The following is a 219,004-nucleotide window of genomic DNA, read 5'->3' as shown; positions in this document are numbered from 1 at the left end:
CCGTCGGGTGCGACGAGCACGGCGCCGAAGGGGTGGCGGCCCATGGCCATGGCGCGTCGCGCCACGGCGTCGGCGCGACGCAGCGCGCGGGTGATCTGTTCGGGGGTCATGCCCCCATTATTTATGCGTTCTGCGAGCCGCGGTGTGCCCAGCCGGTGGTGTGCTTCTCGATGAGGCTGAAGAGTTCGTACATGATCATCGCCATCGCACCCACCACCATCAGGCCCGCGAAGGCCAGGCCCATCTGCATGGCCGAGCCGGCCGAGATCAGCAGGTAGCCGATGCCCTCGTTGGCGGCCGTCATCTCGCTCACCGTGGTGCCGACGAAAGCCAGCGTGATCGCCACCTTCAGCGAGCCGAAGAAGTAGGGCATGGAGCGCGGCAGGCCGATCTTGACGAGCACGTCCCAGCGCTTGGCGCCCAGCACGCGCAGCACGTCTTCCAGCTCGGGCTCGAGCGTGGCCAAGCCCGTCGCGATGTTCACCATGATCGGGAAGAAGCTGATCAGAAACGCCGTGAGGATCGCCGGCCCGATGCCGATGCCGAACCACACGACCAGGATCGGCACGAAGGCCGCCTTGGGCAGGGCGTTGAAGGCCGTCATCAGCGGGTAGATCGCCGCATAGGCCAGGCGCGAGCTGCCGATCACGAAGCCCAGCAGCACGCCCACCACGATCGCCAGGCCGAAGCCAGCCATCGTGACCCAGAAGGTGCGCCACGCGTGGCCCGCGATGATTTCCTTGAACTCCCAGAACTGCTCCCAGATGCGCAGCGGGCTCGGAAAGATGAAGTCCGACACGCCGAAGCCCGCGCAGATCACCTGCCACAGCAGGAGCACCGCCACGAGCAGCAGCCACGGCGACCAGCGCTCGAGTTGTTTGCTGTTTTTCATCGCCGCCTCCTCAGTGCGCTGCCGCCGTGGCGGGGGTGGTGGCGTTGCCGCGGATGGCGCCGATGTGGCCGCGCAACTCGAGCACGATGTCGGTGAACTCCTTGGTGTAGGTCAGCTCCAGCTCGCGCGGGCGCGGCAGGTCGATCTCTCGCTTCACCACGAAGCGCCCGGGGCTCTTGCTCATCACGTACACCGTGTCGGCCAGGAACACCGACTCGCGCAGGTCGTGCGTGACCAGGATCACGTTGAACTGCTGCTCGGTCCACAGGTCGCGCAGGATGCACCACAGCTCTTCGCGCGTGAACGCGTCGAGCGCGCCGAAGGGCTCGTCCAGCAGCAGCATCTTGGGCTCGTGGATGAGCGCGCGGCAGATGCTCGCGCGCTGCTGCATGCCGCCCGAGAGCTGCCACGGGAACTTGTCCTCGTAGCCGCCCAGGCCCACCTTCTGCAGCAGGCGGCGGGCGCGCTCTTCGTATTCCTTGCGCTTGGCCTTGAAGTTCGAGCGGTAGGGCTCGACGATTTCCAGCGGCAGCAGCACGTTGTCGACCGTGGTGCGCCACGGCAGCAGCGAGGGCGCCTGGAAGGCCATGCCCGAGATCTTCAGCGGCCCGGTCACGGGCTGGCCGTCGATGCGGATCTTGCCCATCGAGGGCATCTTCAGCCCCGTGGTGAGCTTCATGAAGGTCGACTTGCCGCAGCCCGAGGGGCCGACGATGGCGATGAACTCGCCGCGCGTCACCTTCAGGTCGATGGCCTCGACCGCGAAGTGGTTGGCGCGCAGCAGCTCTTCGTTGTAGGCGAGCCAGACGTCCTGGAAATCGACGAAGGGGGCGGCTGCGTCGGGTGTCGTTGCGCTGGCCGCCATCACTTGCGCAGGATTCCGCTGAGCTCGGCCGCGGGCGGGAGCATGGCCGCGGTCCACACGGCGTCGGGGCTCACGCGCGTCTTGGTGTTGAAGGCATCGGACACCTGCGAGGCCATGAGCGACATGCGGCCTGCGTTGACGGCGCCGAAGCCGTCGGTGCGCGCGTCGGCGCTGTTGATGACGGTGTCGATGGCCAGCTGCAGGCGGCGCGTCTCGAGCTTGCTGTCGATGATGCCGTCGCGCGCCTTCACCGACTCGATGCCCATGGCCGGGTTGGCGATGACTTCCTTGGCGCCCTTGGCGAAGGCCGAGAGGAACTTCTTCACCGCCGCCGGGTTGTCCTTGAGCAGCTTGGGCGAGGCGATGATCACGTTGCCGTACAGCTTCACGCCGTAGTCGGGGTAGGGCAGGATCACCACGTCGGCCGCCTTGGCGCCGCGCGCCTCCAGGTTGAGCAGCGAGGTGAAGGTGAAGCCCGTGATGGCGTCGATGTCGCCGCGCACCAGCATGGTCTCGCGCAGCGTCGGGTCCATGGCGGTCCAGTTCACGGCGCCGATGTTGTTGGCCTTGGCGAAGATCGGGAACGCGCGGCGGCCCGCGTCGAACACGGGCGCGCCGAGCTTCTTGCCGGCGAGGTCGGCCGGCTTGGTGATGCCGCTCTTCTTGAGCGCCATGACCGAGGCCGGCGTGTTGTTGTAGACCATCATCACGGCCACGGGTTTGTTCGGGCTGTCGGGGTTGTTGGCGTGGAACTCCATCAGTGCCGCGAGGTCGGCAAAGCCCATGTCGTAGGCGCCCGAGGCCACGCGCGTCACGGTGCCGCCCGAGCCGTTGCCGGCGTCGATGGTCACGTCCAGGCCGGCGGCCTTGAAGTAGCCCTTGGCCGCGGGGTGCAGGAACAGCGCGGCCGGTCCTTCGAAACGCCAGTCGAGCTGGAACTTGATCGGCGTCGGGCTCTGGGCCATGGCCGAAGACAGGCCGAAGCTGAGGGCCGAGGCGGCGAGGAAGGACTGGATCAGTTGACGCTTGTTCATGCGGGTTCCGTGAAGGTGAATGCTTCGGCATTCAAGCAAAAACGGTGCCCGCACGCGATTGGTGCGAACCCTTCCGGTGAATCACCGAGGTGCGCGGTGCGCCCAGGGCGTGTGCGGCGTGCACCGCGCCTGGGAATCCGGGCCGTGGACCGCCGTCAGAGCGCGGCGCCGATCTTGCGCAGCTCGGCAATCTGCGGCGCCTTGGGCAGCCAGACCTTGTCGAATTCGGCGATGACCGGTGCGGGGTTGTAGTTGCTGGCGCTCTTGATCGCGATGCCGCTGGCCTTGAACTTGTCGATGAGGCCCAGCTCGGTGGTCACGATGTCCTTGATCTGCGCGTCGAGCTGCTGCTTCACGAGGTCGGTGATGAGCGCCTTGTCTTTGGCGTCGAGCGTCTGCCAGATGCGGCCCGACACCAGCGGCGCGAAGGGCATGAACAGCGCGTTCATCGGCAGCAGGGTTTTCGAGACACGGTCGAAGCGCTGGTTCCACGAGAACTCGATGTCGGCTTCGAGCCCGTCGACCTGGCCGTTGGACATGGCGTCGAACACGCCCGGCGTGGGAATGGGCGTGGGCGCAGCGCCCAGCAGTTGGTAGAAGTCGCGGTACACCGGCGTGGGGTTGATGCGCAGCTTCATGCCCTTCAGGTCGGTGGGCGAGGCGATGTCCTTGGTCGCGAACACCACGCGCATGCCGGTGATGCCCCAGCCCAGGCCGATGGTGCCGGTCTCGCGCGGCAGCACGTCGAGCAGCTTGAGCGCCGCGGGCGTGCGCACCAGCGAGGCGACGTTGGCGGTCGAGCGCACGAGGTAGGGCGCGTTGATGGCCGCCACGCTCGCCACGCGCGAACCGAGTTCGGCGGCCTGGATCCAGCCCATGTCGAGCGCGCCCGACTGCAGCTGCTGCATCATGGCCGACTCGTTGCCGAGCTGGCCCGAGTGGAACACCGTGGCGCTCAGGCGGCCGTCGGTGGCCTTCTTCAGCGCTTCGCCGAAGCTCACCGCGGCGCGGTTCCACGAGTGGCCCGCGGGCGTGATGAGGCCCAGGCGGAATTCCTTGGCGGCGGCGGCACGCGACACGGTGCCGAAGAGGGAGGTCGACGCGGCGGCGGTGCCGGCGGCGGCCTGGACGAACTGGCGGCGGGAGAGGGGCATGCGAAGCTCCTGTGGGGTGAGGTGAAGGAACGGGAACGCGGATCGGCGCTTACTTGATGAGCGCGAGAGAAAGACTCGGGAACAGCGACAGCAGCACCAGCGCCACGCAGCAGATCAGGAAGAAGGGCAGCGTGACGATGAACATCTTTCCGGGCTTGGCCCCCGTCACTGCCGAGGCCACGAAGAAGCTCAGCCCCACCGGCGGCGTCATCAGCCCGAGCACGAGGTTGATGACCACCACCACGCCGAAATGGCGCGGGTCGATGCCGTAGATTTCCGTCGCGATGGGCAACAGGATCGGCACGGTCATGATCAGCCCGGGAATGCCGTCGATCACGGTGCCGATCACCAGCAGGATCACGTTCACCAGCAGCAGGAAGGCGATCGGGTCCTTCGCCACGGTCTGAATCCATGCGGCGGTGGCCTGCGGCACCTTGCCGTAGATCAGCAGCCACGAGAACACCGCGGCCGCCGCCACCAGGAACAGCACCACCGCCGAGTAGATCGCCGACTTCAGCAGGATCTGCGGAATCATCGCGAAGCGGAATTCCTTCGTCACGTAGCGCCCCACCAGCACCGCGGCCACCGCGCCCACCGCCGCCGATTCGGTGGGGTTGGCCAGGCCGCCGAGGATCGAGCCGACGATCACGATGGGAATGAGCAGCGTCGGGCAGGCCGTGAGGATCGTGTGCAGCCGCTGGCGGGCGGTGCGCTTCTCGGTGCGCGGGTAGTTGTAGATCACGCCCATGCCGGCGATCACGATGAAGAACAGCACCGTGAGGATCACGCCGGGGATGATCCCGGCGATGAGCATGTCGCCCACCGCCACCTGCGCGAGCACGCTGTACACCACGAACATCACCGAGGGCGGAATGATCGGGCCGAGCATGCCGCCGTACACCGTGATGCCGGCCGCGAAGGTCTTGTCGTAGCCCTGCTTTTCCATCTCGGGCACCATGATCTGGCTCATGATCGCCACCTGCGCGGTGGCCGAGCCGATGATCGACGACACCAGCATGTTCGCCAGGATGTTCACGTAGGCCAGGCCCCCCTTCACCGAGCCGATGAAGGCCAGCGCGAGGTCGACGAGGCGGCGCGTGATGCCGCCGCCGTTCATGATCTCGCCGATCAGGATGAACAGCGGAATCGCAATGAGGCTGTAGCTGTCGACGCCGCCGAACATCTGCACCGGGAACGACTGGAACAGCACCGTGTCGCCCGAGTTGAGGATGTAGACGATGCCCGACAGGCACAGGCAGGCACCGATCGGCACGCCGACCAGCATGATCAGCAGGAAGAAGGCAGAGGTCAGCATTTCAGTTCACGGCGTCCGCGTTGGCGACATGGAACTCGTCGTGCGTGCGCTTGGGCTGCAGGCCGAGGTCTTCGAAGAGGTTGGCCAGCGCATGCACGCTGAGGGTGAGCGCGAAGATCGGCAGGATGAGCTGCACCACCCACGTCGGCCAGTCGAGCGTCTGCGTGCGCTCGGTGTAGAGAAAGTTGAAGCTCTCGGCCGCGAATTCCTTCGCGTCGAAGCCGTGGCGCACGATGCCCGCCGGGTCCATCCACAGCCAGCACATCGCGAGCAGGGCCAACCCGAGCAGCAGCACGCCGCCCGAGGCACTGGCCTTGGCGACGCGTACGGCCCGGGTGCCGAGCTTGTCGGTGAGCAGCGTCACCGCAAAGTCCAGCCGCAGCCGCGTCATCGCCGACGCACCGATGAAGGTGAGCCAGACCACGCAGTACACCGAGGCCTCGTCCACCCAGTACAGCGGAAAGCCGCCGTAGCGCGTGACCACGTTCAGCAGCACCAGCACGATGAGCAGCCCCATCAGGCTGCTGAGCAGGTGGCGCTCGCAGCGCAGGACGAGGTCCGACGCGTCGAGCACGCGGCGGGACAGGCCGCCGCTTTCTTTCAAGGCGTTGTCTTGCATGGTGTTCTGGGCCTTGCGGTGCGTCGTGCGCGCGGCGATTACATGACCGACTGGTACTGCGCGGGCCGCGTGGCCAGCGCCTTGGCGACGACCTTCTCGATGAAGGCGCGCTCTTCGCCGATGAGCGGCAGGCGCGGGCGGCGCATGTGCTCGGTGCCCACGCCGACCAGCAGGTCGATGAGCTTGAGGTTCTGCACCAGCTTGGTCGACACGTCCAGGTGCAGCATCGGCGTCATCCACTGGTACAGCTTCAGGGCTTCTGCAAACTTGCCGGCCTTCATCAGGTCGTACAGCGCCACCGTCTCGCGCGGGAAGGCACAACCGACACCGGCCAGCAGGCCGTCGCAGCCCAGGGCCAGGCCTTCGTAGGCCAGGTCGTCCACGCCCAGGAACAGCTGGTAGCGGTCGCCCACCGTGTTGCGCAGGTCGGTGATGCGGCGGATGTCGTCGGTGCTTTCCTTGATGGCGGCGATCCACTCGCAGTCGGCCAGCTCGACCATGTGCTGGGGCTTGAGGTCCACGCGGTAGGCCACCGGGTTGTTGTAGACCATGATGGGTTTCTGGGCTGCGTTGGCGATGGTGCGCACGTTGAGCATGGCTTCACGCGCGTCGGCCACGTAGATCACCGAGGGCATGACCATGTAGCCGGCCACGCCCAGCTTGTTGGCGCCGTCCACGTAGCGCAGGGCTTCGCGGGTGCTGGTCTCCGACACGTTGGCCAGCACGGGGATGCGGCCGTCGGCGGCTTCCAGGGCGATCTTCGCGACCTGCAGCTTTTCTTCCAGCGTCAGCGTGCTGGCTTCGCCCAGCGAGCCGCAGGTGACGAGGCCGTGGATGCCGTTGCGGATCTGGAAGTCGATGTGGCGGGCCGTGCCCTCGGCGTCGATGCTTTCGTCGGCGTGGAACTTGGTGGTGATGGCGGGGAAGATGCCTTGCCAGCGGGGATTGCTCATGAACGTGTACCTCGAAAAAAGAAGAAAAGGGCGCTGCGGACAGCGGTCGAAACCAGGGCTTGAAGGCTTGGTTTTTAAATATATTAGTAAGATATGAGAAATATCTGCTCAGGGTATTAGCAGATTGCATGCCAGCCGAAATGGTGGTTGGAGGCTTCTGGAAAGGGCGTTCGGGCGCCCGGAAGCACCGCCTTGGCGCACCCACGCCTCAGGATGCGGCGGACGAAAAAAAGCCCCGCAGCGGTGAACGCGGCGGGGCGTGCGGCTTGCGCCGGCGCGGTGCTCAGGTCGGCGTCGTCGCCCCGAAGCCCAGCCAGTACGGATCGCCCACGCGCTTGCCCACGCTGCTGGCGGCGTCGCGCACCGTGGCGCCGAAGCGTTCCACCAGCGCTTCCGACAGCTGCTCCGCCGGCAGCGCGATGCCGAAGGCGTAGGTCTGGCGCGTGGCGGGGTCGAGCACTGCCGACGAGATGCCCGCCACGTTGGTCACGTACTCGCCGCGCGACAGGGCCCAGCCGGTGTCGCGGATCACGGCCAGGCGCGCGAGCAGGTCCTTGCGCGTCTTCGGTGCGTGGCCGCGGCCCTGGTCGAGCTTGGTGCCGATCAGCGCGCCCACTTCGTCGTCGTCCAGGCGAGCCAGCAGCGCGCGGCCCATGGCGCTGGAGTAGGCGGGTGCGCGGCTGCCCGGCGGCGTGTAGATCTGCAGCGCGCCGGCGCCGGTGCGCATCTGGATCACCAGCGTGTCGGCCCCATCGAGCACGTTGATGTAGCCCGTGCAGCCCGTCTCGCGCACCAGCGCGTCGAGCGCCTCCTCGACCAGCGAGGCCGTGTTGCGCGAGGCGCGGAAGTGGTACGAGGCTTCCATGATCACGCCGCCCGGGCGGTAGGCGCGCGTGGCCGCGTCGCGGTCCAGGAAGCCGTAGCCGGCCATCATGCTCAGCGTGCGGGAGGCCGAGCTCTTGGGCAGGCCCAGCTCGGTCACGACGTCCGTCACCGTGATGTCGCGGCGCAGCCGCGCGATCAGCTTCAGGACGTCCATGGCGTTGGCAAGGGTGCTCATCGTGTTCGGTAGGTTGGGGTGGGAATCATAGGTTCGGCGCCGGTGCGTCTTTTCGGCCGACCCGGGTGAACGCCCGCTTGACAGCCGAAAGTACGGTTTTATCATTCAGTCCAAGTTTATTGGACATGGTTCCAAAATATGGAACTATCAAGGAATGACCATGCACCATGAAGTGACCGTCGTCGCGCCGCTGGAAGACAAGGGCGCCGGGCACACCGCACCGCCGCCGGCCGCGCTGCATCCCAAGGCGCTCGCGCCCGCCAACCTGATCCTCACGGTGGTGCTCAGCGTGTTCGGCGCCATCGTCGGCATCCAGATGCTGGCCAGCCTGGGCATCACGCCGAGCACCTCGCTGATCGGCGCGCTCGCGGCGATGACGCTGGCGCGCGTGCCGCTGGCCATGTTCCGGGGCTTCCGCTCGGTGCATGCGCAGAACCTGGCGCAGACGAGCATCTCGTCGGCCACCTTCGGCGCGGCCAACAGCCTGTTCCTGCCGATCGGCATTCCCTTCCTGTTCGGCCTGCCGCAGATGGTGGTGCCGATGCTCATCGGCGTGAGCCTGGCGATGCTGCTCGACGCCTGGCTGCTGTACCGCATGTTCGACACGCCGGCCTTCCCGGCGAAGAACCCGTGGCCGCTGGGCATCGCCGCGGCCGAGGCCATCAAGGCGGGCGACGGCGGCGGCAAGCAGGCCTGGCTGCTGCTGGGCGGGCTGGCCACCGGCGTGGCGGGCGCGGTGTTCAAGCTGCCGATGTCGGCCTTCGGCGTGGCGCTGATCGGCGGGCTGGGCGCCATGACCGCCTTCGGCATCGGGCTGCTGGTGCGCGGCTATTCGGCGCCGCTGTTCGGCTTGGACATCGGCACGCGCTACGTGCCGCACGGGATGATGATCGGCGCCGGCCTCGTCGCGCTGGTGCAGGTGGCGCGCGTGGTGCTGAAGAAGCACGGACGCGCGGCCGACACCGACAGCACCGCCGCGACGACAGAGGCGCTGGCCGAGGCGCGCGGCGCCAGCGTGCTCGGCCGCTCGCTCAAGCTGGGCGGCGCGGGCTACCTCGCGATCATGGTGCTGCTGTGCGCGGGCACCGGCATCTACACCGGCATGTCGCCCGGCATGCTGGCCTTGTTCATCGTCTACGGCACCTTCGCGGCCTTCGTGCACGAACTCATCGTGGGCATCGCGGCCATGCACTCGGGCTGGTTCCCGGCCTTCGCGGTGGCGCTGATCTCGCTGCTGCTGGGCATCCTGATCGGCTTTCCGCCCGAGGCGTTGGTGGTGCTGGCCGGCTTCTCGGCCGCCACCGGCCCGGCCTTTGCCGACATGGGCTACGACCTCAAGGCCGGCCACCTGCTGCGCGGCGAGGCCTCGGGCTCGGCCTTCGAACTCGAAGGCCGGCGCGAACAGATGATCGCCGGCATGGTCGGCTTCGGCGTGGCGATCGTGGTGGTCGCCTGCGCCTACCCGCTGTTCTTCGCCAACCACCAGACCGCGCCGATCAACGCCGCCTACGTGGCCGCGATCAAGGCCGGCATCTCGGGCGAGACCGCACGCAACCTCGCGCTGTGGGCCGTGCCCGGTGCGCTGCTGCAGCTGGCGGGTGGCCCGCGCCAGCAGCTGGGCGTGCTGTTCGCCACCGGCCTGCTCATCGCCAGCCCGATGGCCGGCTGGATGGTCGCGGCCGGCATCGCCTGCCGGCTCGCGGTGCACGGCGTGCTCGGCGCTGCCGCGCGCGAACGGCTCGAGGTGTTCGCCGGCGGCGTCATCGCGGGCGACGCGCTCTACAGCTTCTTCTCGGGCGCGGTGAAGAGCCTGCGCAAGTAGTTCTCCTTCTTTCCTTTCATCACACACACAGGAATCGAATCCATGAAACGCAATCTGACCAGCGACGACGTCCGCGCGGCCATCTGGGGCGGCGCCATCCTCGGCGGCGGGGGCGGCGGGCTCATCGCGGCCGGCGAACGCGCCGCGCGGCTGGCCCTGCAGGTCGGCACGCCGCAGCTGTGGAGCGTCGACGAGTTCGACGACGCCGCGCTCACCGCCACCATGGCCCTCGTGGGCGCGCCGGCCGCGCCCGACCCGCACGTGCAGCCGGCGCACCTGCTGCGCACGCTGGAGCTGCTGCGGCGCGAGCTGCCGGCGGGCCAGACGCTGGTCGCGCTGCATGCCAACGAGAACGGCGCCGAGACCACGGTCAACGGCTGGTTCCACGCCGCCATGACCGGCCTGCCCGTGATCGACCTCGCGTGCAACGGCCGCGCCCATCCGTCGAGCGTGATGGGCGCGTTGGGCCTGCACACCGAGCCGGACTACCTCTCGGTGCAGGCCTACGCGGGCGGCGAGCCGCACCGCTACGTGGAAGGCGTGGTGTCGGGCCGGCTCGAACAGACCTCGGCCGTGGTGCGTCGCGCCTCGGTGGAGGCGGGTGGCCTCGTGGCGGTGGCGCGCAACCCCGTGACCGTGGGCTACGCGCGCCAGCACGGCGCACCGGGCGCCATCAGCCACGCCATCGCGCTGGGCCAGACCTTCCTGGACGGCGGCGTCGATGCCGTGGCCCGCTCGCTCGACGGGCGCCTCGTCGCCGAAGGCACGGTGCGCAGCTACCGCTGCGAGCAGCAGGAAGGGCTGGACGTCGGCGTGGTCGAACTCGACGATGCGGCCGGCACCACGCTGCGCTTCATCAACGAGTACATGCTGCTGGCGCAGGGCGGCGAGCGCATCGCGCGCTTTCCCGACCTGATCATGACCTTCTCGGACGACGGCCAGCCCGTGGTGTCGGCGCATGTGCGCCAGGGCGCGCGGCTGCGCGTGCTGGTGGCGCCGCGCGCGCGGCTGCTGCTGTCGCGCACCATGTTCATGCCCGAGCTGTACCGCCCGCTCGAGAAGTCGCTGGGCGAAGCCTTCGCGCCGGCCTGAACGGAGATACGACATGACACTGCGCATCCGCTGGATCCGGGCCGTCGGCAACGACACCTACAACGCGCGCTTCGCGCAGGAGTTCGCCGAGGTGAAGAACCCCGGCACCGAGGTCGAGGTGGTGTCGCTGCGCAACGCGTCGGTTTGCCACCACGTCGAGTACCAGAGCTACGAGGCGCTGCTGGGCGCCGACATCGTGCGCGCCGTGCGCGACACCGCGCAGCAGGGCTTCGACGCCGTGGTGGTCGGCTGTTTCTACGACCCGGTGCTGGTCGAGGCGCGCGAGATCTCCGGCCAGACGGTGGTGGTCGCGCCCTGCCAGGCCTCGTTCGAGGTCGCGTCCAACCTGGCGCAGAAGGTGTCGGTGATCGTGGGGCGGCGCAAGTGGGTGCCGCGCATCGAGGCGCGCGTGCGCGAGTACGGCCATGCGCACCTGATCGCCTCGTTCCGCGCGCTGGAACTCGGCGTGGAAGACTTCCAGCGCGACCGCGACGAAACCGTGCGCCGCATGATCGCGCAGGGCCGCCGCGCCATCGACGAGGACGGTGCCGAGGCGCTCATCCTGGGCTGCACGCTCGAGTTCGGCTTCTACCGCCAGCTGCAGGACGCGCTGGGCGTGCCCGTCATCGATTCGGCGCTGGCCGCTTTCAAGCGCGCCGAGGCACTGGCCGACACGAAACAGCGTTTCGATTGGAAGCCCAGCCGCGTCGGCGGCTGCGAGCCGCCGCCCGAAGACAGGGAGCTGCTGGCCTGGAACGTGTTCGACCCGGCGGACGTGCCGGTGGTGTCGCCTGTCCACGCCTGAACACGGCCGTCCATGAAAAACGCCCCGCCGCGGAGACCGCGACGGGGCGTTGCTGTTTCATGGAAGAAACGTCGGCGTCAGTCCTGGGACTTCACCTTCGCCACGGCCAGCGCCGTCATGTTGATGATGCGGCGCACCGTCGCCGAGGGCGTCAGCACGTGGGCTGAGCTGGCGCCGCCCAGCAGGATCGGGCCCACCGTGATGCCGTTCGCGCCGGTCATCTTCAGCACGTTGTAGAGGATGTGCGCCGAGTCGAGGTTCGGGCACACCAGCAGGTTGGCCTCGCCCGTGAGCGTGGTCTCGGGCAGCGCAGTGCGGCGGATCTCGTCGGACAGCGCGGCGTCGCCGTGCATCTCGCCGTCGCACTCGATGTCGGGTGCCATCTGCGAGAACAGGTCGCGCGCCAGGCGCATCTTGCGCGCCGAGCCGCGGCTGGAGGTGCCGTAGTTCGAGTGCGACAGGAAGGCGACCTTCGGCGGCAGGCCGAAGCGGCGCACCTCTTCGGCGGCCATCACGGCGATGCTGGCCAGCAGTTCGGCGCTCGGGTCTTCGTTCACGTTGGTGTCGGTGATGAACACCGTGCGCTTTTCGAGCGTGAGCGCGTTCAGCGTGGCAAAGCCGGGCGCGCCGCGCTTCAGGCCGATCAGGTTGCGGATGTGCTCCAGGTGCACGTCGAAGCGCCCGACCAGGCCGCAGATCATCGCGTCGGCGTCGCCCAGGTGCAGCATCAGCGCGGCGATGGTGGTGTTGGAGCGGCGCACCATGGTCTTGGCGGCCTCGGGCGTGACGCCGCGGCGGCCCATGAGCTTGTGGAAACTCTCCCAGTAGGTGCGAAAGCGCGGATCGTCCTCGGGGTTCACGATCTCGAAGTCGGTGCCGGGGCGGATGTGCAGGCCGGCCTTCTGGATGCGTGCCTCGATCACGGCGGGGCGGCCCACCAGGATGGGCTGGGCCAGGCCTTCGTCGACCGCCCACTGCGCGGCGCGCAGCACGCGCTCGTCCTCGCCCTCGGCGTAGGCCACGCGCTTGGTGGTGGAGATCTTGGCGGCGCTGAACACCGGGCGCATGAACATGCCCGTCTGGTAGACGAAGCGCGTCAGGTGCTGGCGGTAGGCCTCCATGTCCTCGATCGGGCGCGAGGCCACGCCCGAGGCGGCGGCCGCCTTGGCCACGGCCGGCGCGATGCGCAGGATCAGTCGCGAATCGAAGGGCTTCGGAATGATGTAGTCGGGGCCGAAGGCCAGCTCCTGGCCGGCGTAGGCGGTGGCCACTTCTTCGCTGATGTCGGCCTTGGTGAGGTCGGCAATTTCGCGCACGCAGGCCAGCTTCATTTCTTCCGTGATCTTGCTCGCGCCGCAGTCGAGCGCGCCGCGGAAGATGTATGGGAAGCACAGCACGTTGTTGACCTGGTTCGGGTAGTCCGAACGGCCCGTGGCGATGATGCAGTCGGGGCGCACGGCCTTGGCCAGCTCGGGGCGGATTTCAGGCTCGGGGTTGGCCAGCGCCAGGATGATCGGCTGCGTGCCCATGGTCTTGACCATCTCGGCGCTCATGACGCCGGGGGCCGAGCAGCCCAGGAACACGTCGGCGTCCTTCACCACGTCGGCCAGGGTGCGCGCACCGGTGTCCTTCTGGGCGTAGCGGGCCTTCGATTCGTCGAAGCCGCCCGCGCGGCCCATGTAGATCAGGCCCTTGGAGTCGCAGGCATAGATGTTGGCGGGCTTGGCGCCCAGGCCGACCATCACGTCCAGGCAGGCGATGGCGGCAGCGCCGGCGCCCGAGACGGCGATCTTGACGTCTTCGATCTTCTTGCCGACCAGTTCCAGGCCGTTGAGCAGCGCTGCGGCCGAGATGATGGCCGTGCCGTGCTGGTCGTCGTGGAACACCGGGATGTTCATGCGCTCGCGCAGCTTCTTCTCGATGTAGAAGCACTCGGGCGCCTTGATGTCCTCGAGGTTGATGCCGCCCAGCGTGGGTTCCAGCGCCGCGATGATGTCGACCAGCTTGTCGGGGTCGTTCTCGGCCAGCTCGATGTCGAACACGTCGATGCCGGCGAATTTCTTGAACAGGCAGCCTTTGCCTTCCATCACGGGCTTGGAGGCCAGCGGGCCGATGTTGCCCAGACCCAGCACGGCGGTGCCGTTGGTGATGACGCCCACGAGGTTGCCGCGGGCGGTGTATTCGGCCGCGAGCGCGGGATCTTCCGCAATGTCGAGGCAGGGGTAGGCCACGCCCGGCGAGTAAGCCAGCGACAGGTCGCGCTGGTTCAGCAGGGGCTTGGTGGGGGTGATCGAGATCTTGCCCTTGACGGGCGAGCGGTGGTATTCGCGCGCTGCTTCTCGAAGTGCTTCTTCAGCGGGGGACAGGGATGCAGCCATTTGAAAAGTCTCCTAGGTTCTGGCGGGCAATGAGGCTACCGCAAAAGCGCGGCCTCTTCTCTCGGGGGGAACGACGAGACCCTCTATCTTCCGCCTGATCGAGAGGGTCTGCCGACTCGCTAAACTTCAACACCCCCGTTTCCGGGGGGCAAATCCGTGCCGCACGGGCGGTGCGGCGAACCAACGTCCACAACCACAGAACAACACGGAGGGACATCGAATGACACCCGGACCTTTCACCGGCACCGAGCCGGATGTCGTGGTCATCGGCGGAGGCCCTTCGGGCTCCACGGTGGCCGCCTTGCTCGCAGACAAGGGCCACGACGTGGTGCTGCTCGAGAAGGCGCAGCACCCGCGCTTTCACATCGGCGAATCCTTGCTGCCGATGAACATGCCGCTGTTCGACCGGCTCGGCGTGCGCACCGAGGTCGAGGCCATCGGCCTGCGCAAGCACGGCGCCGAATTCGTCTCGCCCTGGCACGACCACAGCAGCCACTTCGACTTCGGCCAGGCGATGGACAAGAGTTTTCCCTATGCCGTGCACGTGCGCCGTTCGGAATTCGACGAGCTGCTGTTCCGCCACGCCGGCAAGCGCGGCGCGCGCACCTTCGAGGGCCGGCGCGTCACCGGCGTCGACATGGACGCGGGCAAGGGCACGCCCGACAACCGGGCGCTGGTGAAGGTCAAGGCCGACGACGGCACCGAGACCGAATGGCGCCCGCGCTTCGTGATCGACGCCAGCGGGCGCGACACGCTGCTGTCGAACCAGTTCGACGCCAAGCAGCGCAACCGCAAGCATGCGAGCGCGGCGCTGTACGGCCACTTCGCCAATGCCGAGCGCCGGCCGGGCCGCTTCGAGGGCAACATTTCGCTGTTCTGGTTCGACCACGGCTGGTTCTGGTACATCCCGCTGAAGGACGGCACCGTGAGCGTCGGCGCCGTGGCCTCGCCGGCCTACTTCAAGCGGCGCCAGGGCGCCTCGCTCGAAGACTTCCTGATGCAGACCATCGCGCTGGCGCCCAAGCTGGCCGCGCGGCTGAAGAACGCCACGCTCATGGAAGGCGCCACCACCACCGGCAACTACGCCTACGACTCCAAGTTCTGCCGCGGCGACCGCTTCATGATGGTGGGCGACGCCTACGCCTTCGTCGACCCGATGTTCTCCTCGGGCGTGTACCTGGCGATGAACAGCGGCTTCGAGGCCGCGACCTGCGCCGACCACTGGCTCAAGGGCGAGGCGAAGGAGGCCGAGAAGGCCTTCCGCCATTACGAGAAGGTGATGAAGCACGGGCCGAAGATGTTCTCGTGGTTCATCTACCGCATCACCTCGCCCGCCATCCGCCGCCTGTTCATGGCGCCGCGCAACATCTGGCGCATGCAGGAGGCGCTCCTGTCCATCCTGGCCGGCGACCTGTTCCGCAACACGCCCATCGGGCCGCGCTTCTGGGGCTTCAAGGTGACGTACTACGCGTCGTGCATCGGCATCCTGCCGCAGGCCGTGAAGACCTGGGCATGGCGCCGGCGCAACCTGAAGGAGTCCCTGGAGACTGCAAAGAGCTAGTTCAGTCTGGAGCGACGGTGTGCTGGGCGAGGGCTTCGAGGGCCTTCACCAGCGCCGAGTGGTCCAGCTGGCCGTAGCCCATCGCCGCGCAGGCGTTCATCAGCTGCGCTGCGTTCGCGGTCTGCGGCAGCGCCACGCCGAGCGAACGCGCGCTCTGCATCGCCAGGTTCAGGTCCTTCTGGTGCAGCGCGATGCGGAAGCCCGGCGCAAAGGTGCGCTTGATCATGCGTTCGCCGTGCACTTCGAGGATGCGCGAGCTGGCAAAGCCGCCCATCAGCGCCTGGCGCACCTTGGCCGGGTCGGCGCCGGCCTTCGAGGCGAACACCAGCGCTTCGCTCACGGCGGCGATGTTCAGCGCCACGATGATCTGGTTGGCCACCTTGCAGACCTGGCCGTCGCCCGCGCCGCCCACCAGCGTCACGTTCTTGCCCATCTTGTCCAGCAGCGGCTTCACGCGGCCGAAGGTGCCTTCGTCGCCGCCGCACATGATCGTCAGGCTCGCGGCCTTGGCGCCCACTTCGCCGCCCGAGACCGGCGCGTCGATGTAGCCGGCGCCCAGCGCGACGATGCGGCGCGCGAATTCCTTGGTGGCGATCGGGTCGATGGAGCTGCAGTCCACCACGATCTTGCCCTGCGAACCCTTCAGGCCGTCGGCCACGCCTTCCGCGCCCGGTGCGCCGAACAACACCTTCTCCACGTCCGGGGTGTCGGGCACCATGATGAAGATGATGTCGGCCTTGCGCGCCACTTCGGCGGCCGAGCCGCAGATGGTGGCCTTCGAGACGAAGGGCTCCGGCGTGTTGCCGTGCGTGTTCACGAAGAGCGTGTGGCCTGCGTCGAGCAGGTGGCCCGCCATGGGCGCGCCCATGATGCCCAGGCCGATGAATCCGATTTTTTGTGCAGTTGCTGCAGTGGTCATGTCTCTGTTTCCTTCGTGAACGTTCATTGCTTCTTCGTGAGGGCTTCGCGCCAGCCGAGGCCTTCCACCGTGGTGGCGCGGGGCTTGTACTCGCAGCCGATCCAGCCGTCGTAGCCCAGCGCATCGATGTGCTGGAACAGCCACGGGTAGTTGATCTCGCCCGTGCCCGGCTCGCCACGGCCCGGGTTGTCGGCCAGCTGGATGTGGCCGATGCGCGCCAGCTGCTTGGTGAGCGTGTTGCCCAGCTCGCCTTCCATGCGCTGTGCGTGGTAGATGTCGTACTGCACGCGCAGGTTGTCCGAGCCCACCTCGTCGATCAGCGCCAGCGCCTGGTCGGTGCGGGTGAGGAAGAAGCCGGGGATGTCGAAGGTGTTGATCGGCTCGATCAGCAGGCGCAGGCCCGCGGCTTCGAGCTCGCGCGCTGCGAGGCGCAGGTTCTCGACCACGGTCTTGTGCGCGGCGTCGGTGCTCACGCCCGCCGGCACCTTGCCGACCAGGCAGTTGAGCTGCGGGCAGCCCAGCGCCGTGGCGTAGTCGATGGCCAGCGCGATGCCTTCGCGGAACTCGCCGGTGCGGTCCGGGTGGCAGGCGATGCCGCGCTCGCCCTTGTCCCAGTCGCCGGCCGGCAGGTTGTGCAGCACCTGCTGCAGGCCGTTGGCGCGCAGGGCGGCCGCGAGTTCCTTCTTGTCGAAGGGGTAGGGGAAGAGGTACTCCACCGCCTTGAAGCCGGCCTTGGCGGCCGCCTCGAAGCGCTGCATGAAGGGTAGCTCGGTGAAGAGCATCGTGAGATTGGCTGCGAACTTGGGCATGTCTCTTGTCTCCTCGGTCAGTCCAGCATCGCCACCGCGAGGGCGGTCGGTGCGTCGGCCATGCTTTCGGCCAGCGGTTCGAATTCGTTGATGGCGTCGATCTCGGTGCCCATCGCGATGTTGGTCACGCGCTCGAGCATCACCTCGATGACGACCGGCACCTGGAACTCGGCCATGAGCGCTTCGGCGCGGGCGATGGCGGGCGCCATCTCTTCCTGCTTGTGCACGCGGATCGCCTTGCAGCCCAGGCCCTCGACCACCTTGAGGTGATCGACGCCGTAGCTGCCTTCGATGCCGGCATCGGCCGGCGCGTTGATGTTGTCGAAGGCCAGCTGCACGCAGTAGTCCATCTCGAAGCCGCGCTGCGACTGGCGGATCAGGCCGAGGTAGGAGTTGTTCACCACGATGTGCAGGTAGGGCAGCTTGAACTGAGCGCCCACGGCCAGCTCTTCGATCATGAACTGGAAGTCGTAGTCGCCCGAGAGCGCGACGATCTTGCGCGTCGGGTCGGCGGCGCGCACGCCCAGTGCAGCGGGAATGGTCCAGCCCAGCGGGCCGGCCTGGCCGCAGTTGATCCAGTGGCGCGGGTTGTACACGTGCAGGAACTGCGCGGCCGCGATCTGCGACAGGCCGATGGTGCTCACGTAGCAGGTGTCGCGTTCCAGGTGGTTGTTCATGCACTGGTACACGCGCTGCGGCTTCATCGGCACGGTGTCGAAGTTGGTCTTGCGCAGCAAGGTCTTCTTGCGCTCGCGGCATTCGCCGGCCCAGGCGCCACGGTCGGTGAGTTTGCCGGCGGCCTTCATTTCCTCGGCCACTTCGACGAAGAGTTCGAGTGCGGCCTTGGCGTCGGAGACGATGCCGAAGTCGGGCGTGAACACGCGGCCGATCTGCGTGGGCTCGATGTCCACGTGCACGAAGGTGCGGCCCTTGGTGTAGACGTCGACCGAGCCGGTGTGGCGGTTGGCCCAGCGGTTGCCGATGCCCAGCACGAAGTCCGACGCCAGCACGGTGGCGTTGCCGTAGCGGTGGCTGGTCTGCAGGCCGCACATGCCGGCCATGAGCGGGTGGTCGTCGGGAATGGCGCCCCAGCCCATGAGCGTGGGGATCACCGGCACGCCGGTGGCTTCGGCAAAGCGCACGAGCAGCTCGGAAGCGTCGGCGTTGATGATGCCGCCGCCGGCCACGATCAGCGGGCGCTCGGCCGCCTGCATCATGCCGATGGCCTTCTCGATCTGGGCGCGCGTGGCGGCCGGCTTGTAGGGCTTGAGGGGTTCGTAGGCGTCGATGTCGAACTCGATCTGCGCCATCTGCACGTCGAAGGGCAGGTCGATGAGCACGGGGCCCGGGCGGCCCGAGCGCATGAGGTGGAAGGCCTGCTGGAACACCTGCGGCACCTGGCCGGGTTCGCGCACGGTGACCGACCACTTGGTGACGGGCTTGGAGATCGACTCGATGTCGACCGCCTGGAAGTCTTCCTTGTACAGGCGGGCGCGCGGTGCCTGGCCGGTGATGCAAAGAATGGGAATGGAATCGGCCCAGGCCGAGTACAGGCCCGTGATCATGTCGGTGCCCGCGGGGCCCGAGGTGCCGATGCACACGCCGATGTTGCCGGCCACGGCGCGGGTGTAGCCCTCGGCCATGTGCGAGGCGCCCTCGACGTGGCGCGCGAGGATGTGCGAGATGCTGCCGCGCTGGCGCAGGGCCGAGTACAGCGGGTTGATCGCCGCGCCCGGCACGCCGAAGGCCTGCGTGACGCCTTCTTTTTCCATCACCAGAACTGCGGCCTGGACCGCTGTCATCTTTGCCATTTGAAAGTCTCCTTGAGGTGGCCTCACTGTAGGAAGCGGGGCGCATTCCAAGAAGACGGCTGGGGGCCATAAAACCTATTCCGCCATGGAATAACTGGCTACCATCCGGTCATGGACCGTCTATTGGCAATGGAAATGTTCGTGCGGGTCGTCGAGACGGGGAGCTTCTCGAAGGCGGCGCGCGAGTTCAACACCACGCAACCCACCGTGACCAAGCAGGTCGCGGCCACGGAGGCGCGCCTGAAGGTGCGGCTGCTCAACCGCAACACGCGCGGCGTGAGCCTCACGGAGCCGGGCGCGCTGTACTACGAGAAATGCAAGACCATCGTGCGCGACGCCGAGGAGGCCGACAGCATCGTGCAGCTGCGCCAGAACCAGGCGCAGGGGCTCTTGCGCGTGGGCACGTCGGTGGCCTTCGGGCGGCGCGTGGTGGTGCCGCTGGCGCTGGAGTACATGCGCCGGCATCCGCAGGTGCAGCTGGACCTGAGCTTCGAGGACCGCTACGTCGACCTCATTGCGCAGGGCATCGACGTGGCGATCCGCATGGGCAAGCTGGCCGACTCGTCACTGGGTGCGCGCTACCTGGGCGCGAACCCGTGGGTCATGGTGGCATCGCCGGCGTACCTGAAGAAGCACGGCACGCCCAAACGCGCGCAGGACCTGAGCGCGCACGTGGCGCTGATCTACAGCAGCGTGGTGGGCGACGAGTTCTGGCGCATGCACACGCCCAAGGGCGATCCGGTGACGGTGCCGGTGTCTGGGCGTTTCCGTTCCAACAACCTGTCGGCGGTGCTGGCTGCGGCGCGTGACGGGCTGGGCATTGCGTTGATGCCGCGCTATGTGGCGAGTGAGTCGCTGGCTGCTGGCAAGGTGAACGCCGTGCTGGGGGACCATGCGTTGCCGGAGCAGGAGATCCACGCGGTGTTTCCTTCGCCGAAGTTGGTTCCGGGGAAGGTATCGGGGTTCGTGGCGTTTCTGCAGGGGCGGTTTGATGAGGGGTGGTGGGACGCCTGACGGGGTTTGTTCAGGGCGCGTGCACAGGACATCGGGTACTCCCCTCCGCGAATGTCCCCCGGGGCTGCGCCCCTCCTCCTTGATTTCGCTGCGGGGAGCACCCAATGCCCTGCGCACAGGGCACGCTGTGGGTGTTCGCCCTGTGTGGAAGGCCGCCTTCAGGCTGCGAGCCGTTGTGCCGCCCGCCCTGCAGGCCGGGCCAACCCGAGGTGGTCGCGCAATGTGCGCCCCTCGTATTCCGTGCGAAAGAGGCCTCGCTTCTGCAGGATCGGCACCACGCCCTCCACGAAGTCCTGCAGCCCATGCGGCAGCGCGTCGGGCATCAGGTTGAAACCGTCGGCCGCGCCGCCCTTGAACCAGCGCTCGATGTCGTCGGCGATCTGCTCGGGCGTGCCCACGATCACGCGGTGCCCGCCGCCGCCTGCGAGTTCGCGGATCAGCTGGCGCACCGTGTAGCCGTGCGTGCGTCCGGCTGCCACCACGGCGTTGAAGAAGGTGTGGTTGCCGTTGCCATTGCCGGGCAGTGGCAGGTCGTCGGGCAGGCGCTCGTCGAGCTTGAGGCGGTCGGGCGTGATGCCCAGCGTGCCGGCCAAGCGCGTGAGGCTGTAGTCCCAGGGGATCAGGTCGACCAGCGCGTCGCGGCGGCGAAGCGCCTGCGCTTCGGTGGCGCCGACGATGGTGGTGAGGCCGGCCAGCACCTTCACCGCGTCGGGGCCGCGGCCCAGCTCGGCGGCGCGGGTCTTGAGGGCGCGTGCGTAGGCCTGCGATTCTTCGAAGGATTGCGAGGCGGAGAACACGGCTTCGGCGTGGCGCGATGCCAGCTCGCGCCCGTCGGCCGAGGCGCCGGCCTGCACCAGCACCGGGTGGCCTTGCGGCGGGCGCGGAAGGTTGAGCGGGCCCTGCACCGCGAAGTGCTCGCCGCGGTGAGCAAGGGCGTGCACCTTGGCCGGGTCGATGAAGCGGCCGGCGGCCTTGTCGCCGACGAAGGCGTCGTCTTCCCAGCTGTCCCACAGCGCCTTGACGATGTCGGCGAACTCCGAGGCGCGGGCGTAGCGCTTGGCGTGGTCGGGCGTGGTGTCCAGGCCGAAGTTGCGCGCCGAGGGCAGGTCGGCCGTGGTCACCATGTTCCAGCCGGCACGGCCGGCGCTCACGTGGTCGAGCGTGGCGAAGCGGCGCGCGAGGTTGTACGGCTCGTTGTAGCTGGTGGAAGCAGTGGCGATGAGGCCGATGTGCGTGGTCGCGGCGGCCACGCAGGCCAGCAGGATGGTGGGCTCCAGCGCGGTGATCGGGCGGAAATGGATCTGGTCGACGATGGCGGCGTTGTCGGCCAGGAACACGGCATCGAGCTTGGCGGCTTCGGCGATCTGCGCGGTGCGGATGTAGTGCTGGATGTCGGCGAACGCCCACGGGTCGCTCTCGGGCAGGCGCCAGGCCGAAGGCACGAAGCCCGAGTGCAGGATGTTGACGTTGAGGTGCAGCTGCCTGCGCGGCGTGGTGGTTTTCTTGTTGCTCATTGGTTGAAGTAGTCCGGCAGCCGGTAGCCCGCCCACACGGGGTTGGCCTTGAAGAACTTCTGGAACTCGGGCGACTGGTAGGCGGTGGCGATGTCCTTCGCGAATTTCGCGTGTTCGTTGCTGCGCCTCACCGCCACCACGTTGACGTAGGGCAGCGTCATGTCTTCGAGCTTCAGCGCCTCGGTGAGCTTGAGCCCCGAGGCCACGGCGAAGTTGCCCTGCACGGCCGCGAGGTCGGCATCGGCCAGCGAGCGCGGCGCCTGCGCGGCGTCCAGCGGCACGATCTTCAGCCGCTTGGGGTTGCTCGCGATGTCGCGCTCCGACACGCTCAGCGGGCTCACGCCCGGCTTGAGCGTGACCCAGCCGATGGCCGCGAGGATGTTGAGCGCGCGCGCCGCATTCACCGGGTCGGCGGGCAGCGTGACGGTGGCGCCGTCGGGCACGGCGTCGAGCGTCTTGTGGCGGCGCGAATACAGGCCCATGGGCGGCGTCGGCACGTGCACCACGGGCACGAGGTCGAAGCCCTGCTGCTTGTTGGTGGCGTTCAGGTACAGCGAGTGCTGGAAGATGTTGGCGTCGATCTGCCCGCGCTCCACGGCGTCGTTGGGCTGCACGCCCTGGCTGAACTCGACGTACTTGATGCTGTAGCCCAGCTTCTTCAGCTGGGGCTCGATGCCGTGGGTGAAGGCGTCGCGGTAGGGGCCCGGCATGAAGCCGACACGCAGGTCGTCCGCGTGGGCGGGCGCCAGCAGCAGCAGGCTCAGGGCGAGTCCGCCGGACAGCGGGGCAAGGCGGCGCAGCCACAAGGGGGCGCGCGAAAGGGAAGGCATGGCGACAACTCCGGGAGACGGCAAGGGGAGTCGGGCACTCTAGGACGCACGCTGCGCGCCGCGAACGAAGATTTGCGCGCTTGCATATCCGCAGGCCGGATAAACCGCGCCGGCTTTTGTAGGATGCGCCCCATGACCCTGCACATCGGAATCGTCGGCTGCTCCGCCGAAGGCGCGGCCCTTTGCTACAAGACCATCTGCATCGAGGGCGCGGCGCTGCTCGGCCCGCACGCGCACCCCGAGGTGTCGATGCACACGCCCTCGCTCGCGGAGTACACGCGCTGCCTCGACGCGGGCGACCTGGCGGGCGTGGGCGCGCTGATGCTCGGCTCCGCGCACAAGCTCGCCGCGGCGGGCGCGGACTTCCTGATCTGCCCCGACAACACCATCCACCAGGCCTTCGACCACGTGGCGCCGCGTTCGCCGCGGCCCTGGCTGCACATCGCCGAGGTGGTGGCCGACGAGGCCGTGCGCCGGGGCTTTCGCCGCATCGGCATCACGGGCACGCGCTGGCTGACCGACAGCGAGGTGTATCCCGAGAAGCTCTCGGCGCGCGGTCTTGAATACGTGCGCCCCACCGTCGACGAGCGCGCCGAGATCGGCCGGATCATCATGGACGAGCTGGTCTGCGGCATCTTCAAGCCCGAGGCCGTGGCCACCTTCCAGCGCGTGATGCAGCGCCTGAAGGACGAGGAGGGCTGCGACGCGGTGGTGCTCGGCTGCACCGAGATCCCGCTGATCATGAGCGACGCAAATTCGCCGCTGCCGACGCTCGACTCGACGCGGCTGCTGGCGCGCGCGGCCTTGCGCCGCGCCACGCAGAAGTAAAACTAGGCGAGGAAGTCCTCGATCAGCTGCGCCACGCGCTGCGGCTGGTCGTGGTGCAGCATGTGGCCCGCGTCGTCGAGCTGTTCGATGCGCACCGAAGGCACGGACTTCAAGCGCTCGTGGAATTCGGCGAGCGTGTAGCGCGCCTTCCACCAGCCGTGCAGGCTGTCGTCCGAGGCCTCGACCATCAGCGTCGGTGCGGTGATGCGCGCATAGAGCGCCAGTGTTTCGTCGACGCGGAAGATGTTGGCGTTGACGATCTTGTGCGCGGCCTCGCCGAGGATCTGCCAGCGCGTGCTGCCGTCGGCCTGGGCCTGCGGCGCCGACCAGTGGCCGGCCAGCCAGTCGGCCTTGTCCTGCGTGAGGCGCGGATTGGTCTTCATGAGGCGGCGTGCCACGCCGTCCACCGCCGAATAGCCCGCGAGCGCCTTCTCACCGCGGTGCAGGCCCTTGAGCTCGTCGATCCACTGGCCGTAGCGCGCGGGCGCCTCGGCGGGCTGGCGCGCGGGCATGCCGAAGCCTTCGAGGTTGACGAGGCGGCGGATGCGCGCCGGGCGCACGCCCGCGTAGTGCATCGCGACATTGCCGCCCATGCTGTGGCCCACGAGGTCGACCGGGCGGGCATCGTCACCTTCGCCGGCGTAGTGGTCGAGCAGCCATTCGAGGTCGGCCAGGTAGTCGGGCAGCCAGTAGTTGTCGACGCCGCCGCCGTCGGTGAGACCGAAGCCGCGCCAGTCGGGGGCGATGATGAAACGGTCGTCCTTCAGGGCATCGACCACGAACTGCCAGGAGGCCGCCACGTCCATCCAGCCATGCACCAGCACCAGCGGCGGGCGATCGTTCGACGGCTGCCCCCAGAGGCGGACGTGGTAGTTCAGGTTGCGCACGGGCACGAATTCGCTGCGCGAAGGGCGGAGGGCTTGGTACATATGGCGCTCGATGATACGGAGAGGCCGCGCCGCGCGCAGTCCGCCACAGGACAGGGCGGCGCTCGGTTTCTCGGGGCCGGGGCTGCGCCTGCCGCGCGGGCGCGCTAGCATTCCGCGCATGAAAAAGATTCCACTCGGTCAGAGCGACCTCCACGTCACCCCGATCTGCCTCGGCACCATGACTTTCGGCGAGCAGGTCGACGAGCCCACCGCCCACGCCGTCCTGAACCGCTCGCTCGAGCGCGGCGTCGACTTCATCGACACGGCCGAGATGTACGCGGTGCCGGCAAGCAAGGAAACCTGCGGCGCGACCGAAACCATCATCGGGAACTGGTTTGCCGCCAACCCCGGCACGCGCCAGAAGATCACGCTGGCCACCAAGGTGGCCGGCCCCTCGCGCGGCATGCCCTGGGTGCGCGAAGGCACGGGCATGACGGCGGCCGACATCGAGGCCTCGTGCCACGGCAGCCTGCGCCGCCTGCAGACCGACGTGATCGACCTGTACCAGATCCACTGGCCCGAGCGCCATGTGCCGGTGTTCGGCAACATCCACTACAACCCCGAGAAGGAAACCTCGCAGACGCCGATCCACGACCAGCTCGAAGCGCTGGGCAAGCTGGTGACGGCGGGCAAGGTGCGCACCATCGGCCTGTCGAACGAGACGCCCTACGGCGTGCACGAATTCGTGCGGCTGGCCGAGCAGCACGGGCTGCCGCGCGTGGTGTCGGTGCAGAACGTCTACAACCTGGTGAGCCGCGCGCACGAGAACGCGCTCGACGAGACCATGCACCGGCTCGGCGTGTCGCTGCTGGCGTACTCGCCGCTGGCCTTCGGCCTGCTGACGGGCAAATACGACCAGAGCGGCATCGAGGGCCCCGACGCGCCCAAGGGCGCGCGCATCTCGAGCTACGAGTCGGTGCGCAAGCAGCGCTGGGGCAAGCCCGACGCGCTGCGCGCCGCGCGGCGCTACAACCAGCTGGCGCGCGATCACGGCCTGAGCCCCACGCAGCTCGCGCTGGCCTTCTGCTACACCAAGTGGCAGGTGGCGAGCACGATCATCGGCGTGACCTCGGTGGCGCAGCTCGACGAAGACCTGGACGCCTACGGCACGACGCTGTCGGCCGAGGTGCTGGCCGAGATCGACAAGATCCGCCTGGACATCCGCGACCCCGCCGCCTGACCCGAACAAGTGAGCAAGTGAGCAAGAAGGCCCACGTTTCCGAGACGCCCGCCACCCAGCTGCTGCGGGCGAGCAAGGTCGCCTTCACCGAGCACCCCTACGAGTACCAGGAGCACGGCGGCGCCCAGCACAGTGCGCAGGTGCTGGGTTTCGATCCGTTCACCGTGGTCAAGACGCTGGTGATGCAGGACCAGGACGCCAGGCCGCTGATCGTGCTGATGCACGGCAACCGCACGGTGTCGACCAAGAACCTCGCGCGGCAGATCGGCGCCAAGTCGGTCGAGCCCTGCAAGCCCGAGGTGGCGCAGCGCCACAGCGGCTACATGGTGGGCGGCACCTCGCCCTTCGGCACGCGGCGCGAGATGCCGGTCTACATCGAGTCGAGCGTGCTCGAACTGCCGAAGATCGCGATCAACGGCGGGCGGCGCGGCTACCTCGTGGGCATCGATCCACAGGTGTGCGTGACGCTCCTGGGCGCCAAGCCCGTGCAGTGCGCGCTGGCAGAATAGCCGGCGTTTGCTTTTTCCCGCCGGGCATGCAGGCCGGCGGCGCACAACAACAATCCGTTCCCCGGAGACCGCCTTGAGTTTCGATCTGCCTTCCCTCCTTGCCATCGTGGCGTCGTACCTGATCGGTTCGCTGTCGTTTGCGGTCATCGTGAGCAAGTCGCTCGGCATGGCCGACCCGCGCAGCTACGGCAGCGGCAACCCCGGCGCCACCAACGTGCTGCGTTCGGGCAACAAGGGCGCCGCGCTGGCCACCTTGCTGCTCGACGCGGCGAAGGGCTGGCTGCCGGTGTTCCTGATCCGCCAGTTCGGCGCGCAGTGGGGGCTGGGCGAGGGCGTGGCGGCGCTGGCGGGCCTGGCGGCCTTCCTGGGCCACCTGTACCCGGTGTTCTTCAGCTTCCAGGGCGGCAAGGGCGTGGCCACGGCCGCCGGCGTGCTGGTGGGCATCGCGCCCTGGCTGGGGCTGGCCACGGGCGCGACCTGGCTGATCATCGCGATCTTCTTCCGCTATTCGTCGCTGTCGTCGCTGGTGGCGGCGTTCTTCGCGCCGGCCTACTACCTGCTGGGTGGAAACATTGCGTGGCCACTCGACCGCACGGTGCTGATTGCGATCATCATCATGAGTCTGCTGCTGATCTGGCGGCACCGCGAAAACATCCGCCGGCTCGCGGCCGGCACGGAGTCGAAACTCGGCTCGAAGAAAAAGGCTTGAACTCACCATGGCATCCATCACCCGCTTCCACGTCGGCCCACGTCTGTCCGAGACCGCGGTGCACAACGGCACCATCTACCTCGCGGGCCAGGTGCCCGACGACACCACGCAGGACATCCGCGGCCAGACCGCGCAGGTGCTCGGCATGGTCGACCGCCTGCTGGCCGAAGCCGGCAGCGACAAGTCGCGCATCCTCATGACGCAGATCTTCCTGGCCGACATCGGCGACATCGGCGCCATGAACGAGGTGTGGGACGCGTGGATTCCGGCCGGCAACACGCCGCCGCGCGCGACCGTGGAGGCCAAGATGGCCAACGCGGCCTACAAGATCGAGATCGTCGTCACGGCCGCACAGGCCTGAGGCTAGATCGGGAGCGGTCTCAGTACCGCTTCTCGAGAATCATCTCGTCGGCGTCGCGCCGCATCGAGAAGCGATTGAGAAAGCTGTTGCCCAGCAGCACGTAGGGCATGGGTTGCTGCGAGACGATGGCGTCGATGTCGTAGACCTCGACGTCGCCCACGCGCACGCTCTGCAACCGCAGCCTGTAGCCCGCAGCGTTGCCGTTGGCCGTGCGCATCTGCACCAGCTGCCCCTTGCTGTAATCGAGCCCGATGCGCTGGGCATCGACCGCCGACAGCGCGATGGTGGTCGCGCCGGTGTCGAGCATGAAGGTGACGGCGCGGCCGTTGATCTGGCCCTGCGTCATGTAGTGGCCCCGGCTGTCGGCCTGCAGCACGATGCGGTTGCCGCCGCTGCCGGCAATACCGCCCCGGCCGATGCTCACGGGCGAATCCATGCGCAGCGAGAAGCGCTTGCCCGCCGATTCGACCACCGCCTGGTCGGCCTGCAGCGACACCAGCTTGACGCCCTGGAAGGTCTCCCCGACCGCCACCGTCTTGGGCGGCGCGCCGTTCACGATGAGGATCGCGCGGCTGCCGATGGAACCGGTCAGCGTGACCGAGTCGGCGGCGTGCGCCGCCATGGCCGCGGCCGCCCACAGCGCCGCGACGAGGAGCGCCTTCATGCGCGGGTCAGTCGCGGAAGTTGTTGAAGGACAGCGGCATGTCGGGCACGTCCTTCTTGATGAGGGCCATGGCGGCCTGCAGGTCGTCGCGCTTGGCACCGGTGATGCGCACGGCATCGCCCTGGATCGCGGCCTGCACCTTGAGCTTGCTGTCCTTGACGATGCGGGTGATCTTCTTGGCCTGCTCGCTCTCGATGCCGTTCTTGATCTTGATGACCTGCTTGACCTTGTCGCCGCCCATCTTCTGGACGTCGCCCTTGTCGAGAAAGCGCACGTCGACGTTGCGCTTGGTGAGCTTGTTGCGAAGGATGTCCTCGACCTGCACGAGCTGGAACTCGGCATCGCCGATCATGGTGATCTCCTTGTCCTTGAGCTCGACGGCGGCGGCGGTGCCCTTGAAATCGAAGCGTGTGCCGATTTCCTTGGCGGTGTTTTCGACCGCATTCTTCACTTCGGGCAGATTGGGCTCGCAGACGGTATCGAAAGACGGCATAGGCTCTCCTGGACGCACGGGGACTGAATGCGACAATTCTCCCATGATCGTGGAGTCCAATGTCCCGCTGCAGCCCTACAACAGCTTCGGCATCGTCGCGCGCGCGCAGCACCTGGCGCGCATCACCAGCGAGGCCGACCTGGCCGCGCTGCACGCCGATCCGGCCTGGCGCGACGAACCCCGTTTCGTGCTCGGCGGCGGCAGCAACATCGTGCTCACGGGCGACGTCAAGCCGCTGGTGCTGAAGGTCGAGATCAAAGGTCGCCGGCTGGTCGAAGAGACGCCGCGCGCCTGGGTCGTCGAGGCCGGCGCCGGCGAAACCTGGCACGACACCGTCGAGTGGATGGTGCGCAGCGGCTACCCGGGGCTGGAAAACCTGGCGCTCATTCCCGGCACCGTGGGCGGCGCGCCGGTGCAGAACATCGGCGCGTACGGCGTCGAGCTGCAGGACCGCTTCGACTCGCTCGACGCCTTCGACCTCGAAACCGGCCGCGCCTTCACGCTCGACGCGGCGCAGTGCGCCTTCGGCTACCGCGACTCGGTCTTCAAGCACGTGCGCAGCGGCCCGAACGATTTCGGCCTGGCGGGCCGCGCGGTCATCACGCAGGTGCGCTTCCGGCTGCCCAAGCCCTGGAAGCCCGTGGTCGGCTACCTCGACCTCGAGCGCAAGATGGAGGAAACCGGCAATTTCACGCCCAGCGCGGTCGACATCTTCGAGTGGATCTGCGCCATCCGCCGCGCCAAGCTGCCCGACTGGCGCGTGCTGGGCAACGCCGGCAGCTTCTTCAAGAACCCGACGGTCACGCCCGAGCAGTGCGCCGACATCATCGCGCGCGACCCCAAGATCGTTCACTACCCGATGGACGACGGCAGCATCAAGCTCGCGGCCGGCTGGCTCATCGACGCCTGCGGCTGGAAGGGTAAGTCGGTGGGCAACGCCGGCGTGTACGAAAAGCAGGCGCTGGTGCTGGTCAACCGCGGCGGCTCGGCCAACCCGGTGACCGGCGGCGAGGTGATGACGCTGGCCAAGGCGATCCAGACCAGCGTGTACGAGCGCTTCGGCATCCGATTGGAGCCGGAGCCGGTGGTGGTCTGACGCGGTGGATCTCGATTTCCTGCACCTGAACTACCGCCGGCGCATCGCCGTGCTGGGCTGGGCGCAGCTTGCCGTCATCGTGGCGGGCATCGCCTCGGTGTTCCTGGTGCGGGCGGGCTGGTGGGGGTCGGTGCTGCTGATCCTCGCGGCCCTCTTATTCGCGGGGCTCCTGAGCCAGATCGAACTCAGCCTGCGCCGCCAGTTCATCCGCGAGGCCCGGCTGCCGCCGTTCCTGATCGGCAAGCTCCGCGCGGCGCACCCGCAACTGAGCCGACGCGACGCCGAGTTGGTGCTGCGCGGGCTGCGGCAGTTCTTCATGGCGTACCTGCGCAGCAACCTCAAGTTCGTCGCCATGCCCTCGCGGGTGGTCGACACGGCCTGGCACGAGTTCATCCTGCACACGCAGGGCTACCAGACCTGGTGCCAGGCGGCCTTCGGGCGCCTGCTGCACCACAGCCCGGCCGAGGTACTGGGCCAGGACGCGCGGCGCAACGACGGCCTGCGCCGCACCTGGTACTGGGCCTGCAAGGAAGAAAGCATCGACCCGCGTAATCCGGCGCGACTGCCGCTGCTGTTCGCGCTGGACATCAAGTTCGCGATTGCGGACGGCTTTCACTACATCCCCGATTGCCGGGCGATCGAGCGCGCAACGGGCACCGACGCGCACTGCGGCTCGAGCTTCGGCGATTCGTCGTCCGACGGCGGCAGCTCGGGCGATGCCGGAGGCTTCGGCGGCAGCGAGGCGAGCGGGAGCGGCGATGGCGGCTCCAGCGACGGCGGTGGCGCGTCCGATGGGGGCGGTGGATGCGGTGGCGGGTGCGGAGGAGGCGGCGACTGACGCCGGGTGCACTTTCCAAAGAAAAACGGGCCCCGAGGGGCCCGTTGTCATTGCTGCCCTTGCGATTGGCAAGGGCAGCGAAGGGATCGATCAGCTCGCGTCGCCGTCGTTCGCCAGCTTCGGCAGCGAAGCGCCTTCGCCCGACGACAGCAGGCCGACCTGCGTGTAGATGGCGAGCTTTTCGCGCGTGTCGACGATGTCCAGATTGCGCATCGTGAGCTGGCCGATGCGGTCCAGCGGCGTGAACGCGCCTTCGACCTTTTCCATGCTCAGGCGCTCGGGCTTGTACGTGAGGTTGGCCGATTCGGTGTTCAGGATCGAGTAGTCGTTCCCGCGGCGCAGCTCGACCGTCACTTCGCCGGTGATGGCGCGCGCCACCCAGCGCTGGGCCGTTTCGCGCAGCATGATGGCCTGCGGGTCGAACCAGCGGCCCTGGTACAGCAGGCGGCCCAGGCGGCGGCCGTTGTCGCGGTACTGCTCGATGGTGTCTTCGTTGTGGATGCCGGTGACCAGGCGCTCGTAGGCGATGAACAGCAGCGCGAGGCCCGGGGCCTCGTAGATGCCGCGGCTCTTGGCCTCGATGATGCGGTTCTCGATCTGGTCGCTCATGCCCAGGCCGTGGCGACCGCCGATGCGGTTGGCTTCGAGGATCAGCTCGACCAGGTTCGTGTAGCGCACGCCGTTCAGCGCGACGGGCACGCCTTCCTCGAAGCGCACCGAGACGGTTTCGCGCTTGACTTCGACTTCGTCCTTCCAGAAGGCCACGCCCATGATGGGCTGCACGATCTGCATGCCGCTGTTCAGGTGCTCGAGGTCTTTGGCCTCGTGCGTGGCGCCCAGCATGTTCGAGTCGGTCGAGTAGGCCTTCTCGGACGACATCTTGTAGGCGAAGCCGGCCTTCTGCATGAACGCCGACATTTCGGCGCGGCCGCCCAGCTCGTCGATGAAGACCTGGTCGAGCCAGGGCTTGTAGATCTTCAGCGCGGGGTTGGTGAGCAGGCCGTAGCGATAGAAGCGCTCGATGTCGTTGCCCTTGTAGGTGCTGCCGTCGCCCCAGATGTGGACGTCGTCTTCCTTCATGGCCGACACCAGCATGGTGCCCGTCACCGCGCGGCCCAGCGGCGTGGTGTTGAAGTAGGTGACGCCGGCGGTGGTCACGTGGAAGGCGCCGGCCTGCAGGGCGGCGATGCCTTCGTTGGCCAGCTGCGCGCGGCAGTCGATCAGGCGGGCGTTCTCGGCGCCGTAGAGCATCGCCTTGCGCGGGATCTCGTCGTAGTCGGGCTCGTCGGGCTGGCCGAGGTTGGCGGTGTAGGCGTAGGGGACCGCGCCCTTGAGCTTCATCCAGTGCAGCGCCGCACTGGTGTCCAGGCCGCCCGAGAAGGCGATGCCGACCTTCTGGCCGGCGGGAACGTTTTGGAGAATGGTCGACATGTCAGGGGTTCCGTTTCAACCGAAGTGGCAGATGTAGCTGTAGGGCTCGCCGCTCACGCGGATCTGGAAGCTGGAATTGCCGGGAATGCTGAACTTCTGGCCGGGGCCCGAGGCGATCCACTCGCTGGTGCCCGCGAGCTGGTATTCGCAGCTGCCGCCGGTGCCTTCCATGATCTCAGGCGCGCCGGTGTTGAAGGTGAGGGTGGAGGGCAGGACCACGCCGACCGATTTCTTGGTGCCGTCCGCCAGGGTGAGGTTGTGGCTCACGCACTTGCCGTCGAAATACACATTGGCCTTGGTGGCCACTGCGGCGCTGTTGATGGTGTCGGTAGTCGTCGTCATTGGATGGATGGCGCCGGCGCCTGCGCGTTCGGCGGATCGAGGGACGCGCCGCGGCAGCAGCACCCCCGGGGTTGGAGAAGCCCTCGATTTTAGGGGCTCGGGCGAGCCGGCCCGCCGTGGGGGAACTCAGTAGCGCCAGCCGTGGCGATGGCCGCCCCATCCGCGATAGCCACGGTAGTAGCCGCCACCGCCCCAACCGCGCGAGTAGCCCAGGTTCAGCGAGATGCCGACCGGCGGGTAGACGTAAGGCTGCGCATACGGGTAGGTGTAGGCGGGCTGCACGTAGACGGGCGGGGCGTACACCGGGGCCGGCTGCGTGTAGACCGGCGCAGGCGCGTTGGACACCACCACGCCGGGTTCGGGCACGACGCTGTCCCACGGAGAGTTGGCGCCTTGCTGGTACGGGTACTGCCCCTGTGGGTACTGTTCCGGGTACTGCGGGCCGTTGTTGGCCTCGACCGGGTAGGGCTGCAATTGCGACTGGGGCTGAACCGGCGCGGTGGTCACGCCCGACGTGGTCACGCCGTAAGCGCTGGCCTGGATCGGAATGGTGGCGCCCGGCCGGCTGGTGGTGCGGGTCGTGTACTGGCGGCCCTGGTATTCGTAGGTGACGTTGTAGTTGACGTCGCTGCCGGTCGTTTCGCGGATCGGCGTGGCGGAAATCACGCGCGCCTGGACCACTTGCTGGGCCTGCACGACGCTGGCGCCCGTGGCCAGCAGGCCGGCCGCCGAAAGCCCCGTGAGGATGCGGAAAACGTGTCTGTTCATGGTGTTCTCTCCTGCAGATCGCGGTTGGAGGCCCGCCGGCGGGACGGGGTTCCGGGGTTTACACGGCGTTCACAGCCCAGCTATCGGCATCGAAACCAGTCGTTACGCCCGTCTTCGGGCCCCAATCGACCACCGGCCGCTTGATCAGGCTGGGGTTGGCCAGCAGCACGGGGCGGGCCGAGGCGGCGTCGACCACCGCGTCGCGCGTGGCCTCGTCCAGCTTGCGCCAGGTGGTGCCCTTGCGGTTGACCAGCGCCTCCCAGCCGGGGGCCTGGAGCCAGCGGTCGAGCTCGGCCTCGGGCACGCCCTGTTTCTTGAAATCGTGGAAGGCGTAGGCCACGCCATGGTCGTCGAGCCAGGCGCGGGCGCGCTTGACGGTGTCGCAGTTCGGAATGCCGTATAGGGTTGTCATGGCCGCGATGATGCCGCGAGCGGCGGGTCGGCGACAATGCCGGCCTCCATGGAAACCCTGAACGACTGGCTCGCGCGCGCCGAGCACCTTCATCCCGACAAGATCGAACTCGGGCTCGATCGCGCCAAAGAAATGGCGCAGCGTCTGGGCCTGCGTTTCGACTGCCCCGTCATCACGGTGGCGGGCACCAACGGCAAGGGCTCGACCTGCGCCATGCTCGAATCGATCCTGACGCACGCGGGCTACCGCACGGCCGTGTTCACCTCGCCGCACCTGGTGCGTTTCGAGGAACGGCTGCGGCTCAAGGGCGAAGCGGTCGATGCTTCCAAACTGATAGCAAGCTTCGAGGTGGTGGAAAAGGCCCGTGGCGACCTGGCCCTGACCTACTTCGAGTTCACCACGCTCGGCATCCTGCATTGCATGATCCAGGAGAAGCCCGACGTGGCGATCCTCGAGGTCGGCCTGGGCGGCCGGCTCGATGCGGTGAACATCATCGACGCCGACTGCGCGGTCATCACCAGCATCGACCTCGATCACATGGAATACCTCGGCCCCGACCGCGAGAGCATCGGCTTCGAGAAGGCCGGCATCCTGCGCGCCGGCAAGCCCGCCATCGTGAGCGACCCGGTGCCGCCGCAAAGCGTCATCGACCACGCCAACGCCATCGGCGCCGACCTGTGGCGCTTCGGGCACGACTTCAACGTCTCGGGCGACAAGCAGCAGTGGGGCTGGTCGGGCCGGGGACGGCGCTACAGCGGGCTGGCCTACCCGGCGCTGCGCGGCGCCAACCAGCTGCTCAACGCGGCGGGCGTGCTCGCGGCGCTCGAGGCGCTGCGCCCGCAGCTGCCGATCACGGCGCAGGCGGTGCGCAATGGGCTCGCGATGGTCGAGCTGCCGGGCCGCTTCCAGATCGTGCCGGGCGAGCCCACGCTGGTGCTCGACGTGGCGCACAACGCCCACGCCGTCGCGGCGCTGGCCGAGAATCTCGACGCCATGGGTTTTTCGCCCACCACGCACGGCGTGTTCGGCGTCATGGCCGACAAGGACCTCGCGCCCATCCTGGCGCGCATCGGGCCGCTGATCGACCGCTGGTACTTCACCGACCTGCCCACGCCGCGCGCCGCCAAGGCCGCCGATCTGCTGGCCGCGTGGCAGGCCCAGAACACGCGCAAAGACGCCTCGGGCAGCGTGCACGCGAGCCCGATGGACGCCCTGCGCGCGGCCATCGAGCAGGCAGGTGCCACTGATAGAATCGTGGTCTTCGGATCGTTCTTCACCGTGGGTGGCGTCCTCGAAAACGGCACCCCCCGGCTGCAAGCCAAACACCTGCTGCCAGGCGGCTGATCGTCGGGCTGTCCACACCCATCCGGCACCATCGGGCACCACCTCGCTGCACTCCTCCAGGGATCGAACTTCATGGCGTTTTTCAAGTTCCGCGCGCGCGGCCCACAAGGCAACGAAGGACGCAGCGCCCCCGCGGCGGTGCCGGCGGAAAGTGTCGAATCCATGCGCCGGCGTGCGCGCCATCGGCTGCTCGGTGCGGCGGTGCTGGTGCTGGTCGGCGTGATCGGCTTCCCGCTGCTGTTCGACACCCAGCCGCGCCCCGTGCCGGTCGACATCCCGATCGAGATTCCCGACCGCAACAAGGCCAAGCCGCTGCCCGTGCCCGCCACGCCGGCACCCGCCACGAGCAGCGCGCCTTCGTCGTCGTCCGACGGCAGCTCCCGCGTGGCGGCCGCCTCGTCGGCCGGCGGCATGATCACCGAGACCGCCGACGGCACCGTGATCGAGCCCGGTGCGACCGTGCCCGCGACGCCGGCGGCGCCCAAGCCCGCCGTGGAGCCGAAGAAGCCCGAACCCAAGCCGGAACCCAAACCCGAGCCGAAGCCCGAACCCAAACCGGAACCCAAGCCGGAGCCGAAGAAGCCCGAACCGAAGCCCGAACCGAAGCCCGAACCGAAGCCCGAGGCCAAGCCGAAGCCGGAACCCGCCAAGCCCGCCGCGAACGCCGACGACGGCGCCCGCGCCCGCGCGCTGCTCGAAGGCAAGCCGCCCGCCGCCGCGCCCAAGCCGGCCGCCGACGACAACGGCCGCTTCGTCGTGCAGGTCGGTGCTTTCGCCGATGCCGACAAGGCGCGCGAAGTGCGCCAGAAGCTCGAGCGCGCCGGCCTCAAGACCTACGTACACGTCGCCAAGACGACCGACGGCGAACGCACGCGTGTGCGTGTCGGGCCGTTCGCCTCGCGTGCCGAGGCCGAGAAGGCCGCGGACCGGGTCAAGGGCTTGTCTTTGGCCGCAGCCATCCTCACGTTGTAAGCACCACCGTCGCCCGCTGCCTGTAGTTCATTGCCGTGGCCCTGCTCGACTGGATCGCCGTCGCGCTCATCGTGCTGTCGATGCTGTTCGGGCTGGTGCGCGGCCTGGTGTTCGAAGTGATTTCGCTGATCGGCTGGGTGGCCGCCTTCATCGTGGCCCAGTGGGTTGCCTCCGACGTGGCGGCCTGGCTGCCGTTCGGCGACCCGCAGGCCACCTGGCGCTACCCGCTGGCCTTTGTGCTGGTGTTCGTGGCGGTGGCGTTCGGCGTGGGGCTGGCGGCAGCCCTCACGCGCAAGTTGATCGCCGCGGTCGGCCTGCGGCCGGTGGACCGGATTTTGGGAGCAGCGTTCGGCGCGGCACGGGGGGCGGTGGCCCTGCTCGTGCTGGCGGTCGTTGTTCATTTGCTGGCGTTGAGCGACAGTGCCTGGTGGCACGAATCGCGCAGCGCCATTGTTCTCGATGCGGCATTGCAGGGCCTCAAACCCTCGCTGCCTGAAAAGTTGGCAAGCTACCTGCCCTGAGAGGAATCGTTCATGTGTGGAATCGTCGGCGTTGTCAGCAACGCACCCGTCAACCAGCTGCTCTATGACGCGCTGCTGCTGCTGCAGCACCGCGGCCAGGACGCGGCCGGCATCGTGACCTTGCTGGAACGCAAGTTCTTCATGCACAAGGCCAAGGGCATGGTGCGCGACGTGTTCCGCACCCGCAACATGCGCGCGCTGCCCGGCAACGTGGGCCTGGGCCAGGTGCGCTACCCGACCGCCGGCAACGCCTACAGCGAGGAAGAGGCGCAGCCCTTCTACGTGAACGCGCCCTTCGGCATCGTGCTGGTGCACAACGGCAACCTGACCAACGCGCACGCCCTGCGCGCGGAGCTGTTCTCCACCGACCACCGCCATACCAACACCGAGAGCGACTCCGAAGTGCTGCTCAACGTGCTGGCCCACGAAATCGAGCGTTCCTCGCGCGGCGTGCCGCTGCATCCGGCCGAGGTGTTCGCCGCCGTCAAGAACGTCTACAAGCGCCTGCGCGGCTCGTATGCCGTGGTCTCGCTGATCGCCGGCCACGGCCTGCTCGCCTTCCGCGACCCCTACGGCATCCGCCCGCTGTGCATGGGCCGCAGCGCCGACGGCACCGTCATGGTGGCCAGCGAATCGGTCGCGCTCGAAGGCTCGGGCCACGTGTTCGAACGCAACATCGAGCCGGGCGAAGCCGTGTTCATCGACCTCGAAGGCAACGTGCACTCGATGCAGTGCGCCGAAGGTGCGTCGCTCAACCCGTGCATCTTCGAGTTCGTGTACCTCGCGCGTCCCGACTCGGTGCTCGACGGCATCTCGGTCTACCAGGCGCGCCTCAACCTGGGCGAAACGCTGGCCAAGCGCGTGGTCTCGACCGTGCCGCCGAACCAGATCGACGTGATCATCCCGATTCCCGAGTCGAGCCGCCCGAGCGCCACGCAGCTCGCGCACCTCCTGGGTATTCCGTACCGCGAAGGCTTCGTGAAGAACCGCTACGTGGGCCGCACCTTCATCATGCCGGGGCAGGGTGTTCGCAAGAAGTCGGTGCGCCAGAAGCTCAACGTGATCGGCAGCGAATTCAAGGGCCGCAACGTGCTGCTGGTCGACGACTCCATCGTGCGCGGCACCACCAGCCGCGAGATCGTGCAGATGGCGCGCGACGCCGGCGCGCGCAAGGTCTACCTGGCCAGCGCCGCGCCGCCGGTGCGTTACCCGAACGTCTACGGCATCGACATGCCGACCAAGGACGAACTCGTGGCGCACGACCGCACCGTCGAGGAAATCCGCGAGCTCATCGGCTGCGACGCGCTGATCTACCAGGACGTCGACGCCATGAAGCGCGCCATCGGTTCGCTCAATCCGAAGCTCGCCGGTTTCGATGCCTCGTGCTTCGACGGCGTGTACGTGACCGGCGACATCGACACCGCCGCCATCTCGCGCATGAACGGCAACCGTCCGCGCATCGAGGAAAACGAAGAAGACGCTTCGCGCCTCGCCCTGCCGAACCCCAGCGAGTAAGAGAAAGAAGAGAGGGCCGACGTGAGCCAAGACGAACGCACCTTGCCACCCGGCCTGCACCGCGACACCCTCGCGCTGCGCACCGGCCTGGCGCCCAGCCAGCACGGCGAGCACTCGGAGGCCCTGTTCCTCACGAGCGGCTTCGTGCAGCCCGACGCCGAAACCTCGGCCCGCCGCTTCGCCGGCACCGAGGCCGGCTTCACCTACTCGCGCACCTCGAACCCGACGGTCGCCAGCTTCGAGCAGCGCCTGGCCGCGCTCGAAGGCACCGAGGCCGCCATCGGCGCCTCGACCGGCATGGGCGCGATCCTCATGATGTGCATGGGCCTGCTCAAGGCCGGTGACCACGTGATCTGCTCGCGCTCGGTGTTCGGCTCCACGCTGAACCTGTTCGGCAAGGAGTTCGCCAAGTTCGGCGTCGAGACCACCTTCGTCTCGCAGACCGACGTGGCCGAATGGCGCGCCGCGCTCAAGCCCAACACCAAGCTGCTCTTCGCAGAAACGCCGACCAACCCGCTGACGGAAGTCTGCGACATCCAGGCATTGGCCGACCTGGCCCACGGCGTGGGCGCGCTGCTCGCGGTCGACAACTGCTTCTGCACGCCGATCCTGCAGCGGCCGGCAGAGCTGGGCGCTGACCTCATCATCCATTCGGGCACCAAGTACCTCGACGGCCAGGGCCGTGTGATGGCCGGTGCGATCTGTGGTCCGTCGAGGCTCATCGTCGATGTCTTCGGCCCCGTGGTGCGCACCGCCGGCATGGCGCTGTCGCCATTCAATGCGTGGGTCGTGCTCAAGGGCATGGAAACGCTCGGCATTCGCATGAAGGCGCAATGCGCGAATGCGCTGGCCGTGGCGCAGTGGCTCGAGCAGCAGCCCGGCATTGCGCGCGTGTACTACCCCGGTCTTGCCTCGCATGGACAGCACGAGCTCGCGATGCGCCAGCAGTCGGGGCAAGGCGGGGCGGTGGTGTCGTTCGACGTGGTCGGCGACACACCCGACGCCGCACGCGCCAACGCCTTCCACGTGATCAACAGCACGCGCGTGGTGAGCATCGCCACCAACCTGGGCGACACCAAGACCATCATCACGCACCCCGGCACGACCTCGCACGGCCGCCTCACCGAAGTGCAGCGCCAGGCCGCGGGCATCAGCCAGGGGTTGATCCGCCTCGCGGTCGGCCTCGAGTACATCGACGACATCACGGCCGATCTTTCGCGCGGCCTGAGCACCCTGACTTCCTGATTTTTCATTTCATGACCGGCAAAGTTCGCACCCGCATCGCACCGTCTCCCACCGGCTTCCTGCACCTGGGCACGGCGCGCACCGCACTCTATTCGTGGGCCTATGCGCGCCACCACGGCGGCGAGTTCGTGCTGCGCATCGAGGACACCGACGTGGCCCGCTCCACGCAGGACTCGACCGACCAGATCCTCGCGTCGATGCACTGGCTCGGCCTCGACTACGACGAAGGCCCGATCTACCAGATGCAGCGCCTCGAGCGCTACCGCGAAGTCATCGCACAGATGCTCGCGGCCGGCACCGCCTACCACTGCTACTGCACGCCGGCCGAGCTCGACGAGATGCGCGAAGCCCAGCGCGCGCGCGGCGAGAAGACGCTGTACGACCGCCGCTGGCGCCCGGCGCCGGGCAAGGTGCTGCCGCCCGTGCCGGAAGGCGTGCCGCCCGTGGTGCGCTTTTGCAATCCGCCCGAAGGCGACGTGACGTGGAACGACCTCGTCAAGGGCGAGATCACGATCAACAACCGCGAGATCGATGACCTCATCATCCTGCGTCCTGATGGTGTGCCCACCTACAACTTCGCGGTGGTGGTCGACGACTGGGACATGGCCATCACGCACGTGTTCCGCGGCGATGAACACATCAACAACACGCCGTGGCAGATCAACATCTTCCGCGCACTCGGCGCACCGCTGCCGCAGTTCGGCCACGTGCCGGTGATCCTCGGCGACGACGGACAGAAGCTCTCGAAGCGCCGCGGTGCCGTGAGCGTCACGGCCTACGAGGACAACGGCTACCTGCCCGAAGCCATGCTCAACTACCTCGCGCGCCTGGGCTGGAGCCACGGCGACGACGAGCTCTTCACGCGCGAGCAGATGGTGAGCTGGTTCGACGGATCGCACCTGTCGAAGAGCCCGGCGCAGTGGGACGCGGCCAAGCTTGCATGGGTGAATGCGCAGTACATCAAGGCCAGGAGCGGCGACGAGCTCGCGCCGCTTGTTGCAGCGCAGTTGCAAAAGCGCGGCATCGTTGCCGACGCACGTTTGCCTGCGATCTGCGCGCTCTTCAAGGACCGTTGCGATACGACTGTGGCGCTCGCAGGTTGGGCTGCGGCGTTCTATTCGGACATCGAAGTGAGCGATGCGGACCGCGCGCAGCACATCACCGATGCAGTGAAGCCCGCGATCGCAACACTCGTTGAAAAATTGATGACGGTCGCCTGGGAGAGGGCCGAAATCGCAGTTATGATCAAGGAAGTCCTCGCGACACACGCGCTGAAAATGCCCGTGTTAGCGATGCCAGTACGAGTGCTTGTGATGGGAACATCGCAGACACCGTCCCTCGATTCAGTGCTCGAAATTTTTTCCCGCGAAAAAGTTATCGAGCGATTGAAAAAGGCCTGAAAAATCGGGCTATAATTCGAGGCTCGACACCCACACGGGGGTATAGCTCAGCTGGGAGAGCGCTTGCATGGCATGCAAGAGGTCATCGGTTCGATCCCGTTTACCTCCACCATCAAAGTGTCGAGTAGGTTAGAGATGCTGATCGCAGCACGTCCAAGGTTTTGACCCTATCGTCTAGAGGCCTAGGACACCACCCTTTCACGGTGGCTACCGGGGTTCGAATCCCCGTAGGGTCGCCAGTTTCACTTCGGTGAAGTCGGCACGAGTCGTCAACACTCGGTTCCGCAAGGAACGAACGTTGTCTACCAGGAGTGGTAGTTCAGTTGGTTAGAATACCGGCCTGTCACGCCGGGGGTCGCGGGTTCGAGTCCCGTCCACTCCGCCAAACACAAGCCCCAGTAGCAGTTCTGCTACTGGGGCTTTTTGTTTTGCTCCGGGGCTTGGGCGCGGATTGGCATTTGTTCCAGGGATTCCGGCTAACCCACCTCGACCAGCTGGCAGCGTGACATTTGGGAACGTTCTTCACCGTGGCGATGTACGCGGCGCCGCAAGGCCAGGCGTTGGTTGTGCATCAGGGCTATTTCTCGCCCTCCAGGAGATGAAATGACTTTCCCCCGAGCCACTCTCAAGCTGGGTTTCGCAGGTCTCGTTGCTGCCGCAGCCTTGTTCACCGCCGCATCGGCCAGTGCAGCCACCAGCTGGTCCATTGGCGTCAACTTGCCTGGCGTGGTCGTTAGCGAGCCCGCACCGGTCTATTACGAGCCGGCGCCTGTCTATTCGAGGCCAGCCCCGACCTACTACCAGCCCGCACAGCCGGTCTACTCCGCCCCGGCACCGGTCTACTACGAGCCTGAATCCCGTTGGGAAGAGCGTCGCGCGCAACGCTGGGAGGAGCGCCGCGCAGAGCGCCGCGAATGGCGCCGCCGGCAATGGGAGCGCGAGCAGCACCGCCGTTACTACGAGGATCGCGACTGATATCGGGAACGTCGATCCCTGCGAATCTGCCGGGCCTGGCATCAGTGATCTGCTGCCAGGCCCGGCTCGCATGCACGCGCGGTTGACCTGAGCGCAGCACGTTTCCGGAGCGCAGCCATGTGCTCATGGCGGTTGCCTGCGCGCCCTGCGCCTCCGCAGGGCCGACAGGACTTTCCCCGAGCCATCAACGCATGAAGTCCGGGCATACTCGCGCGCCCTCAAGATTTCCAACAACTACGCCAAGAAGAACTTCATGTCAGGACACGGCTTTCACGTGCATGGTCCGCACGATCACGAACTCGAACATGCCGCCTCCGGCGGTCACGACCACAGCCACGGTGATGCCGCCTCCTCAGGCAAGGGCATGAGCACGACGGGAAAGATCGCCGTGAGCACCGCCGCCATTGCGACGGCGGGCGCGATCTTCGCGTACATGGGCGGGGCCACGCAGGCCAACGCCGGCCTCTACAAGAACAACGCGGCCATCAAGAAGACCGAGGCTTCGAACCAGTGGAATTACTTCCAGTCGAAGAGCACCAAGCAGGCGCTGGCGGAGTTCGCACGCGACACCGCCACCGACGACGGCCGTCGCCAGGGCTGGCAGGTGAAGGTCACCCGCTACGAGCAGGAGAAGACCGAGATCCAGGCGGCTGCCAAGAAGCTGGAGGACGAGGCCAGCCGCTGGGACGCGCAGTCCGAGACGCAGATGCACCAGCACCACCGCTGGGCGCAGGCCACCACCGTGCTGCAGGTCTCCATTGCGCTGGCGGCCATTGCGCTGCTCACCCGGAAGAAATGGCTGGAGCGCGCCATGTACGGCGTGGCCGTCGCGGGCGTCGCGATCGGCGCGCTGGCGGCGCTGCACATCTAGTGTGGTGTCCCACAAATAACTGCGCATGAAATCGCGCCTTTCACGCCAGGGCGGCGTTGCAAATCCTCGCGATACCTACGGGTATCGCTGCGGTTTGCGCCTTGCCCTGACGCGAAACGCATCGATTTCATTTTGCGCAGCTATTTGCGGGACACCACACTAGGACTTGGCGGGGCGATTCACCAGCGCGTGAATCCCGCGCAGGTCCAACCGCTCCAGCAGGTCGACAAGCAGAGCCAGGAACGGCGTGTAGGCGGCTTCTTCGGCGTGGCGTTCGATCCAGTGCTCGATGTCCGTGACGCGGCCCTCAAGCGCCAGGCTGGCGAGTTCGTCCAGGGCGCGATCCTCCGGCATGGCATCTCGGGGCATCGCGGGCGCCGGTGATGGCTCGCCAGGCGCGGTCTCCCGCTGCGCGACGACGGGCCAGTCCGCGTCGGAGACATCGACCGGCACCGACAGCGTGAAGGAGAACGTCGCACCCTGACCGGCCATGCTGGCCACGCTCAGCGTTCCGCCCATGGCCGAGACGATGCGCTGCGCGATGAACAGGCCCAGTCCCGTGCTGCCGCTCGCGGGGTGCATCTGCTGGAAGGCGCCGAAGATGTCGATGTTCCGGCTCATGTCGATGCCGATCCCGGTGTCACTGACCGCGAAGCTCAAGACACAGGCGCGCCCCTCGGGCCGGGCCGTGACCGACAAGGTCACCACGCCGTCGCGCGTGAACTTGGCGGCGTTGGACAGCAGGTTCAGCAGCACCTGCTGCATGCGCTTTCCGTCCAGGCCGATCTCTCGGGGCATTCGCTCGGAAGGGCGGTAGCGAAAGCGGTTGTTCTGCTGCGCGCACAGGGCGACGGCGTAGTCGGAAATATCGTCCAGCAGGCGCGGCAGGTCGGCGGTGACGGGGTGGACCGTCAGCGGTTGCAGTTCTGCCTTGGCGTATTCCAGCAGTTCGTCGATCAGGTGGAGCTGGTACTTGACGCTGCGCTGGATGGTCAGCAGGTGCTTGCGCTGCCTGTCGTGCGCATCGGCGAGCAGGAGCGACGCGTACCCGCCGATCGTCGCAAGCGGTGCGCGCAAGTCGTGGCCGATATAGCCCAGGATCTCGACTTTCTGATGGGCCTTGGCCTCGATGTGGGCAAGGGCCGCGCGCAGATCGACATGCAAGGCGGCGGCGTGCATGTTGCCGAACGCGAGTGCGTAGCCGATGTGGGTCAGCTTCAAGCCGAAGGCCAGCAGGGTCTGGAAATTGCCCGACGCCAGAAAATCCTGTGGCACGGGAAAGAAGGGCGTGCCGACGAGGCGTGCACCATGAACCAGCAACGCCAGCAAGGCGACGACGACCACTTCGGGGTTGCTGTTTCCCCCGCGCCCACGACCCATCGTGCACAGTGCCTGAAGGGTCATCAGGGCGATCACCGACTGGGCCGCGCCGTACACGTAGACACGCGCCGCGGTGTCGTAGGTGACATAGGAGAAGCAGGCCAGCAAGGCCACTTCCACCGCCAGTACCCCTGCCATCCAGGGCAGCCACGCGCGGCGCCGATCGAAGAACAGGCAGATGCCCACGTAGAACAGAACCGAACTCAGTGTCGTGAGGAAATTCCCGAGGAGGATGGAAAAGAAGTCGGGGATCCTGTCGCGCAGGATGAGCAGCAAAGCGCCGACGCCGAACACAAGGAAGCCGACGCCCCAGACCACCAGATAGCGCGCGCGTCCCTTCGCCCACAGCGCCAGCATGCCGGCGGCAAGGACGAATTCCACCAGCGCCGTGAAGAACGCAGCAGTTCCCAGATTCAGATTCATTTGGACTTCGATCGACGCTTGGCGATGCGCGTCGCTCCGAGGGGAGTCCGATTCTGCGGAGGATCTCGTCAGCCGCCTTTGCCTGGCGGTGCGCCGGTTTTGATCGGGCGCCCTGTCCGGTCATTGACCGGTTCGCGCCTTCCCAGGTTGCGCGAGTTCAGGCGCAGCGCTACCCCAGCAGCAGGACCTGCGTGCCGTCGGAGGCCACCATCACGCCCGGCGAGGCCGCATCGATCTCGATGCGGATGCCCATGTGCAAGGCCGGGTCCAGGGGGCGCTGGCGGCCCGCGTTGAAGAGCGCCACGTCGCGCAGGTAGGTGTCGTGCTGCGCCAGGTTCAGCACGAACTTCTCCGGATAGGCGCCGGTCGCGCTCAGGTGGTCCGAGAATTTCTCGGTCATCGTGAAGAAGAGGAACAGCGGGTTGTCGGCCATGCCGCGAATCTAGCCGCGCTGCACGCAATCCGACTACCGGGTTTGTGGGAGGGGGAAGCGCCCGGCCGCAGCCCTCAGGCCATCCCGTAGCGCAGCAGCCAGTTCCAGATTACCGCCGAGCCGTTCGACATCGCCAATGCGGACTTCGCGTAACCCATGAGGTCGGCCAGCCGCACCTCGGCGCGGATCACGACGTCGTGGCGCTGCAGGTCTTCTTCCTTCACGTCCGCGCGGCGCCGGTCGAGCTCGTCGCGCAGCACGGTGGCGTAGGCGCGAGGGCTCTTCAGGCGCAGGAGCATGATCGGCTCGACCACGGCGTCGAGCGCGGGATCGACGAAGGTGTGGATCTCGGGTTCGCGCGAGACGACCTGGTCGCCGTGCGCGTCCCGGATCAGCTGCTGGGCTTCTTCGAGCGCGGCCTCGTTCGCCGCGTAGATCCGGCCGCCGCGTCCTTCGCAGATGAACACGTACTGGTCGGGCCGCGAGAGCCAGTCGACCGGCCCGCGCTGGGCGAAGACGGCCAGGCCTTCGGCGCCGGGCAGCAGCGACTGGCGCAGCGGGTACTTGGTGAGGGGGTCTTCAGCGAACATCTTGCAGCTTCCTCGAAATGACGAGCGACGGGGTGTCGGCGCGGCGGTCGGCGGGCACGACCAGCACGTCGCCCGTGGCCCAGCACAGCACGCGCTGCGCCACGCTGCCGAACAGGAAGTCGGCCAGCGGATGGGCGCGGCGCTTGCCGACCACCAGCAGCTCGGCGCGCGCGTGCTGCTGCTGCACCGTGGCCTGCCGCGCCGGGTCGCCGCGGCCGATGGCCGACAGCACGCGGTTGCGCCGCGCGCTCGACGAGTCGGTGAGCGAGAACAGCCGCTCGCGCGCCTGTCGCATGCTGTCGTGGCGGTAGGTCTTGATGGCGTGCTCGGACACTTCGGCGTAGCGCAGCTTGCTCTCGTGCATCGTGTTGAGCGCGTGGAACAGCTCCAGCGCGGCGTCGGGGTCCAGCCCGTGGGCCAGGCTCACGAGCTCGCGCGAGGCGGGCGTGAAGTCGACGGCCACGAGGATGCGGCTGTAGCGCAGGCGCGTGTCGAGCCGCGTCACGAGCACCGGGCAGCGCAGCTGCCGCAACAGGCGCTCCACGGGCTGGCCGGTGAAGAAGGCGGCGGGCGAGCGGTCGCGTTCGTGGCTCAGCACCACGAGGTCGACGTAGCGCGCCTCGTCCACGATCTGCGCGAGGCCGCCGCCCGGCCCCGCGACCTGCTTGACCAGCACATCGAAGCGCGAGGCCATGGCGCGGGCCAGCCCCGCGAGGGCGGGGGCCGCCTCGGCGTGCGCGAGCGGCGCCAGGTCCGCGGGCGCGTACACGAGCTTCAGCAGCGCGCCGTGCTCGGCCGCGAGCAGGGCGGCGCGTTCGACCGCGCGGTTGCCGCGCGCCGTCAGGTCGGTGACGGCGAGGATGGATTGAAAGGACGGCGTGCTGGATGCGACGCCGCCTCCGGGAAGGGCGTGCTCCCGCTGAACCTGATGATGATGCATGACGCACTCCAGTCGAACGCGACCCCGGATGACGGGGGCGCAGCCGCGCGGGGCAGGTGCCCGGCGGTCGATGGTTTGCGCTGAAAAGAGAGAGGGGGAAAGAGGCGGACCGCCGGGCTCAGGAATGTGCGGGCGTCTGCTGGGCCGCCGCTGTCATCCGCGCCCACGCAGGCGTGCAACCGCCGGGGCGGGACGTCAGGGTGTGGAGGAAGGGCAGGGCGTTCATGGCGGGGAGTCTAGGCCGGATGCGGCCGAATCCGTTCAGTACCCGCACAACCTTTGCCAGATTGGAGCCGTGCGGTGCAGGGCGTGCGCGGTTGGGCTTCCCATTTTTCCTTTTCATTTGTCATGCGCAGGAGGGGACGTGTTTCCGTGTCTGTCCCTGTCTTCCAGGAGGTTCACGCATGAGATCCCACTGTCTAGCGCCCGGCCGGGCCGCAGAGATAGCCCATGAGCGCATCGACGATCGAGGCCTCGAGCGCGGCCGGCTCGAACTGCGCGGGCGGCTCGATGACGGCCGCATGCACCAGCGTCTCCATGATCTGCAGCACCACCCAGGTGGCGAGGTCGAGGTTGCGCGGCGCGAGCTCGGGGCGGTGCTCGTCCAGCAGCTGGCGCACGCGCCGGAAGATGTCGTGGTCGGCGGGGCTTTCTTCGCGCGGCGTGTCGAAGAAGGGAAATTCCTTTTCGAGCACGCGATGCAGCGCCGGGTAGAGCGCATGCGCCGCGAGCAGCGCGCGCACCATGGCCTGCACGCGCCCGCGCAGGCTGCGCGCACGCGAGGCGGCCAGCACCTCGTCGATCACCGCGTACATCTGACCCGCGTGCCGCTCGTGCAGCGCCGTGATCAGCGCGTCCTTGTTCGGGAAGTACTGGTAGAGCGAGCCCACGCTCACGCCGGCGCGTTCGGCCACCACGTTGGTGTTGGTGCCGGCATAGCCGCGCTCGCCCAGAACGCGAGCCGTGGCTTCCAGAATGACCTCGACCATCTGCTGGGAGCGCGCCTGGCGCGGCGCCTTTCTTGGCTGGGGAAGGGATTTCATCGGGCGTCTCGAATGCGAGTTTTCAATGCGAGTGAAGACTCGTATTCTAAGAAGAACCGAGCAAATGCTCGCATTCAAGAGTTCGCAACATCCGAATCGATACACACACCATGACAGCCAATGCCTCCGAGGCCCACGCGCCGCGTGCGTTGCCTTCCGCCTTCCCGCTCCTGCAGCCGATCGCTGCGGTCCCACCCGAACGGGGCACGCGGCTGGAAGCCCATGTCCTCCAGTGCCGCCTCGTGACGCCGCACATGCGTCGCATCACCCTCGGCGGCCCGGACGTCGCCGCCTTCTTGCGCCACGCGGCGGCCGACCAACCCGGCGCCTGGGTGAAGGTGTTCGTGCCCGGCGGCGAAGGGCGGGCCTACACCATTCGCCGCATCGACCGCGTCGCCGCCACGCTCGAGCTGGACTTCGTGCTGCACGGCGACAGCGGCCACGAAGGCCCCGCTTCGGCCTGGGCGGCACGGGCGCAGCCCGGTGAGAGCATCGGCTTCGCCGGGCCGCGCGACGGCGGTTTCGCGCTCCCGGACGACGCGCGCTGGGTGATGCTGGCGGGCGACGCGACCGCGCTGCCCGCGATCCAGGCGATTGCCGCGAGCCTCGGGCCGGAGATCCGCCTCAAGACCTATGTCGAAGTGCCCACGGCGGCCGATGTGCAGGAGATCCGCAGCCAGGCTGTGTTGCGCACCTGCTGGCTCACCGGCGATTCGGCCGAGCCGGGGCTGGCGCTTCAACAACAGCTGATGCACCGGCCGCAGCCGGCGGGGCCGGGTTACATCTGGCTGGCGGGCGAGTCGGGCGTGGTGCGCACGTTGCGCGCCCATTTCCTGAACGACCAGGGCCTGGCGCGCACGCGCCTGACCGCCAAGGGCTACTGGAAGCACGGCGAAGCCGATCACCGCGACCGGGCCTGAGCCCGACGCGCCGGGTCAGTGTTCCGCCGGTGCGTGGCGCGTGCGGGTGTCCGAAGGCCGCTCGCCGAAGCGCGCGCGGTACTGGGCCGCGAAATGGCCCAGGTGAAGGAAGCCGTATTTCTCCGCCACGTCGCGCACACCCGTCTGCGTGGACGCGGCCTGCAGCTCGGCGCGCACCCGGTCCAGCCGCAGCTCACGCAGGAACTCCATCGGTCCCTGGCCCGCATGCTGGCGGAACGCGAGCTGCAGGGCGCGCGCGCTGCAGCCGGCCTCGCGGCACACGTCGGCCAGCGACAGGGGCTGTTCGGCGTGCGCGGCCATGAACTCCTGCGCCTTGCGCACCGCGCGCGGCAGCAGGTGGCGCTGCGCGTCGCCGGCCAGGGCGCGCGAGTGGTTGTGGCCGGCCGACATGAGCAGGCTCGACATCAGGTACTCCTCGGCATGCTCGGCCAGGCGCCCGCCGCCTTGCAGCGCATTGCCGGCATCGAGCGTGAGCCGCAGGTAGTCGATGAAATGCACCAGCGGCGCGAGCGCGGGGTTGTCCAGTGGCACGCCGAGGTCGAACACCAGGTGCTGGCGCACGGGCGCCTGCAGCAGTGCCTCGAGCCGCGACAACAGCGCCGCGCGCGCGATGCGCACGATCAGGTGCGGGCTGTCGTCGGCCCAGCGCATCGACAGCAGTTCGGTGGGCGAGGGCAGCGAGGCGACGCGCGGCGTGGCCTCGACCTGCTGGCCGCCGCAGCGGATGTCGGCGCCGCCGCGCAACGGAATCTGCAACAGGAAGAAATCCTGCAGGTAGCCTGGGTCGATCTGCACGCCGGGGCCGTACTGCACGTAATTGAGGCTCACGTCGCGGTGCAGCCGCGCGCTGTGGTGGCAGGCGTCCAGTTCGGTGCGCGGGCGCAGCATCGTGAGGCCGTGGGGGCAGAACACGCGGGCCACGCTCTCGCGCGCCTCGTCCATGTCGTGGCTCTCGAACAAACGGTAACGCTGCAGCGGCAGCCGTGGGGCGGTGGCGGTTTCCATAGGGAAGCGGGCAGACCGTAGCAAAAAGCCTTCCAGCCCACAATTCGGGCCGTCCCTTGGAACCCCCGAAAAAACCTGCGCGGCAGGGACAGCGCCTGCGTTTTCCGGATCGGCCGGCGAGGTCTTCCGCTCTACCTTTGGCCCATTCGCCGAACCGGCGATTCAACCGAGGAGAGCAAGCGTCATGTTCAAGGGACTCGAAGGCAAAAGCGCCATCGTCACGGGTGGTTCGACATTGATAGGCGCCGGCGTGGTGCGCGCCTTCCACGCGGCGGGCGTGAAGGTGGTCATCGCCGACATCGACGCCGACAAGGGCCAGCCGCTGGCCGACGCGCTGGGCGCCGGGGTGCGCTTCGTGCGCACCGACATCACCGACGACGCGCAGGTGAAGGCCTGTGTCGACGAGGCCGCCACCCGCCACGGCGGCGTGCACTTTCTGGTGAACCTGGCGTGTTCGTACGTGGACGACGGCTTCAAGTCGCCGCGCGCCGACTGGCTCACCTCGTTCAACGTGAACGTGGCCAGTGCCGTGGCCATGCTGCAGGCGGTGCACCCGCACATGGTGGCGGCGGGCGGCGGGGCGGTGGTCAACTTCACCAGCATCTCCTCGCGCGTGGCCCAGACCGGGCGCTGGCTCTACCCCGTGAGCAAGGCCGCGATGGCGCAGCTCACACGCAACATGGCGATGGACCTCGCACCCGACCGCATCCGCGTGAACAGCGTCTCGCCGGGCTGGACCTGGTCGGCCGTGATGGACCAGCTCACGGGCGGCGACCGCGCGCGCACCGACCGCGTGGCCGCGCCCTACCACCTGCTGGGGCGCGTCGGCGACCCCGACGAGGTGGCGCAGGTGGTGCTGTTCCTGTGCTCCGAGCACGCGAGCTTCGTCACCGGCGCCGACTACGCGGTGGACGGCGGCTACTCCGCCATGGGCCCGGAGCAGGCCGTGCCGGCCATTCCCCGCCTGATGGAACCCTGATCTGCATCGACAACAACACCCCCACGAGACAACACAGAAGGAGCAAGCCATGAAGCGAATCGCCATCGTCGGCGCGGGCCAGTCGGGCCTGCAACTGGGACTCGGTCTGCTGGACGCAGGCTACGAGGTCACGATGTACAGCAACCGTTCGGCGGACGACATCCGCCACGGCAAGGTCATGTCGAGCCAGTGCATGTTCCACACCGCGCTGCAGGTCGAGCGCGACCTCGGGCTCGACCATTGGGCCAGCGACTGCCCCACGGTGGACGGCATCGGCTTCGCCGTGCCGCACCCCGAGCAGAAGGGCGCCAAGGCCATCGAATGGGCGGCGCGGCTGAACTCGAGCGCGCAGTCGGTCGACCAGCGCGTGAAGGTGCCGGCGTGGATGGCGCTGTTCCAGCAGAAGGGCGGCGAGCTGGTCTTCAAGGACGCCGGCATCGACGACCTCGAGGCCTGCACCCGCAGCCACGACCTCACGCTGGTGGCCAGCGGCAAGGGCGAGATCTCCAAGCTCTTCGAGCGCGACGCCGCCAAGTCGACCTACGACCAGCCTCAACGCGCACTCGCGCTCACCTACGTGAAGGGCATGCGCCCGCGCACGCCGTACTCGGCCGTGTGCTTCAACCTCATCCCGGGCGTGGGCGAGTACTTCGTGTTCCCGGCGCTCACCACCACGGGCCCGTGCGAGATCATGGTGTTCGAAGGCGTGCCTGGCGGCCCGATGGACTGCTGGGCCGACGTGAAGACGCCGCAGGAGCACCTGGCGCGCAGCAAGTGGATCCTCGACACCTTCACGCCCTGGGAGGCCGAGCGCTGCGCCGACATCGAACTCACCGACGACAACGGCATCCTCGCCGGCCGCTTCGCGCCCACCGTGCGCAAGCCCATCGCCACGCTGCCCTCGGGCCGCAAGGTGCTCGGCCTGGCCGACGTGGTGGTGCTCAACGACCCGATCACGGGGCAGGGCTCGAACAACGCGGCCAAGTGCGCCGACACCTACCTGAAGAGCATCCTGGCGCGCGGCGAGGGCGCGGCCGATGCGCCGTGGATGCAGCAGACCTTCGACCGCTACTGGTTCGGCTATGCGCAGTGGGTCACCCGCTGGACCAACATGCTGCTCGCACCGCCGCCGCCGCATGTGCTCAAGCTGCTCGGCAGCGCCGGCGCCGTGCCGCCGATGGCCAGCGCCATCGCCAACGGCTTCGACGATCCGCGCACCTTCTTCCCGTGGTTCGCCGACCCGCAGGAGGCCGACCGCTACCTCGACACCTGCGCGGCTGCCGCGGCGGCTGCGTAGGCGGAGCCAGCCCATGACACGACGCGTGGCCATCGTCGGCGCCGGCCAGTCCGGCATGCAGCTCGCACTGGGCCTGCGGGCCAAAGGGTACGCCGTGACGGTGTATGCGAACCGCACGGCGCAGGAGATCTTCGACGGGCCGGTGATGTCCAGCCAGTGCATGTTCGAGACCGCGCTGCAGACCGAGCGCGAACTGGGGCTCGACAGCTGGACCGACACCTGCCCGGTGGTTGAAGGCATCGGCATGTCGGTGCGCAGCCCCGAAGGCCAGCGCGCCATCGCGTGGGAGGCGAAGCTCGACGGCCCCGCGCAGTCGGTCGACCAGCGCCTGAAGATATCTGCGTGGATGCAGCTGTTCGAAGCGCGTGGCGGGCGCCTCGTGCACCAGGACGCCGACATCGACACGCTGGAAGACTGTGCGCGCACGCACGATCTCGTGGTCGTTGCGAGCGGCAAGGGCGAGATCTCGGCGCTGTTCCCGCGCGACGCGGCGCGCTCGCCGTTCGACGCGCCGCAGCGCGCGCTGGCGCTCACCTACGTGAAGGGCATGCGCCCGCGCGAACCGTTCGCGGCCGTGAGCTTCAATCTCATTCCGGGTGTCGGCGAATACTTCGTGTTCCCCGCGCTCACCACCAGCGGCCCGTGCGAAATCATGGTGTTCGAAGGCGTGCCGGGCGGCCCCATGGATTGCTGGGACGACGTGAAGACACCGCAGGAGCACCTGGCGCGCAGCAAGCAGATTCTTGCCACCTTCCTGCCGTGGGAGGCCGAGCGCTGCGAACACATCGAGCTCACCGACGACCACGGCGTGCTGCGTGGCCGCGTCACGCCCGTGGTGCGCCACCCGGTGGCCACGCTGCCCTCGGGCCGCCAGGTGCTGGGGCTCGCCGACGCGGTGGTGCTCAACGACCCGATCACGGGGCAGGGCTCGAACAACGCGGCCAAGGCGGCCGACATCTACCTCAAGCGCATCCTCGAGCACGGCGACGCGCCCTTCGACGCCGCATGGATGCAGCAGACCTTCGACCGCTACTGGGAGGGCTACGCCCGCTGGGCCACCGACTGGACGCACAGCCTGCTCACGCCGCCCGCGCCGCACCTGCAGAAGCTGCTGCAGAGCGCCACGCACAGGCCGGCCGTGGCGAGCGCGGTGGTCAACGGTTTCGACGACCCGCGCAACTTCGCGCCCTGGTGGTTCGATGCGGCCGAGGCCGACCGCTTTCTCGAAGCCAAGGCGCGCGAGGCCGCGGTCGATCGCTTCGACCGGCGCGACTTCCGCAAGGCGCTCGGCCAGTTCAGCACCGGCGTCACCGTCATCACCACGCGCGCGCTCGACGGGCGCCGCGTGGGCATGACGGCCAACTCGTTCTCGTCGGTGTCGCTCGATCCGCCGCTGGTGCTGTGGAGCCTGGCGCGGCAGGCGCCCAGCGTGGCCGACTTCACCGGCGCGAGCCACTTCGCGATCAACGTGCTGGCCGCGCCGCAGCATCATTTGTCGCGCCAGTTCTCGACGCCGCAGGCCGACAAGTTCGGCGGCGTCGATTGCTGCGAAGGCACGGCCGGCGTGCCGCTGCTCAACGGCGTGCTCGCGCGCTTCGTGTGCCGCAACGTGCGACAGTACGACGGCGGCGATCACCTGATCTTCATCGGCGAGGTCGAAGGCTACGAGCGCTTCGACGGCGAGCCGCTGGTTTTTCACTCGGGCTACTACCAGGTCACGACGCGCCATCCGGAATGCGTACAGTGAGCCCCTGGTTCCCCACGTCCACCTTTCAGCATTGAACGGAGTCACACACCCATGCAGAACAAGGCATCCACCTCCTCGTCGCAAGACATCCGCATCCAGGCCGCCGACGGTAGCGGCAGCTTCGGCGCCTACCTGGCCCTGCCGCGCGGCGGCACCGGCCCGGGCCTCGTGCTCGCGCAGGAAATCTTCGGCGTCAACAAGACCATGCGCGACGTGGCCGACTACTACGCCGAGGAAGGCTACGTGGTGCTCGTGCCCGACCTGTTCTGGCGCCAGCAGCCCGACGTGCAGCTGGGCTACACGCCCGACGACTGGCAGCGCGCCTTCGCGCTGTACCAGGGCTTCGACGAAGCCCTCGGCATGCAGGACATGCAGGCCGCCATCACCGCGCTGCGCCAGCGCCCCGAGGTGCCCGGCGGCAAGGTCGGCGTGCTCGGCTTCTGCTTGGGCGGCAAGCTCGCCTACCTCGCGGCCTGCCGCACCGACGCGGATGTGGCCGTGGGGTACTACGGCGTGGGCATCGACGCCGCGCTCGACGAGGCCGATCGCATCCGCTGCAAGCTCGCACTGCACGTGGCCGAGCTCGACGGCTTCTGCCCGCCCGAGGCGCGCGACCGCATCGTGCATACGCTGCGCGGCCGGCCGAACGTCGAGGTGCACGTGTACCCCGGCGTCGACCACGCCTTTGCGCGCGTGGGCGGCGAGCACTTCCACCGTGCCTCGGCGCTCATGGCGCACGAGCGCAGCGTGGCCGCGCTGAAGTCGGCCATCGGCCCGAACTACGACCTGGCCGCGCTGTGGGACAAGCACTGCGAGTACGAGTTCGGCACCCGCAACGTGGACGACACCATGGGCACCATGGTGGCCGAGCCCTACGTCAACCACATCCCGACCATGACCGGCGGCGTGGGCTACAAGAACCTGCACGCGTTCTATACGAACCACTTCGTGAATAGCAACCCGCCCGACACCTCGCTGGTGCCGATCTCGCGCACCGTGGGCGCCACGCAGGTGGTCGACGAGATGCTGTTCTGCTTCACCCACACCACCGAGATCCCGTGGATGCTGCCGGGCGTGGCGCCCACCGGAAAGCGCGTGGAGATCCCGCTGCTCGCGGTCATCAAGTTCCGCGGCGACAAGCTCTACCACGAGCACATCTACTGGGACCAGGCGAGCGTGCTGGTGCAGGTGGGCCTGCTCGACGCGGCGCTGCTGCCGGTGGCGGGCGTGGAAACGGCGCGCAAGCTGCTCGACGAGACGCTGCCGTCGAACACGCTGCTGACGCGCGCTTGATGCGCGCCTGATGCGTCCGCGCGGCGAAGTTGCCGCGCGGGACGCGGCGGGCTTCTCAGACCGTCATGCCTTGCTCGACGTCGAGCGTCTTGCGGCGCGCCATGGCCAGGTTCGACTTGGTCTTGTCCAGCACCAGGTAGACGAACAGGCCTTCCTTCTTCTGCATCGGGCGGATGATGTGGTACTGCTTGCCGAGCGTGATCAGCATGTCTTCGATGCTGTCGTTCAGGCCGAGGTCGCGCATGGTGCGCAGCTTGGCGCGGACCACTTCGGTGTTGCCGGCGGCGGCCACCTCGAGATCGACGCCCGAGCCGATCTGGCCCAGGATCATGCCGCTGCTCGAATCGACCAGCGCCGCGCACAGGGCGCCGTCGCAGGTCATCAGGTCGTCCATGGATTGCTTGATATTTGCCATCGAAATCTTTCCTAGTCCTCGCCCCTGAAAGTCGGCGGCCACCCGGGCGAAGGGGATGGGTGGCTGCCGGTGTCGAATGGGTGTGGTGCGCCGATGCCCGGCGTCAGGCGTGCTGCAGCAGCTGCGTCGCCTGTTTCGCGAAGTAGAGGACCTGGCCGATGATGGCTTCGCGGCTGGTGACCACGCTCACGATCAGCGTCATCTCGGGATGCCGCGCCTGCAGCATGAGGATGTGGCCGTGCGTGGCCTCGATCGCCACGTTGTCGCAGTGGCCCAGCTGGCTTTCCTCGCCGGCCACGGCGCCCAGCGCGGCCAGCGAACTGGCGATGGCCGACAGGCGTGCGACCTGTGCGGTGTTCTCGACGCGCGCGGCCAGCTCCAGGCCGTCTTCGGTCGAGATCACCACGGCCTTCACGCCCTTGATTTCCCGCATCAGGGTGTCGATGGCCGATTCCGCTGCAAGCCTGATTCTTGGAGTGATGTTCATTGCTGCCTGAATGGAAGGAAAAGGAGAAAAAGAGGGGGCGCGTCCTGCGTTCAGACCTCGAGCTGGAGCAGGAGCAGTTCCAGCAGCTGCACGACCTGCTGCGCATCGGTGACGTTGGCCGGCAGCACCGGGCACACGACGCCCTTGGCCTCCATGCGGCGGGCGTAGGCGTCGATGCCGGGGCTCGGGTGCGTTTCCATGCGGCCCACCGCCACCACGCAGGCGGTCTGCGCGATGAGCTCGGCAAAGCCGTCCAGGTAGATGTCGAGGTCGGCCAGCGGGTCGGGGCGGCTGTTGTCCACCAGGATCACCACGCCGAGCGCGCCGCGCCCCAGGATGCGCCACATGAAGTCGAAGCGCATCTGGCCGGGCGTGCCGTACAGGCGCAGCTTCTCGCCGTTGTCGAGCGTGAGTTCGCCGTAGTCCAGGCCGACCGTGGTGGTGGCCTTGGCCACCGAGGTGTCGCTGTTGCGCACGTCGGTGCTCACGGGCGGGATCTCGCTCACGCCGGCGATGGCCGTTGTTTTGCCGGCGCCCATGGTGCCGGTGAAGAGTATCTTGTGTTCTACGGTCATTGAGGGCCTGACGGCAGCAAGCCGAGTCGGTTCCTGATGCGTGCGAGCAGGCCGGGCTGCACGGTGTCGCGGGCGGGTGCCGGGAAGCGGCTGTCGGGAAAGACGCTGTCGGGGGCCGAAGCAGCCACCAGCGCGCCGGGTGGGGCGGCGCGTTCGAGCAGGCCGGCGCGCTGCAGGTCGGCCAGGAAGTCCGCGCACTCCTGTCGCGTGGCGGGCGAGCGTTGCTGCAGCGACAGCACCGACGCCGGCCGGTTGGACATCAGCGTGGCCAGCCGCAGGCGGATCGGCGCTTCGAGCACGGCCGCGGGCGGCCAGCGCAGCATGCGGAACTCTTCGTGCTCGCCGATCGGCACCTCGGTCATGGCCAGCCCCAGGCCGCGGGCGTGGACCACCATCGCGCCGAGGCGGTTGAGCGCGACTTCCAGCGCATCGGTGTGCAGCGGCAGGGCCAGGAAAGGGCCGCGTTGCGGGTCGGCATGGGCGACGGTCAGCGTGGGCACCGCCGGTTGGGGCGAGGCGGCGGCAAGGGCGACCTGGTCGCCGACGACCCGCAGGTCGGCCTGTTCGGCCTTCCACGACCAGTTCTGGTGCGTGCGGTGGTCGAGCAGCCGGATCAGCGACTTGAGCAGCACTTCTTCGCGGTGCGACAGCCCCTCGACGCTGTAGCTCAGCAGGGCGCGTTGACTTTTGGGAACGGTGTTAACGGCCGTCATGCAGCCTCCGCACCACCGTGCCCATCGGCCGGCCGCTGTGGGGTGTTGCGTTCAACCGCATCGAAAACACCGATTGGAGGCGGCATCGCCGTTCTTTTTGCAACTTAAGCACTCACTGTAAGAAGTTGGACGGAGACGCCGATCGCAACGCTGGCTGGGAGAACTAAAGTGTTTGTTTGGAGGTGGCGTCAAAAATATAACACTTGTTGCAAATAAAAACACAAGATTACGAACAACTGTTTTCAGTGGGTCGCGGACGCGACAAAGCCTCGCGTGCCGTAGCGCGGCGCGCGAGGTTTCAGGGGGCGGTGAAAGGGGCGGGCGGGGAGAAGAGCGCCCGCCGGGGCGTCAGTGCGGCAGTTGCGCCTGCAGCTCGGCCACTTGCCGGCGCAGGTCCGCGTTTTCGGCCGTGAGCTCGGCCACGCGCTGTTGCAGTTGCTGCACGGCGTCGAGCGCCGCCGGTTCGGCGCCTTCTTCGGTGTCGGGCGCCGCTTCGCGCGGCTTGCGCTTGGCCTCGCGCACGCGCTTGGCGGCCTGCTTGAGCTCGTCCTTGCCGGCGTTGGCGGCTGTCACCTGCTCCTCGGCGGGCAGCGAGGCGACGGCCGCGGCCGTGTTGATCGAGATCACGCCCGACTTCACGGCCGCCACCAGCTCGGGCGCGGCCTGCTTCTGGATCTTCTCGATCATCACGACCTGGCTGCTGCTCAGGCGCGCGGCGCGGGCGATGGCCTCGCGGCTGTTCAGCGGCACGGGCGGCGGCAGGGCCTCGTCGGAAGCGGGAGTGGAGGTCGAAGCGGGGGCGTCGTCGACGTCGAAGGGCGGGTCGTCCGCCGTGGTCGGGGTGGTCGGCGTGGCGGCGCTGCTGCGGGCGCGGCGCTCGTCCACGATGTCCTTCTTGCGCAACGCCAGCACGCCGCGCAGGTAGTCCGAGATGCTGCGGCGGCCCAGGTGCTGGTCGATCATCCACAGGTGCACGTCCTGCAGCGTCTTGAAGCGCGTGTTCTGCACGGTCTGGAAGGGCAGGCCGTGCTTTTGGCAGATGCCGTAGCGGTTGTGGCCGTCCACCAGCACGTCGCCCCACAGCACCAGCGCGTCGCGGCAGCCTTCGGTGAGGATGCTGCGTTCGAGGGCTTCGTACTCCTCCGGCGTCAAGGGATCGATATAGGCTTTGAGTTCTTCGTTGACGACGATGTTCATGGGTACGGGTGCGATGTAAGGGGCGGAATTTTAGGTGTCTCGGTTTCGGCCGCTCGAACGTCTAGACAGGGAGAGAGACGAGAAGGCGCCACCGGGAAAAACAGGGCCTTCTTGCGTCATCAAATGGTAATAGTTCTTATTTGCATCTTTGCCCTTGAACACTTCAGGAGTACCCATGGATCTGTCGCTTTCCCCGTCCGCGCCCACGCTGGGGGAGGTCTTCATCGCGAACCGTGCCCAGCTCCAGCGCGTCGCGCAAAAGATCGTCCGCACCGCTGACCTCGCAGACGAAGTGCTGCAGGACGCCTACCTGAAGCTCGCCGACGGCGCTTCGGTGCGCGATGTCCGCAAGCCGCTGGGCTACTGCTGCCAGGTGGTGCGCAACGTGGCGGTCGACTACCACCGCCACCATTCCGTGGAGGCCAGCTACCGCACCTACTGCGACGACGTCGAACTCGTGAGCCCGCCCAGCAGCAACGACGCGCCCGACCGCGTGCTCGGCGGCCGGCAGGCGCTGGTGGCCATCGACCGCGTGCTCGAGGCTCTACCGCCGCGCACCCGCCTCGCGTTCGAACTCAACCGTCTCGGCGGCCTGACCCAGCGCGAGATCGCCACGCGCCTGGGCTGCTCCGCCACGCTCGTGAACTTCATGATCAAGGACGCCGACGCCGCACTCGAAAGCTGCCGCTACCTCGTGCAGGCCGGCTGAGTTTTCCGATGCACCGCATCGGCGCTACGATGGCCGCCGATGAGCAGCAGCCCCAACGACAAGCAAAGCGACCCCACCTGGCAGACCGCCTGGGCGTGGGTCCGCCGCCAGCACGCCGGCGAGGGCGAGCTCGATGCCGCCGCGAGCGCCGAGCTCGCGCAATGGCTCGCCGCCGATCCCGCCCATCGCCAGACCTACGCCGAGGCGGCCCGCCTCTGGCTGCTCGTCGGCCTCGTGCCGCCCGCGCACGACGTCCCTTCGCAGGACGCCGAAGACGCGGCCCGCTAGCCCGCTCCCTCTTTTTTTCGCAGCTCCTGCAGCGGCCCTCGCCGCGGCGCAGCCGTGCACGGTCTGGATGCATGCGGGACTAAACACCCAGCCTCGCGGCGCGTCTTGTATCGCAAGGGCAAACCCTGCCCGTCATTGCACTTACCAAGAGGACCGCCCATGTCTACCAGCTGTTTCGACCGCGAGGACGAGACCTTCATCGTGCTCGTCAACCACGAAGCGCAGTACTCCATCTGGCCGCACTGGAAGGCCGTGCCCGGCGGCTGGACCGCCGTCGACGGCGTCAAGGGCGACAAGAAGACCGTGCTCGACTACGTCGAAGCGCAGTGGACCGACATGCGCCCGAAGTCGTTGCGCGACTGGATGGCTGCTCAGCAGCAACCTGACAACGCCTCCGCCTGACGCGCATGCAGGCCTCGCTGCCCCTGCTGTGCCTGCCCTGCGCGGGCGCCAGCGCCACCATGTACCTGCGCTGGCGGCGTGCGCTGCCGCGCTGGATCGAGGTCGTGCCGGTCGAGCTGCCGGGCCGCGGCGGGCGCCTGGGCGAACGCTTCGTCGACGACTTCGACCGCATGGTCGCGCAGCTGTGCGCCGAGCATGAAGGCGTGCTGCGCGGTCGCTACGCGCTCTTCGGCCACAGCATGGGCGCGTTGCTGGCCTGGGGCATGGCGCAGCACCAGCGGCAACAGCACCGGCCATTGCCGGATGCGCTGATCGTCTCCGGCAGCGCTGCGCCGTCGCTGCGCGACCCTGACCGCTTTCTCGACATCACCGACGACGCGGCTCTCATCGCCGACCTGCGCAAGCAGGGCGGCACGCCCGACGAGCTGTTCGACAGCCCCGAGCTGCTGCGCATGACGCTCGACACCCTCGGCGCCGACTACCGCCTGTGCCGCAGCTTCGTGCACGCCGACCCCGCGCCGCTGCCCGTGCCCCTGCATGTGCTGGCCGGCCGCCAGGACGACATTGCCCCGTGGCGCATGCAGGCCTGGGCCGCCGAGACCGCGCATGCACGCTTCACGCTCGAGGGGTTCGAGGGCGGCCACTTCTTCATCCGCCAGCACGAGACCTCCGTGCTGGCCGCGCTGGCGCGGCACCTCGCGCCGGCGGTGATGGCGGGAGGCGTCGATGCGGCTCGTGCCCTGGCATGACCCGTTGCCGCCGGGCATCGCGTTGCACCGCCTGGACCTGGACCTTGCGGCGAACGATGGCGATGCCTGGGCCGACCTCACGCCCGACGAACGTGCCCGCGCCAATCGCTTTGCCCGCCGCGCCGACCGCGTGCGCTTCGCCCACACCCGCGCCGCCGTGCGCCGCCTGATCGCGCAGCGCCTTGCCTGCCGTCCGGCGGAGGTGCCGCTGTGCGCCGACGCACACGGCAAGCCCTTCGTCGAGGCTGGCAACGACAAGGCAGTGCCCCTCTTCAACATCTCGCACGCCGGCGATCACGCGCTCATCGCGCTGGCCGACCCGGCGCGCGTGCGCTGCGTCGGCGTCGACATCGAAGCCTGCGCGCGCGACCTCATGGCCGACGCCGATGCACTGCTCGCCATGGCCTTCACCGCACGCGAGCAGCGCGAAATCCGCAGCGACGCCGACCTGCCACGCGCCTTCTACCGACGCTGGGTCGGCAAGGAGGCTGTGTTGAAAGCCGCCGGCGTCGGCATGGCCGAACACCTGCAAAGCATCGGCATTCACCCCGACGCCCATGGCGCGCTTGCCGTCGACTGCGCCGTGCCCGCGTGGGCCGGCATCGAAGCGATGGCGCTGTCCGCGCCGCCGGGCTACGCCGCCGCGCTGGCCTGGCACACCAAGGAACAACCCCTGTGAACCCGATGCATCCCGTGGACTTCGTGACCCACCTGCGTGGCCTCGCCGCGCAGCGACCTGACGACATCGCATTGATCGCCATCACCGACCGCGACGGCGCCGCACTCGACACGCCCATCAGCTACCGCGCCCTCGACGCGCGCGTGCGCGGTCTCGCGGCGCACCTGCAGCGGGCCTTCGCGCCCGGCGGCCGCGCGCTCATCATGCTGGACAACAGCGACGACTACGTTGTCAGCTTCTTCGCCTGCCTCTACGCGGGCCTCGTCGCCGTGCCGGTGTTCCCGCCCGAGTCCACGCGCAAGCGCCACCTGGGCAAGCTCGAGGGCATCGCCGCCGACGCGGGCGCCTGCTGCGTGCTGACCCACGCCGCCATCCGCGATGCGATGGCAGGCGTGGCCGACGCCTTCGCGCAGGCCGCGCTCATCGCCGTGGACGAGATCGACGCCACCGGCGCCGACGCATGGCGCCCGCACACGCCGGCCGCCACCGACATCGCCTTCCTGCAATACACCTCCGGTTCCACCTCGGCACCCAAGGGCGTCATGGTCACGCACGCCAACCTGATGGCGAACATGCGCGCGATCGAGGAGGGCCTCTCGGTCTGCACGAGCGACACCTTCGTCACCTGGCTGCCGCTGAACCACGACATGGGCCTCATCGGCGGCCTGCTGCAGCCGATGCATCGCGGTGCGGTCGTGGCGCTGATGTCGCCGCGCTACTTTCTCGAGCGGCCCGTGCGTTGGCTCGAAGCCGTGTCGCGGCTGCGCGCCACGGTCAGCGGCGGGCCCGACTTCGCCTACCGCCTGTGCCTGGACCGCGTGTCCGACGCGCAGTTGCAAAGGCTCGACCTGTCGTCCTGGCGCCTCGCGTTCTCCGGCGCCGAGCCGGTGCGCGCCGACACGCTGCGGTCGTTCCAGCAACGCTTCGCGCCCACGGGCTTTCCGGCCGAGGCGGTGTACCCCTGCTACGGCCTGGCCGAATCGACGCTGTTCGTCACGGGCGGGCACCGCGGCGCCGGCATGGTCGCGCACGCCTTCGACAAGGCGCGCCTGGCGCAAGGCGCCGTGGTGCGCGACGAGGGCGGCGCGATGCTCGTGGGCTGCGGCCGCAGCGTCACGCACCACGCGGTGCGCATCGTCGACACCGCCACGCTGAGCGTGTGCGCCGATGGCGCCGTCGGCGAAATCTGGGCCTCGGGCCCGAGCCTGGGCAGCGGCTACTGGAACAAGCCCGAGGTGTCGCAGCAGACCTTCGTCGTGCACGACGGCACGCGCTGGCTGCGCACCGGCGACCTGGGCTTCGTGCACGACGGCCAGCTCTATGTGGCGGGCCGCATCAAGGACATGATCATCGTGCGCGGCCACAACCTCTACCCGCAGGACATCGAACGCGAAGTGGAGCGCGAGGTGGAAGCCGTGCGCAAGGGCCGCGTCGCGGCCTTCGCGGTCGAGGGGCCGGAAGGCGAGGGCATCGGCCTCGCGGCCGAGGTGTCGCGCAGCATCCAGAAGCTGGTGCGGCCCGAGGTGTTGGTCGAGTCGCTGAGCGCGGCCGTGAGCGAGCAAAGCGGCGAGCCGTTGTCGGTCGTGATGCTGCTCAACCCCGGCGGCATGCCCAAGACCACGAGCGGCAAGCTGCAGCGCGGCGCCTGCCGTCAGGGCTGGATCGATCGCACGGCGGACGCCTATGCGATCTACGCGCACGGTGCTTTCGTGCTCGGCGGCAGCGCCCCTGCAGTCGACACATCCGAAGCCGCTCTCGACGACGTCGAACAGGCCCTCGCCACGATCTGGCACGAGGTGCTGCGCCGCCCCGTCGAACGGCCGCTGGCGCGCGACGCGCACTTCTTCACCCACGGCGGCAACTCGCTCGCCGCGACGCAGGTGGCCGCGCGCATCGGCGAGCGCTGGGACATCGACTTTCCGCTGCGCGCGCTGTTCGAGCAGCCGCGACTGGGCGACCTCGCGCGCGAACTGCGGCGCATGCGGGCACTCGGCCAACGCCGCGCGCACCAGCCGATCCCGGCCCTGCCGGCCGAGCGCCGCACCGGGCTGCTCGCGCTGTCGCATGCGCAGGCGCGCCAGTGGTTCCTGTGGCAGCTCGATCCGCAGAACAGCGCCTACCACGTGGGCGTGGCGCTGCGCCTGTCGGGCGTGCTGGATGCCGACGCAATGAAGGCGGCGCTCGAAGGCCTGCTCGCGCGCCACGAAAGCCTGCGCACCGTGTTCCGCACCGCGGCCGACGGCACGGTCGGCCAGCAGGTGCTGCCGATGGCGCCGCTGGCGCTCGCCCACATCGACCTGCGCGCGCTGTCGGTCGACGAACGTGAAGGTGCCGCCGCCGCGCAGGCGCGCGCGCTGCAGGTCGAGCCCTTCGACCTCGTGGCCGGCCCCGTGCTGCGCGCCGCCTGGCTCCAGCTCGGCGACGCGCAGCACATCCTCGCGATCGTCACGCACCACATCGTTTCCGACGGCGCCTCGCTGCAGTTGCTGCTCGACGACTTCGGCGTGGCCTATGCGGCACACGCGAAGGGCGAGACGCCGTCGCTCGCCGCACCGGCGATCCAGTACGCCGACTACGCCGCCTGGCAGCGCGACTGGCTCGACGCCGGCGAGGCCGAACGCCAGCTGGCCTACTGGCGCACCCAGCTCGGCGACACGCACCCCGTGCTGGCCCTGCCCACGGACCACCCCCGCCACGCGGTCGCCAACTACCGCGCGGCCTCGCATGCCTTCGACCTCGACGCGGCCCTCGTCGCCCGCCTGCACGCCACCGCGCAGGCGCACGGCGCCACGCTGTTCATGGTGCTGCTCGCGGGCTTCCAGGCGCTGCTGCATCGCTACACGGGCCAGCCCGATGTGCGCGTGGGCGTGCCGGTCGCCAACCGCCACCGCCTCGAGACCGCGGGCCTCATCGGCTTCTTCGTCAACACGCAGGTGCTGCGCGCCACGCTGAACGGCCGCACCCCGTTCGCGCAACTGCTGGCCCAGACCCGCGAGGCCGCGCTCGGCGCGCAGGCCCACCAGGACCTGCCGTTCGAACAGCTCGTGGACGCCCTGCAGCCGCAGCGCAGCCTGAGCCACAACCCGCTGTTCCAGGTGATGTTCAACCTGCTGCGCGAAGACACGGCCGTGCTGCGCGGCCTGCCCGGCCTGGCGGTCGACGAGTACCGCATGGACGACAGCGCCGCGCAGTGCGAACTCGCGCTCGACATCCGCGAGCGCGCCGACGGTCAGGTGCGCGCGGTCTTCACCGCGGCGGCCGAGCTGTTCGACGAGGAGACCATCGTGCGCATGGCCGCGCACTACCGCGCGTTGCTCGACGCGCTGACGGCCGACCCGGCCCGTGCCATCGGCGATGCGCCGTGGCTCGCTGCCGAAGAGCAGGCGCAACTGCACACCTGGGGCACGGGCTCATCGCCCGCATCCGCCGCGACACCCGCGCATCGCCTGTTCGAGGCGCACGTCCGCCGCGCACCCGATGCCATCGCGCTGATCGCCGGCGACACCGAACTTTCCTACGCCGCCCTCGACCGCCGCGCGAACCGGCTCGCGCACCGCCTGCTGCGCCAGGGCGTGCGGCCCGATACGCCAGTCGCCGTGGCCGTCGATGCCCCCATCGACCGCGTCGTCAGCCTGCTCGCCGTGCTGAAAGCCGGCGGCACCTACCTGCCGATGGACCCATCGCACCCGCCGCAACGGCTGTCACAGCTGTTGGCCGACAGCGGCGCCGCGCTGCTGCTGACCGGCAGCCGCAGCTCGGTGGACGGACCCGTCACGCGCATCACGGTCGATGACGCATCGCTCGACGACGAACCGAACGAGGCCCCGCAAGTCGCGCTGCACGGCCACCACCTGGCCTACGTGATCCACACCTCCGGCACCACCGGCCGCCCCAAGGGCGTGGCGGTCGCGCACGGCGCGCTGTCGATGCATCTGCAGGCCATGGCCGACATCTGCGGCTTCATGGCGAGCGATCGTTCGCTGCAGTTCGCGCTGCCGCATGTCGATGCCGCCATCGAGCAGTGCCTGCTGCCGCTGACCACCGGCGCCGCGCTGGTGCTGCAGCCGCAGTGGTGCTCGCTCGCCAGCGAACTCGACGCCCTGCTGCAGCGCCACTGCGTCAGTGTGGTCGACCTGCCGCCGGCCTACGCGCGCCAGCTGCTGCAGGACCAGCCACCGTTCCAGCACGCCGTGCGCCTCGCGCTCTTCGGCGGCGAGGCCTGGACCGGCGAAGACCTCGCGCTGGTCCGCCGCGTGCTGCACCCGGCACGCGTCGTGAACGCCTACGGCCCGACCGAGGCCGTGATCACGCCGACCCTGTGGTCTGCCGACGCCGAGGCCATCGTGCAGGGCTACGCCCCCATCGGCCGCCCGGTCGGCCGCCGCACCGCCCATGTGCTCGACGCCGATCTGCAGCCCGTGCCGCAGGGCGTGCCCGGCGAGCTGTACCTCGGCGGCGACGGCCTCGCGCGCGGCTACCTCGGGCGTTCGGCCCTGACGGCCGAGCGCTTCGTCGCCGATCCGTTCGATGCGGCGGGCGGTCGCCTGTACCGCACCGGTGACCTCGTGCGCTGGCGGACCGACGGTCAGCTCGAATACCTCGAGCGCCTAGACCACCAGGTGAAGGTGCGCGGCTTCCGCATCGAACTCGGCGAGGTCGAGGCGCGCTTGCGCGAGCAACCCGGCGTGCGCGAGGCGCTGGTGTGCCTGCACGAGGGCGTGACCGGCCCGTCGCTCGTGGCCTACGTCGCACCCGCTGCAGGCGCATCGCTCGACGCGATCACGCTCAAGACGCAGCTGGCGCAGGCGTTGCCCGACTACATGGTGCCGTCCGCGCTCATGGTGCTCGACAGCTTCCCGCTCGGCGCCAACGGCAAGGTCGACCGCCGCGCGCTGCCCGCACCGGCGGCCGCCGGCACGCCAGGCTACGAAGCCCCCCACGGCGACGTCGCGCAGACATTGGCCGCGATCTGGGCCGAGCTGCTCAAGGTCGCGCAGGTCGGCCTGCACGACAACTTCTTCGACCTCGGCGGCAACTCGCTGCTCGTGATCCGCATGCACCGGCTGGTGGAAGACCGCCTGCAGCCGGGGCTCGCGGTGGTCGACCTCTTCAAGTACCCGACCGTCGGCGCACTCGCCCGCCACATCGAGCAGAAGGGGCGCGGCCCTGCCGCTGCCACCGACGACGCCGCGCAGGCGAAGCAGCGCGCGCAGCAGCAGCGCGCCGCCTTGCTGCAACGCCGCCGACCCACGGAAAGAACCCTCTGATGCACGCGCAAGACGACACCCCGCTTTCTGCCCCCGACACCACGGGCCTCGAGATCGCCATCGTCGGCATGGCCGGCCGCTTTCCCGGCGCGCCCGACGTGGACGCCTTCTGGCGCAACATCCGCGACGGCGTCGAGTCGGTCACCGTCTTCAGCGACGACGAACTGCGCGCGCGCGGCGTGCCCGAGCGCGCGCTGGCCGATCCCGACTACGTGAAGGCCGGCGTGCTGTTCGACGGCTTCGACCGCTTCGACGCCGGCTTCTTCGGCTACTCGCCGCGCGAGGCCGAGCACCTCGATCCGCAGCAGCGCATCTTTCTCGAATGCGCCTGGGAGGCGATGGACCATGCGGGCTGGCCGACCGGCCAGAAGGGCGGGGCGCCCGTCGGCGTTTACGCGGGCGACGGCCCCAACCTCTACCTCATGAAGCACCTGCTGCCCGCCGTCGGCATCGACGCGGGCACCGGCATCGCCGACATGCTGGGCCTCATGAGCGGCAACTCCGCCGGCTCGCTGTGCACGCGCGTGGCCTACAAGCTCGACCTGCGCGGCCCGGCCCTGAGCGTGCAGACCGAATGCTCGACCTCGCTGGTGGCCGTGCACCTGGCCTGCCAGGGCCTGCTGAGCCACGACTGCGACATGGCGCTGGCCGGCGGCGTGTGGCTCAACCTGCTGCAGGACGGCGGCTACCGCTACCAGAACGGCGCGATCCTCTCGCCCGACGGCCACTGCCGCGCCTTCGACGCCCAGGCCGCGGGCACGGTGATCGGCAGCGGCGCGGGCATCGTCGTGCTGCGCCGACTGGCCGATGCGCTGCGCGACGGCGACACCATCCACGCCGTCATCAAGGGCACGGCCGCCAACAACGACGGCGCCGACAAGATCGGCTTCACCGCACCGAGCGTGCAGGGCCAGGCCGGCGCGATCCGCGCGGCGCAGCTGATGGCCGACGTGCCCGCGCACACCATCGGCTATGTCGAGGCGCACGGCACGGGCACCACGCTGGGCGACCCGATCGAGCTGGCCGCGCTCACACAGGCCTTCCGTGCCGATGGCGGCGATGGCGGGCGCTGCGGCTACTGCGCCATCGGCTCGGTCAAGACCAACATCGGCCACCTCGACGCGGCGGCCGGCGTGGCCGGGCTCATCAAGGCGACGCTGGCGCTGCGCCACCGCACGCTGCCGCCGAGCCTGCACTTCGAGCAGCCGAACCCGCAGATCGATTTCGCGAACAGCCCGTTCCGCGTGAACACCGAGGCGCGCCCGTGGCCCGAGGGCGATACGCCGCGCCGCGCGGGCGTCAGCTCCTTTGGCATCGGCGGCACCAACGTGCACGTCGTGCTGGAAGAGGCGCCGTCCGTTGCTGCGTCCGAATCCATGACAGGCTGGCAGGTGTTGCCGCTGTCGACCCGCGGCGCATCCGCGACGCGGCAGGCCGCACAGCAACTGGCCGATCACCTGCGCGCGCACCCCGCGTTGCCGCTCGCCGACATCGCCCACACCCTGCAAGCGGGCCGCCGTGTCTTCGAGCACCGCAGCGCCGTGGTGGCCGACCACGTCGAAGGCGCGGTGCAGATGCTCTCGGCGGGCGAAGGCCTGGCCGTGCGCGCTGCACCTGCGCAGGCGCCCGAGGTGGTCTTCCTCTTCCCCGGTGGCGGCACGCAACACGCGCAAATGGGCCGCGCGCTCTACGAGGACGACGCGGCCTTCCGCGACGACATCGACCGCTGTTGCGCGCTGCTGGAACCCGAGCTGGGTTTCGACCTGTGCACCGTGCTGTTCCCCGCGCCCGGCGGTGAAGCCGAGGCCGACGCGCGGCTGTTCGACATCGCGCTCGCGCAACCCGCGCTCTTCGTCGTCGCCTACGCGATGGCGCAGTGGTGGATGCGCCGCGGCGTGCGGCCCGCGGTGATGATGGGCCACAGCCTGGGCGAGTACGTCGCCGCCTGCCTGGCGGGCGTGTTCCGCCTCGAAGACGCGCTGCGTGTCGCGGCCCTGCGCGGACGCCTGCTGCAGTCGATGCCGCCCGGCGCGATGACCGCCGTGCCGCTGTCGCAAGCCGCGCTCGCGCCCTTCCTGGCGCCGGGCTGCGACCTCGCCGCCGCTAATGCCGAGCAGCTGAGCGTGATCTCCGGCCCGCGCGAGGCGGTCGAGGCCGCCGAGGCGCGGCTGCGCGCGGCGGGCCACCTGCCGCGCCGGCTGCATGTGTCGATCGCCTCGCACTCGGCGATGACCGAGCCGCTGCTCGCGCCGCTCGAAGCGCTCATCGCCTCGGTGCCGCGCCGGCCACCGACGATCCCCTTTGTCTCGAACGTCACGGGCCAACTCATCACGCCCGAAGAGGCCATGAGCCCCGCCTACTGGGCGCGCCACCTGCGCGGCACCGTGCAGTACGCCGACGGCGTGGGCACCTTGCTGCAGGTGCCGGGCCGCGTGCTGCTCGAAGTCGGCCCCGGCGAAACGCTGGCGGGCCTGGCGCGCCAGCATCCGCTGGCCGACACCGCCGCCGGCGTGCTCGCCAGCCAGGCGCATCCGCAGCAACAGGCGCGCAACGCGCAGCAGATCGCGCAGACGCTGGCCCAGCTGTGGGTGGCGGGCGTGGACATCGACTGGGCCGCCTGCCGCACGGGTGCCGCGCGTCGGCGCGTGCCGCTGCCGGCGTATCCGTTCCAGCGCCGCCGCTACTGGGTCGAAGCGCCCAGTGCTGCGAAGGCGCCGCAGCGCACCAACGCCGACGCGTTCTACGTGCCCTCGTGGCAGCGCACGGAGCCGCTGGTCGTCGCACCGTCGGCATCGACCGACGGCTGCCTGCTCGTGCTCGGCGACAGCCGCAGCCTCACGGGCCACCTCGTGCGTCAGCTGCGTGCACAGGGCCGCACCGTGGTGCTGGCCGAGCGCGGCAGCGCCTTCGCGCGCACGGCCCACGGCCACTGGACGCTGCGCCCCGGCGCGCGCGACGACCACGCCCGCTTGCAGACGGAGATCGCGGCCGACTTCGGCGCCATCGCCGGCATCTACCACCTGTGGAGCCTCGACGAGGTGCTGCCCGCGCAGCAGCCGCAGGCCGAACTGCTCGAACGCAGCTTCTTCAGCCTGCTCGCGCTCGTGCAGTCGCTCGAAGCCGGCGAGCGCACGCTGCCGCTCGCCGTCGTCGCCAACCAGCTCGAAGACGTCACCGGCACCGAGCCGCTGTGCCCCGAGAAGGCCACGCTGCGCGGCATCGGCAAGGTGATCGGCCAGGAATACCCGCGCGTGCATTGCCGCCTGATCGACGTCGTGCTGCCCGCGCCCGAAAGCGATGCCGAAGGCCGGCTGGTCGCGCAGATCATGGCCGAGGCCGCAGCGCTGCAGGCCGAGCCCGGCGAGCCGCTGGTGGCCTGCCGTGGCGCGCACCGCTGGATCAAGACCTATGAGCCCGCAACACTGACCGCTGCGGCGCAACCGCGCCTGCGTCGTGAGGGCGTTTACCTCGTCACCGGCGGCTTGGGCGGTGTTGGCCTTGCACTGGCGAAGCACCTGGCCGTGCACTGGCAGGCGCGGCTGGTGCTGCTGGGCCGCACGGCGCTGCCGGCGCGCGCGGATTGGCCGGCGCTGGTGGTGGCCGACAGCACGCCCGCCGCTCTGAAGGCGCGGCTGCAGCAACTGCTCGAACTCGAAACGCTCGGCGCACAGGTGCTCACCGTGTCGGCCGATGTGTCCGATGCCGACGCGATGCGCGCGGCCTTCGCGCAGGCCAATGCCCGCTTCGGCCCGCTGCACGGCGTCGTGCATGCCGCTGGCGATGCGGGCGGCGGCATGATGGCCGGGCGCACGCGCGCTCAAGTCGACACCGTGTTCGCAACCAAGGTGCGCGGCACGCGCGCGCTGCTCGACGCGCTGCGCGGCCAGCCGCTGGACTTCGTGCTGCTGTGCTCGTCCATCTCCAGCGTGGCCGGCGGCCTGGGCATGAGCGACTACGCCGCCGCCAACGCCTACCTCGACGCCGTGGCCGTCGCGCACGAACGGCTCGGCGCGTTCCCGGTGTTCTCGGTCAACTGGGACGCCTGGCGCGGCCTGGGCATGGCCGCGCACATGGACGTGCCCGACGACATTGGCATGGACGGCCCCGAGGGCGCGCGCGTCTTCGAGCGCATCGTCAACGGCCCGGCGCGCGCGCAGACCGTGATCTCGACCACCGACCTGGCCACGCGCCTCGGCCCGCTCGACAACGGCATGCTCGACCTGCTCGGCGACGAGGCACCGGCCGCTGCCGCAGGCGCGGCCTATCCCCGGCCCGCGCTGCAGACCCCGTTCGTCGCGCCGCAGGGCGAGGTCGAGACCGCGCTTGCCGCGCTGTGGACCGAGCGCCTGGGCATCGCGCCCATCGGGGTGGACGACAACCTGTTCGAGCTCGGCGGCGATTCGCTCGTCGCCATCCAGCTGCTGTCGCGCGTGCGCAAGCGCTACGCGACCGAGCTGCACCCCAGCGAGTTCTTCAAGGCGCCGACCATCGCCGGGCTGGCCGCGCGGCTCGGCGTCGTCTCGACCGCCGCCGCGCCGCAGCGCAGCGCGATGGAGATCACGCCCGTGGCGCGCGGTGGTGCGCTGCCGTTGTCGCCGATGCAGCGCCGCCTCTGGCTGGTCGACCGCCTTACCGACACCGCCAACCGCAGCGGCCGCGCGGCCTACAACATGTCGGCCGGCCTCGCGCTGCACGGCGAGCTCGACATCGGCGCGCTGCGCGCCGCCATCGACGCCATCGTGGCGCGCCACGAGGTGCTGCGCACCGTGTTCACCGAGGACGACGACGGCGAGCCCATGGCCGTCGTGCGCCCTGGTGCGCCGCTCGATATTCCCGTGATCGCGCTCGACGACGGCGCGCGCTACGGCCCCCTGTTCGACGAACTGGTGCGTGCACCGCTCGCGCTGGCCGAAGGTCCACTGATCAAGGCCACCGTCGTGCGCATGGCCGCGCGCGAGCATGTGCTGGTGCTCGTGGTGCACCACATCGTGTTCGACGGCTGGTCGATCGCCGTGTTCGCACGCGAGCTGGCCGCGTTCTACGAACGCGCGCGGCGCGGCCAGCCGCTGGCACTGGCACCGCTGCCCGTGCAGTACGTCGACTACGCCGCCTGGTATGCGCGCGCGCTGGTCTCTGAAAGCTTCGCGCCGAAGGCCGCGTTCTGGCGCGAGCGGCTGGCGGGCGCGCCGCAGACCTCGGGCATCAAACCTGACCACCAGCGCCCGGCAGTGCCCACGCACGCCGGCGACTCGGTGCGGCTCACGCTGTCGCCCGCGCTGTCGCAGTCGCTGGCCGCGCTCGCGCGGGCGTCGGACACCTCGCTGTTCACGCTGCTGCTGTCGTCGTTCTTCCTGTTCTTCCACCAGGCCTCGGGCGCGGACGACATCGTCATCGGCACCGACGTCGCGGGCCGCGGCCACCCGGACCTCGAAGGGCTGCTCGGCTTCTTCGTCAACGTGGTGCCGCTGCGCTCGCGCCGTGCGAAGACAGGTGCCGACTTCGCGCACTGGCTGGCCGCCACCAAGGCCGACACCCTGGCCGCGATGGACCACCAGGACGTGCCTTTCGACCGCATCGTCGAGCTGTCGGGCGTGCCGCGTGCGCGCGACCGCAACCCGCTGGTGCAGGTGCTCTTCGTGCTTCAGAACACTCCCGAGATCCGGTTCGCCATCGAAGGCGCCGAGGTCCAGGTGCTGCCCCAGCAGATGAACGAATCCAAGTTCGACCTGGCGGTGTTCGCCAACGAACACGACGGCGCGCTCACCGCCGAGTGGGTGTTCGCCACCGACCTCTACCGGCGGGAGACCGTCGAAACCTTCACCGCTTCGTGGCATGCGCTGCTGGAGCGGATCGTCGCCACACCCGGCCAGCCGATCGGCGCGCTGGCCCCCATGCCCTCGGAGGAATCCATCGCCATGACAAACGCTCCCAACGTCCGCCCGGCCTCGAAACTGGACAAGCTCGGCAAACTTGGAAAGCTCGACGCCCTGGGCGCCGGCCGCGCGCCCGTGCGCGCCGCCGCGCGGCCCGCCGTGCAGACCTCGTTTTTGAAGCCCGGCGCCGAATTTCCCATCGTGCTGCAGGCCACCAGCCCCGAGCTCGACACCGTCGCCTGGGCCAAGGGCCAGGCCGACTACATCGAGATGCTGGTGGCCAGGCACGGCGGCATCCTGTTCCGCGACTTCGGCCTGAAGACCCCGCAGGATTTCGAGGCCTTCGCCGAAGCCATCGAGCCCGAGCTGTACGGCAGCTACGGCGACCTGCCGAAGAAGGAGGGCGGCAAGAAGACCTACCGCTCCACGCCGTACCCCGAGCGCCAGATGATCCTGTTCCACAACGAGAGCGCGCACCTGGACCGCTGGCCGCGCAAGCAGTGGTTCTTCTGCGAGCTGCCGTCGCCCGTGGGCGGCGCCACGCCCATCGTCGACTGCCGCGAAATGCTGCGCCGCCTGCCGGCCGACGTGGTGGCCGGTTTCGAGCGCAAAGGGCTGCAGTACGTGCGCACCTTCACGCCCGGCCTGGACGTGAGCTGGCAGGATTTCTACAAGACCGACCGCCGCGAAGACGTCGAAGCGCGCCTGGCCGCCGCCGGCATCGAATGGCGCTGGTTCGACGGCGACACGCTGCAGACGCGCACCCGCTGCCCCGCCGTGATCCGCCATCCGCTCACCGGCGAGCGCGTGTTCTTCAACCAGGTGCAGCTGCACCACGTCGCCTGCCTCGAGGCGCAGGTGCGCGAAGACCTGCTGGCCATGGGCGGCGTCGAGCGCCTGCCGCGCCACGTGACCTACGGCGACGGCTCGCCCATCGCCGACGACACCATGGCCATCGTCGGCGAGGCCTACGAGGCCTGTGCCGTGCGCTTCGACTGGCGCCAGGGCGACGTCGTGATGCTCGACAACATGCTCGCCGCCCATGCACGCGACCCCTTCGAGGGCCCGCGAAAGATCGTGGTGGCGATGGGCGCGATGTTCGACCGGGCCGCGCTCGACGACGGCGCGCGCGGTGCCGAGTCCCGCCTGGCCGACGAACAAGGCGCCTGAACGAAATGACGACCATGACCGACCACTTCGACGACACGACCTTCCCGCTGAGCCCCGAACAACGCGCCGTGCCGGCCGATGCGCCGCGCCTTCTGCTGCGCGCCGACATCGAGGGCGCAACCGACCCCGCGCGTCTGCGCGACGTGGTGGCGCGCGTGCTGGGCGCGCACGGCGCGCTGTGCAGCGCCATCCGTGCGGTGCCGGGCTATCGCGGCCTGCGCCAGCAGTACACCGAGGGGATGACGCCGCTGGCCTGGGCGGACACGGACCTGCGTGATGCGCCTGAAGCCGCACTGGCCGAATGGCTGGTGAACCTGCAGGCCGCGCCGCTGGACATCGCGCGTGGCGAGATGGTCCGTGCCGGGCTCGCACGCACCGGGGATGCGCGCCACACGCTGGCGCTTTCCGTGCATGCCTGGGTCGGCGACCGGGGCAGCCTGCAACATCTGTTCGACCAGATCGCCACGGCCTTCGCGGACGAACACGCTTTCGATGCCGCCGAGGTGTTCCCGTATGCACGCTTCGTGACCTGGCGCCAGGACCTGCTCGATGGCGAAGACGCCGCCGAGGGCCGCGCCTACTGGCAGCGTTACCTCGCGCAGGCGTCCTCGCTCACGCCGCCGCGCCTCGTCGGTCGGCAAGCGGCTGCCTCCCAACAGGCTGCGCGCGTGCGTGCCGACGAATCCGTCAATGCCACGTTGGCGGGCCGCATCGCCGCCTGCGCCGACACGCTGGGCGCACAGCCTGACACGCTGCTGCAGGCCGTCTGGTGGCTGCTGCTCGCGCGGCTGGACGGTACCGGCCGTTTCATCGTTGGCTGGCAGCACGACTGCCGCCGCGACTACCCGCCGATGCAGGGTGCGGTCGGCGTGTTCGACAAGGTGCTGCCGCTCATCGTCGAGACCGCCCCCGAGACGCGCTTTGCCGACTGGTTCGACAACGTCGACGGCACGCTGGCCGCGCATGTCGAGGCGCAGGAGTACTGGGCCGTCGAGGCACCGCCCATCGCCACGCACCTCGCGGTCGGCTTCGCGTGCCACGAGCGGCCGCGCCGCCACGGCGTCGATCCGCAATGGCAACTGGCTGCGCTGCCGGGGCCGCTGCCGACGTTCGAACTCGCCTTGCAGGTCGCATGGGACGCCGAGGGCGCAGCGCTCTCGGTGCATGCCGATGCGGCGCGCCACAGCGAGGTGGCGGCGCAGCGCCTGCTGATGCAGTACCTCTGCCTGCTGGACGCCGTCGTCGAACGCCCCGACGCCGCGCTCGGCGCGTTGCCGCTGGTCGGTGCGCGTGAGCGCGAGCTGCTGTTGCAGTCGCACGAAGCCGTGGCCGATGTCGGCACGCAGACCGTCACGCAGCGCATCGCCCACTGGGCCACCGAGACGCCCGAAGCGCCCGCACTCGAAGCGGGCGAGCAGCGCCTGAGCTACCGCGAACTCGACCAGCGCACGGGCCGCGTCGCCCGCTGGCTGCAAGGGCAGGGCGTGACGCCCGGCGCCATCGTCGCGCTGAACCTGCCGCGCGCGCTCGACCTGCCGGTGGCGATCCTCTCTGTCTGGCGCGCGGGCGCCGCCTACCTGCCGCTCGACCCCGACTGGCCCGAGGCGCGCCGCGCGGCGGTGCTGGCCGATGCGAAGCCCATCTTCACCATCGACGCGGCATTGCCCGATGCGAGCACGCTGCCCGAAGCACAAGCCGCATCGCACATCGCTGCACCGAGCGACCTCGCCTACTTGCTCTACACCTCCGGCTCCACCGGCACGCCCAAGGGTGTGGCCGTCGAGCAGGGCCAGCTGCAGAACTACGTGGCAGCCGCCTCGGCCGCGATGCAGCTCGACACCTGCCGCCGCTGGGCGCTCACCAGCTCGGTCGCGGCCGACCTGGGCAACACCGCACTGTTCGGCGCCTTCCACAACGGCGCCTGCCTCGTCGTGGCGGCGCCGCACGAGGCCAAGGACGCCGAGGCCTTCGCGCGCTTCATGTGCACACACGCCATCGACGCGCTGAAGATCGTGCCCTCGCACCTCGAAGCACTGCTCGAAAGCGCCACGCCCTGCCTGCCGCGCACGCTGGTGCTGGGCGGCGAGGCCGCGCCGCGCGCGCTGGTCGAGCGCATCGCGCGGCTGGCGCCGCAGTGCGCCATCTACAACCACTACGGGCCGACCGAGGCCACGGTCGGCGTCATGGTGCATGCCGTCGAACCCGGCGCGCCCGTGCCCGAGCAGCTGCCGCTGACGCGCGTGCTCGCGAACAACCGCGTGCGCGTGCTCGATGCGTCGCGCGGCCTCGTGCCGGCCGGCGGGTTGGGCGAGGTCTACATCGGCGGTGCGCAGCTGTGCCGCGGCTACCTGAACCGCGCGAACGTTGACGCGTTCGTCGCCGATCCGTTCCACGCGGGTGAGCGGCTCTACCGCACAGGTGACCTCGCGTGGGTGCTGCCCGAAGGCGGGCTGCGGCTCGCGGGGCGCGCCGACCACCAGGTGAAGGTCCACGGTTACCGCGTCGAGCCCGCCGAGGTCGAGGCGGCGCTGCTGGCGCGGCCCGGCGTGCGCCAGGCGGTCGTGTTGGCCGTGCCCGATGCGGCCGGGGCGACCACGCTCGCCGCCTTCTTCGTCGGCGACGGCGAGGGGGGCGACGGCCGCGCGCTGCGCGAGCAACTCGCCGCGGTGCTGCCCGCACACATGGTGCCCGAGAGCTGCACGGCCGTGAGCGCCTTCGCGCGCCTGCCGAACGGCAAGATCGACCGGCTCGCGCTGGCGGCCTCGGCCCCGGCCGAAGCGCCACGGCGCGCAGTGACGGCGCCGCGTGATGCGCTCGAAGCGCTGCTCGCCGACGGCATGGCCACGCTGCTGGGCAGCGGCCCGGTCGGCGTGGAAGACGACTTCTTCGAACTCGGCGGCCACTCGCTGCAGGTCATCAAGCTGGTGGCGCGCATCCGCAAGCTGCTGCAGGTCGAGGTGGCGGCCGGCGTGGTGTTCGACCACCCGACGCCCGCGGCGCTCGCCGCCGTGCTGCGCGAAGCCAGCGCCGACGCCGTCGCGCTCGAACAGCTGGCGCAGGCGCACCGGCAGCGCGACCTGGCCGACGAATCCGTGGGCGAGGCCGCATGAGCATCGCCATGGACGAGATCACCCGCACCGTGCGCGACGGCCAGGCAGTGCCGCTGTCGTATGCGCAGGAGCAGCTGTGCTTCCTGCAGAAGCTCGAGCCCGGGCTCACGGCCTACAACCTGCCGCGCGTGTTCCGGCTGACCGGCGCGCTCGACGCCGATGCGCTGGCGCGCGCGTTCCAGGCGGTCATTGCGCGCCACGCGATCCTGCGCACGCACTTCGTCGAACACGATGGCGTGCCGATGCAGGTGGTGCAGGCCGAGGTGCCGTTCGCGCTGGAGCGCATCGACCTCTCGGACCAGGGCGCCGAAGCGCAGCAGGCCGCTGTCGATGCACTCGTGCGCCGCACCGCGACGCATGTGTTCGACCTGGGCCGTGCGCCCGCGCTGGTGGCGCGGCTCGCAAAGCTGGCCGACGACCGGCATGTGCTGACCGTCTGTTTGCACCACATCGTCTCCGACGCCTGGTCGAACCCGATCCTGGCGCGCGACCTCGGCGCGGCCTACGCGCTGGCGCTGCGCAGCGAAGGCCCGGTGCAGCTGTCGCCGCTGCCCGTGCAGTACGCCGACTTCGCCGTGTGGCAGCGGGCCCGCGTGCAGGGCGGGGCGCTCGCGCCGCAGCTCGACCACTGGAACCGCCACCTCGGCGACGAGGTGCCGTCGCTCGACCTGCCGACCGACCGTGCGCGCCCCGCGCAACAGACCTTCGCCGGCACCGCGCTCGGCTTCGAGCTGCCGCCGGCCCTCGCGGCGGCGCTGCAGAAGTTTTGCCGCGCCGAACGCTGCACGCCGTTCGTCGTGCTGCTCGCGGCCTGGCAGGTGCTGCTGTCGCGCTGCAGCGGGCAGGACGACTTCGCCATCGGCGTGCCCAATGCCGGCCGTCACCGCGAGGAGGTGCAGGACCTGCTGGGCTTCTTCATCACGACCCAGGTGTTCCGCGCGCGGCTCGCGCCCCGGCGCACGCTGCGCGAGGTGTGCCGCCAGGTGCGCGCCGACGCGCTGGCCGCGCTCGACCATGCCGACCTGCCGTTCGAAGTGCTGCTGGCCAGCCGCAAGGACCGCCGCGACCCCGCGCGCAGCCCGCTGTTCCAGGCCATGTTCGGCGTGCAGATGGCCGGCGAGGCCGTCGCGCTCGACTTCGCGGGCGTGCGCGCCGAGTTGGAAGAGTTCGACGACGCGGGCGCCAAGTTCGACCTGTCGCTGGACTTCTACATCGACCCGCGCGGCGTGCGCGGCCGGCTCGAATACAACACCGACCTGTTCGACGCCACGACGGCACAGCGCTTGGTGCGCGCCTACCAGCGCGTGCTGCAGGCGATGTCGGACGACCCCGACCGCGTGCTTGCGAACCTCGTGCTCACCGATGCGGACGACGAGACGCGGCTGCGCGGCTGGAGCGAGAACCTGCCGCACCGCCCGTACACGCAGCCCGTGCACCAGCGGATCGAAGCGCAGGCGCGCGAGCGACCCGAGGCGGTCGCGCTGGTGTTCGGCGACACGGTGCTGCGCTACGGCGAACTCGACGCGCGTGCCAACGCGCTGGCCCACCACCTGATCGGCCTCGGTGTGCAGCCCGACATGCCCGTGGGCGTCGCCGCCGAGCGCAGCCTCGAGATGGTCGTGGGGCTGCTGGCGATCCTGAAGGCCGGCGGCGCCTATGTGCCCATCGACCCCGAGCTGCCGCGCGAACGCATCGCCTACATGCTCGAAGATAGCGGGGTGACGCTGCTGCTCACGCAGTCGCACCTGCGCGAGGCGCTGCCGGTGGCGGCGCATGTGCAAATGCTGGCGCTGGATGCGCTCGACCTGTCGGCTGAATCCACCGCCTGCCCGCAGGTCGCCCTGCATGGCGAGAACCTCGCCTACGTGATCTTCACCTCGGGCTCCACAGGCCGCCCCAAGGGCGCGGCCAACCGCCACAACGCGCTCTACAACCGCCTGGCCTGGATGCAGGACGCCTACGCGCTGGGCGACGCCGACACCGTGCTGCAGAAGACGCCGTTCGGCTTCGACGTGTCGGTGTGGGAGTTCTTCTGGCCGCTGATGCAGGGCGCGCGCCTCGTCGTCGCCGCGCCTGGCGATCACCGCGAACCGGCACGCCTGGTCGAGTTGATCCGCGCGCACGGCGTGACCACGCTGCATTTCGTGCCCTCGATGCTGCAGGCCTTTCTGGCGCACGACGGCATCGAGGCCTGCACCAGCCTGCGGCGCATCGTCTGCAGCGGCGAGGCGCTGCCCGCCGAGGCGCAGGCGAAGGTGTTCGAGCGCCTGCCGGGCGCGGGGCTGTACAACCTCTACGGCCCGACCGAGGCGGCCATCGACGTGACGCACTGGACCTGCCGCGCCGACGGGCTGAACCATGTCGCCATCGGCCGGCCCATCGCGGGTTGCAAGACCTACGTGCTCGACGCGGGCCTGAACCCGGTGCCGCCGGGCGTGGGCGGCGAGCTGTACCTGGGCGGCATCGGCCTGGCGCGCGGCTACCTGCACCGGCTGGGCCTCACGGCCGAGCGCTTTGTCGCCGACCCGTTCAGCGAGAGCGGCGAGCGCCTGTACCGCACGGGTGACCTCGTGCGCTGGCGCGAGGACGGCCAGCTGGCCTACCTGGGCCGCATCGACCACCAGGTGAAGGTGCGGGGCTTCCGCATCGAGCTCGGCGAGATCGAGGCGCAGCTGCTGGCGCAGCCGCAGGTGCGCGAGGCCGTGGTGGTGGCCGACGAAGGCCCGGGCGGCACGCGGTTGATCGGCTACGTGTCGCCGCAGCCCGGTGCGGCGGTGGACTTGGCCGTGCTCAAGGCGCGCCTGGCCGAGGTGCTGCCCGAGTACATGGTGCCGGCGCAGCTGTGCGTGCTGCCGGCCCTGCCGCTCAATGCCAACGGCAAGATCGACCGCAAGTCGCTGCCCAAGCCCGAGCGCGGTGGGGCGCAAGCCTATGAGGCGCCCGAGGGCGTGGTCGAACAGGCGCTCGCCACCGTCTGGGCCGAGGTGCTGGGCCTGCCGCGCGTGGGCCGGCAGGACAACTTCTTCGAACTCGGCGGCGATTCGATCCTGAGCCTGCAGATCGTGTCGCGGCTGCGCACGGCCGGCTGGAAGCTCACGCCGCGCCAGATGTTCGAGCGCCAGACCGTCGCCGGGCAGGCGGCCGTGGCCGAGCCCGTGGGCGCGGCGGTGCAGGCCCAGCAGACCGCAGCCGAAGGCGAGGTGCCGCTGCTGCCGTTCCAGGCCGCGTTCTTCGAGACCGACATGCCCGAGCGCCACCACTGGAACCAGTCGCTGCTGGTGCAAAGCCGCGAGCCGCTGGCGGTGCCCGCGCTCGAAGCCGCGCTGGCGGCCGTGGTGCAGCACCACGATGCTTTCCGCCTGCGCTTCCATCGAACGACCGATGGCCGCTGGCAACAGGCCTACGAGGCCCTGCCGGCGCGCTGGCGCGAGGAATGGCTCTGGGTGCGCGATGCAGCGAACCCGGCGCAGATCGCCGCGCTGTGCGACGAGGCGCAGCGCAGCCTCGACCTCGCGCACGGGCCGCTGCTGCGCCCGCTGGTCATCCGCCTGCCCGGCGGCGACTGGCGCCTGCTGCTGGCGGCGCACCACCTCGTGGTCGATGGCGTGTCGTGGCGCATCGTGCTCGACGACCTGGCCACTGCGTACGCGCAGTGCTGCGATGGCCACCCGGTCGTGCTGCCGCCGAAGAGCGCCAGCTTGCAAGCCTGGGCACGTTCGTTGCAGGGCGAGGCTGCCGCGATGGATGGCGAACTCGCGCACTGGCAGGCCTTCGCCGATGTGCCGGTCGCGCTGCCCTGCGCGCGGCCCGAGGGCGTGAACACCGTGGCGCGCCGCGCCAGCATCGCGTGGCAGCTCGACCGCGCGCGCACGCAGGCGCTGCTCAAGACGGCACCGGCCGCCTACCGCACGCAGGTCAACGACCTGCTGCTCACGGCATTGGGGCGCGCACTGTGCGGCTGGAGCGGGCATGCGCAGCTCGCGATCCTGCTCGAAGGGCACGGCCGCGAAGACAGCCTGCCCGCGCAGAAGGCGCTCGACCTGTCGCGCACCACGGGGTGGTTCACCAGCCTGTTTCCCGTGCGGCTCGATCCACTGGGCGCGTGGGGTGATGCGATCAAGCGCGTGAAGGAAGACCTGCGCCGCGTGCCGCAACGCGGGCTCGGCCATGGCGTGCTGAGGCACCTGGGCACGGACGCACAGCAGCAGGCGCTGCGCGCATTGCCGCGGCCGCAGCTGGTCTTCAACTACCTGGGGCAGGTTGATGGTGCAGCAGAGGCCGTGTGGTCGCTCGCACCTGAAGACGCGGGCGAGCCGGTCGCCGCGAGCGCACCGCTGCTGCACGAATTCAGCGTCAATGCACAGGTGCGCGACGGTGCGCTGCAACTGACGGTGGACTTCAGCGCGGCGCGGCATGCGCAGGAGGACGTGCAAGGCTGGGTGAACCGCTTCGGAGACGAACTCGAAGCGCTGATCGCGCACTGCACCTCGGGCGCTTGCGGTGTCACGCCGTCGGACTTCCCGCTGGCCGGGCTCGACGCCGTGCAGCTCGACGCGCTGCCGCTGCCCGTGGCGCACCTCGAAGACCTCTATCCGTTGTCGCCGATGCAGTCGGGCATGCTGTTCCACAGCCTGGTCGATGCGCAGGGCGAGGCTTACATCAATCAGCTGTGCATGGACATCGACGGCCTCGATGCCGAGCGCTTCCGCGCCGCATGGCAGCGCGTGCTCGCGCGCCACGAGATCCTGCGCAGCGGCTTCCTGGCCGACGGCATCACGCCGTTGCAATGGGTCGCGCGCAGCGCCGAGATGCCGTGGGCCGTGCAAGACCTGCGCGAGAGCGCCGACGTGCAGTGCGCACTGGCGCGGCTGGCCGCGTCGCAGCGTGCGAGCGGCTTCGACCTCGCGCGCCCGCCGCTCATGCGCATCGCGCTGGCCCGCACGCAGGCGCAGCGCCATCACCTCGTCTGGACCTACCACCATCTGCTGCTCGACGGCTGGAGCGTGGCGCAGCTGCTGGCCGAGGTGCTGCGCAGCTACGCGGGAGAGGCGAGCGAGCCCGCGCCCGGGCGCTTCCGCGACCACATCGCGTGGCTCGCCGCGCGCGACGCACAAGCCGGCGAGGCGCACTGGCGCCGCGTGCTGGCCGGCGTGGAAGAACCGACGCGCCTGGCGACCGCGCTGGTGCCGCCTGTTGCACCGCGCCCCGGCAAGGCCCGCCAGCGCCTGGCCTTCGACACCGAGGCCACGCGCGGCCTGCGCGAGGCCGCGCGCGCCGCGCACGTCACGCTCAACACCTTCGTGCAGGCCGCCTGGGCGCTGCTGCTGGGCCAGCGCACGCGCACCGGCACCGTCGTGTTCGGCGCCACCGTCGCCGGCCGCAACGCCGAGATGCCGGGCGCCGAGCGCATGCTGGGCCTGTTCATCAACACGCTGCCCGTGGTCGCGCACCTGCGCCCCGGCCAGCCCGTGGGCGACTGGCTGCACGAACTGCAGGCGGCGCAGGTCGCGTCGCGCGAACACGAGCACACGCCGCTGCACGAGATCCAGGCCTGGGCCGGGATGGGCGGGCAGGGGCTGTTCGACACGCTGGTGGTGTTCGAGAACTACCCGGTGGATGCGGCCTTGCGAGGCGACGCTGCGGCCGGCCTGAGCTTCGGCGCGGTGCATACGAAGGAAGAAACCTCGTACCCGCTGACGCTGATGGTGCACGACGATGCAGCGCTGCACATCGACCTCGTGCATGCGCTCGACGTGTGCGACGAGGCGCAGGCCGCGGCGCTGGTGGGCCAGTTGCGTGCGGCGCTGCTGGCGTTGGCCGGCGATACGGCGCAGGCCGTGGGTCAGCTGGCGCTGGTCGATGCGGCCGAGCGCGAGCGGTTGTCGCTTTGGTCGCGCGGTGCGTTCAAGCCGAAAGCGGGCGTGCCCGTTCACCACCTCATCGAACAACAGGCGAAGGCGAACCCCGACGCGCTGGCACTGGTCACGGCCGAGCATCGCCTCACCTACGCCGCGCTCAACCGCCTCGCGAACCGCTGGGCGCACCGGCTGATCGCGCAGGGCGTACGGCCCGACATGCCGGTCGCGATCGCCGTCGATCGCTCGGCCGAGACCGTCGTCGGCCTGCTCGCCGTGCTCAAGGCCGGCGGCGCGTACGTGCCGCTCGACCCGGCGTTCCCGACCGAACGCCTGGCCTACATGGTCGAGGACAGCGGCGCCTCGCTGCTGCTCACGCGCCGCGCGCTGATGCCGCGCCTGCCCGACGCAGCGAGCGTGCAGCGGCTGGCCTTCGACCTCGACGCGCCCGACGACGGCATGGCCGCCTGGCCCGACCACGACCCGGCGGTGCCGGTGCATGGCGAGCAACTGGCCTATGTGCTCTACACCTCGGGCTCCACCGGCCGCCCCAAGGGCGTGGCGATGCGCCACGACGCGGTGGCGCGTCTCATCGCGTGGCAGCTGCAACGCCTGCCGGGCGTGAGCCGCACGCTGCTGTTCGCCTCGCCGTGCTTCGACGTGGCGTTCCAGGAAATGGTCAGCGGATTGGCCGGTGGCGGCTGCCTCGTGCAGACCACCGACGCGCAGCGGCTCGACCTCGATGCGCTCGAGGCGTTGGTGCACGGAGAAGGCGTCGAACGCATGTTCCTCACCTTCTCGGTGCTGCAGCATTTCGCCGAACAGTCGCTGGCCTCGGGCCGGCGGTTGCCGGCGCTGCGCCAGGTCGTCACGGCGGGCGAGCAGCTCAAGCGCACGCCCGCGCTGGCCGAATGGCTGGCGCGCGAATCGCAGTGCCGGCTCATCAACCAGTACGGGCCGACCGAGACGCATGTGGTGAGCGAGTTCGGGCTCGACGGGGCAGGCGACGAAGACCTGCCGCCCATCGGCACGCCTGCTTCGAGCGCACGGCTGCATGTGCTCGACGCGCAATTGAACCCGGTGCCCGTCGGCGTGGCCGGTGAACTGTGCGTCGGCGCCGAGGTGCTGGCGCGCGGCTACCTGCACCGGGCCGGCCTGACGGCGCAGCGCTTCGTCGCCGATCCGTTCGACGGGCACGGCGGGCGGCTCTACCGCACCGGCGACCTCGTGCGCTGGCGCGCCGACGGCCAGCTCGAATACCTCGGCCGGCTCGACCACCAGGTGAAGGTGCGGGGCTTTCGCATCGAACTGGGCGAGGTCGAGGCGCAGCTGCTCGCGCAACCCGGCGTGGGACAAGCGCTGGTGCTGGCGCAGGAAGGACCGGGTGGCGCGCGGTTGGTGGCCTATGCGGCCGGCGCCGAAGGCCAGCCGCTGCGCCCCGCGGCGCTGCGTGCGGGGCTGGCGGTGGCGCTGCCCGACTACATGGTGCCGAGCGTCATCGTCGCGATGCCGCAGGGGCTGCCGTTGAACGCCAACGGCAAGGTCGATCGGCAGGCGCTGCCGCCGCCCGAGGCCGCGGAAGAGCGCGCCCATGTGCCGCCGCAGGGCGCCACCGAAACCGCGCTGGCTGGCCTCTGGGCGCAGGTGCTGGGGCTGTCGCGCGTGGGGCGCGGCGACAACTTCTTCGAGCTCGGCGGGCATTCGCTCGCGGTGCTCAAGCTGCGTCAGCAGGTCAAGGCGCAGATGGGCATCGACCTGCCGCTGCAGCGCTACTTCGAGCTGCCCGACCTGGCGGCGTGCGCGCAGGCGCTCGACGCGCAAGGGCCGGCGCAGGCGCAGCAGGCCGCGCAGGCCGAGAGCGATCTCGATCGCATGGATGCATTGTTGGAAAGTCTGGGGGGTTGAGTGAGCAGTAGCAGTAGCAGCGAACGCGGCAGGGCCATCGCCCAACGGCTGGCAGGTTTGCCACCGGCGCGACAGAAGGAATTCATCGCCGCGTTGCGTGCGCAGGGCATCGATTTCGGTCGCCTGCCGATCGTGCCCGACCCGGCCGCCGTGCCGGGCGCGCCGCGGCCTGCGTCGTACGCGCAGGCGCGCCAGTGGTTCCTCTGGCAGATGGACCCCGAGAGCACGGCGCAGCACATCACGGCCGCGCTCACGTTGCACGGCGCGCTCGACGGTGCGGCGCTGCGCGCGAGCCTGCAGGCGCTGGTGGCGCGGCATCCGTCGCTGCGCACGCGCTTCGGCGTGAGCGACGACGGCGTGCCGCAGCAGACCGTGTCGCCCGAAGCGGTGCTCGACCTGCGTGAAGCCGATCTGCGCGCCCACCCCGCGCAGGTGCGCGACGAGGCCGCGCGCCTCGTGCGCACGCCCTTCGACCTGGCGAACGGCCCGTTGCTGCGCGTGGGCCTGCTGCGCACTGGCGAGACCGCGCACCTGCTGGTGCTGGTGATGCACCACATCGTGTCCGACGGCTGGTCGATGCAGCTGCTGGTCGACGACTTCGGCGCGCTGTACCAGGCCCATCGCCACGGAAATGCCGCCGCCGTGTCGCCCGCGCCCGCCCTGCAGTACGCCGACTACGCCGCCTGGCAGCGCAATTGGCTCGAAGCAGGCGAGGGCGAACGCCAGCTCGTCTACTGGACCGAACGCCTGGGCGGCGAACAGCCGCTGCTGCAACTGCCCGCCGACCGCGCGCGTCCGCCGCAGGGGCCGTACCTGGCCGCACGCCACCGGCTCGACCTGCAGGGCGAACTGGCACAGGCGCTGCGCCGCCGCGCGAGCGCCGAAGGCGCGACGCTCTTCATGGTGCTGCTGGCCGGCTTCCAGGCGCTGCTGCATCGCTACACGGGCCAGGGCGACATCCGGCTCGGCGTGCCCGTGGCCAACCGCGACCGGCCCGAGACGGCCGGCATCCTCGGCCTGTTCGTCAACACGCAGGTGCTGCGCGCCGAACTGGCCGGCCACACCACGCTGGCCCAGGCGCTGGCGCAGGCACGCGACGCGGCAGTGGGCGCGCAGGCGCACCAGGACCTGCCGTTCGAACAGCTGGTCGAGGCGCTGCAGCCCGAGCGCAGCCTGAGCCATCCGCCGCTGTTCCAGGTGATCTTCAACCACCGGCAACAGGACCTGGGTGCGCTCGACCGGCTCGAAGGCCTGCGCATCGAACCTTGCGAACTCGACGAGCAGGCGGCGCCCTTCGAACTCGCGCTCGACACGCTGGAGCAGGCCGATGGCACGCTCGGCCTGAGCTTCACGTACGCCCGCGCGATCTTCGAGCCCGCGACCATCGAACGCATGGCTGCGCACTACGTCGCGGTGCTGCGCCAGCTGGCCGACGACCCCACGTGCACGCTGCGCGAGGTGGCACTGCTCGGTCCGCAGGAACACGCCCAGCTGCGCGAATGGGGCGAGGGCCGGGACACGGCCTGGGACGAGGTGCCCGTGCACCGCCTCGTCGAGCGGCAGGCCGCGCTGCGGCCCGAAGCCACGGCGCTGATCGTCGATGGCGTGCCGATGTGCTTCCGCGACTTCGATCGGCGTGCCAACCGGCTCGCGCATGCCCTCATCGCGCAGGGCGTGCAGCCCGAGGACCGCATCGGCCTCGCGGTGGAGCGCTCGCCCGAGATGGTGGTGGCGCTGCTCGGCGTGCTGAAGGCGGGCGCGGCCTATGTGCCGCTCGACCCCGACTACCCGCCCGAGCGGCTCGATTTCATGGCGACCGACAGCGGCGTGCGGCTGCTGCTCACGCAGGCGCGTGTGCGCGAGCGGCTGGGCGCCTCGATGCAGGCGCTGCCCGCGCTGCTGCTCGACGGCGGCGTGCTCGACCGCGGGCCCGAAGACGCACCCGATGTCGCGGTGCATCCGGAGCACCTGGCCTACGTGATCTACACCTCGGGCTCCACCGGCCAGCCCAAGGGCGTGGCCGTGGCGCATGGGCCGCTGAGCATGCACATCCAGACCATCGGCCGCGCCTACGGCATGACGCCCGAGGACCGCGAGCTGCAGTTCGCGTCGATCAACTTCGACGGCGCGCACGAACGCATCTGGACGCCGCTGGCCTTCGGCGCCACGCTGATGCCGCGCAGCCAGGAGCTGTGGACCGTGCACCGCAGCCGCGAAGAGATGCGGCGCCACGGCATCACCGTCGCCTGCTTCACGCCGGGCTACCTGCAGCAGATGGCCGACGAACTCGGCGAGGAAGGGCGCGTGCCCACGCTGCGCTCGTACACCGTCGGCGGCGAGGCCATGGGCCGCGTGGCCTGCGAGCGCGTGATGCAGACGCTGCAGCCGCCGCGCCTCATCAACGGCTACGGCCCGACCGAGACGGTGATCACGCCGACCATCGCCAAGGCCTATGCGGGCACCGCCTTCGACGCGGCCTACCTGCCCATCGGCGCGCCCGTGGGCGACCGCCGCGCCGTGGTGCTCGACACCGACATGAACCTGGTGCCGCCCGGCATGGCCGGCGAGCTGTACCTCGGCGGTTCGGGGCTGGCGCGCGGCTACCTGAACCGCGCCGGCCTGAGCGCCGAGCGCTTCGTGGCCGACCCCTTCGACATGGATGGCGGTCGCCTGTACCGCACCGGCGACCTCGTGCGCTGGCGTGCCGACGGGCAGCTCGAATACCTGGGGCGGCTCGATCACCAGGTGAAGGTGCGTGGCTTCCGCATCGAACTCGGCGAGGTCGAGGCGCGGCTGCGCGCGCAGCCCGGCGTGCGCGAGGCTGTGGTGGTCGCGCGCCACCGTGCGGGCGGCGCGCTGCTGCTGGCCTACGTGTCGAGCCTCGATGCGCAGCGCCCGGTCGAGGCCTTCACGCTGCGCGACGGGCTGGCGCAGGTGCTGCCCGAGTACATGGTGCCATCGGCGATCACCGTGCTCGCGGCGCTGCCGCTGAACGCCAACGGCAAGGTCGACCGCGCCGCGCTGCCCGAGCCCGTGTTCGCTGCTGCGGCCGACAGCTGGGAGGCGCCGCAGGGCGCGGCCGAGGAGGCGATGGCGGCCGTGTGGGCCGAGGTGCTCGGCGCGCCGCGCGTGGGCCGCAACGACAACTTCTTCGAACTCGGCGGCCACTCGCTGCTGGCCATGCAGCTGCTCGAGCGGCTGCGCCGGCAGGGCTTCGGTGCGCAGGTGCGCACGCTGTTCCAGAACCCGCGCTTCGCCGACTTCGCGCGCGCCACGCTGGAGGCCGGCGCCTCGCCGCGCCCGGTGCCGGTGGTGCCTGACAACGCGATTCCCGAAGGCTGCACGCGGCTCACGCCGCAGATGCTGCCGCTGGTCGCGCTCGGCGACGCGCAGCTGCGCCGCATCGAAGCCGCCGTGCCCGGCGGCGCGGCCAACATCCAGGACATCTACCCGCTCGCGCCGCTGCAGGAAGGCCTGCTGTTCCATCACCTGATGCAGGCCGAGGGCGACGTCTACGTGCAGTCGCTGCAGATGCGCTTCGACAGCGAAGCGCGGTTGAACGCGTTCATGGACTGCCTGAACCGCGTCATCGCGCGTCACGACATGCTGCGCACCGCCGTGCTGTGGGAAGGGCTGGCGGAGCCGGTGCAGGTGGTGCACCGCCATGCGCCGGCCGAGATCGAATGGCTGGCTATCGACGCCGCCGCAGGCGATGTCGCCGCGCAACTCGAGGCGCATGTGCGCCCCGGCCACTACCGCCTCGACGTGCGCCGCGCGCCGATGCTGCGCGCCATCGCCGCGCACGACGCGGCGGGCGGCGGCTGGCTGCTGCAGCTGCCGAGCCATCACCTGGCGCTCGACCATGTGTCGCGCGACCTGCTGGTCGAGGAGATCACGCTGCTGCTGCAGGGCCGCGCCGATGCATTGCCCGCGCCCGTGCCGTTCCGCAGCTTCGTCGCACAGGCGCGGCTCGGTGCCGACGTGGCCGAGCAGGAGGCGTTCTTCCGCCGCATGCTCGGCGACGTGCGCGAACCGACCGCACCCTTCGACCTGTTCGATGCGCGCGGCGACGGCACGGCCGTGGAAGAAGCGCACCTCGAACTCGACGCGGCGCTGGCGCAGGCCGTGCGCACGCAGGCGCAGCGCAGCGGCGTCAGCGCGGCCACGCTGTTCCACCTGGCGTGGGCGCTGGTGCTGGCCAAGACCACGGGCAAGGACGACGTGGTGTTCGGCACCGTGCTGTTCGGCCGGCTCGCAGGCGGCGAGGGCGCAGGGCGCGCGCTCGGCATGATGATCAACACGCTGCCGCTGCGCGTGACGCTGGGCCGCAGCCATGCGCTGGCCTGCGTGCGCCAGACGCACGCCGCGCTGGCCGGCCTGCTGCACCACGAGCATGTGAGCCTGTCGCTCGCACAGCGCTGCAGCGCGGTGCCTAAGGGCACTCCGCTGTTCTCGACGCTGCTGAACTACCGCTATGTGGCGCAGGCGCCCGAGGCGGATGCCGGTGCCGGCGGCTGGGAAGGCATCGAGACGCTCGGCGCGCAGGAGCGCTCGAACTACGCCTTCGCGTTGTCGGTGAACGAATGCGCCGACGGCTTCGCGCTGACCGCGCAGGTCGATGCGGCGGTGGGCGCCGCGCGTGTGTGCCAGTACATGCACGATGCGGTGCGCCGCGTGGCGGACGACCTCGCTCAGGCGGCCATGCACCCGGTCGTCGCCTTCGACCTGCACACCGCCGACGAGGCGCAGCGCCTGCAGGCCTGGGGCGCGAACGCGCCCGCCTACCAGCACACCCCGCCGGTGCACGTGCTGGTGGCACGCCAGGCTGCGTTGCGGCCCGAAGCCACGGCGCTGATCTTCGGCGACCGCACGTTGAGCTACGCCGCGCTGGAGGCGCGTGCGAACCGGCTGGCGCACCACCTCGTGCGCGCGGGCGTGCGGCCCGAAGTGCGCGTGGGCCTTGCGGTGCGGCGCTCGGCCGACATGGTCGTGGCGCTGCTCGCGATCCTGAAAGCGGGCGGCGCCTACGTGCCGCTCGACCCGGCGTACCCGCCGCAGCGGCTGGCCTACATGGTGGAAGACAGCGGCGTCGCGCTGCTGCTGGCCGATGATGTCGTCGTGCTCGACCGCATCGGCCTGCCCGGCGTGAAGGCCCTGACGCTCGACACGCTGGACCTGTCGAGCGGCCCGTCGCACGATCCCGGCGTGGCGGTGCACCGCGACCACCTGGCCTACGTGATCTACACCTCGGGCTCGACCGGCAAGCCCAAGGGCGTGGCCGTGGCGCACGGCCCGCTGGCCATGCATGTGCAGTCGATTGGCGAGGCCTACGGCATGACGCCGGACGACCGCGAGCTGCAGTTCGCGTCGATCAACTTCGACGGCGCGCACGAGCGCACCTGGGTGCCGCTGGCCTTCGGTGCGGCGCTGATGCCGCGCGACGAAGAGGTCTGGCCGGTGGAGCGCACCTGCGCCGAGATCGCGCGCCACGGCATCACCATCGCCTGCTTCACGCCCGGCTACCTGCACCAGATGGCCGAGCTGATGGGCGAGGCCGCGAGCCGGCTGCCGATCCGCTCCTACACCGTGGGCGGCGAGGCGATGCCGCGCACCAGCTTCGCGCTGGTGCAGTCGGTGCTGAAGCCGCCGCGCATCGTCAACGGCTATGGGCCGACCGAGACGGTGATCACGCCGATGATCGCCAAGGCCGCGCCGGGCGAGGGCTTCGACGCGGCCTACATGCCCATCGGCCGCCTCGTCGGCGACCGCACGGCCTATGTGCTCGACGGCGCCATGAACCAGGTGCCGCCCGGCGTGGCCGGCGAGCTGTACCTCGGCGGCGACGGCCTGGCGCGCGGCTACCTGCAGCGCGCGGGCCTGAGCGCGGAACGCTTCGTGGCCGACCCCTTCGGCGCGCCGGGCGGCCGGCTCTACCGCACAGGCGACCTCGTGCGCTGGGAGGCCGACGGGCAGATGGCCTACCTGGGGCGCATCGACCACCAGGTGAAGATCCGCGGCTTTCGCATCGAACTCGGAGAGATCGAGGCGCAGCTGCTGGCGCTGCCGCAGGTGCGCGAAGCCGTGGTCGTCGCCAGCCAGGGCGCGGGCGGCGCGCGGCTGGTGGCGTATGTGTCGCCGCTGGCGGGCGAGCGCATCGAGCCGGCGCGGCTGCGTGCCAGCCTGGCGGCGCTGCTGCCCGAGCACATGGTGCCGGCCGCCATCGTCGTGCTCGACACGCTGCCGCTGAACATGAGCGGCAAGGTCGATCGCCATGCGCTGCCGGCGCCGGTGTTCGCCGGCGGCGACGGCTACGACGCACCGCGCGGCAGCGTCGAGCAGGCGCTCGCGCGCATCTGGTCCGAGGTGCTGGGCGTGGCACGCGTGGGCCGCGACGACAACTTCTTCGAACTCGGCGGCGATTCGCTGCTGAGCCTGAAGGTGATGGCGCAGGCACGGCGCCTGGGCCTGCCGGCGCTCGATCTGAAGCTGCACGACTTCCTGCGCGCGCCGACCATCGCAGGGCTGCTGGGCAGGCGTGCCGAGGCGCCGCCGCTGGTGGCCCTGAACGCCGTGGTGCCCGGTCCGCCGCCGCTGTTCTGCCTGCACGCCGCCCTGGGCACGGTGTACGACTACGCGCCGTTGGCGCGCCGCCTGCAGGGCGTGCGCACCGTGTACGGCCTGCCGTGCCGCATGCTCGCCGACCCCGCGCACCGCGACGTGTCGCTGGCGCGCATGGCCGACGACTACGCCCGCATGCTCCGTGGCGTGCAGCCGCAAGGGCCGTACCACCTGCTGGGCTGGTCGCTCGGCGGTGCGCTCGCGGCGGCCGTGGCGGCGCGGCTCGAAGCCGAAGGGCAGGCCGTGGCGTTCCTCGGGCTGGTCGATCCCTATGTGCCCGAGCCCGACGCGCCCTTGCAGACGGTGGACGACGATGGCCGTCGCGACTTCGCTGACTTCGTCGCCTCGGCCTGGCCGGCGGCGCGCCTGGACGGGCTGCTGGACATCGACGACTTCGTCTGCGACGAGGCGACGGTGGCCGCGCTGATCGCACAGGCCCGCGCACAAGCGCAAGCTCGCGGCGACACGCTCGAGATGCCGGCGCACGCGAACCTGCCCGACGACGAACTGGCCCGCATCTTCCTCGTGAGCCAGCAGCTGAAGGCGATCGAGACCGAGGCGCTCGTGCCGCTGCGTTGCCGCGCCGAGTGCTGGTGGATCGCGCGGCGCCCGGCGGCGGACCGCGCCGCGCTCGCGCTGCAGCTGGGGCGGCCGGACCTCGCGAGCGCTGCGGCGCTCGACGAGGACCACCACGCGATCCTGCGCAGCCCGGTGTTGTTGACGCAACTGGGCGAGCGACTGGGCGAGGCCGAAGTCCTCGCGGCCTGACGCCCGGGCATAAAAAAACGCACGACCCGGAAGCCGGGTCGTGCGTCAAGGGCACCTTCTGCCGGTGCCGCCCTAAGTCAATTCGTTGGTGCGTGTCAGAGCTTGTAGCTGAGCTTCAGCCAGGCGTTGCGCGGGTTGCCCTGCGTGTAGCCGTTGTAGGCGCCCAGGCCGTTGTAATAGCGCTTGTCGCCGAGGTTCTCGATGTGCAGCGAGGCGCTCAGGCGGTTGTTGATGTCGTAGCGCGCCATCAGGCCGAACAGCGTCAGGCCGCCTTGCGAGGCGCGGCCGAGTTCGTTGAACTCGTCGTAGTAGATGCCGCTCTGGTAGCTCACGCTGCCGCCGACGGTGAGCTTGCTCCACTCGCCCGGCAGGCGGTAGCTGGTGGCCACGCGGAACAGGCGGCGCGGGTACTGCGGGTTCAGCAGCACGCCGTCGGCATCGCGCTTGGCGTGGTAGGTGTAGCCCGCGAGCATCTGCAGGCCCGGCAGCACTTCGCCGGCGGCGGTGAGCTCGAAGCCCTTGCTCTTGGCGCCCTGCACCGCGCGGTACGGAATGCCGCCGTCGGGCAGCAGCGAGCCGGCGCCGGTGTCGATCACGGCCAGGTTGGTCTCGCGCGTCTTGAAGATCGCGGCGCTGGTGTTGAGCTTGCCGCCGAAGTGCTCGCCCTTCAGGCCCAGCTCGATGTTCTTGCCGCGCTGCGGCGCGATGAGCGCGTTGTTGCGGTCGCGCACCGTGTTGGGCTGGAAGATGTCGGTGTAGCTGCCGTACAGCGAGAGCTCCTTGCTCACGTCGAACACCACGCCCAGGTAGGGCGTGACCACGCCGTTCTCGCGCATCGAACTCACGCCGGTGCGCCGCCAGGTGGTCCAGTCGAGCGTGGACGCATCGGACTTGTACCAGGTGCCGCGCGCGCCGACGATGAGCGACAGCGGCTCAGCCAGCTTCAGGCGGGTCGAGGCGTAGATGGCTTTCTCGGTGGTATTCAGCGGCGCCGTGTACAGCGGGTACGAGAAGGAGGTCGGCTCGGGGAAGCTCTGCAGCTGGTAGAAATTCAGCGGCCGGCGGTCGATCATGCGCGGCACGGCGCCGCGGGTGTACACGGTGGCGTCGTAGGTGTTGTAGCTCATGCCCACCACGGCCTCGTGCGTCTGGCCGAAGGCCTCGAACGGGCCCTTCAGGTGCACGTCGAGGGCCTTGTTGGCGCCTTCGGCGGGGTTCTCGCGGATGTCGATGGTGGAGGCGCCGGTGCGCGCGTTGATCGCGCGGTAGATGCTCAGGTCACCCGAGGCACGCTCGCGCTTGCTCTTGAGGTAGCTTGCGTCCACCTTCAGCTGCCAGCCCGCGCCCAGGCGCTGGTCGAGGTTGGCGAACAGCTTGTCGGAGTACATGTCCCAGTAGCTCCACGGCGCGCTGGAGTTGAACGAGCGCGGCAGGTTCGTGCGCTGGCCGTTGCTGAAGAACAGCGGGCTCTGGCCGTAGTTGGCGCCGTCGATGGCGGTCTTCTGGTGCTCGAAGCCCACCGACAGGCGCGAGCCCGCCGCGAGGTCGACTTCGAGAATGCCGTACAGCGCGTCTTCGCTGCGCTTCTTGTTCTCGATGAAGCTCTTGCCGTCGGTGCGCGAGGCCATGAAGCGCCCGCGCACGGTGCCGTCGGCGTTGAGGGGGCCGCCCACGTCGATCTCCGCGTTGTAGCGGCTCCAGCTGCCGATGCCGCCCGAGATGTGACCGGCGAATTCGGAGGTCGGGCGCTTGCGCACGAGGTTGATGGCGCCGCCGGGCGAGCCCACGCCGTTGAGCAGGCCGGCCGCGCCGCGGATCACCTCGACGCGGTCGTAGAAGGCGGTGCTGATCATGCTCGACTCGCCAGCCACGCTGTTGAAGCCCAGCGTGGGCACGCCGTCGATCATGGTGCTCAGGGCGAAGCCGCGCGACGAGAAGGTCACGCGCTCGTCGTTGCGATCGGCCACGATGCCGGGCGTCTGGCGCAGCACGTCCTCGAGGGTGACGAGGTTCTGGTCGTCGATCTGCTGGCGGCCGATGACGCTGACCGACTGCGGCGTTTCGCGCAGCGACAGGTCCATGCGCGTGGCGCCGGCGGCGGCGCGCGTGGTGTACGAGCCCGTGCCTTCGGTGGTGCCGTCGGTGGCGGCCTGCGCGGCCACGGTCACGGCCGGCAGCGTGGACGCGCCGGCCGTGCTCTGGCGCTGGATGGTGACGCGCGTGGGGCCGTTGCGCACCGCCACGAGGCCGCTGCCGGCCAGCAGCCGGTCGAGCGCCTGCTGGAAGCTCAGGCGGCCCGACACGGCAGGTGCGGCCAGGCCCGAGACCACGTCACCCGCGGCGAGCACCTGCACGCCGGTCTGGCGCGACAGTTCGTTGAGCGCGGCGCCCAGCGGCTGGGCGGGCACGTTGATGTCGCGTGCTTGTGCAGCGGCCTGGTCGGTGCCCTGGGCGGCGGCGAGGCCGCTCCAGCTGGCAAGGGCAGTTCCGAAGGCAGCGGCAAGCGCGGCGCTCAGGAGTCGGTGGCGAGGCGAGAAACGCATGGGTGAAGGCTCCAGACAAATAAATCGGTGCGGCATGAAACGGGGGCGCGCCGCAGCCGTCGATCGGATGCGGGGTGCTTCTGGATGTAAGACGTTTGAACTCGAAAAAGAGAGACAGGCCCGTGACAAGGCATCGGCCGCCGCGTCGATGCGGGGCTAAAAACGAGCGGAAAGAGGGAGCGGCGCGCCGGCGGGCGCACCCGGGTCAGCGCGCCTGCAGGCGCACGCTGCCGTCGGGCCGGGCGACGGCCACCAGCGGCAGGATGGCCGGCAGCGCGTCGAGCAGGCCGGCCGAGTCGTTCGTACGAAAGCGCCCGGAGAGCCGCATCGCGTCGATGCGGGCGTCGGCGCCGACGATGGGCGCGCTGCGGTAGCTGTTGACCGCGGCCAGCGCGTCGCCCAGCGGGGTGTTGTCGAACACCAGCCAGCCGTCGCGCCAGGCCGAGAGGGCGGCGGTGTCGGCCTGGCGCACCGGGTCGGCGTGGCCGTCGCGCACCTCGAGCATGTCGCCGGCGCGCAGGTCGACCACTTCGCCGCTGCGTTCGGTGCCGGCGTGGCGCAGCACCTGCACGCGCACATGGCCGTGCTCGACGCCCACGGTGATCGGGCCGCCGCGGTCGCGCACGGTGAAGGCGGTGCCGACGACTTCGATGATCGCCTCGCGCGTGCGCACCACGAAGGGCCGCTCGGCGTCGGGCGCCACGTCGAAGCGGACCTCGCCGCGTGCCATGTCGATCATGCGGCGGCGGCGGTAGAGCGTGACGTCGACGGCGCTCTGGGGCGCCAGGTCGAGGCGGCTGCCGGTCGATGCATCGGCGGCATCGGCCAGCGTGACCTTGAGCATCCGCGCGTTCGGCGTGCGATACGCGGCCTGGAACACCGGCTGCTGCCAGTACCACTGCACGCCGCGCCCGGCGACCACGCCGGCGCCGAGCAGCCCGGCGACCGACAGCAGCATCTTGCGGCGCGAGGGGTTGCGTGGGGCCGGTGCGGGCACGGGTTCGTCGAAGTGCGCGCGCAGATCGTCGGCCATGCCGCCCAGCGCGTTCCAGCGCTCTCGCGCCTCGCGCACGGCGGCGGCGTGTTCGGGCGAGCGCGTGCGCCACTGGTCGAGCGCGAGCCGGGCACTGTTGGCGGCCGGGCTCGGCGGCGCGATCTCGTCCTCGACGATGAGCGCGAGCGCGCGTTCGATCAGCCGTTCACGCGGAACGACCACAGAGGCCGCACGGCTCATGAAAAGTCTTCGGCCAGTGCGGTGTCGAAGCCCGCGTGGCTGTTCACCGCCTGCGGCTCGATCAGTTCGTGGCGCAGCTCGGCGAACACACGCGAGCAGTCGATGGTGGCGCGCAGCAGGTGCTTGGCGACCGCCATCTCGGTGATGCCCAGGCGTTGCGCAATCTCGGCGCGCGAGTGGCCGTAGGCGCGGAACAGCAGGAACACCTCGCGCCGGCGCGGCGGCAGCTGCTCCATGGTTTCCACCACGCGGCGCAGCACGCGGTGCTGGGCCACGACGTATTCGGACGAGGGGGCGGTGAGGTGCGTGCCCACGACGGCATGCGAGACGGCCCACTCCTGCGCCACCTTGCGGTGGCGGGCTTCGTCGATGCACAGGTTGCGCGCCACGCGGAACAGCAGGGCACGCGGCGACTCGATGGCGGCGCCGTCACGCAGGCCGAGCGTGTGCGTGTACACGCGCTCGAAGCTGGACTGCGCGATGTCGGCCGCATGGTGCGGATCGCGCAGGTCGCGCGTGAGCTGCCGGCGCAAGTCCGCGTAGTGAGACACAAGTTCCTGGACGAGGTCGCGCATCCGGTCGCCTTCTCGCAAGCATCGACAAAGGACCCCTGGGCCGATGGCTGGTGCGCGCCGGTGAACAAGGAGGCGAGGGCGCTGGCTTCGGTGACCCCGGGGATGGGGTGAATAAGAACTATTCTTATTGAGTGTAGCACCGAAGCCTGGCGTTTCCGTGGCTAGACCACGGGCGCGGCGTGGGCGGGGCGCTCCGCGGCGGGGGCCTGCGGTGCCTGCGCCGTGTGCCGCGGCGTGGCGTTCAGCAGCGCCTGGCCGATCTCGTCGGAGCGGATGGCGGTGACCGACAGCAGCGTGTCGCTCAGGCCGTGGCTGGTCTCGCAGGCGCCCTGCAGGAAGATGCCCGGGCGCAGCGCCGGCGTGCCCTGCACGCGGTAGTCGCGGTCGACCGAAAAATCGCCCAGGTAGGGCGCCAGCGGTGCCAGCAGCGTGCGGTGCGCGTCGCGGGCGTAGCCGGTGGCGAGCACCACGGCGTCGTAGGCCTTGTCGTGGCGCGCGCCGGTGTTCAGGTCGTGCAGCGACAGGTGGATGCCGTCCTGCGCGGCGCGCACCGCCGACACCTCGTGCCGCCGCAGGAAGCTGTGGCGCGTCGAGCCGGCCACGCGCTGGCGGTAGAACACGTTGAAGATCTGCTGGATCAGCTCCAGGTCGGGCGCGGCGTAGTTGGTGTGCCAGAACTCCTCGAGCAGCTCGGCGCGCTCGTTCACCGAGCGGTTGAAGACGAAGTCGGTGAAATCGGTGTTGAAGATCTCGTTCACGAACGGGCTGTCGTCCGAGGGCTTGATGGAGCGCGCCCGCATGATCAGGTCGACCTGCGGCTTCGCGGGGTGTGACTGCAGGTCCATGAAGATCTCGGCCGCGCTTTGGCCCGCGCCCACGATGGCGATGCGGTCGGCGCCGGGATGGCGGGCGATGGCCTCCAGGTAGGTGCTCGAATGGAACACGCGGCCGTCGTCGCGCAGGGGCTGGAAGCGCGCCGGGATGTTGGCCACGCCGCCCACGCTCACCACCAGGTTGCGCGCCAGGCGCTCGCGCACCGCGCCGTTGGCATCGCGCGAGCGCACGCGCAGCAGCGAGACCTCGTTGCCCTTCATCTCGGGCACCACCTCGAACACGGCCTCGCCGTAGGCGCAGCGGTCTTCGAACTGCGCCGCGGCCCAGCCCAGGTAGTCGTTGAACTCGTGGCGGCTCGGGAAGAAGGTCTTGAGGTTGATGAAGTCCTGCAGGCGCTGCTTTTCGTGCAGGTAGTTCAGGAAGGTGAAGCGGCTGGACGGATTGCGCAGCGTGGCCAGGTCCTTCAGGAACGAGATCTGCATGTGCGCGTTGTCCAGCAGCATGTTGCGGTGCCAGACGAAGCCCGGCTGCTTCTCGATGAACAGCGCATCGACGAAGTGGCCCTTCTGGCGCTTCTCGTCGAGCGCGATGGCCAGTGCGATGTTGGACGGGCCGAAGCCGACGCCGATCAGGTCATGGATTTGCATGGATGTCCTCCAGGGATGGCTCGTGTCGACGAGCCGGGGCCGGCGAAGCGGCGGTGGGGTCGGCGCGCGGAATCCACAGCGCCTCGCCGAAGAAACGCTCGCGCCACAGCACGCCCAGCAGGGCGCGCTTGTGCGGAAAGTCGAACTCCTTCACATGGGCGTAGCCGCAGCGGCCCAGGCTCCGGATCATTTTTTCGTTGTCGGCGCGCGGCTCGATCACCAGGCGCTGCGTGCGCGGGTCGTCCAGGAAGAGGTAGTGCGACACCGACGGCATCCAGGCCGTGAGAAAAGGCTTGCCGCGAAAGCGCGCCTCGCCCACCAGCGCGTGCCAGCCGCGGTCGTGGTCGGCCGCGTCGTAGAAGGGCGCGATGCGGTCTTCCTTGGCCCAGTAGGCCTCGAAGTAGCCAAAAGGCTCGCCATCGAAGCGGCCGACGAGGCCGGTCACGCGCGGGTCGGCCGCGATGCCTTCGAGGTACTGGCGGTGGCGTGCGAGGTCGCCTTCCTCTTCCCAGAAATGGGCGACCACGGGGTCGTTCATCCAGCGGTGGAAGGCGGGCAGGTCGCGTTCGATGTCGACCGTGTCGAGCGTGAGCGTCTGGCCCAGCCACGGGATGTGGCGGCGGTACACGGTGCCTTGCGGCTTGGCGGGGCGCAGCGGATGGCGCTTGCCCTGCGTGACGACGAAGCGCTGCGCGAAGGGCTCGCGCGGCTGCGGCAGCCAGGCGCGCGGCCATTGCCAGAAGGCCTCGCGCGCCACCGTGGGCAGCGCGCCCTCGACCGGCGTGACGATGCCCGCGTCCACCAGCCGCGTGCCGGTCGGCAGCGGTGATTGCAGCGCGAGCTGCCGCGCGGCCGGGTGGCGCTGGAAGGCCGCCTCGATCGCCGCCAGCAGGTGCGCTTCGTCAGGCTCGCCCGCGCAGGCGCCCAGCCATTCGAGGCGCGGCGTGCCGGGCTGCGCGCGCAGGGCCCAGGTGCTGCCGTGGCGGTCGCCGTCGTGCGGCGTGACCTTGAGCGCGGTGCCTTCCAGCCGGACGTCCAGCACCCGGCCTTCGGGATGCGCGTGAAAGCGCCATGCAGTGTCGTGGGCGGTCAAGCAAAACCTCCGGGGTGTGGTCGATGTGTGTGGGATGCAGAAGGAAGACGCGGGCTGCGGCCGGATGTTTAGTCGGCGGTGCTTGCACAGCGCTCCCGCTCGAACTCCGGCGAGAGCGGACACGCGCCGCAGTAGCCCAGCCGGGGCACGAGGTAGTAGAGGCAGCACTGGCGGTGCAGCGTGACGGGCGGCGCGCTGCGGTCGGCCACGCGCACGCCGCGGCGCGCGGGCATGAACATCGGGTTGTCGCGCGCCTCGCCGCCCGGTTGCGGCCAGGTCGGGCGGTGCAGCAGGTGCTCGAGGTCGGCGGCCACGGCGGGCGCCTGGCCGCTCATGCGCAGGCCTTCTTCCAGCACCGGCTCGAGGTAGCGCACGGCGTTGCCCCAGAGGATCTTGGGCGCCAGCCGCGTGAGCTGCGTCAGCCGCGCGAAGAGGGGTGCCAGGTGCGTCCACAGCAGCACGTCGTAGCGCGCCGCCGTATCGGTGCCGGGGCGCGGCGTGCCGAGCTCGACGATGTGGAAGCACTCCGGGTCGCCGTCTTCGTCGTCGAGGCTGACCCAGACCTGCTCGGGCCGGACCGGAAAGCCGTGCTGCAGCAGGCTCGCCGCGGCGGCCACGGGCGGCAGCAGCGCGTGCAGGTAGTTCATGCTCCAGGCGGACGCGACCGCGCGCAGGTCGCGCTCCGGCATGTTCAGCGTGCGCGCCTTCAGGCGCAGCAGCGCCAGCAGGCGCGGCGGGTCGGCCAGCAGGTCGGCCACGCGCACGGCGTCGGGCGGCGGGTGCGGGGCGCAGGCCAGCGTTTCGCCGTAGGGCGCCCACTCGCCCTGGAAGATCGGCGCGAGCAGCGGGATCACGGGGCGGGGCCGAAGGTGGCGTGAAGAAGAAGGCGCACAGGCATGCAGCAGAAGACGCGCCGGCGAGCCGGAAATTTAGTCCGCGCAGGCCCCGCGCCTAAACAGCGTGCCCCACGGAGCGTCTACTCACTCATCGACAGCAGTGCAGGCGTGCGAATCCCCATGAGCTTCCCGAGACACCGTCCCTCCGATCCAGCCTTCAGCATGGCCTGGCGGCTTTTTCGCGAGCTGCACGACGCACCGTCGCCCGAGCGCGCCGAACAGCTCGTGGCCTGGCTCGGCCAGGACCCGGGCCACGTGCGCGCGCTCGACGAGGCCCTGACGCTGTGGGCGCTGGCTGGCGCCTCGGTGGTGGAGGCCGCGCGCGAGGCGGGGGCGCAGCCGCTGCTGCAATAGGCGCTGCGCCTTCCTGCTAAACAAGCAGGCCCGCCGAACGTCATTGCAGGGAGCCCGTCTCCCTTTGCAACGAACCGTCCGCCGCATGAACCTCACACCCGCCAGCGCCCCCGCGTCCGAACTCGTCCGGCTGTTGCGGCCCTACTTCCCGTGGATCGCGCTGTCGACCGTGACCGGCATCGGCGCGGGCATCGCGACCGTCGCGCTGCTGGCGACCATTAACCAGGTGCTGCATCGCCCCGGCGGCCTGGCCGGCGGGCTGCTGCTGACCTTCATCGGCCTGTGCGTGGTGGCGCTGGTCGGGCGCGCCACCTCCGACATGTCGAACAACGTGGTCGGCCAGCGGCTCGTGGCGCAAGTGCGCAAGAGCCTGGCGCTGAAGATCCTCGCGGCGCCGATCGATGCGCTCGAGCGCTACCGCATGCACCGCCTGATGCCCGTGCTCACGCAGGACGTCGACATGATCAGCGACGTGGCCTTCATGCTGGCCTCGACCATGATCGCGCTGGCTGTTTCCCTTGGTTGCCTGGGTTACCTGGCGTGGCTTTCGCCGCCGCTGTTCGGCCTGCTGCTGGGGGCGCTGCTGGTGGGCATCACCGTGCAGAGCCTGGCGCATGCGCGCGGCATCTCGGGCTTCTTCAAGGCGCGCGAGCAGGAAGAGGCGCTGCACAAGGCCTACCGCGGCATCAGCGAAGGCGCGAAGGAGCTGCGCATGCACCGCGCGCGCCGCGCCAAGGTGTACGAACAGCAGGTGGCGCACACGGTGGAGCGCATCCACGACATCAACCGGCGTGCCATCAACATCTTCGTGCTCGCCTCGTCCTTCGGTTCGGCGCTGTTCTTTCTGCTGATTGCACTCATCCTCGGCTGGGCCGCGTTCCGCGACACCGCGCCCGTCGTGCTCAGCGGCTTCGTGCTGGTGCTTCTGTTTCTGAAAGGGCCGCTCGATCAGGTGGTGGCGGCCCTGCCGCACCTGGGGCGCGCGAAGGTGGCCTTCGAGCGCATCGGTGACCTGTCGGCCCGCTTCGCCACGCCCGAACCGCACCTGGACCTGCACGCACCGCCCGCCACGCCCGTGCTGCACGACGCCATCGAGCTGCGCGGCGCGCGCTACGCGTTCCCGGCGGTGGAGGGCGCGGAGCCCTTCGTGCTCGGCCCGGTGGACCTGCGCATCGGCCGGCGCGAGATCGTTTTCGTCGTCGGCGACAACGGCTCGGGCAAGACCACGCTCATCAAGCTGCTGCTGGGCCTGTACGCGCCGGCGGATGGCGAGCTGCTGCTCGACGGCAAGGCCGTGACGCCGCAGACGCGCGACGACTACCGCCAGCTCTTCACCACCGTGTTCTCCGACTTCTACCTGTTCGAAGACCTCGTGGCCGGCGAAGAGGGCGGCCACCAGGCGCTGCCCGAAACCGCCTTGCCCTACCTGCAGCGGCTGGAGATCGCGCACAAGGTGTCAGTGAAGAACGGCGCCTTCAGCACCACCGACCTGTCGACCGGCCAGCGCAAGCGGCTGGCGCTGGTGCACGCCTACCTCGAAGGCCGGCCGGTGCTGGTGTTCGACGAATGGGCCGCCGACCAGGACCCGGCCTTTCGCCATCTGTTCTACACCGAGCTGCTGCCCGAGCTGCGCGCCAAGGGGCACTCGCTGGTGGTCATCTCGCACGACGACCGCTACTTTCATGTGGCCGACCGCATCGTCCACATGAAGGCCGGGCGCATCGCGCAGGCCACCGAGGCGCCGGCACCGAGCCTCGCGGCTTGACCCGTTCGCGAAGCGGGTGCTAGTGTGGGGTTCGCTTCGAACGAACCTCCACAACAGAAAGAACAGGCTTCCTCATGCACCTTCGCTCCACCCCGCGTTCATGGACGCGCGCCGCCTGCCAGGGCGCCGTGCTGGCCAGTGCCTTGCTCGCCGTCAACGCCATGGCCCAGAAGCCGCACCAGGGCGTGCTCGACGCCGCCACGCAGCAAAAGGACGAGACGCTGCAGCTGCTGGAGCGCATGGTCAACATCGACTCCGGCTCGACCAACACCGAAGGGTTGGCCAAGGTGCGCGAGATGGTCGCGGACGAACTGCGCAAGCTCGACGCGCGCATCGAGAGCTTTCCCGCCGAGCCGCACCCGGGCACCAACCTGGTCGCGACGCTGACCGGCCAGGGCAAGAAGAAGATCCTCATCCTGGCCCACATCGACACCGTGTTCAAGGACGGCACGGCCGCGGCCAAGCCCTTCTACATCAAGGACGGCCGCGCCTACGGCCCCGGCGTGATGGACAACAAGGGCGGCGTCGTGGCCGGCCTGCAGGCGCTGAAGATCCTGCAGAAGATCGGCTTCAAGGACTACGGCCAGATCACCTTCCTGATCGACACCAACGAAGAGACGGGCTCGGTCGGCACCAGCGCGCTCATCGAACGCGTGGCCAAGCAGCACGACGTGGCGCTGAACCTCGAGCCGGGCCGCCCGGCCGACGGCCTCGTGGTCGAGCGCAAGGGCTCGGCCACGGCGCTCATCGAGGTGAAGGGGCTCGCGTCGCACGCGGGCGTCGCGCCCGAGGCGGGCCGCAATGCCGCGATGGAAGTCGCGCACCAGGTGCTGCAACTGTCGAAGGTGGCCGATGCGGCCAAGAAGACCACGGTCAACTTCACGGTGCTCACGGCCAACGGACCGACCAACGTGATTCCCGCGTCGGCCAGCGCCAAGGGCGACGTGCGCGCCGCCACGCCCGAGGAGCTCGACCGCGTCGAGAAGGACCTCACGCGCATCGCGCAGAACAAGCTGATTCCTGAGACCGAGGTGCGCGTGCGCCTGGTGCGCGGCTTGCCGCCGATGCCGCGTTCGCCCGCGTCGGACAAGCTGGTGCGCATGGCCGAGGGCATCTACGGCGAGATCGGCAAGAAGCTCACCATCGAGAGCAGCGGCGGCGCCGCTGACGCCAGCCTCGTGGCCGGTGTCGGCGTGCCCGTGCTCGACGGCTTTGGCATCGTGGGTGGCGGCATCCACACGCCGGAGGAATACGCCGAGGTCGAGAGCGTGGTGCCGCGGCTTTATCTGCTGTCGCGGATGCTCATGGACTTGAGCGCGAACTGATTTCGGTTCCTGGGGACGCTGGCGTGGAGTGCCAGCGTCAGGTTTTCTCGAGCTCCAACTTCAGATCGCTCGCCTTGAAGGTTTGCGGTGAGTAGCGCTTGCCGGAGAGCCGCGACAGTGCATCGACGAGCACCTGTATCTGCGATTCATCGAAGTCCGCCTTGTCGCGCTGCTGGGGGTCACGCAATTGAGTCGAGGATGTTTCGATCTTGGTTGCAACCGCGGCGAGCGCATTGACGGTCCCCGCATCCAGGGCCTTCTTGTCACTCTTGGTGCCGTCGGGCCATTTCACGCTCTGTGCAAAATCGATCAACTTCTTCGCGTCTCGATAGCGCTGGTTCTTGTTGACACTGGCTTTCAGCGCATCGATGACCGCGACGCGCTCGGCGGTGGAGGCCTGGGCCTCGGAAGAGAGTTTGGCGGTAAATGCAGCGAAGGTGTTGGCGGGGTCGAGCGTGGCCTCCTCCTTGGCGCGATTGATCTGCACCGTGAGGTAGGTGCGATTCTTCAGCACTGAATTGCATGTCGCGTCTTCGTAGATTCGCCCATTTTTCTGGTTGAACCACCAGCGTGTCCAGGGATGCGTAGAACTGCTCCCAGAGCCACCCGAGTCCGCGAATGGCATGCGCACGAACGCGTAGTTGCCGTATTCCAGCCGACCGGAATGCAGTGAATTGATCTGCTCCGCGCCCGGGAGCAACGAGGCGTGGTACTTGAACTCGATGTCGCTCTTGTTGGCTTTGAGCAAGCCGCCGCCGATCGTGTCGAGCACCTTCAGCACTGGCGATGCCGGCGGATAGGCCACGGCGCCCAGGCTGGCCGCTGCGGTGAGCAGGCCCGAGATCTCCGTGTTCTCCTTGATGTCGAGCTCCATGATGTAGAACTCCAGGAGCAGGGGTTTGCCGTGGTATTCGATGGGCCCGTAGATGGGCAACTGGCTGAAATTCAGGTACTGCCCAGGCGCGACGCCTTCCGAGTAGTAGATGAGGCGGCCACGATCCCTTCCGGCAACACTGAAATCGAAATCGGTCTGGGCGTCTTGCTCTGCGATGCGCGCAACGATGGCGATCTCGCCGCGCTTCTTGAAGCCGAGCAGACTGGCACCGCGCTCGACGAACTCGTTGATGAAAACCTGGCTCAGATGAACCGTGATCACGTCGCCCTTCTGTATGGCGGGGTGCTGGTTCTGTGTGACCGCACTACATCTCTCGCCAGTGGCCCGAATGTCATAGGCCTGAGCATCCGTGTCTGCGGAGAAATCGTTGCCGCACACCGATTGGTATTTCCTGACGAACGGGACGCAGGAATTGGCGATGCTCCAGTGCGCCTTCGCGTAGTCGTTGACGCCTTGGTCGTCGGCGGCGTTCGCAAAAGCGCAGGCCTGCACCAGCACGACGGCCGCCGTGCGCAGGATGATTGCATTCTTCATGGCTTCCTCCTTGTGGTTCCACGTGGATGTCGAATCCGGTTTCGTGCGTGGAGGAGGGGAAGCGTGCGCCGCATCGCCGCAGGTGTGCGATCGCGTAATTTTTGTCAGTCCCCGCAACAACGCAGAGGGACTGTTCCAGTCGCCGGAAGGGTCAGGAATCCCACAAACGAGGGAGTCGCTCGAGCAACGGGCTCGGTACGGCCGTCGCCGATGCAGACGACGGCCCCGACAGAGGGCCGATCGAGAGGGCCTCAGCCCCGCTTCGGAATGCCCAGGCCCTTCACCACGGCCGGCCGCGCCACGAAGGCCTCGAGCACGCGCGCGACGTTCTTGAACTCGCTGAAGCCCACGAGATCGCCGGCCTCGTAGAAGCCGATCAGGTTGCGCACCCACGGGAAGGTGGCGATGTCGGCGATGGTGTACGTGTCACCCATGATCCAGGCGCGGTCGGCAAGGTGCTTGTCGAGCACGCCGAGCAGGCGCTTCGACTCGGCCACGTAGCGGTCGCGCGGGCGCTTGTCTTCGTAGTCCTTGCCGGCGAACTTGTTGAAGAAGCCGAGCTGGCCGAACATCGGGCCGATGCCGCCCATCTGGAACATCACCCACTGGATGGTTTCGTAGCGGGCCGCCGCGTCCTTCGGGATGAACTGGCCGGTCTTCTCGGCGAGGTACAGCAGGATCGCACCCGATTCGAACAGCGCCAGTGGCTGGCCGCCCGGGCCGTTGGGGTCGAGGATGGCGGGGATCTTGTTGTTCGGGTTGAGCGACAGGAACTCCGGCGACATCTGGTCCTGGGTCTCGAAGCTTACGAGGTGCGGCTCGTAGGGCAGGCCGGTTTCCTCCAGCAGGATCGACACCTTCACGCCGTTGGGCGTGGGCAGCGAGTACAGCTGCAGGCGCTCGGGGTGCTGCGCGGGCCATTTCTTCGTGATGGGGAAGTGCGAGAGATCGGTCATGGGGAAAGTCCTTGGAAGGAGGTCGACAACGGCGAGCGCCGGATTCTGCACGGGTCAGGGGGGCGGTGTGCGCGCATGGCCTTGCAGGCGCGGCAGCACCTCGCGGCCGAGCTCGTCGACCACGTCCTGCGCGGGCCGCCGGCTGCTGCGCACGAGGTTCAGCAGCACGTGGGCGACGCCGGCGTCTTCCATGCGGTCGAGGTAGTCGACGAGCGCATGGCGTCCGGCGCGCAGGCCGAGTTCGATGGGCTCGGCGGGCGCGTCGGCATCGTCCAGCAGGTCGAGCTGCAACGATTGAACGAAGGGCTTGGCTTCGCCGCCCGCGCGTTCGCGCAGCGCGGTCTGCCACAGGCCGATGCGGCCCTGCTGGCGCGCCTCGTCGCGGTGGTAGGTGGCCCAGCCGTCGGCGTGGGCGGCGGTCCATTGCAGCGACTGGCGCGCCGAGCCCACCACCAGCATGCCGATGCGCGCGGCGGGCGCGGCCATGAGGTCGTGGCCGCCGGTGGCGTCGTGCAGCGCGGCGCGCTCCTGTGCATCGGGCGAGAGCGCCGAGCGCACGAGGTTCCAGCGTTCGCGGAAGACGTCGCCGCGCAGCGCGATGTCCTGCTGGAAGATGGCGAACTCGGCCTCGCGGTCGCCCGAGCCCAGCCCGAGGATGAAGCGGTCGTTCGACAGGCGGTTGAGCGAGAGCGCGGCCTTGGCCACGTGCAGCGGATGGCGCAGCGGCAGCACGGCGGCGGCGGTGCCGAGCGCGATGCGCTGCGTGGCGGCGGCCAGCGCGGTGAGCCAGAGGAAGGGCTCGTCGAGCACCGCGGTCTCTTCGCCCTGCGGCACCATCACGGGCACGTCGCGCGTCCACAGCGCAGCAAAGCCGAGCGTGTCGGCCAGCCGGGCCAGCTGCAGTTCGGACGCGGGGTCGGCCATCGCGCCAGGCGGGCGCGCCAGCGGCGTCATCAGGCCCAGGGTGAGGCGCCCGGCGAGCAGCGTCTGCCGGTAGGCGGTGTTGAATGGCGCCATGGCGGCGTCAGGCGCGTCGCTTGCGGGAGGCCGGCACGGCGGGTGCGGCGAACAGCCGCTCGATCGATTGCCGCACGTCGGCCTGCATGTCGGCAATGGCCTTCGTGTCGCCCGAGAGGTGCTTGAGCAGCGCCTGCAGGAACAGCCCGTCGAAGAGGGCGTAGCAGGCCGAGGGCGGCAGGCCCGGCGCCTGGCCGGAGAGTTCGGCGAAGCGGCTCATGATGCGCCAGATCATGTCTTCGAGGCTCTTGTCGATCTGCACCACGTCGTCGTGGAAGGCCGCTTCGAACAGCGCCTGCGAGCGCAGGTCGTACCAGAGCCGGTGCACGTGGCCTTCGCCCAGCAGCGTGTCGCCCAGGCTCTGCAGGAAGCCTTCCATGAGCTCGTCATACGTCGTGGCGGTGTCGACCGCGTGGTCGTAGCGCGTGACGCAGCGCGCCTTGTACTGCTTGACGCTGCAGACGATGAGGTCGACCTTGTCGCTGAAGTAGTAGTGCAGCACGCCATGCGAGAACTCGGAGTTCTGCGCAATTTCGCGCAGGCTGGTGCGCGCGTAGCCGAGCGTGGCCAGCGTGGTGAGGGCGGCTTCGCCGAGCTCGGCGCGGCGCTGCTCGAACTTGTCGGCCGGTGCCTTCTGCACCCGTCCGGCGTGCTTCTTTACCCGTGAATGAGTGGTCATTTCTAGCCAGGCCGCAGAGTGCCGGCCGCTGTGTTTCCTGGTGATTGCAAACCATAGCACGCGGCGTGGGAAATCCCTCGTACGTGCATTCCAGAGGCATTTTACGAAATTTGGGCAGTCGTCAAAAAAAATCTTGACACTTGTCAAGTCGATTCCTAGCATGACCGCTCCATCTCATACACATATCCACAGGAGACAAGTGATGGCCAAGTTCGACTTGACGGGGCGCAAGGCCCTGGTGACAGGGGGTGCGCGCGGCATCGGCGCGGGCATCGCCCAGGCGTTGGCGCAGGCGGGTGCGTCGGTGATGATCGGCGACGTGCTCGCCGACCTGGGCAAGGAGACCGCACAGCGGCTCTCCGCCGAAGGGGCGAAGGTGGGCTTCGTCCCGCTCGACGTCACGAAGGACGGCGATTGGGCTGCTGCCACCGAAGCCACGGTGAAGGCGCTGGGCGGCTTCGACATCCTGGTCAACAACGCCGGCATCGAGATCACCTCGCTGGTGGTCGACGTCGACGGCGACGACCTGCGCCGCATGCTCGACGTGAACGTGGCCGGCACGCTGCTGGGCATGAAGCACGCCTTTCGCTCGATGCGCCCCGGCGGCAGCGCGGGCGGCGGCGGGGCGGTGGTCAACATCGCGTCGGTCGCGGCCACCATCGCCTTTCCCGCCATCGCCGGTTACTCGGCGACCAAGTCGGCGGTCGACCGCGCCACGCGCGTGGCGGCCATGGAGTCCGGCAAGCTGGGCTACGGCGTGCGCGTCAACTGCATCTACCCCGGCCTCGTGCCCACCGACATGGGCATGAAGCTCGCCAACGACATCGTGGCCGCGGGGCTGGCGCCCAGCGTCGAGGCCGCCGTGGGCGACGTCATCGGCCAGACGCCGCTGGGCCGCCTCGGCGAGATCGGCGACATGGCCGACGTGGTGGTCTTCCTCTGCTCCGACGCCGCCCGGTTCATCACCGGCGCGGGCCTCGCGGTGGACGGCGGCATGGGCATGTGAGCGATCAACAAGGAGCAAGAAACATGAGCAGCAAGAAGAAGCCCGTCATCGTCTACGGCGCCTCCGGCTACACCGGGCGCCTGGTCTGCGAGTACCTGCGCGAATACCACATCCCCTTCATCGCGGCAGGCCGCAGCGCGGAGAAGCTCGAAGCGGCGATGAAGTCGAACGTGCCCGGCATCGAGACCGCCGACTACGAAGTGGTCGAGGTCGCGCACACGGTTGAAGCGCTCACCGAGCTCTTCAGCGGCGCCTCGGTCGTGCTCAACACGGTGGGGCCGTTCGCCAAGTTCGGTCCCGAGGTGGTCGATGCCTGCCTGGCCGCCGGCTGCCACTACACCGACACCACCGGCGAACAAGACTGGCTCATCACGCTCGACCAGAAATACGGCGCCAAGTTCGCGGCGGCCGGCCTGCTGCTGTCGCCCGGCCTGGCGCAGATGTACACCACCGGCGAAATCGCGGCGCAGCTGTGCCTGGAAACGCCCGGCCTGGACACGCTCGACATCGCCGTGTTCTGGGGCGGCAGCCCGACCATCGCGTCGACGCAGACCATCCTGGTGAACGCGGCCACGTCCAAGGCCTTCTATCTGGAGCAGAACCAGTACGTCGAATGGCAACCCGACGCGGGTCTGTACCACCTGTCGATTCCGGGCCAGCACGAAGCCGCATTGGCATTGCCCTGGGGCGGCACCTCTCACCCGGTGTGGTTCAAGCGCGACCCGCGCGTGGCCAACGTGAAGGTGCTCGGCGGCGTCTTCAACAAGCCGCTGATGCTGGGCGTGCCGCAGATCGTGGCCGCCGCGCTCAAGGCCACCGAAGGCATGAACGACGAAGACCGCTATGCCGCGCTGGCCCAGACGGCCGCGGGCGTGATGAACACCATGCCGCCGCGCGAGAACCCGCGCATCAACAAGTCGGTCGATTCGGTGCATGCCTCCGGTCCGCTGGGCCGCGCGCACTGCGTGATCTTCGGCAACTGCAACTACAAGCAGACCGGCCTGCTGCAGGCCTATGCCGCGGCCTCGCTGCTGCAGCAGGCGCCGCGCCGCGCCGGCTTTGCCTCGGGCTGCCAGGCCTTCGGACACCGCGAGCTGCTGGGGGCGCTGCGCAGCTTCGGGCTGGTGCAGGAACCCGTGCTCACGCGGATGGGCTGACGCGCATGCGCCTCGTCGACTACCTCGACAAAGGCGCCCAGCAGGGCGCCGATTCGCCGTGCCTCACCATGGGCGACGCCGACCTGAGCTACGGCCAGGTGCAACGCATCAGCTGGCGCGTGGCACGCGGCCTGCAGCGCGCGGGCATCCAGCCCGGGGACAAGGTGGCGGTGCTCTCGAGCAACGACGCCCTGGCCTTCGCCACGGTGTTCGGCATCTCGCGCGCCGGTGGCGTGTGGTGCCCGATCAACCCGCGCAACGAAGCCAGCGAGAACGCCTTCGTGCTCGATGCCTTCGATTGCGCCTGCCTCGTGTTCCACAGCAACTACGCGCCCATGGTCGAGCAGATGCGCGCGCAGCTGCCGAAGCTGAAGGCGCTGGTGTGCCTCGACCAGCGGCAGGCCTTCGCGCCCGCCATGGACGAATGGCTCGACGGGCTGGACGATGCGCCGATCGACATCGCACCGCCCGACGACGTGGCCATGATCGCCGGCACCGGCGGCACCACCGGCCAGCCCAAGGGCGTGATGCTCTCGGGTGGCAACCTGGAGGCCATGTCGGCGCTGACCCTCATGGGCTACCCGTTCGAGGGCCGGCCCGTGTACCTGGCGCTCGCGCCGCTCACGCATGCGGCCGGCGTGCTGTGCCTGCCGGTGATGGCGCTGGGCGGGCGCGTGGTCATCATGCCCAAGCCCGACCTGAGCGAGTTCCTTTCGCTCATCGAGCGCCGGCGTGTCACCCACACCTTCCTGCCGCCGACGCTGATCTACATGCTGCTGCAGCACCCGGACCTGGCGCAGACGAAGCGCGATTCGCTGCAGTGCTTCTGGTACGGCGCCGCGCCCATGTCGGCCGCGCGGCTCGAAGAAGCGCTCGACAAGATCGGCCCCGTCATGGCCCAGCTCTTCGGCCAGACCGAGGCGCCGATGATGGTCTCGATGATGCCGCCGCGCGACCACTTCAACCCCGACGGCTCGGTGGCGCGCCAGCGCCTGGCCTCGGCGGGGCGGCCCGGGCCGCTGGTGCAGGTCGGCATCATGAACGGCGAGGGTGCGTTGCTGCCCACGGGCGAGAGCGGCGAGATCGTGGTGCGCGGCTCGCTCGTGATGCGCGGCTACTACAAGGACCCGAAGGCCACGCAGGAGGCCTCGCGCCACGGCTGGCACCACACGGGCGACATCGGCTACCTCGATGCAGACGGCTTCCTGTACATCGTCGACCGCGCGAAGGACATGATCATCTCGGGCGGCTTCAACGTCTACTCCGCCGAGGTGGAGCAGGTGCTGATGCAGCATCCCGACGTGCAGGACAGCGCCGTCGTCGGCCTGCCCGACGAGAAGTGGGGTGAGCGCGTGGTGGCCGTGCTGCAGCTGCATGCGGGCCGCAGCGTGGACGCCGAGGCGATCAAGACTTTCGTCAAGTCGCGCATCGGCAGCGTGAAGGCGCCCAAGCAGGTCGAGGTGTGGGCCGACCTGCCGCGCTCCAAGGTCGGCAAGGTGCTCAAGAAGGAAGTGCGCGCGTCGCTGCTGCAGAAGCTGTCGTCATCCTGATTCAGTCGCGCTGGTAGTGCCCCTGGTGGGCCTGGCGCAGCTCGAACTTCTGGATCTTGCCCGTCGAGGTCATCGGCAGCGCGGGCACGAAGACGATGTCCTTGGGCACCTCGAAGCCGCCCAGGTGCTCCTTGCAGTGCGCCGTGAGCGTGGCCTCGGAGAACTCTGCCGGCGCATCGGGCCGGCGCGTGACGAAGGCCGTGATGGCCTCGCCCCAGCGCTCGTGCGGCAGGCCGACCACCGCGGCGTTGAGCACGCCCGGGTGGCGCAGCAGCACCTCCTCGACCTTGAGCGAAGGCACGTTCTCGCCGCCCGACTTGACCATGTCCTTGAGCCGATCGAGAAAGATCAGCTGCCCGTCGTCGTCCAGCTTGCCCAGGTCGCCCGAGTGGTGCCAGCCGAAGCGCTGCGCATGCGCCGTGGCCTGCGGGTCCTTGTAATAGCCGAGCATCACGTTCGGTCCGCGAAAGACGATCTCGCCGACCTGGTTCGGCGCGAGCAGCTCGCCCTCGTCGCCCATCACCGCGACCTCGTTCACCAGGGTGCCCACGCCCCAGTACGAGCCGAAGCGCTCGCGCTGCTGGTGCGTCTCGAAGATGGTGGCGCCGGGGTACATCTCGGTCTGGCCCGAGGCCAGCGCGAAGTTCGGGCACAGCGCGTCGAGCAGGCGCAGCAGCAGCGTGCGCGACATCGGCGCCATCGCATACACGCACAGCCGCAGGCTCGACAGATCGCGCGATTCGCGCTGCGGGTGGGCCAGCAGCGCGCCGTACATCATGGGCAGCCCGACCGTCACGGTGATCCTGTGGCGCTCGATGGCGGCGAGCATCGCGCCGGGGTCGAAGCCGCGCAGGATGACGTTCGTGCCGCCCACCGCGAGCGCCGACATCAGCACCGTGTGCTGCCCGCAGTGAAACAGCGGCAGCACGTTGCTCCACACGTCGTGGTGCGCGGGGCCGCCGCCCCATTCGAGCATGTTGCTCTGGAGCACCGAGTGCACCGAGGCGTGCGAATGCATCACGCCCTTCTGCCGGCCGGTGGTGCCGCTGGTGTACATGATGAGCGCGAGCTGGTCGCTGCCGATGCCCACGTCGGGCAGCGTGGCAGGGCCCTGCGCGATGGCCTGCGCCACGGTGGGCACGCCGGGCGGCGGCGTGTCGCCGTCGAGCACGCACAGCAGCGGCGAGACGCCCGCTGTGTCGAGCAGCTGGCGCAGTTCGGGTTTGGCGTGCAGCACGGTGTCGATCACGAGGTGCCGCGCCTCGGCGTGTTCGAGGATGTAGCCGATGGCATCGACCGCGAGCGCCGTGTTGATCGGCACCCACACGAGGCCGGCCTTCTGGATGCCGATCAGCGCGACCACCATCTCGATCGAGTTGTTGCACAGCATGGCCACGCGCTCGCCGCTGGCCAGGCCCAGGCCCAGCAGGTGGTGCGCGAAGCGGTTCGATGCGGCGTCGAGCTCGCTGTAGCTCATGCGGTGCTCGCCTTCGATGAGCGCGGTGCGCGCGCCGAAGCGCCGCGCGCTGCGGTGGATCACGTCGCCTAGCGCGATGCGGGCGATGCGTTGGAAGGAGGAGGGCGTGGGCTCGGTGCGGGCGGCGGGCATGGGGGCGTGTCTCCGGTCGTTGGGGGTGTTCGAACGGAGCGCAGACTAAGACCGGCACCGCCTGCCGGTCTTGCGAAGAGTGGCTATGCGGCGCCGGCCGCCCGCCGGGGTCGCGTCAGAAGCGGGCCTTGAGGAAGGCCGAGGGCCCCTGCAGCCGCACCTTGAGGCGCGAATCGGCGAAGCCGCCTTCGCGCGTGAGGTCGATGTTGGTCACGCCATACGACAGCACCAGGCCCACGTTCTTCACCGGGAACCACTCCACGCCGGCTGCGGCGTTGTAGATGTTGCCGTGGAAGCGGCCGCTGCTTTTCCACACGCCGGAGGCGTCGGCGAACAGCCGAAGGTCGGGCGTGATCGCGTGGCGCACGCCGACCTCGAGCAGGGGCGCGATGGCGTTGTCGCTCGAGCGCTCGCTGACCGAACGCACCTGTCCGTTCACGCCGACCAGCGCACTGGCACCGAGCGTCGCGCGGTAATAGGCCGCGCCGGCGCCCAGGCCGAAGACGGTGTTGCCCGAACCGAGCCACCACTTGTAGGCGAGCTTGGCGAAGTCGAGCTGGGCCGAGAGGTTCGCGTTGCCGATGGCGCTCAGCGAGCCGAAGCTGCCGAACGAGGTGTTGCCCGCCACCTGTCCTTCGTAGTCGCGCTTGTAGCGGTAGTAGTCGAAAGACAGGCCCTGGCTGTCGCCGATCAGCACGTCGGCCGAGATGCGTGGCATGGTCACGCGGCCCGGCTTGAGCTCGTTCGAGCGCAGCACGCCGTAAGGGGTTTCGACCGAGGCGCTGAACTTGGGGTCGGCACTGAAGGCCCCCACCGAGAAGCTGAAACGGTCCAGCGCCGGCGAGGGCTCGGCCGCAGCAAAGGGCGCGAAGCAAAGAAGGTAAAGGGCGCCGGTTCCGGCCAGGGCGCCCAGGGCGCCGAATCTCGCGGTCCGGTCGAACGGACGCGAACGAAGCAACAGCATGAAAGAAATCCTTCGGGTGAAAGATGCCTCGGGCATGTGCGTGGCGCGATGCCTCCGGGCTGAGGCTCCCTGAAACCGCATCACCTTAGTGACGCGGCACCGCGCTGCGCATGCGCCGTTGGCCGATGTGCCTGTAGGAAATTGCCGATCGCGCGCCGATGCATGCCGCGGCGCTACAGTCCGCCCATGCGCCAACACCTTTCCACCACCACCGGTCCCCAACGCCTTCTCTATGGGGCTGCAGCGGCCGTCGCGGTGGCGCTGCTGCCGTGGCCGATGGGCTTCACGGCGCGCGCGCTGGCCGGCTGGTGCGCCGGCGTGGCGGTGTACCAGGTGCTCAGCTGGTGGCTGGCCGAGACCTTCGACGCCCAGCGCACGCGCGAGCGCGCACAGCAGCTGGACCAGCCCAATGTCGTGATCCTGGTGTCGATGCTGGTGGCGGTGGGCGTGAGCGTGGTCGCCATCGCGATGCTGTTGCAGCAGGTGCGCCAGCTCAGCGGCTGGGCGCGCGGCGCGCACGTGGCGCTGGGGCTGGTGGCGCTGGCGGGCTCGTGGCTGATGATGCACACGATCTACGCCTTTCACTACGCGCACCGCTACTACATAGACCGCAAGGACAGCGCCTCCGACGGCGGGCTCGACTTTCCGGGCAAGGAAGCGCCCGACTACTTCGACTTCATGTACTACGCCTACGTGATCGGCATGACCTCGCAGGTGTCGGACGTGCAGGCCACCTCGCACGAGATGCGGCGCATCACGCTGGTCCACAGCGTGCTCGCCTTCGCCTTCAACATGCTCGTGCTGGCCCTGTCGGTGAACGTGGTCGCCGGCGTGGTCTGAAGAAAGCTCAGCCCGCGGCCTTGCGCAGCGACGGCAGCTTGACGATGCCGGTCGACAGCGCCACGCCGCACACGATCACGAAGGCGCAGATCAACATCCACTGCGTGATCTGCTCGCCCAGGAACACGGCGCCGTAGAACAGCGCGAACACCGGCACGAGGAAGGTCACGGTGAGGGCGCGGGCCGGGCCGGCGCGTTCGATCAGCCGGAAGAACAGGATGTAGGCCACGCCCGTGCAGGCGATGCCCAGCGCCAGCAGCGCCAGCCACGCGCGCAGGCTGGGCATCTGCGCGGGCCAGAGCCAGATCGCGGGCAGCGCGAGGAACAGGCTGGCGCCGATCTGGCTGCCGGTGGCCGTGGTCAGCGCGGGCACGCCGGACAGGTGGCGCCGCGTGGCGCTGGCCGAGATGCCGTAGCAGAGGCACGCCGCCAGGCAGGCCAGCACGGCCCACAGCGCGGCGTGGTTGCTGGCGCCGGCATGCAGGCCGGCGCTGCGGCTGGCGAGCATCGCGACGCCCGCAAAACCGATCACCAGCCCGACGAGGCGCGAGCCGTTCGGCCGCTCGCGGAACCAGGCCCAGGCCACCAGCGCGCCGAACATCGGCGTGGTGGCGTTGAGCACCGCCGCCAGGCCGGTGTTGATGGTTAGCAGCGCGAAGCAGAACAGCGCGAAGGGCATGCCCGAGTTGAAGATGCCGACCGTGAGGCTGGCCTTCCAGTGCTTCGCGATCGACGGCCCCTGGCCGCGCAGCAGCGCGATCGGCAGCAGGAACAGCGCCGCGATGACCACGCGCACGGCGGCCGTCGGCAGCGCGCCGAACTCCGCCGCGCCGATGCGCATGAACAGGAAAGAGGCGCCCCACAGCGCGCCCAGCAGCACGAGATCGACGAGCCACGCCTTCGGTGCGAGCGCGGCGGGAGCGGGCGAAGGCGAGGGAGCGACGGTGGTGTTGTTGTTCGTTGTGGTCATGCGTCTCTTTGGGGAATGGCGCGTTACGCCATCGGCGGTGTTTTCTTCTGTCTTACTTGCCGGTCTCGAGTTCGAGCAAGGCGGTCTTGCGCTCGAGCCCGCCAGCGTAACCGGTCAGCGAGCCGTCTGCACCCAGCACGCGGTGGCAGGGCACGATCACGCTGATCGGGTTGCGCCCGACCGCCGCGCCCACCGCGCGCACCGCGGCCGGGTTGCCCACGCGCTGGCTCAGCGCGCCGTAGGTCGTGGTCTCGCCGGCCGGGATGGCGAGCAGCGCCTGCCACACGCCCTGCTGGAAGGCGGTGCCGTGCGACAGGTCGAGCTGCATGTCGAAGTGGCTGCGGCGGCCCGCGAAGTAGTCGCGCAGCTGCGCGGCGGCCTCGACCAGCGCGGGGTGGTCGTCCTTGGTCTGCCAGCCCGTGGTGTCGGGCCAGTGGCGCTGGTGGTCGAACCAGACGCCGGCCAGGCCCTGGCCGGTGGCGGCCATCGTGACGCCGCCCAGCGGCGTGTCGGTGTGCGAGGTGTAGATGACGGTGCGCTTGAATTTCATGGTCTTTCAGGCACGGGGCCTGCCGTTGCGAGGTCGGAAGAAGTGGCGGTCGGCGCTACGGCCGATGCCGGTTCGGAGGGCGCGGGCGGCGTGTGCCAGGCCCGCAGCACCGCGTAGCTGCGCCAGGGGCGCCAGGCCTGCGAGGCTTCGCCCGCGGCGCGCGCGGTGGTCACGCCCAGCGCCTTCTGCAGGGCCACGTCGCCGGCGGGAAAGGCGTCGGGCCAGCGCAGCGCGCGCATCGCGATGTACTGCGCGGTCCAGGCGCCGATGCCGGGCAGTTCCTGCAGCGCCGCGAGGGTGGAGGGCACGTCGGCGCCCGCATGCAGCGCCAGCCGGCCCGAGGCCACTTCGCGCGCGATGGCCTGCAGCGCGGCCTGCCGCTGGCGCACGATGCCCAGTTGCCCGAGCGCATCGCCGCTGGCCGCCGCCAGCGCGGCGGGCGTGGGAAAGAGGCGGCTCAGGCCGTCGATGGGCGTGTCGATCGCGTCGCCGAAGGCCTCGACCAGCCGCGAGCCCAGCGTGCGCGCCGCGGCCACGGTGATCTGCTGGCCCAGCACCGCGCGCACCGCGAGCTCGAAGCCGTCGACCGTGCCCGGCACGCGCAGCCCGTCGCCGTGCGGAAAGGCGGCATGCAGCGCGGCGTTGATGGCCATCGGCTCGGCATCGAGGTCGAACAGGGCGCGTGCGCGGCTGATGACGATCGGCAGCACCGCGGCCAGCGAATCGCTCACGGCCAGCAGCACCTGCTCGCGCTCAAGGTCGAAGCGCAGCTGCAGCCAGCCGGCGTGCGTCTGTCCGCCTTGTTGCACGCGCAGGGTGCGCGCCAGACGCACATAGGTCGGCGTGATGCCCTTGGCGGGCTCCTTGCCGTCGGCGGTGTGCACGGTCTCGACGCCGCGCAGCGCGCGCCGTGCGAAGAAGCCGAGCATGGCGTTGGCGTCGTAGGGCGGGCGAAAGCCCAGCCGCACCTCGATGGCCTTGCCTTCGCCGCCCTCGGTGCCGCCCGCGCGGCGCAGCGCGCTCGGGTTGAGCCCGTAGTGCTCCACGAAGGCCGCATTGAAGCGCCGCACGCTCGCGAAGCCGCTGGCCAGCGCCACCTGCGTCATCGGCAGGCGCGTGTCGGCGATGAGCTGCTTGGCCGCCAGCAGGCGGCGCGTCTGCAGGTACTGCAGCGGCGACACGCCGAACTGCGCCTCGAAGATGCGCCGCAGGTGGCGGTCGCTCACGCCCAGGCGGGCTGCGATCTGCGCCGCGCCGGGGCCTTCCTCGGACCAGGCATCGGGCTCGTCGATCAGGCGCGCCGCCTGCAATGCCAGGATGCGCGAGGCATCTTCGGTCGACCAGCTGGCCGCGCGCGGTGCCAGCTCGGGCCGGCAGCGCAGGCAGGGGCGAAAGCCTGCGGCCTCGGCCTGGGCCGCGTGGCGGAAGAAACGGCAGTTCTCGCGCCGCGGCAGCTTCACGCGGCACACCGGCCGGCAGTAGATGCCGGTGGAGGTCACGGCCGTGAAGAACGAGCCGTCGAAGCGCGCGTCGTGCGTCTTCATCGCCAGGTAGCAGGCGTCGCTCTCGAGCACTTCGGAGGGGGCGTGGGCGGTAGACATGGGGAAATGATACGGTTTCGACTCGTTTCAACTGGCCGTTTTCGGACATCGATGTCTACAACGCGTTGCCTACAATGCCCGACTCCGAACCAACAGTGACCCCGCCCTTCATGCAGCTCAGCGCATCGATCTTCAAGGCCTATGACATCCGCGGCGTCGTGCCCCTCAGTCTCGATGTCGAAGTGGCCGAGGCGCTGGGCCGTGCCTTCGGCAGTGCAGCGCGCGCGGCCGGCGAGACCGCGGTGGCCGTGGGCCGCGACGGCCGCCTGTCGGGCCCGGCGCTGGTGGACGCGCTGATCGACGGCCTGGTCGCCACCGGCGTCGAGGTGATCGACATCGGCGCGGTCACGACCCCGATGCTGTATTTCGCGGCCCACACGCTGTGCACCAGCGGCATCCAGGTCACGGGCAGCCACAACCCGAAGGACTACAACGGCTTCAAGATGGTGCTGGCAGGCCGCGCGATCTACGGCGACGAGATCCAGGGCCTGCGCAAGACCATGGAAGACGGCAGCGCGAAGCTCGCGCCCGGCGGTAGCGTACGCAAGGTCGACGTGACCGACGCCTACGTGCAGCGCATCGTGGGCGACATCAAGCTCGCACGCCCCATGAAGATCGTGGTCGATTCGGGCAACGGCATTGCGGGCGCGACCGCACCGGCCATCTTCCGCGCCATCGGCTGCGACGTGGTCGAGCTGTTCAGCGAGGTCGACGGCAACTTCCCCAACCACCACCCCGATCCGAGCAAGCCCGACAACCTCCGGGACCTGATGGCCGAACTGGCCAAGGGCCAGGCCGAGCTGGGCCTGGCTTTCGACGGCGACGGCGACCGGCTGGGCATCGTCACGAAGGACGGCCAGAACATCTTCCCCGACCGCCAGATGCAGCTCTTCGCGCAGGACGTGCTCTCGCGCGTGCCTGGCGGCACCATCGTCTACGACGTGAAATGCTCGCAGCGCCTGGCGCCGGCCATCGAGGCCGCGGGCGGCACGCCGATGATCTACAAGACCGGCCACTCGCTCATCAAGGCGAAGATGAAGGAAATCGATTCGCCGCTGGGCGGCGAGATGAGCGGCCACATCTTCTTCAAGGAGCGCTGGTACGGCTTCGACGACGGCACCTACGCCGGCTGCCGCCTGCTCGAGATCCTGAGCAAGCACCCGGACGCGAACGCCGTGCTCAATGCGCTGCCCACCAGCTTCTCGACCCCCGAACTGAACGTCGCCTGCGCCGAAGGCGAGCCGCACGCGCTGGTCGCCCAGCTCGTGCAGAACGCGCGCTTCGACGCGCCCGCCCAGGTCTCGACCATCGACGGCCTGCGCGTGGACTGGCCCGATGGATTCGGGCTGATCCGCGCTTCCAATACCACCCCCGTGCTGGTGCTGCGCTTCGAAGGCCAGACCGAGGCGGCGCTCCAACGCATCGAGACCGAGATGCTTGCGGTGCTGCGAACGGTCAAGCCCGACGCCACGCTGGCCGCTGCTGCCCACTGAAGAACCTGTGCGTTCCCTGCTGCTTCGCCTCTACGGCGTCTTCACCACCGCCGTCCAACCGCTGGTCCGCCGCAAGCTGCGCCGCCGCGCCGTCGCCGAGCCCGGCTATGCCGTGGCCGTCGAGGAGCGCTTCGGCCACTACGACGACGCCACCACCGGCTTTGCCCAGTGCTGGGTGCACGCCGTCTCGCTGGGCGAGACGCGCGCCGCCGCTATCCTGATCGCCGAGCTGCGGCGCCAGTACCCGGGCATTCCGATCCTGCTCACGCACGGCACCGCCACGGGCCGCGAGGAGGGCGCCAAGCTGCTCGAGCCGGGCGACACGCAGGTCTGGCAACCGTGGGACACGCCGGGCGCTGTCGCCCGTTTTCTCGACCGTTTCCAGCCGCGCATCGGCGTGCTGATGGAAACCGAGGTCTGGCCCGAGATGGCCGCCGCCTGCGCCGAGCGCCGCATTCCGCTGGTGCTGGCCAATGCGCGGCTCAACGAGAAATCGCGCGCCGCGGCCGAACGGCTCAGCGGGCTGGCGCGGCCGGCGTACTCGGCGCTCGCCGCCGTCTGGGCGCAGACCGAGGCCGACGCGCACCGGCTGGTGTCGCTGGGCGCCAAGGTGGCCGGGATCTACGGCAACCTCAAGTTCGACGCCACGCCCGACGCGCGGCAACTGGCCACGGCCGTGTCGCTGCGCGAGCACCTGCCGCGTCCGATGGTCGTGCTGGCCAGCTCGCGCGACGGCGAAGAACGCCTGCTGCTCGAGGTGCTCAAGCGCTTCGGCGCCACCTCGCCGGTGCCGCCCGAGCAGGGTGCGATTCGCTCGATCGCCAAGCGCGTGCACGACGTGCAATGGATGATCGTGCCGCGCCATCCGCAGCGTTTCGACGAAGTGGCGGCGCTCATCGAGGCCGAGGGCTTCGCGGTGGCGCGCCGCAGCGCGGCCGGCCAGCCGGCCGAGGCCGAAATCTGGCTCGGCGATTCGCTGGGCGAGATGGCGCTGTACTACGGCCTGGCCGACGTGGCCTTGCTCGGCGGCAGCTTCGAGCCGCTGGGCGGGCAGAACCTCATCGAGCCGGCGGCCTGCGGCTGCCCGGTGGTCATGGGCCCCTCGACCTTCAACTTTGCCGAGGCGGCGCAGCTGTCGCTCGCGGCGGGCGCGTCGCTGCGCGTCGAGGGCATGGAGCAGGCCGTGACGGCGGCGCTCAAGCTGGTCGAGAACCCGGAGCGCCGCGCCGTGATGGCGCAGGCCGCATTGGCGTTTTCGTCGTCGAACCGTGGCGCGGCCGAACGCACGGCAGCGGCGGTGCTGGCGATTGCACAGGCGGCCGAGCCGGTGACGACACCGGTGGCCGGCGACGACAGCGCGCCGCCCGAAGCGGCGCGGGCCGAACCCACGCTGGATTGAGCGACCCGTTGCCGGGTCAGCGCACCGGCGGGTTCAGGATCACCGGCGGCGGCGGTGCCGACGGCATCGTCGGCGCGGGCGGGTTGAACGGCTGCACCGGCACCGGCGGCACCACCGGAATGGCCGGCGGCGTCACGGGCACCACAGGCGCACCCGTCGTCGCGGCAGGCACCGCAGGCGTGCTGCCGTTGCGTGCCAGCGTCGCGTTGATCGCGTTCATGTCGTCGGTCGTCAGCGTGCCGTTGGCCTGGCGCAGCTTCAGGTTGCCCAGCAGCACGTTGTAGCGCGCCTGCGCCAGGTCGCGCTTGGTCTGGAACAGCTGGCTCTGCGAGTTGAGCACGTCGATGTTGATGCGCACGCCCACCTGGTAGCCCAGCTTGTTGGCGTCGAGCGCGCTCTGGCTGGAGGATTCGGCCGCTTCGAGCGCCTTCACCTGGCCGGCGCCCGACACCAGCCCGAGGTAGGCCGCGCGCGTGGCCTGCGCCACGCTGCGGCGCGTGCCCTCGAGCACGCTGCGCGACTGGTCTTCGAGGGCCAGCGTTTCCTTGATGCGGTTCTCGGTGGCAAAGCCCGCGAACAGCGGCAGGTTGAAGGTGACGCCGACCGTGGCGGCGTTGACGCGCGTGCCCACGGTGCTGGTGCTGGTGCCGGTCGGGTTGCGCGTGACGTTGTAGCCCAGGTTGGCGTCCAGCGTGGGCTTGTGGCCGGCCTGCGCCTTCTGCACCTCGAGCCCGGCCACGTCCAGGCCCAGGCGCGCCTGGCGGATCGCCGGATGCACCTCGTCGGCCTGCGCCACCCAGGCGTTGATGTCGGCGGGCTGCGCGGTCGGCAGCACGACCGGCGCGGCCAGCGGCACGGGCACGCTGCCCGGGCGGCCGACCAGCTGGTCGAGCACCACCTTCTTGACCTGCAGGTCGTTCTCGGCCGCGATTTCCTGGGCGATCACGAGGTCGTAGCGGGCCTGGGCCTCGCGCGAGTCGGTGATGGTGGAGGTGCCGACCTCGAAGTTGCGCTTGGCCGAGGCCAGCTGCTCGGCCACGGCCACCTTCTGCGCGCGCACCAAGGCCAGGCTGTCCTGGCTGGCGAGCACGTCGAAGTAGGCCTGGCTCACGCGCACGATCAGGTCTTGCTCGGCGATGGTGAGCACGGCCTGCGCCACTTCGGCCTGGCGCTTGCCCTGCTCGTAGGTGGCCCAGTTGGCGGGGCGGTACAGCGGCTGCGTGGCGTTGATGCCGACGTTCTGCGTGGTGAAGTCGCGCGAGGCGCTGCTGCCGCGGCCGGTGCCGGTCAGGGTGTCGATGTCCAGGTTGCTGCGGTTCACGCCCGCGGTGAGCCCGACGGCCGGCAGGATGCCGGCCTTGGCCTGCGCGGCGCGCGCCAGGTTGGCCTCGTACTGGGCCCGCGCGCCCTGGTAGGTGGCGTCGAAGCCGCGCGCGGAATCGTAGAGTTCGTTCAGTGTCTGGCCCTGGGCCGGCAGTGCGAGCAGGCTCGCAATGGCGCTTGCGAGGGCTGCGGAAAGAGGCAGAAGCCGGGGCCTGGGAGGCATTGAACGTCCTTGGGAGGGAAAGAATCAGTAGCGCGGCACGCTCGGGTCGTGCTGCGCGGACCAGGCGTCGATGCCCCCCGCCACGTTGGCGAGCGAGTCAAAGCCGTTCTGGTGCAGAAAAGCGGCCACGCGCTGGCTGCGGGCGCCGTGGTGGCACAGGCAGGCGATGCGGGGCGCGGGCTGTCCGTCGCCGGCGGCGAGTTCGGCCAGCCGGCCGGGGATCTCGTTCATCGGGATCGCGACCAGCGTGAAGCCCTGCGGCGCGACGCTCGCCGTCTGCAGCTCCCAGGGCTCGCGCACGTCGAGCAGCACGGGGGCGGCGTCGGCGTCCTGTGCGAACCAGGCGGCCAGGTCGGCGGGGCGGACTTGATCGATCATTCGGTGGGCCGCTCGATCAGAAGGCGAAGCGCGAGGGCTCGGGGAAGTTCAGCAGGCGCGGCGCCACGGTGTCCCAGGGCTGGATCGTTTCCCACTTGCTTTCGCTGGTGCGGGTCACGAAATGGGCGCGCATCATGGGCTCGTCGCCGACGATGGCCGACAGGCGGCCGCCGACCTTGAGCGAACCGAGCAGGTTCTGCGGAATGCGCGCGACCGAGCCGCTGAGCACGATCACGTCGAAGCTCGGGCCGCTGGCCAGGGGCACGGCGCCGTCGGCGTGGCGCACTTCGACGTTCGTCACGCCGTTGCTGCGCAGCGTCTCGGCGGCGCGGGCGGCCAGCACGGGGTTGATCTCGAGCGACAGCACCTGGGCGGCGCGGGCGCCGAGCAGGGCGGCCATGAAGCCGGAGCCGGTGCCGATCTCGAGCACCGATTCGTGCTTCTGGATGTGCAGGTCCTGCAGGGTGCGGGCCTCGACCTTGGGCGACAGCATGAATTCGCCGGGCACCGAGCCGTCGAGCAGCGGCAGTTCCATGTCGAAGAAGGACAGCGTGCGGTGCGCGTCGGGCACGTAGTCTTCGCGGTGAATCTCGGCCAGCAGCTCGAGGATGTCCGACTCCAGCACATCCCAGGGACGGATCTGCTGTTCGATCATGTTGAAGCGCAAGCGCTCGAGGGTGGGCGTGGGGTTCATGGCGTGGCTTTCCTTGAAGGCTCTGGACGGGACAAACCTTCAATTTTAGGTCGCGCCGATGACGCCACCGCGCCAGTCGGCCATCCGGCGGGCGTCATGCGGGGCTCCCGGGGCGCACGCACAGGCCGTGAAGCACGGTTTCGCACTGGGTGGCGATGAATTTTTCGGGGTCGAGCGTGCTCACGCCGTCGACGCAGACCATGGCCGAATGCTTCCAGAGCATGAGGAACACCATGGGCGCGACCACCGAATAGATGGCGTGGTCGATGTCCATTTGCACGAACTCGCCGCGGTCGATGCCGCGCTGCAGGATGCGCCGCAGCAGCTCGTGGCCCGGGCGCACCACCTGCTCGCGGTAGAACTCCGCCAGCTCGGGAAAATTGCCGCCTTCGCTCATCATCAGCTTGGTCAGGCCCGAGGCCTTGGTCAGGCCGACGCGCTCCCACCAGACGTTCATGCAGTAGCGCAGCATCTCGGCCGTCGTGCCCTCGAAGGCCTCGAATTCGGCGTTCCACTCTGTGAAACGGCCGCCGAGGTTTTCGATCACCACGGCCTTGAACAGCTCTTCCTTGCTCGGAAAGTAAAGAAAGAGGGTGCCCTTGGACACGCCGGCGCGGGCCGCCACTTCTTCCGAGCGGGTGGCGGCAAAGCCCTTTTCGACGAACAGGTCGAGCGCCGCTGCCAGCAGCTCGCCCGGACGCGCCTCCTTGCGCCGCTCGCGCTTGGACGGCAGCGGGCAGAACTTGTCGACGAGGGAGCGGGGGGAGGCCATGGTGTTAATGACTGACGGGTTAGTAATGTAGTGACCGGCATCCGGCCCGTCAAGCCGCGACAATACCGGTCCCCGCTTTTTCCAACCCACCCGGAGCCGCGCCATGTCTTCCTCACCGTCGCCCACCGAAACCATCGTGCTCGGCGGAGGCTGCTTCTGGTGCACCGAGGCGGTGTTCGACCGGGTGCAGGGCGTGCTGGACGTCGAATCGGGCTACAGCAACGGCCAGACCCTGAACCCGAGCTACGAGCAGATCTGCACCGGCCGCACCGGCCATGCCGAGGTCGTGAAGCTCGAATTCGACCCGGCGCAGATCAGCCTGCGCGAGCTGCTCGAGATCTTCTTCGTGGTGCACGACCCCACCACGCTCAACCGCCAGGGCAACGACGTCGGCACCCAGTACCGCAGCGGCATCTACACCACGAGCGACGCCCAGAAAGAGGTCGCCGACGCTGTCATCCGCGAGATCGCGGCCAGCAAGACCTACAGCTCGCCCGTGGTGACCGAAGTGGCGCCGCTGGCCAACTACTCGACCGCCGAGGCCTACCACCAGGACTACTTCCTGAACCACCCGAACCAGGGCTACTGCGCGTTCGTGGTCGGCCCGAAGGTCGAGAAGTTCCAGAAGACCTTCGCCTCGCGCGTCAAGGCCTGAGTCTCTTCTTTCACGCCCTGTGTCCGCCACCCTGCGCCAGACCCCAACCCGCATGACGCGTGCCACCCGCGCGCTCATCGTCGCGCTGGCGTTCGCGCTCTGGTTTGCCGGCACGATGGGGCTCATGCACCGCTCGCTGCACGTGCCGGGCCTGCCCGCCGCTGCAGCGGCGGCGCAGGCACAGGCACAGGCCGCGCACCGGCACGACAGCGGCCACACGCTGGCCAGCCTCTTCGGCGTGCACGACGACGCCGACTGCCGCCTGTACGACCAGCTCTCGCACGGCACGGGTGTGCCCGGCGTGCCGCTGGTGGTGCTGCCGATGCTGCTGCCGGCGGCCACGTTTGCTTATCTGCAGGGCGAAGCCATCGCCCGCTGGGTCGCGCTCTTCGACGCGCGCGGCCCGCCGTCCACTCGCTGAATCCCCCGTGTTCCGGTTGCTGCACCCCTTCGGGCGGGTGAGGGCGGCCGGTCGTTCCCCGATTCAACGAGTGTTCCTTCTTCATGACCCCCCAATTCCGTCGCAACGCCATCGGCGCTGCCGTTCTTTCGCTCGCCTCGGTGGCGAGCCTGGCCCAGACCGCCGACACCGCCGCCGCCCCGGCCGCTGACACCGCCAGCCTGCGCGAGGTCACCGTCACCGGCAACCCGCTGGGCGCGAGCGACCTGATCGCGCCGACCACTTCGCTGTCGGGCGACCAGCTGCTGCTGCGCTCCGAATCGACGCTGGGCGAAACGCTGAACAACCTGCCCGGCGTGAGCAGCAGCTATTTCGGCCCCAACGCCAGCCGGCCCAGCATCCGCGGGCAGGACGGCGACCGCATCCGCATCCTGCAGAACGGCGGCGGTGCGCCCGACGCCTCGGCGCTGAGCTACGACCACGCGGTGCCCGTCGACGCGCTGGTGACCGAGCGCATCGAGGTGCTGCGCGGCCCCTCGGCGCTGCAGTACGGCGGCAGCGCCGTGGGCGGCGTGGTCAACGTGATCGACAACCGCATCCCCACCGAGCCCATCAACGGCTTCGGCGGCCGTGCCGAGCTGGGCTACGCCAGCGGCAACAAGGAAAAGAGCGGCGGCGTGCTGCTTGAAGGCGGCAACGACCGCTTCGCCCTGCACGTCGACGCCTTCAACCGCGACTCGAAAGACGTGGCGGTGCCGGTCGACCTCGAGTGCAGCAAGCCCGGGCGTCTGTCGCTCGCGCGCCGCATCTGCAACTCGCAGAACGAGGCGCACGGCGGCGCGGTCGGCGGCACGCTGTTCTTCAGCCAGGGCTGGATCGGCGCCTCGGCCAGCACCTACCGCAGCAACTACGGCACTGTGGCCGAGGACGACGTGACCATCGGCATGAAGTCCGACCGCTACGCGCTGGAAGGCGAGTGGCGCCCGGGCGGCTTCATCCGCAGCATCCACGCCAAGGTGAGCCGCACCGACTACCGCCACACCGAGTTCGAGGGCCGCGAAGCCGGCACCACCTTCTCGAACCTGAGCAACGACCTGCGCATCGAGGCGCGGCACGAAAAGATCGGCAACCTCGAAGGCTTGGTCGGCTTCAGCCGCGAGACCAACCGCTTCGCCGCCGACGGCTCGGAGGCCTTCGCGCCGCACAGCCGCACGCGCTCCAACGCGCTGTTCCTGCACGAAGAGCTCGGCACCTCGTGGGGCCGCCTGAGCTTCGGCGCCCGCACCGAGAAGGTCACGGTGCGCTCGCTGGGCTACCCCGACGACCTGTCGGTGACGCGTTTCGCCATCGGCGAGCGCACCTTCAACCCGCACAGCGCGGCGTTCGGCGCGCTGGTCAACCTCACGCCGCAGTGGCAGCTGACCTCGAACCTAGCCTACACCGAGCGCGCACCGAAGGACTACGAACTGCTCGCCAACGGCCCGCACGTGGCCACCGCGGCCTGGGAGGTGGGCGACCCGAACCTGGGCAAGGAAAAGTCCACCGGCTTCGACCTGGGCGCGCAGTGGAAGTCGGGCCCGAACACGGCCCGCGTGAACGCGTACGTCACGCGCTTTCGCAACTACATCGGCCTGACCGCGTCGGGCCGCACGCTCGACGAGGAAGGGCAGGTCGTCACCGACCCCGAGGCCGCCGACACGCTGGCCGAGTACCGCTACGGCGGCATGCGCGCGCGCTTCACCGGCATCGAGGCCAACGGCAACCTGCGGCTGCTGGGCACCGACGGCTTCGCGCGCATGGCCGACGCGGGCACGCTCGACCTCGAATGGCGCGGCGACATCGTGCGCGCCAAGAACCTCGACACCGGCGAGCCGCTGCCGCGCATCGCGCCGCTGCGCCTGGGCGCCACGCTGGCCTACGGCAACGGGCCGTGGACCGCGCGTGTCGGCTTCGACTACAACGCGGCGCAGCGCCGGGTGCCGAGCGTGGGCGCGCGCGAGACGGACGCGTACACGCTGTGGAACGCGTCCATCAGCTACCGCATGAAGGTGCAGCGCGCCAACCTCACCTGGTACGCGCGCATGGACAACATCGGGAACACGCTGGCCTACACGCCGACCTCGATCCTGACGACCACGGTGTTCCCGAAGGCGCCGCTGCCGGGGCGTTCGTTGAAGGTGGGCTTGCGCGTCACGTTCTGAGGCTGCGGCCTTGCGCGCGGCGGGCGCGCGCTATCCTCGCCGGGTGAATTCGTTCGTCATTTCTTCCCTGCTGCCCGTCGTTCTCCTCATTGCCGCCGGCTACCTCGCCGGACGGCGCCGGTGGATCGGCGGCAATGCGGTGAAAGACCTGTCGAATCTCATCTTCCTGCTGCTCGCGCCCGCGCTGCTGTTCCGCGCCATGAGCACGGTGCACGTGCAGGAGTTGAGCCTGAAGCCCGTGGCGGCGTACTTCATCGCCTCGGGCCTGCTGTTCGCGGCCACGCTCGCGTGGCGCGGCTTCAACCGCACGGGCGCGGTGCTCGCGCTGGCCAACACCTACAGCAACACCGTGATGATCGGCATCGCGCTGATCGGCCTGGCCTACGGCGAGCCCGGCATGGTGGTGCTGCTCACGCTGATCTCGCTGCATTCGCTCGTGCTCATGACCAGCGCCACCGTCGTGCTCGAACTGGCCGTGGCTCGCGAGCACGCGGCGGTGAGCGGCGCCGACCGGCGCTACATGGCGCGCACCGTGGGGCGCGCACTGCGCAACGCCATCATCCATCCGGTGCCGCTGCCCATCATCGCAGGCCTGCTGTTCGCGCAGACGGGCCTCGTGATGCCCGAGGTGATCGACAAGCCGATCCAGCTGCTGGGCCAGGCCTTCGGGCCGGTCGCGCTGGTGATGGTGGGCATCACGCTCGCGCTCACCCCCATCGGGCGCCACTGGCGCGGCGCGCTGGTGCAGGCGCTGGTGAAGAACCTCGTGCACCCGCTGCTGGTGGCGCTCATCGGCTGGCTGCTGGGCGTGCGCGGCATTCCGCTCACCGTGATGGTGGTGGCGGCGGCGCTGCCCATCGGCGCCAATGTGTTCCTGTTCTCGCAGCGCTACCGCAGTGCCGAAGACCTGGTCACGGCCAGCGTCGCCGTGTCGACCGTGCTGGCGCTGGGCACGCTCACCCTCGTGATGGTCTGGGTGCAGTGGTTGCCCTGACGGCCCCCATTTCTCTCGCGCCTTTCGCGAACTTTTGCCCGACTGAGCGACAGCGGTAGCCCTATGCCGTTTGGCAGGGGTGGCCGTTTGGTGGGCTGGCGCGCGGCGTTCGCGCCCCTACATTTGCCGGCTGATGACGATCTACCCGGCGCGTGTTTCGCCCCTTGCCCTTGCAGTGACGGCGGTGGTCGCGACGGTGATCGCGCTGCACGGCGCACGCGCGCATGCGGCGGGCGAGGCCAAGCCATGCCGCACGCCCTGCCTGGCCGTTCCCGTGCCGGCCGAGGCACCGCCGGTTAGGGAAGCGGAGCCCAAGCCCGCCGTGGTGCGGCCGGCGCCGAAGCCACGCCCGCAGATCACCGCCACCGCAGCGCCGGCCCCGGCGCCCGAGGTGCATCGCGAACCCGCCGAGCGGCGCCCCGCGCCTTCGAAACGCTGCAGCGAGATCAACATGCGCGCTGCCGTGGGCGAGCCGCTGTCGGACCAGGACATGACCATTTTGAGGAGCCAGTGCTGATGACCACGACCAAGAACACCGCCATCCCCCGAGCCTTGTGGCGCGTGCTGGCGCTGTGCACCGCCGCGCTGCTGGCCACCGCCTGCGCGCACCGCCCCGCGCCCAGCAGCGCCATGCCCTTCGACCAGGCCGTCACCCAGGCGGTCGACGACCTTATGGTGCAGACCCAGAAGCTGCCGGCCTTCCTGGCCAAGGTGGAGTCCACGCTGACGCAGCGGCGCATCGTGATCGACCCGCTGCTCGAAGGCGCCAGCGGCCAGCAGACCGAGGTGACGCGCGTCGCCGAGCAGCGCATCGTGCAGCGCATGCAGGCGCAGTTCAAGCAGTTCACCGTGACGCCGTTCAACGCCAACGAGATCGGCAACGCGCAGTACGTGCTCAACGGCACGCTGGTGCGCGACAAGGACGCCTCGGGCGCGCCGTACCGGCTGAACCTCGCCATGACCGAGATCAAGAGCGGCATGGTGATCGCGCAGTCGGTGGCGCGCATCAGCGATGCCTCGCTCGACACGCGGCCCACCGCCTTCTTCCGCGACAGCCCTGTGAACGGCAAGGACCGCGGCGTGGAAGGCTACATCCGCACCGCCGAGACGCCGGCCGGGCAGGCCGCCGACGCGCTGTACCTGGAGCGCCTGCCGACCGCCACGGTGCTGCAGGAAGCCACCGCCGCCTACGAGGCCGGTCGCATGAGCGAGGCCCTGAGCCGCTACGAGGCCGCGTCGAAGCGCGCCGACGGCCAGCAACTGCGCATCTACAGCGGGCTATACCTCACGCAATCGCAGCTGGGCCGCACGGCCGATGCCGAGCGCACCTTCGGCACGCTGGCGCGGCTGGGGCTCGAGAGCAACAACCTGAGCGTCAAGTTCCTGTTCAAGCCGGGCTCGACCGACTTCCTGGCCGACCCGAAGATCAGCGCGGCCTACCCGATGTGGCTGCGCCAGATCGCGCGGCAGGCGGCGCAGATCGATGCGTGCGTGGTGGTCACGGGCCACACGAGCCGCACGGGCTCGGAGGCGGTCAACGAGCGGCTGTCGCTGCAGCGCGCAACCAGCGTCAAGGCGCGACTGGTGGGCGAGGCGCCGCCGCTGTCGAAGAAGCTGCGCGAAGCCGGCATGGGCTTTCGCGAGAACATCGTCGGCACGGGCGCCGACGATGCGAGCGACGCGCTGGACCGGCGCGTCGAATTCAAGGTAGCTGGTTGCGAGGCCTGAGGCAGGGTCAGGGGGCCAGGCGCTCCCGCACCCAGTCCGCACCTTCGAGCCGGTAGCGCAGCCGGTCGTGCAGCCGGCTCTTGCGGCCCTGCCAGAACTCCCAGCGGTCGGGCACGAGCCGGAAGCCGCCCCAGTGTGGCGGGCGCGGTGGCGAGAGCAGGTGCTTGGCGGCGTACACGGCGGCGTTCTTCACCAGCACGTCGCGCCCGCTGATCACTTCGCTCTGCGGACTGGCCCAGGCGCCGATGCGTGAATCGAGCGGTCGGCTGGCGTAGTAGGCGTCGCTCTCCTCGGCGCTGACGCGTTCCACGCGGCCCTCGATGCGCACCACGCGCTCCAGCTCGACCCAGTGGAACTGCAGCGACGCATACGGGTTGCCCGACAGCTCGCGGCCCTTGCGGCTGTCGTAGTTGGTGTACCAGACGATGCCGCGCGCGTCGTAGCCCTTGATGAGCACGATGCGGCTGGACGGCCGCAGGTCGCTGCCCACGGTGCTCAGCGTCATCGCGTTGGGCTCGGGGATGTGCGCGTCGACGGCTTCGGTGAGCCAGCGCTCGAACTGCTGCAGCGGGTCGGGGGCGCTGCGGGTCTCGTCGAGCTCGGCGCGCTCGTAGCTCTTGCGCAGCGCGGCCAGCGCGTCCTTGGAAAGAGGAGAAGAAGTCATGCCGGGATTGTTGCGCACATACTCGGCCCATGACGACGACAGAGGCGAACTCCCCGACCGTGATCGTGCTGGCCTCGGGCCGTGGCGAGCGTTTCATCGCGGCCGGCGGCACGGGCTCCAAGCTGAAGGCGCTGCTCGCGGGCCGGCCCGTGCTCGAGCGCACGCTCGACGCGGTGCGCGCGAGCGGCCTGCCGTGGCACCTGGAAGACGCGGGGCACCCCGGCATGGGCGATTCGATCGCCGCCGCGGTGCGTGCCACGCCCGACGCGGCGGGCTGGCTGATCCTGCCGGGCGACCTGCCGCTGGTGCAGCCCGCGACGCTGCGGGCGGTGGCCGCCGCGCTCGGCGGGCGGGTGAATGCCGTGCAGCCGCAGTACCGGGGCGAGCGCGGGCACCCGGTGGGCTTTGCGGCGGGCTGCAGGGCCCAGCTGGCGGCGCTGGAGGGGAACCTGGGCGCATCGTCCGTGCTGCGGGCGATGCGTGCCATCGATGCGGTCGTCGACCTGGCGGTGGACGATGCCGGCGTGGTGACCGACATCGACACGCCCGAGGCCCTGGCGCGGGCCGAGGCGCTCTGGCAGGCGCGCGCGGGCGCCTGATCGCTCACACTTTTTGCTTAGTTCTGGGCAACGACCGCGCAGAGCACGCGCGGGCCGGAGTTGCCGGCGGGCTGCGTCGTGAAGTCGTCGCGGTCGCGGTGCACCACGAGCGCGCGGCCGCGCACGTTGTTGGCGGCGCCGTCGGTCAGCGAGATCGCGTGGTTCTCGACGCTGAAGCGCGCCACGCCGCTGGCATCGGCGACCAGGCTGGGCAGTTCGCCGGCATGGCTGCCGGGGGCGGAGAACTTGCCGTGCGTGCCGCCGGCCGGGTTGAAGTGGCCGCCCGAGGCGTTGCCGTTGTTGCCGCAGTCGCCCTTTTCATGGATGTGGAAACCGTGCTCGCTGCCCGGCGCCAGGCCGCGCACCTCGCCGGACACGCGCACGCCGTGGTCGAGTGCGGTGAGCGTCACCGAGCCGCGCGCGGGGTTGGGCGTGACGGCGGCGGTCGGCGTCAGCTCGACTGTGGTGCTCGGCTTGCCGCCCATGCTGCCGCAGGCGGCGAGCACGGCAGTGGCGAGGAGGGCGGTGCCAGTGGCGAGGAGACGGCGATGGATCATTGGTTTTCCTTGTTGATGAACGGGGTGGAGGGTTGAGAGGACGCGGTGTCCGAAGACCCCGCAACGTATACCGGAGCCGGGGCTGTCCCGCAATCGGCCGGTGTCTGAAATGGCGGCTCGGCGGCCAGCGCCACCAGCCGGGCCAGCGCCGCGTCGTGGATCGCGTGGCGCTGCAGCTCGAGCAGGGTCTGGCGCGCGTAGTCGAGCGAGCTGCCGTAGCGGCCCACGGCATTCGCGAAGATGTGGCGGTAGCGCTCGTCGCTGAGCTCGCCCGTGAAGTTGGGGCTGCGCCGCGACAGCGTGAAGGCCAGCGCCCGCACCGGCCCTTCGGCGGTGCCGCATTGCAGCCACTTGGGGTCGTACACGCCGGTCGGCATCTCGCGCAGCCAGAGGCGCTTGAGCGTCTCCAGGCCCTCGGCCTTCGGCACGCGGAACACGACGCCCCGGCAGCTGCCGCCCGAGAGCAGGCCGAACACCAGGCCCGGCGTCTGCACGCTGCCGCGGTTGACGCGGCTCCACATCTTGAGCGCGCGGTGCCAGCCGTGCACCGAGGCCGCGCGCCGCTCCGCAAAGCCGAACTCGGGCCGCCAGATCAGTGAGCCGTAGCCGAACAGCCAGAGATCGTCGCGCCCGCCCCAGTCGGCGATCGCGCGTTCCAGCATCGGCTGCGGGTCGCGCAACGGACGGGGCATGGGGTCGAGACCCGGCGGACCGGGGTCCGGCGCGCCGGCTGACACGGGGGTGTCGGGGGTGGCGCCTACAATTTCGTGATCATGGTTCACCGCACCATTATTTACCGACCCCTTTCCTACGGAGATCGCGCTTCCATGAACAACGACGACAGCCAGCAGAATTTCGCCCTCGGCTTCCTGGTGGCATTGATCATGCTCGTGATCATGTTCGTGATCGGTGTCGCCTTCTGGCACAAGGGCCTGGGCGCGACGGCCGCGCAGGCCAAGCCCGCTGTCGCGGCTTCGGCGCCGGCACCGGGCGGCGCGGTGCAGGTGACCGAAGTCACCGAGACCGTCACCGTGGTGATCCCCGACGGTGCCAGCATCCGCGTGGTGGGCGGCGTGGTGAACTTCTACTTCGCGACCGGCAGCGCCGACCTCGCACCGGGCGCGGCCGAGGCGCTGGCCCTGGTCATCAAGGGCGTCGAGGGTGGCCGCAAGGCGGTGGTCTCGGGCTTCCACGACACCACCGGCGACGCCGCCGTGAACGAGGAACTGGCCAAGAAGCGTGCCCAGATGGTGCGCGAGGTGCTGGCGGGCCTGGGCTTGCCGGCCGAGAAGATCGACCTGCAGAAGCCCGCCGTCACCGCCGGATCGGGCAACAACGCCGAGGCGCGCCGCGTCGAAGTCCGGCTGGTCGACTGAGCGATCCGGCCTTTTGCATCTCCATCAAAAAACCCGGCATGGCCGGGTTTTTTTGTGCCTGCACGCAGCCGGGTGCATGCCTGAGTAATTTCGTATCGTTCTGCGGCCGGATTTCATCGGGGCGTCGCGCTCGAATTGGTACGATGGGCCTCCAGGCCCACAGTCGCGCCGGCGACACGCAGCAAGAGCCAACTTCCCCATGAGCAGCACACACCCCACCGTCCGCGACGTCACCGATCGCATCCGCGCGCGCAGCCGCGACACGCGCAGCACCTACCTCACGCGCCTGGCCGAGATCCGCGCCCGCGACCGCGGCTCCGACCGCATGGGCTGCGCCAACGTGGCGCACGCCGTGGCTGGCATCCCGGCCAACGACAAGTTCAAGGTGGTGGCCGAGCGCGCGCCCAACCTGGGCATCGTCACCGCCTACAACGACATGCTCTCGGCCCACGCGCCGTACCAGGGCTACCCGGACATCATCAAGCAAGAGGCCCGCCGCCACGGCGCCACCGCGCAGGTCGCCGGCGGCGTGCCCGCCATGTGCGACGGCGTCACGCAGGGCACACCCGGCATGGAGCTGAGCCTGTTCAGCCGCGACCTGATCGCCATGAGCACCGCCGTCGCGCTCACGCACGACATGTTCGACGGCGCGCTGATGCTCGGCGTGTGCGACAAGATCGTGCCGGGCCTGCTCATCGGCGCGCTGCACTTCGGCCACCTGCCCACCGTCTTCGTGCCCGCCGGGCCGATGCCCTCGGGCCTGTCGAACACCGCCAAGTCGAAGGTGCGCGAGCAGGCGGCGCAGGGCCTCGTGGGCCGCCAGGGCCTGCTCGAGGCCGAGATGGCCGCCTATCACACGGTCGGCACCTGCACCTTCTACGGCACCGCCAACAGCAACCAGATGCTGCTGGAGGCCATGGGCCTGCACGTGCCCGGCACGGCCTTCATCCAGCCCGGCGACGCCATGCGCGAGACGCTCACGCGCGAAGCGGTGCGCTCGGTGCTCGGCAAGGCCAGCGACACCGCCTTCAACTGCCCGCCGATCGGCGAGATGGTCGATGAGCGCTGCATCGTCAACGCCATGGTCGCGCTGCTGGCCACGGGCGGCTCCACCAACCACCTGATTCACTGGGTGGCCGTGGCGCGCGCCGCGGGCATCCTCATCGACTGGGACGACTTCTCCCAGCTGTCCGACGTGGTGCCGCTGCTCACGCGCGTGTACCCCAACGGCAGCGCCGACGTGAACGAGTTCCAGGCCTGCGGCGGCCCGGGCTTCGTGATCGGCGAGCTGGTCGAAGCCGGCCTCATGCACGCCGACGTGCTCACGGTGCGCGCCGGCGGCATCCGCGAATTCGCCAACATCCCGTCGCTGGTCGGCGAGAACACGCTGCAATGGACGCCCGCTGCGCCGCTGCAGAAGGAAGCCGTCACGCGCCCGGTGGCCAGCCCCTTCAGCGCCACCGGTGGCCTCAAGCTGCTCAGCGGCAACCTGGGGCGCAGCGTGATCAAGGTGTCGTCGGTGCCCGACGACCGCCACGTCATCGAAGCGCCAGCCCGTGTGTTCGACTCGCAGGCCGCGCTGCAGAAAGCGTTCACGGCCGGCGAGCTGGAGCGCGACGTGGTCTGCGTGGTGCGCTGGCAGGGCCCGCAGGCCAACGGCATGCCCGAGCTGCACAAGCTCACGCCGCCGCTGTCGGTGCTGCAGGGCAAGGGCTTCCGCGTGGCACTGGTCACCGACGGCCGCATGAGCGGCGCCTCGGGCAAGATCCCGGCCGCCATCCACGTGTCGCCCGAAGCCGCCGCCGGTGGCCCGCTGGCCAAGGTGCGCGACGGCGACCTGATCCGCCTCGACGCCGTAGCAGGTACGCTCGCCGTGTTGCTGCCCGAAGACGAATGGGCCGCGCGCGAGACCGCGACGCTGTCCGACGCGCAACGCATCGCGGACGGGCACGGCCTGGGCCGCGAACTGTTCGCCGGCATGCGCCGCAACGCCCTGACCGCCGAAGAGGGCGCCTGCACCTGGATGTGACGGGGCCCCACGTGGGCCGCAAGAAACTTTTGGAGCCATGAGATGACAGACAGACTCACCCCCCTCGACGTGATGCGCGACGCACCCGTCATTCCGGTCATCGTGCTGAACGACGTGAAGCACGCCGTGCCGCTGGCGCGCGCGCTGGTCGCAGGCGGCATCCGCATGCTCGAAGTCACGCTGCGCACGCCGCAGGCGCTGCAGTGCATCGAAGCCATCGCCAAGGAAGTGCCCGAGGCCGTCGCCGGCGCCGGCACCATCCGCAGCGCGGCCGACGCGCAGGCCTCGGCGCTGGCCGGCGCCAAGTTCGGCGTGAGCCCGGGCTACACGCGCGCGGTCGGCAAGGCCTGCCACGACCTCGGCCTGCCGCTGCTGCCCGGCGTGGCCACCGGCAGCGAGATCATGACGGCGCAGGAAGACGGCTACACCCAGCTGAAGTTCTTCCCCGCGCTGCAGGCCGGCGGCCTGCCGATGCTCAAGGCTTGGCAGGGCCCGTTCGGCGACGTCACCTTCTGCCCCACGGGCGGCATCCATGCGGGCAACGCGGCCGAGTTCCTCGCGCTGTCGAACGTGGCCTGCGTGGGCGGTTCGTGGATCGTGCCGACCGACACCATCCGCGACGGCGACTGGACCCGCATCGAGCAACTGGCGCGCGCCGCGAGCCAGTTGCCCCGCTGAGCATGTCGGCCGATTTCGACGCGGGCGACCTCAAGGTCATCGCGTTCGACGTGTTCGGCACGGTGGTCGACTGGCACAGCGGCATCGCGGCCGAGGTCGAGCGTGTGCTGCCCGGCGTGGACGGCGCGGCCTTTGCGCTGGCCTGGCGCGCCGGCTACCAGCCCGCCATGAAGGCCGTGATGGAACGCATCGCGGCCGGCGAGGGCGGCTTCACGCTGCTCGACGAGCTGCACCTGAGCATGCTCGAACAGGTGCTGCACGACTTCAGCCTGGCCGACCACCTCGACAGCGCCGCCAAGCGCGACCTGAGCCGCGCCTGGCACCGCCTGCCGGCCTGGCCCGATGCGGTCGAGGGGCTCACGCGGTTGAAGAAGAAGTTCACCATCTGCACGCTCTCCAACGGCAACATCGGCCTGCTCACCGAGATGGCCAAGCGCGCCGGCCTGCCGTGGGACTGCGTGCTGTCTGCCGAAGTGTTCAAGGCCTACAAGCCCGACCCGCGCACCTACCTCGGTGTGGCGGGCGTGTTCGACGCCACGCCGGGTCAGGTCATGCTCGCCGCGGCGCACCACGACGACCTGGCGGCTGCACGCGTGTGCGGACTGAAGACGGCGTACATCGAGCGGCCCCACGAGTTCGGCCGCAACCAGCCGAAGGACGTGTCGCCGCAGCCGGACAACAACCTGCATGTGCGCGACATCGTCGCGCTGGCCGACCGGCTGGGCTGCTGATCGATCAGTCCGTGATTAGTTTTTCCACCGTGCGCAGGTTGCGCGTGGTGGTGCTCGACTTGTAGCGGGTCTTCGCGAGCAGCTTCGCCACCGGCGTCTCCAGGCTTTCGCCGCGCGGGCATTGCCAGTACAGCACGCCATCGCCGCGCACCAGCTGCTCGACCTTGGCATCGACCGTGCCGGCCTTGTCCATGATCTCGTCGAGCATCGCGGCGTCGGAGCCGAACACGAGGTAGGGATGGTGCGTGTCGTCGATGCGCTCAAAGGGATAGCCCGCCGCCATGTCGGCCACCTGCCGCTGCGTGAGCAAGACGATCCACGCCTCATAACCGAAGCACTGGCGCAGCGCCTGCTCGATGCGTGTTCGCAGCGCGGCGGCATCGGGCGCGTCGGTGTCGAACAGCACGTTGCCGCTGGCGAGCACCGTGCGCACTGCACCGAAGCCGAGTTCGTCGACGAACAGCGCCTTCAGGTCGGCGCTCTTGATCGAGATGCCGTTGACGTTCACGCCGCGCAGCAGGGCGACGTAGCGCGTCAGCGGCGCGTCTTTCTTCTTTGTCTTCGGGCTTGCCATGGTGTTGCGTGCCGCCCGAGAAGGCTCAGCGCAGGCCGCCGCCCGCGGCGTTCTCGTTGCGCTGGATGAGCTCGATCTTGTAGCTATTTGAGTTAATTCGCCGCCTCATTGAATGTCCTTGTAAATCAACAACTTGCGATGACGCTGAATTTCCAATCCCGTTGAGAGCGGTAGATCAACCCTCGGCCAGCCGCCACAAATTGGCGTTTGAGACACCGCCCGGTCGATAGAATGGCCGTCTGATTGAGACGGAGAATTCAATGGCGCGAGCGAGACAAAAGCCGTCCGGCATGTGGGAAATTGGAGTGCGGCATCCCTCGCTTCCAGGTGGACGCAAGTATTTCACGTTCGAAAGCGAAGAGCAGGCCAATGGCTTCGCTGAGCAGTGGAAGACCATGAAGATGGCCGGCCTCCAGCCGCCGGCCGCGCTCCTGCAGCCCACGGGTGCAAATCACTCGCTGGGGCTCGTGCTTCGCGAGTGGTCGAACAGCGGGCTCGCCGCGCCATCCCAGTACGTGACGCTCGGCTCGCTGATTTCCGAGGTGGGAGCCGTGAAGCTGGTCGATGCGAACTACGCTTGGCTGGCGGCCTACGTGCAGCGCCTGAAGGTCGAGAACAACCTGGCGCCGAACTCCATCCGCCATCGCGTGCAGGCCCTTGGCCGCGCCATCGATGAGTTCGCGCGGCACAACCCCAAGCTCGTGATCCCGAACCCGGTGCGGCTGCTTCCCAAGGGCTACAGCACCTACACCGATGTCGATCAAAGGCTGGTGGTCGAGGCTGGCGGCGACGTCAAAGAAGACGTCTCGCGCGACAGGCGTTTGCACCGCGACGAGGAGCCGCGCATCGTGGAGGTCTTGGCTGGCAAGCAACTCGAAGGGACGCCGCGGGGCCTCATGCTTCTGGGCGGCAACGCGCTGCTCACGATGTTCATCCTGATCGTGTATTCCGGCCTGCGACTGCGAGAGGCGTACACCTTGCGCCGCCAGCAAATCGACCTCGATGGCAAGGTCATCCGTGTGCAGAGCACGAAGCAGTGGCGGGGCAAGGTCGTCTTCCGCGAGGTGCCCATGCGCCAAGAGGTGCACGCTGCGCTGACGCACTACCTGTCGACGCGAGCGATGCTGCCGGCCGCCATGCTCTTCCCGTTCACGGAAGAAGATCCCGACATGACGCTGACGAAGGTGTCGCAACGCCTGTCGGCCCGGTTCAAGTCGGCCTTTGAGTACGCCGGCTGTAAGGATCTGCGGGAGCACGATCTTCGCCATGAGGCGACCTGCCGATGGCTTGAACTGCGCGACGCATCGGGGAACTGGATGTTCCGGCTCGAGGAGGTGAATCGCATCATGGGCTGGTCGGCGAACAGCACCATGGCCCAGCGCTACGCGAGCTTCCGCGGTAGCGACTTGGCCGATCGCATGTGGGCTAGTGCCGCGCCAACGTCGGCAGCACCGGCGGGGTCTGCCGGCGCGGCTTAGCCAGCGGCATGGGTGCGTGAGGCTGCCGCTTCATGCGCCGCATCTGCGCCTCTTCGCGGGCCTTCTCGGCCAGGTATGCCAAGAGGTCGCTGCGGACGAACAGCCAGTTGCGCCCGATCTTCAAGCCGGGGATTTCGCCAGCTCGCGCCATCTCCTCGATGCGTTCGGCTGTGCAGCGCATGAGTTCCGCGCACTCTTCAGAGTTGATCGTCTCCGTCACGGCTCCCTCCCATCCTCAGCCCGGCCGATCTCGGCGGATTGGCGCTCGAAGTAGAAAACGACCGGCTTCGATGTGACTTCGATCAATCCGAATCGCAGCGAGTGCTTGTAGGTCGCGTAGTTGCGCAGCAGAACTTCGGGCCCACGCTCAAGCTTGCGGCGCCACTCATCGACTGAACTGTTGAGCTTGTCGATGTTGCACGGCACGCATGAGGGCATCAGGTTGCCGATGTGGTCGTTCTCAGGCTTCCATAGCTCGCCAGTCGTCACGAAGCCCTTCCCAGGAATGTGGACAGACTTCCGCTCGACGGCTTCCACATGGTCGGCGTGCCAGCGGTCGCTGAGGTCGCAGCCGCAGTACGCGCAACGACCGCCGAACATCTCGCGCAACGTGGCGCGTTGTGCTTTGTTGAGCTTCATTGACTCACCCCCTCGTCTCGCGCTCTGATTGCAGCGGCATGGCCGATCCGTCGCAGGTAGTGCGGTGGCAGAGTTTTCCAGTCGAAGTCATCTTTGAACTCGCCGCAGTGGTGTTCGCGGGGCGTCATGATGTGGCCGGCCTCGGGTTGGACGCTGGGGCTTCGCATGCCTAGCATGGAGATTCGCTGCGCACCGGACACGGGCGCAGAGCGGCGGCACTCTCCCACGCAGCTGTTCGCCGGCGCCCACCAGTCGCAGCCGGCGCAGCAGGGCCCGTGCTCGACGTAGAAGCGGTCGATGATTTCGTTGGCGGCACTCATTGAAGCTTCTCCTTCTTGAATGTGCCGAAGTCCTGCTGCGCGATGAAGGCGGCGGTGCCGTAGAGCCTGTCGAAGGCCTCGTCTTTCCCGACAGTCGCGACCATCATCACGCCGGCCACGCTGCATGCCTTCATGAGCACGTTCGCAATGTCCTGCTCGCTCTGGCAATGGCAGTCGTTCACGAATTGCTGCAGCACCTTGCGCGCGAGCAGTTCGGCTTCGGATTGGGAGATCATTTTCTTGTCCATCAGTACGCCTTCGGTTGAATCGGGCACTGCGACAGAGGGCACGAATAGCCTTCCATACGGTGAACATCGCGGCCACAGCCGCCACAGACCGCCACCACCGGGTTCGAGTCGAGAGGCCCACCATAGAACTTGAGTGGAGCGACGAAGGGCACGCCAAGACGGTGAGCGCGCTGCTCTGGTGTTTCGTCAACCATTTGCCTTCTCCCCGCCCGTAGCTCGGGCCTGATCGATGGCGGCGCGGCTGGCGCGAATCTCCGCGCGCAACATTTCTTCATTGAGGGTTTCGACCGACTTCAGCAGGCCGGGCGATTTCTCGGATACCTCGTAGTTGAGCCACTCGCACACGTCATCGGCCGCCTGCCAGACCCTGGAAAGGTCGCCCCTAGGTATGGCGGGCGTCGCAGCCGCTTCCTGCACGGGTGTGGCCTGATCGATGGCGGTGTCAATTTCTCTGTCCCATAAGTAGGTGGCCCACTGCACCTGAATGGCTCGGAACTGATCGCCGCCGTCTGCCTTAATCCATGCGTACCGCTCCGCATCGCCCCTCAGCCGCTCGATCTCCGCGTCGCGTGCCTTGAGGCTGCGTAGTTCATCGCGGCCGATCAGCATGGTGTTCACGTCTGCAATGCAGCCAGACAGTTCGTACAGGCTGCGGTGGGGAATCGCCTCCAGGCTCTCGGGCAGCTTCGGTTCTGCGGGGTGGGGCTGTGGGGCGCCATACAGCAATAGGCCGGGGGCCAGCGGTAGATCGCTGCATTCCACAAGAAATCCTTCATCGTTCACTCGGGCCAACGGCTCGGCTGCACTCACTGGCAGGAACGCCACCTGATTTCCGATTTCTGGGGGGAGACCTTCGAACCGTACGACTGCTCGATTTGTCTCGTAGCAAAGCTCGATGACACGAGCGCTGGATGAGATGTCCGCGCGCATCACTCGCCTCCAATCCCGCCAGCAGGAGCGATGCCGGCCTTCTTGATCCACTCCTTGCGCTCTTTCGCGTCGAGTTCTTCCCAGCTGGGGAACCTGTTGCAGTGAATGGTTGGGTGGTTGTCGGTGTAGGCGTTGTAGAGCTTGCGTGCTGCAACGATGCGCTTGGCTTTCGCCTCTCCAGCGGAGGCAGTGGATAGCTCGGCGGTGTTCATGGTGCGGGGCCTTCCGTGGCTTTGGCGAGAGCCGCCTCGCACTGGCGCAGCTCTTCGCCGGTCATGAGCATGTCGCAGCCGTTTTGGCGGACAGCGAGCTGCAACGCGGCCAGCAGTTCGGGTGCAGCTGCGATCAGCCGGGCGTCCGGGCCATCCGGGCCGCCGTTGCGGAAGTAGAGATCCGGATGGCCATCGTTCTGCTTGATGGGCTCGCAGACTGACTCCATCCTGTTCACGGTCACGATGCGGCGCCATGAATTGCTGGTGGCGACCAGCCACGGCCCCGGAGTGTGCTTCCCGCTCATCCCTTCTCTCCCTCGGCCGGCTTCTGGCCCGAGATGGCGGAATTGAGAGGCTTGGCGCCGTCGAAGAAGTTCGGAAGCGGCCACCACGACGAACCCGCCACACGCGCACGAAAGACCTTCAAAATGTTCAGCGCGATCCATGCGGCAGAGGGGCTCAACGACTTCCACTTCGCGCAGTGGCTGGCCTCGTTTCGCCCGCCTCTTGGAAACTCGCAGCAGGAAGGGAAGAGGCGGCCACCGAACGGGCAAAAGTCATCGCTCAGGTGAATGGAGTTGCACGATGGGCACATCCATGCGCCACGGGCGAAAAGCGCCGAGTAGGTGTAGATCGAATTGAACCGGGCCGCCAAGCGCTTCTTGAGTTCGACGTCATAGGCGGCGTTCGCCTTGAGGCTTACCGACATCACGCACCTCCCTTCGCATCACCCACCTGCGAGATGGCGGCGTAGAGCACTGCATTGATCTTGTCGCTGGGCAAGTCGTGGCTGTACCCGCTGTTGTCGATGTGACGCTCAATCGCCTCCCATTGCTCTCGCGCATCACCCACCATCGAGGGTGCAGGGGCGTCCTGCTGCACGGGCGCGGTGATGGGGCTATCGTTCTTGCCCGTCGTCCTCACGGCCTCTACGCCGTTGGTAGGAACGTCAGCAGGGCGCCAGATGTGATTGCAGCCGTGGCAAAGGTGCGACCGGTGCGGCTCGTTCTTCCATGGCGGCATAGACCAAGCTGCCGGCGGATCGGATCGGCCTAGATAGCGATCTGTTGCCTCCGGTGCATCGACGTGCTGCAGGCCGCACTTCGGGCAATGCAACACCATGTCGATGGGCGCCACCTGCACAGGCGCGGGCTGGGCGAGGGCGGCGCGCAAGCGGTCGGCTTCGTCGCGGGAAAGACGGATGTAGGTGATGCTTGGCTTCGCGTCGTAGTGCTCGATGTACCGACCCAGCATCGAAGCCAGTTCCGGCGCCGCGCTCGGGGTGGCCGGTGTCGCTGCGGGAGGCGTTGCGAGGGCGGCGATTGCATCGGAGGTCGCCTCCTTGCCGTCGAGGCCAGCCAGCACGCGAAACTGTGTAGCGAAGTCGTAGGCCTGCCGCTCGGTGATGTGCTGCGCGGCGTCATCCAACTGATGCGAAAGTTGCACAACCGCATTCCAGCGTTCGCTTTGCCCCCCCATTGCCTCTGGTGCTGCCTCGGGTGAGGCTGCGAACAGACGCAAGACGGCATCCGCGATGTCTGGCGCAAGGTCGGAGCCACTCGCCTCTACGAAGTCGTCTTCGCTCATGGTGCCCACGCTCCAAGCCGACCAGACGCGTGTGCAGTGGTAGACGGAAACAAGCCGCTCTTCCACCAGATCGATCAGCGCGTTGCGATCCAGCGCCACTGCCTGCGCTTGCTCGGTCGCTACGGGGGCGGTGAGGGCGGCCTTGGCGATGCGGATGATGGCCTTCAATGCCTTGCCATCCGACATGGTGTTCTTGGGCTCTTCGAGGATTTGCTCAAGAGCGGTTCTCAGGTCATTCGCCATGGCTCTGTCCTTGGGTCTGGGCGGTCGGGGTTGCAACGAACTGGATGCTCCCGTTGAGAATCCCTGCCTTGATAGCGTTGAACTCCCAGCAGTAGATTTGCGCTTCGACGTACACGCGGATGCCGTCGCGGTAGTCGTGCTTCTTGCGGGCGATGAATGCCTCCGCTGCCGCTTTGGTGAAGTGCGAGTTCACGTACTCCCAGCGCTCCTCCCATCCGGTGACGGTATGGCCGTCCAAGGCGCCAAGGATTTCCCACTGCGAACAGGTGTCGAGGTCGAGGAAGTTCTCGCTGGAGTCGGCTTGTGAAGCAGCGTCGAGGGCAGACCGTTCGTCGCCGTCGCAATCAGCCCAGTACTCCTCGGGGCAGTACCAGCAGTTTTCTTCAAAAGCGACCAGCGTGTGCGATGCATAGTCGCGGTCGATGCCGCTGACGATTCGCCGAGCCTGTACGGTGAACAACGCCTCTGCCGTGAGGTGGCCGCGCACGCCTTCGCCGACGCAGTCGTGGTGCAAGCGTTTGACAAAGTCCGCCCATGAGGCAGCGGCGAGCGCGCTGCCGGACGCGAGGGAAGGTTGCACTACTTCGCGCTCGCTGCCCATCCGGGGCAAGTCCTCTCCCTCGTCGTGCGCAGAGATCGTTTCTTTGATGCTGGGGGTGGGCATGGTGGGGCCTCAGGCGGCTTGCTTGGCGTGGATCGCCTGCAGGTGGTTGGCCATCGCGGCCAGGATGTGCGGGTAGTCGGCCTCGTGGAAGAGGACCGAGCCGCGCTCCTTCAGACCGGTGAAGCCCAACGTGGTCAGGCCCTCGGCGGTGATCGACAGCGGGGCGATGCGCTCCTTGATCTGTCCGAGGCTCAGGGTCGGGTGGGTCATCGGCGCGGCGGCGCGCGGTGCCGTGCGCACCGGCATGGCGAAGACGGCCGGCGCAGGCGCTGCAACTGGAGCCGCGACGGGTTCCGCGACCACTGCAGCCTTCGCCAGTTCGTCGGCCTTGCGCTTGTCCTCCTTCGCCTTGAAGTCGGTGATCCGCAGCTGCACCAGCGCCTCGAAGTCGTCGGCCGCCTTCAGGACGATGGTTGCCTCATCCGGGAACAGTGCGGTGTGATCCGCGGCTTCGGCGGCCAGGTGCTTGAGGTTCGCTTCGATGCGCTCGGCCACGGCGGTCGCGGCCACCTTCGCATTAGCCAGTTCGGTGTCGACTGCGTTCTGCATGCTGGCGAAGGTCTTCAGCCCCTTGATCGCCGTGCCGAAGTCGGCATGCGGCGCCGGCATGTAGGACTTGCCCAGGCGCGTGTTCAGCGCAGCAACGTGAGCAGCCAGGCCACTGACGCCGCCGGCGACGATCTCGCCTTTGCGCGCCTGCTTGCGGGCCTCGACCAGCTTGTCGAGCTCAAGGCGCGTCTTCTTTGCTTCCGCCGTGATGTCGTCGATGGTCTTGAAGAGCTTGTCGATGCTCTCGGTCTGGCTCAGCGCGTGTTCCTTTGCGGCCTTCAGGCGAGTCTCGACCTCGCCGCACCAAATCACCGTCTTGGCAGCGTTGGCGAAGTCCTGGTCGGTCTGCAGGTCGCGGTTGATGCCGGCGAAGACGGCCAGCGCGTGCTCGCGGTACTGCTCGAGGTTGCTGTCGGTCACGGCGCCGCTGACGGCGATGCGCAGGGCGGGAAGCGATTCCGGCGTGCGGCCGACGGCTTCGGCGACAACTTCGGTCGGCGTGTAGACGGCAAGGTCGGCGGCGAATTGCTGCCAGCCGGCACGGATGCGCGCGAACCACTCAGCGCTTGGCAGCACCACGACCCAGACGGTGCGCTCGCGCGTCCCATCGGAGATCGAGAAGATGAGCCGCTCGGCCTTCGTGACCATCAGCACCTGCTGGCACTGCGGCATGTGTTCCTCGGGCACTTCCCCGGCAAGGACGAGCGCGGCGTATTCCTCGTTCCACTGCTTGTTTTCCCAAGCAAGGTCTTCGGCCATCGTCAGCCCATCGCAGGAGGCCGAGATCTCGCCATCCGAGCAAGTGACCGGGTAGAGCGTTTCGCCGATCTCGGCTTCGATGACTTTGCGGGCCGGAGCCTCGACAGCGTGCCCGTGGTCCAGCACGTTCTTCTGCACCCAGTCGCTGAACTCCTTCGCGATGCCGGTCTTCTTCATGCGCAGCAGTTCGTTGCGCGTGGTCTTGCGGGACAGGCCCAGCATCGCGGCTGCTTCGCTGGCGCCGAAGTGCTGAAGGCGGAACAGGTCCCAGGCTTCGCTGCCTTGAATGAGGTCGTGAGTTTGCATGGCGTGGTCCTTAGGCGTTGAGTTCGGCGCGGCGTGCGTCGTAGGCGGCGTTCAGCGGCTCACGTTGCTGCTCGGGGATGGAATTGATGAGGTCGGCGGCGAGGTTCAGCGCGTCCTCGTCCTGCGCCTTCGCGATGGCGTCGGAGACGGTGGCGAAGGTCGGCCCGCTGGGCTCGGCCTGCGCTTCAGCGGCCAGCTTCGCGGGGATGCCCTTGATGGCTTCGATCTGCGCTTCGGTGAGCGTGGAGACGGTGGCGACCGTGGCGAGCACGCCGGCCACGTCCTTCTTCTTCAGCCGGATGACCTTGGTCCAGATCACCATGTTTTTGGCGAACTCTTCGTCGCTCTGCGTGGGCAGCGCGGGCTTGGCGGTGCCCGCAGCGGCGGCGGCTTCCGGGTTGTGGCGCGTCAGGTGATCACGCAGCGCCTCGTCCATGTCTTCCAGGTCCTGGCCGAACATGTCGCCGCAGGCCGTGACGTTGATCGTCATGGCGATCTTGGCGCGCTTGTTCGCCATCTTCAGGATCGTGTTGGCGAGGTCGGCCGGCTCGGTGCGGACCTGCTTCGTCTTGTACTTGCCCGACTTGATGCGGCGCAGGTTGGCCGGCGTGGCGTCGAACTCTTCGTCCCATGCCTTGCGCCACTTGTACTTTTCCTCGCCGCTCGACGCCTCGCCCATTCCGGTGCCGAGCACGATGCCGTTCATCTGGTGAACGCCCGTGCAGGTCACGCGGTAGCGCACCACGTCGGCCGTCGAGAGGTCTTCGACCTGGTAGGAGTCGGCCACGCGGAAGGCCATGCACAGCACCTCGGCGCCCTGCTTGTAGAGCGTGGGCTTGTCGGTGCCGGGGATGATCCCGTAGTGCACCTCCTGCTTCATGACGGCCCGCATGACCTCCTGCACCAGTGCCACATGGCTGATGATGTCGGCGACGGCCATGCGGCTCGATGCGTGGGCAAGTGCGCCCTGTTGGGATTGGAATGCGACGACGGTGTTCACGGTCAACCTCTGAAGAAATGAATAGCCGCGGTAGCAATGCAAGACACGGCAAAGATGGCAGCAGCAAGGCCGCTGATAGCGGTGGAAAGGGGAGTGCGGGGCAGCTCGTCGGCTGCGTCGGCGTGGTCCCCGATGGGGCTGTGGAGGATGTTCATGCGACCTCCGCGAAGTCCACGCCTTCGGAGTAGTAGCCGTTGGACGATCCGAACCAGCGGATGTCCACGTAGCCCTTGATCGTGGCGAACTTGTAGAAGGTCCACGTATAGGACTCTTCGCCAGCGGGGTCGAAGTCGGCAGGCGTTTCGCCCGTCACCTCTGCGGCGATCACAAGCGGCGAACCGATCAAGTCCTGCAGATCGCCTGCAATGTCTTCGATGTACACCGATTCGCAGCAGTCCTGCGAGTGGTAGAGCTTGAACGTCTTGCCGTCCTCCGTCTCGAAGTACAACTCGCGGCTGTCGTCGTTGCGGATGGCTTTCAGCGTCTTGCCGACGAGGTCGGAAACGACCGGGTAGGGGGCGTACATGCTCACTCCTTGTTCGCCGCGATGGCGTGGGTTTGGGGTGCCGAGTGCTCGGCGGTTGGCGCGTCATCGAACTTGATGACGACGAAGAGGGCGATCACGAAAGCGATGTAGAGCGCGAAGTCGGCAGCAGTGGGGCCGTCTCGGTCGTCGGGCATGGGCTCGATGCGGCATTGCGACGAACGGATGTGAGGGCCGAACGCGCCTTCGAGGTCGCGCGCTGCTCGGCCGGTCCAGCTGCTGTTTTTCATGACTTCACCTCCGCCGCGCGCGCCGCAACGTGCTCCCGGTAGCGCACCTCGTAGCGGTCGAAGTACGTGGCGAACGCTTGACGCGCAATCGCCTTGTTCGCCGGGTCCGCCATGCAGTAGAGGTGCGCCAGCGCCTTCACAAAGCTGCCGCCCTGCACCTCCATCATGTGGAGTGCGTCGTCGTAGAGGGGCGCGCTCATGCGGCACCGCCTTGGCGACGATTGAAGCGGTCCACCAAGCGCCACAGGTAGCCGAGCTTTTGGCCTTGGTAGAAGCGGATCGGCTCACCATCGTTGTCTTCACGGGTGTCCGTTCGCATCAGGTAGAAGCCGGAGCGGACGTTGTGTCCGCCGACCGTGATCGTCTTGCCGCTCATGCTCGACTCCGATCGCGCTGCACTTCTTCGCTGTGCGCAAAGTGGACCGTCTGATCGAACCAGCGCTGGTCTGCCTTGAAGGCATTGCGGGCGCGGTCGGCGGCCAGCAGCTCTTCTTCCGTGGGCACGAGAGCCCAGTCAGCAGGGATGCTGGCCGGCTTGTCGAGCACCAACACCTGGTGCTGCGGGCAGATGCGGCGGGAGATCTTCTCGGGTGGGAACATCATTCACTCCAAGGTTTGCAGCGGGGTGCTGCCTTGGGGTGAACTGTAGCAAATGAGAAAGTCAAACGCAAGCAAAAGCGAAAGTTATTTGCGAAAGCTCTTCATCGCAAACCCTAGGCTGTAAATTTGCTCAGTGCCGCCGAAGGAGGGCGTTCGGCAAGCGCCCATGAAAAAGCCGCCCGGAGGCGGCAATGTGCTTGGGTTAGGAGGGGCTAGTGGCGCCAGAAAAGACAAAGGCCGCACGAGGCGGCCTTTGCGGACTTTCGTCCAGCGACAACAGGGACTTGGAATCGCCTTACTGCTGCCGGCTCCCTTTCAGGAGACTCGAAGCCCAGCGAGCTGGGGACCTGATTAATGTATGACCATCAAGTCATTTCCACAAGTGAGCCATTCCTAACGAGTAGAGTATTCCTTGACGGATCTGGCCGAACTCCTTCTGGGACACCGCCATATCGACATAGTTCCGCTTGCCCGCTTCGTCTCGGCCGAGGTAGTACTTGGTGAGTCTGGCGAACGAGACCGTCATCAGCATGTCGCACTTCGCCCAAACAGGCTTTCCCGAACTCTTGGGATGCGGGTCCTTCTCAAGCAGGACGTGGTATCCAGTGGGCTTTAACGGCGCATCCGTGCTCAATGGCACAACGGTGCACAGGCCGGGCCTATTCAGAAACTTCGGCGAGACAACCACTACCAATCTAACCTTCGACATCTCAGGATCGATCAGATTGCAGTAGTCGCACACCAATACTTCCGCCGTGGATGGGTGATATGGGAGAGGCTTGTTGGGCATCTAGTACTGCACCGAGTGGACCAGTGCGTTTGCATCGCCCCGTGAGGTCTGTGTGTAGGCGTAGACCCGAGGGCTCCCCCACACGAACTGGACGCGTTCTCCGGAGACTGTTTTGGTGCGGTTCACGCTTTCCGGAAGCCCCATCACCGCGAACGCGCCGCATGTCGTCATGCCTATTTCCGGCACCTTGCCGCGAACGCCGCCCAGGTCCACGCCGTTGATTGACGCAGAGGCCTGCAAATTCGCCTGTAGCGCCCACATCTTCCGCGACTGAACCTTCTTGCGAGCCTCGACGCCCCAGGACACGCAGTTTTTCCACCAGTCGGCCTTCTCGATCTGAGCCACGATGGCCTTGTCATCCTTGCGCGCCGATTCCCTGAACTCCTCCCACGACTCGGGGATGGCGTTCGGATCCTTGGGCTTCGGAAGATCGGGCTGCCTGGCCGGAGGGGCGGAGGCGGGCGCGGAGGGAGCGGCCGCCGCCAATGGGGTCGTTGCGGCCGCCGAAATCGGGGCCTTTGATCGACCGGCAGAGGACAGTACAACGGCGCCGAAAAGTGCAGCACCGATCAGTGCTGCGGACAAGCAGGCATAAAGGCGAGATTCCGTCGACATGCGGCCCCACTGCCTGCCCGCCGCGTACATGAGTCCACGCTTCTCCATGCGTCCCACCTTTCATCCTCCCCACGCCATGCGGGGCCATTCCCCAATTCAGGGGATAGTTATAAAGCAGTACTAGTCAGAAACACTAGGTAACAAACCTGACGGGGAAGGGTACGATCACCCCTTGGGGGCTGCGCTTCATTGAACCCCCTGACTGTTGGCCTCTTCCTGGTCGCCTGGAGGCTCCCCCAATAGCCGCTCCAGCTTAGTTGCAAGACTCGGCGCATCCTCGGGGGACGATGCGAGGGCGGACAGAATTACCTTGGCCTGATCGCGATCCAATGAATCCAGGCTGCGAAGCTTCTCTCCAAGCAACGTGACCAAATACCGCGTCCCTGGATTCTTGGGGACGAGCATCGAAGGCGGACTTTCCGTGCCGGCGTTGCTGACCTCTCCGGGTATCGGTCGATCAAACCACCCGTCCGGCTTTCCCGTCTTGGCCTGAAGCGTGGCGAGAGCCTTCTCTCGCAACATGCGGTTGCCCGAGAACCATTGCCCAACCTGGGACATGGTGACGCCGGCCTTAGCCTCTAGAACCGCAGCTTTCCCGTCGTACTTCTCATCGATGAGGCGCTCAAGCCAGAAAAGTCGCCGCGCCACTTCGGGCGGGTGTTCGACTTTCGCTTCGGGCTTTCTCATGCTCCAACTTTAGCGATTGCAACTTTCGCTTTTGCTCCGTATACTTTCGCAAAAGCGAGAGTAATATGGACCTGAAAACCTACATCCAAGACGAACGTGGTAACGCCTCGGCACTCGCGGAGGCGCTCGGAATTCCGCCCTCGTACCTGTCGCAGATGGCCAGTGGTAACCGCACGATCACTCCGGAGCGCGCCTCGGCCATCGAGCGCGCGACGAATGGTGTGGTGACTCGGAAGGCAATGCGTCCAGACGACTGGGCCGCCATCTGGCCCGAGCTCTCCGAAGCGAAGGCAGCCTGACATGCGCAGCACATTCCCCCAGCGGCTGCGCGCGTGCGCGACCGTCAGCCTCCCAGCGCTCGAAATCTCGCCTCGGTCTCTGCCTGTGTCGGCTCCGTTGGAGCTGGTTCGTCTTCCAGTGCGTTCCACAGATGGTTTGCATCTGCAGGGAGCGTCGGCTGCATCAGCGCCACCGACCCCCAGCCTGCTGACCACGCCTCCAACGCTGACTCGGAAAGAAGTGCTTGGACTGATTGCAGACAGTGAGCGGAGATTGCGCTCAGCGGTTGCTCGGAATGCGACGTATCGAGCGGCACTGTGATGACGATTCTTGCCCCTGCCTCCGTTGGGAATCCAGTTGCCAGCGGCCTGATCTCTACCTTGCCATGCGAGCCCAACTCGCCTTGGTTGATGCCCAGGAAAAAGTACCCGAATTTCATTTCGTCCGCCCGTCGCCGGGTCCGTGTTGAGGAACTCGGACTCTACCCGGCGATAGGGCGGGCACCCCACCAGCAGAAAGCGACGGCCTGAATGTTCTACCTCGAACTCTTCCTCGTGCTGCTGGTGGCCGTGCTCATCGCGGCCGGCATCTTCGTGCTGCTGAACAAGCCCAAGCGCTGAGCCCTGGCCTGACACCTCCTTTGCGCTGACTTGTTTTTCTCCCATGCCGCAAGTCTCGCTTTTGCCTTGATCTGCATCAACGTCCAACTTCCCGGAGCCCGTACATGAACGCCCAAGACGCCCTGCGACTGATGATCGACAACTACCCGGGCGGCCGTGCCGTCATTGCCGCGCGCCTGGGCAAGACGGAAGAGGTCCTCCGCAAAGAGACGTGCGGCTCGCCTTCCCACAAGCTCGGCCTGAACGACGCCATCACGGCATCAGACATGTGCATCGAAGCCCAGTCGCCGCACTGCTACGCCTTCGTGAACGCCATCGGCGCGCCCGCCGGCCGCTTCATCGAGCTGCCCGTGCGCGACATGGCCAGCAAGCAGGATCTGCGCGACGACGGCGCCGGGCTGGTGAAGGAGGGCACCGACGTGCTGATCGAGCTCAACACCGCATTGGCGGACGACAACATCAGCGACAACGAGCTGGCCCGCATCGAGCGCGAAGCAATGGAGGTGTACGAGCGCGCCCAGGCTGTTGTCCGCGGCGCGCGCGCCCGGCACGCCGCCGGCAAGCCCGTTCATCTCAAGGTTGCAGCATGAACACCGCCATCACCGACGCCATGGTCGCAGACATGGACGAGACAGCTGACTTCATGCACCAGCAGCCTCCCTTCGTCTTCCCGCCCTCAGGCATCAAGCACGAGCGCGCTCCCAAGGTCGTCCGAATCAAGGGCCTGCAGACCATCGTCCGCCACGGCATCCCCATCACCGGCCGCGCGCAGGGTGAGGCGGACATGCACAGGCGCGACTCGATCAAGCGCGGAGGCATCTAGCCATGCAACACGCCATCGACTTCCCCGGTTCGCCCATGGCGCGCCGTTGCGACCCCGTCACGAGCCACTTGGCGGCCGAGCAAGCCAAGGAAATGGCGCAGCGCCACCATGCCCTCATCCTCGCCGTTCTGCGCAGGCACGGCCCGCTGGGCAAGGATGGCATCGCCTCCCGCCTGCGTGGCCTCGATGGCGTGGCCGTGTGCCGCCGGCTGACCGAGTTGCAGCGCCTGGGTGAGATCGCCGAGACGGGCAAGCTGGTCAAGAGCAGTGCCGGCCGCGCCGAGCGCGAGTGGAGGGCGGTGTAGTGGCCGAAGACGCACGCATCGCCGTCGGCCTGCCGTCGCACCCAAAGACCAAGAAGCTGGTCAAGCGACTGGGACAGGCTGCGGCATGGAATCTCGTCTGCCTGATCCTGTGGGCGGCATCGAATCGCTCGGACGGCGACCTTTCGGGGATGTCGGCTGAGGACATCGAGCTTTCCGCCGACTGGCAAGGCGAAGAGGGCGCTTTCGTTGCTGCGCTGGTCGCAGTGAGGTTCCTGGATGGCGCTGAAGGCGCGCTGGTGCTGCATGACTGGCAGGAGCACAACCCTTGGGCTGCTGGCGCTGAAATGCGCAGTGCCAAGGCTCGATGGAACGCTGCAAAGCGTCACCACGGTGCTGCTGAGGCTGATCGACTTGTCCCCGAGTACGCTGCTAACAGGAATGCTACTAGCGATGCTACTAGCAAGACTCCAGCACAAACCGAGCAAGCTGGTAGCAGTGCTCCGTCTCCGTCTCCGTCTCCGTCTCCGTCTCCGTCTCTTACTTCCGACCCTATCGGGTCGGGCGGCGATACCGCCAAGCCTGCACCGGACCTGACCAAGGACGAACTCTGGAAGGCCGGCAAGTCGCTGCTGAGCGAGGCCGGCATGCCGCCCGCACAGTGCGGCTCCTTCGTTGGGAAGCTGGTCAAGGACTACGGCGACCAGATCGTGGTCGAGGCCGTTCGCACTGCCGTTGTGTCGCGCCCTGCGGACCCGGCCCAGTACCTGAAGGCGACTTGCATGCACGCCGCCGGCCAGCGCACCGCCGCTGAGCCTGCATGGCGTGCCGAGCAGCGCACCCGCACCCATCAAGCCGCCCCTGGCGTTGCCGCCGGCGCCGCGCCCGCCGATCAATTTTTCATCAATGTGGAGGCCACCGATGTCGCTCCCCGCCGCCTGGGTTGACCGCATTTTCGACAAGCTCACGCTGACCTACGGGCAGTCGTTCCTTCGCCGCTGGCAGGACATCGACATGAACGCCGTGAAGTCGGATTGGGCGCACGAGCTTTCCGGCTTCGACCGGTTCCCGAAGTCCATTGCGTGGGCGCTGCAGAACCTGGTGCCCGACAAGCCGCCGACGGTGCTCGAGTTCCGCGCCATCGCGCGGCGCGCGCCGGAAGAAGAGCAGCCGCGGATTGAGCACTCGGCGGCCGGCAGGGCGCGCATCGCTTCGGAATTGGCGAAGCTGGGGCCGATTCTCGCCAAGACCGCCCCGACGGGCGACTCGCTCGACTGGGCACGCCGGCTGGTTCATCGCCATGAATGCGGCGCCTACAAGGCCACGCGCACGTCGCTGTCGATGGCGCAGGACGCGCTGGGAGCGAGGGCATGACCCCCGCAGCCGACGCGCCCGATGTGGGCATGGATCGCATCCTGGGCCGCACCCGTGAGGTCGGCGGGTGCATGGAGTGGGCCGGCTACGCGGTAGATGGCAAGTTCCCTCAGATCCGCGTGGACAGCAAGTGCTGGCCGGTGCGCCGCCTTGTCTGGGTGCTCACGCGCGGCGCCACGCGCTCCGACCTCTGGGTGTCGAACAGCTGCGACAACCCGCTGTGCGTGAACCCTGACCACCTGGTGGCGCACACCCGCGGCAAAGCCATGAAGGGCTCGGTTCGCACGGTCGCGCATCGCGTCAAGATTTCCAACGCCAAGCGCAAGAAGTCTGTGCTGACCATGGAGATGGTTCGCGAGATTCGCGCGAGCGACGACACCAACCCCGTGCTGGCCGAGCGCTACGGCGTGGCGCCCGGCTACATCTCGCACCTTCGCCGCGGCAATGCCGTGTGGAAGGAATACGTGACGCCGTTCGCCGGCCTTGGAGCACGCACATGACCCACACCATCGAACTCCTCCGGTACATGGTCGGCAAGGACCGCGTGAGCGTGCTGGGCGTGGCCGCTGCGCTGAAGTGGACGGAGAAGGAGGTCCGCAACGCCAGCCAGCTGGTGCTCCGGGCCAAGTTCATCGAGGTGGTCGAGAGCCGGGGTATTGGCACCCGCGCCTTCTACCGCATCACGGCAAGCGGCATCGAGCGGTCGAAGCACGCACCCAAGACCCGCCTGCAGATGCAGCGGGAGGTGCGCGCCCGTCGGGCCGAGCGTGCGCGTGTCGCGCAGCGCGTGGACGAAAGCCGGGCCGACCGCATGGCGCGCAAGGCGCAGGAGCTGGTCGACGAGCGCCGGCAGCGCGCCGTCCTGGCCGCCATCGAGCGGGAAGAGGAGCGTGCCCGGATCGCCCGCCTTGCCGAAGAGACGGTCTGCACGGCCAGACAGCAGCGGCACGCCCTGGACATGGCATGGGGAGCAATGGCATGAACTGCACCGGCATCTTCGGTCGCCTGTTCGGCCACAACTACCAGCCGGTCTTCGAGCGCATCGCGCCGCAGTCGATCAACCTTGAGCGAGGCCGCGTCGACGCCATCGTGCGCATCTGCAAGGAGTTGACCGACACCAAGTACGTTCACACCTGCTGCACTCGCTGCGGCGACGTGATCGAGGCGGTGCTGCCATGAACTGCCTCAACTGCTCCCACTGGGACCTCAAGCATTCGACCCTGCGCGCCCACGGCTACGGCCTGTGCAAGGCGCTGGTGCCTCCGCAGCCTGGCCGCACGTTCTCCTACCGTAATGCCTGCCGCTTCGGCAAGTTCGCCCAGGCGCCGGCCGAGACGGTGGCCAAGCGGGAAAAGGTGATCGGATGACTGAATCCCTGACCATCGAACTGCACAACCGCTCGCAGGCGTGGGCGGTCATCAAGGACCAGCTGTACCCATTCCTCGCCCAGGTGCTGCAGGGCGGCCATCGCTGGGTTCTCACTGTCTCCAAGCGCAAGCGTACGAAGCCTCAGAACCGCCGCTATTGGGGGAAGGGTGTGCTCGCCCAAATCGCCGCGCAGGCAGCGCCGAACGGCCGGCTGTACTCCGCTGAGACGTGGCACGAGCAGTTCAAGCGCATGTTCATCGGCGTCGAAGAACTGCCGAGCGGCGAGGTCATCGGCAAGAGCAGCACTGGGCTGTCGACGGTCGAGTTCTCGGAGTTCTGTTCCCAGGTCGAGGCCTACGCGGCGAGCGAGCTGGGCGTGACGTTCTACGAGCTGGAGTCCGCATGATCGACAAGAAGATGCTCCGCGCCATGCGCCACTCGCCGGTGCGTAACTACGTGGTGCCGGGCCTCACCTCATGGCTCATCGGGAACCCTTCGCCAGCAGGCACGTTGCGCTTGTTCGAGTGTTCGCGTGACCATCAAGAGAACATCACGCCGCACTCGCACCGCTTCGACTTCCAGTGTTGGGTGTTGGCCGGCGCGGTCCGCAACCGCGTGTGGCGCAAGGTGTTCGACAACGGCGACCTGTTCCAGCGCACCAGCCTGACCTACGACGGCGAGTGTGGCAAGTATCTGAAGCAGGCCGAGGACGTGCAGCGCTACGCCTACACAGACGCGGTTTACGAGGTGGACCAGTGGTACTCGATGAAGGCCGACGAGATCCACAGCATCAATTTCGCACGCGGGACCGAGGTTCTATTCTTCGAGGGCCCGACTATCACGAACGTTTCGCAGATGCTCGAGCCCTATGTGGATGGCGCGGCAGTGCCGACGTTCGAGGTCAAGCCGTGGATGTTCGACAGGGCAGATTCATGAGGCGCGCAGCCAAGATCGACGCCAACCAGACGCAGGTCGTGTCGGCCCTGCGCGCGGCCGGCGTGTCTGTGCAGAGCCTCGCAGCCGTCGGCAACGGTGTGCCGGACCTGTTGTGCGGCTTCCGAGGCAAGCTCTCGCTGCTGGAGGTGAAAGACGGCAGCAAGGTGAAGAGCGCCCGCAAGCTGACCACCGCGCAGACCGACTGGCACGCCATCTGGGCCGACATGCCGCTGTTCGTGGTCGAGACGCCCGAGCAGGCGCTCAGGGCGCTGGGGGTGATCGCATGATGATCTCGACGCCCTCGGGCCCGTGCGGATGCCGTCAATGCCGGCGCGACCGCGATGAGCACCAGATGATGGGCAGCTGGAAGGTGCCGGCCGAGGCCTACACCTTCATCGTCTGCGCCACGTGCGGCAACAAGCGCTGCCCGCACGCCACAGACCACCGGCACGAATGCACGAACAGCAACATGCCCGGACAGACGGGGAGCGCCTACGCATGACCTTCGCCCGCAAGCCCTACGAGCGCAAGCCGCAGCCGCTGTATGCGCCGGTCGAGCGCCGCGGCACCTATGCAAAGGTGTCTTCTGAAAAAGCACCTTCGGTCCCGAAGACCGAGATCGTCCGCAGCGAGGCCTACCGCCGGCTGGTTGCCGCTATGCCCTGCATCGCCTGCGGCTGTGGCCCGTGCCAAGCGGCCCACCCGAACACCGACAAGGGCATGGCGATGAAGACGGACGACCGCCTGTGCTTCCCGCTGTGCGGCCCGCAACCCGGCCGGCCTGGATGCCACGCACTCTTCGACCAGGGCGCCATGTTCTCGAAGGCCGCGCGCCGCGCCATCGAGCCCGCATGGGGTGCCGACACCCGCCGCCGCATCCTGGCGAACGGGCAATGGCCTCAGCGCCTCTCGCTTTTGAACACCACGCCCAAGGGCAAGGAGACGGAATGAAGCTCGAGCCATCAACAAAACTCGCCTGCAACTTCTGCGGCAAGGATTCGGACCGCGCGAAGTTCCTGATCCGCGCGGCGTTGGGCGCCTGCATTTGCGAGGAATGCGTGGTCGTCTGCGTCAAGGTGCTGGCAGACGTGAAAACGGACCTGCCCACCATCGACCCCTCCCTGATCCCTGAGAAGGAAAGCGCATGAAGACCGCAATGTTCGTGGTTGGCATCGTCCTGTTCTTCGCTTCGCTGTGGATCGGTTGCTGGGCGGTCGGCACCTACGGCTATGACCACTGGCCGAACGTCCCCACCCTAATCACGACGTTCCTGCTGTGTCTTGCAGGCTTGACGTTGGCCGTTCTGCCTTTCAACTTTGGAGACGCAGAATGAGCATCGCCGACCGCCACGCCACCGCCTGCCCGACAGGCTTGCTCGATGCATGGCGCGCGCGCAGGGCAGAGCGACAGGCAAGCCGCGCACCGCGCGCCAGCGCTGCGCCGACACGCCCGACTATGGTCGAGCCTCAGGAGCCCGAGCCGATCGACGAGATGGCCGTCGTCCTGAACGACCTGCTGAAGCGCTGGCACCGGTGGCAGGCAGGCTACAGCCCGGTGCCGGTGTGCAGCGCCGACCCCATGTTCCGCAACGTCAAGAGCGGGAAGACGTGGGACAGCACCAGCCAGGTGATCCGAGACGAGCTCAACGGCTCCACGATGGAGGCGATCGACTTTCAGGTGGGCGAACTGCCAGACGACGCTGCGACGGGTCGCGCCTATCGCAGCGCCATCTACGCCATCGCGCGCAACCTGCACGCCGGGTGCAGCGTCTGGTCGAGCCCGCGCCTGCCGCAAGACCCGATGGAGCGCGGCATCGTGTGCATGGAAGCTCGGAACATGCTGACCCGCAGGTTGATCGCCGCCGGCGTGATGTAAAAAGAATTTACGGAAATGCTTGACGCCGCCGTTTTTTCTGGAACAATCGCGCTCGGACGGCCAAGTTGCCTCCAAAATTTGCCGACCCGGCGCAAGCCGATGCAACACCTGCAGGGGAAAGCGAGCCGAAAGGCTCCGGTCGATACCAACACAGCCGCCCACCGAGGCGGCTTTTTCGTTTCTGCGGTGTAGCTCAGCCAGGTAGAGCGCCAGGTTCATACCCTGGAAGTCGTCGGATCGAAGCCGACTGCCGCATCCATGTTCGCCCGCCGAGGCCCACCGCACACAGTCTTCACGACGCGGACTGCCCTCGTGTCGGGCAACACATTTCAGTGAATGCGCAGGCTGATGCGCTGAGTGATACCGCGAAAGCGGGAAGAGGTAGTTGGGCACACCGAGCCGTGGTACACGCCGGCGCTGAGGCTGAAACGCTGGCACCCAACCCAAGCCGGAGATCAGCGCCGGCCACTGGATCAATCTAGGATGAGGCATGAAAGTCAAAGATCTCATCGAGTTACTACAGGCTCAAGACCAAGAAGCTGAGGCCGTGGTCTGCGGCATGGATGGCGCCAACTACATGCGGGCGACCGAAGTCACCCCAGTCACCGTCTGCAGGGTAAGCAGCGCATGCGGTGAATTTGAGAAGGCCGATCGCTGCGGCAAGGGGCAGTACTACGAAGCCCTGAGTGCCCCGTTTGTGGTTGTCCACATCGACTGAACCAGTTTTCTCCTCGACCGATTTTGAGTCGGTCCTTGCCCGCACATCAGCCGCCCAGGTGGCTCGGGCTTTCTTACACCACTCCGCAACGCCAGCGGACTCTAAGCGGTCGCATGGCCGCAATGGCGGGACGTGCAGACGGCAGCACCCAGCGCCCTGGTGGCGTAAGTCCGATGGGATGGCAAGACACAAGGAAGCAGCATGGCTCAAGTGACCGTCAGCATCGGCGTCAAGGTGGCGCCATGGATGGATCGCTACCTCGACATGGTGGTGCAACGGTTCGCGCGCACCGGCGTGCCGCCCCTGATGGACGTTGTTGAGCGCGTGATCGCTCGGGGCATCAGCCCCTACGTTGCCACATGAGCCTCGCCACCCTCAAGCCCAGGCTCAGCACTGCCAACCTCACCCGCGCACCCATGCTGCAGGCCAAGGCAGGCACGACAGAGATGGAGCGTGGTCGGGCATGGATGGCGAAGCGAGAGCGTGTAGCCCTGCGCTTCAACTACCTGTGTGCCCACTGCGGCCTGGTGTGGCGCAAGAGCCATGACCAGATCGACCACATCGTGCCCCGTGAGCAGGGAGGCAGCAACGACGAGTCGAACCTGCAGCCCTTGTGTGACCCATGCCACAAGGCCAAGAGCAAACAAGAGGCTTCGGCCCGTGCAGGCAGGTAGATGCGAACGATTCTCACGCCATGCACCAAGGTGGGGCGGGGTCAAATGTTACAGCCGGTCGAGTGCAGGAAACCGCGTGGTTCCGCACGCGCAACAAAACGCCCCTTTTGGGGTTAATCAAATGGAGCAGGTAGAAATCAAATGGCAGGCGTGAAGGGCAAGAGCGGCGGAGCGCGGCCAGGTGCTGGCCGGAAGGCTCAGGAGCCGACTTTCATTGCGCCCGATCCGGCTGTGGTCGAGAGCGGAGATCCGCTTGACCCGCGCCCGACGCTGGAGCTGATTGCGCTCGGCCGTCTTGAAGTGAGCGCGCTCCAGATGAAAGCGCTGCTCGCGCTGCTGCCGTACACGAACACGAAGAAGGGTGAGGGCGGCAAGAAGGACGACGCAGCGGGGCGCCAGAAGGCCGCGGCCGGAGGCCAGTTCGGTGTGCGCAAGGGGCCGCGCCTGGTCGCCTCGAGGTAATCGATGGACTGGACAACCGCCTGCCCCGATTGGGAGCGGCGGATTGTCGCGCGCGAGTCGCTGATTCCGTGCCCGCCGCTGTACCCGTCCGTTGCGATGGACGCCTGGGACGTGTGCAGCAAGTTCGAGATGGTCGACGTGACCGGGCGCCCGCTGCTGGGTGACGCGTCGCTGCCCTGGCTGCGCGACTTTGTGATGGCGGTGTTCGGCGCCGAAGACCCGGACGCCGGCCGGCGCCACATCAACGAGTTCATGCTGATGGTCAGCAAGAAGAACGCGAAGAGCACGATAGCCGCGGCCATCATGCTGACGGCGCTGATCATGAACTGGCGTGCATCGGCCGAGCTGCTGATCCTGAGCCCGACGAAGGAAATTGCGGACAACAGCTACAAGCCGATCCGGGACTTCATCCGGGCGAACGACGAGCTCGACGCGCTGCTCAAGGTGCAGGACTACTTCCGCACCATCACGCACCGCGAGACGGGCGCGACGCTCAAGGTCGTGGCCGCGGACAGCGACACCGTGTCGGGCAAGAAGGCCTCCTTCGTCTTCGTCGACGAGCTCCACGAGTTCGGCAAGCAGGCGAAGGCGTCGAACATGCTGCTGGAGGCGACGGGCGGCCTGGCATCGCGGCCCGAGGGTTTCGTGATCTACGCCACCACGCAGTCTGCAGAGCCGCCGGCAGGGGTGTTCAAGACCAAGCTGGACTACGCGCGCAAGGTGCGCGATGGCAAGGTCAAGGACCGCAAGTTCCTGCCGGTGATCTACGAATTTCCGCAGGCCATGCTGGAGAGCAAGGCCTACGAGGATCTCGAGAACGCCTACGTGACGAACCCGAACTGGGGTGCGTCGGTGGACATCGAGCGAATCACGCAGCTGCACAGCCAGGCGCGCGAGGGGGGAGAGCAGGACTTCAAGGAGTTCCTGGCCAAGCACCTGAACGTCGAAATCGGCATGAACCTGCGGTCAGACCGCTGGGCCGGCGCTGACTTCTGGGAGCAGCAGGGCACAGAAAAGGCCCTGACGCTGGACGATCTACTGGCCCGCTGCGAGGTGGTCGACATCGGTATCGACGGCGGCGGGCTGGACGACCTGCTGGGATTGGCCGTCATCGGCCGCGAAGCCGAGACGCGCAAGTGGCTGCTCTGGACGCATGCGTGGGCCCATCCATCGGTGCTCGAGCGGCGCAAGGAGATCGCACCGCGGCTGCAGGACTTCGCCAAGAACGGGCACCTGACGCTGGTGAAGAGCATCGGCGACGACGTGTACGAGGTCGCAGAGATCGCGGCCAGATGCGAGGCGTCCGGCACGCTGGACAAGATCGGGTGCGACCCCGCGGGGCTCGGCGGCATCTTGGATGCGCTGGTAGAGGCCGAAGTGCCGGAAGAGAAGGTCATCGGTATCAGCCAGGGCTGGAAGATGACTGGAGCAATCAAGACCGCCGAACGCAAGCTGGCCGAAGGCGGCCTGGTGCACGGCGGACAACCAATGATGGCCTGGTGCGTGGGCAACGCCAAGGTCGAGCCGCGGGGGAATGCAATCGTGATCACAAAGCAGGCCTCCGGCACTGGAAAGATTGACCCGCTCATGGCGACCTTCAACGCCGTGACCCTGATGTCCCTGAACCCTGAGAGTGCCGAGCACACGCAGGGCTTCGTAGACCTGAACGCATGACCCAAACACTCAACCTTTCCGCCGAGCGCCATGTTTCGCGCGTCCTGACGGACTGGGTCGCATCGCGTCCGGGTGCCGTGGAGCGCTCGGGCTTGATCCAGAACGCGACGGCCACCAGTTCGAACCGCGAGTCGATGATCGAGCTGTTCCAGCCGATCATGTCGGCGTCGGGCTATCCGGTGAACGACAAGAGCGCCATGCAGGTCAGCACGGTGTACGCCTGCACCAGCAAGCTCGGTGGTGCGATTCAGCAGCTGCCGATCAACCAGTACCGAATCAAGCCCGACGGCTCGCGTGAAGAGACGAAGCGGAACGACCTCTGGTATCTGCTGAACGAATCTCCGTCTCCCGCCTGGACCGCGGCCGCGTGGTGGGAATGGGTGACGCGCTGCGTTGCGCTGCGCGGCGATCAGCACACCGAGATCCTGCGCAACGGCTTCGGGGAGCAGAAGGGCTTCAAGGTCCACCACCCGGATTACGTCTCCGCGCGCCGCGTTGGCTTCCGCCTGGTCTACGACATTGTCGAGATGGAAACCGGGAGGGTCTACACGGTCGACCAAGACGACATGCTGCACTTCTCTGGCTTCGGTTTCGACGGCCTGAGTTCGCTCAGCATGATCCAGAACGGCGCGAAGAACGGCATTGGCAACGCGCTGGCCGCGGCGAACTACACCGGGAAGAGCATCGGCGAAGGGGCCATGCCGCAGATCTCCCTGGAATACAAGAACAAGATGAGCCCAGAGCAGTCAAAGCAGCTTCGGGAGTCCTTTGTCGCCACATACGGCGGCGTGAACGGCCGGAAATTCCCTCTCGTACTGACCGAGGGGGGCACCGCGAAGGCCCTGAGCATCAGCCCCGTGGACATGCAACTGCTGGAGTCCCGCCAGTTCGAGCGCGAGGACATCTGCCAGGCGATGGGTGTTCCTCCGGTGCTCATCGGCGACAACAGCAAGACCTCGAGTTGGGGCACTGGGATTGAACAAATCACGCTCGGTTTCGTCAAGTACACGATCAAACCGCACCTGACTCGCTGGCGACAGGAGTTGAACCGCAAGCTTTTCCGCAATGCTGGGCCGTTCCTGGATTACGACCTTGACGCGCTTCTGCTTGGCGACAGCAAGGCGCAGGCCGAGTCCGACCGCGCGGCCCTGGGCGGCCCGGGCTCGGGCAATGGCTACAAGACCGTGAACGAGGTTCGCCGGTCGCGCAACCTGCCGCCCATCGACGGCGGCGACAAGCTCTTCGTGGCGGAGGCCAAGGCTGCCGCTGCACCATCTCCCGAACCCGCACCCACCGAGGGCACCCCATGAAAATCAACAAGCTGATGCAGCTTCTGAAGGACAACGCGCGCGCCGAGGGCGATGCGCCGACGATCCGCGCCGAGGTGGCCGACGACGGCGCCCACATCTACGTCTACGACGTGATCGATAGCTACTGGGGCGCGAGCGCGGCCGCGCTGGTGTCGGCGCTGGCCGCCGCCGGTGACAAGGTGGTGCACATGCACATCAACTCGCCTGGCGGTGATGTCTTCGAGGCGCGCGCGATGGCCGCGGCGATCTCTACCCATTCAGGCAAAGTTGTCGCGCACATCGATGGTGTTGCGGCCTCGGCGGCGACGTACCTCGCGCTCGCGGCCTCCGAGGTCCGCATGACGGATGGCGGCATGTTCATGATCCACAACTCGTGGACCATGGCGATGGGCGACCGCAGCGAACTGCGCTCGACCGCGGATCTGCTCGAGAAAATCGACGGCACCATCGCCGCCAGCTACGCGGCCAAGACCGCCGCCGACCTTGCGCAGATCACCGGCTGGATGGAAGACGAAACCTGGTTCACCGCCCAGGAAGCTCTCGACGCTGGCTTCATCGACGCGATCGATCCCAACACCCAGGCCGGCAAGCAAGCCAAGTGGAACCTGTCCGCCTACGCAAACGCGCCGGCCCAGAAGGAACCCGAGCCCGACCTCGCGGTGTTGGCTGCCGCTCAACTTCAAACCAACCGCAATCGCATGCGGTTGTTCCAGATCTGACGCGCTCCCGCGTGTGAGAACCAGCCGCCTCCGGGCGGCTTTTTTGTGTCCGCCTCATTACTCGAAAGGTAAAAAATGAGCATTCAAGCCCTCCGGGAGCGCCTCGCAGCTTCCAACCGAGACGCCAACAAGCTGTTGGCCGACAAAGGCGATCAGGCCTGGTCGAAGGAAGACCAGACCGTGTTCGACACGCACGCCGACGAGATCGATCGCGTCAAGGCGCAGATCGCTGCCCACGAGCGCATGATCGAAGCCGGCCGCGACGCCAACTTCGAAGATGCTGCGCGCCAGGCCGGCAAGGGTGGCAAGGGCGAACTCAGCGTCAAGGACGCCGTCGCCATCTACCTGCGCCACGGCAACAACGTGAGCGCCGAGCAGGCCGTCGCGATCCGCAACGCCATGTCGACCACGACCCCGGCTGAAGGCGGCTACACCGTCCCCGCCGAGATCGCCGCGATGGTGGTCGATTCGCTGAAGGCATTCGGCGGCATGCGTGAAGTCTCCCAGGTCATCACGACCGCCGGCGGCAACGCGCTGAACTGGCCCACCAGCGACGGCACGTCGGAAGTCGGTGAAATCGTGGCGGAAAACGCTGCGGCCACCGGCCAGGACATCACCTTCGGCACGGTTGCGGTGAACCCGTACAAGTACAGCTCGAAGAAGATCGCCCTGCCGGTCGAGCTGATCCAGGACAGCGCGATCGACGTCGTGCAGTTCGTGGTCGACCGCCTCGCGCAGCGCCTGGGCCGCATCACCAACACGCACTACACCGTCGGCACCGGCTCGAGCCAGCCGTTCGGTGTGATGGCGCGTGCCACCACGGGCAAGACCGGCACCACCGGCCAGACCCTGACGGTGATCTACGACGACCTGATCGACCTGATCCACAGCGTGAACAGCGCCTACCGCACCCGCGGCGCGCGCTTCATGCTGCGCGACACCTCGGTGGCGGTCATCCGCAAGCTCAAGGACACGAACGGCCGTCCCATCTGGAACCCGGGCGACAACGAGAGCATCAGCGGCGGCACCCCGTCGACGATCTGCGGCTACCCGTACACGGTGAACGACGACGTGGCCGCCATGGCCGCGAACGCCAAGTCCATCGCGTTCGGCGACTTCTCGCAGTTCGTGATCCGCGACGTGGCCGGCTCGACCAGCCTGCGCCGCTTTGACGACTCGGCGTTCGCGCTGAACGGCCAGGTCGGCTTCTGCGGCTGGATGCGCACCGGCTCCAACCTGCTCGATACGGCCGCCGTCAAGGTGTACGTGAACTCGGCAACCTGATCGACGGGGCCCGGCTTCGGCTGGGCCCTTTCGTTTCTGAGAAGGAAACACCATGGCAAAGAAACAACCCGCCGTCGAAGGCCAGGTCAAGGCCCGCGTCCTGCTGGATTGCGACCTCGGCAAGGCCGACGACGTCGTCATCTTCGCGAGCGCCGAAGAAGCGGCCGCGGCCGGCGGCCAAGTCGACACCAATCCCGAGGCTGTGGCATACGCCGAGAGCCTCGCTCAACCCAGCGCCGAGTAAGCCATGGGCGTAAAGGTCATCACGCCGCCGGCGCAAGTCATCCCCACCGTGGACCTGGTCAGCCACGTCCGCGCGCCGGATGACTCGGAAGGCCCGCTGCTGGTGGCCTTCCTTGGTGCAGCGCTCGGATACGCCGAGCACTACACGGGGCGCTCAATCGGCTCGCAGACGCTGGAGCTTGCGCTTGACGATTTCCCGGCCGGAGCGATCGATCTGCCTCAGGGCCCGGTGACGGCGATCACGAGCATCAAGTACATGGACGCGGCGAGCGTTGAGCAGACGCTTGCGAGCAACCTGTATTCGCTGGACGACTACGGCCTGCAGTGCCGCGTCGTGCCAGCGCTCAACACCGAGTGGCCGGCGACCGATGGATCGGCCAACGCTCTGAAGGTGCGGTACGTCGCCGGCACGCTGCCCGCCGCCGTGCGCTCGGCTTTGCTGCTGACCGTCGGCCACCTCTACGAGAACCGCGAGAACACGGCGCCGCTGTCGCTGCAAGAGCTTCCCATGGGTGCGAAGGCGCTGCTCGACACCGTGAAGGTCTGGAGCTTCTGATGCAGGCCGGAAAGCTGCGCCACCTGATCACGCTGCAGAGCCTGGTCCCGGGGCGCGACGCCGCCGGCCAGCCGACGATGGTGTGGACCACCACGGCCACCGTGCGCGGCGACATCCAGTTCCTGAGCGGCATCGGCACGATCAAGGCCGACGCCCCTGTCTCCATTGCGCGTGCGTCGATCCGCATCCGCTACATGACCGGCGTCACCGCGGCGATGCGCGCTGTCGGCGACGGCCGGACGTTCGACATCAAGGCTGTGACGGTCGACCCCACGGGCCGCCGGTGGCTGGATCTCGTGTGCGAGCAAGGGGCCAACAATGGCTGAGAAATTCGCCGAAGCCAAGCTGAACGGCGACTTCGAGGCCGACCTGTCCAAGTTCGAGAAGGTCATCCAGGAGAAGGTGCTGTTCAGCGGCGCCGCCGAGATGGCCAGCATCCTCGCCGCGGAGGTGCGCTTGAACGCGTCGCCGCCGCGCCTCGGGCGCAAGTCCGGCCGCCTGTCGTCGGCGATCTACTGGGCCTACTCGCCCGAGCGCTCGACGGACGGCAAAAAGACCTATCGCATCAGCTGGAACACGAAGAAGGCGCCGCACGGCCACCTGGTCGAGTTCGGCACCTCGCGCGCGCCGGCGCACCCATTCGTTCGGCCGGCCTTCGGGAAGGTCAATGAGGCCATCAAGAAGGGCGTGGAACGGATGACCGAGCGCATGAAGGAAGAAACGTGACCGTCGAAGCCGACCTGCTCGCGGTGCTGGACCCGCTGGTGTCCCAGCGCGTCTACCCCGACGTCGGGCCCGACAACGTGGCGACGCCATACGTGACGTACCAGCAAGTCGGCGGCGTGCCTGCGAATTTCATGTCAGGCGTGCCCGACAAGCGCAACGGTCGATTCCAGATCAACGTTTGGTCGCGCACGCGCGTCGAGGCGATGAGCCTGATTCGCCAGATCGAAGACGCGGTGCGGCTCTCGACCGCGCTGCTCGCAACAACCGAGGGCGGCGCTGTCGCCGTCTACGAACCCGAAACGAAGCTCTACGGCGCCCGCCAGGACTTCTCTATCTGGTTCCAAGCCTAGTTTCCCACCCGCCCTTTCCGGGCAGTTCAACCAAGCCGCTTTCGAGCGGCTTTTTTCATGTCTGAAAGGTCCGTCAAATGTCAGTCTCGCTCCCCAACGGCGCCATCGTCGCCATCGCCTCGGGCTACGGCTCGGCGCTGCCCGTCACCGTTCTGACCAACGCGAGTCCGGCCGTCGCCACGTCGACCGCCCACGGCCTGGCCAACGGCGATTTCGTCGAAGTCACCAGCGGCTGGTCGCGTCTGACCAACAAGGTCGTCCGCGTGGCCGGCGTCACCGCCAACACCTTCAATCTCGAAGGCATCGACACCACGCTGACCAGCATCTACCCGGCTGGCTCCGGCCTGGGCAGCGTGCGCAAGGTCACGGGCTACACCCAGCTGTCGCAGATCCTGTCGTCGTCGTCGAACGGCGGCGAACAGCAGTTCCTGGAATACCAGTTCCTGGAGAGCGACCAGCAAAAGCGCATCCCGACGTTCAAGAGCGCTGCGGGCCTGACCTTCAGCGTGGCCGACGATCCCACGCAGCCCGGCTTCCAACTCGCTGTGGTGGCCAACGACGACCGCCTGCAGCGCGCCGTCAAGATCACACTGCCTTCGGCCTCGGTGCTCTCGTACAACGCCTTCATCAGCGTGAACAAGACCCCGTCGCTGACCGTGAACGAGCTGATGGCGTGCGAGCTGACGCTGTCGCTGCAGGCTGAACCCGTCCGGTACGTCTCGTAATGGCCAAGTTCGTACTCAAGGCGAACCCGACGTTCGCCGCCAAGGTTGCCTTTCCGGTGGCCGGCGGCGCGGCCGTCCCGGTGACGCTCACGTTCAAGCACCGCACGCGCACCGAACTCGACGAGTTCATGAAGTCGCGCGAGGGCCGCACGGACAGCGAGTCGTTTCTCGAAATGGTGGTCGGCTGGGATCTCGAAGACGCCTTCAACAAGGAGAACGTCGAGCTTCTGCTCGAGAACCACCTTGGCGTGGCGGTCGCGACCTGGAAGTCGTACCTCGAAGAGCTGGTGCAGCACCGCACAAAAAACTAGAGGCGGTCGCGCGCGCCTTCTATGCGCCCGTGCAGCGCCCGCCCTCGGCAAGCGAGGCGGCGCTGTGGGGGTTGACCGTGGAAGAGGCGAGCGACCGCTCATCTCCCGGAAATCTCGTCGACGTCTGGCCGGAGAACTGGCAGACGTTGCAGGTCTTCACCGCGATGGGCACCCAGTGGCGCACCGGCTTCAGCGGCGCCATCGGACTCGACTATTCAGCACTCCCCGAGGTGTGGCGACGCACCAAGACGCCGCCGGCTGAGCGCGACGAAGTTTTCCAGTGCCTGAGGGTGATGGAAAGCGCTGCGCTTGAGCACATGGACCGGATGCGGAAAGAGAAAGAGAAGAAGTAATGTCTGAAGTCATCGGGAAAGGCGTCATCGAAGTCTCGGCCGACGCCACCAAGCTCAAGGCCGGGGTCGATGACGCCAAGCGCTCCATCAAGAGCCTGGGCAAGGACATCGGGGATTCCGTGTCTGCGGGCTCTGCGCGCGCGTCGCGCTCGATCGACAACTACGTCAAGAAGCTGCAGACCGCCGCCGCAACGAACGGCATGTCGACCCGTGAGTCGGAGCTCTACACCCTCTCGCTCAAGGGCGCGTCGAAGGCGCAGCTTGAGGCCGCCGACTCGGCGCTGAAGATGTCGGAGGGCTACCAGCGCGGACTCGATGTGAGCAGCCGGATGCGCGCGGGCTTTATCGCCCTGGCCGCCGCCGCCAGCGCCGCCGCCGCGGCCACCTACGCCGGCACCATCGCCCTCATCGCGCAGGTCGGCAACTACCAGGACCTGGCCGAGAAGATCGGCGACACCGCGGTCAACGTCTCGTCGCTCAAAACGGCGTCTGACGTGTCGGGCACCTCCATTGACACGATCGCGACGGCCTCCGTGAAGCTCACGGCGGCGCTGTCCAAGACCGACGACGAGTCGAAGTTGGTAGGCGGAGCGATCAAGGCGCTGGGCCTGAATTTCGAACAGTTCAAGAAGCAGTCGCCTGTCGAACAACTGCAGACTGTTGCTCGAGCCTTTGGGGAGTTTGCCGACGGCTCCGAGAAGACCGCTACAGCCGTCGCGCTGTTTGGGAAGAGCGGTGCAGAGTTGCTGGGCTTTCTCAAGGAGTATTCCGAGGAGGGCCTGAAGGCTGCATACATCACGGACGAACAGGCCAAGGCCGCCGATGACTTCGCAGACGCACAAGCCCGCTTGAAGTCTGAGATTGAGCAGTTTTTGCAAGTGACGGCTGTCAATGCCATCTCAATCCTTACTGAAATTGGCGACCTTTTTCGATCCATCGGAGAGAGCCAGCGCGATGCCGGAAGTGCCACCAGCATCATCCAAGGCGCTATCAATGGCCTGCTCGTCGTTTTCCAGTCCCTGGTTGTGATCGGCAGCGATGTTGTTTTTGTCTTCAAGGGGGTGGGGACGGAAATAGGGGTCATCGCAGCTCAATTGGCCGCACTACTGCGCCTCGACTTCGCTGGATTCTCTGCAATCAGCGATGCGGTCAAGAGGGATGCGGCGCAAGCGCGTAGCGAACTCGACAAATTTCAAGCGCGAGTGATGAATTTGGGGGAGAAGAATGCGGAGGAGCCAGGGTGGCTCAACAGCATCACTTCGGCGGCGGGCGTCAACTACTACAACGAGTCGCAGAACGTCTTCAAGCAGACGGAGGAGGCCGTCGGGAATGCGTTCAAGGGCATGGAGGATGCGCTCGTCGAGTTCGTGAAGACCGGCAAGCTCGATTTCAAGAGCCTGGTCGATTCGATCATCTCCGACATCGCGCGCATCGTCATCAAGCAGCAGATCACGGGGCCACTCGCCGGCCTGCTGGGCGGCCTGTTTGGCGGTGGCGGCGGGGTTTCCAGGGACACGGAAGGTTTCGAGCGCCTGATCGGCTCTGTGATGGGAGGCCGAGCGATCGGTGGCCCAGTGTCGGCCGGCGGCCTGTACCAGATCAACGAAAAGGGCTCCCCCGAAGTCCTGAACGCTGGCGGCAAGAGCTATCTGATGATGGGCAACCAGTCGGGCGCCGTGAGCCCTGGCGGCGGCGGGCAGCCTGTGCAGGTCATCCAGAACTTCACCGTGGGCGATGTCGCGAGCATGGCCCAGGTCAAGCAGGCGGTAGCCGGGTCCGAGCGCCGCCTGGTCGCGGGCTTGGGTCGAAGCCGTGCCTACGGGGGCGCCGCAGCATGAGCGCGATTGCAATTCCGCCTTGGTTCGGCCTGGACGGCTTCGCCATGTGGCTGGTCACGACGCAGCGCTTGTTCGCCTCGCCCTTCGGCGGTAGCGAGCAAGTGATCGATCTTCTGAATGACCGCTGGATGGCCTCGCTGTCTGTGCCGCCTCGCATCTTTTCCGAGGCCGCCAGCCTGGAGGCGTTCGTCGGGTCGTTCCGGGGTGCAACGAACACGATTGCGCTGTACCACTTTCTTCGCCCGCAGCCGCGCGGCACGATGCGTGGCTCGCCGACTGCTCGCGTTGCCACTGCCGGCGCCGGCTCGCTGACCATCGACACCACTGCGGGAGCGACGCTGCTCGCGGGCGACATGATTGGCGTGTCCGGCCTGCTGCTTCAGGTGGCCGCCGACGCTGTCGCTGATGGCTCTGGGGTGATGCCAGTGTCGATCGTGAACCGGCTTCGTACCGCCGTCACGGCTGGCACTGCTGTTGTCTGGGACAAGCCGACTGCGCCGTTTCGTCTGGCCTCGCGCCCCTTCGTGCAGTTCGTCCCCGGCTATGCGCAGGGCGTGGACTTCGACTTCGTCGAGGCCATCGTATGAGGTCGCTGTCGGCCCCTGCGGTCGCCGCGCTGGGCGGCTCGGTCCTTGCCATCGTGCAGCTCGTCTACATGCAGTTCCCGGGCTTGCCTGTGGCGCTCAACTCTTCGAACCGCGACATCGTGTTCGACGGCGTGACGTACCGCGGCGCCTACGGCCTCGGCGCGGTCGCTGCGGTCGATGACTCTCCCGGCGAGGTGAAGGGCCTGCAGTTCACGATGGCCGGCGTGGCATCGGAATACCTGTCGCTCGCACTCGACGATGCAGCGATCGTTCAGGGCACGCTCGTCACCATCCGCACGGCGATCCTGAACTCTGACATGGTGGTCGTGGATGCGCCGGTCGACTGGCTCGGTCGACTCGACACCATGAGCATTGAAGAGGATGGTGACACCTGCACCATCTCGGTGACGGCGGAGTCGACGGCTGTTGATCTGCTGGGCGGGGCCGCGCTGACGTACAGCGACGCCGACCAGCGTTCTCTGCATCCCAGCGATCGCGCCTTCGAGTTCGTCGTTCCCCAATCCGAGAAGCCTGTCGTGTGGCCGGCCAAGCAGTGGCTTGTCGCCCTGGGAGGTCGCTGATGCGCCGCTACGACTGGCAGATCCAGTTCGCCGAGTTCGTCCGCGCGCGGCTGAGCATGCCTTTCGCATGGGGCTCGAACGACTGCTGCACTTTCGCCGCAAGCGCGATTGAGGCGATCACCGGCATCAACCCGATGGCCGATGTGACGCCGTACGACAGCGAGCTGGCGGCTGCGCGCCTGATCCTGAGGGCGGGCGACCTGCAGACCCTCGCAAGCCAGTTCCTGGGCGCCCCTTTGCCGCCGCTGATGGCTGCCGTCGGTGACGTGGTGCTGGTCATCAATGAGGAGCGCGAACTCCTCGCAGTCTGCAACGGGGGCACCGCCTTGGCGCCTGGCGCCCTGGGAATCGAGATCATGAGCATGGAATCTGCCGTCGTGGCCTGGAGGGTCTGATGCCACAGGCAATTGCTGCAGGAATTATTTCGGCTGCCGGCGCGACCGGCGCCGCGGCCACTGCGATCACGGTGGCGACCTACGCCATCACCGCGGCGGTGTCGATCGGCATTTCCAGCGCGCAGAAGAAGAAGGCCGAGCGTTCGGCCCGCGCGCAGTTCGAGAGTTCGCAGACGGATCGAATGGCCAACGTGCCGACGACCGTGGGCCCGCGCGAGTTGGTGCTGGGCCGCGTGCGCAAGGGCGGCAACGTGTTCTTCCGTGCGAGCTGGGGGCAGGGCAGCCCCGTGTTCGTCATGTGCATTGCCTTGGCCGCGCATGAAATCGGAGGGGTTGAGCGCGTCTACTTCAACGACATCCCCGTCGACATCGATGGCGGCGGCAATGTGACGACGGCGCCATGGGGGCGAAACAACACACGCACCGAGCGCGAGACGAGTGCCGATCCGGTGCGCACGCTCGTCGCGCCACCGATTGCTGGATCGCTGCAGGTGATGGAGGCGGCGCAGTTCGGATCGTCGGACTACTTCTATCCCAATGGTGCAAACAGTCTTCCGTACACGCTGGATGGGCTGACCCTCACGATTGAGGATTACGACCCCACCAAGTTCTACACCGTCGCTTACCAGTGGACGCAGTTCGTTTCGACTGCGCGCGTGTACCCGCACCACGGCACGGATTCGCAGGCTGCCGATTCGCACCTTCTGGCGTACTTCCCCGGCATGTGGACCCCGGAGCATCGCGCGGCCGGCGTCTCGTATCTGGTGTGCGAGTTCGTCTACGAGGAATCGTCTTTCCCCAGCGGTCTGCCGAATGTGACGGCCCAGGTCGCCGGGGCGATGATCTACGACCCCCGCAACGGCGTCACGAATTTCACCGAGAACCCGGCTCTGCACATGCGGCACATCCTGCTGCATCCGCAATTCGGCAAGCGCACGAGCCTGACCGCGGCGGAAGAGGCGCGAATCGTTGCCGCCGCGAATGTCTGCGACCAGGTCGTGACCTACCCGGGCGACTCTGCGGCCGTGCCGACCTACCGCTCGGGCATGGTTGTGCCGTTCGGCACGCCGGCCCGAGATGTGCTCGATGACCTCACGCAGGCGATGGGGGGCATGTGGGCCTACGCCGCCGGCGAAATCTTCGTGCGGCCAGGCATCTGGAATGCTCCCGTGATGACCCTCACGGAGGCCGACCTTGCCGTGGAGGCGCGCGATTCGTCAGGCTCGGTGAGCCAGTCGCCCATCGGCATCAGCGTTCACAAGGCGCGGGCCGAAAAGGTGAACGTCGTCGTTCCTCGAATCTGGGACCGGGCCCAGGGCGGCATCGAAGCAGCTATCACGCCAATGAAGGCGCCGGAACTGATCGCCAAGGATGGGGCCGAGTTGGTGCAGGAAGTCACCATGCCGGCGGTGTTCTACAGCTACCAGGCGCTGCACATCGCTGCCATGCTGATCCGAGACGCGCGCGACCCGCTCACGGTGACGCTCCCATTCAAGATGCGGGCCTACCCGCTGCAGCTATTCGATTCGGTCTGGTTGACCTTGCCGCGGTATGGCTGGGCGTCGAAGGAGTTCGTGATTCTGGGCCGCAGCTTCGCCGCTGACGGCTCCATCCAGTTGACGATGAAGGAAACCGCCGCGGCGATCTTTCAGCGCGACTCGAGCTTCCCGGCCCAGGGCTTTGCCGACAACACCATGCTGCCGCGCCCGTGGGACATCCACCCGCCGCAGATCACCTCGATCAAGAGCGGTGAGGCCGAGTTGATCGTGCAGACCGACGGCACCGTGGTGAACAGCGTGCGCGTGACCTGGTCGCCCGTGACGGACGCCAGCATCGTGCAGGGCGGGACGATCGAGGTCCAGTTCCAGGTGCTGCCCAATGGCGAATGGCGCAGTGTGTCGGTGCCGGGCAACGCTATCGAAGCTCGCCTGACCGGTGTCGATGATCTGGCGGTGATCCTGATTCGCGCCCGCACACGCAACTCGTTGGCCGTCAGCGACTGGGGCGCGCAACAGACGCACCAGGTGATCGGCAAAACGGAGCCGCCGCCGAACATCGAAAACCTCTCGGTCTCGGGCAGTGTGTTGTCGTGGAGCATGCCCCGCCGCGTGCCCGATCTGTCCGGCTTCGTCTTCCGATTCCACTACGGGAACAACCTTGACTGGGGCAGCGCCGTCCCATTGCACACGGGCGTGCTCACCGAGAGCCCATACGACCTGGTCACGCGCCCTGGCGGCCTGGTCACGATCATGGGTAAGGCGATCGACACGAGCGGCAACATGTCGCTGGCCTCGGCGAACATCATCATGAACCTGGGCGATCCGCCGATCGCCAACGTTGTCGAAGAGTTCGACTTCCGTCTGATGGGGTGGCCGACGGCGCTGCTCTACCTGGCCGAAGACGACTACCTGCTGACCGATGGGTATGGCAACTACCTCACCGACGAGGATGGCAACTACCTGACCACCGGGTTCGGCCCCATCGTGCAGACCGCCAATCAGGGATGGACGGAGATCGACGGCGTGCTGCAGGCCGACGCGCTGGACTCCTTCTATGGAGACGACGACCAGAGCTTCTATGGCGAGGACTTCGCCTCTTTCTACGAAGAGGGCGCCTACGGGCAGATGGTCTATGTCACCGACGAGTTCGCGGTCAGCGCCGCCCTCGCCGGGTCGATCATGACGCTGCAGCATGTGGCCGAAGGGACGGACCTGCGCATCGAGTATCGATTCCCGGGTCCTGGGTCTTTCTACGGCAGCGACAACCAGAGCTTCTACGGCGCTGACACCGATCCGTTCTACGGGCCGCCCGGCCCGTGGCAGCCGTGGCCGGGCCAGATCGTGGCGCAGAACGACGCCTATCAGTTCAGGGTCATGATCGGCGGCGGGACGACGCGCGGCATTCTGCGCGAGCTCATCGCGATCATCGACGCGCCAGACATTGAAGAAGAGATCGCCGACCTGGTTATTGGTGCCGGCGGAACGTTCATCCCCTACGTCAAGAACTTCACGAACATCAAAACCATCCAGATCACGCTGCAGGCGAACGGCAGCGCCGCGGTCACGGCCGAATCGACGAAGACGCCCAACCTATCGCCCAAGGTCACTGCCTACGACGCCGCGCACGTCTCCGTTGCCGGGGCGTCAGTCGACATCACGCTCAAGGGCTACTAGCCCGCTCTAGCTCACCCCACAAACCCGCTTCGGCGGGTTTTTTCATTTCCGAAAGGCTCGTCATGCCCGCACCTCCCGCAAAGGCAGAGATCTCTGCAACCTACCCGAACCCGTCGAACTCGACCGCTCGCATCGGCTTCGGAAAGCTCTGGGAGACGCTCTTCGGTACGGGCGGCCTGCTCGGCAGCACCGGCGAGAAGGCCGACGCGCGCGCAGCTCTTGGCCTGGGCACTGGCGTCGTACTACTTCGCACGACCGTCTACACGCGGGCCGGCGGCGTTCAGCAGGTGAGCATCGACGGCGGCGCGCCCACCGCGACCGGGGCGGACACCTTCACGAAGCAGGCGATCACCGCATTCGCGGACATCGAGGTCGAGGGGGCTGGCGGCGGGAGTGGCGGCAATCCGACCACCACGGGATCGCAGCAGGCGTTCAGCTCTGGCGGCGGTGGCGGGGCTTACGGCATCGGGCGCTTCACCACGGGGCTAGAGGGCGTCGCCATCACTGTTGGCCAGGCCGGTCTGGCAGGCGCGGCAGGCGCGGCGGGCGGCACTGGAGGCGCATCGAGCGCTGGAGCACTGATCTCCGCTCCCGGCGGCCTTGGCAGCGCGGCTGGCATCGCCGGTGGCGGCGTTGGGAGCACCGGAGGAACGGCTGGCGGCGCACTGCCGACGGGCGCGAACATTCTTGCTCGTGCAGGTGGCGCGTCGCTTCAGGTGCTCGGGGCTGGACTTGGCTTCGTCAGTTCGCTGGCCGGCGGCGCGAGCGGCAGCGGGGCGCCCAACAGCTACGGCGCGGGCGCACCCGGCAAATACAACGGCGTCAGCACTGCATCGCCGCAAGCTGGCATTGCTGCGCCCTACGACGGCCGCGTGACCATCAAGGAGTACGCGTAATGGTCGACACCGTACCAGTCCCATCGATCGAGGTCGTAGCCCCCGATCCCACGGCGAGCGTTCTGGGGGTTGTCGCGGGGGGGGTGGTTAAGAAGTTGGAGGCTGGCCCTTCGTTCGGGCAGCTTGCCTCGGAAGATGGCGCCGGCTATGTCGTCATGGCCGACGGCCGCACTGTCGAGGAGCGCATTGCAGCGATCCCTGCAGAGGTGGATGCGGCTGGGACGGCGGAATCCAAGGTCGTGACGCACAACGCCGATGGTGCGGCGCACCCGGCGCTGTCCGCATTCATCACTTCGGAGGCAGATCGTGCAGAGGGTGCGGCAGAAGCTGCGCTCATCCAGGCGGGCGTCTATGTCGACGAGCCCACCGGGCGCGCAGCCGTGGCAGACGGGCAGTATTTCAAGGTTCAGGGGGCAACCAGCATCACCGGCGCCATCGCGGGAACGGTGCTCACGGTATCAGCGCTTGCTTCTGGATTCCTGGCGGTCGGGCAGGTGCTGTCTGGCACTGGCGTTTCTGTTGGCACGACGATCGTCAGCCTGGGCACGGGAACAGGCGGGACGGGAACGTACAACGTGACCCCGGCGCAGACGGCGGCTTCCACCACGATCACCGCAAGTGGGGTCGCGGCATTCGAACGCCGCCGCGTCAACAGCGGAGCCTCGACGCTCGTTGCGACCTACCCCAGCTCGGCGGCTGTGGCGCAGGCTCAGACAGACGCGACAGACGCGAAGTCCCAATTCAATTACCCGGCGCCCGTGAACCTCTACAACCCGGCCCTCGCGCAGGATGGCGTTGTCTACGACTTCGCGACCGGCGTGGTGTCGGCGTTGGCTACCAGTGCCATCTCCGGAAAAACGCCTGTTCAGGAAGGTCTGACCTACACGTATTGGATGCCGGCCAGCAAGAAGGGGTTGATTCCAAACGTCTACGCTTTCTCCGGCGCAGCGGGTGGCACCTACCTCGGCATGGCGGCGGCGCAGGGCGCCGCACCGGTGGTCCCTGGCATGAATCTGGTCCTCGGCCCGATGGCCAGCGGTGGCGGGCGCTACTGCGTGACGTTCCTTGTCCCTGTTGGCTCTGGGATTACACACGTTGCCACGGACCTGATCTGGAATTTTGCTACTCACGACACGACCTATTTCAACGGCGTGCGCAACGCCACGATGTTGAACGTGGGAACGATCCCTCTGCCGTTCGAGCCCTACGGCGCCACGGTGGCGACGGTCAAAGAAGACCGTCTGCCGGAAGCCTACCTGTCGAGCGATGTGGGGCTGCCTACGGCCAGCGCCTTCGACGTGGTCACGCAACGCAACCTCTACGACAAGAGCCGCTTGCCGGCGAGCGGTGGCCCCGTAGATGGTCAGGTCTACCTCTACGGGAACGGCAATCTTGCCGCGATCTCCACTGGGATGGCGCTGGGGAAACTTGCGGTGGAGCCCGGTCAAACCTACGTGGCATGGATGGGGAATTCGTACGGCTTCAACGCTGCGTTGCCGATCTTCTGCTGGGATGCTGACGGCTTCTTTCTGGGCATCGACCACACCATCGGCGGCACTGCTGGCATGGCCAACCCGCCCACCGGCATCGTCTGGGTTGGCACCACGCAGGTGACGTTCACGATCCCGGCGAACTCGGCGATTCGCTACGTCGGGTTCAACGGTGCCGATGGCGCTCACTCGACCGCCACCTATCAGGCGGTGATCGATTCGCTGCAGATGGAAAAGAGCGCGCGTACCCAATACCAACCGTTCCGCGCCGTGCCGGTGGCGACCCTGAAGCGCACAGCGCTGCCATCCTTCGGTCCGTTGAGCGTGACTCGGCGCGGCGGCGACCTGTACATCCGTGGCTCATTCGACGCCACGCGCGACATCGTGCAGAAGGTGTCGCTGTCCAGTTCCAACAACGGCACGGTCAACGTGCAAGGCGCGCGCACCGCACTGAAAGCGGTGCTCGATTCCTACACGGCGTGGGAAGGCGGCACGCTGCTCAGCACACAGGGGGATTCGACGGCGCCCCTCAGGTACAACAGCACCTACATTGGAGGGAACCATGGCGCGCAGATCGTGCGCGAAATCACCGCCACTGCTCATGGAAAGACCGTGGTCGATGTCGGTTCTGAGTGGGTCGATGCTGGCCCGCGCAAGTGGTATCTGATGAAGGTCGTAGATGCGAACACGCTGTGGTTCGTGTCAGAGAACCTAACGCCGGGCTCTACCTGGTCTTTCGCGCAGGCGTTCAACGGCACGACGCTGACTCACAGCGCAGGCGCCACGCACACGGGTGCCATCACCATCGTCTCGCACGTATCGACGCAACTTTTTCCGTGCCTGCAGGGCGAGACGGTGAGCATCCTTCTCGATTCGATCACCCCGGTCACGGAGGACGGCACCTACTACTGCACCACGCTCGACATCGTGGACGCCTACAACATCGCCAATCCTGTTGCGGTCGTGAGCTATGTGCGCTCGCTGGTTGGGGGCGTGACGCAGCCGGCATTCAACGATCCTTCGATCAATTCAGACGTGCGGCGCACACTGACCTACCGCTACGCCGAGAACGGCTCGTGCGCCATCATGGACAGCATCCTGACGCTGAACAACTTGACGTTCAGCCCAGCGACGGCCGACTACTTCGGCGCGACGCAGATGGAGGCACTGACCTTCACCGGCAAGCAGCTGATGCAGTACATCCCGAGGGTGCTGCCGATCTCCGGCTACGACTTCAAGGCGCAGGCGGACATCAGCGGCGTGATCCCTGAATTGCATCTGACCTCGGCGTACTGGACCGATGCCAACAACCCGCCGGACCGCCTGGCTCAGATCGTGAAGACTGCCGGCGTGGCCGAATTCGGCTCCATGGTGGGGTACTCGCCCGTGCGCTCGGTGGGGACGCCTGCGGTGCGCAAGACGCTGGTGAACGAGGCGTGCTTCGTGTCGGTGGCGCGCAAGCAGTACCCGCGGGCCGTGGACATCGGTCCGTTGCCCGCGGGCTCGTACTACGAGATCGTGGCCTTCCGCACTTACTGGGCTGCATCCGCCAACCCCCAGGCCACTACCTGTGCGTGGTTCCGCGACGGCCGCAACGTGATCGTCATCGCGGACTTCCACCAGAACGTCAGCCTTTCGCCGATCTTGCTTCCGCAGAGCCTGGTTGGTATGGATGTGTCCGTCGTGGATAAAACCGCCTCGGCAACCGTGCATGGAAATGGCGTGGTGACGCCTGGCGGCATTTTGGTGTCGGTCACTGGTGGCTACGGCTACGTGGTCCTGAAGCTGTCCTGATGCAGCAGGCCTTCAACCCAACCCGCTACGGCGGGTTTTCTTTTGCCTGAAAGGACGGCATGCCAAATCTATCTGACATCGACGTGGTCGCCGCCAAGCTGGCCGGCGTGGCTGGCGCGCTCGTCTCGATGCGCTTCCTTCAAGGCACCTGGCCACAGCGCATCAGCACCGCGGTATGTGGTGCGCTGATCAGCTTCTATGCCGCACCCTTCGTCGCCGCTCGCGTCGGCATCCCTGAAGGCCTGAGCGGGTTCCTGATGGGCCTGTTCGGGATGGCCATCGCCTCGCGGCTTTGGGAATGGGTTCAGACCACACCTCTCGCGGGCGTGTGGCAGATCGCTCTTGACTGGCTCAGAAAACTGGCCGGCCTTGAAAAGAAGGCGGGGGAATGATCATGGAAAGCATCTTCATCACGGTGCACGCGGCCGTCTCGGTCGTTTGCTGGTTCATCACGGCGGCGGGCGCGACGGTCGCTGTCTTTTCCAAGCGCATCAATGACACAGTGACCGAGCGCATCGGCTTGGCGGCAATCGCCATCGGCGCCGTCGGGACGGGCTGCCGGATCGTGAGTGCGGGCTGGGTATCCAACGGCGGCCTGTTCATCTCGATGGCCTTGGCCTTCTACGTGTGCGCGGTCTTCTGGAAGCACTGGAAGAACATTTCCGGCTCCAACGCCGACAAGAAAGGCGGATGACCATGAACGCCAGTCAATTCAAAACCTCGGCCGACGGCCAGGCTGTGATGCACTACTTCGAACAGTGCCGCCTCGAGGCCTACCCGGACCCCGCTACGGGCGGCAAGCCGTGGACGATCGGGTGGGGCGACACCGGGCCCGACGTGGTGCCGGGGCTCGTGATCACGCAGCAGCAGGCCGACGAGCGCTTCGCGAAGCGGTTGCATCGTGAATTCGAACCCGGCGTGCTCGACTTGCTGCAGCGCGAGCCGAGCCAGGCGCAGTTCGACGCCTTCGTCTCGCTCGCCTACAACATCGGGCTCGCCAACTTTCGGAGCTCGACGGCGCTGCGCAAGTTCAACCAGGGCGACGACAGCGGCGCGGCCGACGCAATCCTGATGTGGAACAAAGCGGCGGGCAAGGTGATGCTCGGTCTGAAGCGCCGCCGCGCGGCCGAGCGCGGGCGGTACTTGGGCGCCAGCGGGAAGCAGGCCATCGCCATCGGCGCCGCGGTGTCGTCATGACCAGCGTCTGCTGCATGTGCGGCTCCGCCGGCCATGACTCGGGGCAATGCAAGTGGAGGCTGGCCCGATGACCAAGCTATTCGATCTGGTGCCGTCGTGGCTCTACGCCGCCGCCATCGCGCTGCTGCTGTTCTTCATGCTCGGCCAGCGCGTACAGGTCAGCAATGCCAAGGCCGCGCAGGCCCGCTCGGCGCTGGCGCTGGCCGACTACAAGCTCTCGGTCTCCGAGACCACCCGCATCCTGCAGGCCGCCAACGACCGCAAGGCGGAAGACAACCACGCTCGACAACTGGAGGCCATCAATGCCGCACGCACCCGTGAAACCCTGGCAACTCGCGCTGCTGACGATCTGCGCCTTGAGCGCGACAAGCTGTTCGACGCCGTCCGTATCGCCACCCGTCGCGATCGCTTGCCCAGCGCCGCCACCACCGCCGAAGCTCAGCCGGCCGATCCCCTCGCAGACGTATTCGGCCAGTGCACGGCAGAAGTTTCGGAGCTGGTCCGAGCAGCTGACGACCACGCCTCCGACGTCCAAGCCCTGATCGATAGCTGGCCGCGCTGATCCATCGCACTCCGCGCGATCCCCCGCTCTGGCTTCGGCCGGGGCGGGGGATTTTGTCGTTTGGGGCTACTCGCCGCCCTTGCGCTCGACAGGCACCACAAGCCAGACCTGCCGGTGCTCCCAAACCCGTAGCTTGCCCTCGACCATCTCGGAGTGCAGCTCCGTGCCAGACAGCAAGAACCCCGGTCCCTTGTGCGCCATGATGACCGGATCGGAGATTCGCCCGCGGCTGGCCATCTGGGCCGTGCCGTAGCTGACGTACAGGTTGGCCTCGATCAGGTTGCGGGCCGAGTTGTTCTTGTCGCGGTCGGACTCCATGATGGTGACGGTCACGCGCATGGGCGGATCGCGCTCGCCGGCCTTCAAGCGCAGGCCTTGGCGCATGAGCGGGGTGACTTCGGCGAAGAACACGGCGACCGATTAGCTGCGCAATGCGTCCGAATTGGCTTCCGACTGGCGGCTGTCGCTGTAAGTCGTTGATTTCTTTTCTATTAATTCGATCTTGTAGCCGTCGGGGTCCGTCACGAAGGCGATCACCGTCGTGCCGCCTTTGACCGGGCCGGCCTCACGCGTCACGTTGCCGCCGGCGGCCTTGATCTTGTCGCAGGCCGCGTAGGCGTCGGGCACGCCGAGCGCGATGTGGCCATAGGCGGTGCCGAGCTCGTAGCGCTCGGTGCCCCAGTTGTAGGTGAGTTCGATCTCGGCCTGGTCGGGGTTGCCGTTGCCGTAGCCGACGAAGGCGAGGCTGTACTTGTACTCGGGGTTTTCCGACGTGCGCAGCAGCGTCATGCCGAGCACCTGCGTGTAGAAGTCGATGGAGCGCTGGAGATTGCCAACGCGCAGCATGGTGTGGAGAAGTCGCATCTCGTGGGTCGTGTCGTTATGGGGGGAAGGGGGCTATTGTCGCCCTCTGCTTCTTGCGATCAAGCCGCCAGCGTCAGCAGGTGCGCTTGGTACTTTTTCAGAAAATCCATCAGATGCTGCGGGTACTCGGGCACCACCGCCGCGCGCACGCTGGGGCGCGCCGCCAGCGCATGGCGCCAGGCATTCACCTTGGGCAGCGCGTCGAACAGGTGCGAGTCGCTGATCGCGTCGAACACCTCGAAGTAGCGGAACACCGGCGCGAACACCGCATCGACGAGGCTGAAGGCTTCGCCCGCGAAGTAGGGGCCTTGCCCCAGCGCGGCCTCGACGCGTTCGAACTTGGCGGCCAGCGCCTCGCGCTTCTGCGCGAACACGGCGGCGTCCTGCGTGGTCTCGTAGCCCCACAGGTCGGCGAGGATGGCCGAGCCGAACTCCATCCATGCGCGATGCTGCGCACGTGCGAGCGGGTCTTCGGGGTGCAGGCGGGCGCCGGGTTGCGTCTCCTCGAGGTACTCGCAGATCACGTTGCTCTCGAACAGCACGGCCTCGGTGCCGTCGGGGCGCTGCACCTTCAGCAGCGGCACCTTGCCCAGCGGCGAGATGTCGAGAAACCACTGGGGCTTGTTCGCGAGATCGATCACGACGCGCTCGAAGGGCACGTTCTTCTCGTGCAGCGCGATCGCGGCGCGTTGCACGTAGGGGCACAGCAGGTGGCTGACGAGGGTGAGGGCCTGGGTCATGGGGCGTTCCGCTTTCGAAGAGTTGGGGTCAGGATCGCCGCGATTCTTGCGGGCCTGAACAACCTTTTCTGGAAAAGCCCATTCGGGCGGCGCTCGGTTGCTACGGCTTGGGAAAGAGGTACGCGCCGGCCGCAGGTTTGAGAAGGGGCTTGAGTTCGGTGAACGGCAGCGCCACCGTGGTGCCGAGGCAGGCGCCGAGCGCATGCGGCACGCCGCTGACCGCGACGGCCAACGCATCGCGCCCGCGGGTGCGCTCGAAATGCAACGCCAGGTACTCGGGCCACACCTCGTCGCAACCCGTGGACTGCGGGTCTGCAGACGCGGCGGACTGGGGCCCACGTCCCTCTGCCTTCAGCTTCTTCCCGATCAGCGCCATGAGCGTCTGGCTCGGCACGAACCCGTCCGGCGTCCTGGTGAACGCGCGGAACAGGCGATCGAAGTCGAGGTACTCGCCACGGACCAGGTCGAGTGTGTAGGGCGCGTAGTGGTTGTGGGGATGGGCGCCGCCGCAGTCGGCGCTTCCCGATTCGACGACGCTCATCAGCGTCGGACCGAGAAAGGTGACGCGCACCGATTCCGCGTCGTAGTTTCCCAGCGAGCCGGCCGCCGGGTGCGTCGCGGTGTAAAGGGTGGCCTTGCATTCGAGCGCGGCGAGGCTGAGCTGTCCGTGCCTGCGCGCGAGGATGGCGTTGACCTTCTCGACCACGCGCGCATTCGGGTGTCGCGTGAGCCGCGGATAGGAAAAGCGCGTGCGCGGATCGATGACCATGCGCCATGCCACCGCTCCGCGGACGTGCTCCGCGCCTTGCTTGAGCGGGGTCTGCAGCTTCAGGTGGTCGTAGGGGGCCGTCTCGATGGAAACCGGTGCGTCCGAAGCCGCGCCAGTGGTGTTGCCTGGCGGGATGGCGCGCGTCACTGGTGCGGTTGCGCCGGGATTCTGGTCCGGGTCGTACTGGCGAACTTGCCGAAGCTCGAACGCGACGTTCTGCTTGCCAGGGCCATCGCTCCAGCTTCCGGCAAAGGTGCCGTCGATCACCTGGCCGCGCCATGTCGGACCCGGCTGTCGGGTCTGCGCGTCTTCGAACAACGGCGCGTTGCCGCCTTGTGCCGCCCGGTACATCGCCTCGCCCTGGATCGGGAGGGCTTCCACGAGCTTCGTCGCCGGCCCTGAGAGCGGAATGTCGACACCGTGGCGGCGATAGAAATACCGCCCGCCGCCGGAGGCATTCACTTCGAGCACGACCTCGCTGGTGCCGAGGGTGCCTTGGTAGACCGTACGGACTTCTGCCAGGGCCGGCATCGCCGACCCGAGCAATGTCGCCCACGCGAGGAGGAGTCGGGTCGCGTTGCGCATATCGGAGTTCCTTCCGCTACGAGGCCGTTTCCAGCCAGTGCGTGATCCGCCCGTTGTGCATCACGCCGATGCGGTCAGCCATCGCATGCGCCTCGGCCTCGTTGTGCGTGACCAGGATCGCGGTCTGGCCGGCCTTCTTCAGGATGCCGCGCACCTCGGCGGTCAGGCGCTCGCGCGTGCCGCCGTCGAGGTTGGAAAACGGTTCGTCCAACAACAGCAAGGCGGGCGAGGGCGCCAGCGCGCGGGCCAGTGCGATGCGCTGCTGCTGGCCACCCGACAGCTCGTGCGGGTAGCGCTCACCGGCCTCGGCCAGGCCGACCAGCGCGAGCATCTCGGCCACGCGCGCCTGCTGCGCCGCGCGGCCCAGGCGGCGCAGGCCGAAGGCCACGTTCCTGGCGGCCGACAGGTGCGGGAACAGCGCGTACTCCTGGAACATCATGCCCACGCGCCGCTGCTCGGGCGGCAGGTGCTTCTGGGGCGACGACAGCAGCGTGTCGCCGAGGCGGATGGTGCCGTCGCGCACGGGCTCGAAGCCGGCGATGGCGCGCAGCACCGTGGTCTTGCCGCAGCCCGAGGGGCCGAACAGGCAGGCGATCTCGCCCGCGGCTAGGTCCAGCGAAAAGCCGTCGACCACCGTGTGCGGGCCGCGCGGCGTGTCGTACGCGAGTTGGAGCGAGTCGAGATGAAGCGGGGAACTCATGCGGGGTCCGTGTCGGGAGGCGTCACCGCCGGTGTCGTGCCGAGCTGGTTGCGCGCCAGCAGCACCACCGGCAGCAGGCCGGCGACCACGATGGCCAGCGCGGCGATCGCGCCTTCCTCGTAGGTGCCGCGCGCGGCCTCGGCGTAGAGCCAGGTGGCGAGGGTGTCGAAGTTGGCCGGTCGCAGCAGCAGCGTGGCCGGCAGCTCCTTCATGGCGTCGACGAAGACCAGCAGCGCGCCCGCCGCGATGGCGGGCTGCAGCAGGGGAAGGTGCACGCGGCGCAGCGTGCCGCCGGTGGTTTCGCCGAGCAGGCGCGAGGCCTGCTCGATGGCCGGCGGAATGCGCGCCAGCCCGGCCTCGATGCCGCCCACGGGCATCGCAAGGAAACGGATGGCGCAGGCCATGACCAGCACGATGCCCGCGCCCATCAGCGGCAGGCCCTGCCAGCCCATCGCACCTGCCAGCGCCGCGTCGAAGGCCAAGGCCGGCGTCAGCAGGCCGATGGCGAGCACCGTGCCCGGCACCGCGTAGCCCAGCGTCGCCGCGCGCGCCTGCCAGCGTGCGCGGTTGAGGCTGGTGCCCTGGCTGCGCGAGGCCCAGGCCACGACCAGCCCCGCCGCCACGGCCACCACCGTCACGCCGGCCGCCAGCGCCAGCGTGTTGCCCAGGCTGGCCACGAGGCCCTGCGAAATGCCGCCGCCCTGGTGCAGCCGCTTGCCGCTTTCCCAGACCAGGTACAGCGCGGGCGCGACAAAGCCGATCAGCACCGGCAGCGCCGCCGTCGCGGTCGCCGCCCAGGCCGCGCCGCCGTGCAGGCGCCGGGGCTGCACCGCGCGCATGCGCTGCGCGGAGCCGAAGCGCTGGTGCTGGCGGCCGTTGCGCTCGAGCCAGACCAGCGCCACCACCACGAACAACATCGCGCAGGCGATCTGCGCGGCGCCGGCCAGGTCGGAGCGCGTGATCCAGGTGGTGTAGACCGCCACCGTCAGCGTGTTCACGCCGAGGAATTCGGAGGCGCCGATGTCGTTGAGCGTCTCGAGCAGTGCCAGGCTCAGGCCGACGGCCAGCGCCGGCCGTGCCAGCGGCAGGGCCACGCGAAAGAAGGCGCCGCGCCGGTTCTCGCCCAGCGTGCGCGCCGCTTCCAGCAGGTGCGCCGGCTGGGTCATGAACATCGCGCGCGCCGTCATGTAGACGTACGGGTAGAGCACGAAGCCCAGCACGAAGATCGCGCCCGGCATCGAACGCAGGTCGGGCAGGCGGAACTGGCGCGGGCTGTCGAAGCCCAGCATCCAGCGGATCGCGCCCTGCACGGGGCCGATGGGGTGAAGCAGGTCGAGGTAGGCGAAGGCGACGATGTAGGTCGGCATCGCCAGCGGCAGCAGCAGTGCCCAGTTGAGCACGCCGCGACCGGGGAAATCATGCGCCGTGACCAGCCAGGCACAGCCGGTGCCGATCACGAGGACGAGGGTGCCGACGCCCGCGAGCAGCAGCGCCGTGTTGAGCGCCGCCTGCGGCAGCACATGCGCGAACAGCGGCCCCCAGTGGCCGACGCCCGAGCCGAACGCGAGCCAGGCCAGCGTGAGCACCGGCGCGAGCACGCCGAGCGCGATCAGGAACGACGCGCAGCGCCATGCCGGGCCCGCGGCGCGCAGGCCCGGCGGCTGGCGCCGCGCAATCAGCATTCAGTTGCCGGCAAGGTGTGCCCGGCCATGCAAGGTCACTGGTCGAAGCCGACCTTGTCGACGAGGGCGCTGGCCTGCTTGCGGTACTTGGCAATCTCGGTCAGCGGCAGCGGGTCGACCTTCAGTTCGCCGATGGACTGACCGATGATCGGGTCGAGGGCCACGCCCTTGCGCACCGGGTATTCGTAGTTGGCGTCGGCGTACAGCGCCTGGGCCGGTTCCGACACCAGGAACTCGAGCAGCTTGACCGCGTTGGCGCGTTGCGGCGCGTTCTTGGCCACGGCCGCGCCGCTGATGTTCACGTGCGTGCCGCCGCTCTTGGCGCTGGCGAAGGTCGGGCGGATCACCTTGATGGCGTCGCCCCACTTGCGCGCGTCGGTGCCTTCCTTGGCGCTCTTCATCTGGCCCACGTAGTACGAGTTGGCCACGCCGATGTCGCAGATGCCGCCGAGGATGTCGCGCGCCACATCGCGGTCGCCGCCGGTGGCCTTGCGCGCCAGGTTGCCCTTGACGCCGCGCAGCCACTGCTCGGTCTTGGCCTCGCCGTCGTGCGCGATCATCGCGGCCACCAGGGCCGTGTTGTAGGGGTGCTGGCCGGCGCGGATGCAGACCTTGCCCTTGTACTTCGGGTTGGCCAGGTCTTCGTAGCGGAAACTGGTCAGCGGCTGGTTCTTGTCGGCGTACAGCACGCGCGCGCGCAGCGAGAGCGCGAACCACTGGCCGTCGGCGCCGCGCAGGTTGGCCGGAATGGCCGATTCGAGCGCGGCCGACTTCACCGGCTGCGTCACGCCGCCTTCGACGAGGTCGACGAGGTTGCCGATGTCCACCGTCATCAGCACGTCGGCCGGCGAGCGGGCGCCTTCGGCCTTCACGCGCTCCAGCAGGCCGTCCTTCACGAACACCGTGTTGACCTTGATCTTGCTCTGCGCGCTGAACGCCGAGATCAGCGGCTGGATCAGCGCCGGCTCGCGCGTCGTGTAGAGCGTGAGCTCGTCATTGGCGGCGTGCGCGGGCAGGGCGGTGAGGGCGAGCCAGGCGGCAGAAACGCCGAGGAGGGCGTGCGCCACGCGGCCCTGGGGGCCGGAACGGTCGGTCATGAAGGATCCTCCAGGTGCGGTGAGGTGTTCTAGAAAATGCATCGGCGACGGCGGGTGCGTCGCTGATGCGAACAATTATCACTGACAGGGAGGAGCGGGTTTTCCTTTTGGCTTACAGCTTGAGGGCCTACTTGAAACGCCTCACCGCCCCGCCGGCACCTCGAACACCAGGCACGTCGTCGTCGCATGCGCATACAGCGTGCCGTCCGCCCCGACCAGCCGCGCCTCGGCGGTCGCGAGCTGCTTGCCGCAGTGGATCACCTTGCCCTCGGCGCGCACGCGCTGCACCTTCGGCGTGAGGCCCTTGACGTAGTTCACGCTGAGTTCGGCCGTCGTGTACGCGCGACCGGGCGGCATCATGGTGTGGACCGAGCAGCCCAGCGCCGAGTCGAGCATCGTGGCGACCCAGCCGCCGTGGATGGTGCCCAGCGGGTTCAGGTGTTGCGGCAGCGGCGTGCCCTGGAAGATGGCGACGCCCTTGCTGACCGAGACGATGGTGAAGTCCAGCGTCTTGGCGATGGCGGCGTAGGGAATCTCGCCGTTGAGCATGGCCTGCATGACCTCCAGGCCGGTCTTGCCGGCGACCTGCTCGGGGCGCGCGAGCCCGGGGCCGGGGCCGTTCTCGAGGCGCTCGGCGATCTGCCGCTCTTCGGCGATCCATGCGTCGAGCAGATGGGAAGGGGTGTCGGTGAAAGCTTGCTGCGTCATGCCTGTGTTCCTGCTGGGGGCTTTGCGGGGAAGGGTTGATTGCATATGCAATAGTTGCACATACAATAATACCCCATGGACACACCCACCCAACCCCGCGGCTGCACCAGCTTCAAGACGCGACAGCTGATGCGTCGCCTGACGCAGCACTACGACGCCGAGGTGTCGCGCAGCGGCCTCAAGACCACGCAGTACTCGCTGCTGTCGCACCTCAAGCGCCTGGGCCCGATGCGCCCGGTCGACCTGGCGGGCGAGCTGAAGATGACCGCCTCTACGCTGAGCCGCAACCTGCAGCCGCTCATTACCGCGGGCTGGGTGGCGCAAGTGGCGGGTGCCGACGCGCGCAGCCGGCTGGTGTCGCTCACCGACGCCGGCGACGCCAAGTGGCGCGAAGCGCAGCAGCACTGGAAGACGGCGCAGCTCAAGCTCAATGCGCTGCTCGGCGTGGAGCGCGTGCTGGCGCTGCATGCGCTCATCGACGAGTCGCTCGCGCTGCTGGGCACGGGCGAGCCGGCCGACGTGCAGGACTGACGCTTCCCGCCACCCCCACAACAAACACTTTCCGCGTCTACGCAGCCGCGCGGCCGGATTTCCTGTCTCTTCGTTTCCTCCCCGACCCATTCCAACAGTTCCAGAGGTCCCATGTTCGCCACCCACGTCTCCGCATGGCTGCAGCGCCGCGGCATCCACTACGGCTGGATCGTCGCCGCCGTCACCTTCCTGACCATGCTCACCATGTCGGCCGCGCTCGGCCTGCCGGGCGCGATGATGAAGCCGCTCGGCGAGGAGTTCGGCTGGAGCACCGAGCAGATCTCGTCCGCGCTCGCGCTGCGCTTTGCGCTGTTCGGCCTCATGGGTCCGTTCGCCGCGGTGCTGATGGAGCGCTACGGCCTGCGCGCGGTGATGTGCGCCGGCCTCACGCTGGTCGGGCTGGGCATGGCGCTGGTCACCACGGCCTCGCAGCTGTGGCAGCTGTTCGTACTGTGGAGCCTGATGCTCGGCCTGGGCACCGGCATGACGGCGCTGGTGCTGGGCGCCGTGGTGGCCAACCGCTGGTTCGTCGCGCGGCGCGGCCTGGTCGTGGGCATGCTCACGGCCAGCGCAGCCACCGGCCAGCTGGCCTTCCTGCCGCTGGCGGCCTGGATGATCGAGCACTGGGGCTGGCGCTCGGCCATCGTGCCGATCGTGGTGGGCAGCGTGGTGATCGCGCTGCTCGCGCTGTGCCTGGTGCGCAACCGGCCGTCGGACATCGGCCTGCAGCCCTACGGTGAAGCGCCCGGCACTCAGCCGGCACAGGCGCCCGCCTTCACGATGAACTTCGCCACGCCGTTTCGCGTGCTGCGCGAGGTGGCGACCAACCGCACCTTCCTGATCCTGGCCGGCACCTTCTTCATCTGCGGCCTGAGCACCAACGGCCTGGTGCAGACGCACTTCATCTCGCTGTGCGGCGACTACGGCATGAGCGCCGTGCCCGCCGCCTCGGTGCTCGCGATGATGGGCGCCTTCGACTTCGTCGGCACCATCCTGTCGGGCTGGCTCTCCGACCGCTACGACAACCGCAAGCTGCTCTTCTGGTACTACGGCCTGCGCGGGCTGTCGCTGTTCTGGCTGCCGCATTCGGAATTCACGATCTACGGCCTGGGCCTGTTCGCGATGTTCTACGGGCTGGACTGGATCGCCACCGTGCCGCCGACCGTCAAGCTCGCGGGCGCCGCTTTCGGCCCCGCCAAGGTCGGGCTGGTGTTCGGCTGGATCTTCGCGGCCCACCAGCTGGGCGCGGCCACCGCGGCCTACGGCGCGGGCTTTGCGCGCACGCTGCTGCTGACCTACACGCCCGCGCTGTACACGGCCGGCGCGGCCTGCCTGTTCGCGGCGGTGATCGTCATGGCGATCCGCCGTCCCGCCAAGACCGCCGCCGCACCGGCCGCGGCCAGCACCAACGCCGCTGCGCGCGCCTGACCGCCGGAGACCCGCATGACCACCACGCAACAAGCGAACGGCGACCTCGACCCGCGCACGCGCCGCCTGCTCGAGGCGCCCATCATCCCCACGCTGCTGCGGCTGGCCGCGCCCAATGTGCTCGTGATGCTGGCGCAGGCCTCCGTCGGGCTCATCGAAACGTACTTCGTCGGCAAGATCGGCACCGACGCGCTGGCCGGCATGGCGCTGGTGTTCCCCATCGTCATGCTGATGCAGATGACCTCCAGCGGCGCGATGGGCGGCGGCATCGCCTCGTCGATCGCGCGTGCGCTGGGCGCGCGCCGCCGGGGCGACGCCGATGCGCTGGTGTGGCACGCGGTGGTCATCGCGATCGGCTTCGGCCTGTGCTTCACGCTCGCGCTGCTGCTGGGCGGGCGCTGGCTCTACGGCGTGATGGGCGGCACCGGCGCGGCGCTGGAAGCCGCGCTCACGTACTCGAACTGGGTGTTCGCGGGCGCGGTACTCGTGTGGCTGTTCAACTCGCTGTCCGCCATCATCCGCGGCACCGGCAACATGGCGGTGCCGGCCAACGTGACGGTGGTGGGCGTGGTGTTCCTCATTCCGGCGTCGCCGCTCCTGATCTTCGGCATCGGGCCGTGGGGCGGCATGGGCATCGCGGGCGGGGCGCTGGCGTTGCTGCTGTACTACCTGCTGGGCTCGCTCGCGCTCATCGCCTACCTGCGCTCGCCGCGCAGCCTGCTGCGGCCCACGCTGGCGGCGTTCCAGATGCGCTGGCCGCTGTTCCGCGACATCCTGCGCATCGGGCTGGTGGGCACGGTGTCGACCGTGGCGACGAACCTGTCGATCGGTATCGCCACCGCACTCACCGGCCATTTCGGCGCGGGCGCGCTGGCCGGCTACGGCACCGCGTCGCGGCTCGAGTACCTGTTGGTGCCGCTGGTGTTTGGCCTCGGTGCGCCGCTGGTCGCGATGGTCGGCACCTGCATGGGCGCGGGGCTGCGCGAGCGCGCGCTGCGTGCCACCTGGGCCGGTGCGGCGCTGGCCTTCGGCATGGCCGAGGTCATCGGGCTGGCCGCCGCGCTGTTCCCGCGTCCGTGGCTGATGCTGTTCGGCCACGACCCCGTGATGCTCGAGACCGGCGCACACTACCTGCGCGTGGTGGGGCCGCTGTACGGTTTCTTCGGCGTCGGGCTGGTGCTGTACTTCGCCTCGCAGGGTGCGGGCCGGCTGCTGTGGCCGGTGCTCGGCAACATCGCGCGGCTCGCCGTTGCGGGCACGGGCGGCTGGCTGGCGCTGCGCTGGGGCGGCGGGCTCACCGGCGTGTTCGCGGCGCAGGGCGTGGCGCTGGTGGTGTACGGCATCGTCATCGCCTCGGCCATCGCGGGCGGTGCGTGGTTCGGCCGCGTCGGCTGGCCGCGCACGACCCAAGGGTTGCTGCGCCGCGTGGCGCAGGCCTGAAGCGCTCACTTTTTCTTTTCATCAACGAAAGGCTCGCCATGCAGATCAAGGATTCCGTCGTCTTCATCACCGGTGCCAACCGGGGGCTCGGCCTGGCGTTCGCCAAGGCGGCACTCGCGGCCGGCGCACGCAAGGTCTACGGGGCCGCGCGCGACCCGAAGAGCGTCACGCTCGCGGGCGTCGTGCCCGTGGCGCTCGACGTGACGCAGCCCGCGCAGATCGAGGCCGCGGTGCGCGCCTGCGGCGACGTGACGCTGCTGGTCAACAACGCGGGCATCTCGCGCGGATCGAGCTTCCTGGGTTCGGCCGACGCAGTGGCCGCGGCGCGCGCCGAGTTCGAGACCAACTTCTTCGGCCCCTGGGCGCTCACGCAGGCCTTTGCGCCGGTGCTCGCGTCGAACGGCGGCGGTGCGGTCCTCAACGTGCTGTCGGCCCTGGCCTGGACGACGTTCCCCGGCGTGGCGACCTACAGCGCCACCAAGTCGGCGGCCTGGTCGCTCAGCAACGGCTTGCGCAACGAACTGGCGGGGCAGGGCACGCAGGTCACGAGCTTGCACGTGGCGCTCATGGACACCGACATGGCGGCGCGCCTGCCTGGCCCCAAGACCTCGCCTGACGACGCGGCGCGCCAGGCGCTGGCGGGCGTGGAAGCGGGGCTGCCCGAGGTGCTGGCCGATGAGGTCACGCGCCAACTCAAGCAGAGCCTGTCGACCGAGCGGCCCGCGTATGCGAGCCCGCCGGTCTGAAGTGCGTCAATAGCGATAGGGGTTGTTCGGGCGACGGTCGTAGCGGTTGGGCACACCGTCACCGTCGTTGTCCCGGCGGCCGTGGCGACGGCCTTCCCAATCGCGGCGGCCATGGTCGTAGTAACCGTGGCGACGCGGACCGTCGTAGTAGCCCGGGTGGTAGTGGCGCGGGGGCGGCGGCGGGGCGTAGTAGTGATGGCGCGGCGGCGGCGCGGGCGTCACGTACACCTGGGCCTGGATGAACGGGCCGCCGGCCTGGGCATGGGCCGGCGCGGTGAGGGCGGCCAGCGACAGCAGGGCGGCAGCACCGAAGGCGAATGTCAGCTTTTTCATGGCGACTCCTGGGGAGTGATTGCGATGCCTCATCGTCGCGCCATTATGTGAAGTTCTTGTAAGCCGGAAGCGAAATCGCATGAAGAGCTGTAAGCCGCTGCGCTCGCGCTTTTTCAGCGTTGCGGGGCCGGCAGCATGCGCCGCAAGGCTTCGAAGAACAGATCGGACTGTTCCCGCTCGCCCTGGATCTGCGCCGCCACGTGCGCGGCCAGCTTGGCGTTGACGGGCACCAGCGGGCGTCCGGTCGATTGCGCGATCACCTGGTGCAGGCAGGCGCGCTCCAGGTAGTACAGGTCGTCGTAGGCATGCGCGATGGTGCCGCCCGCCACGATCACGCCGTGGTTCGCGAGAAAGGCCACGTCCTTGCCGGCCATGGCGCGCGCGATGCGCTCGCCTTCGGCGTCGTCCAGTGCCAGGCCGTTGTACTCGGCGTCGATGGCGATGCGGTTCATGTAGCGCATGGCGTTCTGGCTGGCGGTCGGGTCGAGCGCGCGGTCGACCGTGAGCGTCAGCGCCGTCGCATAGGGCATGTGGCAATGCAGCACCACGGCGTGGCCCGTGAGCCGGTGCACCGCGCCATGGATGAAGAGGGCGGTGGGCTCCACGCGGTGGCGGCCCGCGAGCACTTCGCCGTGCACGTCGATCAGCACGATGTCGTCCGGGCCGATCTCGCTCCAGTGCAGCCCGCGCGGGTTGATCAGGTAGCGGTCCTGCGCGCCCGGCAGCAACACGCTGAAATGGTTGCACACACCTTCGGACAGCCCGTGGTGGGCCGCGGCGCGCAATGCGAGCGCGAGGTCTTCGCGCAACTGGCGCACGGCGGGGCTGGCGTATTCGGAATCGGCGGACATCGCGGGGGTCTCCTTCTTTCTTGTGGTGGATGGGTCTTGTCGGATCAGGCTTGGAGCAGCCCGGCCCAGGCCGCCACGAAGCGCTGCGCGTCCTCGCGCACGGCGGCGGCGGTCTTGCCGGGCTTGTAGAGCGACGAGCCGATGCCGAAGCCGGCCGCGCCGGCCGCACGCCACGTGCCCATGTTGTCCGGCGAAATGCCGCCCACGGGCATCACGGGCGTGCCGGCCGGCAGCACCGCGAGCAGGGCCTTGACCACGGCGGGCGAGGCCAGCTCGGCCGGGAACAGCTTGAGCCCCGTGGCGCCGGCCGCGAGCGCGCCGAAGGCTTCGGTCGGCGTCATCACGCCGGGCAGGCAGGCCATGCCCAGGCGCGCGGCCTCGGCGATGACGTCGGCATTGAAGTTGGGCGACACGATCAGCTCGCCGCCGGCCGCATGCACCTCGCGCACCTGCTTGGCGTCGAGCACGGTGCCCGCGCCGACCAGCGCGTTCGGAAAGCGCTGGCGCATCAGCGCGATGCTCTCCAGCGGCTGCGGCGAATTGAGCGGCACTTCGAGCAGCCGGAAGCCGGGCTCGACGATGGCGTCGCCCACGTCGGCGGCTTCGGCGGGCGAGAGGCCGCGCAGGATGGCCACGAGCGGCAGGGCCTGCATCGCGGCGTTGAATTTGTCGAGGGGCGTGGTCATGGGGCGGGTGTCCTGTCGGTGTCGAGAAAGCCGGACAGCGTGTGCAGTCCGGCCCAGGTGGCTTCGGCGCCGAGCGTGCGCGTGGCGACGCCGGTGGCGCGCAGGGCCAGGGTGTAGCGTTGGGTGAGGGCGGAAGAGCCGATCAGCACGACCTCGCCGACGGCCTGTACCGATTGCGTGCGCAGCTCTTCGCCGATGAGCAGGCCCGACAGGTAGCTCGACAGCTCTTCTTTCGGCATGCGTTCGAACAGCGCGAGCGTGCGGGTGCCGAAGGCGTTGTGCAGCAGGCCGTGGCCGTTCTCGGAGCGCGTCACGCCTTCGAGGAACGCGGCTTCGTCGAGCGGCGCCGCGGCATCGAGCGTGCGCCCCAGGATCGAGTGCTGGCTCAGCAGCGCGTAGAACTCGCCCGTCATGTAGGTGCGAAAGCCGGCGACGCGGCCCTTCTTGACCGTGGCCCATTTGTTGTGGGTGCCGGGCAGCACGAAGACGCCGTCGTCCAGGCCGGTGATCGTCATGGCGCCGAGGATCTGCACCTCTTCGCCGCGCATCACGTCGGGCACGCCGGCATGCTCGTCGCTGAGGCCCGGCACGATGGCGATGCGCGCGCCGGGGATGGCGTCTGTGGCGATGATGCTGCGGCCTACTTCGACGCGGCCTGCGGGGCAGGGGCAGTAGGGCGCTTCGACCCAGCCCTGCTTGCTGCCGGCCATGCCGGAGATCAGGCAGCGCGTGTCTTCCAGGCGCATCCAGTCGCCGAACAGCGACTCGAACACGGCAGGAAAGCCGCCCTCGGGCACGGTGAGGATGCCGCGGGCGTCGCTGCGCTCTTCGATGACCTGCCCGCTCGGGTCGAGCAATGCACCGCGTAGCGAGCTTGTGCCCCAGTCGATGGCGATGAGTCTTGTCATGTCTGTCGTCTGTTGCGTTTCGAGAGTCGGTTCGGGGCGCGTGCCCAGGACACCGGGTACTTCCCTCCGCGGATGTCCCCCGGGCTTCGCCCTCCTCCTTGATTTCGCTGCGGGAAGCACCCAGTGCCCTGTGCACGAGAGGCGCTGTCGTGGTGCTGGCCGATCAACAACTGCTCTGAACCCGCTCACGTCGACGGGGTGCCTTGCGCAGCGAAATCAAGGAGGAGCCCGAAGGGCGGGGACATTCGCAGAGCAAGGTACCCCGTCGGCGGGAGCGCGCCCTGGATCTCTCCAAATCAGTGATTGTCTCGCGGCACAAAAGCCCCACGACGACCACGCAGAAAGGCCAGGTCCGCTCCCTGGTCGGCCTGCAGCACCGTGTCGACGTACAGCTTCCAGTACCCCGAGTCCAGCGGGGCCTTGGGCGCCACCCAGTTCGCGCGGCGCTTCGCCAGTTCCTCGTCGCTCACATGCAGGTGCAGCTTGCGATTCGGCACGTCGAGCTCGACGATGTCGCCGTCCTGCACCAGCGCCAGCGGGCCGCCCGCAGCCGCTTCAGGCGCCGTGTGCAGAACGACGGTGCCGTAGGCCGTGCCGCTCATGCGCGCGTCGCTGATGCGGACCATGTCCGTGATGCCCTTGCGCAGCACCTTCGGCGGCAACGGCATGTTGCCGGCCTCGGCCATGCCGGGGTAGCCCTTGGGGCCGCAGTTCTTGAGCACCATGATGCAGTGCTCGTCGATGTCCAGGTTCTCGTCGTCGATGCGCTTGTGCAGGTCGTCGGCGCTCTCGAAGACGACGGCGCGGCCCTTGTGCACCAGCAGCTCGGGTGTGGCCGCGCTGGGCTTGATGATGGCGCCGTTGGGCGCGAGGTTGCCGCGCAGCACGCAGATGCCGGCCTTGTCCTTGAAGGGCTCGGCCTGGGTGCGGATGACCTGCGGGTTGTAGTTCTCGGCATCCTTCACGTTCTCCCACACGCTCTGGCCGGTGACGGTGAGGATGTCCTTGTGCAGGTGGTCGGCGATTTCCTTGATGACCACCGGCAGGCCGCCCGCGTAGCAGAAGTCTTCCATCAGGAACTGGCCCGACGGCTGCAGGTTCACGAGGCAGGGCAGGTCGGCTGCGAGGCGGTCGAAGTCGTCGAGCGTGAGGTCGACACCGATGCGGCCCGCAATGGCCAGCAGGTGGATCACGAAGTTGGTCGAGCCGCCGATGGCCGCGTTGACCTTGATCGCGTTCTCGATCGCTTCGCGTGTGAGGATCTTCGACATGTTCATGTCTTCATGCACCATGTCGACGATGCGCCGGCCCGCCTGGCGCGCGAGTACGTTGCGACGGCCGTCGACGGCAGGGTAGGCCGCATTGCCCGGCAGGCCGATGCCCAGCGACTCGACCATGCTGGCCATGGTGCTGGCGGTACCCATCGTCATGCAGTGGCCGTGGCTGCGGTGCATGCAGCTCTCGGCCTCGAAGAAGTCCTGCAGCTTGAGCGTGCCGGCGCGCACCTGTTCGCTCATCTGCCACACGCCGGTGCCCGAGCCCAGCTCCTGGCCGCGCCACTTGCCCGAGAGCATCGGGCCGCCCGAGACGCCGATGGTCGGCAGGTCGACGCTGGCCGCGCCCATCATCAGCGCGGGCGTGGTCTTGTCGCAGCCCATGAGCAGCACCACGCCGTCGAGCGGGTTGCCGCGGATGCTTTCTTCGACGTCCATGCTCGCGAGATTGCGGTACAGCATGGCGGTGGGGCGCAGCAGCGTTTCTCCGAGCGACATCACGGGGAACTCGAGCGGGAAGCCGCCCGCTTCGTACACGCCGATCTTCACCTGCTCGGCGAGCGTGCGGAAGTGCGAGTTGCAGGGCGTGAGTTCACTGAAGGTGTTGCAGATACCGATCACCGGGCGACCGTCGAACTGGTCGTGCGGCACGCCCTTGCCCTTCATCCAGCTGCGGTAGATGAAACCGTCGCGGTCATGGCGTCCGAACCACTGCTGGCTGCGCAGTTCGCTGGCGGGCTTTTTCTTCGGGGCGTTGCTCATGGGATGTGTCTCTTCGTCGTTGATGCTTCGCGGAAATCCTCAGGGTTTTTCCTGCGGGACGACCGTTTCAATCATCATATGATAAGCGTGACGAGCTGTCGCGCATTCAGGGTTTTCGAGTGGCCGGCACAGGCAGGAGCTGCCTGAATCCGGCCCCGATACGGGCAGGCAAACAGGCACCGGGCACCACCAGAACCACACACCCACAGGCAGGCATGATCAAGAACGTTCACGGCAACACGGTCGACCGCATCGGCAGCGACATCGTCGCGGGCCGCTATGCGCCCGGCGCGTCGATTCCGCCGGAGCCGCTCTTGTGCGAAGAGCTCGGCGTGAGCCGGACCGTGGTGCGCGAATCGATCAAGTCGCTGATCGCCAAGGGCCTGGTGACCAGCGGCCCCAAGGTGGGCACGCGCGTGCAGCCGCCCGACCAATGGAACTGGTTCGACGCCGACGTCATCGTCTGGCAGACGCAGGCGGGCCTGTCGGCCGAGTTCCTGCGCGACCTGCAGGACCTGCGGCGCGTGGTCGAGCCCGCCGCGGTGGCGTTGGCCGCCCAGCGCGCCACCGCCGAAGACATCGCCGACATGGAAGACGCCTACGCGGGCATGAAGCGCGCCATCGAGTTCGGCGGCGACTACATCACGCCCGACCTGCGCTTTCACCAGGGCCTCATCCGCTCCAGCCACAACCGCATGCTGGTGCAGATGAGCCGTGCGCTGGGCGCGCTGCTGCGCACCAGCTTCGAGATTTCGACCACCCGCAAGAACGGGCCCGCGAGTTCGCTGCCGCTGCACCGCGCGGTGCTCGACGCCGTCATCGCGCGCGATCCGGCCGCCGCCGAGAAAGCCGTGCTGGTGCTCATCGACGGTGCGCGCCACGACATCGAGACGGTGCTGGCCTCGCGCAAGAAGATTCCGCGCATCAGCCGCCCGGCGACGCAGCTGAAGGCCTTCCCGCTCTAGACGCGGCGGCCGCGCAGACATCCCATAACAACACTGGAAAGTCAGGAGACGCAGATGCTGATGCAAAGGGCAATCGACGGATTTTTTCGCCTGCTGGAGTTCCTCGTCGTCGTGTGCATGGTGGCGATGGTCGTCATGGTGTTCGGCAACGTGGTGCTGCGCTACGGTTTCAACTCGGGCATTTCGGTGTCGGACGAGATGTCGCGCTACTGCTTCATCTGGCTCACCTACATCGGTGCCATGGTGGCCATGCGCGACGGCGCGCACCTGGGTGTCGACACGCTCATCAAGCACCTGCCGCTCATGGGCAAGAAGGTCTGCTTCTTCCTGAGCCAGTCGCTCATGCTGTTCTGCAACGTGCTCTTCTTCATGGGCACCTACGAGATGCACGAGCTGCAGGTGACCAACATCTCGCCCGTGGTGGGCATCTCGATGATCTGGGTCTACGGCATCGGCTACGTGGTGTCGGTGGTGATGGCCCTCTTCAACATCGACAAGCTCTGGCGATTGTTCAGGGGCCGGGTGCCCGACCAGGAGCTGATCCAGATCATGGAATCCGAAGAACAGGTGCTCGACGCCGCCGCACACGGGAAGGTGGCGCAATGACTGTCACGATCTTCATCGTCTCCCTGCTCGGCGCCATGGCACTGGGCATTCCGATCTCGTATTCGCTGCTGGTGTGCGGCGTCTCGCTGATGGGCTGGCTGGCCTACACCGGCGGCCTGCCGGCCTTCGACAGCCAGATCATCGCGCAGCGTTTTGTCGACGGTGCCGACAACTTTCCGCTGCTCGCGGTGCCGTTCTTCCTGCTCGCCGGCGAGTTCATGAATGCGGGCGGGCTCAGCCGGCGCATCGTGAACCTGGCGATGGCCTGGGTCGGCCACTACCGCGGCGGCATGGGCTATGTGGCGGTGCTGGCCGCGATCATCATGGCCTCGCTGTCGGGCTCGGCCGTGGCCGACACGGCCGCGCTGGCCGCGCTCCTCATCCCGATGATGAAGGCCGCCGGCTACCAGATGAACCGCTCGGCCGGCCTCATTGCCGCGGGCGGCATCATCGCGCCGGTGATCCCGCCATCGATCGGGCTCATCGTGTTCGGCGTGGCGGGCAACGTGTCGATCACCAAGCTGTTTCTCGCAGGCATCGTGCCCGGCATCCTGATGGGGCTCGCGGTGGGCGTGGCCTGGTGGATCGTGGCCCGGAAGGACAACGTGAAGTCCTCGCCGCGCGTGCCCTGGGGCGAGCGGCTGAAGGTCACGGCGCAGGGCAGCCTGGCGCTGGCACTGCCGATCATCATCATCGGCGGCATGAAGTTCGGCGTCTTCACGCCGACCGAAGCCGCCGTGGTCGCGGCCGTCTATTCGCTCGTGGTGGGCCTCTTCATCTACGGCGAGCTCAAGGTCAAAGACCTGTACCGCCTCACGCTCGCGGCGGGCAAGACCACCGCGGTGGTGATGTTCCTCGTGGCCGCCGCGATGGTGAGCGCCTGGCTCATCACGGTGGCCAACATCCCGACCGAGGTGGTGTCGCTGCTGGAGCCCTTCCTGGACAACAAGACGCTGCTGATGTTCGTGATGATGGTGCTGATCGTCATCGTGGGCACTGCGCTCGACTTCACGCCCACCGTGCTCATCCTCACGCCGGTGCTGATGCCGGTGGTGCTCAAGGCCGGCATCGACCCGGTGTACTTCGGCGTGCTGTTCATCATGAACAACGCCATCGGCCTGATCACGCCGCCCGTGGGCACGGTGCTCAACGTGGTGAGCGGCGTGGCGCGCATCTCGATGGACGATGCCTTCAAGGGCGTGATGCCCTTCTTCATCGCCCACCTGGTGGTGCTGTTCACGCTGGTGTTCTTCCCGCAGCTCGTGACCGTTCCGCTCCAGTGGTGGATGGGGCGCTAGTTTTTCTTTTTTCCTGTCAGTCAGTTCGTTCAACCAACCCCTCGAATCGAAGGAGACAAGCATGTTGTTTCGCAGAACCCTGATGACCGCCGCCCTCGTGGCCGGCGGCCTGCTGGCGTCGACCGGCGCCCTCGCGCAATTTGCCGAACGCACGATCAAGTTCACCAACGGCGTGAACGAAGACCACCCCGTGGGCGTGGGCGTGAAGAAGATGCAGGAGGTGCTGGCGGCCAAGACCGGCGGCAAGATGAAGATCACGGCCTTCTGGGGCGGCGCCGCGGGCGGCGACCTGCCGGCCACGCAGGCGCTGCGCGCCGGCACGCAGGAAATGGTGTGCACGTCGAGCTCGCCGCTGGTGGGCATCGTGAAGGAACTCGGCGCCTTCGACCTGCCGTTCCTGTTCGCCAACGAGAAGGAGGCCGACGCGGTGCTCGACGGCCCCGCGGGCGAGTACTTCAACAAGAAGCTCGAAGCCGCCGGCCTCGTCAACCTGGCCTACTGGGAGAACGGCTTCCGCAACCTCACCAACAGCAAGAAGCCCGTGGCCAAGGCCGAGGACTTCGAAGGCGTGAAGCTGCGTGTGATGCAGAACAACATCTTCCTCGACTCGTTCAAGACCCTGGGCGCCAACGCCGTGCCCATGGCCTTCGGCGAGGTGTTCACCGCGCTGGAGACCCGCACCATCGACGGCCAGGAGAACCCCTTCGTGACCATCGAGACCTCCAAGTTCAGCGAGGTCCAGAAGTACCTGAGCGTGACGCGCCACGCCTACACGCCCTTCCTCATCCTCTACAGCAAGAAGCTCTGGGACCAGCTCAACCCGCAGGAGCAGGCGGTGCTGCGCGAGGCCGCGAAGGAAGGCCAGAAGGTCCAGCGCGAAGCCAACCGCGCGCTCAACGAGAAGTCGCTTGCCAGCCTGCGCAAGACCATGACGGTGAACGAAGTCTCGGCGGCCGAGCAGAAGCGCATGCTGGAAAAGGTCAAGCCCGTGTACGACAAGAACGTGCCCAACATCGGCACGGAAGCCGTGGGCGTGGTCACCGACGCGCTGAAGAAGGCGCGCGGGGGCTGATCGAGGCGTTCGGCCATGCGCTGAATGTGTGCAAGAGCCGCGCGGCATACGCCGCTGCGGCTTTTTCTTTTTGCGGAACCCCTTTCATGAAAATCACGCAAGTCGAAACCATCCGCCTCGGCGAATTTCCCAACATCCTGTGGGTGCGCCTGCACACCGACGAGGGCCTGGTCGGCCTCGGCGAGACCTTCATGGGCGCCGAAGCGGTCGAGGCCTACCTGCACGAATGGGCGGCGCTGAAGCTGCTGGGCACCGACCCGCTGCAGATCGAGGCGCGCAACCGCGACATCACGGGCTACCTGGGCTGGCGCGGATCGGGCGTGGAAACGCGCGGCAACTCGGCCGTCGACATCGCGCTGTGGGACCTGTTCGGCAAGGCCGCCAACATGCCGGTGCACACGGCGCTGGGCGGCAAGAGCCGCGATGCGATCCGCATCTACAACACCTGCGCCGGCTACCAGTACATCCGCAGCGCCACCAACCAGACCAGCTCGAACTGGGGCCTGGCCAACAACAACGGGCCGTACGAAGACCTGCAGGGCTTCCTGCACCATGCCGACGAACTGGCCGAGTCGCTGCTGTCCGAAGGCATCACGGCCATGAAGATCTGGCCTTTCGATCCGGCGGCGGAAAAGAGCCACGGGCAGTACATCAGCAACGCCGATCTCGACACCGCGCTGGAGCCCTTCCGCAAGATCCGCAAAGCGGTGGGCGGCAAGATGGACATCATGGTCGAGTTCCACAGCCTGTGGCGGCTGCCGATGGCGCAGAAGATCGCGCGCGCGCTGCAGGAGTTCGACACCTTCTGGCACGAAGACGCGATCCGCATGGACAGCCTGGACCTGCTCAAGCAGTACGCGAAGGACTGCCAGGCGCTCGTCTGCGCCAGCGAAACGCTGAGCTACAAGTGGGGCTTCAAGGATTACCTGCAGACCGGCGTGGCCGGGGTCGCGATGCTCGACCTGAGCTGGTGCGGCGGCCTCACCGAGGCGCGCAAGATCGCGGCCATGGCCGACGCCTGGCAGCTGCCCGTGGCACCGCATGACTGCACGGGGCCGGTGGTCTGGGCCGCGTCCACGCACCTGAGCCTGCACGCGCCCAACGCGCTCATCCAGGAGAGCGTGCGCGCCTTCTTCACCGGCTGGTACAAGGAGCTCGTCACCGAGTTGCCGAAGGTCGAGAACGGCATGATCAGCCTCAACGACAAGCCCGGCCTGGGCCTGGAGCTGCTGCCCGACCTGCACAAGCGCGCTGACGCGATCGTGCGGGTGTCGAAGGCGGCGTAGGGGCGTCGCTATCAGCGGTTGTCGTCGGTGCGCAGCCGCAGCAGGGCGCGCACGAAGCCGTGATCCGAGCGCGAGCGGTCGCGGCCTTCGTGCAGGTGGTCGTTGAAGTAGTCGACGCGGCGCACGTCGCCCAGGCTGTGGCGGCTGCTGGCGACGAACTCCTCGCTCACCAGGATCTGGTCGAGCACATCCGGGAAGCCCTGGTGGATGTGCGAATAGGCCACGTCCTTCTTGAGTGCCGACTCGCCCTGCATCTCGTAGGCGTTGAACAGCGCCACGTCGCGCGCGGCCTTGTCATAGGCCACTTCGGAGGTCGCGGCCACCAGCTGCGTGGTCACGCTGTGCGGGTTGTCGTTGAAGTCGCCCATCACCACCAGCGGCACGTTGGTGCCCTGCAGCAGGTCGATCACGATGCAGCGCAGGGCCGCGGCCTCGGCGCCGCGCATCAGCAGCGAGCGCAGCGAGGCCATGGCGCCGATCTTGCGGTCGTCGCGGTCTTCGAGGGCGTTGCCTTGCGCGTCCTGCAGGAACTTGGGGCGCTTGGACTTCAGGTGCACCGTCAGCACATGCACCTGCTGGCCGTGCTTCATGCGCACGATGGCCAGCAGGGGCGGGCGCTCGAAGCGCGTGTGCGGGCCGATCCCCGGCACCTCGACGCCGAAGCCCGCGGGAAAGTCGACGAAGGACTGCACGCTGTCCACCTGCAGCCGCGTGACGATGCCGACGCGCGGCGTGCCCTGTGCGCCCGGCCGCCCGGGCGTGCCCGGCGGGCTGCCGGGCGGCGGCGAGTTCTCGGCGCCCGGCACCGAGACGAAGTCGTAGCGCAGCCCGCTGCGGCCGATGGCGGCCTTCAGCGCGGCCTCGTCCCAGACCTCCTGCACCGCGAGCACGTCGGCATTGAGCGCGTGGATGCGTTCGCCGATCCAGTCGATCTTGCGTTCGTATTCGCGCTCGTTGTAGGCGTCCTGGTTCTCGTAGTACACGCGGTTGGGGTTCGCGAGATTGAGCAGGTTGCAGGTCGCGACGAAGAGCGTGGCGTAGTTGGGCGGGATGTATGGCATGGAAACGCGATTGTGTCCCGGGTTAGGATTTCAAGCTGAGGTGCGCCCGCCATGTCGTCCATGTCATTCGATGGCGAGGCCGGCCGCAAGAAACAACAACGAAACCGGGGAGCCGCCCAGCGCGGAATGCATGAAGCTCATCCATCTCACCTCCTGCGCCGTGGCGGCGCTGCTCGTTGCGGGCTGCGCGTCCAGGAGCCATCCGTCGATGTCCTTCGGCGGCAGCCTTGTCGAACACAGCCTGCTGCGCGTCGAGGACCATGTGTCCTTTGCCCTGGAAGATGGGCCCGAGACGCGCAACTTCACTGTCGCGTGCAATGCGCCCCAGGCGTGGTTGCTCTACTCCGACCTGCGCACCGGCCGCAGCTATCCGGTGACCGGCCGGCGGTATGGCGTGCGCAAGGAACTGGACGAGCGCCAGGCATTGGCCCTGAAAGCGCAGCCGGCGGTCGAACGCGCATGCCGCGCGACCCCGCCCGATTGGCGCGAGGTGCAACGCCGCGCAGACGGCACATTCACGCTCATCGACATCGCAAGCGTCGAGACCTCCGAGGGCGCCTTGCTCTTCTGGGGCGCGTTCGACTATCCGCGCATGGACTTCGACCTGCCTTACCGGGCACCCTTTGGGCAGAAGCGCGAGCGCTTCAGGCTCGCGTGCCCATCGCAATCCTATGCCCAGGTGAGCGGATTCGACATCGACGAGCGCGGCCGCGTCACGGACGGCCGGGTTGAAGGTGACAGGGCGAAGTCGTACACGGTCGGCGGCGACACGAATGCGGACTACAAGGCGCTCTTCAAGGCGGCCTGCAGCGGTGCTTCGGCAGGGCAGGCGTTGCCTGCCTTCACTTCTCGCGCCAAGGCGCTGCCTGATCCCGCAGGCCTGACGCCGCTGAGCCCGGCGGTGATGAAGGCTGTTTCCCAGCTGGGGCTTCCACCGGCGCCCAAGCGCCTGAAGCGCGTCGTGCTCGAAGGCACATGGACCCGCGACGGGAAGACGACGCCGACCCGCAATGAGCTCCAGATTGCGCCGGATGCGACAGCTTCTATGTTCCGAACCCGGACGAAGACCGGCACAGGCCCCGCGGACGGCACGCGGTCGCAGACCGCTTCATTCCTGGGCCTGATCGACTTGAGCAGCTTCGTCAACTTTCTTCCTGGCTCCGACACGATCAGCCAGGCCATGACCGATCTCACGTTGACGGGCGACTGGCAACGCATGGCCGTGGGCTCGGAGTTGCGCTACGAGACGAAGAAACTGAGCTTGTTCAGCATGATCGGCGGAGTGACCTACGACTACACGACGGTCTGCAAGGTCGTCGGCGTGAGCGCGGCTGCCGAGCTTCATCCTGCCCTGAGTGGCGACGCCAGGCGCCTGGAGTGCCGCATGCAGCCCGATTCGCTCGAACGGACCGACACCTACGTCTATCTGAACGACTACGGTTACGCCCTGCAGCTTCGGGAGGCCGCAGCCAAGCCGCCTTCAGAAGGCATCAAGAAGATCACTGCAGTCGAACAGTGAACGCAGCCGCGGCGCATCGGCGCACGCTGCTGCACGGCCTTGGTCTGGCCGTGGCCTGCGCAGGCGCGCTGGTTCCCGTGGCCCGGATGCAGGCGGCGCCGCCGCGCTGACGGCTGCTCCTGCGGGAGCTCAAAAGAAAAGGGCACCGAGGTGCCCTTTTTCAGTTTCCGGGTGGCGTGCCACCCGCGGTGTCTTGTCAGCGACCGAACGAACGGCCACCGCCGCCGCCGGAGCGGCCACCACCGCCACCGCCGTAGCCACCACCACCGCCACCCGAGCGGCCACCGCCGCCCGAACGGTTGCCGCCGTAGCCGCCACCGCCGCCCGGACGGCCGCCGCGACCGCGACCACCCATGTGGTCGACGCTCGTGCGCAACGGGTCCGGCTGGCCGGCGCCGCCGCCTGCGACGGCTTCAGCGCGCAGGTGCGCGACCTGGTTGGCCTGCGTCGGGCTGTGGCTGTTGCCGTGATGGCGCGGTTGGCGCTCTTCGTGCGGTGCGTGGTGATGCGGCTGCTGCGGTGCGCGCGGCTGGCCTTGCTGCGGACCGCGGCCCTGTGCCGGACGGGCTGCGCCCTGGCCGCGCGGGCCCTGGCCCTGGCCTTGGCCGCCACCGTTGGCATTGCGGCCTTGGCCGCCGCCACCCTGGCCGCCACCACGGCGTTGACCGCCGCCATTGCCGCCGCCACCACCGCCGTTGCCGCCACCCTGGCCGGCCTTGTTCTCACGGATGCGCGACATCATTTCGGTGCGGGCGGCCTTGGCGGCTGCCTGCATGACTTCGCGGCTCGGCGGACGGCCGGCGCCGCCCCAGATCGTCTGGCGACCCATGGCGATCGGCTCGGCGCGTTCGCCTTCTTCAGGACCGAAGCCCTCGACCTTCTGCACCGGGATCGTCTGCTTCGTGAAGCGTTCGATTTCCTGCATGAAGCCTTCTTCGTCCAGGCACACGAAGCTCACGGCCTCGCCGCTCGAACCGGCGCGGCCGGTGCGGCCGATGCGGTGCACGTAGTCTTCGCTGACGTTCGGAATCTCGTAGTTCACGACGTGCGGCAGCTCGTCGATGTCGATGCCGCGCGCGGCGATGTCGGTGGCCACCAGGGCGCGGATGTCGCCGCTCTTGAAGCCGGCCAGCGCCTGCGTGCGGGCGCTCTGGCTCTTGTTGCCGTGCAGCGCCATCGCCTCGATGCCGTTCTTGGTGAGGAACTCGGCCACGCTGTTGGCGCCGAACTTGGTGCGCGTGAACACGAGCACCTGGCTCCACTTGTTCTCGTTGATGATGTGCGCGAGCAGCGCCTTCTTCTTGCCGCGGCCCACGGGGTGGATCACCTGCGTGATGCGCTGCACCGTGGTGTTGCGCGGCGTGACCTGGATGCTCTGCGGGTTCTTGAGCAGCGAGCCGGCGAGGTCGCGGATCTCGTCGCTGAAGGTGGCCGAGAACAGCAGGCTCTGCTTTTCCTTGGGCACCAGGGCCAGGATCTTCTTCACGTCGTGGATGAAGCCCATGTCCAGCATGCGGTCGGCTTCGTCCAGGATCAGCATCTGGACCTGGCTCAGGTCGAGCATGCCTTGCTGCTGCAGGTCGAGCAGGCGGCCGGGGGTGGCCACGAGGATGTCGACACCCTTCTTGAGCTTGCTGATCTGCGGGTTCATGCCCACGCCGCCGAAGATCACGGTGGAGTCGAGTTGCAGGTACTTGCCGTAGGTGCGCACCGACTCTTCGACCTGGGCCGCGAGTTCGCGCGTGGGGGTCAGCACGAGGGCACGGATGCCGATGCCGCCGAACTTGTTGGTGGCGCTGCGGCTCATGGTGAGCTTGTGCAGCATCGGCAGGGTGAAGGCCGCGGTCTTGCCGGTGCCGGTCTGGGCGCCGCCCAGCAGGTCGTGGCCGTCGAGGACCACGGGAATGGCTTGCGCCTGGATGGGGGTGGGGGTGTCGTAGCCGTGCTCGTGCACAGCCTTCAAGATGGCGGGAGCCAGCTTCAGTTCGTCAAAATTCATTGTGGAAACAACAAGCGCCATACACGGCGCAGTGGCATCGGCCCGCCAGGCGTCGTTTTGGGGTGACGCCGAGCCAGTCAAGGCAGATGAAGGTCAGGGGTGGGAGCCGGAAGACCCGCGGTGATTTGGGGTTTTCTTCGTCCCCGGCAGAGAGCCGGTTTGCGGGCAACTGGACCCGGCAACGAGGACTATTGTCGCATGAGTCGATAATCATGGGTTCGCCGCGCCCGGATCACTGTCCGGACGACCGTGCTTTTACGCAAATCCCAAGCTACCCAAGGTAATCATTCACAGATGGCTCAATACGTCTATTCGATGAACCGCGTCAGCAAGACCGTGCCGCCCAAGCGGCAGCTCTTGAAGGACATTTCGCTCTCTTTCTTCCCCGGCGCCAAGATCGGCGTGCTCGGCCTGAACGGCTCGGGCAAGTCCACGCTGCTCAAGATCATGGCGGGTGTGGACAAGGAATTCGAGGGCGAGGCCCTGCCCATGCCGGGGATGACGATCGGCTACCTGGAGCAGGAACCCAAGCTCAACGCCGAGCACACGGTGCGCGAATCGGTCGAGGAGTCCATGGGCGCGGTGTTCGCGGCCAAGGCGCGCCTCGAAGAGGTCTACATCGCCTACGGTGCCGAAGACGCCGACTTCGACGCGCTGGCGGCCGAGCAGGCCCAGCTCGAAGCCATCATCGCCACCGCCGGCACCGATTCCGAGCACCAGCTCGAGATCGCCGCCGACGCACTGCGCCTGCCGCCGTGGGACGCCAAGATCGGCCTGCTGTCGGGTGGTGAAAAGCGCCGCGTGGCGCTGTGCCGCCTGCTGCTGTCCAAGCCCGACATGCTGCTGCTCGACGAACCGACCAACCACCTGGACGCCGAATCGGTCGAGTGGCTCGAAGTGTTCCTGCAGCGTTTCACGGGCACCGTGGTGGCCATCACCCACGATCGCTACTTCCTGGACAACGCCGCCGAGTGGATCCTGGAAATGGACCGCGGCCGCGGCATTCCCTGGAAGGGCAACTACAGCACCTGGCTCGAGCAGAAGGGCGAACGCCTGGCGCAGGAGCAAAAGAGCGAAGAAGCCCACGCCAAGGCCCTGAAGAAGGAACTCGAGTGGTCGCGCCAGAACCCGAAGGCACGCCAGGCCAAGAGCAAATCGCGCCTCGCCCGCTTCGAAGAGCTGAGCGACATGGAATACCAGAAGCGCAACGAAACGCAGGAAATCTTCATTCCTGTGGCGGAGCGGCTGGGCCAGCAGGTGTTCGAGTTCCACGGCGTCAGCAAGTCCTTCGGCGACCGCATGCTGATCGACAACCTGAGTTTCACGGTGCCGCCGGGCGCCATCGTCGGCATCATCGGCCCGAACGGCGCCGGCAAGTCGACGCTGTTCAAGCTGCTCGCGGGCAAGGAAAAGCCGGACACGGGCGAGGTCGTCATCGGCCAGACCGTGAAGATGGCCTTCGTCGACCAGCACCGCGACGAGCTGGCGTCCGACAAGACCGTGTGGGAAGACATCTCGAACGGCCTGGACATCATCAACGTCGGCAAGTTCCAGATGGCCAGCCGCGCGTACGCGGGCCGCTTCAACTTCAACGGCGCCGACCAGCAGAAGAAGGTCGGCACGCTGTCGGGCGGTGAACGCGGCCGACTGCACCTGGCCAAGACGCTGATCGCGGGCGGCAACGTGCTGCTGCTGGACGAACCGTCGAACGACCTGGACGTGGAAACCCTGCGCGCGCTGGAAGACGCGCTGCTCGAGTTCGCCGGCACCGTGATGGTCATCAGCCACGACCGCTGGTTCCTCGACCGCATCGCCACGCACATCCTCGCGGCCGAAGGCGACAGCCAGTGGACCTTCTTCGACGGCAACTACCAGGAGTACGAAGCCGACAAGAAGAAGCGCCTGGGCGAAGAAGGCGCAAAACCCAAGCGCATGCGCTACAAGGCCCTCAAGTAAGACAGGACGCAGGCGGCTTCGGCCGCTTCGACGACCAGAGCGCGCGGTTCCGCAAGGGGCCGCGCGCTTTGTCGTTCAGGGGACGTTGTCGTCGACGAGGTCCGCGTCGAGCCAGCCGCGCAGGCTGTTGATGAAGGCCAGTGCCTCGACGCGAGGCAGGTCGTCCACGCACACGACCGCTTCGGTCAGTTGTTCTTCGCTCAGCCGGCGGGCACGCCCGATGCCGTCGAGCAGGCCGCAATGCAGCGGCGGCGTGACCCAGCGGCCGTCGAGCCGTAGCGCGATGTTGCCGCGCGTGCATTCGGTGATCTCGCCGTGGCGGTTCCACAGCAGCGTGTCGAACACGCCGGGTGTGGTCGGTGTGAACGCCTCGTAGTGCGCACGGCGCGTGGTCTTGAAGCGCGAGAACTCGCTGTCGGCCTCGTCGAAAGCGCGCGCGGCCGGCTGCAGGCGCACGCGCGATGGCGCAGCGTCCATGGCGAAGGCTTCGGCGCGCGGTTGGCCTTGTGCGTCGAGCAGCAGGCGCACGCGCCATGTGCCTGCGGCATGCGCGGTGCGCAACTGGTCCAGGCAGGCCGTCACGTGTGCTTCGTGCCACGGATAGCCGAAGTGCGCAGCCGCGTTGCGCATGCGGGCCAGGTGCGCGGGCGCATCGCGCAATGCGCCATCGGTCAGCGCCAGGGTTTCGAGCAGCTCGAAGGAGGTCATGGTTGCGAAGATACCGCCGCGCCGAGAAAGGCGCGCTTGTGCCGCCACTCGTCCCACTCCGCATCCGCCTGCGCATCGGCCGTGATGCCGCTGCCGATGCCGCAGCGCGCGGCGTTGCCGCGCAGCGTGACGGTGCGGATCGGCACGTTGAAGGTCGCGTGCCCGCCGGGCCGCACCACGCCCACGGCGCCGCAGTACACGCCGCGCGCGTCGGGCTCCAGCGCGCGGATCATGCGCATGGCGCTCACCTTCGGCGCGCCGGTGATGGAGCCGCAGGGGAACAGCGCCGCGAACAGGTCGGCCAGCGTCGTGCCTTCGCGCAGGCGGGCTTCCACGTCGGAGGTCATCTGCCACACGGTGGGCAGCGCCTCGGTGTGGAAGAGGCGCGGCACGCGCACCGAGAAGGGCTGGGCCACGCGCGAGAGGTCGTTGCGGATCAGGTCCACGATCATCACGTTCTCGGCGCGCTCCTTGGGCACGGTGCGCAGCCGCAGCGCGTGGGCCGCGTCCTCGGCGGGCGTGGCGCCGCGCGGCGCGGTGCCCTTCATGGGGCGCACGAGGATGCGGTCGCCGTCGCGGTCGAAGAACAGCTCGGGCGACACCGACAGCACCTGCTCGTCGCCGGTGTCGATGAAGGCGCCGTAGCCGTTGGGCTGCGCCTGCCGCAGCGCGTGAAACCAGGCCTGCGCGTCGCCGTCGAAGGCCGCGCGCAGTGGTGCCGTGTAGTTGAGCTGGTAGAGCACGCCGTCGGCGATGGCGCGGTGGATCGCCTGCATGTGGCGGTCGAAGGCCTCGCGCGACAGGTCGGCCGTCCACGCGACGGGCGCTACGGCGGGTACCGGCGCGTCGGGCCATGGCAACGCCTCGTCATGCACGCCGAACCACGCCAGCGGCCCGTCGGGCGCGTGCACCTCGAACGCCGCATCGAACGCCGCGGCAGCCTCGTAGCGCAGGTGGCCGACGCACCAGCGGCCTTCGCGAGCCAGCGCCTCGACGGCCTCCAGCACGGGGCGCACCTCGTGCGGCGCATGGGCGGCGAGCACGCGCACAGGCGTTCCGAAGGCAGCGCGCAGCCGGGTCGCCCCGTCGGTGCGCGGGTCGGCGAAATCGATCAGCGTGGACAGCAAGCGCGCGCCCGGGCCTTCGTCAGGTGGCCGCGCGGACCGGCGCAGCGGCGGCTGCCCCCGCTGATCCCGCGAGTGCCCGCTTGCGCACCGCGTAGATGTTGTTGCGCAGGGCATAGAGCTCGTCGGCGTACGACAGCGGCACGGCCACCTTGTTGACCACGCGGTCGAGGTCGTCGAGTTCTTCCAGCAGCTTGTCGCGCTCGGCCTGGCTCTGGCGCCCGTCCACCTTGGCCTCGATGTCGCGCAGCCGCGCGTACCAGCGGAACACGCGACGGCGCACGCGGAACTGGTACAGCGGCGGGATCACGCGGCTCAGCGGCAGCATCAGCACCAGCACGCCGCCCAGCACCAGCCACATGCGCTCGACGAGGTTGCTGGCCCAGAACGGCAGGTAGCGCTGCCAGAAGGGCGGCGTGCCGTTGATGGCGCGGTCGCCCTCGGGGCTCACGGGCAGTTCGCTGGTGCGGGTGTTGGGAAAGTCGCGCGCGCGGTTGAACCAGCCGGCGTCGCTGTGCACGGTCTGCGCGGCCTGCGCGAACAGCTGGCGCAGGGCCGGATGGGTCTCGTCGCGCGACAGCAGCGAGGTGGTGGCGGCGAGCAGCGACACGTCGTGCAGCGGCAGGTCCTTCGACAGGTCGACCACGCCGCGCGGCAGCGTCACGGCCGAGAGGAACGGAAAGCGCCGCGTGTAGGCCTCGGCCTGGCCGAAGTCCATGAGCTGGATGTCGCCGGCGCGCAGCAGGCGCTGCACCTGTGGCGACTGCGGGGCCGAGAACAGCACGATGGCGTCGAGCAGCCCGGCCTGCAGCGCCTCGGCGGCAGCGGCCTGCTCGAGGTTCGACAGCAGCAGGTCGTCGGGCCCGAGCCGGTTGGCCTTGAGCAGCCGCTCCATGATCTCGGGCAGCCCGCTGCCGGGCAGGTCGACGTTCACGCGCAGGCCGCGCAGCTGCGTGAGCGAGGTCAGCGTGCCGGTCTTGCGATCGATCTTCTGCGCGGTGTCGGTGCGGTAGAAGAGCCAGATGGGCTCGAAGAACAGCGCGCCCAGCGAGCGCAGGCCGGCCTCTTCGTCGGCCACCGGGTCGGCGCTGCCGCCGCGCACGAAGGCCACGTCGGCGCCGCCGGTGCGCAGCAGCTGCAGGTTCTCGGTCGAGCCCGAGGTGGCCTTGAGCTCGACGGTGATGCCGCTGTGCTTCAGGGCGTCGGCGTAGCGCTTGCCGAACTGCGCATAGGCGCTGCCCGTGGGGCCGGTGGCCAGCGTCACGTGCTTGGGCGGTTGCGGCTGCAGCCACCAGTAGGCCGCAATCAGCAGGCCAATGACGATGAACACGATCGGGCCGGCCGAGGCGATCAGGTCGCGGATCGACAGCAGGATCAGCTTCAGGGTGCGGGGAAACGCCATGGGGTGCCTCGTCGTGCGGTGCGCGGGTCAGCCGCGCGGTGCGGCCAGGTCGGCGGCGCAGGGAATGTGCAGCTCGCCCACGGTCATCGCGCGTGCGGCGCGCACCGCGCGCACGGTGGCGATCGCGGTGGCTTCGGCGGCCATGGTGCTCAGCACGGTCATGCCGGGCGCATCGCCTTCGAGCGGCACGCGGCCGGTGGCCAGCGCGAACAGCGTGTCGCCGTCGCTCATGGTGTGCACCGGGTTGATGGCGCGCGCCAGGCCGTCGTGCGCCACCATGGCGAGCCGGTTGGCCTGCACCTTGGTCAGCACCGCGTCGGTGGCGATCACGCCGATGGTGGTGTTGGTGCCCGCCAGCAGCGGCTTGGGCAGCTCGCCGCGCAGCAGCGCGCGGCGCGTGTCGAGCAGGGCGCTGCCGTCCTCGGTGCGCGCGCCGGCCACGGGCAGGGCGGTGTCGGGGTCGATCACGTCGCCCAGCGAATTGACCGCGATCAGCGCGCCGACCGTGACGCCACCCACGGTGACCGAGGCGGTGCCGATGCCGCCCTTCATCGCGCGGTGCACGCCGAAGAGCTTGCCCACCAGCGCGCCGGTGCCCGCGCCGACGTTGCCTTCGGCGGGCGCGTCGGTCGAGGCGGCTTCGCAGGCGGCGTAGCCCGCAGCCGCGTCGGGGCGGATGCGCGCGTCGCCCATCGGCAGGTCGAACAGCACGGCGGCCGGCACGATGGGCAGGGTGCCGAAGCGCACGTCCATGCCGACGCCGCGCTCTTCGAGCCAGCGCATCGCGCCCTCGGCGGCGGCCAGGCCCCAGGCGCTGCCGCCGGCGAGCATGACGGCATGCACTTCCTGCACGAGGTTGCCGGGGGAGAGCAGGTCGGTCTCGCGCGTGCCGGGCGCGGCGCCGCGCACATCGACACCGGCCACGGCGCCGTCGCGCGCAATGATCACGGTGCAGCCGGTGGGGCGGCGGGTGTCGGAGAAATGGCCGACTTCGATGCCGGCGACGTCGGTGATGGCACCGGCGCGAGAAGAGGGGGAAGAAGACGCAGCGGACATGGCGGCCGATTATGGGACCGCGACCTTTACGATCCCCACAATGACAGTTGCAAGAAGTTTCTCCCCCGAGGGCGGCAGCCGCCACGTGGTGGTGATCGGCGCGGGCGCGGTGGGCTGCGCCACCGCCATCGAGGCCCTGCGCGCGGGCCTGCGCGTGACGCTGGTGGAGCCCGGCGAGCCGGGTGGCCCGCAGGCCACGAGCTACGGCAACGCCGGCTGGCTGTCATCGCACTCCGTGGTGCCGCCCGCGCTGCCGGGGGCCTGGCGCAAGGTGCCGGGCTGGCTGGCCGACCCGCTCGGGCCGCTGGCGTTGCGCTGGCGCCACCTGCCGCGCGCGCTGCCGTGGCTGTTGCGCTACCTGGCCTCGGGCTGGACCGAGGCGCGCGTGCAGCGCACCGCCGACGCATTGCGCACGCTGCTGGCCGATGCGCCCGCGCTGCATGCGCAACTGGCCGCCGAGGCCGGCGTGCCGCAGCTCATCGAGCGGCGCGGGCTGCTGCATGCCTACCGTTCGCGCGCCGAGTTCGACGGCGATGCGCTGGGCTGGCGCGTGCGCCGGCGCGCGGGTGTCCAGTGGGAAGAATGGCCGGCGGACGAACTGCGCCGCCGCGAGCCCGATCTGGCCGCGCGCTACACGCTCGGCATCTTCGTGCCCGAAGCCGGCCACTGCCGCAGTCCGGGCGCCTACGTGGCGGCCCTGGCGCACCATTCGCTCGCTGTGGGCGCCGAACGCGTCGCCGCCCGGGCCACCGGCTTTCGCATCGAGGGCGGCCGGCTGCGCGCCGTGCGCACCGAGGCGGGCGAGATCGCCTGCGACGGCGCCGCCATCTGCGCCGGCGCGCGCTCGGGCCCGCTGGCCGCGGCGGCAGGCTCGGCGGTGCCGCTGGAGTCCGAGCGCGGCTACCACGTGGTGCTCGAAGGCGCCACGGCCGGCCCGCGCACGCCGACCATGGTGGCCGACGGCAAACTCATCGCGCACTGGATGGACGGCGGCCTGCGCGCGGCGGGCCAGGTGGAGATCGCGGGCCTCGAAGCGGCGCCCGACTGGCGCCGCGCCGAGATCCTGCACGCGCATCTGCAATCGATGTTCCCGTCGCTGGCACCGCCCGGGCCCGGTGCGCCTTCGGTGGCGCACTGGCTCGGTCACCGCCCGAGCCTGCCCGACGGCCTGCCGTGCATCGGCCCGTCGGCGGCCAGCGGCGACATCGTGCTGGCCTTCGGGCATGGCCACGTCGGCCTGTGCGGCTCGGCGCGAACCGGGCGGCTGGCGGCGCAACTGCTGGCGGGCGTTGCGCCGGAGATACCGCTGGCGCCCTTCGATCCGGGGCGCTTCAGGTCCTGAGGTTCACACCTTCTCAGTTCGCCGGCGTGATCGACAACACGGTGAGTGCGCCGTCGACCTTGTCGACGGTGAACTTCACCTTGTCGCCGGCCTTCACCTTGGCGAGCAGCGCCGGGTCGCTCACGCGGAACACCATGGTCATGCCGGTCATCTCGAGGTTCGGGATGTCGCCGTGGCGCAGGGTGATCTTCTTGGCGTCGGTGTCGACCTTGCGGACTTCGCCGTCGACCTGGGGCAGTGCGGCCTGCGCGAACGCCGCGGCGGCGAGCACGAGGGTGGAGAGGGCGGTGAGGACTTTTTTCATGGTCGGGGTTCCTTCCTTGTTTGGATGGGATGAAGGGTGAAGAGGGGCTCAGCGGTAGCTCTGGAAGACGCGCGTGCTGCCGTCGGCCAGCACCAGCAGCACGTCGTAGGCGTCGCGCTGGTCGCCGTAGGCCGGGCCGTCCATGCCGGGCGAGCCGATCGGCATGCCGGGCACGGCCAGGCCGATGGCCTTGGGCTTTTCCTTCAGCAGGCGCTGCATCTCGCGCGCCGGCACGTGGCCTTCGATGGCGTAGCCGCCGACGCGGCCGGTGTGGCACGAACCCAGCTTGACTGGAATGCCGAGCCGCTCGCGCGCGGGGCCGTTGCCCTCGTCGTGCACGCGCGTGGCAAAGCCGTTCTTGTTGAGGTGCTTGACCCAGTCCTGGCAGCAGCCGCAGTTCGGGTCTTTCCAGATCTCGACCATCGGCGCGGCGGCCTGCGCGGCGAGCGGCAGGGACGCGGTGGCGGCGGCGAGTTTCAGGAGGGTTCGTCGTTGCATGGTGGGGTTCCTTTCAGTGGGTCATCGTGCGGGCACGGCTGCGGCCCGCACGCGAACGCGGCCGGCCATGCCGAGTTCGTAGTGGTCCTTCACGAGGCAGGCAAAGTCGAAGTCGCCGGCGCGGTTGAAGGTCCAGATCAGTTCGCCGGTCTTGCCCGGCTGCACATGCGCCATCCAGGGCTCGTCGTGCTCCATGCCGGGGTGCTTCTTCATCATGGCGGCATGGTCCTCGATGACGGCGGTGGTGCCAAGCACGAGCTCGTGCAGGTCCTTGCCGCGGTTCTTCAGCCGCAGGCGAATGGTGTCGCCTTCGCGCACTTCGAGGACCGAGGGCGTGAAGGTCATGTCGTCCGCCATCGCGATGTCGATGGTGCGCTTCACGGCGCTGGCCTTGCCGGCGATGCCCCAGGCTTTCTGCTCGGGTGCGAGCGATGCGGCTGCGGTGCCGGCCTTGGGTGCGTGGCTTTCGTGGGCTGTGGCGAACGTGGTGACGGCAGCCAGTGCGATGCCGGCGACGAGGGGTGAGAAACGGGTGTTCATGAATGGAATCTCAAAAAGTTGGATCGATGCGATCAATGGTTGTGGGCCCCATGGCCCGAGGGCTTGCGTACGGTGGCGCTGCCGCTGTCGGGGCTCGCGGGTGCGGTGCCCGTCTTGCGCGGCGCCACGGGCGCACCGCTGGCCGACACCTCGCGCGCGACCGTGCCGGCCGGGTGCTTGAACCAGCCCGGGTCGCGGTAGTCGCCCGGCTTCTGGTCGCGCCGCACCTTCAGCAGCGTGAACATGCCGCCCATCTCGGCCGAGCCGAAGGGGCCGGTGCCGGTCATCATGGGCACGGTGTTCTCGGGAATGGGCATTTCCATCTCGCCCATGTCGGCCATGCCCTTGTCGCCCATCACCATGTAGTCGGGCACGAGCTTCTTGATCTTCTCGGCCACGCCCTTGTGGTCCAAGCCGATCATGGTCGGCACGTCGTGGCCCATCGGGCCCATCGTGTGGTGCGCCTTGTGGCAGTGCAGCGCCCAGTCGCCTTCCTCGTCGGCAATGAACTCCATCTGCCGCATCTGGCCCACCGCCACGTCGACCGACACCTCGGGCCAGCGCGCGGTGCGCGGCACGGGACCGCCGTCGGTGCCCGTGACCTCGAACTCGTGGCCGTGGATGTGGATCGGGTGGTTGGTCATCGTGAGGTTGCCCGCGCGGATGCGCACGCGGTCGCCACGGCGCACGTTGAGCGTGTCGATGGCCGGGAACACGCGGCTGTTGAAGCTCCAGATGTTGAAGTCGGTCATGGTGTTGACCTTGGGCGTGGCGCTGCCGGGTTCCACGTCGAAGCTGCCGAGCAGGAAGCAGAAGTCGCGATCGACCTTCTCGATCAGCGGATGCTCCGCCTTCGGGTGCGTGACCCAGAAGCCCATCATCCCCATCGCCATCTGCACCATCTCGTCGGCGTGCGGGTGGTACATGAAGGTGCCGGGGCGGCGCGCCGTGAACTCGTAGACGAAGGTCTTGCCCGGCGGAATGTGCGGCTGCGTGATGCCGCCCACGCCGTCCATGCCGTTGGGCAGGCGCTGGCCGTGCCAGTGCACGGTGGTGTGCTCGGGCAGCTTGTTGGTCACGAAGATGCGCACGCGGTCGCCCTCGACCACCTCGATGGTCGGGCCCGGCGACTGGCCGTTGTAGCCCCACATGTTGACCTTGAAGCCGGGCGCCATCTCGCGCACCACGGGTTCGGCGACGAGGTGGAATTCCTTGACGCCGGCGTTCATGCGCCAGGGCAGCGTCCAGCCGTTGAGCGTGACGACGGGGTTGTAGGGCCGGCCGTTGGGCGGCACCAGCGGTGGCGCGGTGGCGGTCGAGGCCCGCGTCACCGGCTCGGGCAGTGCAGCCATGCTCACGCGGCTCACGGTGGTGGCGGCCACGGCCGTGGCGGCGCCCGCAAAGAAGTTGCGACGGTTCATGTCAGTGGCCTCCCGCCGCTGGTTCGTTGGTGGCCGCGGTCTGCAGGGCCGTCATGCCGCCGGGCGAACTGCCCGTGAGCACCAGTTGAAGGTCGGTGTCGGCCAGCCAGAAATCGCGCTGGGCCTCCATGCCGGCGTTCACGGCGAGCATGCTGGCGCGCGTTTCGCCGAGCAGCTCCCACACGCTGGCGAGCATGCCGTTGTAGCGCAGCACCATCTCCTCGTTGACCTGCTTGCGCAGCGGCAGCACCTCGTCGCGGTAGCGGCGCGCCAGGGCGTAGGCGGTGTTCCAGCCCTGCCAGGCTTCGCGCGCCTCGCTGGCGGCGAGCACGCCCACGTCGCGCACGCGCGCGGCCGACTGCAGGTACTGCGCCTCGGCGCGGCCGCTGCGGGCCTGGCCCCAGTCGAAGATCGGAATCGGCAGCTCGAGCTCGAAGCCGCGCGTGGTCGATTTCGAGCGATCGGCGTCGTTCTCGAAGGTGGTGTTGCGCACCACGCCCAGTTCCATCGCATTGATCATGCGGGTGGCGTGCGTGAGGCCGAGCGAGCCGGCCACGGCCGTGTTCTGCGCCTGCGCCGAGCGCACGTCGAGCCGGTCGCGCAGCGCCAGGGCCTGCACGTCGCCGAGCTCGGGCGCGGCCTTCGGCAGCGGCGGCAGGCGGTCGGGCAGGGTGTAGCCGGTGCGCGTGCCGCTCAGGCCCAGCAGGCGCGTGAGCTGTTCGCGGCTCGCCACGGCCGCCTGCTCGGCGCGTGCGAGCTGCGCGGACGCGTCGGCCAGCAGCAGCTGTTCGCGCGTGCGCTGCAGCGCGCTCCAGTTGCCGACTTTGGCCATGCGGTGCGCCAGTTCGGCGCCGGCCTCGGTGGCGTCCTTCGCGTCGCGCAGGTAGCTCACGCTCTGCTGCGCGGCCACGGCGCGGACCCAGGCGCGGCGGGTGTCGGCGGCCAGCAGCAGCACGCTTTGCGCCGCCTGCAGCTTGGCGGCCTCGTGCCGCTGGCCGGCCCAGCGCGCCTGCCACGGCAGCGTGAGCAGGCCCACCACGTTGAAAGTCAGCATGCGCTCGAACTCGCGCTCGCTGCCTTGCGCCAGGCGGCTGAAAGACAGCACCGGGTTCGGCAGGCTCGCGGCCTGCACGCGGTCGGCGTCGCTCAGTTGCAGCGTGGCAAAGGCGTCCTGCACGCGCGGGCTGTTGACGAGCGCGATGCGCACGGCGGCTTCGGCGTCCAGCGGCTTGGCGAGCAGCGCGTCGACGCTTTGCTGCGAGGCGTCGTCCGGCTTGCGCTGCGCCGTGGCGCCCGCCATGAGCGGGTTGCCATCGACCAGCGCCTGCACGTCGCCGGCGCCGCCGTCGGGCGACAGGCTGGCGCAGCCGGCGAGCACCAGCGCAGCGGCCAGCGCAGCGGCGGTTCGTAGAAGTGAAAGATGACTTTTTCGCCCGGGGGGCGGGCTATCTGTTCGATAGCAGGGGATGCCGGCATACGGCCGGCGAGCAAGGGAATTCACGAGCGATCTCCATGGGCAATACGGCGAACGCTGCGAGCCGGCAAAGGCTCACTGCGGACGGACTACGGGCAGGAAGATCAGGAAATGGGCGGCTTGAAGCCCAGGACGGGCTCGGCGCTGGCAAAGCGGGCCGCGTGCGCGGCCGGTGGCGCCTGGGGCGCCGCATGCGGGGTGTCGACCAGCGGCATGCCGCCGAGTGCCACCGTGTGGCAGACCTGGCAGGCGACACAGGTGCCGCAGTTCGCGTGGTCGGTGCCGTGGGACTGCTGCGAATCGCCGCTGCTGCCGTGCATGGCCGCCATGTCGTGGCCGGTGTCGGCCTCCATGGTGGCGTCATGGCAGTGCGATTCGGCGATGCCGGTGGCTGCGGCCACCACCGTCTCGGCGGCGGGCAGCGAATGCCGCACCATCTCGACCGCCATGGCGTCGCCGAGCCAGCCGCGGATGGGCAGCAGGGCGATCATGAGGGCGAGCAGCAGGGTGCGCATGGTTGGGCGCGATGATAAACCGGGGCGGGGCGCCGGCGCCTCAAGACACCAGTTGGCCGCGGGCCTTGTCGACCCACACCTGCAGGTTGTCGAGCAGGTCTTTCTGGCTGAAGGAGCAGCTTTCCTCGCTGAAGAGCGCGCTCGATTCGAGGCGGTCCAGCAGGTTCAGCAGCACCTCGCCGTAGCGCGGCGGCAGGGCGCCGAGCAGCTCGGTGCTGGCGCGCGCGGCCGTGGAGAGCGTGGTGACGGAGCCGCCACCGCCTTGCAGCGCGGCGATGCCCGAGGCGATGGTGTCGAGTTGCGTCACGGTGCTCATGAGGTGGCCTTCGCTGGTGGTGGCAGTGCCAGCCCGCGTTCGCGCATCAGGTCGCGCAGCACGTCGGGGTAGTCGGTGATCAGGCCATCGGCGCCCGCGTCCATGAGCCGCACCATGTCGGCGCGCTGGTTCACGGTCCAGGGCACGACCTTCATGCCGAGCTTCTGCGCTTCGCGGATGGCGGGGGCGCCCAGGTCGGCATGCGCCGGCGACCAGATCACCGGCCCGGTCGAGGCACCGGCCGCGGCCTTCACCAGCTGCGGCACCGAGGCGAAGCTCGCGGGGTCGAGGCCGGCGGTCCAGCGGCTGTCCTTCAGCGTGCGGGGCGTGGTGAGGTAGGCGCGCGACAGCTGCGGCGCGAGCTGGCCGACCAGCGCGAGCGTGCGCCAGTCGAAGCTCTGGATGGTCACGCGCTCGCCCACCTTCGCCTTGTCGATCTCGGCCAGCAGCGCGCGCACCATGGGCTCGGGCGCGGCGGTCTCGTCGGGCTTGGTCGGGTCGATCTTGGTCTCGATGTTGAAGTGCACCCGCGCGGCATCAGCGCCGCGCGCCTGCACCTGCGCGAACAGCGCGGCCAGCGTGGGAATGCGCTCGCCGTCGCGCGGTTGTTGCAGCGCGAACTGCTTGCCGTAGTTGCTCTCGGGGTTGAGGCGGCCCACGTCGTAGGTCTGTAGCTGCGCCAGCGTGAGCGAGCGCACGGAAGGGGCGGGCTTGGCCGTGAGCCAGGCGCCGCGCGCGTCGCGCGTGTGGTCGGCGTTGAGCGCCGTGTCGTGCGACACCACCACCACGCCGTCGGCCGTGAGCCCGATGTCGAGTTCGAGTGTGGTCACGCCCAGGTCCATCGCGTTCGAGAACGCGGCCAGCGTGTTCTCGGGCGCCAGGCCGCGTCCGCCGCGGTGGGCTTGCAGGTCGAAATGCTGTTTCGCCTTCGGGGCGATGGCGGCGCAGCCGGCGCCGACGAGCGCAGCGGCGATCAGGACAAGAAGGACGGCACGTTGTTTCATTTGAGTTGCACTTTGATGCCGTTGTCTTGCACCGTGATGTCGCCCACCTCGTAGGTCTTGCGCCCCACCGTGAGCTCGTCGGCCGTGAAGCTGCGCAGGATCTGGCCCTGCAGCAGTTCCTGCGCGACCACCGCGCCGACCTTCTGCAGGCGCTCGGCGTCGCGGCCTTCCACGCCCTGCAGCTCGAGGCGCTCGGCCTTGGGCTGATCGAGCCGCAGCGCGCGCGCCGCCGCGTCGTAGCGCAGCGCGCTGCTCACCGACACCACGCCCTGCACCGGCGAAGCCGCCAGCAGCGGGCTGGCGATGGTCAGCGTGGCCGTGATGGCCGCGCGGTTGGCGCGCCCGTCCAGGCCCAGCTGCGGGTCGCGCAGCCCGACCATGAAGATCTCGGCATAGCGCTCGGCCACCGGAAAGCGCTTGGCGATCTGCGACTGCAGCTCCTCGCGCGTGGCGGTGTATTCGTTGGTGAAGAAGTTGAAGCCGGCCAGCGCCGCGAACGGCGCGGGCAGGGCGGCGGCGCCCAGCAGCGCGCGCAGCACCCGACGGCGGAAATGAGAGGGCGGGATTCGGTCGGTCATGGAGCTTGCGAGCTTGCCACAGGCGACGAGGTTCCCGCCAGCGGCGCAAGGGCGCGCCGGCGTGTCGGAGGTTCAGCCGTTCACGCGCAGTTCGTAGCGCGCAAACGTCCCGCCGCGCAAGTCGATGCAGCTGTGCAGCGCGAAGCCGAAGCCTTCGTACAGCGTGCGCAGCGCGGTGCGGTCGGCCACGCAGTCCAGCCGCAACCAGGGGCGCCCGAGCGCGCGGGCGTGGTCGCGTGCATGGCCCAGCAGCGCGCGCGACACGCCCCGGCCGGCCCAGGCGCGGCGCACGGCCAGCTTGTGCACGAACAGCGCGCTGCCGGGCGCGATCTCGGGCCAGAACGACGGGTCTTCCAGATCGAGGCGCATCACGCCGGCCCAGTCGCCGTTCTCCTTGGCCACCACGTAGCGGCCGGCGTCGGTGTCGCGCTGGATGCGTTCGATGCCGGTGTCGGCGGCGCTCCAGAGCGGGCGTCCGCCCTCGGCGAGCCATTGCGCGGCTTCGGTCAACACGGCCGCGACGGCGGGCGCTTCGG

General features: G+C 68.4%; 217 protein-coding genes, 4 tRNA genes and 2 pseudogenes (2 of these 223 only partly in view). 118 read left to right on the top strand and 105 right to left on the bottom strand.

Going from position 1 to position 219,004, the window contains the following annotated elements:
* From AC1RL8_RS13760 to AC1RL8_RS13720, 9 genes are all read right to left on the bottom strand, one after another.
* On the bottom strand, positions 1-110 hold the start of the coding sequence (locus AC1RL8_RS13760; RefSeq protein ID WP_492684534.1) for a nucleoside deaminase. The gene continues 367 nt to the left of window position 1, outside the view; only the first 110 of its 477 coding nucleotides appear in the window; the start codon lies at positions 108-110; its stop codon lies beyond the left edge, outside the window.
* 11 nt (positions 111-121) lie between these two features.
* Complete coding sequence (locus tag AC1RL8_RS13755; protein ID WP_070062385.1) at positions 122-892, bottom strand: ABC transporter permease; 771 nt, start codon at positions 890-892, stop codon at positions 122-124.
* Between the two features lie 10 nt (positions 893-902).
* Entirely contained in the window at positions 903-1,757 is an 855-nt protein-coding gene (locus AC1RL8_RS13750; RefSeq protein ID WP_492684533.1) for an ABC transporter ATP-binding protein, read from the bottom strand.
* The gene (locus tag AC1RL8_RS13745) at positions 1,757-2,791 is read right to left on the bottom strand and encodes an ABC transporter substrate-binding protein (RefSeq protein WP_095950867.1); all 1,035 of its coding nucleotides are present in this window, start codon (positions 2,789-2,791) and stop codon (positions 1,757-1,759) included. The genes AC1RL8_RS13750 and AC1RL8_RS13745 overlap by 1 nt, the downstream gene beginning before the upstream one ends.
* Positions 2,792-2,946: 155 nt before the next feature.
* A complete protein-coding gene (locus AC1RL8_RS13740) occupies positions 2,947-3,945 on the bottom strand; it encodes a TRAP transporter substrate-binding protein (RefSeq protein ID WP_492684532.1) in 999 nt (332 codons plus the stop codon).
* Between the two features lie 49 nt (positions 3,946-3,994).
* Entirely contained in the window at positions 3,995-5,260 is a 1,266-nt protein-coding gene (locus AC1RL8_RS13735; RefSeq protein WP_062473357.1) for a TRAP transporter large permease, read from the bottom strand.
* Between the two features lies 1 nt (position 5,261).
* Positions 5,262-5,879, bottom strand: coding sequence for a TRAP transporter small permease (locus AC1RL8_RS13730; RefSeq protein ID WP_492684531.1), 618 nt, complete (start codon positions 5,877-5,879; stop codon positions 5,262-5,264).
* A gap of 38 nt (positions 5,880-5,917) precedes the next feature.
* Positions 5,918-6,832, bottom strand: coding sequence for a dihydrodipicolinate synthase family protein (locus AC1RL8_RS13725; protein WP_062473360.1), 915 nt, complete (start codon positions 6,830-6,832; stop codon positions 5,918-5,920).
* Positions 6,833-7,115: 283 nt separating this feature from the next.
* Positions 7,116-7,892, bottom strand: coding sequence for an IclR family transcriptional regulator (locus tag AC1RL8_RS13720; protein ID WP_492684530.1), 777 nt, complete (start codon positions 7,890-7,892; stop codon positions 7,116-7,118).
* A 160-nt stretch (positions 7,893-8,052) separates the two neighbouring features.
* Between AC1RL8_RS13720 and AC1RL8_RS13715 the strand changes: the two genes are divergently transcribed.
* The 3 genes from AC1RL8_RS13715 to AC1RL8_RS13705 are packed head-to-tail and all read left to right on the top strand — an operon-like array spanning position 8,053 to position 11,611.
* Positions 8,053-9,714 carry an OPT/YSL family transporter gene (locus AC1RL8_RS13715; RefSeq protein WP_492684529.1) on the top strand — a complete coding sequence of 554 codons (1,662 nt, stop codon included), beginning with the start codon at positions 8,053-8,055 and terminating at the stop codon, positions 9,712-9,714.
* A 42-nt stretch (positions 9,715-9,756) separates the two neighbouring features.
* On the top strand, positions 9,757-10,806 hold the full coding sequence (locus tag AC1RL8_RS13710; RefSeq protein WP_492684528.1) for an S-methyl thiohydantoin desulfurase domain-containing protein: 1,050 nt from the start codon (positions 9,757-9,759) through the stop codon (positions 10,804-10,806).
* A gap of 13 nt (positions 10,807-10,819) precedes the next feature.
* A complete protein-coding gene (locus AC1RL8_RS13705) occupies positions 10,820-11,611 on the top strand; it encodes an aspartate/glutamate racemase family protein (protein ID WP_492684527.1) in 792 nt (263 codons plus the stop codon).
* 77 nt (positions 11,612-11,688) lie between these two features.
* On the opposite strand, the gene AC1RL8_RS13700 is transcribed toward AC1RL8_RS13705, so the two are convergent.
* Positions 11,689-13,989, bottom strand: a complete 2,301-nt coding sequence (locus tag AC1RL8_RS13700; RefSeq protein WP_070062392.1) for an NADP-dependent malic enzyme — start codon at positions 13,987-13,989, stop codon at positions 11,689-11,691.
* A 220-nt stretch (positions 13,990-14,209) separates the two neighbouring features.
* Here AC1RL8_RS13700 and AC1RL8_RS13695 point away from each other — a divergent pair, with 220 nt between their 5' ends.
* Positions 14,210-15,550, top strand: a complete 1,341-nt coding sequence (locus AC1RL8_RS13695; RefSeq protein ID WP_307637763.1) for an NAD(P)/FAD-dependent oxidoreductase — start codon at positions 14,210-14,212, stop codon at positions 15,548-15,550.
* A gap of 1 nt (position 15,551) precedes the next feature.
* On the opposite strand, the gene AC1RL8_RS13690 is transcribed toward AC1RL8_RS13695, so the two are convergent.
* The 3 genes from AC1RL8_RS13690 to gcl are packed head-to-tail and all read right to left on the bottom strand — an operon-like array spanning position 15,552 to position 19,089.
* On the bottom strand, positions 15,552-16,469 hold the full coding sequence (locus AC1RL8_RS13690) for a 2-hydroxy-3-oxopropionate reductase (RefSeq protein ID WP_489058087.1): 918 nt from the start codon (positions 16,467-16,469) through the stop codon (positions 15,552-15,554).
* A gap of 23 nt (positions 16,470-16,492) precedes the next feature.
* The gene (gene hyi / locus AC1RL8_RS13685) at positions 16,493-17,278 is read right to left on the bottom strand and encodes a hydroxypyruvate isomerase (RefSeq protein ID WP_492684526.1); all 786 of its coding nucleotides are present in this window, start codon (positions 17,276-17,278) and stop codon (positions 16,493-16,495) included.
* A 17-nt stretch (positions 17,279-17,295) separates the two neighbouring features.
* Positions 17,296-19,089: a glyoxylate carboligase gene (gcl, locus tag AC1RL8_RS13680; RefSeq protein ID WP_489058089.1), complete on the bottom strand. Its 1,794-nt coding sequence runs from the start codon at positions 19,087-19,089 to the stop codon at positions 17,296-17,298.
* A gap of 111 nt (positions 19,090-19,200) precedes the next feature.
* On the opposite strand from gcl, the gene AC1RL8_RS13675 reads away from it, so the two are divergent.
* Positions 19,201-20,103 (top strand): LysR family transcriptional regulator, encoded by a 903-nt coding sequence (locus AC1RL8_RS13675; protein WP_070062397.1) that lies wholly within the window; start codon positions 19,201-19,203, stop codon positions 20,101-20,103.
* A gap of 158 nt (positions 20,104-20,261) precedes the next feature.
* Here the strand turns inward: AC1RL8_RS13675 and AC1RL8_RS13670 are convergent, their stop codons facing one another.
* Positions 20,262-21,617, bottom strand: a complete 1,356-nt coding sequence (locus tag AC1RL8_RS13670) for an LLM class flavin-dependent oxidoreductase (protein ID WP_492684525.1) — start codon at positions 21,615-21,617, stop codon at positions 20,262-20,264.
* Complete coding sequence (locus tag AC1RL8_RS13665; protein WP_492684524.1) at positions 21,614-22,447, bottom strand: MetQ/NlpA family ABC transporter substrate-binding protein; 834 nt, start codon at positions 22,445-22,447, stop codon at positions 21,614-21,616. The genes AC1RL8_RS13670 and AC1RL8_RS13665 overlap by 4 nt, the downstream gene beginning before the upstream one ends.
* Before the next feature lie 132 nt (positions 22,448-22,579).
* On the opposite strand from AC1RL8_RS13665, the gene AC1RL8_RS13660 reads away from it, so the two are divergent.
* On the top strand, positions 22,580-23,275 hold the full coding sequence (locus AC1RL8_RS13660) for an aspartate/glutamate racemase family protein (protein WP_492684523.1): 696 nt from the start codon (positions 22,580-22,582) through the stop codon (positions 23,273-23,275).
* A 2-nt stretch (positions 23,276-23,277) separates the two neighbouring features.
* On the opposite strand, the gene AC1RL8_RS13655 is transcribed toward AC1RL8_RS13660, so the two are convergent.
* On the bottom strand, positions 23,278-24,204 hold the full coding sequence (locus tag AC1RL8_RS13655; protein WP_492684522.1) for an alpha/beta fold hydrolase: 927 nt from the start codon (positions 24,202-24,204) through the stop codon (positions 23,278-23,280).
* Between the two features lie 118 nt (positions 24,205-24,322).
* On the opposite strand from AC1RL8_RS13655, the gene AC1RL8_RS13650 reads away from it, so the two are divergent.
* The 4 genes from AC1RL8_RS13650 to AC1RL8_RS13635 all read left to right on the top strand — a co-directional run bounded on the left by AC1RL8_RS13650 (position 24,323) and on the right by AC1RL8_RS13635 (position 26,963).
* Complete coding sequence (locus tag AC1RL8_RS13650; protein WP_492684521.1) at positions 24,323-25,384, top strand: aldo/keto reductase; 1,062 nt, start codon at positions 24,323-24,325, stop codon at positions 25,382-25,384.
* A gap of 17 nt (positions 25,385-25,401) precedes the next feature.
* Complete coding sequence (locus tag AC1RL8_RS13645; protein ID WP_492684520.1) at positions 25,402-25,893, top strand: aminoacyl-tRNA deacylase; 492 nt, start codon at positions 25,402-25,404, stop codon at positions 25,891-25,893.
* Between the two features lie 73 nt (positions 25,894-25,966).
* Positions 25,967-26,602: a glycerol-3-phosphate 1-O-acyltransferase PlsY gene (plsY, locus tag AC1RL8_RS13640; RefSeq protein ID WP_070062403.1), complete on the top strand. Its 636-nt coding sequence runs from the start codon at positions 25,967-25,969 to the stop codon at positions 26,600-26,602.
* Between the two features lie 7 nt (positions 26,603-26,609).
* Complete coding sequence (locus tag AC1RL8_RS13635; protein WP_070062404.1) at positions 26,610-26,963, top strand: RidA family protein; 354 nt, start codon at positions 26,610-26,612, stop codon at positions 26,961-26,963.
* Positions 26,964-26,982: 19 nt separating this feature from the next.
* On the opposite strand, the gene AC1RL8_RS13630 is transcribed toward AC1RL8_RS13635, so the two are convergent.
* Positions 26,983-27,627, bottom strand: coding sequence for a retropepsin-like aspartic protease family protein (locus tag AC1RL8_RS13630; RefSeq protein ID WP_487848172.1), 645 nt, complete (start codon positions 27,625-27,627; stop codon positions 26,983-26,985).
* Between the two features lie 7 nt (positions 27,628-27,634).
* Positions 27,635-28,120, bottom strand: coding sequence for a YajQ family cyclic di-GMP-binding protein (locus AC1RL8_RS13625; protein WP_095746332.1), 486 nt, complete (start codon positions 28,118-28,120; stop codon positions 27,635-27,637).
* Between the two features lie 43 nt (positions 28,121-28,163).
* Between AC1RL8_RS13625 and murB the strand changes: the two genes are divergently transcribed.
* Together murB and AC1RL8_RS13615 are read left to right on the top strand one after the other, a co-directional pair.
* Positions 28,164-29,216, top strand: a complete 1,053-nt coding sequence (gene murB / locus AC1RL8_RS13620; protein WP_492684519.1) for a UDP-N-acetylmuramate dehydrogenase — start codon at positions 28,164-28,166, stop codon at positions 29,214-29,216.
* 4 nt (positions 29,217-29,220) lie between these two features.
* Complete coding sequence (locus tag AC1RL8_RS13615) at positions 29,221-30,054, top strand: glycine-rich domain-containing protein (RefSeq protein WP_369629712.1); 834 nt, start codon at positions 29,221-29,223, stop codon at positions 30,052-30,054.
* Positions 30,055-30,144: 90 nt separating this feature from the next.
* Here AC1RL8_RS13615 and argG read toward each other — a convergent pair whose 3' ends face one another.
* The 4 genes from argG to AC1RL8_RS13595 form a co-directional block, all read right to left on the bottom strand.
* On the bottom strand, positions 30,145-31,485 hold the full coding sequence (gene argG / locus AC1RL8_RS13610) for an argininosuccinate synthase (protein ID WP_062469963.1): 1,341 nt from the start codon (positions 31,483-31,485) through the stop codon (positions 30,145-30,147).
* Between the two features lie 15 nt (positions 31,486-31,500).
* Positions 31,501-31,827 carry a pyrimidine/purine nucleoside phosphorylase gene (ppnP, locus tag AC1RL8_RS13605; protein WP_062469962.1) on the bottom strand — a complete coding sequence of 109 codons (327 nt, stop codon included), beginning with the start codon at positions 31,825-31,827 and terminating at the stop codon, positions 31,501-31,503.
* Between the two features lie 126 nt (positions 31,828-31,953).
* Positions 31,954-32,595, bottom strand: a complete 642-nt coding sequence (locus tag AC1RL8_RS13600) for a hypothetical protein (protein WP_492684518.1) — start codon at positions 32,593-32,595, stop codon at positions 31,954-31,956.
* A 58-nt stretch (positions 32,596-32,653) separates the two neighbouring features.
* Positions 32,654-33,007 carry an ArsC family reductase gene (locus AC1RL8_RS13595; RefSeq protein WP_492684517.1) on the bottom strand — a complete coding sequence of 118 codons (354 nt, stop codon included), beginning with the start codon at positions 33,005-33,007 and terminating at the stop codon, positions 32,654-32,656.
* 36 nt (positions 33,008-33,043) lie between these two features.
* Here AC1RL8_RS13595 and folC point away from each other — a divergent pair, with 36 nt between their 5' ends.
* The 11 genes from folC to AC1RL8_RS13540 all read left to right on the top strand — a co-directional run bounded on the left by folC (position 33,044) and on the right by AC1RL8_RS13540 (position 41,850).
* Positions 33,044-34,351 (top strand): bifunctional tetrahydrofolate synthase/dihydrofolate synthase, encoded by a 1,308-nt coding sequence (folC, locus tag AC1RL8_RS13590; protein ID WP_307637774.1) that lies wholly within the window; start codon positions 33,044-33,046, stop codon positions 34,349-34,351.
* Positions 34,352-34,423: 72 nt separating this feature from the next.
* Positions 34,424-35,323: an SPOR domain-containing protein gene (locus AC1RL8_RS13585; protein WP_492684516.1), complete on the top strand. Its 900-nt coding sequence runs from the start codon at positions 34,424-34,426 to the stop codon at positions 35,321-35,323.
* A gap of 35 nt (positions 35,324-35,358) precedes the next feature.
* Positions 35,359-35,844 (top strand): CvpA family protein, encoded by a 486-nt coding sequence (locus tag AC1RL8_RS13580; RefSeq protein ID WP_159275267.1) that lies wholly within the window; start codon positions 35,359-35,361, stop codon positions 35,842-35,844.
* 12 nt (positions 35,845-35,856) lie between these two features.
* Positions 35,857-37,359, top strand: a complete 1,503-nt coding sequence (gene purF / locus AC1RL8_RS13575; protein ID WP_095746326.1) for an amidophosphoribosyltransferase — start codon at positions 35,857-35,859, stop codon at positions 37,357-37,359.
* Positions 37,360-37,380: 21 nt separating this feature from the next.
* On the top strand, positions 37,381-38,604 hold the full coding sequence (locus tag AC1RL8_RS13570) for an O-succinylhomoserine sulfhydrylase (protein WP_492684515.1): 1,224 nt from the start codon (positions 37,381-37,383) through the stop codon (positions 38,602-38,604).
* Positions 38,605-38,615: 11 nt separating this feature from the next.
* Positions 38,616-40,004: a glutamate--tRNA ligase gene (gene gltX, locus AC1RL8_RS13565; protein WP_492684514.1), complete on the top strand. Its 1,389-nt coding sequence runs from the start codon at positions 38,616-38,618 to the stop codon at positions 40,002-40,004.
* Between the two features lie 36 nt (positions 40,005-40,040).
* Positions 40,041-40,116, top strand: a tRNA-Ala gene (locus tag AC1RL8_RS13560).
* Between the two features lie 51 nt (positions 40,117-40,167).
* A tRNA-Glu gene (locus tag AC1RL8_RS13555) sits at positions 40,168-40,243 on the top strand.
* A gap of 69 nt (positions 40,244-40,312) precedes the next feature.
* Positions 40,313-40,389, top strand: a tRNA-Asp gene (locus AC1RL8_RS13550).
* 218 nt (positions 40,390-40,607) lie between these two features.
* Positions 40,608-40,979, top strand: coding sequence for a hypothetical protein (locus tag AC1RL8_RS13545; RefSeq protein ID WP_070062418.1), 372 nt, complete (start codon positions 40,608-40,610; stop codon positions 40,977-40,979).
* 253 nt (positions 40,980-41,232) lie between these two features.
* Entirely contained in the window at positions 41,233-41,850 is a 618-nt protein-coding gene (locus AC1RL8_RS13540; protein WP_492684513.1) for a DUF4337 domain-containing protein, read from the top strand.
* Positions 41,851-42,009: 159 nt separating this feature from the next.
* Here the strand turns inward: AC1RL8_RS13540 and AC1RL8_RS13535 are convergent, their stop codons facing one another.
* From AC1RL8_RS13535 to AC1RL8_RS13515, 5 genes are all read right to left on the bottom strand, one after another.
* Positions 42,010-43,653, bottom strand: a complete 1,644-nt coding sequence (locus tag AC1RL8_RS13535) for an ATP-binding protein (protein ID WP_492684512.1) — start codon at positions 43,651-43,653, stop codon at positions 42,010-42,012.
* Between the two features lie 169 nt (positions 43,654-43,822).
* Complete coding sequence (locus AC1RL8_RS13530; protein WP_070062421.1) at positions 43,823-44,086, bottom strand: hypothetical protein; 264 nt, start codon at positions 44,084-44,086, stop codon at positions 43,823-43,825.
* A gap of 74 nt (positions 44,087-44,160) precedes the next feature.
* Positions 44,161-44,676 carry a hypothetical protein gene (locus AC1RL8_RS13525; RefSeq protein ID WP_492684511.1) on the bottom strand — a complete coding sequence of 172 codons (516 nt, stop codon included), beginning with the start codon at positions 44,674-44,676 and terminating at the stop codon, positions 44,161-44,163.
* On the bottom strand, positions 44,666-45,616 hold the full coding sequence (locus AC1RL8_RS13520) for a universal stress protein (RefSeq protein WP_492684510.1): 951 nt from the start codon (positions 45,614-45,616) through the stop codon (positions 44,666-44,668). The genes AC1RL8_RS13525 and AC1RL8_RS13520 overlap by 11 nt, the downstream gene beginning before the upstream one ends.
* 419 nt (positions 45,617-46,035) lie before the next feature.
* Positions 46,036-46,659, bottom strand: a complete 624-nt coding sequence (locus AC1RL8_RS13515; protein ID WP_369629702.1) for a TetR/AcrR family transcriptional regulator — start codon at positions 46,657-46,659, stop codon at positions 46,036-46,038.
* 110 nt (positions 46,660-46,769) lie between these two features.
* Here AC1RL8_RS13515 and AC1RL8_RS13510 point away from each other — a divergent pair, with 110 nt between their 5' ends.
* Positions 46,770-47,579 carry a siderophore-interacting protein gene (locus AC1RL8_RS13510; RefSeq protein ID WP_492684509.1) on the top strand — a complete coding sequence of 270 codons (810 nt, stop codon included), beginning with the start codon at positions 46,770-46,772 and terminating at the stop codon, positions 47,577-47,579.
* A gap of 15 nt (positions 47,580-47,594) precedes the next feature.
* On the opposite strand, the gene AC1RL8_RS13505 is transcribed toward AC1RL8_RS13510, so the two are convergent.
* On the bottom strand, positions 47,595-48,605 hold the full coding sequence (locus AC1RL8_RS13505) for an AraC family transcriptional regulator (RefSeq protein WP_139702102.1): 1,011 nt from the start codon (positions 48,603-48,605) through the stop codon (positions 47,595-47,597).
* 184 nt (positions 48,606-48,789) lie between these two features.
* Between AC1RL8_RS13505 and AC1RL8_RS13500 the strand changes: the two genes are divergently transcribed.
* The 5 genes and pseudogenes from AC1RL8_RS13500 (at position 48,790) to AC1RL8_RS13480 (ending at position 53,921) form a co-directional block, all read left to right on the top strand.
* The gene (locus AC1RL8_RS13500; protein ID WP_369646204.1) at positions 48,790-49,584 is read left to right on the top strand and encodes an SDR family oxidoreductase; all 795 of its coding nucleotides are present in this window, start codon (positions 48,790-48,792) and stop codon (positions 49,582-49,584) included.
* Between the two features lie 49 nt (positions 49,585-49,633).
* Positions 49,634-50,881 (top strand): styrene monooxygenase/indole monooxygenase family protein, encoded by a 1,248-nt coding sequence (locus AC1RL8_RS13495; protein WP_492684508.1) that lies wholly within the window; start codon positions 49,634-49,636, stop codon positions 50,879-50,881.
* Between the two features lie 13 nt (positions 50,882-50,894).
* Positions 50,895-52,130 (top strand): annotated as a pseudogene (locus tag AC1RL8_RS13490) (styrene monooxygenase/indole monooxygenase family protein); the annotation flags it as partial.
* A 9-nt stretch (positions 52,131-52,139) separates the two neighbouring features.
* Positions 52,140-52,628: pseudogene (locus AC1RL8_RS13485) on the top strand (flavin reductase family protein); the annotation flags it as partial.
* Between the two features lie 51 nt (positions 52,629-52,679).
* A complete protein-coding gene (locus AC1RL8_RS13480; protein WP_492684507.1) occupies positions 52,680-53,921 on the top strand; it encodes a dienelactone hydrolase family protein in 1,242 nt (413 codons plus the stop codon).
* A 55-nt stretch (positions 53,922-53,976) separates the two neighbouring features.
* Here AC1RL8_RS13480 and AC1RL8_RS13475 read toward each other — a convergent pair whose 3' ends face one another.
* From AC1RL8_RS13475 to AC1RL8_RS13455, 5 genes are all read right to left on the bottom strand, one after another.
* Positions 53,977-54,336 (bottom strand): hypothetical protein, encoded by a 360-nt coding sequence (locus AC1RL8_RS13475; RefSeq protein WP_095746312.1) that lies wholly within the window; start codon positions 54,334-54,336, stop codon positions 53,977-53,979.
* Positions 54,337-54,439: 103 nt separating this feature from the next.
* Complete coding sequence (locus tag AC1RL8_RS13470; protein ID WP_062469906.1) at positions 54,440-54,823, bottom strand: roadblock/LC7 domain-containing protein; 384 nt, start codon at positions 54,821-54,823, stop codon at positions 54,440-54,442.
* Positions 54,824-54,873: 50 nt separating this feature from the next.
* Positions 54,874-55,398, bottom strand: coding sequence for a GTP-binding protein (locus AC1RL8_RS13465; RefSeq protein ID WP_062469903.1), 525 nt, complete (start codon positions 55,396-55,398; stop codon positions 54,874-54,876).
* On the bottom strand, positions 55,395-56,111 hold the full coding sequence (locus tag AC1RL8_RS13460; RefSeq protein WP_492684506.1) for a hypothetical protein: 717 nt from the start codon (positions 56,109-56,111) through the stop codon (positions 55,395-55,397). The genes AC1RL8_RS13465 and AC1RL8_RS13460 overlap by 4 nt, the downstream gene beginning before the upstream one ends.
* A 348-nt stretch (positions 56,112-56,459) precedes the next feature.
* Positions 56,460-57,308 carry a plasmid replication/partition related protein gene (locus AC1RL8_RS13455; RefSeq protein WP_492684505.1) on the bottom strand — a complete coding sequence of 283 codons (849 nt, stop codon included), beginning with the start codon at positions 57,306-57,308 and terminating at the stop codon, positions 56,460-56,462.
* 175 nt (positions 57,309-57,483) lie between these two features.
* Here AC1RL8_RS13455 and AC1RL8_RS13450 point away from each other — a divergent pair, with 175 nt between their 5' ends.
* From AC1RL8_RS13450 to AC1RL8_RS13405, 10 genes are all read left to right on the top strand, one after another.
* On the top strand, positions 57,484-58,017 hold the full coding sequence (locus AC1RL8_RS13450; protein ID WP_159270813.1) for a sigma-70 family RNA polymerase sigma factor: 534 nt from the start codon (positions 57,484-57,486) through the stop codon (positions 58,015-58,017).
* Between the two features lie 39 nt (positions 58,018-58,056).
* Positions 58,057-58,305, top strand: coding sequence for a FecR/PupR family sigma factor regulator (locus tag AC1RL8_RS13445; RefSeq protein WP_159270814.1), 249 nt, complete (start codon positions 58,057-58,059; stop codon positions 58,303-58,305).
* 159 nt (positions 58,306-58,464) lie between these two features.
* Positions 58,465-58,707, top strand: a complete 243-nt coding sequence (locus AC1RL8_RS13440; RefSeq protein ID WP_062469889.1) for an MbtH family protein — start codon at positions 58,465-58,467, stop codon at positions 58,705-58,707.
* A gap of 5 nt (positions 58,708-58,712) precedes the next feature.
* On the top strand, positions 58,713-59,456 hold the full coding sequence (locus AC1RL8_RS13435) for a thioesterase II family protein (protein WP_492684504.1): 744 nt from the start codon (positions 58,713-58,715) through the stop codon (positions 59,454-59,456).
* On the top strand, positions 59,434-60,135 hold the full coding sequence (locus tag AC1RL8_RS13430) for a 4'-phosphopantetheinyl transferase family protein (RefSeq protein ID WP_492684503.1): 702 nt from the start codon (positions 59,434-59,436) through the stop codon (positions 60,133-60,135). The genes AC1RL8_RS13435 and AC1RL8_RS13430 overlap by 23 nt, the downstream gene beginning before the upstream one ends.
* Positions 60,136-60,140: 5 nt before the next feature.
* Positions 60,141-65,402, top strand: a complete 5,262-nt coding sequence (locus tag AC1RL8_RS13425; protein ID WP_492684869.1) for an amino acid adenylation domain-containing protein — start codon at positions 60,141-60,143, stop codon at positions 65,400-65,402.
* The gene (locus tag AC1RL8_RS13420; RefSeq protein WP_492684502.1) at positions 65,402-72,445 is read left to right on the top strand and encodes an SDR family NAD(P)-dependent oxidoreductase; all 7,044 of its coding nucleotides are present in this window, start codon (positions 65,402-65,404) and stop codon (positions 72,443-72,445) included. The genes AC1RL8_RS13425 and AC1RL8_RS13420 overlap by 1 nt, the downstream gene beginning before the upstream one ends.
* A gap of 5 nt (positions 72,446-72,450) precedes the next feature.
* A complete protein-coding gene (locus AC1RL8_RS13415) occupies positions 72,451-75,555 on the top strand; it encodes a non-ribosomal peptide synthetase (protein ID WP_492684501.1) in 3,105 nt (1,034 codons plus the stop codon).
* On the top strand, positions 75,552-83,315 hold the full coding sequence (locus AC1RL8_RS13410; protein WP_492684500.1) for an amino acid adenylation domain-containing protein: 7,764 nt from the start codon (positions 75,552-75,554) through the stop codon (positions 83,313-83,315). Before AC1RL8_RS13415 ends, AC1RL8_RS13410 begins: the two co-directional genes overlap by 4 nt.
* Entirely contained in the window at positions 83,316-90,701 is a 7,386-nt protein-coding gene (locus AC1RL8_RS13405) for an amino acid adenylation domain-containing protein (protein ID WP_492684499.1), read from the top strand. It begins immediately after the preceding gene.
* A 95-nt stretch (positions 90,702-90,796) separates the two neighbouring features.
* Here AC1RL8_RS13405 and AC1RL8_RS13400 read toward each other — a convergent pair whose 3' ends face one another.
* The 6 genes from AC1RL8_RS13400 to fhuF all read right to left on the bottom strand — a co-directional run bounded on the left by AC1RL8_RS13400 (position 90,797) and on the right by fhuF (position 98,481).
* Positions 90,797-93,244 carry a TonB-dependent siderophore receptor gene (locus AC1RL8_RS13400; protein ID WP_492684498.1) on the bottom strand — a complete coding sequence of 816 codons (2,448 nt, stop codon included), beginning with the start codon at positions 93,242-93,244 and terminating at the stop codon, positions 90,797-90,799.
* 205 nt (positions 93,245-93,449) lie between these two features.
* On the bottom strand, positions 93,450-94,478 hold the full coding sequence (locus tag AC1RL8_RS13395) for a FecR family protein (RefSeq protein ID WP_492684497.1): 1,029 nt from the start codon (positions 94,476-94,478) through the stop codon (positions 93,450-93,452).
* A complete protein-coding gene (locus tag AC1RL8_RS13390; RefSeq protein ID WP_070062439.1) occupies positions 94,475-95,053 on the bottom strand; it encodes an RNA polymerase sigma factor in 579 nt (192 codons plus the stop codon). The genes AC1RL8_RS13395 and AC1RL8_RS13390 overlap by 4 nt, the downstream gene beginning before the upstream one ends.
* A gap of 161 nt (positions 95,054-95,214) precedes the next feature.
* Positions 95,215-96,534: a lysine N(6)-hydroxylase/L-ornithine N(5)-oxygenase family protein gene (locus tag AC1RL8_RS13385; RefSeq protein ID WP_070062440.1), complete on the bottom strand. Its 1,320-nt coding sequence runs from the start codon at positions 96,532-96,534 to the stop codon at positions 95,215-95,217.
* Positions 96,521-97,627 (bottom strand): GNAT family N-acetyltransferase, encoded by a 1,107-nt coding sequence (locus AC1RL8_RS13380; protein ID WP_492684496.1) that lies wholly within the window; start codon positions 97,625-97,627, stop codon positions 96,521-96,523. The genes AC1RL8_RS13385 and AC1RL8_RS13380 overlap by 14 nt, the downstream gene beginning before the upstream one ends.
* Positions 97,628-97,695: 68 nt before the next feature.
* Entirely contained in the window at positions 97,696-98,481 is a 786-nt protein-coding gene (gene fhuF, locus AC1RL8_RS13375; protein ID WP_492684495.1) for a siderophore-iron reductase FhuF, read from the bottom strand.
* A gap of 204 nt (positions 98,482-98,685) precedes the next feature.
* Here fhuF and AC1RL8_RS13370 point away from each other — a divergent pair, with 204 nt between their 5' ends.
* From AC1RL8_RS13370 to AC1RL8_RS13360, 3 genes are all read left to right on the top strand, one after another.
* Complete coding sequence (locus tag AC1RL8_RS13370; RefSeq protein WP_493196558.1) at positions 98,686-98,877, top strand: hypothetical protein; 192 nt, start codon at positions 98,686-98,688, stop codon at positions 98,875-98,877.
* Between the two features lie 85 nt (positions 98,878-98,962).
* Positions 98,963-100,642 (top strand): cyclic peptide export ABC transporter, encoded by a 1,680-nt coding sequence (locus AC1RL8_RS13365; RefSeq protein WP_492684494.1) that lies wholly within the window; start codon positions 98,963-98,965, stop codon positions 100,640-100,642.
* Between the two features lie 74 nt (positions 100,643-100,716).
* The gene (locus AC1RL8_RS13360; RefSeq protein WP_062469846.1) at positions 100,717-101,967 is read left to right on the top strand and encodes a glutamate carboxypeptidase; all 1,251 of its coding nucleotides are present in this window, start codon (positions 100,717-100,719) and stop codon (positions 101,965-101,967) included.
* A 37-nt stretch (positions 101,968-102,004) separates the two neighbouring features.
* Here AC1RL8_RS13360 and AC1RL8_RS13355 read toward each other — a convergent pair whose 3' ends face one another.
* From AC1RL8_RS13355 to AC1RL8_RS13340, 4 genes are all read right to left on the bottom strand, one after another.
* Positions 102,005-103,396 carry a hypothetical protein gene (locus AC1RL8_RS13355; protein ID WP_492684493.1) on the bottom strand — a complete coding sequence of 464 codons (1,392 nt, stop codon included), beginning with the start codon at positions 103,394-103,396 and terminating at the stop codon, positions 102,005-102,007.
* A 251-nt stretch (positions 103,397-103,647) separates the two neighbouring features.
* A complete protein-coding gene (locus tag AC1RL8_RS13350) occupies positions 103,648-104,352 on the bottom strand; it encodes a glutathione S-transferase N-terminal domain-containing protein (protein ID WP_390342250.1) in 705 nt (234 codons plus the stop codon).
* 54 nt (positions 104,353-104,406) lie between these two features.
* The gene (locus AC1RL8_RS13345; protein WP_492684492.1) at positions 104,407-105,369 is read right to left on the bottom strand and encodes a TIGR03571 family LLM class oxidoreductase; all 963 of its coding nucleotides are present in this window, start codon (positions 105,367-105,369) and stop codon (positions 104,407-104,409) included.
* A 7-nt stretch (positions 105,370-105,376) separates the two neighbouring features.
* Entirely contained in the window at positions 105,377-106,048 is a 672-nt protein-coding gene (locus AC1RL8_RS13340) for a TetR/AcrR family transcriptional regulator (RefSeq protein WP_492684491.1), read from the bottom strand.
* Between the two features lie 202 nt (positions 106,049-106,250).
* On the opposite strand from AC1RL8_RS13340, the gene AC1RL8_RS13335 reads away from it, so the two are divergent.
* The 3 genes from AC1RL8_RS13335 to AC1RL8_RS13325 are packed head-to-tail and all read left to right on the top strand — an operon-like array spanning position 106,251 to position 109,761.
* Positions 106,251-107,054, top strand: coding sequence for an SDR family NAD(P)-dependent oxidoreductase (locus AC1RL8_RS13335; RefSeq protein ID WP_492684490.1), 804 nt, complete (start codon positions 106,251-106,253; stop codon positions 107,052-107,054).
* A 23-nt stretch (positions 107,055-107,077) separates the two neighbouring features.
* A complete protein-coding gene (locus AC1RL8_RS13330) occupies positions 107,078-108,211 on the top strand; it encodes a DUF5938 domain-containing protein (protein WP_492680677.1) in 1,134 nt (377 codons plus the stop codon).
* A gap of 5 nt (positions 108,212-108,216) precedes the next feature.
* On the top strand, positions 108,217-109,761 hold the full coding sequence (locus AC1RL8_RS13325; protein ID WP_492684489.1) for an acyl-CoA synthetase: 1,545 nt from the start codon (positions 108,217-108,219) through the stop codon (positions 109,759-109,761).
* Between the two features lies 1 nt (position 109,762).
* On the opposite strand, the gene AC1RL8_RS13320 is transcribed toward AC1RL8_RS13325, so the two are convergent.
* The gene (locus AC1RL8_RS13320) at positions 109,763-111,370 is read right to left on the bottom strand and encodes a class I adenylate-forming enzyme family protein (RefSeq protein WP_492684488.1); all 1,608 of its coding nucleotides are present in this window, start codon (positions 111,368-111,370) and stop codon (positions 109,763-109,765) included.
* Between the two features lie 115 nt (positions 111,371-111,485).
* Positions 111,486-112,334, bottom strand: coding sequence for a hypothetical protein (locus AC1RL8_RS13315; protein WP_492684487.1), 849 nt, complete (start codon positions 112,332-112,334; stop codon positions 111,486-111,488).
* A gap of 186 nt (positions 112,335-112,520) precedes the next feature.
* Between AC1RL8_RS13315 and AC1RL8_RS13310 the strand changes: the two genes are divergently transcribed.
* Positions 112,521-113,174 carry a DUF1345 domain-containing protein gene (locus AC1RL8_RS13310; protein WP_492684486.1) on the top strand — a complete coding sequence of 218 codons (654 nt, stop codon included), beginning with the start codon at positions 112,521-112,523 and terminating at the stop codon, positions 113,172-113,174.
* 7 nt (positions 113,175-113,181) lie between these two features.
* On the opposite strand, the gene AC1RL8_RS13305 is transcribed toward AC1RL8_RS13310, so the two are convergent.
* The 3 genes from AC1RL8_RS13305 to AC1RL8_RS13295 are packed head-to-tail and all read right to left on the bottom strand — an operon-like array spanning position 113,182 to position 116,295.
* Complete coding sequence (locus AC1RL8_RS13305; RefSeq protein ID WP_159270831.1) at positions 113,182-114,144, bottom strand: DMT family transporter; 963 nt, start codon at positions 114,142-114,144, stop codon at positions 113,182-113,184.
* 52 nt (positions 114,145-114,196) lie between these two features.
* Positions 114,197-114,694, bottom strand: coding sequence for a methylated-DNA--[protein]-cysteine S-methyltransferase (locus tag AC1RL8_RS13300; RefSeq protein ID WP_492684485.1), 498 nt, complete (start codon positions 114,692-114,694; stop codon positions 114,197-114,199).
* A complete protein-coding gene (locus AC1RL8_RS13295) occupies positions 114,691-116,295 on the bottom strand; it encodes a DNA-3-methyladenine glycosylase 2 family protein (RefSeq protein WP_492684484.1) in 1,605 nt (534 codons plus the stop codon). Before AC1RL8_RS13295 ends, AC1RL8_RS13300 begins: the two co-directional genes overlap by 4 nt.
* Before the next feature lie 110 nt (positions 116,296-116,405).
* On the opposite strand from AC1RL8_RS13295, the gene AC1RL8_RS13290 reads away from it, so the two are divergent.
* Positions 116,406-117,788 (top strand): phosphomannomutase/phosphoglucomutase, encoded by a 1,383-nt coding sequence (locus AC1RL8_RS13290; RefSeq protein WP_492684483.1) that lies wholly within the window; start codon positions 116,406-116,408, stop codon positions 117,786-117,788.
* Positions 117,789-117,795: 7 nt separating this feature from the next.
* The gene (locus tag AC1RL8_RS13285; protein ID WP_492684482.1) at positions 117,796-119,187 is read left to right on the top strand and encodes a 3-deoxy-D-manno-octulosonic acid transferase; all 1,392 of its coding nucleotides are present in this window, start codon (positions 117,796-117,798) and stop codon (positions 119,185-119,187) included.
* A gap of 16 nt (positions 119,188-119,203) precedes the next feature.
* On the opposite strand, the gene AC1RL8_RS13280 is transcribed toward AC1RL8_RS13285, so the two are convergent.
* The 4 genes from AC1RL8_RS13280 to AC1RL8_RS13265 form a co-directional block, all read right to left on the bottom strand.
* Positions 119,204-120,733: a TolC family outer membrane protein gene (locus AC1RL8_RS13280; RefSeq protein ID WP_062469804.1), complete on the bottom strand. Its 1,530-nt coding sequence runs from the start codon at positions 120,731-120,733 to the stop codon at positions 119,204-119,206.
* A gap of 24 nt (positions 120,734-120,757) precedes the next feature.
* A complete protein-coding gene (locus AC1RL8_RS13275) occupies positions 120,758-121,111 on the bottom strand; it encodes a rhodanese-like domain-containing protein (protein ID WP_070062458.1) in 354 nt (117 codons plus the stop codon).
* Positions 121,112-121,127: 16 nt separating this feature from the next.
* A complete protein-coding gene (locus tag AC1RL8_RS13270; protein ID WP_062469799.1) occupies positions 121,128-121,805 on the bottom strand; it encodes a protein-L-isoaspartate O-methyltransferase family protein in 678 nt (225 codons plus the stop codon).
* A 94-nt stretch (positions 121,806-121,899) separates the two neighbouring features.
* Positions 121,900-122,577: a TetR/AcrR family transcriptional regulator gene (locus AC1RL8_RS13265; RefSeq protein WP_487848212.1), complete on the bottom strand. Its 678-nt coding sequence runs from the start codon at positions 122,575-122,577 to the stop codon at positions 121,900-121,902.
* 103 nt (positions 122,578-122,680) lie between these two features.
* On the opposite strand from AC1RL8_RS13265, the gene msrA reads away from it, so the two are divergent.
* From msrA to AC1RL8_RS13235, 6 genes are all read left to right on the top strand, one after another.
* On the top strand, positions 122,681-123,232 hold the full coding sequence (msrA, locus tag AC1RL8_RS13260) for a peptide-methionine (S)-S-oxide reductase MsrA (protein ID WP_492684481.1): 552 nt from the start codon (positions 122,681-122,683) through the stop codon (positions 123,230-123,232).
* A gap of 52 nt (positions 123,233-123,284) precedes the next feature.
* Positions 123,285-123,653 (top strand): hypothetical protein, encoded by a 369-nt coding sequence (locus AC1RL8_RS13255; RefSeq protein ID WP_492684480.1) that lies wholly within the window; start codon positions 123,285-123,287, stop codon positions 123,651-123,653.
* A gap of 83 nt (positions 123,654-123,736) precedes the next feature.
* A complete protein-coding gene (locus AC1RL8_RS13250) occupies positions 123,737-125,833 on the top strand; it encodes a TonB-dependent receptor (protein WP_492684479.1) in 2,097 nt (698 codons plus the stop codon).
* 43 nt (positions 125,834-125,876) lie between these two features.
* Positions 125,877-126,827 carry an AEC family transporter gene (locus AC1RL8_RS13245; protein WP_492684478.1) on the top strand — a complete coding sequence of 317 codons (951 nt, stop codon included), beginning with the start codon at positions 125,877-125,879 and terminating at the stop codon, positions 126,825-126,827.
* Between the two features lie 133 nt (positions 126,828-126,960).
* Positions 126,961-127,344 (top strand): hypothetical protein, encoded by a 384-nt coding sequence (locus AC1RL8_RS13240; protein ID WP_492684477.1) that lies wholly within the window; start codon positions 126,961-126,963, stop codon positions 127,342-127,344.
* Positions 127,344-128,555, top strand: a complete 1,212-nt coding sequence (locus tag AC1RL8_RS13235; RefSeq protein WP_492684476.1) for an OmpA family protein — start codon at positions 127,344-127,346, stop codon at positions 128,553-128,555. Before AC1RL8_RS13240 ends, AC1RL8_RS13235 begins: the two co-directional genes overlap by 1 nt.
* Before the next feature lie 7 nt (positions 128,556-128,562).
* On the opposite strand, the gene pdxH is transcribed toward AC1RL8_RS13235, so the two are convergent.
* Entirely contained in the window at positions 128,563-129,219 is a 657-nt protein-coding gene (gene pdxH, locus AC1RL8_RS13230; protein ID WP_492684475.1) for a pyridoxamine 5'-phosphate oxidase, read from the bottom strand.
* 29 nt (positions 129,220-129,248) lie between these two features.
* Here pdxH and AC1RL8_RS13225 point away from each other — a divergent pair, with 29 nt between their 5' ends.
* A complete protein-coding gene (locus AC1RL8_RS13225) occupies positions 129,249-129,818 on the top strand; it encodes a nucleotidyltransferase family protein (protein WP_492684474.1) in 570 nt (189 codons plus the stop codon).
* A 17-nt stretch (positions 129,819-129,835) separates the two neighbouring features.
* Here AC1RL8_RS13225 and AC1RL8_RS13220 read toward each other — a convergent pair whose 3' ends face one another.
* Together AC1RL8_RS13220 and AC1RL8_RS13215 are read right to left on the bottom strand one after the other, a co-directional pair.
* A complete protein-coding gene (locus AC1RL8_RS13220; protein WP_095949020.1) occupies positions 129,836-130,375 on the bottom strand; it encodes a superoxide dismutase family protein in 540 nt (179 codons plus the stop codon).
* Complete coding sequence (locus AC1RL8_RS13215; RefSeq protein WP_062480152.1) at positions 130,372-131,067, bottom strand: gamma-glutamylcyclotransferase; 696 nt, start codon at positions 131,065-131,067, stop codon at positions 130,372-130,374. The genes AC1RL8_RS13220 and AC1RL8_RS13215 overlap by 4 nt, the downstream gene beginning before the upstream one ends.
* A 135-nt stretch (positions 131,068-131,202) precedes the next feature.
* Here AC1RL8_RS13215 and AC1RL8_RS13210 point away from each other — a divergent pair, with 135 nt between their 5' ends.
* From AC1RL8_RS13210 to AC1RL8_RS13195, 4 genes are all read left to right on the top strand, one after another.
* Positions 131,203-131,751 (top strand): OmpA family protein, encoded by a 549-nt coding sequence (locus AC1RL8_RS13210; protein WP_492684473.1) that lies wholly within the window; start codon positions 131,203-131,205, stop codon positions 131,749-131,751.
* A 199-nt stretch (positions 131,752-131,950) separates the two neighbouring features.
* On the top strand, positions 131,951-133,780 hold the full coding sequence (edd, locus tag AC1RL8_RS13205) for a phosphogluconate dehydratase (protein ID WP_492684472.1): 1,830 nt from the start codon (positions 131,951-131,953) through the stop codon (positions 133,778-133,780).
* Between the two features lie 42 nt (positions 133,781-133,822).
* Positions 133,823-134,458 carry a bifunctional 4-hydroxy-2-oxoglutarate aldolase/2-dehydro-3-deoxy-phosphogluconate aldolase gene (gene eda, locus AC1RL8_RS13200; protein ID WP_492684471.1) on the top strand — a complete coding sequence of 212 codons (636 nt, stop codon included), beginning with the start codon at positions 133,823-133,825 and terminating at the stop codon, positions 134,456-134,458.
* Between the two features lie 2 nt (positions 134,459-134,460).
* On the top strand, positions 134,461-135,189 hold the full coding sequence (locus AC1RL8_RS13195; RefSeq protein ID WP_062480144.1) for a haloacid dehalogenase type II: 729 nt from the start codon (positions 134,461-134,463) through the stop codon (positions 135,187-135,189).
* 4 nt (positions 135,190-135,193) lie between these two features.
* On the opposite strand, the gene AC1RL8_RS13190 is transcribed toward AC1RL8_RS13195, so the two are convergent.
* On the bottom strand, positions 135,194-135,763 hold the full coding sequence (locus AC1RL8_RS13190; RefSeq protein ID WP_492684470.1) for a DUF1697 domain-containing protein: 570 nt from the start codon (positions 135,761-135,763) through the stop codon (positions 135,194-135,196).
* 260 nt (positions 135,764-136,023) lie between these two features.
* On the opposite strand from AC1RL8_RS13190, the gene AC1RL8_RS13185 reads away from it, so the two are divergent.
* Complete coding sequence (locus AC1RL8_RS13185) at positions 136,024-137,241, top strand: site-specific integrase (protein ID WP_493196557.1); 1,218 nt, start codon at positions 136,024-136,026, stop codon at positions 137,239-137,241.
* Here the strand turns inward: AC1RL8_RS13185 and AC1RL8_RS13180 are convergent.
* The 20 genes from AC1RL8_RS13180 to AC1RL8_RS13085 form a co-directional block, all read right to left on the bottom strand.
* The gene (locus AC1RL8_RS13180) at positions 137,189-137,461 is read right to left on the bottom strand and encodes a helix-turn-helix domain-containing protein (protein ID WP_493196556.1); all 273 of its coding nucleotides are present in this window, start codon (positions 137,459-137,461) and stop codon (positions 137,189-137,191) included. The genes AC1RL8_RS13185 and AC1RL8_RS13180 overlap by 53 nt on opposite strands.
* Entirely contained in the window at positions 137,458-137,880 is a 423-nt protein-coding gene (locus AC1RL8_RS13175; RefSeq protein ID WP_493196555.1) for an HNH endonuclease, read from the bottom strand. The genes AC1RL8_RS13180 and AC1RL8_RS13175 overlap by 4 nt, the downstream gene beginning before the upstream one ends.
* Positions 137,877-138,200 carry a hypothetical protein gene (locus tag AC1RL8_RS13170; protein ID WP_493196554.1) on the bottom strand — a complete coding sequence of 108 codons (324 nt, stop codon included), beginning with the start codon at positions 138,198-138,200 and terminating at the stop codon, positions 137,877-137,879. Before AC1RL8_RS13170 ends, AC1RL8_RS13175 begins: the two co-directional genes overlap by 4 nt.
* Positions 138,197-138,436: a hypothetical protein gene (locus AC1RL8_RS13165; RefSeq protein WP_493196553.1), complete on the bottom strand. Its 240-nt coding sequence runs from the start codon at positions 138,434-138,436 to the stop codon at positions 138,197-138,199. The genes AC1RL8_RS13170 and AC1RL8_RS13165 overlap by 4 nt, the downstream gene beginning before the upstream one ends.
* A gap of 198 nt (positions 138,437-138,634) precedes the next feature.
* Positions 138,635-139,378, bottom strand: coding sequence for a hypothetical protein (locus tag AC1RL8_RS13160; RefSeq protein ID WP_493196552.1), 744 nt, complete (start codon positions 139,376-139,378; stop codon positions 138,635-138,637).
* The gene (locus AC1RL8_RS13155; protein WP_493196551.1) at positions 139,378-139,590 is read right to left on the bottom strand and encodes a hypothetical protein; all 213 of its coding nucleotides are present in this window, start codon (positions 139,588-139,590) and stop codon (positions 139,378-139,380) included. The genes AC1RL8_RS13160 and AC1RL8_RS13155 overlap by 1 nt, the downstream gene beginning before the upstream one ends.
* The gene (locus AC1RL8_RS13150) at positions 139,587-139,895 is read right to left on the bottom strand and encodes an XkdD/Y8K6 family phage-associated protein (RefSeq protein WP_493196550.1); all 309 of its coding nucleotides are present in this window, start codon (positions 139,893-139,895) and stop codon (positions 139,587-139,589) included. The genes AC1RL8_RS13155 and AC1RL8_RS13150 overlap by 4 nt, the downstream gene beginning before the upstream one ends.
* Positions 139,892-140,299: a hypothetical protein gene (locus AC1RL8_RS13145; RefSeq protein WP_493196549.1), complete on the bottom strand. Its 408-nt coding sequence runs from the start codon at positions 140,297-140,299 to the stop codon at positions 139,892-139,894. Before AC1RL8_RS13145 ends, AC1RL8_RS13150 begins: the two co-directional genes overlap by 4 nt.
* Positions 140,299-141,420, bottom strand: a complete 1,122-nt coding sequence (locus tag AC1RL8_RS13140; RefSeq protein ID WP_493196548.1) for a hypothetical protein — start codon at positions 141,418-141,420, stop codon at positions 140,299-140,301. Before AC1RL8_RS13140 ends, AC1RL8_RS13145 begins: the two co-directional genes overlap by 1 nt.
* The gene (locus AC1RL8_RS13135) at positions 141,410-142,084 is read right to left on the bottom strand and encodes a hypothetical protein (RefSeq protein ID WP_493196547.1); all 675 of its coding nucleotides are present in this window, start codon (positions 142,082-142,084) and stop codon (positions 141,410-141,412) included. The genes AC1RL8_RS13140 and AC1RL8_RS13135 overlap by 11 nt, the downstream gene beginning before the upstream one ends.
* Positions 142,085-142,093: 9 nt before the next feature.
* Positions 142,094-143,698, bottom strand: coding sequence for a YqaJ viral recombinase family protein (locus AC1RL8_RS13130; RefSeq protein WP_493196546.1), 1,605 nt, complete (start codon positions 143,696-143,698; stop codon positions 142,094-142,096).
* Between the two features lie 10 nt (positions 143,699-143,708).
* The gene (locus AC1RL8_RS13125) at positions 143,709-144,638 is read right to left on the bottom strand and encodes a hypothetical protein (RefSeq protein ID WP_493196545.1); all 930 of its coding nucleotides are present in this window, start codon (positions 144,636-144,638) and stop codon (positions 143,709-143,711) included.
* 211 nt (positions 144,639-144,849) lie between these two features.
* Positions 144,850-145,224, bottom strand: coding sequence for a DUF7448 domain-containing protein (locus AC1RL8_RS13120; protein ID WP_493196544.1), 375 nt, complete (start codon positions 145,222-145,224; stop codon positions 144,850-144,852).
* 2 nt (positions 145,225-145,226) lie between these two features.
* Complete coding sequence (locus AC1RL8_RS13115) at positions 145,227-145,472, bottom strand: hypothetical protein (RefSeq protein WP_493196543.1); 246 nt, start codon at positions 145,470-145,472, stop codon at positions 145,227-145,229.
* Positions 145,469-145,672 carry a hypothetical protein gene (locus AC1RL8_RS13110; RefSeq protein WP_493196542.1) on the bottom strand — a complete coding sequence of 68 codons (204 nt, stop codon included), beginning with the start codon at positions 145,670-145,672 and terminating at the stop codon, positions 145,469-145,471. Before AC1RL8_RS13110 ends, AC1RL8_RS13115 begins: the two co-directional genes overlap by 4 nt.
* Positions 145,669-145,848: a hypothetical protein gene (locus AC1RL8_RS13105; protein ID WP_493196541.1), complete on the bottom strand. Its 180-nt coding sequence runs from the start codon at positions 145,846-145,848 to the stop codon at positions 145,669-145,671. Before AC1RL8_RS13105 ends, AC1RL8_RS13110 begins: the two co-directional genes overlap by 4 nt.
* Entirely contained in the window at positions 145,845-146,072 is a 228-nt protein-coding gene (locus tag AC1RL8_RS13100; protein WP_493196540.1) for a hypothetical protein, read from the bottom strand. Before AC1RL8_RS13100 ends, AC1RL8_RS13105 begins: the two co-directional genes overlap by 4 nt.
* A gap of 370 nt (positions 146,073-146,442) precedes the next feature.
* Entirely contained in the window at positions 146,443-146,862 is a 420-nt protein-coding gene (locus tag AC1RL8_RS13095) for a type II toxin-antitoxin system PemK/MazF family toxin (RefSeq protein WP_493196539.1), read from the bottom strand.
* Entirely contained in the window at positions 146,863-147,525 is a 663-nt protein-coding gene (locus tag AC1RL8_RS13090) for a hypothetical protein (protein ID WP_493196538.1), read from the bottom strand.
* Positions 147,526-147,663: 138 nt separating this feature from the next.
* Positions 147,664-148,164 (bottom strand): hypothetical protein, encoded by a 501-nt coding sequence (locus AC1RL8_RS13085; RefSeq protein ID WP_493196537.1) that lies wholly within the window; start codon positions 148,162-148,164, stop codon positions 147,664-147,666.
* A 65-nt stretch (positions 148,165-148,229) separates the two neighbouring features.
* On the opposite strand from AC1RL8_RS13085, the gene AC1RL8_RS13080 reads away from it, so the two are divergent.
* From AC1RL8_RS13080 to AC1RL8_RS12855, 46 genes are all read left to right on the top strand, one after another.
* Entirely contained in the window at positions 148,230-148,463 is a 234-nt protein-coding gene (locus tag AC1RL8_RS13080) for a transcriptional regulator (RefSeq protein ID WP_493196536.1), read from the top strand.
* A gap of 704 nt (positions 148,464-149,167) precedes the next feature.
* Entirely contained in the window at positions 149,168-149,653 is a 486-nt protein-coding gene (locus AC1RL8_RS13075; RefSeq protein ID WP_493196535.1) for a phage regulatory CII family protein, read from the top strand.
* Complete coding sequence (locus AC1RL8_RS13070; protein WP_493196534.1) at positions 149,650-149,886, top strand: hypothetical protein; 237 nt, start codon at positions 149,650-149,652, stop codon at positions 149,884-149,886. Before AC1RL8_RS13075 ends, AC1RL8_RS13070 begins: the two co-directional genes overlap by 4 nt.
* Before the next feature lie 2 nt (positions 149,887-149,888).
* Positions 149,889-150,191, top strand: coding sequence for a hypothetical protein (locus AC1RL8_RS13065; RefSeq protein WP_493196533.1), 303 nt, complete (start codon positions 149,889-149,891; stop codon positions 150,189-150,191).
* Positions 150,191-151,096, top strand: coding sequence for a hypothetical protein (locus AC1RL8_RS13060; protein WP_493196532.1), 906 nt, complete (start codon positions 150,191-150,193; stop codon positions 151,094-151,096). The genes AC1RL8_RS13065 and AC1RL8_RS13060 overlap by 1 nt, the downstream gene beginning before the upstream one ends.
* The gene (locus tag AC1RL8_RS13055; protein WP_493196531.1) at positions 151,071-151,523 is read left to right on the top strand and encodes a hypothetical protein; all 453 of its coding nucleotides are present in this window, start codon (positions 151,071-151,073) and stop codon (positions 151,521-151,523) included. Before AC1RL8_RS13060 ends, AC1RL8_RS13055 begins: the two co-directional genes overlap by 26 nt.
* Positions 151,520-152,023, top strand: coding sequence for a hypothetical protein (locus AC1RL8_RS13050; RefSeq protein WP_493196530.1), 504 nt, complete (start codon positions 151,520-151,522; stop codon positions 152,021-152,023). The genes AC1RL8_RS13055 and AC1RL8_RS13050 overlap by 4 nt, the downstream gene beginning before the upstream one ends.
* Positions 152,020-152,505 carry a hypothetical protein gene (locus AC1RL8_RS13045; RefSeq protein WP_493196529.1) on the top strand — a complete coding sequence of 162 codons (486 nt, stop codon included), beginning with the start codon at positions 152,020-152,022 and terminating at the stop codon, positions 152,503-152,505. Before AC1RL8_RS13050 ends, AC1RL8_RS13045 begins: the two co-directional genes overlap by 4 nt.
* Positions 152,502-152,702, top strand: coding sequence for a hypothetical protein (locus tag AC1RL8_RS13040; protein WP_493196528.1), 201 nt, complete (start codon positions 152,502-152,504; stop codon positions 152,700-152,702). Before AC1RL8_RS13045 ends, AC1RL8_RS13040 begins: the two co-directional genes overlap by 4 nt.
* Complete coding sequence (locus AC1RL8_RS13035; protein ID WP_493196527.1) at positions 152,699-152,890, top strand: hypothetical protein; 192 nt, start codon at positions 152,699-152,701, stop codon at positions 152,888-152,890. Before AC1RL8_RS13040 ends, AC1RL8_RS13035 begins: the two co-directional genes overlap by 4 nt.
* The gene (locus tag AC1RL8_RS13030; protein WP_493196526.1) at positions 152,887-153,297 is read left to right on the top strand and encodes a recombination protein NinB; all 411 of its coding nucleotides are present in this window, start codon (positions 152,887-152,889) and stop codon (positions 153,295-153,297) included. The genes AC1RL8_RS13035 and AC1RL8_RS13030 overlap by 4 nt, the downstream gene beginning before the upstream one ends.
* A complete protein-coding gene (locus tag AC1RL8_RS13025) occupies positions 153,294-153,827 on the top strand; it encodes a hypothetical protein (protein ID WP_493196525.1) in 534 nt (177 codons plus the stop codon). The genes AC1RL8_RS13030 and AC1RL8_RS13025 overlap by 4 nt, the downstream gene beginning before the upstream one ends.
* Positions 153,824-154,114: a hypothetical protein gene (locus AC1RL8_RS13020; protein ID WP_493196523.1), complete on the top strand. Its 291-nt coding sequence runs from the start codon at positions 153,824-153,826 to the stop codon at positions 154,112-154,114. The genes AC1RL8_RS13025 and AC1RL8_RS13020 overlap by 4 nt, the downstream gene beginning before the upstream one ends.
* Positions 154,115-154,179: 65 nt before the next feature.
* Positions 154,180-154,329 carry a hypothetical protein gene (locus tag AC1RL8_RS13015; protein WP_493196522.1) on the top strand — a complete coding sequence of 50 codons (150 nt, stop codon included), beginning with the start codon at positions 154,180-154,182 and terminating at the stop codon, positions 154,327-154,329.
* Positions 154,326-154,778 carry a hypothetical protein gene (locus AC1RL8_RS13010; protein WP_493196521.1) on the top strand — a complete coding sequence of 151 codons (453 nt, stop codon included), beginning with the start codon at positions 154,326-154,328 and terminating at the stop codon, positions 154,776-154,778. Before AC1RL8_RS13015 ends, AC1RL8_RS13010 begins: the two co-directional genes overlap by 4 nt.
* The gene (locus AC1RL8_RS13005; RefSeq protein ID WP_493196520.1) at positions 154,775-154,975 is read left to right on the top strand and encodes a ClpX C4-type zinc finger protein; all 201 of its coding nucleotides are present in this window, start codon (positions 154,775-154,777) and stop codon (positions 154,973-154,975) included. Before AC1RL8_RS13010 ends, AC1RL8_RS13005 begins: the two co-directional genes overlap by 4 nt.
* Entirely contained in the window at positions 154,972-155,160 is a 189-nt protein-coding gene (locus AC1RL8_RS13000; protein ID WP_493196519.1) for a hypothetical protein, read from the top strand. Before AC1RL8_RS13005 ends, AC1RL8_RS13000 begins: the two co-directional genes overlap by 4 nt.
* On the top strand, positions 155,157-155,702 hold the full coding sequence (locus AC1RL8_RS12995) for a hypothetical protein (RefSeq protein ID WP_493196518.1): 546 nt from the start codon (positions 155,157-155,159) through the stop codon (positions 155,700-155,702). The genes AC1RL8_RS13000 and AC1RL8_RS12995 overlap by 4 nt, the downstream gene beginning before the upstream one ends.
* Positions 155,703-155,884: 182 nt before the next feature.
* Positions 155,885-155,961: transfer RNA gene (locus AC1RL8_RS12990), tRNA-Met, on the top strand.
* A gap of 231 nt (positions 155,962-156,192) precedes the next feature.
* The gene (locus AC1RL8_RS12985) at positions 156,193-156,420 is read left to right on the top strand and encodes a hypothetical protein (RefSeq protein ID WP_493196517.1); all 228 of its coding nucleotides are present in this window, start codon (positions 156,193-156,195) and stop codon (positions 156,418-156,420) included.
* Between the two features lie 201 nt (positions 156,421-156,621).
* Positions 156,622-156,783, top strand: a complete 162-nt coding sequence (locus AC1RL8_RS12980) for a hypothetical protein (protein ID WP_493196516.1) — start codon at positions 156,622-156,624, stop codon at positions 156,781-156,783.
* Positions 156,780-157,094 carry an HNH endonuclease gene (locus AC1RL8_RS12975; RefSeq protein ID WP_493196515.1) on the top strand — a complete coding sequence of 105 codons (315 nt, stop codon included), beginning with the start codon at positions 156,780-156,782 and terminating at the stop codon, positions 157,092-157,094. The genes AC1RL8_RS12980 and AC1RL8_RS12975 overlap by 4 nt, the downstream gene beginning before the upstream one ends.
* Positions 157,095-157,235: 141 nt before the next feature.
* Complete coding sequence (locus AC1RL8_RS12970) at positions 157,236-157,556, top strand: hypothetical protein (RefSeq protein WP_493196514.1); 321 nt, start codon at positions 157,236-157,238, stop codon at positions 157,554-157,556.
* A 3-nt stretch (positions 157,557-157,559) separates the two neighbouring features.
* A complete protein-coding gene (locus AC1RL8_RS12965; RefSeq protein ID WP_493196513.1) occupies positions 157,560-159,230 on the top strand; it encodes a terminase large subunit in 1,671 nt (556 codons plus the stop codon).
* Positions 159,227-160,540 carry a phage portal protein gene (locus AC1RL8_RS12960; protein ID WP_493196512.1) on the top strand — a complete coding sequence of 438 codons (1,314 nt, stop codon included), beginning with the start codon at positions 159,227-159,229 and terminating at the stop codon, positions 160,538-160,540. The genes AC1RL8_RS12965 and AC1RL8_RS12960 overlap by 4 nt, the downstream gene beginning before the upstream one ends.
* On the top strand, positions 160,537-161,259 hold the full coding sequence (locus AC1RL8_RS12955; protein ID WP_493196511.1) for a head maturation protease, ClpP-related: 723 nt from the start codon (positions 160,537-160,539) through the stop codon (positions 161,257-161,259). The genes AC1RL8_RS12960 and AC1RL8_RS12955 overlap by 4 nt, the downstream gene beginning before the upstream one ends.
* 75 nt (positions 161,260-161,334) lie before the next feature.
* Positions 161,335-162,543: a phage major capsid protein gene (locus tag AC1RL8_RS12950; protein ID WP_493196510.1), complete on the top strand. Its 1,209-nt coding sequence runs from the start codon at positions 161,335-161,337 to the stop codon at positions 162,541-162,543.
* A 52-nt stretch (positions 162,544-162,595) separates the two neighbouring features.
* Complete coding sequence (locus tag AC1RL8_RS12945) at positions 162,596-162,787, top strand: hypothetical protein (protein ID WP_493196509.1); 192 nt, start codon at positions 162,596-162,598, stop codon at positions 162,785-162,787.
* Between the two features lie 3 nt (positions 162,788-162,790).
* The gene (locus tag AC1RL8_RS12940) at positions 162,791-163,342 is read left to right on the top strand and encodes a head-tail connector protein (RefSeq protein WP_493196508.1); all 552 of its coding nucleotides are present in this window, start codon (positions 162,791-162,793) and stop codon (positions 163,340-163,342) included.
* Positions 163,342-163,668: a phage head closure protein gene (locus tag AC1RL8_RS12935; protein WP_493196507.1), complete on the top strand. Its 327-nt coding sequence runs from the start codon at positions 163,342-163,344 to the stop codon at positions 163,666-163,668. The genes AC1RL8_RS12940 and AC1RL8_RS12935 overlap by 1 nt, the downstream gene beginning before the upstream one ends.
* Positions 163,661-164,068 carry an HK97-gp10 family putative phage morphogenesis protein gene (locus tag AC1RL8_RS12930; protein ID WP_493196506.1) on the top strand — a complete coding sequence of 136 codons (408 nt, stop codon included), beginning with the start codon at positions 163,661-163,663 and terminating at the stop codon, positions 164,066-164,068. The genes AC1RL8_RS12935 and AC1RL8_RS12930 overlap by 8 nt, the downstream gene beginning before the upstream one ends.
* Positions 164,065-164,418, top strand: a complete 354-nt coding sequence (locus AC1RL8_RS12925; RefSeq protein WP_493196505.1) for a DUF3168 domain-containing protein — start codon at positions 164,065-164,067, stop codon at positions 164,416-164,418. Before AC1RL8_RS12930 ends, AC1RL8_RS12925 begins: the two co-directional genes overlap by 4 nt.
* 77 nt (positions 164,419-164,495) lie before the next feature.
* The gene (locus AC1RL8_RS12920; protein ID WP_493196504.1) at positions 164,496-165,143 is read left to right on the top strand and encodes a phage tail protein; all 648 of its coding nucleotides are present in this window, start codon (positions 164,496-164,498) and stop codon (positions 165,141-165,143) included.
* Positions 165,143-165,454: a phage tail assembly chaperone gene (locus AC1RL8_RS12915; RefSeq protein ID WP_493196503.1), complete on the top strand. Its 312-nt coding sequence runs from the start codon at positions 165,143-165,145 to the stop codon at positions 165,452-165,454. The genes AC1RL8_RS12920 and AC1RL8_RS12915 overlap by 1 nt, the downstream gene beginning before the upstream one ends.
* Positions 165,455-165,483: 29 nt before the next feature.
* Complete coding sequence (locus tag AC1RL8_RS12910) at positions 165,484-165,807, top strand: DUF1799 domain-containing protein (protein WP_493196502.1); 324 nt, start codon at positions 165,484-165,486, stop codon at positions 165,805-165,807.
* A complete protein-coding gene (locus AC1RL8_RS12905; RefSeq protein WP_493196501.1) occupies positions 165,807-167,645 on the top strand; it encodes a phage tail tape measure C-terminal domain-containing protein in 1,839 nt (612 codons plus the stop codon). Before AC1RL8_RS12910 ends, AC1RL8_RS12905 begins: the two co-directional genes overlap by 1 nt.
* Positions 167,642-168,232, top strand: coding sequence for a hypothetical protein (locus tag AC1RL8_RS12900; RefSeq protein ID WP_493196500.1), 591 nt, complete (start codon positions 167,642-167,644; stop codon positions 168,230-168,232). Before AC1RL8_RS12905 ends, AC1RL8_RS12900 begins: the two co-directional genes overlap by 4 nt.
* Entirely contained in the window at positions 168,229-168,813 is a 585-nt protein-coding gene (locus tag AC1RL8_RS12895) for a hypothetical protein (RefSeq protein WP_493196499.1), read from the top strand. Before AC1RL8_RS12900 ends, AC1RL8_RS12895 begins: the two co-directional genes overlap by 4 nt.
* The gene (locus tag AC1RL8_RS12890; RefSeq protein ID WP_493196498.1) at positions 168,813-169,208 is read left to right on the top strand and encodes a DUF6950 family protein; all 396 of its coding nucleotides are present in this window, start codon (positions 168,813-168,815) and stop codon (positions 169,206-169,208) included. Before AC1RL8_RS12895 ends, AC1RL8_RS12890 begins: the two co-directional genes overlap by 1 nt.
* Positions 169,208-172,381: a phage tail protein gene (locus tag AC1RL8_RS12885; protein WP_493196497.1), complete on the top strand. Its 3,174-nt coding sequence runs from the start codon at positions 169,208-169,210 to the stop codon at positions 172,379-172,381. Before AC1RL8_RS12890 ends, AC1RL8_RS12885 begins: the two co-directional genes overlap by 1 nt.
* A gap of 62 nt (positions 172,382-172,443) precedes the next feature.
* Positions 172,444-173,277, top strand: a complete 834-nt coding sequence (locus AC1RL8_RS12880; RefSeq protein WP_493196496.1) for a hypothetical protein — start codon at positions 172,444-172,446, stop codon at positions 173,275-173,277.
* Positions 173,277-176,561 (top strand): hypothetical protein, encoded by a 3,285-nt coding sequence (locus tag AC1RL8_RS12875; RefSeq protein ID WP_493196495.1) that lies wholly within the window; start codon positions 173,277-173,279, stop codon positions 176,559-176,561. The genes AC1RL8_RS12880 and AC1RL8_RS12875 overlap by 1 nt, the downstream gene beginning before the upstream one ends.
* A gap of 59 nt (positions 176,562-176,620) precedes the next feature.
* Positions 176,621-176,953 (top strand): hypothetical protein, encoded by a 333-nt coding sequence (locus AC1RL8_RS12870; RefSeq protein WP_493196494.1) that lies wholly within the window; start codon positions 176,621-176,623, stop codon positions 176,951-176,953.
* 2 nt (positions 176,954-176,955) lie between these two features.
* Complete coding sequence (locus AC1RL8_RS12865) at positions 176,956-177,255, top strand: hypothetical protein (RefSeq protein WP_493196493.1); 300 nt, start codon at positions 176,956-176,958, stop codon at positions 177,253-177,255.
* Positions 177,252-177,758: a lysozyme gene (locus tag AC1RL8_RS12860; protein ID WP_493196492.1), complete on the top strand. Its 507-nt coding sequence runs from the start codon at positions 177,252-177,254 to the stop codon at positions 177,756-177,758. The genes AC1RL8_RS12865 and AC1RL8_RS12860 overlap by 4 nt, the downstream gene beginning before the upstream one ends.
* Positions 177,759-177,825: 67 nt before the next feature.
* Positions 177,826-178,320 (top strand): hypothetical protein, encoded by a 495-nt coding sequence (locus tag AC1RL8_RS12855; protein WP_493196491.1) that lies wholly within the window; start codon positions 177,826-177,828, stop codon positions 178,318-178,320.
* Positions 178,321-178,386: 66 nt separating this feature from the next.
* Here AC1RL8_RS12855 and AC1RL8_RS12850 read toward each other — a convergent pair whose 3' ends face one another.
* The 8 genes from AC1RL8_RS12850 to AC1RL8_RS12815 all read right to left on the bottom strand — a co-directional run bounded on the left by AC1RL8_RS12850 (position 178,387) and on the right by AC1RL8_RS12815 (position 185,465).
* Positions 178,387-178,731, bottom strand: coding sequence for a hypothetical protein (locus AC1RL8_RS12850; RefSeq protein ID WP_493196490.1), 345 nt, complete (start codon positions 178,729-178,731; stop codon positions 178,387-178,389).
* Between the two features lie 9 nt (positions 178,732-178,740).
* The gene (gene gloA / locus AC1RL8_RS12845) at positions 178,741-179,184 is read right to left on the bottom strand and encodes a lactoylglutathione lyase (protein ID WP_493196489.1); all 444 of its coding nucleotides are present in this window, start codon (positions 179,182-179,184) and stop codon (positions 178,741-178,743) included.
* 59 nt (positions 179,185-179,243) lie between these two features.
* Positions 179,244-179,924: a glutathione S-transferase family protein gene (locus AC1RL8_RS12840; RefSeq protein WP_492684469.1), complete on the bottom strand. Its 681-nt coding sequence runs from the start codon at positions 179,922-179,924 to the stop codon at positions 179,244-179,246.
* A 100-nt stretch (positions 179,925-180,024) separates the two neighbouring features.
* Positions 180,025-181,278, bottom strand: coding sequence for a hypothetical protein (locus AC1RL8_RS12835; protein WP_492684468.1), 1,254 nt, complete (start codon positions 181,276-181,278; stop codon positions 180,025-180,027).
* A gap of 16 nt (positions 181,279-181,294) precedes the next feature.
* The gene (locus AC1RL8_RS12830; RefSeq protein ID WP_492684467.1) at positions 181,295-181,978 is read right to left on the bottom strand and encodes an ABC transporter ATP-binding protein; all 684 of its coding nucleotides are present in this window, start codon (positions 181,976-181,978) and stop codon (positions 181,295-181,297) included.
* A complete protein-coding gene (locus AC1RL8_RS12825) occupies positions 181,975-183,660 on the bottom strand; it encodes an ABC transporter permease (protein ID WP_369646254.1) in 1,686 nt (561 codons plus the stop codon). Before AC1RL8_RS12825 ends, AC1RL8_RS12830 begins: the two co-directional genes overlap by 4 nt.
* A 35-nt stretch (positions 183,661-183,695) precedes the next feature.
* Positions 183,696-184,757 carry a Fe(3+) ABC transporter substrate-binding protein gene (locus AC1RL8_RS12820; RefSeq protein WP_062480133.1) on the bottom strand — a complete coding sequence of 354 codons (1,062 nt, stop codon included), beginning with the start codon at positions 184,755-184,757 and terminating at the stop codon, positions 183,696-183,698.
* 141 nt (positions 184,758-184,898) lie between these two features.
* Positions 184,899-185,465 (bottom strand): PaaI family thioesterase, encoded by a 567-nt coding sequence (locus AC1RL8_RS12815; RefSeq protein WP_307696067.1) that lies wholly within the window; start codon positions 185,463-185,465, stop codon positions 184,899-184,901.
* Positions 185,466-185,540: 75 nt separating this feature from the next.
* On the opposite strand from AC1RL8_RS12815, the gene AC1RL8_RS12810 reads away from it, so the two are divergent.
* The 4 genes from AC1RL8_RS12810 (at position 185,541) to AC1RL8_RS12795 (ending at position 189,610) form a co-directional block, all read left to right on the top strand.
* Entirely contained in the window at positions 185,541-185,996 is a 456-nt protein-coding gene (locus tag AC1RL8_RS12810; RefSeq protein ID WP_159270852.1) for a MarR family winged helix-turn-helix transcriptional regulator, read from the top strand.
* Positions 185,997-186,107: 111 nt separating this feature from the next.
* Positions 186,108-187,424, top strand: coding sequence for an MFS transporter (locus AC1RL8_RS12805; protein ID WP_492684466.1), 1,317 nt, complete (start codon positions 186,108-186,110; stop codon positions 187,422-187,424).
* Positions 187,425-187,439: 15 nt separating this feature from the next.
* Positions 187,440-188,864 (top strand): MATE family efflux transporter, encoded by a 1,425-nt coding sequence (locus AC1RL8_RS12800; protein WP_492684465.1) that lies wholly within the window; start codon positions 187,440-187,442, stop codon positions 188,862-188,864.
* Between the two features lie 38 nt (positions 188,865-188,902).
* A complete protein-coding gene (locus tag AC1RL8_RS12795) occupies positions 188,903-189,610 on the top strand; it encodes an SDR family oxidoreductase (RefSeq protein WP_492684464.1) in 708 nt (235 codons plus the stop codon).
* Positions 189,611-189,616: 6 nt separating this feature from the next.
* Here AC1RL8_RS12795 and AC1RL8_RS12790 read toward each other — a convergent pair whose 3' ends face one another.
* The 5 genes from AC1RL8_RS12790 to AC1RL8_RS12770 all read right to left on the bottom strand — a co-directional run bounded on the left by AC1RL8_RS12790 (position 189,617) and on the right by AC1RL8_RS12770 (position 194,424).
* Positions 189,617-189,943, bottom strand: coding sequence for a hypothetical protein (locus AC1RL8_RS12790; RefSeq protein ID WP_095746254.1), 327 nt, complete (start codon positions 189,941-189,943; stop codon positions 189,617-189,619).
* A 113-nt stretch (positions 189,944-190,056) separates the two neighbouring features.
* Positions 190,057-190,794 carry an aldolase gene (locus AC1RL8_RS12785; protein ID WP_095746253.1) on the bottom strand — a complete coding sequence of 246 codons (738 nt, stop codon included), beginning with the start codon at positions 190,792-190,794 and terminating at the stop codon, positions 190,057-190,059.
* 44 nt (positions 190,795-190,838) lie between these two features.
* The gene (locus AC1RL8_RS12780) at positions 190,839-191,480 is read right to left on the bottom strand and encodes a 2-dehydro-3-deoxy-6-phosphogalactonate aldolase (protein WP_492684462.1); all 642 of its coding nucleotides are present in this window, start codon (positions 191,478-191,480) and stop codon (positions 190,839-190,841) included.
* On the bottom strand, positions 191,477-192,388 hold the full coding sequence (locus AC1RL8_RS12775; protein ID WP_159270856.1) for a 2-dehydro-3-deoxygalactonokinase: 912 nt from the start codon (positions 192,386-192,388) through the stop codon (positions 191,477-191,479). Before AC1RL8_RS12775 ends, AC1RL8_RS12780 begins: the two co-directional genes overlap by 4 nt.
* A gap of 296 nt (positions 192,389-192,684) precedes the next feature.
* Positions 192,685-194,424 carry an IlvD/Edd family dehydratase gene (locus AC1RL8_RS12770; protein ID WP_492684461.1) on the bottom strand — a complete coding sequence of 580 codons (1,740 nt, stop codon included), beginning with the start codon at positions 194,422-194,424 and terminating at the stop codon, positions 192,685-192,687.
* A 215-nt stretch (positions 194,425-194,639) separates the two neighbouring features.
* Between AC1RL8_RS12770 and AC1RL8_RS12765 the strand changes: the two genes are divergently transcribed.
* The 5 genes from AC1RL8_RS12765 to AC1RL8_RS12745 all read left to right on the top strand — a co-directional run bounded on the left by AC1RL8_RS12765 (position 194,640) and on the right by AC1RL8_RS12745 (position 199,651).
* Positions 194,640-195,389: a FadR/GntR family transcriptional regulator gene (locus tag AC1RL8_RS12765; RefSeq protein WP_062476018.1), complete on the top strand. Its 750-nt coding sequence runs from the start codon at positions 194,640-194,642 to the stop codon at positions 195,387-195,389.
* 60 nt (positions 195,390-195,449) lie between these two features.
* Positions 195,450-195,995: a TRAP transporter small permease gene (locus AC1RL8_RS12760; protein ID WP_062476027.1), complete on the top strand. Its 546-nt coding sequence runs from the start codon at positions 195,450-195,452 to the stop codon at positions 195,993-195,995.
* Positions 195,992-197,293: a TRAP transporter large permease gene (locus AC1RL8_RS12755; RefSeq protein WP_070062487.1), complete on the top strand. Its 1,302-nt coding sequence runs from the start codon at positions 195,992-195,994 to the stop codon at positions 197,291-197,293. Before AC1RL8_RS12760 ends, AC1RL8_RS12755 begins: the two co-directional genes overlap by 4 nt.
* A 61-nt stretch (positions 197,294-197,354) precedes the next feature.
* Positions 197,355-198,365 (top strand): TRAP transporter substrate-binding protein, encoded by a 1,011-nt coding sequence (locus AC1RL8_RS12750; RefSeq protein ID WP_062476013.1) that lies wholly within the window; start codon positions 197,355-197,357, stop codon positions 198,363-198,365.
* An 86-nt stretch (positions 198,366-198,451) separates the two neighbouring features.
* Complete coding sequence (locus tag AC1RL8_RS12745; RefSeq protein WP_492684460.1) at positions 198,452-199,651, top strand: mandelate racemase/muconate lactonizing enzyme family protein; 1,200 nt, start codon at positions 198,452-198,454, stop codon at positions 199,649-199,651.
* An 11-nt stretch (positions 199,652-199,662) separates the two neighbouring features.
* Here AC1RL8_RS12745 and AC1RL8_RS12740 read toward each other — a convergent pair whose 3' ends face one another.
* Entirely contained in the window at positions 199,663-200,712 is a 1,050-nt protein-coding gene (locus tag AC1RL8_RS12740; protein WP_492684459.1) for an endonuclease/exonuclease/phosphatase family protein, read from the bottom strand.
* Positions 200,713-200,842: 130 nt separating this feature from the next.
* Here AC1RL8_RS12740 and AC1RL8_RS12735 point away from each other — a divergent pair, with 130 nt between their 5' ends.
* The gene (locus AC1RL8_RS12735) at positions 200,843-202,231 is read left to right on the top strand and encodes a hypothetical protein (protein ID WP_492684458.1); all 1,389 of its coding nucleotides are present in this window, start codon (positions 200,843-200,845) and stop codon (positions 202,229-202,231) included.
* A gap of 196 nt (positions 202,232-202,427) precedes the next feature.
* Here AC1RL8_RS12735 and AC1RL8_RS12730 read toward each other — a convergent pair whose 3' ends face one another.
* Positions 202,428-204,230, bottom strand: coding sequence for a DEAD/DEAH box helicase (locus tag AC1RL8_RS12730; protein WP_062476001.1), 1,803 nt, complete (start codon positions 204,228-204,230; stop codon positions 202,428-202,430).
* A gap of 294 nt (positions 204,231-204,524) precedes the next feature.
* Between AC1RL8_RS12730 and ettA the strand changes: the two genes are divergently transcribed.
* Positions 204,525-206,186 carry an energy-dependent translational throttle protein EttA gene (gene ettA, locus AC1RL8_RS12725; protein WP_062475998.1) on the top strand — a complete coding sequence of 554 codons (1,662 nt, stop codon included), beginning with the start codon at positions 204,525-204,527 and terminating at the stop codon, positions 206,184-206,186.
* 75 nt (positions 206,187-206,261) lie between these two features.
* On the opposite strand, the gene AC1RL8_RS12720 is transcribed toward ettA, so the two are convergent.
* Genes AC1RL8_RS12720 through AC1RL8_RS12705 form a run of 4 tightly spaced genes read right to left on the bottom strand, consistent with a single transcriptional unit; the run spans position 206,262 to position 210,476 of the window.
* Entirely contained in the window at positions 206,262-206,894 is a 633-nt protein-coding gene (locus AC1RL8_RS12720) for an aminotransferase class IV (protein WP_492684457.1), read from the bottom strand.
* Complete coding sequence (gene pabB, locus AC1RL8_RS12715) at positions 206,891-208,021, bottom strand: aminodeoxychorismate synthase component I (RefSeq protein WP_492684456.1); 1,131 nt, start codon at positions 208,019-208,021, stop codon at positions 206,891-206,893. The genes AC1RL8_RS12720 and pabB overlap by 4 nt, the downstream gene beginning before the upstream one ends.
* Before the next feature lie 19 nt (positions 208,022-208,040).
* Positions 208,041-209,420 carry a TAXI family TRAP transporter solute-binding subunit gene (locus AC1RL8_RS12710; protein WP_095746247.1) on the bottom strand — a complete coding sequence of 460 codons (1,380 nt, stop codon included), beginning with the start codon at positions 209,418-209,420 and terminating at the stop codon, positions 208,041-208,043.
* A 27-nt stretch (positions 209,421-209,447) separates the two neighbouring features.
* Positions 209,448-210,476 carry a P1 family peptidase gene (locus AC1RL8_RS12705; RefSeq protein WP_062475992.1) on the bottom strand — a complete coding sequence of 343 codons (1,029 nt, stop codon included), beginning with the start codon at positions 210,474-210,476 and terminating at the stop codon, positions 209,448-209,450.
* Positions 210,477-210,516: 40 nt separating this feature from the next.
* Here AC1RL8_RS12705 and AC1RL8_RS12700 point away from each other — a divergent pair, with 40 nt between their 5' ends.
* Entirely contained in the window at positions 210,517-211,818 is a 1,302-nt protein-coding gene (locus AC1RL8_RS12700) for an NAD(P)/FAD-dependent oxidoreductase (RefSeq protein WP_492684455.1), read from the top strand.
* 13 nt (positions 211,819-211,831) lie between these two features.
* On the opposite strand, the gene AC1RL8_RS12695 is transcribed toward AC1RL8_RS12700, so the two are convergent.
* The 10 genes from AC1RL8_RS12695 to AC1RL8_RS12650 form a co-directional block, all read right to left on the bottom strand.
* Entirely contained in the window at positions 211,832-212,122 is a 291-nt protein-coding gene (locus tag AC1RL8_RS12695; RefSeq protein ID WP_062475985.1) for a copper-binding protein, read from the bottom strand.
* 48 nt (positions 212,123-212,170) lie between these two features.
* Positions 212,171-212,620 carry a DUF411 domain-containing protein gene (locus AC1RL8_RS12690; protein WP_070062493.1) on the bottom strand — a complete coding sequence of 150 codons (450 nt, stop codon included), beginning with the start codon at positions 212,618-212,620 and terminating at the stop codon, positions 212,171-212,173.
* A 21-nt stretch (positions 212,621-212,641) separates the two neighbouring features.
* The gene (locus AC1RL8_RS12685; protein WP_492684454.1) at positions 212,642-213,160 is read right to left on the bottom strand and encodes a cupredoxin domain-containing protein; all 519 of its coding nucleotides are present in this window, start codon (positions 213,158-213,160) and stop codon (positions 212,642-212,644) included.
* A 32-nt stretch (positions 213,161-213,192) separates the two neighbouring features.
* Positions 213,193-214,581, bottom strand: a complete 1,389-nt coding sequence (locus tag AC1RL8_RS12680) for a multicopper oxidase family protein (RefSeq protein ID WP_492684453.1) — start codon at positions 214,579-214,581, stop codon at positions 213,193-213,195.
* A gap of 1 nt (position 214,582) precedes the next feature.
* The gene (locus tag AC1RL8_RS12675; RefSeq protein ID WP_493196488.1) at positions 214,583-215,959 is read right to left on the bottom strand and encodes a TolC family protein; all 1,377 of its coding nucleotides are present in this window, start codon (positions 215,957-215,959) and stop codon (positions 214,583-214,585) included.
* Positions 215,960-216,159: 200 nt separating this feature from the next.
* Entirely contained in the window at positions 216,160-216,570 is a 411-nt protein-coding gene (locus AC1RL8_RS12670; RefSeq protein ID WP_492684451.1) for a hypothetical protein, read from the bottom strand.
* A 40-nt stretch (positions 216,571-216,610) separates the two neighbouring features.
* Positions 216,611-216,886: a hypothetical protein gene (locus tag AC1RL8_RS12665; protein ID WP_447746234.1), complete on the bottom strand. Its 276-nt coding sequence runs from the start codon at positions 216,884-216,886 to the stop codon at positions 216,611-216,613.
* Positions 216,883-217,890, bottom strand: a complete 1,008-nt coding sequence (locus AC1RL8_RS12660) for a glycerophosphodiester phosphodiesterase (RefSeq protein WP_492684450.1) — start codon at positions 217,888-217,890, stop codon at positions 216,883-216,885. Before AC1RL8_RS12660 ends, AC1RL8_RS12665 begins: the two co-directional genes overlap by 4 nt.
* Complete coding sequence (locus AC1RL8_RS12655) at positions 217,887-218,468, bottom strand: YceB family lipoprotein (RefSeq protein WP_062475964.1); 582 nt, start codon at positions 218,466-218,468, stop codon at positions 217,887-217,889. The genes AC1RL8_RS12660 and AC1RL8_RS12655 overlap by 4 nt, the downstream gene beginning before the upstream one ends.
* Positions 218,469-218,540: 72 nt before the next feature.
* Positions 218,541-219,004: the 3' portion of a GNAT family N-acetyltransferase gene (locus AC1RL8_RS12650; RefSeq protein WP_492684449.1), read on the bottom strand. Its footprint extends 25 nt past the window's final position; only the last 464 of its 489 coding nucleotides appear in the window; its start codon lies off the right edge, out of view; it ends in the stop codon at positions 218,541-218,543.

It is taken from the genome of Variovorax sp. GW822-FHT04E09, from assembly GCF_058800845.1.
Note: the sequence above shows the minus strand (reverse complement) of the source record. Positions and strands in the feature narration are given on the sequence as shown.

Excerpts from the sequence above, each read along its gene's own strand:
- AC1RL8_RS12825 (WP_369646254.1), bottom strand. The coding sequence starts at position 183,660 with ATGCTGATTGCGCGGCGCCAGCCGCCGGGCCTGCGCGCCGCGGGCCCG.
- AC1RL8_RS13210 (WP_492684473.1), top strand. The coding sequence starts at position 131,203 with ATGAACAACGACGACAGCCAGCAGAATTTCGCCCTCGGCTTCCTGGTG.
- AC1RL8_RS13195 (WP_062480144.1), top strand. The coding sequence starts at position 134,461 with ATGTCGGCCGATTTCGACGCGGGCGACCTCAAGGTCATCGCGTTCGAC.
- AC1RL8_RS12670 (WP_492684451.1), bottom strand. The coding sequence starts at position 216,570 with ATGCGCACCCTGCTGCTCGCCCTCATGATCGCCCTGCTGCCCATCCGC.
- AC1RL8_RS12720 (WP_492684457.1), bottom strand. The coding sequence starts at position 206,894 with ATGACCTCCTTCGAGCTGCTCGAAACCCTGGCGCTGACCGATGGCGCA.
- AC1RL8_RS13420 (WP_492684502.1), top strand. The coding sequence starts at position 65,402 with ATGCACGCGCAAGACGACACCCCGCTTTCTGCCCCCGACACCACGGGC.
- AC1RL8_RS12685 (WP_492684454.1), bottom strand. The coding sequence starts at position 213,160 with ATGAACACCCGTTTCTCACCCCTCGTCGCCGGCATCGCACTGGCTGCC.
- AC1RL8_RS13220 (WP_095949020.1), bottom strand. The coding sequence starts at position 130,375 with ATGATCCATCGCCGTCTCCTCGCCACTGGCACCGCCCTCCTCGCCACT.
- AC1RL8_RS13275 (WP_070062458.1), bottom strand. The coding sequence starts at position 121,111 with ATGATCGATCAAGTCCGCCCCGCCGACCTGGCCGCCTGGTTCGCACAG.
- AC1RL8_RS12840 (WP_492684469.1), bottom strand. The coding sequence starts at position 179,924 with ATGACCCAGGCCCTCACCCTCGTCAGCCACCTGCTGTGCCCCTACGTG.
- AC1RL8_RS13595 (WP_492684517.1), bottom strand. The coding sequence starts at position 33,007 with ATGACAACCCTATACGGCATTCCGAACTGCGACACCGTCAAGCGCGCC.
- AC1RL8_RS12830 (WP_492684467.1), bottom strand. The coding sequence starts at position 181,978 with ATGAGTTCCCCGCTTCATCTCGACTCGCTCCAACTCGCGTACGACACG.
- AC1RL8_RS13050 (WP_493196530.1), top strand. The coding sequence starts at position 151,520 with ATGACCCCCGCAGCCGACGCGCCCGATGTGGGCATGGATCGCATCCTG.
- AC1RL8_RS13150 (WP_493196550.1), bottom strand. The coding sequence starts at position 139,895 with ATGAGCGGGAAGCACACTCCGGGGCCGTGGCTGGTCGCCACCAGCAAT.
- AC1RL8_RS13295 (WP_492684484.1), bottom strand. The coding sequence starts at position 116,295 with ATGTCTACCGCCCACGCCCCCTCCGAAGTGCTCGAGAGCGACGCCTGC.
- AC1RL8_RS13015 (WP_493196522.1), top strand. The coding sequence starts at position 154,180 with ATGATGGGCAGCTGGAAGGTGCCGGCCGAGGCCTACACCTTCATCGTC.
- AC1RL8_RS13100 (WP_493196540.1), bottom strand. The coding sequence starts at position 146,072 with ATGTTCCCACCCGAGAAGATCTCCCGCCGCATCTGCCCGCAGCACCAG.
- AC1RL8_RS12995 (WP_493196518.1), top strand. The coding sequence starts at position 155,157 with ATGAGCATCGCCGACCGCCACGCCACCGCCTGCCCGACAGGCTTGCTC.
- AC1RL8_RS12920 (WP_493196504.1), top strand. The coding sequence starts at position 164,496 with ATGTCAGTCTCGCTCCCCAACGGCGCCATCGTCGCCATCGCCTCGGGC.
- AC1RL8_RS12975 (WP_493196515.1), top strand. The coding sequence starts at position 156,780 with ATGAGCCTCGCCACCCTCAAGCCCAGGCTCAGCACTGCCAACCTCACC.
- AC1RL8_RS13355 (WP_492684493.1), bottom strand. The coding sequence starts at position 103,396 with ATGAAGAATGCAATCATCCTGCGCACGGCGGCCGTCGTGCTGGTGCAG.
- AC1RL8_RS13010 (WP_493196521.1), top strand. The coding sequence starts at position 154,326 with ATGACCTTCGCCCGCAAGCCCTACGAGCGCAAGCCGCAGCCGCTGTAT.
- AC1RL8_RS13600 (WP_492684518.1), bottom strand. The coding sequence starts at position 32,595 with ATGAACAGACACGTTTTCCGCATCCTCACGGGGCTTTCGGCGGCCGGC.
- AC1RL8_RS13000 (WP_493196519.1), top strand. The coding sequence starts at position 154,972 with ATGAAGACCGCAATGTTCGTGGTTGGCATCGTCCTGTTCTTCGCTTCG.
- AC1RL8_RS13145 (WP_493196549.1), bottom strand. The coding sequence starts at position 140,299 with ATGTCGGTAAGCCTCAAGGCGAACGCCGCCTATGACGTCGAACTCAAG.
- AC1RL8_RS12765 (WP_062476018.1), top strand. The coding sequence starts at position 194,640 with ATGATCAAGAACGTTCACGGCAACACGGTCGACCGCATCGGCAGCGAC.
- AC1RL8_RS13335 (WP_492684490.1), top strand. The coding sequence starts at position 106,251 with ATGGCCAAGTTCGACTTGACGGGGCGCAAGGCCCTGGTGACAGGGGGT.
- AC1RL8_RS13520 (WP_492684510.1), bottom strand. The coding sequence starts at position 45,616 with ATGCATCATCATCAGGTTCAGCGGGAGCACGCCCTTCCCGGAGGCGGC.
- AC1RL8_RS13515 (WP_369629702.1), bottom strand. The coding sequence starts at position 46,659 with ATGAAATCCCTTCCCCAGCCAAGAAAGGCGCCGCGCCAGGCGCGCTCC.
- AC1RL8_RS13165 (WP_493196553.1), bottom strand. The coding sequence starts at position 138,436 with ATGATCTCCCAATCCGAAGCCGAACTGCTCGCGCGCAAGGTGCTGCAG.
- AC1RL8_RS13020 (WP_493196523.1), top strand. The coding sequence starts at position 153,824 with ATGAGGCGCGCAGCCAAGATCGACGCCAACCAGACGCAGGTCGTGTCG.
- AC1RL8_RS13675 (WP_070062397.1), top strand. The coding sequence starts at position 19,201 with ATGGACCGTCTATTGGCAATGGAAATGTTCGTGCGGGTCGTCGAGACG.
- AC1RL8_RS13690 (WP_489058087.1), bottom strand. The coding sequence starts at position 16,469 with ATGACCACTGCAGCAACTGCACAAAAAATCGGATTCATCGGCCTGGGC.
- AC1RL8_RS13460 (WP_492684506.1), bottom strand. The coding sequence starts at position 56,111 with ATGACGGCCGTTAACACCGTTCCCAAAAGTCAACGCGCCCTGCTGAGC.
- AC1RL8_RS13325 (WP_492684489.1), top strand. The coding sequence starts at position 108,217 with ATGCGCCTCGTCGACTACCTCGACAAAGGCGCCCAGCAGGGCGCCGAT.
- AC1RL8_RS13505 (WP_139702102.1), bottom strand. The coding sequence starts at position 48,605 with ATGGAAACCGCCACCGCCCCACGGCTGCCGCTGCAGCGTTACCGTTTG.
- AC1RL8_RS13045 (WP_493196529.1), top strand. The coding sequence starts at position 152,020 with ATGACCCACACCATCGAACTCCTCCGGTACATGGTCGGCAAGGACCGC.
- AC1RL8_RS12970 (WP_493196514.1), top strand. The coding sequence starts at position 157,236 with ATGGCAGGCGTGAAGGGCAAGAGCGGCGGAGCGCGGCCAGGTGCTGGC.
- AC1RL8_RS13155 (WP_493196551.1), bottom strand. The coding sequence starts at position 139,590 with ATGAACACCGCCGAGCTATCCACTGCCTCCGCTGGAGAGGCGAAAGCC.
- AC1RL8_RS13135 (WP_493196547.1), bottom strand. The coding sequence starts at position 142,084 with ATGCCCACCCCCAGCATCAAAGAAACGATCTCTGCGCACGACGAGGGA.
- AC1RL8_RS12940 (WP_493196508.1), top strand. The coding sequence starts at position 162,791 with ATGGGCGTAAAGGTCATCACGCCGCCGGCGCAAGTCATCCCCACCGTG.
- AC1RL8_RS13510 (WP_492684509.1), top strand. The coding sequence starts at position 46,770 with ATGACAGCCAATGCCTCCGAGGCCCACGCGCCGCGTGCGTTGCCTTCC.
- AC1RL8_RS12775 (WP_159270856.1), bottom strand. The coding sequence starts at position 192,388 with ATGACAAGACTCATCGCCATCGACTGGGGCACAAGCTCGCTACGCGGT.
- AC1RL8_RS13070 (WP_493196534.1), top strand. The coding sequence starts at position 149,650 with ATGAACACCGCCATCACCGACGCCATGGTCGCAGACATGGACGAGACA.
- AC1RL8_RS13430 (WP_492684503.1), top strand. The coding sequence starts at position 59,434 with ATGCGGCTCGTGCCCTGGCATGACCCGTTGCCGCCGGGCATCGCGTTG.
- ettA (WP_062475998.1), top strand. The coding sequence starts at position 204,525 with ATGGCTCAATACGTCTATTCGATGAACCGCGTCAGCAAGACCGTGCCG.
- AC1RL8_RS13425 (WP_492684869.1), top strand. The coding sequence starts at position 60,141 with ATGCATCCCGTGGACTTCGTGACCCACCTGCGTGGCCTCGCCGCGCAG.
- AC1RL8_RS12750 (WP_062476013.1), top strand. The coding sequence starts at position 197,355 with ATGTTGTTTCGCAGAACCCTGATGACCGCCGCCCTCGTGGCCGGCGGC.
- AC1RL8_RS13415 (WP_492684501.1), top strand. The coding sequence starts at position 72,451 with ATGACGACCATGACCGACCACTTCGACGACACGACCTTCCCGCTGAGC.
- AC1RL8_RS13705 (WP_492684527.1), top strand. The coding sequence starts at position 10,820 with ATGACACTGCGCATCCGCTGGATCCGGGCCGTCGGCAACGACACCTAC.
- AC1RL8_RS13545 (WP_070062418.1), top strand. The coding sequence starts at position 40,608 with ATGACTTTCCCCCGAGCCACTCTCAAGCTGGGTTTCGCAGGTCTCGTT.
- AC1RL8_RS12755 (WP_070062487.1), top strand. The coding sequence starts at position 195,992 with ATGACTGTCACGATCTTCATCGTCTCCCTGCTCGGCGCCATGGCACTG.
- AC1RL8_RS13255 (WP_492684480.1), top strand. The coding sequence starts at position 123,285 with ATGACGCGTGCCACCCGCGCGCTCATCGTCGCGCTGGCGTTCGCGCTC.
- AC1RL8_RS13370 (WP_493196558.1), top strand. The coding sequence starts at position 98,686 with ATGGCCTGGCGGCTTTTTCGCGAGCTGCACGACGCACCGTCGCCCGAG.
- gcl (WP_489058089.1), bottom strand. The coding sequence starts at position 19,089 with ATGGCAAAGATGACAGCGGTCCAGGCCGCAGTTCTGGTGATGGAAAAA.
- AC1RL8_RS13055 (WP_493196531.1), top strand. The coding sequence starts at position 151,071 with ATGTCGCTCCCCGCCGCCTGGGTTGACCGCATTTTCGACAAGCTCACG.
- AC1RL8_RS13585 (WP_492684516.1), top strand. The coding sequence starts at position 34,424 with ATGGCGTTTTTCAAGTTCCGCGCGCGCGGCCCACAAGGCAACGAAGGA.
- AC1RL8_RS13535 (WP_492684512.1), bottom strand. The coding sequence starts at position 43,653 with ATGAATCTGAATCTGGGAACTGCTGCGTTCTTCACGGCGCTGGTGGAA.
- AC1RL8_RS13120 (WP_493196544.1), bottom strand. The coding sequence starts at position 145,224 with ATGTACGCCCCCTACCCGGTCGTTTCCGACCTCGTCGGCAAGACGCTG.
- AC1RL8_RS13445 (WP_159270814.1), top strand. The coding sequence starts at position 58,057 with ATGAGCAGCAGCCCCAACGACAAGCAAAGCGACCCCACCTGGCAGACC.
- AC1RL8_RS12880 (WP_493196496.1), top strand. The coding sequence starts at position 172,444 with ATGCCCGCACCTCCCGCAAAGGCAGAGATCTCTGCAACCTACCCGAAC.
- purF (WP_095746326.1), top strand. The coding sequence starts at position 35,857 with ATGTGTGGAATCGTCGGCGTTGTCAGCAACGCACCCGTCAACCAGCTG.
- AC1RL8_RS13625 (WP_095746332.1), bottom strand. The coding sequence starts at position 28,120 with ATGCCGTCTTTCGATACCGTCTGCGAGCCCAATCTGCCCGAAGTGAAG.
- AC1RL8_RS13755 (WP_070062385.1), bottom strand. The coding sequence starts at position 892 with ATGAAAAACAGCAAACAACTCGAGCGCTGGTCGCCGTGGCTGCTGCTC.
- AC1RL8_RS13035 (WP_493196527.1), top strand. The coding sequence starts at position 152,699 with ATGAACTGCCTCAACTGCTCCCACTGGGACCTCAAGCATTCGACCCTG.
- AC1RL8_RS13465 (WP_062469903.1), bottom strand. The coding sequence starts at position 55,398 with ATGACCGTAGAACACAAGATACTCTTCACCGGCACCATGGGCGCCGGC.
- AC1RL8_RS12680 (WP_492684453.1), bottom strand. The coding sequence starts at position 214,581 with ATGAACCGTCGCAACTTCTTTGCGGGCGCCGCCACGGCCGTGGCCGCC.
- AC1RL8_RS13710 (WP_492684528.1), top strand. The coding sequence starts at position 9,757 with ATGAAACGCAATCTGACCAGCGACGACGTCCGCGCGGCCATCTGGGGC.
- AC1RL8_RS13365 (WP_492684494.1), top strand. The coding sequence starts at position 98,963 with ATGAACCTCACACCCGCCAGCGCCCCCGCGTCCGAACTCGTCCGGCTG.
- AC1RL8_RS12735 (WP_492684458.1), top strand. The coding sequence starts at position 200,843 with ATGAAGCTCATCCATCTCACCTCCTGCGCCGTGGCGGCGCTGCTCGTT.
- AC1RL8_RS13450 (WP_159270813.1), top strand. The coding sequence starts at position 57,484 with ATGGATCTGTCGCTTTCCCCGTCCGCGCCCACGCTGGGGGAGGTCTTC.
- AC1RL8_RS12655 (WP_062475964.1), bottom strand. The coding sequence starts at position 218,468 with ATGACCGACCGAATCCCGCCCTCTCATTTCCGCCGTCGGGTGCTGCGC.
- AC1RL8_RS13140 (WP_493196548.1), bottom strand. The coding sequence starts at position 141,420 with ATGGCGAATGACCTGAGAACCGCTCTTGAGCAAATCCTCGAAGAGCCC.
- AC1RL8_RS12915 (WP_493196503.1), top strand. The coding sequence starts at position 165,143 with ATGGCCAAGTTCGTACTCAAGGCGAACCCGACGTTCGCCGCCAAGGTT.
- AC1RL8_RS12900 (WP_493196500.1), top strand. The coding sequence starts at position 167,642 with ATGAGCGCGATTGCAATTCCGCCTTGGTTCGGCCTGGACGGCTTCGCC.
- AC1RL8_RS12665 (WP_447746234.1), bottom strand. The coding sequence starts at position 216,886 with ATGAGCACCGTGACGCAACTCGACACCATCGCCTCGGGCATCGCCGCG.
- AC1RL8_RS13720 (WP_492684530.1), bottom strand. The coding sequence starts at position 7,892 with ATGAGCACCCTTGCCAACGCCATGGACGTCCTGAAGCTGATCGCGCGG.
- AC1RL8_RS12785 (WP_095746253.1), bottom strand. The coding sequence starts at position 190,794 with ATGTCCGCCGATTCCGAATACGCCAGCCCCGCCGTGCGCCAGTTGCGC.
- AC1RL8_RS12730 (WP_062476001.1), bottom strand. The coding sequence starts at position 204,230 with ATGAATTTTGACGAACTGAAGCTGGCTCCCGCCATCTTGAAGGCTGTG.
- AC1RL8_RS13300 (WP_492684485.1), bottom strand. The coding sequence starts at position 114,694 with ATGAAATTCAAGCGCACCGTCATCTACACCTCGCACACCGACACGCCG.
- AC1RL8_RS13305 (WP_159270831.1), bottom strand. The coding sequence starts at position 114,144 with ATGACCACAACGAACAACAACACCACCGTCGCTCCCTCGCCTTCGCCC.
- AC1RL8_RS13085 (WP_493196537.1), bottom strand. The coding sequence starts at position 148,164 with ATGAGAAAGCCCGAAGCGAAAGTCGAACACCCGCCCGAAGTGGCGCGG.
- msrA (WP_492684481.1), top strand. The coding sequence starts at position 122,681 with ATGTCTTCCTCACCGTCGCCCACCGAAACCATCGTGCTCGGCGGAGGC.
- AC1RL8_RS13185 (WP_493196557.1), top strand. The coding sequence starts at position 136,024 with ATGGCGCGAGCGAGACAAAAGCCGTCCGGCATGTGGGAAATTGGAGTG.
- AC1RL8_RS13340 (WP_492684491.1), bottom strand. The coding sequence starts at position 106,048 with ATGACCACTCATTCACGGGTAAAGAAGCACGCCGGACGGGTGCAGAAG.
- AC1RL8_RS13395 (WP_492684497.1), bottom strand. The coding sequence starts at position 94,478 with ATGAGCCGTGCGGCCTCTGTGGTCGTTCCGCGTGAACGGCTGATCGAA.
- AC1RL8_RS13750 (WP_492684533.1), bottom strand. The coding sequence starts at position 1,757 with ATGGCGGCCAGCGCAACGACACCCGACGCAGCCGCCCCCTTCGTCGAT.
- AC1RL8_RS13330 (WP_492680677.1), top strand. The coding sequence starts at position 107,078 with ATGAGCAGCAAGAAGAAGCCCGTCATCGTCTACGGCGCCTCCGGCTAC.
- AC1RL8_RS12800 (WP_492684465.1), top strand. The coding sequence starts at position 187,440 with ATGACCACCACGCAACAAGCGAACGGCGACCTCGACCCGCGCACGCGC.
- AC1RL8_RS13390 (WP_070062439.1), bottom strand. The coding sequence starts at position 95,053 with ATGCGCGACCTCGTCCAGGAACTTGTGTCTCACTACGCGGACTTGCGC.
- AC1RL8_RS13280 (WP_062469804.1), bottom strand. The coding sequence starts at position 120,733 with ATGCCTCCCAGGCCCCGGCTTCTGCCTCTTTCCGCAGCCCTCGCAAGC.
- AC1RL8_RS13650 (WP_492684521.1), top strand. The coding sequence starts at position 24,323 with ATGAAAAAGATTCCACTCGGTCAGAGCGACCTCCACGTCACCCCGATC.
- AC1RL8_RS13065 (WP_493196533.1), top strand. The coding sequence starts at position 149,889 with ATGCAACACGCCATCGACTTCCCCGGTTCGCCCATGGCGCGCCGTTGC.
- pdxH (WP_492684475.1), bottom strand. The coding sequence starts at position 129,219 with ATGACTTCTTCTCCTCTTTCCAAGGACGCGCTGGCCGCGCTGCGCAAG.
- AC1RL8_RS13530 (WP_070062421.1), bottom strand. The coding sequence starts at position 44,086 with ATGGCCGACAACCCGCTGTTCCTCTTCTTCACGATGACCGAGAAATTC.
- AC1RL8_RS13240 (WP_492684477.1), top strand. The coding sequence starts at position 126,961 with ATGACGATCTACCCGGCGCGTGTTTCGCCCCTTGCCCTTGCAGTGACG.
- AC1RL8_RS13735 (WP_062473357.1), bottom strand. The coding sequence starts at position 5,260 with ATGCTGACCTCTGCCTTCTTCCTGCTGATCATGCTGGTCGGCGTGCCG.
- murB (WP_492684519.1), top strand. The coding sequence starts at position 28,164 with ATGATCGTGGAGTCCAATGTCCCGCTGCAGCCCTACAACAGCTTCGGC.
- AC1RL8_RS13410 (WP_492684500.1), top strand. The coding sequence starts at position 75,552 with ATGAGCATCGCCATGGACGAGATCACCCGCACCGTGCGCGACGGCCAG.
- AC1RL8_RS13730 (WP_492684531.1), bottom strand. The coding sequence starts at position 5,879 with ATGCAAGACAACGCCTTGAAAGAAAGCGGCGGCCTGTCCCGCCGCGTG.
- gltX (WP_492684514.1), top strand. The coding sequence starts at position 38,616 with ATGACCGGCAAAGTTCGCACCCGCATCGCACCGTCTCCCACCGGCTTC.
- AC1RL8_RS13030 (WP_493196526.1), top strand. The coding sequence starts at position 152,887 with ATGACTGAATCCCTGACCATCGAACTGCACAACCGCTCGCAGGCGTGG.
- AC1RL8_RS12960 (WP_493196512.1), top strand. The coding sequence starts at position 159,227 with ATGACCCAAACACTCAACCTTTCCGCCGAGCGCCATGTTTCGCGCGTC.
- AC1RL8_RS12815 (WP_307696067.1), bottom strand. The coding sequence starts at position 185,465 with ATGACGCAGCAAGCTTTCACCGACACCCCTTCCCATCTGCTCGACGCA.
- AC1RL8_RS13715 (WP_492684529.1), top strand. The coding sequence starts at position 8,053 with ATGCACCATGAAGTGACCGTCGTCGCGCCGCTGGAAGACAAGGGCGCC.
- AC1RL8_RS12930 (WP_493196506.1), top strand. The coding sequence starts at position 163,661 with ATGGCTGAGAAATTCGCCGAAGCCAAGCTGAACGGCGACTTCGAGGCC.
- AC1RL8_RS12710 (WP_095746247.1), bottom strand. The coding sequence starts at position 209,420 with ATGGCGTTTCCCCGCACCCTGAAGCTGATCCTGCTGTCGATCCGCGAC.
- AC1RL8_RS13345 (WP_492684492.1), bottom strand. The coding sequence starts at position 105,369 with ATGGCGCCATTCAACACCGCCTACCGGCAGACGCTGCTCGCCGGGCGC.
- AC1RL8_RS13435 (WP_492684504.1), top strand. The coding sequence starts at position 58,713 with ATGCAGGCCTCGCTGCCCCTGCTGTGCCTGCCCTGCGCGGGCGCCAGC.
- AC1RL8_RS12745 (WP_492684460.1), top strand. The coding sequence starts at position 198,452 with ATGAAAATCACGCAAGTCGAAACCATCCGCCTCGGCGAATTTCCCAAC.
- AC1RL8_RS12810 (WP_159270852.1), top strand. The coding sequence starts at position 185,541 with ATGGACACACCCACCCAACCCCGCGGCTGCACCAGCTTCAAGACGCGA.
- AC1RL8_RS12700 (WP_492684455.1), top strand. The coding sequence starts at position 210,517 with ATGACAGTTGCAAGAAGTTTCTCCCCCGAGGGCGGCAGCCGCCACGTG.
- AC1RL8_RS13475 (WP_095746312.1), bottom strand. The coding sequence starts at position 54,336 with ATGGCAAATATCAAGCAATCCATGGACGACCTGATGACCTGCGACGGC.
- AC1RL8_RS12820 (WP_062480133.1), bottom strand. The coding sequence starts at position 184,757 with ATGACCGACCGTTCCGGCCCCCAGGGCCGCGTGGCGCACGCCCTCCTC.
- AC1RL8_RS12955 (WP_493196511.1), top strand. The coding sequence starts at position 160,537 with ATGAAAATCAACAAGCTGATGCAGCTTCTGAAGGACAACGCGCGCGCC.
- AC1RL8_RS13250 (WP_492684479.1), top strand. The coding sequence starts at position 123,737 with ATGACCCCCCAATTCCGTCGCAACGCCATCGGCGCTGCCGTTCTTTCG.
- AC1RL8_RS13700 (WP_070062392.1), bottom strand. The coding sequence starts at position 13,989 with ATGGCTGCATCCCTGTCCCCCGCTGAAGAAGCACTTCGAGAAGCAGCG.
- AC1RL8_RS13440 (WP_062469889.1), top strand. The coding sequence starts at position 58,465 with ATGTCTACCAGCTGTTTCGACCGCGAGGACGAGACCTTCATCGTGCTC.
- AC1RL8_RS13190 (WP_492684470.1), bottom strand. The coding sequence starts at position 135,763 with ATGGCAAGCCCGAAGACAAAGAAGAAAGACGCGCCGCTGACGCGCTAC.
- AC1RL8_RS12945 (WP_493196509.1), top strand. The coding sequence starts at position 162,596 with ATGGCAAAGAAACAACCCGCCGTCGAAGGCCAGGTCAAGGCCCGCGTC.
- AC1RL8_RS13225 (WP_492684474.1), top strand. The coding sequence starts at position 129,249 with ATGACGACGACAGAGGCGAACTCCCCGACCGTGATCGTGCTGGCCTCG.
- AC1RL8_RS13495 (WP_492684508.1), top strand. The coding sequence starts at position 49,634 with ATGAAGCGAATCGCCATCGTCGGCGCGGGCCAGTCGGGCCTGCAACTG.
- AC1RL8_RS13400 (WP_492684498.1), bottom strand. The coding sequence starts at position 93,244 with ATGCGTTTCTCGCCTCGCCACCGACTCCTGAGCGCCGCGCTTGCCGCT.
- AC1RL8_RS12895 (WP_493196499.1), top strand. The coding sequence starts at position 168,229 with ATGAGGTCGCTGTCGGCCCCTGCGGTCGCCGCGCTGGGCGGCTCGGTC.
- AC1RL8_RS13110 (WP_493196542.1), bottom strand. The coding sequence starts at position 145,672 with ATGAGCGCGCCCCTCTACGACGACGCACTCCACATGATGGAGGTGCAG.
- edd (WP_492684472.1), top strand. The coding sequence starts at position 131,951 with ATGAGCAGCACACACCCCACCGTCCGCGACGTCACCGATCGCATCCGC.
- AC1RL8_RS12865 (WP_493196493.1), top strand. The coding sequence starts at position 176,956 with ATGGAAAGCATCTTCATCACGGTGCACGCGGCCGTCTCGGTCGTTTGC.
- AC1RL8_RS12660 (WP_492684450.1), bottom strand. The coding sequence starts at position 217,890 with ATGAAACAACGTGCCGTCCTTCTTGTCCTGATCGCCGCTGCGCTCGTC.
- AC1RL8_RS13215 (WP_062480152.1), bottom strand. The coding sequence starts at position 131,067 with ATGCCCCGTCCGTTGCGCGACCCGCAGCCGATGCTGGAACGCGCGATC.
- hyi (WP_492684526.1), bottom strand. The coding sequence starts at position 17,278 with ATGCCCAAGTTCGCAGCCAATCTCACGATGCTCTTCACCGAGCTACCC.
- eda (WP_492684471.1), top strand. The coding sequence starts at position 133,823 with ATGACAGACAGACTCACCCCCCTCGACGTGATGCGCGACGCACCCGTC.
- AC1RL8_RS13075 (WP_493196535.1), top strand. The coding sequence starts at position 149,168 with ATGAACGCCCAAGACGCCCTGCGACTGATGATCGACAACTACCCGGGC.
- AC1RL8_RS12690 (WP_070062493.1), bottom strand. The coding sequence starts at position 212,620 with ATGCAACGACGAACCCTCCTGAAACTCGCCGCCGCCACCGCGTCCCTG.
- AC1RL8_RS13470 (WP_062469906.1), bottom strand. The coding sequence starts at position 54,823 with ATGAACATCACTCCAAGAATCAGGCTTGCAGCGGAATCGGCCATCGAC.
- folC (WP_307637774.1), top strand. The coding sequence starts at position 33,044 with ATGCCGGCCTCCATGGAAACCCTGAACGACTGGCTCGCGCGCGCCGAG.
- AC1RL8_RS13125 (WP_493196545.1), bottom strand. The coding sequence starts at position 144,638 with ATGGCCGTCGCCGACATCATCAGCCATGTGGCACTGGTGCAGGAGGTC.
- AC1RL8_RS12950 (WP_493196510.1), top strand. The coding sequence starts at position 161,335 with ATGAGCATTCAAGCCCTCCGGGAGCGCCTCGCAGCTTCCAACCGAGAC.
- AC1RL8_RS13320 (WP_492684488.1), bottom strand. The coding sequence starts at position 111,370 with ATGCCCGCCGCCCGCACCGAGCCCACGCCCTCCTCCTTCCAACGCATC.
- AC1RL8_RS12795 (WP_492684464.1), top strand. The coding sequence starts at position 188,903 with ATGCAGATCAAGGATTCCGTCGTCTTCATCACCGGTGCCAACCGGGGG.
- gloA (WP_493196489.1), bottom strand. The coding sequence starts at position 179,184 with ATGCGACTTCTCCACACCATGCTGCGCGTTGGCAATCTCCAGCGCTCC.
- AC1RL8_RS13130 (WP_493196546.1), bottom strand. The coding sequence starts at position 143,698 with ATGCAAACTCACGACCTCATTCAAGGCAGCGAAGCCTGGGACCTGTTC.
- AC1RL8_RS13655 (WP_492684522.1), bottom strand. The coding sequence starts at position 24,204 with ATGTACCAAGCCCTCCGCCCTTCGCGCAGCGAATTCGTGCCCGTGCGC.
- AC1RL8_RS12860 (WP_493196492.1), top strand. The coding sequence starts at position 177,252 with ATGACCATGAACGCCAGTCAATTCAAAACCTCGGCCGACGGCCAGGCT.
- AC1RL8_RS12870 (WP_493196494.1), top strand. The coding sequence starts at position 176,621 with ATGCCAAATCTATCTGACATCGACGTGGTCGCCGCCAAGCTGGCCGGC.
- AC1RL8_RS13105 (WP_493196541.1), bottom strand. The coding sequence starts at position 145,848 with ATGAGCGGCAAGACGATCACGGTCGGCGGACACAACGTCCGCTCCGGC.
- AC1RL8_RS12695 (WP_062475985.1), bottom strand. The coding sequence starts at position 212,122 with ATGAAAAAAGTCCTCACCGCCCTCTCCACCCTCGTGCTCGCCGCCGCG.
- AC1RL8_RS13660 (WP_492684523.1), top strand. The coding sequence starts at position 22,580 with ATGACCCTGCACATCGGAATCGTCGGCTGCTCCGCCGAAGGCGCGGCC.
- AC1RL8_RS13235 (WP_492684476.1), top strand. The coding sequence starts at position 127,344 with ATGACCACGACCAAGAACACCGCCATCCCCCGAGCCTTGTGGCGCGTG.
- AC1RL8_RS13480 (WP_492684507.1), top strand. The coding sequence starts at position 52,680 with ATGCAGAACAAGGCATCCACCTCCTCGTCGCAAGACATCCGCATCCAG.
- AC1RL8_RS13740 (WP_492684532.1), bottom strand. The coding sequence starts at position 3,945 with ATGCCCCTCTCCCGCCGCCAGTTCGTCCAGGCCGCCGCCGGCACCGCC.
- AC1RL8_RS12835 (WP_492684468.1), bottom strand. The coding sequence starts at position 181,278 with ATGCGCAACGCGACCCGACTCCTCCTCGCGTGGGCGACATTGCTCGGG.
- AC1RL8_RS12965 (WP_493196513.1), top strand. The coding sequence starts at position 157,560 with ATGGACTGGACAACCGCCTGCCCCGATTGGGAGCGGCGGATTGTCGCG.
- AC1RL8_RS13265 (WP_487848212.1), bottom strand. The coding sequence starts at position 122,577 with ATGGCCTCCCCCCGCTCCCTCGTCGACAAGTTCTGCCCGCTGCCGTCC.
- AC1RL8_RS13170 (WP_493196554.1), bottom strand. The coding sequence starts at position 138,200 with ATGAGTGCCGCCAACGAAATCATCGACCGCTTCTACGTCGAGCACGGG.
- AC1RL8_RS13385 (WP_070062440.1), bottom strand. The coding sequence starts at position 96,534 with ATGCAAATCCATGACCTGATCGGCGTCGGCTTCGGCCCGTCCAACATC.
- AC1RL8_RS12885 (WP_493196497.1), top strand. The coding sequence starts at position 169,208 with ATGCCACAGGCAATTGCTGCAGGAATTATTTCGGCTGCCGGCGCGACC.
- AC1RL8_RS13095 (WP_493196539.1), bottom strand. The coding sequence starts at position 146,862 with ATGCCCAACAAGCCTCTCCCATATCACCCATCCACGGCGGAAGTATTG.
- AC1RL8_RS12935 (WP_493196507.1), top strand. The coding sequence starts at position 163,342 with ATGCAGGCCGGAAAGCTGCGCCACCTGATCACGCTGCAGAGCCTGGTC.
- AC1RL8_RS12980 (WP_493196516.1), top strand. The coding sequence starts at position 156,622 with ATGGCTCAAGTGACCGTCAGCATCGGCGTCAAGGTGGCGCCATGGATG.
- AC1RL8_RS13360 (WP_062469846.1), top strand. The coding sequence starts at position 100,717 with ATGCACCTTCGCTCCACCCCGCGTTCATGGACGCGCGCCGCCTGCCAG.
- AC1RL8_RS12705 (WP_062475992.1), bottom strand. The coding sequence starts at position 210,476 with ATGTCCGCTGCGTCTTCTTCCCCCTCTTCTCGCGCCGGTGCCATCACC.
- AC1RL8_RS13290 (WP_492684483.1), top strand. The coding sequence starts at position 116,406 with ATGCAGCTCAGCGCATCGATCTTCAAGGCCTATGACATCCGCGGCGTC.
- AC1RL8_RS12740 (WP_492684459.1), bottom strand. The coding sequence starts at position 200,712 with ATGCCATACATCCCGCCCAACTACGCCACGCTCTTCGTCGCGACCTGC.
- AC1RL8_RS12805 (WP_492684466.1), top strand. The coding sequence starts at position 186,108 with ATGTTCGCCACCCACGTCTCCGCATGGCTGCAGCGCCGCGGCATCCAC.
- AC1RL8_RS12875 (WP_493196495.1), top strand. The coding sequence starts at position 173,277 with ATGGTCGACACCGTACCAGTCCCATCGATCGAGGTCGTAGCCCCCGAT.
- AC1RL8_RS13695 (WP_307637763.1), top strand. The coding sequence starts at position 14,210 with ATGACACCCGGACCTTTCACCGGCACCGAGCCGGATGTCGTGGTCATC.
- AC1RL8_RS13525 (WP_492684511.1), bottom strand. The coding sequence starts at position 44,676 with ATGTTCGCTGAAGACCCCCTCACCAAGTACCCGCTGCGCCAGTCGCTG.
- AC1RL8_RS12770 (WP_492684461.1), bottom strand. The coding sequence starts at position 194,424 with ATGAGCAACGCCCCGAAGAAAAAGCCCGCCAGCGAACTGCGCAGCCAG.
- AC1RL8_RS12905 (WP_493196501.1), top strand. The coding sequence starts at position 165,807 with ATGTCTGAAGTCATCGGGAAAGGCGTCATCGAAGTCTCGGCCGACGCC.
- AC1RL8_RS13040 (WP_493196528.1), top strand. The coding sequence starts at position 152,502 with ATGAACTGCACCGGCATCTTCGGTCGCCTGTTCGGCCACAACTACCAG.
- AC1RL8_RS13745 (WP_095950867.1), bottom strand. The coding sequence starts at position 2,791 with ATGAACAAGCGTCAACTGATCCAGTCCTTCCTCGCCGCCTCGGCCCTC.
- AC1RL8_RS13725 (WP_062473360.1), bottom strand. The coding sequence starts at position 6,832 with ATGAGCAATCCCCGCTGGCAAGGCATCTTCCCCGCCATCACCACCAAG.
- AC1RL8_RS13540 (WP_492684513.1), top strand. The coding sequence starts at position 41,233 with ATGTCAGGACACGGCTTTCACGTGCATGGTCCGCACGATCACGAACTC.
- AC1RL8_RS13500 (WP_369646204.1), top strand. The coding sequence starts at position 48,790 with ATGTTCAAGGGACTCGAAGGCAAAAGCGCCATCGTCACGGGTGGTTCG.
- argG (WP_062469963.1), bottom strand. The coding sequence starts at position 31,485 with ATGTCGACCATTCTCCAAAACGTTCCCGCCGGCCAGAAGGTCGGCATC.
- AC1RL8_RS13315 (WP_492684487.1), bottom strand. The coding sequence starts at position 112,334 with ATGCTGTTGCTTCGTTCGCGTCCGTTCGACCGGACCGCGAGATTCGGC.
- AC1RL8_RS13160 (WP_493196552.1), bottom strand. The coding sequence starts at position 139,378 with ATGCGCGCGGACATCTCATCCAGCGCTCGTGTCATCGAGCTTTGCTAC.
- AC1RL8_RS12790 (WP_095746254.1), bottom strand. The coding sequence starts at position 189,943 with ATGAAAAAGCTGACATTCGCCTTCGGTGCTGCCGCCCTGCTGTCGCTG.
- ppnP (WP_062469962.1), bottom strand. The coding sequence starts at position 31,827 with ATGACGACGACTACCGACACCATCAACAGCGCCGCAGTGGCCACCAAG.
- AC1RL8_RS12760 (WP_062476027.1), top strand. The coding sequence starts at position 195,450 with ATGCAAAGGGCAATCGACGGATTTTTTCGCCTGCTGGAGTTCCTCGTC.
- AC1RL8_RS12780 (WP_492684462.1), bottom strand. The coding sequence starts at position 191,480 with ATGACCACGCCCCTCGACAAATTCAACGCCGCGATGCAGGCCCTGCCG.
- AC1RL8_RS13665 (WP_492684524.1), bottom strand. The coding sequence starts at position 22,447 with ATGCCTTCCCTTTCGCGCGCCCCCTTGTGGCTGCGCCGCCTTGCCCCG.
- AC1RL8_RS13310 (WP_492684486.1), top strand. The coding sequence starts at position 112,521 with ATGCGCCAACACCTTTCCACCACCACCGGTCCCCAACGCCTTCTCTAT.
- AC1RL8_RS12985 (WP_493196517.1), top strand. The coding sequence starts at position 156,193 with ATGAAAGTCAAAGATCTCATCGAGTTACTACAGGCTCAAGACCAAGAA.
- AC1RL8_RS13080 (WP_493196536.1), top strand. The coding sequence starts at position 148,230 with ATGGACCTGAAAACCTACATCCAAGACGAACGTGGTAACGCCTCGGCA.
- AC1RL8_RS13670 (WP_492684525.1), bottom strand. The coding sequence starts at position 21,617 with ATGAGCAACAAGAAAACCACCACGCCGCGCAGGCAGCTGCACCTCAAC.
- AC1RL8_RS13025 (WP_493196525.1), top strand. The coding sequence starts at position 153,294 with ATGATCGACAAGAAGATGCTCCGCGCCATGCGCCACTCGCCGGTGCGT.
- AC1RL8_RS12890 (WP_493196498.1), top strand. The coding sequence starts at position 168,813 with ATGCGCCGCTACGACTGGCAGATCCAGTTCGCCGAGTTCGTCCGCGCG.
- AC1RL8_RS13635 (WP_070062404.1), top strand. The coding sequence starts at position 26,610 with ATGGCATCCATCACCCGCTTCCACGTCGGCCCACGTCTGTCCGAGACC.
- AC1RL8_RS13090 (WP_493196538.1), bottom strand. The coding sequence starts at position 147,525 with ATGGAGAAGCGTGGACTCATGTACGCGGCGGGCAGGCAGTGGGGCCGC.
- AC1RL8_RS13270 (WP_062469799.1), bottom strand. The coding sequence starts at position 121,805 with ATGAACCCCACGCCCACCCTCGAGCGCTTGCGCTTCAACATGATCGAA.
- AC1RL8_RS13115 (WP_493196543.1), bottom strand. The coding sequence starts at position 145,472 with ATGAAAAACAGCAGCTGGACCGGCCGAGCAGCGCGCGACCTCGAAGGC.
- AC1RL8_RS13630 (WP_487848172.1), bottom strand. The coding sequence starts at position 27,627 with ATGAAGGCGCTCCTCGTCGCGGCGCTGTGGGCGGCCGCGGCCATGGCG.
- AC1RL8_RS13175 (WP_493196555.1), bottom strand. The coding sequence starts at position 137,880 with ATGAAGCTCAACAAAGCACAACGCGCCACGTTGCGCGAGATGTTCGGC.
- AC1RL8_RS13350 (WP_390342250.1), bottom strand. The coding sequence starts at position 104,352 with ATGACCGATCTCTCGCACTTCCCCATCACGAAGAAATGGCCCGCGCAG.
- AC1RL8_RS13455 (WP_492684505.1), bottom strand. The coding sequence starts at position 57,308 with ATGAACATCGTCGTCAACGAAGAACTCAAAGCCTATATCGATCCCTTG.
- AC1RL8_RS13005 (WP_493196520.1), top strand. The coding sequence starts at position 154,775 with ATGAAGCTCGAGCCATCAACAAAACTCGCCTGCAACTTCTGCGGCAAG.
- AC1RL8_RS12855 (WP_493196491.1), top strand. The coding sequence starts at position 177,826 with ATGACCAAGCTATTCGATCTGGTGCCGTCGTGGCTCTACGCCGCCGCC.